The organism is Streptomyces sp. NPDC026575 (assembly GCF_055567415.1).
In genome coordinates, this window is record NZ_JBVHQM010000017.1 from 1 (window position 1) to 192,018 (window position 192,018).

Here is a 192,018-nt window from a genome sequence, read left to right on the forward strand (position 1 = left end):
CGGATGTTTCCGGTCGACGGGGTATCAACATATCTGGCGTTGACTTTTGGCACGCTGTTGAGTTCTCAAGGAACGGACGCTTCCTTTGTGCCTGTCTCACCAGGCTCTCCGGGCGCTTCCCTTCGGTCTTGCGTTTCCGACTCTATCAGATCCTCGCGGCTCCGATTTTCGCCGGTGCGTTTCCGCCTTTCGGCTTCTTCGCGTTTCCAACCTTACCAGATCCGTTTCCGTCTCTGGCCCCCTGTCGGAGTGGGGTCGACCGTTTGGCTTTCGCTTTTCGGCCTTTCCGACTTTATCAGATCCGGTTTCGCTTGGATTCCGGTTCCGATTTCCGTCGGAGGGGTTTTGCCTTTCGGCTGATCCGACTTTATCAGATTGCTCTGGGTCGGAATTCCGCCTGCCGCGGGAAGCGGTCCGTCACACGCAGGCGTGTGGGGCTTCCCGTTCAGGCGGAGCCGTAAACCTACTGGAGCGGGGCGCCTGGAGACAAACCCGGCCCCCCCGCTCCGACTTGAGTACCTTCGTACGACTCTGTGCGTCAGACCTCGACGACCACAGGGAGGATCATCGGGCGGCGGCGGTAGTTGTCCGACACCCACTTGCCGACCGAGCGGCGGACCAGCTGCTGGAGCTGGTGGGGCTCGGTGATGCCGTCCTGAGCCGACTTGGCGAGGGCCTCATCGATCTTGGGGATCACGGCGGAGAAGGACGCGTCGTCGATTCCCGAGCCGCGGGCGTGGATGTTCGGACCACCGACGATCTTGCCGGTGCTGCTGTCCACGACCACGTAGACGGAGATGATGCCCTCGTCGCCCAGGATCCGGCGGTCCTTGAGGTGGGCCTCGGTGACATCGCCGACCGACAGGCCGTCGACGTAGACATAGCCCGCCTGGACCTTGCCGGAGATCCGCGCGACGCCGTCGACCAGGTCGACCACGACGCCGTCCTCGGCGATCACGATCCGGTCCTTCGGCACGCCGGTCAGCGCGCCCAGCTCGGCGTTGGCGCGCAGATGGCGCCATTCGCCGTGCACCGGCATCAGGTTCCTCGGCTTGCAGATGTTGTAGAAGTACAGCAGCTCGCCGGCCGAGGCGTGGCCCGAGACATGGACCTTGGCGTTGCCCTTGTGGACGACGGTGGCGCCCCAGCGGGTCAGTCCGTTGATCACCCGGTAGACGGCGTTCTCGTTGCCGGGGATGAGCGAGGACGCCAGGATCACCGTGTCGCCCTGGACGATCCGGATCTGGTGGTCGCGGTTCGCCATCCGGGACAGCGCCGCCATCGGCTCGCCCTGGGAGCCCGTGCAGACCAGCACGACCTCGTCGTCGGGGAGGTCGTCGAGGGTCTTGACGTCGACGACCAGCCCGGCCGGGACCTTCAGATAGCCCAGCTCGCGGGCGATGCCCATGTTGCGGACCATCGAGCGACCGACGAAGGCGACCCGGCGGCCGTACTCATGGGCCGCGTCGAGGATCTGCTGGATGCGGTGCACATGGCTGGCGAAGCTGGCGACGATGATCCGCCGCTCGGCGTTCGCGAAGACCTGGCGCAGCACGTTGGAGATATCGCGCTCGGGCGGGACGAAGCCGGGGACCTCGGCGTTCGTGGAGTCGGAGAGGAGGAGGTCGATGCCCTCCTCGCCGAGCCGGGCGAACGCGGGGAGGTCGGTGAGGCGGCGGTCCAGCGGGAGCTGGTCCATCTTGAAGTCGCCGGTGTGGACGACCATGCCCGCCGGGGTGCGGATGGCGACGGCCAGGGCGTCGGGGATGGAGTGGTTGACCGCGACGAACTCGCAGTCGAAGGAGCCGATCTTCTCGGTGTGCCCCTCCTTCACCTCCAGGGTGTAGGGGCGGATCCGGTGCTCCTGGAGCTTCGCCTCGATCAGGGCGAGGGTCAGCTTCGAGCCGATGAGGGGGATGTCCGGCTTCTCGCGCAGGAGGTAGGGGACACCGCCGATGTGGTCCTCGTGACCGTGCGTGAGCACGATGCCGTCGATGTCGTCGAGGCGGTCCCTGATGGACGAGAAGTCCGGCAGGATCAGGTCGATTCCGGGCTGCTCCTCCTCGGGGAAGAGCACTCCGCAGTCGACGATCAGCAGCCGGCCGCCGTATTCGAAGACCGTCATGTTGCGGCCGATCTCACCCAGGCCGCCGAGGGGGGTGACGCGCAGGCCGCCCTTGGGAAGCTTCGGCGGGGCGCCGAGCTCGGGATGCGGATGACTCAAAAGACTCTCCTCACCACACGCGCCACGCTGCCGTCGAGGCACGTGGCGCGCATGACATTCGTGCACTTGCTATGTGGCGGTTGTTGGTCCGTATTCAGTTATGAAGTCTGTGTTCAGAGCTGTACCCCGCCGGCGGCGAGATCGCGCTTGAGCTGTTCGGTCTCCTCGGGGGAGAGCTCGACGAGCGGCAGGCGCAGCGGGCCGGCGGGCAGGTTCTGCAGGCCGAGGGCGGCCTTGGTCGTGATCACGCCCTGGGTGCGGAACATGCCGGTGAAGACGGGCAGCAGCTTCTGGTGGATCTCGGTCGCCTTGGTGACGTCGCCGTTGAGGTGGGCGTCCAGGAGGGCGCGCAGCTCGGGGGTGACGATATGGCCCACCACGGAGACGAACCCGATGGCTCCGACCGAGAGCAGCGGGAGGTTCAGCATGTCGTCGCCGCTGTACCAGGCGAGGCCGGAGCGGGCGATGGCCCAGCTGGCGCGGCCGAGGTCGCCCTTGGCGTCCTTGTTGGCGACGATCCGGGGGTGCTCGGCGAGCCGGACGATGGTCTCGGTGTTGATCGGGACGCCGCTGCGGCCGGGGATGTCATAGAGCATGACCGGCAGGTCGGTGGCGTCCGCGATGGCCGTGAAGTGCCGCAGCAGGCCCTCCTGCGGAGGCTTGCTGTAGTACGGCGTCACCGCGAGCAGGCCATGGGCGCCGGCGTCCTGGGCGGCGCGGGCCAGCTCAAGGCTGTGGTGGGTGTCGTTGGTGCCGGCTCCGGCGACGACGAAGGCGCGATCGCCGACCGCATCGACCACGGCGCGAACGAGCTGCGCTTTCTCCGCGTCGCTCGTGGTCGGGGACTCTCCGGTGGTGCCGTTGACGACGAGGCCGTCGTTACCGGCGTCCACCAGGTGTGCGGCGAGCCGCTGCGCGCCGTCGAGATCGAGGGCGCCATCCGCCGTGAACGGCGTGACCATAGCGGTCAGCACCCGCCCGAAGGGGGTCTGCGGTGTGGAAGTCGGAGCCATGGGTCCCACGCTACTCGTAGCTCACCGCGGGGTGCGCCTCCGGGGAGCAGGGATGTGGACTCCGGCACTGCCTGCTCGGGGGTTCAAGCAGTGCCGGGTCCGTCTGTTCAGCGTAGATGAACTTCTCAAAAGGCCGCAATCCGGACATCTCGCACGGCTGCCCTGCGGGCCCGGCGTCCGGCCCGCCGCCTGGGCTTTACGGCGCGATCCGGCCGTTGGCGTTGAATGCGCCGTACGTGAGCGGCATGAGCTTGGCCCAGTGGGCCTCCATCTGCTCCCCGACCATTTCGATCTCGCGCTGGGGGAAGGACGGGACCTTCGCCTGCTCGTGCTGCGTGCGCAGGCCGAGGAAGTGCATCAGGGAGCGTGCGTTGCAGGTCGCGTACATGGAGGAGAACAGGCCGACGGGGAGCACCGCGCGGGCGACCTCGCGGGCGACGCCGGCGGCGAGCATCTCCTGATACGCCTCGTACGCCCGGCGGTAGGAGTCCTCCATGACGCGGCCGGTGAGCTCGTGCTGAGCCTGGGTGCCCTCGACGAACTCGTACTTGCCGGGGCGGCCCTGCTGGACGAGCTTGCGGGACTCCCCGGGGACGTAGAAGACCGGGTCCAGCTGGCGGTAGCGACCGGACTCCTCGTTGTACGACCAGCCGACACGGTGGCGCATGAACTCACGGAAGACGAAGATCGGCGCGCTGATGAAGAAGGTCATGGAGTTGTGCTCGAAGGGGCTGCCGTGCCGGTCCCGCATCAGGTAGTTGATCAATCCCTTGGAGCGCTCCGGGTCCTTCTGCAGCTCCTCAAGGGACTGCTCGCCGGCCGTGGAGACGCGGGCCGCCCACAGCACGTCGCTGTCCGCGGCGCTGTGCTTGACCAGCTCGACCGTCACCTCGCTCCGGAAGCTGACGGCTGCGCCGTCGGGGCTCTCAGTGCTCTCGGCGGGGGTGTGCGACACCGGCGGTTCCTTCCGTTCGATCCTCGTGCGCGCCCAGCCTACGGCCCGGCACTGACAGCCGAGAGAATGCGGCGTGATGCCGCGTTAGGCGCAAAAGGGACGGCCTGTAGCAGGGCGTGGGGCGGGAGTTGATATTTTTCACAGAAGTCTTGGAAAACGGGCACCAATCGGACGCCACATGCGTCTAACCCTGTGACAGTGCCCACTTCGAGGTTCCTAGGAGAGCCCGCTCATGTTCCGCCGGCGAGAGCCCGTCCCGTTCGCCTTCGTTGCCGAGGCAGACCGGTTCCGCAGCAATGTCACTCCCCCACCGCGCGAGCGCGCCTCCCGCGCGCAGCTCCTCGGCCAGTCACTGATCACGCTGACAGTCGTGGGCGGCCTGGCCGGCGCCCTGCTGTTCGGCGTTCCCGCGCTGCAGCAGGACAGCTCGGCCCCGAATCGGACGCATCAGTCCGAGGCGGCCCATCGCTGAACGGGCGAGCGGAGCGGACCACCGGGTGGTTCCGCTCCGCAGGTCCCGATAGCCTCACCGGTCACAGCTACCGTCAGCACGTTCGTCTGTGCTGAGCCGCCCCGAGTGAGGATCAGTCGTGCCCCTGCCCTTCCTGACGGCCGACCGCGACCTCGATGCCGCGGATTCGGCCGCGCTGCCGCATGACGAGCCCGACCACTGGCGCCGTCCCTACCGCCCCGGACCGTGGCGGGTGGGGGCGGCGTCGGTGCTTTTGCTGCTCGCCTCGTTCGTGCTGCTCTCCTCGATGATCATCGCGATGGCGGGTTCGCTGCCCGGCGCCGGGATCGTCGCGGCGGTCGGTGCCCTGACGATCGCCCTCGCGCTGCGGCTGCTGCGGGTGGGCGTGTGGGTCAGCGCGCACGGCCTGCGGCAGGTGAACCTGCTGCGTACGACGACGGAGCCGTGGAGCGCCGTCGCGTCGGTGCGTACCCGCCAGCAGCCGGTGCGCTGGCTGGGGCTGCCGCGGACGGTGCAGGGGCAGGCGTTGGTCGTCGACCGCAGGCGGGGCGGGCCGCTGCGGACCCTGGTCACCGACCACAACGCCGACTTCCTCCACCGCCCGGAGACGTTCGAACGGGCCACCGACGTGCTGGAGGCATGGGCGGCGGAGTACCGCGCCTGAGACCGGTCCGGCGCGCAGGGCCGGACCGGCCCCCGGCGCGATCCGGCGGACCGGGCGCGCTCCGGGTCAGGCCGGCTGGGACGGAGCGGCGTCGTGCAGCGCGATCGCGCGCTGCATGGCCTTGCGGGCGCGCGGGGTGTCCCGGGCGTCGTGGTAGGCGACCGCGAGGCGGAACCACGTGCGCCAGTCGCCGGGCGCGTCCTCCGTCTCGGCCTGCCGCCGGGCGAAGACCGCATCGGCCGCGTCGCGGTCGATCCGGCCGCCCGGGGTCCGCTCCAGCTCGTCGACCGGCAGCCCGCCCTCGGCCTCCAGCGCGTGCGCCAGCCGGTGCGCGTCGCGCGCGAAGCGGGTGTTGTGCCAGAGGAACCAGGCGCCGATGCACGGCAGCACGAAGGCCACCGCGCCCATCCCCATCGCGGCCGGCTCGCCGGTCAGCAGCAGGAGTACGCCCTCCAGCGCCACCACGCCGAAGACGATCACCAGCACGGTGGCGAGGAAGAAGTACGTGATCTTGCCGCCCATGACCGTCCGCCTCAGTCCAGGTCGAGGAAGTGTTCCAGGCCCACGGTCAGGCCCGGCGTGCTCACCACGCGGCGCACACCGAGCAGGATGCCCGGCATGAAGCTGCTGTGGTGGAGGGAGTCGTGGCGGATGGTGAGGGTCTCGCCCTCCCCGCCGAACAGCACCTCCTGGTGGGCCAGCAGCCCGCGCAGCCGTACCGAGTGCACCGGCACGCCGTCCACGTCCGCGCCGCGGGCACCGTCCAGGGCCGTGCTGGTGGCGTCCGGCTGCGGGGCGCAGCCGGCCTCCTCGCGGGCCTTGGCGATCAGCTGGGCGGTACGGGCGGCGGTGCCGGACGGGGCGTCCGCCTTCTTCGGGTGGTGCAGCTCGACGACCTCGACCGACTCGAAGAAGCGCGCCGCCTGCTGGGCGAACCGCATGGTCAGCACCGCACCGATGGAGAAGTTCGGGGCGATCAGCACGCCCGCCTCCGGCGAGGCCGCCAGCGAGGTCCGCAGCTGCGCGAGGCGCTCGTCGGTCCAGCCGGTGGTGCCGACGACCGCGTGGATGCCGTGCCGCACGCAGAAGTCGAGGTTGCCCATCACCGCGCCGGGGTTGGTCAGCTCGACCACGACCTGGGCACCGGCCTCGACCAGCGTCTCCAGCTTGTCCCCCCGGCCGAGCCCGGCGACCAGCTCCATGTCCTCGGCGGCCTCGACGGCCCGTACGGCCTCGGAGCCGATACGTCCCTGGGCTCCGAGTACGGCCACGCGCAGCTTGCTCATCGTTTCCAGTCTCTCTCTCGGTGGTACGGCGGGCGCGCCTAGGCGACGACGTCGTCCAGGCGGGCCGCCTGCCGGTCCTTCAGGGGGCCGATGACGGACAGCGAGGGGCGCTGGCCGAGCACGTCGCGGGCCACCTCGCGGACCTCGTCGGGGGTGACGGCCGCTATCTGGGCGAGCATCTCGTCGACCGACATCTGCCCGCCCCAGCACAGCTCGCTCTTGCCGATGCGATGCATCAGCGCGCCGGTGTCCTCCAGGCCGAGGACGGTGGATCCGCGCAGCTGGCCGATGGCGCGGTGGATCTCGTCGTCGCTGAGGCCGTGCGCCGCCACCTGGTCGAGCTCGTCGCGGCAGATCTTCAGGACGTCGTGCACCTGGTTGGGGCGGCAGCCGGCGTAGACGCCGAAGAGGCCGCAGTCGGCGAAGCCGGAGGTGTACGAGTACACGCTGTAGGCCAGGCCGCGCTTCTCCCGGACCTCCTGGAAGAGCCGGGAGGACATGCCTCCGCCCAGGGCCGTGTTCAGCACGCCCATCGCCCAGCGGCGGTCGTCGGTGCGTGCCATGCCGGGCATCCCGAGGATCACATGGGCCTGCTCGGTCTTGCGGTTGAGCAGCTCGACGCGGCCGGTGGTGCGGATGGCGCGGGTGCCGGAGCGCGGGGCGATCGGCACGGCGTCGGTCCGGTCCAGCGCCCCGGCCTGCTCGAAGGCGCGGCGGACCATGCGGACGACCTTGGCGTGGTCGATGTTGCCGGCGGCGGTGACGACCAGGTGCGTGGGGTCGTAGTGCTTCTTGTAGAACCGGCGGACGCGGTCGGCGGTGAGGGCGTTGACGGTGTCGACGGTGCCCAGGACCGGGCGGCCGAGCGGGGTGTCGCCGAGCATGGTGTGCGCGAACAGGTCGTGCACGCAGTCGCCGGGGTCGTCCTCGGTCATCGCGATCTCTTCGAGGATGACGCCGCGCTCGGCGTCGACGTCCTCGGCCTCGATCAGCGAGCCGGTGAGCATGTCGCAGACCACGTCTATGGCCAGCGGCAGGTCGGTGTCGAGCACCCGCGCGTAGTAGCAGGTGTACTCCTTCGCGGTGAAGGCGTTCATCTCGCCGCCGACCGCGTCGATGGCGGCGGAGATGTCCAGCGCGCTGCGCCGCTCGGTGCCCTTGAAGAGCAGGTGCTCCAGGTAGTGCGTGGCGCCGTTGAGGGACGGGGTCTCGTCGCGGGAGCCGACGTTCGCCCAGATCCCGAAGGTCACGGAGCGGACCGACGGCAGCGTCTCGGTGACGATGCGCAGGCCGCCGGGGAGGGTGGTCCGGCGGACCGTGCCGGCGCCCGCGGCGCCCTTGAGAAGCGTTTGGGTACGGGCGACGGCCCGCCCCTCCGAAGAGGTGCGGGCCGTCGTCCTGTGCGTACGGGACGTCACTTGTCGGTGTCGTCCTTCGTGTCGGCCTTGGCGGCGTCCTCCTCCTCGATCACGGGGATCAGGGAGAGCTTGCCGCGCTGGTCGATCTCGGCGATCTCGACCTGGACCTTGGCGCCCACCGCGAGCACGTCCTCGACGTTCTCCACGCGCTTGCCGCCGGCGAGCTTGCGGATCTGCGAGATGTGCAGCAGGCCGTCCTTGCCCGGGAGCAGGGAGACGAACGCACCGAAGGTGGTGGTCTTGACGACCGTGCCCAGGTAGCGCTCGCCGACCTCCGGCATGGTCGGGTTGGCGATGCCGTTGATCGTGGCGCGGGCGGCCTCGGCGGCCGGGCCGTCGGCGGCACCGATGTAGATCGTGCCGTCGTCCTCGATCGTGATGTCGGCGCCGGTGTCCTCCTGGATCTGGTTGATCATCTTGCCCTTGGGGCCGATGACCTCACCGATCTTGTCCACCGGGATCTTGACGGTGATGATCCGCGGCGCGTTCGGGGACATCTCGTCCGGAACGTCGATCGCCTCGTTCATCACGTCCAGGATGTGCATCCGCGCGTCGCGGGCCTGCTTGAGGGCCGCGGCCAGGACGGAGGCCGGGATGCCGTCCAGCTTGGTGTCCAGCTGGAGGGCGGTCACGAAGGTCTTCGTGCCGGCGACCTTGAAGTCCATGTCGCCGAAGGCGTCCTCCGCACCGAGGATGTCGGTGAGGGTGACGTAGTGGGTCTCGCCGTCGATCTCCTGGGAGATCAGGCCCATGGCGATGCCCGCGACCGGCGCCTTGAGCGGCACACCGGCGTTGAACAGCGACATGGTCGAGGCGCAGACCGAGCCCATGGACGTGGATCCGTTGGAGCCGAGGGCCTCGGAGACCTGACGGATCGCGTAGGGGAACTCCTCGCGGGTCGGCAGCACCGGCATCAGCGCACGCTCGGCGAGCGCGCCGTGGCCGATCTCGCGGCGCTTGGGGGAGCCGACGCGACCGGTCTCACCGGTGGAGTAGGGCGGGAAGTTGTAGTTGTGCATGTAGCGCTTGCGGGTCACCGGGGAGAGGGTGTCCAGCTGCTGCTCCATACGGAGCATGTTGAGGGTGGTGACGCCCAGGATCTGGGTCTCGCCACGCTCGAACAGCGCGGAACCGTGCACCCGCGGGATGGCCTCGACCTCGGCGGCCAGCGTACGGATGTCCGTGACGCCGCGGCCGTCGATGCGCTTCTTCTCCTTGATGACGCGCTCACGGACCAGGGTCTTGGTCAGCGAGCGGTACGCGGCGGAGATCTCCTTCTCGCGGCCCTCGAACTCCGGCAGCAGCTTCTCGGCGGCCAGGCCCTTGACCCGGTCCAGCTCCGACTCGCGCTCCTGCTTGCCGGCGATGGTCAGCGCCTGGGCGAGCTCGTCCTTGACGGCCTTGGTGAGGGCCTCCAGGACGTCGTCCTGGTAGTCGAGGAAGATCGGGAACTCACCGACCGGCTTGGCGGCCTTGGCGGCGAGGTCCGACTGCGCCTTGCACAGGACCTTGATGAACGGCTTCGCGGCCTCCAGACCGGCGGCGACGACCTCCTCGGTCGGGGCCTCGGCGCCGTCCTTGACCAGCTGGATGGTCTTCTCGGTGGCCTCGGCCTCGACCATCATGATCGCGACGTCGCCGTCCGGGAGGACGCGGCCGGCCACGACCATGTCGAAGACGGCGTCCTCAAGCTCGGTGTGGGTCGGGAACGCCACCCACTGGCCCTTGATCAGGGCGACGCGGGTACCGCCGATGGGGCCCGAGAAGGGCAGGCCGGCCAGCTGCGTGGAGCAGGAGGCGGCGTTGATGGCGACCACGTCGTAGAGGTGGTCGGGGTTGAGCGCCATGATCGTCTCGACGATCTGGATCTCGTTGCGCAGGCCCTTCTTGAAGGACGGGCGCAGCGGGCGGTCGATCAGGCGGCAGGTGAGGATGGCGTCCTCGGAGGGGCGGCCCTCACGACGGAAGAAGGAGCCGGGGATCTTCCCGGCTGCGTACATCCGCTCCTCGACGTCGACGGTCAGCGGGAAGAAGTCCAGCTGGTCCTTCGGGTTCTTGGAGGCGGTGGTGGCCGACAGCACCATGGTGTCGTCGTCCAGGTACGCGACGGCGGAGCCGGCGGCCTGCTTGGCCAGGCGGCCCGTCTCGAAGCGGATGGTGCGGGTGCCGAAGGAGCCGTTGTCGATCACGGCTTCGGCGTAGTGGGTCTCGTTCTCCACCAGGAATATCTCCTCGTCTGCGTCTGCTGCCCGTATGGCGGCAGACCGTCTTCGGTGGAGCGCCGGTGCGGGCCGGTCTTCGATCGAAGCTCCCGGAGCGGGTCGCATGCCGTGCATGGACCGTCCGGGGGCCACTACCGAGGACCGGCGGCCAGGAGGCGCTCCTACCGCGTTCAGTTTTGCGATATGGCACCAGACTACAAAGCTTCCGTCCTCCATGAGAGGGCGTAGGCATCCGGTGCGTATGGCAAAGGGAGCGGCCCCCGGCGGGAACCGCTCCCTTTATGGCGTCTTACTTGGCGCCCGCCGCGCCGCGGCGGATGCCCAGGCGCTCGACCAGTGCGCGGAAGCGCGTGATGTCCTTCTTCGCCAGGTACTGCAGCAGGCGGCGGCGCTGGCCGACGAGCAGCAGCAGACCACGGCGGGAGTGGTGGTCGTGCTTGTGGGTCTTGAGGTGCTCGGTCAGGTCCGAGATGCGGCGGGTGAGCATCGCGACCTGAACCTCGGGGGAGCCGGTGTCACCCTCCTTGGTGGCGAACTCGGCCATGATCTGCTTCTTCGTAGCGGCGTCGAGCGACACGCGGTACTCCTCTTGGGTTTCGGTCCGTGAGCGCCCCTGGTTTGCCTCACAGGGAATCTTGGATGACTCGACCGGACCGTCACACAGCGTACCAGCTGCGAACGGCCCCCCGACCGGGTGGTCGGGGGGCCGTGGCACGGGCGGGTCGGCGCGCTAGTTGCCGGTGAGGCCGCGCACCTCGTTGTAGACGTCCAGGACCGCCAGGCACAGCGGCACCAGGGACAGCAGGACCAGACCGTCGAAGATGTCGAAGATCCGGCCCCAGAAGGGGGTGACGCCCTTGCGCGGGACGATCAGGCCGACGCCGACCAGGAGGGCGGCGCCCACCGCGATGCTGCTGGAGAACCAGACGGTGCGGATGTTCAGCGGACCGGCGTCCTGGTACTGCACGAGGTCGACGAAGATGTCCGTCGGCGGGTGCAGCGTGATGCCCAGGATCAGCAGGACGATCGTCAGGATGCCGGCGATGGTCAGGCAGGCGACCTGTGCGGTGTAGTCGAAGAGCCGGGCGCGGAGCATGATCGTGATGCCGGCGGCCAGGGCCAGCAGCTGGGCCCACATGTTGTCGGAGAAGCCCAGGACGATGCCGGCCGAGCCGACGACCAGGGCGGCGCAGCCGGCGACCAGGCCGAGCAGCAGCTCGTGCCCGCGCTTGGCCTGGTTGCCGATCTTGACGAAGTCGACGGACTCGGTCTCGCCGCCGCCCTCGAAGGAGCCCTTGGCGATCTGGTCGGGCGACTTGTAGCCGATCGGCAGCCGGGCGAAGCGGGCGGAGAGGCCGGGCAGCCAGGCGACCATCGCGATGGCGACGACGGCGGTGACGGCGGCGACCTCGCGGGGCTGGGCGTCGGTGAGGATCGCGGCGAAGACCGCGAGGGTGCCGATGGCGGACAGGAAGGCCGCCGCGACGAAGGGGGCGTCACCGCGCGGCAGCAGCACCACCAGGAGCACGGAGGCGATCAGCACGGTCACGCAGCCGACGAGCAGGTGCAGCCGGCCGGGGCCGGCGCCCTCGTCGACGGGGAAGATGCCGGAGCCGGCGATCAGCAGATGCGGCAGCGCGGCCAGGCCCAGCGCGATGGAGGAGCCGTGGTCGTCGTAGACCCGGGCGCGGACGCCGGCCAGCGCGACCAGGACGATGCCGACGACGCCGGCGATGATGCCCGGCAGGCGGTGCATATCGCGGTCGACGGGGTTGGAGAACCACAGGGCGAACGCCATCATCACGAGCAGCAGCACGCCGGCGGTGAGGCCGACGAGGTGCATCAGGTCGTCGCTCCAGCGGCTGCGGTTGCGCTTGACCGCGGAGGCGACGGCGTCGGAGACGTCGTCGAAGACCGGGAGCGGCAGCGATTCGGCGAACGGCTTCAGCAGCAGCAGGTCGCCGTCGAGGATCTGCTGCTGTGCGAGCGACTGCCCGGCGTCGAGGACCGTGCCGTCGCGGCGTACGAGGTGGTAGCCGGTCGGTGCGCCTTCGGCCTGGGACTGCCCGGAGAGCCGCAGGATCTCCGGATAAATGTCGACGAGTGCGACGTCCTCCGGCAGAGCCACGTCGATCCGTGCGTCCGGCGCGGCGACTGTGACCCGGCAAAAGCCGGTGCCAGTGCTCGTGCTCACCTGGCGGTTCCCCCTATCCGTTGGGCGTTTTGTCGCTTCGCGCGCCGTATATATAGAGCCGTCACTGCAGGACCTCGGCACGCTCGCGAGGCGTCAGCGTACCGTCCAATTCAGCGACCGCCCCACCCACCCCGAGACTTGACGCTTAACAGTAGGATCAACGCCTGGTTCGGGCCAAGGACTTGGCTCGGGGGGACCGTCGAATCCAACGGGGGCGGTCCGAGACTGCGAGATGCATGAAGGACTGATGCCTCGGTGAGCGTTGTCATCGTCAAGCGCCCGCCCCGCGCGCTGCCACCCGAAGTCCCCTCGGAGGAGGTGACACTGGAGGCGCCTCCGGAGCTGCCGCGGGAAGGCGAATCGGAGAACATGCTGATGACCCTTATGCCCATGATGGGCATGGCGTCATCCGCGGGATTCCTGTTCATGGGCAATCAGCCGTTCATGAAAATCATGGGCGGCTTTATGGTGGCGTCCACTCTGGCAATGGCGATCGTACAGATCGTCAAAGCCCGCCAGGGGCCTTCCGGACAAATGCTTCAGGAGCGCCAGGATTACCTCAAGTACCTGACGCAGAAGCGTAAAGAGGTGCGGCGCACCGCGCGCAAGCAGCGGGACGCGCAGCTCTTCACGCACCCCGATCCGAGCCAGTTGTGGTCCATCGTGGCCGAGGGCAAACGGGTGTGGGAACGGCGGGCGACCGACCCCGACTTCGGGCAGGTACGCCTCGGGCTCGGGCCGCAGCAGCTGGCCACCCCGCTGAGGGCGCCGGAGACCGCGCCGGTCGACGAGCTGGAACCGCTCACCGCGCATGCGATGAAGGAGTTCCTCGACAAGCACGGGCAGTTGGACAACCTGCCGCTGGCGGTCTCGCTGCGCGCCTTCTACCACCTGACCGTCTCGGGCGACCCGGACACGGTCTACGGCGCCTCCCGCGCCATCATCGCTCAGCTGTGCACCCTGCACTCGCCCGAGGACCTGGTGGTGGCGGTCGTCGCCGCGCCCGGTGCGCAGGCCGAGTGGGAGTGGACCAAGTGGCTGCCGCAGGTCCAGGACAAGTCCACGGACGGCGCGGGCAGCCGCCGGCTGGTCGTCGGCGACCTCGGCGAGGTCGAGGAGCTGCTGGCGGACGAGCTGGAGGGCCGCGGGCGGTTCAACCCGCAGGGCACTCCGGTGACCGACACCCCGCATGTGGTGGTCGTGCTCGACGGCGGCGAGGTCCCGATGGACTCGGTGATCGCCGGCGCCGAGGGCCTGCAGGGCGTCACCATCCTGGAGGTCGTCCCCGGCGACCTGGACGAGATCCGCGGCGGTCTGGCCGTGCAGGTGTGGCCGGGCAAGCTGGTGCTGGAGTCGGCCAGCGGCGCGGTCTACCACGGCGTCTGCGACACCCTGTCGATCGCCGAGTCGGAGTCGCTGGCGCGTCAGCTGGCCCCGCTGCGGGCGGGTTCGGGTGCCGACGGCGAGGAACCGCTGCTGTCCGCGCTGGACTTCACCGACCTGCTCAACATCGGCGACGCCGGTTCGCTGGACGTGGCGCGTACGTGGCGGCCCCGGACGCTGGCCGAGCGCCTGCGGGTCCCGATCGGTGTCGACCGCGACGGCCAGCCGGTCATGCTGGACATCAAGGAAGCCTCGCAGCAGGGCATGGGCCCGCACGGCCTGTGTGTCGGCGCTACCGGTTCCGGTAAGTCCGAGGTGCTGCGCACCCTGGTGCTGGCGCTCGCGGTCACGCACTCCTCGGAGACGCTGAACTTCATCCTCGCGGACTTCAAGGGTGGCGCCACCTTCACCGGCATGTCGGAGATGCCGCACGTCGCGGCGGTCATCACCAACCTCGGTGAGGACGTCACGCTGATCGACCGCATGCGCGACTCGATCACCGGTGAGCTCCAGCGGCGCCAGGAGCTGCTGCGCTCCGCGGGCAACTACGCCAACATCACCGACTACGAGAAGGCGCGTGCCGCGGGTGCCCCGCTGGACCCGCTGCCGTCGCTGGTGATGATCATCGACGAGTTCTCCGAGCTGCTCGCCGCCAAGCCCGACTTCATCGAGATGTTCATCCAGATCGGTCGAATCGGCCGTTCGATGGGTGTGCACATGCTGCTCGCCTCGCAGCGTCTGGAAGAGGGCAAGCTGCGCGGTCTGGACACCTTCCTGTCCTACCGGCTGGGTCTGCGGACGTTCTCCGCGGCCGAGTCGCGGACCGCGATCGGTGTGCCGGACGCCTACCACCTGCCGAACGTCCCCGGTTCCGGCATCCTGAAGTACGACACCGAGACGATGGTCCAGTTCAAGGCCGCATACGTCTCCGGTACCTACCGCGGCCCGGGTGGCGGCGGCCGCAGCGGCCCCGGTGGCCGGTCGACGCGGATGCCGGTGCCCTTCACCGCGGCCCCGGTCATCGAGCAGATCATCGAGGAGCCGGTGGCGGTCGAGGCGGCCGAGCCGGAGATCGACGACGCGCTCGCCGACACCGTGCTCGACGTCATGGTCCAGCGGATGCAGGGCCAGGGCCCGCCGGCGCACCAGGTGTGGCTGCCGCCGCTGGAGGAGGCGCCGACGGTCAACCAGCTGCTGCCGACGCTCGCGGTCACCCCCGAGCGGGGCGTGCACGCGGCGGAGTACACCGCGCTCGGCAAGCTCGTGGTGCCGGTCGCGCTGGTGGACAAGCCGTTCGAGCAGCGGCGCGACGTGATGTACCTGGACTTCTCCGCCGGTGCCGGTCACGGTCTGGTCGTGGGTGGTCCGCAGTCGGGCAAGTCGACCCTGGTCCGTTCCGCCATCGCGGCGTTCGCGCTCACCCACACCCCTGCCGAAGTGCAGTTCTACTGCCTCGACTTCGGCGGTGGCGGCATGCTGACCATGGAGGACCTGCCGCATGTCGGCGGTGTCGCCTCGCGTCTGGACGCGGAGAAGGTCCGCCGTACGGTCGCCGAGGTCGTCGGCATCCTCAACCAGCGTGAGGAGTTCTTCCGGCAGAACAACATCGACTCGATCTCGACCTACCGCCAGCGGCGGGCCGCGGGCGCCTTCCCCGACGAGAAGTGGGGCGACGTCTTCCTGATCATCGATGGCTGGGCGACCTTCAAGACCGACTACGAGCAGCTCGACCCGGTGATCCTGGACATCGCCGCCCGGGGTCTCGGTTTCGGTGTCCACCTGATCATCGCCGGCGCCCGCTACACCGAGGTCCGCCCGGCGCTGCGCGACCAGCTCCTCAACCGCGTCGAGCTGCGCCTGGGCGACCCGATGGAGTCGGAGTTCGACCGCAAGCGCGCGGAGAACGTCCCCATGGGCAAGCCCGGCCGCGGTCTGTCCCCCGAGAAGCTCGACTTCCTCTCGGCGCTGCCGCGCCTGGACGGGATGAGCGACCCGGAGACGATCAGCGACGGCATCGCCAACCTGGTGTCGACGGTCAAGGAGCACTGGCAGGGCGAGCCCGCCCCCAAGGTGCGGATGCTGCCCACGATGCTGCGCGCCACCGATCTGCCCAAGGGCAGCGACTACCCGGAGCACGGGATCGCGATCGGTGTCGACGAGACCACGCTGTCCCCGGCCTTCATCGACTTCGAGACCGACCCGCTGCTGGTCATCTACGGCGAGAGCGAGTCGGGCAAGTCGTCGCTGCTGCGCCTGCTGACCAAGCAGATCGCCGAGCGGTACCCGTCCGACAAGGCGCTGATGGTGGTCTCCGACTACCGCCGCGCACTGCTCGGCGAGGTCCCGGAGAGCCATCTGTACAAGTACTGCGCCGCCGGTCCGCAGCTGCAGGAGGTCATCAGCGGACTGGCCGGTTCGCTGGGCCGACGGATGCCCGGGCCGGACGTCACGCCGGAGCAGCTGCGCAACCGCAGCTGGTACGACCTGCCGGACGCGTTCGTGATCGTCGACGACTACGACCTGGTGGCGACCAGCAGCGGCAACCCGCTGCAGCCGCTGCTGGAGTACCTGCCGTTCGCCCGTGACCTGGGTCTGCGCCTGATCATCGCGCGCAGCTCCTCGGGTGCCGGCCGGTCGTCGTTCGAGCCGGTGATGCAGCGCACCAAGGAGCTCGGTGCGCAGGGTCTGATCCTGTCCGCCGACCCCGGCGAGGGTCCGCTGATGGGCAACGTCAAGGGTCAGCCCCTCACACCCGGCCGGGCGACGTTCATCACCCGCAAGCGCGGTGCGCAGCTGGTCCAGACGGGCTGGCTGCCGGCCAACGGCCAGTAACCCGCGGCACGCACAACGGCGGTGGGGCGTCCCTCTCAGGAGGGGCGCCCCACCGCCGTTTCGGTGCGGGTGCCGGTGCGTGCCGCGCCGGTGAGGGGTCAGCCGAAGGCGCCGTGCTGGCCGGTGTCGGGCGCGCCGGGCGCCGTGTCCGGCTTCGCCGGCTCGGCCTGCGCCGCCTTGGCCGCCGCCGGTGCCTGCTCCGGCTTGGCCTTCGCGTCCCGCTCGCCGCCCGGCTCCGCACCGGCCGGCCGGGTCCGTACGCCCTTGGCGATGCCCTCGCCGCCGCGCGTCCTGGCCTCGCCGGCCTGCGCGGGTCCGAACGGGTCGGGCCCGTGCGCGGCCGTGGAGGTCTCCCACTGGTGCCGTACGGGCGGCCGCTGGCTCTGACCGCCGCCGCCCCCGCGCTTGCCGAAGGCGCCGCCGAGGCCGTTGGCGAGCTGCCCGAGGGCCATGAAGCCGTAGGCGGCGTCGCGGCCGGAGGTGGACGGCGCGTTGTTCGCGGAGTTGTCCACCGGGGGCGCGCCGTGCTGCTCGGCGGCCTTGTCGTCGGACTGCGCGGCGGCGGTCTCCAGGTCGGCCGCGGCCAGTTCGAAGGCGGGCAGCGAGTCGTCGACGGACCGCTTGAGGCGGTGCCACTCCGCGGCGAACGCCTCGCCCGCCGGACCGTGCCAGTTGGCCGCGGCGGCGGTGCCGACGTGCCGGTCCAGATCGCGCACCATGCCGTCGAGGTGCTTGCCCATCTCGCGCCAGCCGGCCGCCGCCTCGTGCAGCGCCTCGGGGTTGCGTCGCTCGTTCACTTGACGCTCCGCATCATCTCGACCAGGTCGTCCTCGGTCGCCTGCGTGTTGGCGACGGTCTCCTTGAGGCCGCCGCCGACCTCGGCGAGCCGCTGCTGGAGCTGGACGAGGGCGTGCTCGGCCTGCTCGTACAGCTCGCGGTGGGGCCGGGCCGCCTCATCGCCACCGAACCCGTCCCGCAGCGCCTCGGCATCCGCCCGCCTTCTGAATGCGGCCAGCTGCCGGCTCAGTTCTTCCGCGCGTATCTCGAAGGTCGCACCGAGCTTGTGCAACTCCTCCGTACTGAGCCGGACTTCGTCGGACATCATTTCTCCCCGAATTGAATGACAGCTGCCTGCCAACATCGCCTCAGGTCTAGCACACCCGCAATAGGCCCGAAGCCCGCCGTCGAGCGGGCGGCGGAGTGGGCGGGGAATGCATACCGAGCAATTTGCGGCATTACCGACAACCCCCGCCTTGACGACCCGTTCACACCCGTCATTAGACTCAGGACGCCGGTGCAGCACACGCGGTTGCTGTGCCACGACGTTCAAGGGGGCAGGGATGAGCAACGAGCGGCAGATCCAGGACGAGGACCTGATGGATGTCGCCCAGGACCCGGAGCAGGCGCACCGGCTGCGCAAGGCGCTGAAGGTCCTGGCGGACAACCCCAATGTCGGCGGCAAGCTCCAGGAGATGGCCCAGGAGGTGCTCTCGGGGCGCATCGGCATGAAGGACGCCATCCAGACGCCGGGCTACATGGACGCCATCGGTGACCGGATGACCGAGATCCGGCGGGCCGCGGAGAACCAGACCATGGCCGAGCGCGAGGAGTCGCGCGAGAAGTTCGCCGCCTGGCAGAAGGAGCAGGACGAGAAGGAGGACAAGGAGCGCGCCGAGCGCGACGCGCCGTCGTCCAACATCGTCACGACCCCGCGGCGCGGCGCCGGACGCGGGCACCGGCGCTGATCCCGGATACCGGCCGCTCCCGGAAATCGGCGTCGGCGCGGCCGATTCGGCCGGCACCGTCGTCGATGCCGTCGATACCGTCGATCCAGGTGGTATCGACGGTACGGCGGATTGCGCCCGATGCGGTTGATTCGCTCGTTTCGGATGATTCGCTGGAGTCGCTCGATTCGCTCGGGACGGAGGAACGCTGATCGCCGCCCAGGAAATTCGGGCGGATCTGCTTCCTTTCCACACCGAGCGGTCTCGATTTCTCCACAACGGGCCGGGAAAACGCGCCCCAGGGACCACCGGCAACCCGCTCACCCCCCACACCACCGGCACAACGCCCCCACACCCGCCCCCGCCTGCGTGTTCCAGTTCCGGAACAGAGACCCCGCCCCGTCCCGCGCACGCGCACCGGACCATAGGATCGAGGCGGTACACGCAGGAATCCACGAAGGTGGAGGGCGGGATTGATGGGGGACGAGGAAGCCATGAGCGCCTCAGAAGAAGGAAACGCCCGGGCGGCCGGCTATGCACCGCATCCGTACATCGGCGGCCGCGGCGCCGCGCTGCGCGCGCTGGCGGCGTGGCGCATGCGGTGGCCCGGTGCGCCGCGTGTCATCGTGCTCACCGGAAACCCGGGAAGCGGGCGTTCGCGCCTGATCACCGGCTTCCTGATGATGTGCGATCCCGACTACCGCAAGCGGCTGCCGCTGGACGACATGGACCCGGCCACGGTGCCCCCGGACCTGCCGGCGCCCGCCGTGCCGAGCCCCGGGGGCCGCACCGCGGCACAGGTCCTGTGGCTCCTCGCCGATCACTTCGAGCTGAGCGCCACGCGCAGCGAGGACGTCTTCACCGAACTCGCCGGCCGTGAAGAGCCGGTGACCATCGTGGTGCCGGACGTGGACCAGGCCGGTCCGGTGCGCGCCGCGAACGAACCGGCCCGCCTCATACGGGACGTGCTCAAGCCGCTCGCCGCCACCGAAACGGTTCAGCTGCTCGCCGAAGTACCGCGCGAGCTGGCCGCGGAGCTGACCGCGGAGCTGCCGGACGGCCAGGCGCAGATCATCGACCTGGACGCTCCCGAGTGGGCCGACCCCAAGGGCCTGGCACTGCACGCCGAGACCGCGCTCGACCCCGCTCTGGGGGCGCCGGAACTCCCGTACACCACCGACCCGTCGGCCCGCCGGGCGCTCGCCGCGGCGATGGCCGAGCGCGCGGCCGGCGACCGGTTGACCCTCCAGCTCGCCGTGCAGTCGCTGCTCATGCAGCCCGAGGGCTTCGACCCGGCGGACGCCTCCCTGCTGCCCGGCAGCGTCGGCGAGGCGCTCGATCTGCACGCCCGCCGGCTGGGCGCCGATCCCCAGGTCCTGCGGCTGATGCTGGCACCGCTCGCGTTCGCGGAGGGCGAGGGCCTGCCGGTCCGTTTCCTGGGGCGGCTGGCGAGCGCCCTCGCCGGACGGGACATGAGCCAGGACCTCGCCGACGGCATGCTGCTGGCGGCGCCGTTCGTCCAGCCGGTCGAGACCTCCGCGGACGACGAGGAGGCGGAGGAGGAGCCGGACGGGGGCGTCCCCGGAACCGGTTCCGCGGCCCGTCCCGACGACGGTGCGGCCCGTGCGCTGCTGCGTCTGATGCACCCCGCCCTCGCCGCGGAGATCCGCTCCGGGCTGCCGGACGTGCGGGACGCCCAGACCAAGATCGCCATGGCGCTGCTGGAGGCGGTGCCCCAGCAGGACTGGTCGCAGGCCGATCCCTACATCCGCGACCACCTCGCGGCACACACCCTCGAAGCCGGTCTGCTCCCCCAGCTCCTCACCGACCCGGGCCTGTTCGCACACGCCGACCCGGTGCCGCTGCGGGCCGCCGTCGAGGCCGTCCCGGCCGAACAGCTGGGCGCACCGGCCCGTACGTACCTGCGGACCGCTCCCCTGCTCACCCGTTCCCAGGCGTCGGCCACCATGCGCGCGGCCCTCCTGGAGACCGCATTCGTCGAGGACGGGCTGGCGCCGTACGCCCAGGCCCTGCACGCACGCGGCTTCGCGCTGCCGTGGCGGACGCTGTGGAGCGTACCGCTGGCCGGCGTGCGCGCGGTGACGATCGCCTCGCTGCCCCCGGACGGCGAGGGCACGGCGCCGGCGGACGCGGCCGGGGGCGACGGTTCCCCGGCGTCCGGCGGCAGCGCCGCCCCGCGCGCCGTCGCCGCCCTCCTCGTTCCCGAGGGCACCCCCGGTTCCCGTACGGTGCCCGGCGGCCAGGACGGCGGCCCGGCTCCGAGCCACGATCCGGCGCAGGGCGACGCGGCGGCCCAGGGCAGCGGAGAGGGGCAGCGCGGCGGAGTGGCCCTGCTGCTCCACGACCTGCACGCTCCGCAGTACCTCGACGCCGACCCCGCGCGGACGATGCAGCCCTCGGAGGAGGAGCGGGCGGCCGCGCCCTTCGCCCTCAGCCGGGGCGCCGACTACCTGCGGGTCTGGGACCGCGCGAGCCGGGAGGTGGTGGCCGCGCTGCTCTCGGACTCCCCGATCACCGGCGCCGATCTCTCCTTGGACGGAGTGCTCGTCGTCGCCACCGAGCGCGGTGTGACCGCCCGCCAGATCCTCGCGCCCGTCCCCGCCGCCCCCACCGTGCCGGCCCAGCGCCCCGGCACCACTGACGCCGACGCTCCCCACGGCCTCGAAGGAGACCACTCGTGATCACCCAGGCGCAGGCACACGCCACCGCCGCCCGCTGGCTCAACCCCGAAGGGCATCAGGGCCCGCCGCGCGAGGTGGCCATGCAGGAGTTCGACCTCGGCTGGGTGGTGTGGGCCGTACCGCCTCCCCCGGAGGTCGACCCGCAGACCGGGCAGCGGCGCCCGCCCGCCGAGATCGGCACCGCCTGCGGCGTCGTCGACCGGGCGTCGGGCGAGCTGACGGTATGGCCGTCCGTACCCGTCGACGAGGTCGTACGGATGTACCAGCAGAAGCACGGCGGCGGCGCGGGCACCGCTCCGGCGGAACCGGCCCGGCCCCCGGTCACCGGCCCCGGCAACACCGCCGTCGCGACCTACGACGATCCGTCGACCGGCGAGGAGACCAACCTGGCCAAGGTCTCGGCTCCCGGGCAGCCGCCCGTCGAGTTCCAGCTCCACGACGAGCTGCGGCGGCTGGGCGTGAACCCCGCGGACGTCCGCGCGATCCACACCGACCTGCGGCCCGCCCTGCTGCCCGGCGGCTACCCCGGCGACTTCATCCTCCGTACGTTCCCGAACGCCGCCTTCTCCTGCACCGAGGGCTACGGCATGCGCCCCGAGGAGCGCGCCGAGGGCATCGCCGGGCTGCTGCGGCACGTCGAGATGATGCACCAGATGGCGGGTCGGCAGGCGCCGCCGCGTCCGCACCGGCTGCCGGTGCCGGAGCACGTCGAGGCCGCGCCGCAGATGCGGGACGTGGCCCTCGGCAAGCACCTCGTGGAGGTCTTCGGACCGCAGGGCGTGAGCCGCCCGGACGCCGACGACATCGCCGCCGGGCAGCTGCCCGAGGCCACCAGGAACACCCTGGTCTGGGCCGGACTGCCGGCCGCGGTGCCGTACTTCTTCACCGCGGACCGCCCCGACACCCCGCCCCCCGGCGGGATGTTCACGGACGTGGCGTCCTCCCTGCGCGAGACCGGCACGGAGGCCCGCGAAGAGGCCCTGACCACGCTCGCCGGCTACGTCCGGCTCGGCACCGACGGCCTCTACACGATCGCCGTCCAGTGCGTCGCGCCCGAAGCGCAGCAGAGCATGGTCGGCACGATCTGGGCCGTCCAGCCGTCTTCGGGCGGCGGCCGGTTCGTCAACCGCACGCTCTCCGCGTATCTGCGCTCGCTCGCGCTGCTGGTCACCACGCGTCGGGAGATGCAGGGGATGGACCCGCTCGCGGCGGGCGCGGCGGTCGCCGCCTTCCAGGAGCAGATCGCCGCGATCGACTCCTGGGCACTGGACGACCAGGGCAACTGGTGGTCACTGGTCATCGAGCAGATGTGGCACGGGCTGTTCTGAGGCGCTGAGACTCTGAGGCGCTGCTGGGGCACTGCCGGGGCGCCGCCGAGTGCCCGGGCTCCGAGTTCGGGCGCCGGGGCCGGTTCGGCCGCGCGGGGCGAGTTCTCCGGGCGGCCGAACGGCGTCCGCGGACGAGTCCGGCCGAACGGCCGATGCGTACGAGTCCGCCCGGACCGCGGACGAGTCGACGCGAGGTCTGCGTGTCAGTGTCAGGAAGGGGGCGGCCCCGCCGCCGGCCCTCAGGGCAGCAGCAGCCAGTCCGCCGCGAGCGCGGCCGCCAGCCCGATGCCCAGCAGCCATGTGCCGAGCCGGGTACGCCCGTTCCGGCTGAGTTCGATCACCACGCCGCAGAGCACCAGCGCGGCTCCGTACACCCCGACCACCAGGACGGACGTACGCGAGGCCAGGCGCACCACGAGCACCGCCGCCATCGCCGCCATCAGCACTGAGGCCAGGACGATGCGTATTCGCCTCGCCTGACGAGGCGTCAGCCCTACACGACTCTCGGGAAGGGGCTCTTCACTGCCGGGTGCATCCATGAGCGGAAATGCTACGGGACAAGTGATCGTCCGCGCGTCCCCATCCAGCCGACCTCTCCCCCGGTGGACCGTATGCCGACGGGACATGCGCGCCACCATCCCGGAAATCCCACCCACCACATGGCCCCACTGCACCCAGGCCGAATTCCCCGCCCCCACACCCCGAACATCAATGCGTCGCGCCGACACCCCAACCGGCGAACACATCTCCCACGCCCGACTGACCCCACATCACAGCCGGCAGGCCCCGCTTGATCACCATGCCCGGTCACCTACCGGCGCGACTACTTGATCACGCCCTGCCACCCTTCACGCGCCGTGCGCGCCCCACCCGCCCGCACATCACTTGCGCATCACCCACGGACGCTCTTTCCGCACACCCGCGATTGACCAACAACGCACCAATACTTAACCTGCACCTTAAGCATGCGGTCGAGGTGTGCGATCACCCACTCTCCACCCTCCCACCGGCGCAAGATTCACCAATGCCCCCAAAGCCATAGGTGGGCCAATTCCCCAGAAACTCATCGGTATTGACGTGCCGGGATGCCCACACACTCTCCACACTCTCACCTTGACGCGCCCGCATTCAGATCACCTAATGTGGGAGTATTAGGGTCGCGCCAAGAGTCAGCGCGCGACAGGCTTGAAAACGGGGGCAATGGTGGCAGCAGGCAAGGCATTTGACGTCGATCCGGATGTGCTGCGGACACAGGGCAACGCCTTCGTCCACATCGGCGACGATTTCTCGAAGGCATCGAAGAAGCTGCAGGACGATCTCGAAGCCCTCGGCAGCCCCTGGGAAAACTGCGACTTCGGCGACCTCTTCGAAACGATCTACACGCCCATCAGGGACGGGATGTTCACGTCGATGGACTCCCTCGGTGAGCGCCTCGAAGGTATCGGCGACAAGCTCCAGCACATGGCCAGCACCTACGCCGAGTCCGACGAGCAGGGCATCCACACCATCAGCGCGGTCGGCCGCCCGGCCATCTGACGCCCGGTCCACCGCACGCGATTCCCACGCGAGCCCCTGAGCCCGACGCGACCTCCCGGCTCGCTCACTCCCACTCCCTTCTCCGCCCCATTCCCGCCTTCGCCGCTCCACACCGCAATCGGCAATAACCGCACGGGGGACGATCACTGTGTCATTGACGCTGCCAAGCGAGGTAGCCTGGGTCCTGGACCTGCTCGGCTACAACTGGCCGGACGCCGACGAGGACAAGCTCCATGAATGCGCCCAGGTCTGGCGCAACTTCGCCGAGTCGGTCAACCAGGCATCCTCCTCGGGCTCTTCGGCAGCCAATGAAGTACTCTCCGCCAACTCCGGCGACGCGATCGAGGGCTTTGCCAACGAATGGGGTTCGTACTCCGGCGGTGGCGACAGCGGGGACAACTACCTCCGTGACGCCGCCGCGGCGGCCGAGATTATCGCCGTCGCCTTCGATGCGGCCGCCATCGCCGTTCTCGCCGGCAAGATCGCGGTCATCGTCCAGCTCGTCGTCCTTGCCGCCGAAATCATCGCCGCGCAGGCCGCCGCCCCCTTCACCCTGGGGCTTTCCGAACTCGGCGCCGCCGGCGCCACACAGGCGACCCGCGTGATCGTCCGCCAGATCCTCGACAAGATCAAACGCGAGGTCATGGAGGCGGCCACCAAGGCCATGGAACACGCCACCATGGACGCCATCAAGAAACTGGCGAAGAAGGCCGTCTCCAAGGAAGCCCGCAAGATGGCGGCGGACTACATCAAGACGACCGTCAAGGAAACCGTCAAGGACAAGGTCGTCACCCAGGCCAAGGAAATCGCCCGCGACAAGATCGTCGAAGAGGGCAAGGCCAAGGCGCAGGAAGCCGCCACGGAGATGGGCCAGAACGTCGCCCAGCAGGGCATCGAAAGCCACTTCGGCGCCCGCGACGGAATCGACTGGGGCGAAACCGCCGACATCGGCAAGAAGAAGGCCGGCGAATACGTCGACGGCGTCAAGGAAGGTGCCCAGGAGTACGTGGACGGCGTCACCAGCCTCGCCGATCCCGGCACCTACGTCGACCACGCCAAGGAAGACCTCACCAACCGCGGCCTGGACGCGGGCCAACGCCACGTCGACCGCCGAACCGGCGGCGCCGCCACCCGCCACCAGGGCGTCACGGACGAGGTCCGCTCAGTCTTCGGCTGAACAGGAGCCCCCGCGCCCAGCACCCCCACACCCAAAATGGGCCCCAGGCTTATCGCCTGCGGGCCCATCGCGCTGCTCTGAACTTTTCACTCAACACAGGTGGGACTCGCCGTCACAAGAGTGGGGCCGCAGTCCATGACTGCGGCCCCACACCTGGTCACTGCACGTTTCTCATGCTGCCGACCGCACAGACCTCACTGCCCCGGAGGCTGCGTGGGCGGCGCCGGCGGATAAGCCCCCGGAGCGCCGGGCTGCTGCTGATACGGACCCGGCTGCTGGTAGGCACCCTGCTGCTGGTACGGGCCACCCGGCTGCGGCGGAAACCCGACGCCACCGCCAGGTCCACCGAACCCACCGGGCGGCGGACCGTTGCGGCCGTTCTTCTTCTGCCGGACCACGACGAGGACAATGATTCCGACAACTACGAGAACGCCCACCGCAATTCCCACGATGGCGCCCATGCCAAGACCGCTGTCCTTCTGGCTGCTCGCCTGCTCGTTTCCGCTGCCGGACGATCCTGCGACAGTCGCTCCACCGGTCGCCGTGGACGGCTCCGTCTTGGGAGTCTTCAGCGGACCATTCTTGGAACCGGCCGGAATGTCCTTGGTCAGCGCGCTGTACGGCTTGATGAATCCGTAACCGTAGTGCGGGTCAGGGAGCTTCATTCCCTCCTTACCAGCCGGGAGGCCAGCCGTCTTCACAAGGCGGTTAGCAATCTGACCGGCGGTGAGGTCGGGGAACTTGGCACGGAGGAGCGCGGCGGCACCGGAGACGTAGGCTGTCGAGTCAGACGTACCATTGGCCAGCACATACGGCTTGTTAGCTCCTGCGGACCGAATGAGCGTTCCAGGTGCGGTGAGCATAGTTGCCGGGCCGTAATTCGACCCTTCCCACACTTTGCCCGCCTTGTCGACTGCACCAACAGCAACTACGCCGGGGTAGGCTGCCAGCTCGCCAAGGCGCCCCCGCCCGTCGTTGCCCGTACCAGCCACGACGAAGACGTTCTTCTTGATGGCATAGGCAAGGGCCTCCTTCTCTTTCTCAGTGAGAACAGGAAAGGTAACCGACAGGTTGATTACCGACGCGCCATTGTCGACAGCGTATCGCAGCGCCTCGGCCAGACTATCGCCGGCGTTTGGGTCCGGCACGTCATCTTCGGCAGGAATCGCCACTGGCAAGATCTTGGCGTCGGGGGCCAGCCCCTTTACGCCCTGCGAGCCGCCAGCACCATGCCCATGGCCTGCAATGATGGAAGCCATCGATGTGCCGTGATTGTTCAGGCTTTCTCGGTTAGCGGGCCCACCCTTTTCGATGTCCTTCCCCGGAAGGACATTGCCTTTCAAGTCAGGGTGGTCCGCGTTCACGGGGTCATCGATCACTGCGACCGTGACGCCTTTGCCCGTCGATACCTTCCACACGCTTTCGGCGTCAAATGCCTTCAACGGCCACTGATCATTCCTGATCTGATCCGCAGAAGCAGCCGGGGCGGAGCCGAAGAGCAGCGCTCCCGCCACCACCGCGCTGCCGACCGCACGCAGCGTACGCGTGAAGCTCATGCCGTTACACCTCTCCCTAGCAAGGTGGGGCCCGCAGCCCGAGGACTGCGGGCCCCACTTCGATTCCGCCGTGTGTCGGATCGCGACCGACAGGGTCCTACTCGATGACCTTGGGCGCCACATTACGCTCCGGCGTCCAGGTCTCCTCATCCTCTACCAGGTAGTCCGGACGCTGTCCGTTCTCGTTGGCCTTGTCCTTGCCCTTGGCGCCGTGAGCACCGGCTCCGCCCATCATTCCAGCCGGACGGCGGCCACCTGCGGCGCCCTGCTGCGTACCGCCGCGGCTGCGGTGCAGACCCGAGCCTCCCTGCGTACCGCCCCCGGCCTTGCCGGCCTTGCCGCCGATGATGCCGCCCTTCTGGCGAGCGAGTGCGCCACCCTTACCCGCGCCCGCGCCCGCGCCCTTGGCGCCACCCTTGGCTCCGGCTCCAGCAGCACCAGCCATGCCCGGCATACCGCTACGGCCACCACCACGGGCGCCCGCTCCAGCACCAGCGCCACCGCCCCGTACGCCACCGGCGCCGCCGCCCCGGACGCCACCAGCGCCACCGCCCATGCCCGGCATACCAGGGGTGCCGATACCCGGACCCGAGCCACCGTGGGCACCGCCGCCGCCTGCGCCCAAGCCACCGGTGCCTACACCGCCACCGACGCCGCCGCCACCGACGCCTCCGGTACCGAGACCGGTGCCCCCTGAGAGGCCATCAAGTCCGGTACCCACGTGAGGTGCGGGGGCCTTGGGGATGCTTCCGATCCCACCGTCAATACCGTTGGGGCGCGGCGCCTCCATTGCCGGCGGAGTCGTGTACCCGCCGCCCTTCATGTCCGGCATCTTCGGCATCGAAGTGCCGCCCTTCGGGCCGGACGGAGGCGGGCCATACGGGGCGATCGGGGGGATCGGCATGTTGGGAGTGTCGTGGTTCGGAACCTCGTCTTGGACACGGCCCCCGCCACCGCCCAGCGGCGGCTTCCCCATAGCCGTGACACCCGACCGATAGGTCGTCGCCAACTGCTCCATGTAATGGGCAGCCTCAAGCTCGCGCTCCCTGTCGATCGACAGGTTGCCGCGATTCCTGTTCATGGCGTCGTAGATGGAGTTCTTCGGGTTGGCCAGGTCGGCGTTCAGCTGCGAGTCGTCCCGACCGTCGCCGGCGCCCATGAGCTTGGCCGCGCCGCCGACGATCAAGCTCCCGCCCGGGAGCATCGAGCCGATGGCGCCGGCCTTGCCCGTGTCGGAGTGTGCGAGGTCGTTGAGCCGGTCGGCCTTGCGCTCCAGCCAGCTCGGCTCCTCGACGGCCTCGACGGCCTTCTTGACTTCCTTCAGCCGATCGCTGATCTGCTCAAGGACGTAGCCGGTGTTGTGCGGGTACGCCGCGAGCTTCGCGAAGTTGTTGCTGATCTTCTGCGCCGAGGCCGCGAACTGGTCGGCGGACTGGCCGTGCCAGGACTGCAGGACCTTCGTCACCGCATCGTCGAACTTCTTCTTGATGCCGCTGTTCCAGTCGTCACCGACGAGCGAAACGCGGACCTTCTTCCACCCCTCGGCGACATTGCCGACCTCGCCCGGGTCGGCGCCCTCGACCAGCGCCTTGACCTGGTTCAGCCTCAGGTTGGTGAACTGAGGCCGGCTCTGGCCGACTTCATAGCTTTCCTCCGAAGCCGCACCCGAGCCCTTGGGCGCCGGCTCAGGCTTCTTCGGTACCTCAACCTCTGCGGGCTTGAACTCAGCGTCCTTCGCTGACATCTGCTGTCCCCCACTCCGTCATCGAACACGTTCTCTCTGTCACTACGACCAGCCCGCTGACGTCACTTCATGCCGACGGTGTTGTCCGCCTCGGCGTCCTGGTACGCGCCCCTGACCTTGGACGACTTCTTGCCAAACCGGTCGACCAGGCCCTCGACCATGTCGATCAGCCGCTCGATGTCGCCCTTCATCAGGTCGTGAGCCTGATACAGCTGCCCTTCCTCCTTGAACCCCTTCCCCAGGGACCCCTTCGGCAGGTAGGTGCTGTTCTTGGCAGTGCTCTTCGAGTCGCCCATCTCCTTCAGGACATGGTTGAGCTCCTTGATGACCTGGTCCAAGGCGTCCAGATCAACGCCGTACTGCCCCTGAGCCATGGCTTATGCCTCCCCGTGTGTTCTCAAACCAGTCTTTCGACGCCAGTCGCGGAGCGCGATGGCGGTGCCAACTACCGTGCCGACGGCGAGAAGTCCACCGCCGACAATGTAGATGGAAATGCGGGCACGCCGGTCCTCGGGGCTTTCACCGATGGTGACGGCGGCCGGGTGGATATTGGAGCCGTCAGCCACTTCGGAGGGCTTGTCCGGCTGCGGTGGGGCGGTGGGCTCGGTGTCGTCGTTGAGGGCCGCCACCGGGTCGACCACGCCCCAGCCGATGAAGTCGTTCCGGTCCCGGTTCACGCGCTCGGCGGTCTGCTCCAGGTGCCAGATGAGCTGCTGCGGGCTCCAGTCCCGGTGCTTCGCCTTCAGCAGGGCCGCGGCTCCCGTGACATAGGGCGCGGCGAAGCTGGTGCCCTGGTCGACGCAGTTGCCGCCGTCGGGGACCGTGGAGACCATGTCGACGCCCGGTGCGGCGATCTGGACGAACTTTCCGGACTGGGAGAAGGGCGCGCGCTCGTTGTTGCGGTCCGAGGCGGCCACCGCGAGGACGTTGGTGTAGTCGTCCGAGTAGGCGGCGGGGTACATGCTCTTCTCGCCGCCGTCGGCGCCACCGTTGCCCGCGGAGGCGACGATGAGGACGTGGTTCTTCTCGGCGTAGCTGACCGCTTGCTCAAGGGTGGGCAGCAGGGCTCGGTTGGCGCCGGTTCCCTGGGAGATGTTGATGATGTCGACTTTTTCGTCGACGGCCTTCCGGATGGCCTTGGCGAGGCTGTCGGCGGTGCCGGCCTTCTCCTCCGAGGTCTGCTGGTACGGAATGACCTTTGCCTCGGGCGCGATCCCGTAGAAACCGGAACCCGCAATGGGGTGGGCGGCGATAATGCCCGCCACCTTGGTTCCGTGGCCGACCTTGTCGTCGGTCGGCTTGCCCTTGACGAGCGAAATGCCGCCGCTGCCGATCGCGCCTTGGAGCTGTTTGTTGCCCGCATCGATACCCGTGTCGATGACCCCGACTCGGATGCCCTTGCCCTTGGTGGATGCCCACATCTGATTGGTCAGAAGGCGCTGCAGCGACCAGGGGGTCTCTTTGATGTTGTCGGCGCCGAACTTGCAATCACCGCTGTTGAGCGGCACGTTCTCGTCCGCGACCGCCGGCGCGGCGGTGAAGTTCGTCAGTCCGACAATGCACGCCGCCGTAACCAGTGCGCCCGCCGCTCGGCGACGGTGCCCGGTTCGATGACCAATGGCGCGAGATCCCACGGGTTGTCTGCTCTCCATGTGTGGCGGAATAGGCGGGGCGAGGGGTGGGGAGAAGAAAGTGAATAGACGGCGGAGAATGAGGTGAACGGGTGGAGGTTTGATGAGGCGGAGTGCGGACGGCAGAAGGGCGAGCGCACTGGTGCAGCGCGCTCGCCCTCATTGACCACTGTGCGAGCCTTCGGGGCTGCTCAGCCGATCGCCATCCGTACCTGCGCTAGGCGCGAGGTTCAGGCTCCCCAGATACCGGAGTTCTTGTGCTCGGTCGCCTGGTAGTTCTGAGCGGCCTGGTCCAGCGCCTTGGCGATGGCCTCAAGCGTCGAGTGCAGGGAGGCAGCGCGCTGGTCCCACTCGCGCTGGCGGGCCTGGTAGCCCTCCTGCGCCGCACCTTCCCAGCTGGCGGCGATCTTCTTGACGCCCGCCTCGAGGTCGTCGAGCTGCTGGCGGATGTTGTTGGCCGTACCGCGCACGTCGGAGCTGGCCTGCGAGATCGTCGCGAAATTGACGAGGATCTGGCCTGACATGGTGTCTCCTCAGGAGTTGATGATGCTGGTCGATTCACGTACCGCAGCGGGCCGGCGGCGCTACCGCCGACTGGCCCGCACTGCGGCGACTGAGCCGTGCGCCGCGGTCAGCGACGCGGCCCCATCATCCGAACGGGGAAGCCGATGCGGAGATGTGCGTGATCGACTGCGCCTGCTCCTCTTCGGAGGCGGAGTAGTTCTTCGTGGTCTCGTCGATCGCTTCCTTGATCTCACCCAGGAGCTGGTTGAGACGGTTGGCGTCCTCGTTCACCTGCGACTGGAGCTGGTTGTACGAGGAGGCCGCAGCACCCTTCCACCCAGACGTGATGGTGTCGACGACCGTGTTCAAGCGCGAGATCTCGCCCTGGATCGACTGGTTGACCGAGGAGATCTTGCCGCTGAACGCGACCATCTCCTCCTCGGTGGTTGTGTACTGCTGACCAGCCATAGTCAACGTCCCCCATGAGACTCGTACGTTTTCCGCGCCGCACCGGCTAGCCGGCTTGCGTGGTCGGCATCTCCTGCTGACGCCTTCGACCACTTTAACCACTCCGCACCCTTGTCCCCAACAGGGGGGCGGGGTCTTGTGACGGGATCACAACATTGTCAACTCCCGGCCCAGTTAATGCCGTTCGGTGAATTCGGGCAGATGCGGCGCTATCGGTCGGATCTGGAAAGTCGCCGACATAGAGAAGATCGCCGTGAGATCCGCTGCCGCCCTACGGCAAGAGGCCGCGCCGAAACCCCTGAACGGATTTCGGCGCGACCTCGGCCCGTCACGAGGACTGCGGCTTTTTGGCGCTGTTGACGTCCAGCGCCGGGCCCGCGGAGAGCAGCTCGGACCAGGTCTTCTGGATCAGCGGCGGGTGCGCTCCCTTGTAGCCGAGGTGGAGCTGCGACTGGCCCTGTTCCTGGTCCGCCTTACCGGCCTTGTTACCGCCGTCGTTGTTCTCCGGGATGGAGTAGCGAAGGCCGGTGTCGGTGACCAGGAAGAGGCTTCCGGACTTGGCCGAGGGGGCGGACACCTGCCGGTACAGCAGGCCGCTGCCGGGGGTGACGTACGAGCCGGCGCCCGGGGCGATCTTGGCCGGGTAGTCCTTGCCGACCCAGGTCTGCATGTTCGGCACACCGTTGGGGTGCCCGAGCAGCTTGTTGGCCTCGCCCGGAAGCTTGGTGTTGGTGCCCTTGTAGACGCTGCAGGAGACACCAGCGCCCGTGGGCGAGCCCAGGCCGCCGGACGACTCGTTCTTGAAGTCGTTCGCGGCGGAGACGACGTCGGTCGGCCACGGCATGTCGATGTCGGTGCTCGGGATCTTGCCCAGGAAGGACTGGGCGCGGCCGGAGTCGTCCTGCTTCGGCGAGATGCTGGAGGTGGAGACGTTCTCGGCCTTCAGCGCCCCGCCGCCCGCGTTCATGTCCTTCGCGTTCTGGCCTTCGAGCAGGAGCTTCGCGACGAAGTTCGACACCTTGTAGACGCCGTCGGCCTGGACGACGTACTTCTGCTGCCCCTCGTTGGTCTGCAGCACCGTGCCGATCGTCTGGAATTTGTCCGGCACGCCCATGGCGACGGTCCGCTTACCGGCATTCGCGATGCGGGGCATGGCGATCGGGACCGGGCTCTTGATGAGTGTCGCCATGAACTCCGCGGTGACCTTCTGCGGTTCGGCGTTCTCCCCGAAGATGATGCGCTGGAGATCGAGGTTGGTCTTCTCCGGGCTCTGCGCCGTCGCGATCTTTCCGCCCAGCGTGGCGTCGAACTCGAAGGCCATGCCGTACTGGTCGACCAGCCACCGCTTGCCGTTGGGGTCCTCGACGTAGAGCGCCCCGTGCAGGTCGAGCTTGCCCTTCTTGGGGTCGTCGACGAGTTCCTTGTCCTTGCCGGCCAGGACGAACACCGCCTGCTGGGGCTTGCTCTTCTCACCGCTTCCCGGACGGTCGCACACCGCCCAGTACTTCGGCTTGTCCACGTCCTTGGCGGTGGGCAGCCGGTCGGGCGCGTACGGAATACCGATGGCCGGGCCGTGCGCGAGCTTGCCGTCCAGCTCGGATTCCTTGACCTTCACCACGTTGAACTTATCGGGATTGAGGAGGAGCTTCGCCGATGCGAGGTTCAGGACGGGGTGCAGCAGTTTGTGGCTCTGGCCGTTGGAGGGGTCCGTGTTGGGCAGCACCACATAGCGCGTGGTGGAGTCGCTCCCCACGAGCAGATTCGACCCGACTTCGTCCCACCCCTGCGGAGCAACCGGCTTGATGATGCCGCAGGCACCGAATCCGACCAGAATCAGGACGCCCACCACGATGCTCGGCACGACTGCCTTCAGTGGTCTGGGAGCGCTTTCGATCGAACCGTTCGGCAGCGGCTTCAGAAATGCCGCATTCGTGCGCTTTCGAGCGAACGAATACGCATTCAGCTCGTCCCGACGTGATGCCATTGTTTGCTTTCTCTCCCCGCGTGTTGGATCCACATCGAACCGCCCCCGGCACTCACGCCGTAGCGCCCTCTACTATGCCGTGTGTCGATCGACCCGTACGGTACGGGTGCCACCTTCCAACGCACCAGTCTCAGCGGCGGCCGATACGCCTAGAGGCCCACATCACCAGTAGAGGAGCAGGCCGGGGGATGTCCAGCGCCACCAGGGCTCGACGCCGCAATGGGCGGCAACAGCAGCAACAGCCTTCCGCTGCACCGCAGAATGCGGGAAATGCTGGCCAAAACGGCACAGCGCAGGGCAATAGAGGAAATGGCGGCCGGGGTTCCGGAGCCCGCCCGGCCGGTCCGGTGGCACCGCGACTGCGCCAACAGGCCGGAACGATCGGCGGAGTCCGCGTTCAGCAGCTGGCCATCATCGAACTCGCCGCCGCACTGGTGCTGGTCGGCTGGACGATCCACCCCGCCGCGCTGACCGCGGCCATCGTGGTGGCGGCCCTGCTGGTCGTCTTCGCGCTCGGCCGGCGCCGCAAGATCCCGCTGCCGGAGTGGATCACGACGGTGCGCGCCATGAAGCGCCGCGGCAAGGACAGCACCGCCGCGCTCGCCGCCACACAGGGCGTCGACCCGGCGCTCGCACCCGTCGTGGAGTGCGAACCGGCGCTGCGGACCTACGAGTACACGACCGAGGCGGACCAGCGCGCCATCGGATTCGTCGGCGACGGCACGTTCCTGACGGCCCTCGTGCAGGTGGACGCCCGCGACGAACCGCTGCGACCGCAGCGCGGCAGCCACATGCTGCCCCTGGAGGTGCTGCACACCGCCCTCGACATCGAGGACATCCACCTAGAGTCGGTGCAGTTCGTGCAGTACACCCAGCCCGCGCCGGCGCCGCACCTGCCCGAACAGGCCGTCGCGGCCCGTTCGTACGCGCCGCTGCAGGCCCAGTCCCAGACCCCGGCCGTCCAGCTGACGTGGATCGCGCTCAAGCTCGACCCGGAGCTGTGCTCGGAGGCCATCGAGGCCCGCGGCGGCGGCATGGAGGGCGCCAAGCGCTCGCTGCTGCGCGCCGCGGACCAGCTCGTCAGCCGGCTGACCGCGCACGGCGTCCGGGCCAGGGTGCTCGACGAGCGCGAGGTCGTGGCCGCGATCGGCACCGCGGTCTGCGTCAGCCCGCGGGCCGCCAACGGCGCGATGGGGCGCGACGGCCGGGCGGCCCGGCGTACCCAGGAGACGACCCGGGCGCTGCGCTGCGACGACCGCTGGCACTCCACGTACTGGATCGGCCGGTGGCCCCAGCTGGGCCAGGGCGGTGCGCCGTTGGCGGCCGTCACCCAGCTGCTGACCAGCACCCGGGCGATGGCCAGCACCTTCGCGCTGACCGCCACCCACGGCGGTGGCCGCGCTCCCGCCATCACGGGCTACGTCCGCCTTTCCACCCGCAGTGAGAACGAACTCTCCGCCGCACAGACCGAGTTGGAGCGCCGTTCGAGTTCCGTGAAGGTCGGGCTGGTACGTCTCGACCGCGAACAGCTGCCCGGCCTGCTGGCCACGCTCCCCCTCGGAGGTACCCGCTGATGGCCTCTCCCACGTATCAGCCCCGCGCCACCAGCGACGGCTGGCGCAACCCCCCGCTGGCCGGCGCCGGCGGCGCCCGCCGGCTCAACCACCAGCCGCGTCCGGAAGAGGACGAGTCCGGTCCGACCGGTCCGAAGCTCCGGCCCGGCTACGGCCTGCGCGGTCCGCGGCGCAGCCCGCACGTCCTGACGGCCGAGTCGCTCGGCGCGCTGACGCTGCCGGTCGGCGACGACGGCGTGATCATCGGCATCGATCCGCAGAACCAGCCCGCCGTGCTGAGCCTGCTGCGCCCCGCGCCGATGGAGATCGCGCTGGTCGGCAGCATGTGGATGGCGCAGGTGCTGGCGCTGCGCACGGTCGCCATCGGCGCCCGGGTCGCGGTCGAGACGGCGCGTCCGCCGGCCTGGGGCCAGATGGCGCAGAGCGCGGGCGGCGGGCAGCAGTGCGTGTCGGTGCACGACGTGCGCCAGATCGCGCCGCAGGGACCGTCGGTTTCCAGCCCCGTGCTGGTCATCCGCGACATGGGTGCGCGTCCGCCGCGCAATCAGCTCGCCCCGAGCCCCTGGCAGTCGGTGCTGACCGTGCTGCCGTTCCTCGGACCGCGGTCGCCGCAGATGCTCGGCCGCGCCGATCTGGTCGGTCTGCAGCGGCTTTCGCCCGAGGAGGCGGAGGTTGTGACGCGAATCATGCGACTGCCGGAGCAGGTCGGCGCGGTGCTGCCGACACTCAGCGACAACGCCATGCTGTGGTGCTCGCGCGACGGCAGCCATCAGTTCGTCATGACCCAGCCGACGGAGGCGGAGACCAACCTGCTCGGCGGGCCGCGCCGTATGGACTGACCGGCAGCGCGGGCCGGTTGCCCCCGGGCGCCCGGCGCTCCGCACACCCAACCGGCCGCGGGCACACACGCACGGGCGCATCCGAGGATGCGCCCGTGCGTGTGTGCCGAAGGGGCTTGAAGACGACATGACATCGACTGCCGTTATGGGCCGACTGTTGATTAGGCTGTAAGGGACAGCCGCAGGAGCACGGCACGACGGCAGTCGACACGGGGATGGAGACAGTTAGTGTTGGCGCAACCCCGGGTGGTGTGTTCCGACTTCCGCTACACCCGAACGATCCGCCTGTATCCGGTCCTGCCGTTCAGGTGCGTTGCAGTACACCAGGAGGCACAGTGAACGAGCAGGAGGCTTTCCGGCCGGACGGAAACGATCCTGACGACGACCAGTCCGAGTTCGACCTGACTGGCGAGTTCAAGATCGATTTTGCCGCTCCGGCCTGGTACGCGAGCAACGACACCAGTGGCGGCGCGAGCGCCACGGCCTCTCCCTCGGCTCCTCCTGCGCCTTCACCGACCACTCCGCCCGCCGCGGCGCAGCCCCCCGGGCCGCCCACGGGCCAGCCGATGGCGGGGCCCGCACAGGGTGCGCCGGTTCCCGGAGTCGCACAGCAGGGCGCGCCGGCGGCCCCGGCGCCCGTGGACGCCGCGCCGCCCGGTTTCCCGACGCTGCGCCCGCAGGACGACGGTGGCGCCGCACCGGCCGCCGCTCCCCAGGCCGCGCCGGAGGCTCCCGCGGACACCGCGCCGGCCGCGAACAGCGACGCTGGTTCGGGCAATCAGCGTTCGGGCACCGTCGACCCCTCGGCCTCGCTCTGGGACGACGACGAAGACGACGAGCCGAACGCCGCCACCTCGGCCGAGCCGGAGGCCGCGCCGTCCGAAGAGGCGGCGCAGCCGGAGGTCGCACCGGCCGACTCCCCGGCCCAGGGCGCCGCGCCGGCCGCTGAGGCCACTGCCGCTGCCCAGCCGGGCCCGGATGCCGCGGCGCAGCCCGCGCAGCCTGTGCAGGCCGCCCAGGGCCAGCAGCAGCCGCAGGGGGCGCCGCAGCAGGGCATCCCCCAGCAGCAGGGCGCACCGCAGCAGACCGCCCCTCAGGGCGTTCCCCAGCAGGGCGTGCCGCAGCAGGCGGCGCCTGTGCAGGGAGTGCCGCAGCAGGGCGCTCCGTGGGGTGCCGCGGCGGACGGTCAGCAGCAGGGCGTGCCCGGGCAGGGCGGACTGCCGCCGCTGCCGCCGGAGTTCCAGCCCGCGGACCCGCGGATGGCCCAGGCCCAGCAGCAGGCCGGGCAGCAGCCCCAGGCCGCCCAGCAGCCCCAGCAGGGCCACCCGCAGGCACCGGTCCAGCAGCAGCCCCAGCAGGCCCAGCCGCAGGCCGGTTACCCGCAGGGCCAGCCCCAGCAGCAGGCCGGCTATCCGCAGCAGGGTCAGCAGGCGCAGCAGCAGGGCGCATACGGCTATCCGCAGCCCGCGTACGGGTACCCGCAGCAGGCCCAGCAGCCGGCGCAGCACCCGCAGCAGGCACAGCAGCACCCCAACGCCCCCGCGCAGCAGGGTGCGTACGGCTACCCGCAGACCGGTGCGCAGGGCTACCCGCAGCAGGGCCAGCAGGCGCAGGCCGGGTACGGCCAGCAGCAGGCGGCGCAGGCACAGCAGCAGGCCGCCGCGCAGCAGGCCGCTCAGGCCCAGCAAGCGCAGCAGGCCCAGCAGGCAGCTCAGGCCCAACAGGCCCAGCAGGCAGCTCAGGCGCAGCAGTACCAGCCGCTCCCCGGCCAGCAGGCCGGTGACCCGAACGCCGCGGCGAACTACGCCTCGTACTCGCAGCCGGGTCAGCAGCAGCCTCAGCAGCGTGCCGCCCCGGGTGCCCCGCTCGGCTACAGCGCCGCCGTCGAGCTGACCTCCGACCGGCTGCTGCGCAACCAGCCGAAGAAGCGCAAGCCCGGCGCCAACGCCCAGCCGTCCAAGTTCAAGCTGGGTGCGAAGAAGGAGGAGGCCGAGCGGCAGCGCAAGCTGGAGCTGATCCGTACACCGGTGATGTCCTGCTACCGGATCGCCGTGATCAGCCTCAAGGGCGGTGTCGGCAAGACCACCACGACCACGGCCCTCGGCTCCACGCTCGCCTCCGAGCGGCAGGACAAGATCCTGGCGATCGACGCCAACCCCGACGCCGGCACGCTCGGCCGACGGGTGCGCCGCGAAACCGGTGCGACGATCCGTGACCTGGTGCAGTCGATCCCGCATCTGCACAGCTACATGGACATCCGCCGGTTCACCTCGCAGGCCCCCTCGGGTCTGGAGATCCTCGCCAACGACGTCGACCCGGCCGTCTCGACGACCTTCAACGACGACGACTACCGGCGGGCGATCGACGTCCTCGGCAAGCAGTACCCGATCATCCTCACCGACTCGGGTACGGGTCTGCTCTACAGCGCGATGCGCGGCGTCCTCGACCTCGCCGACCAGCTGATCATCATCTCCACCCCGTCCGTGGACGGTGCGAGCAGCGCCAGCACCACCCTGGACTGGCTCTCCGCGCACGGCTACGCGGACCTGGTGCAGCGCGGTATCACGGTCATCTCCGGTGTCCGCGAGACCGGCAAGATGATCAAGATCGACGACATCGTGTCGCACTTCGAGACCCGCTGCCGCGGTGTGGTCGTCGTCCCCTTCGACGAGCATCTGGCCGCCGGTGCCGAGGTCGACCTCGACATGATGCGGCCCAAGACCCGCGAGGCGTACTTCAACCTCTCCGCCCTGGTGGCCGAGGACTTCGCGCGGGCGCAGCAGGCGCAGGGCATGTACCCCCAGCAGCAGATGGGCGGCGACCCGTACGCGCAGCAGCAGTACGCCGCCCAGCAGGGGCACCCGCAACAGGGACACCCGCAGCAGGGCCAGCCCCAGCAGGGTCAGCAGCACCCGCAGCAGGGTCAGCCGCCGGCCGGCTACCCGCCGCAGCAGGGTGGTTGGACCCAGCAGCCCGGCCAGCCGCCGGCCCACTGGCAGCAGCAACAGCCCGCCCCGGACGCTCCTGCGCCGGAACAGCCGGGCCTGGGCCAGGGCTGGCAGCAGCAGCCGCCTCCGCAGTGAGGCGCGCCTAGCGCGATACGGGGCGGGCCCGGCACCGAACAAGGTGCCGGGCCCGCCCTGTTATGGCGTTGCGCCCGTTATGGCGTTGCGCCCCGTTGGGTGTTGCGCCCCGTTGGGCGTTGCATCCCGTATGGCGTTACTTCCCGTACGCGTCACACCGTATGGCGCGTCACACCACGTCATACGCCTTACCACGGCATACGTCGAACGAGCGAACCGGTGTCGGCCGAACTCTGCCTGGAATCGGCCGAGTTGGCACCAGGAGAGGGAGCGGAGTACCGCGCTTCAGGCGCGCGACCGCACTGCGACCGCGACGCGACCACTCCACTACACCCGCCCACCCCCCTGAAAGGGGGGTGGGCGGAGGGGAAAAGAAACACGCAGGAAAGAAACACGCGGGGACAAGAACACGCGGGACAAGAACACGCAGGACCAAGAACACGCGGGACAAGAGCATGCAGGGACACGAGCATGCAGGGCCAAGACCACGCCCCAATGTGCCCACAGGAAAAAGCCCGCCAGGGAACAGAACCCGCGACAAGGGAACACCCGGAAAAGGAACTCCCGCCAAGGGTGTCGGTGGCCCCTCAGTCGGCCGTGACCGCCGCCGCGATGAGTCCGCGGGCCAGCTTCACATCGACCGCCATCCGCTCCAGCAGGGCGTCGAGCGTGTCGAACTTCTCCTGGCCGCGGATGTAGGCGAGGAAGTCCACGCCGACGTGCAGCCCGTACAGGTCCAGGCCGACGCGGTCGATGGCGTACGCCTCGACCGTGCGCTCCTTGCCGTCGAACTGCGGGTTGGTGCCCACCGAGACGGCCGCCGGCATCGCCTCGCCCTCGACCTGGAGCAGGCCCGCGTAAACGCCGTCGGACGGGATCGCGGTGTGCGGCAGGGTCTCCACGTTGGCGGTCGGGAAGCCCAGTTCACGGCCGCGCTGGGCGCCGCGCACGACGACGCCCTCGACGCGGTGCGGCCGCCCCAGGACCTCCATCGCGCCGGCCACATCGCCCTCGGCGACCAGCCCGCGGGCGAGCGTGGAGGAGAACGGCCTGCCGCCGCCCGCCGCGCCGCTCGCGTAGAGGTCGACGACCTCCACCGTGTAGTCGTAGGTGGCGCCGAGTTCGGCGAGGGTGTCGACGTTGCCGGTCGCCTTGTGCCCGAAGCGGAAGTTGGGGCCCTCGACGACGATCCGCGCATGCAGCTTGTCGACCAGCACCTTGGCCACGAAGTCGGCGGGCGCCAGCTTCGAGAACTCCTTGGTGAACGGCAGGACCAGCACCGCGTCCACGCCCAGATCGGCCATCAGCTCCGCGCGCCGGTGGTGCGGCGCGAGCAGCGGCGGGTGGGTGCCGGGCCGTACGACCTCGCTCGGGTGCGGGTCGAAGGTGACGACCACCGCCGGGATCCCCAGCTCGCGGGCCCGCTCGACGGCCTTCCCGATGATCAATTGGTGGCCGCGGTGCACTCCGTCGTACGAGCCGATGGTGACGACGCTGCGTCCCCAGCCCTCGGGGATGTCCTCCAAGCCACGCCAGCGCTGCACTGTGCCCGCTCCTCGCCCGAACTCTTGGTCAGTCCTCTGCGCCATGTCGGCATGGCGCAGGTCTAAGACTGCCATGCCGCGGGTGGTGCTTCGTGCGAAGGGTGGCCCAGCGGCCGTCCGTCGGGCCCGCGCGGACCGGACCACGGCGTTCCGGTTCCCGCCGGGACGCCGGTCAGCCGGGGGTCGCGGCGAGCGTCGCCCGGGCGCCCGGCCCCACCACGGCGGCCCACTCCCCCGGCTCGGCCGCGACCCAGTGCCGGAGCCGCTGGGCGAAGCCGGGCACCCGGTGCCCCAGCTCCACCAGCTGCCGCTCCAAGCAGGCCGCCCCCTCCGGCGTACGGGCCAGCAGCGTCCCGGTGCGGTGCACCAGCTCCCGGGTGCGGGCCTCCGGCCGCCGCTCCGCGCCCTCGGCGGCCGCCCGCAGCAGCGCCTCCAGTACCCGGGTGTCCGGCTCGCCCCCCGGGTGCCCAGTACCCGGCGCCGCGCCCGACGCCTCCCGCGCCAGCAGCACCTCCAGCAGGTCGCGGCGCAGCGGGGCGGAGTCCAGGGAACCCGGCTCGGCCAGGACGGCGGCGAGCGCACAGCGGACCGCCGCGGGGTAGCCGGTCAGCAGTTCCACGGCGAGCGGGCCGAGCGCGGCGCGGGCGGCCGGTCCGCGTTCGAGCCGGTGGGCGACGAACTCGGCGACCGGCCGCGCGGCGCGGTCCGGGCACCGGCCGGCGAAGGCGCGGACCAGGGCGGCGGCGTGCCCGGCGAGCTCCGGCGCGTCGAGGCCGGCCAGCATCCGCAGCAGCGCCGCCGCCACCGGCGGGCCCGATCCCTCGACCAGCCGGGCGCGAAAGGCGGCCAGCACCGTTTCGGGGTGGTCGGCGAGGGCGCCGGTGAAGGCCGTCGGCGGCAGCTGCGGATCGCCCGCCACGAAGCGGGCCAGCGCCCGGTCCAGGAACCAGGGGCGGGTCACCGGATCGCCCACCAGCAGGGCGAGCGCGGAGCCGTGGTGGGCCTCGTCGGCGGCCCGCGACAGCAGCCGCAGGGCGGCCTGGCGCAGCATCGCGCGGTCGGCGTCGGTGCTGGCGTACGGGGCGACCCGCAGGCCGTAGGACACGGCGGCGAGGCGGCGCTGGGGGCGCTGGTCGTGCGCCCAGCGGCCGACGGCCCGGCACAGCGCCGACGGCTCGTCCTCGGCGAGCGCGTCCAGCAGTTCGTCGCCCCTGGGGTGCGCGGCCGCCACCAGCGCCTCCAGGAGCCCGTCGAGCGCGCCCCGGCGGTGGGTGTGCAGCAGGGCCTGGGCGGCCACGGCGACGGTGACCTCGCGGGCGACGGGGCGGGGCCGGCCGTCCGCCGCCGCACCGGGGCGGGGCAGCGGGCGGGGGTCGTCGAACCAGCCGCACAGCAGGGGCTGGATGCGCCGGGGGCAGGCGCGCAGCAGATCGGCCGCGGCGTCGAGGAAGCGCGCCGGCCGCGGCTCGGCGGGCTCTTCCGGCGGTGCCTCCTCGGCGGTCTCCCCGGGGGCCGGGTGGACCCGCACCCGGGGCGGCTGTGCGAAGGGGTGGCGGCCGGCGGGCGGGGCGGCGGCGGGCGGCCGGACCGCCCCGGCCGGTGGCCCGTCGGCCGGGATCAGGCGGCGCAGCAGATCCATCCGGTCCTCCTCCGGGAGCACCAGCCGGGCCCAGAACCACGGGCTGAACGCCGTCAGGTCCGTACGGTCGAAGCCGCCCGCCCTCAGGGACCGCTCGGTGATCCGGTCGGCGAGCAGCCGCAGCACGCCGGTGTACGGGGTGGCGTCGGGCGCCCGGAGCAGTGCGCCGGCCAGGACCTGCGCGGCCCACCGGCGGCCGTCCGCGGCCTGTCCGCCGACCGGTTGGGGGGCGGTGGCGAGCCGCACCAACTCGGCGAGCCGAAACGCCAGTTGTACCGTTCCCCGGCGCCGGGCGAGCAGCAGCAGGGCCTCGATGGCCGGGCCGATGCGATGCCCACCGGGGACGGGCAGCAGATCGACGTCGGTGTGGGCGCCCTGCAGCCACTCCGCGAACTCCTCGTGGGCGAAACGGTATCCGGGGCCGGCCGGGACCAGTAGCCCCTCGGCGAGCACCGCGCCGGCCCAGCCGGTCTCCCGGGGGAAGACCTCCTCGAAGCACGCCGGCTCCAGCGCGCCCGGCCCGGAGCCCAGGCAGCGGCGAGCCGCCTCGTGCACCTGGCCGGCGACCCGGGCGGCCAGGCGGCGCACGGCGGTGCCGCGCGGCGCAGCCGGGCGTGCGGCCGCGATCCGTACGGCGATCCGCAGGCACACCAGGTCCAGATAGGCGTCGAAGATCTGGTGCCGGTCGGGGGCGCCGATGGCCGCCGGCCCGTCGGGGCGCGGCTGGGCCGCGTCGCCCTTGGGGAGCGCGGCCTGGACCTCCGCGAGCAGCCGCAGGGTCAGCGGGTGCCGGGCGTCCGGCGCGGCCGGTGCGCCGGGCGGCAGGCCGTAGAGGCCGCGGGCGCGCTCCGCCGCCTGTCTGGAGAGGTCGCCGATCCCGGCGCAGGCGGGCAGCGCGGGCAGCGGGTGGCGGGGGTGGTGCAGCAGGCCGGGCGGGAAGAGCGCACCGGCCCGCTCCCAGTACTCGGGGCGGCAGGCGACGACCAGCCGCACACCGGCCGTGCGCAGCCACTCGGCCGTCGCGGCGGTCCATGCGGCCAGCCGCTCGGGCTGCGCCAGCCGCGGCGGCATCTCCTCCGGCCCGTCGAGGAGCACCAGCAGCGGGCGGCCGGACGCGGCCGCCAGGTGGGCGAGCGCGTCGGGGGTGGTGTCCGCCGGGTCGCCGGCCGTGGGGCCCGAGGCGGCCAGGGTCCGGCCCGCGTCGCGCAGCGCCCGTGCGACCGCGTCGCGTACGCCGTCGTCGTCGGCCCGCAGCTCCGCGCCGCGCAGCCGGACGGTCGGCGCCGCCTCCGGGCCCGCGGCGCGCCGGGCGGCGAGCCGGGCCAGCTCCGTGCTCCGCCCCGTGCCCGGGTCCCCCACCAACGCCAGCACCAGCGCCCTGGGCTCCTTGTCGCCTCCCAGGAAGTGCGCGAACTCGGCCCGTACGTCGGGGCGTTCCACCGGTTCGCGCCACCGGCGCGGCCGCTCCGCCGCCTCCGCGCAGACCCCGGTGAGCCGCAGCGCGCCGGCCGGGTTCAGCTCGTCGCCGTAGGCGGGAACGGTCGCCGCGTTGCGGGCCAGCAGCGCGGCGAGCGCCCCCTCGGGCGCGGCGTCGGCGGCCGCGCGCAGCCCGATCGCGAATCCGCCCGCCCGGCGCCCGCTGTGCAGCGCGGTGCCCAGTACGCCCAGGACGACGCCGGTGCGGGCGTCCAGCACCGGTCCGCCGACCGCCGGGCCGCCCAGCCGCAGGGCCTCCCGGCCGCCCGCGCACAGGCTCAACTCCAGGGTGTCGTCGAGGAGATGGACCCGGTCCGTGGCCGTGTACGCCACCCCCGAGCCGGGTCCCACGACCGTGCCGTCCAGCCAGCCGCCCGCCCAGAGCCGTGCGGGGGTGCCCGCGGCCGGGCGGCGGGTGGCGAGCGGCAGCGGCGCAAGGCGGCGCTGCCGGAAGCCCTCGGTCCGCAGGAGGGCGAGGCCGGTCTCCGGGAGGGAGGTGACGGCGTCGGGCTCCACCGGTCGGGCCCATCCGGCGGCGCCGGTGGCCGTGGCGGTGGAGTGCAGCATGGGCTGCAGCAGCAGCCGCTCCGCCCCGTCCACCGCCTCATGGCTGGTGACGACCGTGCCGTCGTGGTCCGCGAGGAACCCCGTACCGCGCGTCCGACCTGCCAGATCGCGGATGCGCACCAGTGCCATGTCCGCATCGGCGGCCAGCAACGCCATTGCCGATTCCTCCTGCCCGGTCCCGTACCCCGACGGTAGGCAGGCGGTGATCGTCTCGGCAGGGCGCGCGGTGAACGCGCCCCCGTCCGCGCCTTGATTCACTCCGAGCGCCTGACCGAATGAGTGAATGGGCCGGACGCCCTGGATAGAGATCAAGCGGAGGGGGATGGTGGAGCGCGGGCCGGTGCTCCGTGCCTGTCCGGACGGCCCGCGTTCCACCACCATCCCCCGGTGAGCCGCTAGAGGGCGAACACCGCCAGGCTCTTGGCCTTCCCGCCCTGGTTCTCCACCAGCGCCAGGAACCGCCCGTCCGGACCGAAGGCCGCGACGGGGCCGTCGCCCTCGAAACGGGGCATGGCGATCCGCGCGCCGTTCAGGAGCAGCCGGGCCTGCGGCTCGGTGACGTCCCAGCGGGTGAACGCCGCGTCGGCGGCCTCGCCGAGCGGCATGATGGGCAGTCCGCCGCCCTCGGGGTCGTCCACCGCGGCCTGCAGCTGCTCCAGGGTGCGCGCCCGGTCCAGCTTGTACGGGCCGACCCGGGTGCGGCGCAGCGCGGTCAGATGCCCGCCGACACCGAGCCCGGCGCCCAGGTCGCGGGCCAAGGCGCGGATGTAGGTGCCGGAGGAGCACTCGACGGAGACCAGCAGATCGGTCACCGGGGTGCCGTCCGCCGCCTCCGTCTCGGTCACCGAGTACACGACGAACGAGGAGACGGTCACCGGTCGCGCCGGGATCTCCACGTCCTCGCCGTCCCGGACCCGCGAGTAGGACCGCTTGCCGTCGATCTTGATGGCGCTGACCTTCGACGGCACCTGCATGATCGCGCCGGACAGCTCGGCGACGCCCGCGTCGATGTCCTCCCGGGCGAGGCCGTGCGCCGCCTTGGACGCGGTGATCTCGCCCTCGGCGTCATCGGTGACCGTGGTCTGGCCCAGCCGGATCGTGCCGACGTACTCCTTCTCCGTCAGCGCGAGGTGCCCGAGCAGCTTCGTGGCCCGCTCCAGGCCCAGGACGAGGACGCCGGTGGCCATCGGGTCGAGGGTGCCGGCATGCCCGACCCGGCGGGTGCGGGCCATACCGCGCATCTTCGCCACGACGTCGTGCGAAGTGAAGCCGGACGGCTTGTCGACGATGACAAGACCGCCCGGCTTGTTGCTCTCACGCTTCATTCTGCCGCGGTGCCCTCGTCGTCCTCGTCCTCGCCCGGCTTGCGGTACGGGTCGGCCTCGCCGGCGTACTGGGCGCCCGAGGAGACCTCGCGCACCTTGGCGTCCGAGGCCCGCGCCTTGTCGAGCAGGTCCTCGATCGTCTTGGCGTTCTCCGGCAGGGCGTCCGCCACGAACGCCAGGGTCGGCGTGAACTTCGTACCGGCCGCGGCGCCGACCGCGGAGCGCAGGATGCCCTTGGCGCTCTCCAGCCCGGCGGCGGCGCTGGCGCGGTCCTCGTCGTCGCCGTAGACCGTGTAGAAGACCGTAGCCTCCCGCAGGTCGCCGGTGACCCGGGTGTCCGTGATGGTCACATGCGAACCGAGCCGCGGGTCCTTGATTCCGCGCTGCAGCTTCTGGGCGACCACCTCCCGGATGAGGTCCGCCAGCTTCTTCGCCCGCGCATTGTCGGCCACTGGTCCGTCTCCTTCTTGTCTTTCACAATTGTGCTTCCACCGGCGGCGACGTGCCCCGCCATCGGGTCAGTCGTCATCGCCGTGCAGCCGCCGGCGTACCGACAGCAGCTCCACTTCGGGCCGTGCGGCGACCAGGCGCTCGCAGCGGTCCATGACTTCGGTGAGGTGCCCGGCGTCCCCGGAAACCACCGCCAGGCCGATTGTCGCCCTGCGGTGCAGATCCTGGTCCCCGACCTCCGCGACGCTCACCGCGTATTTGCGGTGCAGCTCGGCGACGATCGGGCGGACGACGGAGCGCTTCTCCTTGAGCGACCGTACGTCGCCGAGAAGCAGGTCGAAGGACAGCGTCCCTACGTACATGCAAGACGGGTCAAGCCACCCGCGGGGCCTTAGGTGTACGTGTCATTTCGAACCGTACACGCAACGGCCGGGGCCGATCGACGGAGTTTGCGCTCCGCCGACCGGCCCCGAACCCTCGCTGCGTGATCAGCCGCGCGGCTTCTCCCGCATCTCGTAGGTCGCGATGACGTCGTCGACCTTGATGTCGTTGAAGTTTCCGAGGTTGATACCGCCCTCGAAGCCCTCGCGGATCTCGGTGACGTCGTCCTTGAAGCGACGCAGACCCTGGATGTTGAGGTCCTCCGCGACCACCTTGCCGTCGCGGATGAGGCGCGCCTTGGTGTTGCGCTTGACCTCGCCGGAGCGGATGAGCACACCCGCGATGTTGCCGAGCTTGGACGAGCGGAAGATCTCGCGGATCTCGGCCGTACCGAGCTCGACCTCCTCGTACTCCGGCTTGAGCATGCCCTTGAGGGCCGCCTCGATCTCCTCGATCGCCTGGTAGATGACCGAGTAGTAGCGGACGTCGACGCCCTCGCGCTCGGCCATCTGCGTGGCGCGGCCTTCGGCCCGCACGTTGAAGCCGATGACGATCGCGTCGGAGCCGGACGCCAGGTTGATGTCCGTCTCGGTGACCGCACCGACGCCGCGGTGCAGCACCCGGATGTCGACCTCCTCGCCGACGTCGAGCTGGAGCAGGGAGGACTCCAGGGCCTCGACGGAACCAGAAGCGTCACCCTTGATGATGAGGTTGAGCTGCTGGACCTCGCCGGCCTTGAGCACCTTGTCCAGGTCCTCCAGCGAGACACGGCGCGTGCGCTTGGCGAAGGCCGCGTTCCGCTCGCGGGCGGCGCGCTTCTCGGCGATCTGACGGGCCGTGCGGTCCTCGTCGACGACCAGGAAGTTGTCGCCGGCGCCCGGGACGTTGGTCAGACCCAGGACCAGGACGGGGGTCGACGGACCCGCTTCCTCGACGTTGTTGCCCTTGTCGTCGAACATCGCACGGACCCGGCCGTACGCGTCACCGGCGACCATCGTGTCACCGACGCGGAGGGTACCGCGCTGGACGAGCACGGTGGCCACGGCGCCGCGGCCACGGTCGAGGTGCGCCTCGATCGCAATACCCTGCGCGTCCTGCTCCGCGTTGGCCCGCAGGTCGAGCGCGGCGTCCGCGGTGAGGACCACGGCCTCCAGCAGGGATTCGATGTGCAGACCCTGCTTGGCGGAGATGTCGACGAACATGGTGTCGCCGCCGTACTCCTCGGCCACCAGGCCGTACTCGGTCAGCTGACCGCGCACCTTGGTCGGGTCGGCACCCTCGACGTCGATCTTGTTGACCGCGACCACGATCGGCACGTCGGCCGCCTTGGCGTGGTTGAGGGCCTCGATCGTCTGCGGCATGACACCGTCGTTGGCCGCCACCACGAGGATCGCGATGTCGGTCGACTTGGCACCACGGGCACGCATGGCGGTGAACGCCTCGTGACCGGGGGTGTCGATGAAGGTGATGCGCCGCTCTTCGTCGTTGACCTCGGTCGCGACCTGGTAGGCACCGATGTGCTGGGTGATGCCGCCGGCCTCGCCCGCGATGACGTTCGTCTTGCGGATGGCGTCGAGCAGGCGGGTCTTACCGTGGTCGACGTGACCCATGACGGTCACCACCGGCGGACGCGCGACGAGCATCTCCTCGCCGCCCTCGTTCTCACCGAAGTCGATGTCGAAGGACTCCAGGAGCTCGCGGTCCTCCTCCTCCGGGCTGACGATCTCGACGACGTAGTTCATCTCGTCGGCGAGCAGCTGGAGCGTCTCGTCGGAGACCGACTGCGTCGCGGTGACCATCTCGCCCAGGTTCAGCATGACCTGGACCAGCGACGCCGGGTTGGCGTTGATCTTCTCCGCGAAGTCCGTCAGCGAGGCACCGCGCGACAGGCGAACCGTCGCACCGTTGCCGCGCGGCAGCATGATGCCGCCGACCGACGGGGCCTGCATGGCCTCGTACTCCTGACGCCTCTGCCGCTTCGACTTGCGACCGCGACGCGCGGGACCGCCGGGACGGCCGAACGCACCCTGCGTGCCACCACGGCCACCGGGGCCGCCGGGACGACCGCCGAAGCCGGGACGACCGCCACCGAAGCCGCCGCCGCCACCGGGGCCGCCGCCACCGGGACGACCGGCGAAGCCGCCGCCGGCACCCGGACGACCGCCGCCGCCACCGCCACCGGGACGACCGGCGAAGCCGCCGCCACCGGGACGACCGCCGCCACCGGGGCGACCGGCGCCACCGGGACCGCGACCGCCGCCGCCGGGGCCCGGACGCGGGCCGGCAGCCGGACGCTGCGGCATCATGCCCGGGTTCGGACGGTTACCGCCGCCGGGACGCGGGCCGGCGGCACCGCCGGGAGCCGCACCCTGCGGACGGGGCATGCCACCGGGGGTCGGACGTGCGCCGCCCTGGCCCTGGGGACGGGGACCACCCTGGCCGCCGCCCTGCGGACGCGGGCCGCCGGGGCCGCCCTGGCCGCCGGGACGCGGGGCGCCACCGGGACGGGGGGCCTGCGGACGGGCCATGCCCGTGGAGCCGCTGGAGGTGAAGGGGTTGTTGCCCGGACGGGGTCCGGACGGACGCGCACCGGGACGCGGGCTGGGGCGCTCGCCACCGGGACGCGGGGCGTTGCCACGGCCCTGACCGCCCTGACCGGGCGCCGGACGGGCCGGACGCGGGCCGGGGGTACCGGGGCGGGGAGCCGACGAGCCGGCGGCGGGAGCGGCCGGCGCGGACGGCGGAGCCTGGAACTCGGGCTGCGCGGGGGCGGCCGGAGCGGGCTTGGGGGCCGCGGGGCGCGCCGGGGCGGGGCGCGGGCCCGGGGTGGGGCCGGCGGCGGGAGTGCTCTTGGGTGCCGCGGGGGCCGGTGCCGCCTCGGAGACGGCGGGGGCCGGAGCCGCGGGGCCCGGCTTGGGGGCGCCCGGCTTCGGGGCAGCGGGACGTGCCGCCTGCGCCGGAGAGGGCGCCGACGGCTTCGCGGGGGCCGACTTGCGCGGCGCCGCGGGCTTACCGGCGGCGCGGCCACTGCCGCTGCCTGCCTGGAAAGCGTCGGTCAACTTGCGAACAACCGGCGCCTCGATCGTCGAGGACGCCGAACGGACGAATTCACCAAGTTCTTGGAGCTTGGCCATGACGACCTTGCTCTCAACGCCGAACTCCTTGGCGAGTTCGTATACCCGGACCTTAGCCACTTCGCTCCTTCTAGGTCCGGGGTGTCCACCGGACCGTCGCTACTTCATGGGCGTACTCATCGCGTACTCATCGAGTGCTCATCGCAATCTCGACCTACTTCCGACTCGCGAGGTACCTGACCGCACGGTTTTCCGTGCGCTGTGCGTTTCTTGCTGTGCGTGATGCAATGGCGCCTTCAACCGGCGCCCCGTTCGAGGAACCGACGCAGATCCGTCGTGTCGAACGGTCCCCGGCCCCGAAAGGCCCGGGGGAACGCCCGGCGGCGAACCGCCAGGTCGAGGCAGACCAGTGTCGGGTGCACATAAGCACCCCGGCCGGGCAGCGTACCGCGAGGATCGGGGGCACACTCACCCTCGATCTGCACGATGCGCAGCAGATCGCCCTTGGCCGCTCGCTCCCGACATCCCAGACACGTGCGCTCAGGGCATGCGCGGGCATGCGTCCGGCCAGACACTGCTTAAGTCTACCTCCCCGCGCCGACCCGACCCCTATGGGGTAAAAGGCCGGCCCGCTGCTCAGAATTCCCGGCCGAGCGCCGCGGCACCACCGATTTTCCCGGAGGGCCGCGGCGCCGGGCCGGCTACCACGTGTGATCTCAGTGCTGCGGTGCGTGCTGCTCGGTGTCCGGGCGGATGTCGATCCGCCAACCGGTCAGCCGGGCGGCGAGCCGGGCGTTCTGCCCTTCCTTGCCGATGGCCAGAGACAGCTGGTAGTCGGGGACGGTGACCCGGGCGGAGCGCGCCGCCAGGTCCACGACCTCGACCTTGCTGACCCGGGCCGGCGACAGCGCGTTGGCGACCAGCTCGGCCGGGTCGTCCGACCAGTCCACGATGTCGATCTTCTCGCCGTGCAGCTCGGCCATCACGGCGCGCACCCGCCCGCCCATCGGCCCGATGCACGCGCCCTTGGCGTTGAGGCCCGAACGGGTGGACCGCACGGCGATCTTCGTGCGGTGTCCGGCCTCGCGGGCGATGGCGGCGATCTCCACCGAGCCGTCCGCGATCTCCGGCACCTCCATGGCGAAGAGCTTCTTCACCAGATTGGGGTGGGTGCGCGAGAGCGTGACGGACGGCCCGCGCACGCCCTTGACCACCCGGACGACGTACGACCGCAGCCGGGTGCCGTGGGCGTAGTCCTCGCCGGGGACCTGCTCCTGCACCGGCAGGATGGCCTCCAGGCGGCCGATGTCGACCAGGACGTTCTTGGGGTCCTTGCCCTGCTGGACGACGCCGGTGACGACATCGCCCTCCCGCCCGGCGTACTCGCCGAAGGTGATCTCCTCCTCGGCGTCCCGCAGCCGCTGCAGGATGACCTGCTTGGCGGTGGTCGCCGCGATCCGCCCGAAGCCCGAGGGGGTGTCGTCGAACTCGCGCGGCTCGGCACCCTCCTCCAGGTCCGCGATGTCCTCGGCGTTCTCCTTCGCCCACACCGTCACATGGCCGGTGCTGCGGTCCAGCTCCACCCGCGCCCGCCGGCGGCTGCCCTCGGTGCGGTGGTAAGCGATGAGGAGGGCCGACTCGATCGCCTCGACCAGCAGGTCGAACGAGATCTCCTTCTCCCGCACCAGACCCCGCAGGGCACTCATGTCGATATCCACGGCTACGCCTCCTCCTTGTTCTCGTCGATCTTCTCGTCGGGCCGCGCGTCGCGCTTGTCGGCCTTGTCTGACTTACGGCTGAATTCCAGCTCCACCCGCGCCTTGGCGATCTCGTCGAAGGAGACCCGGCGCGCGGTCGGCTTGCGCCCCTTGACGCCCGGCACCTCAAGGTCGAGTCCCTCGTCGTCGACGGCGGTGATCCGGGCCACCAGCTCGCCGGCGCCTGCCGCGTCGGTCAGTTGGGCCTTGATGAGGCGGCCGACGGCGCGGCGGTAGTGCCGCAGCTCGGTCAGCGGCCGGTCGGCGCCCGGTGAGGTGACCTCAAGGGTGTAGGGCGCGCCGCCCATCGCGTCGGAGTCGTCCAGGGCCTGGGATGCCTCGCGGCTGAGCTCGGCGCACTCGTCCAGCTGGACGCCCTCGTCGGAATCGACCACGATCCTCAGCACCCGCCGCTTGCCTGCCGGTGTCACCTCGATCTCTTCCAGATCCAGGTCTCGCGCGGCGACGAGCGGTTCAAGCAGTCCGCGCAGCCTCTCGCTCTGGGTCGTGCTCATCCGGGTGACTCCTCGGCCGCGTGTGCTGTTGTGGGTAGGTCGCGTGTCGGGTCAAAGCCTATCGGTTCCGGCGGGGTACTGACGATTCGGTGGGTCGTCACGGATACTCTCGCCTGCGGTGATCACGACGGAAGACCCGGGAAGTGCAACGTGCCGAAAGTGGCGCTCACGCGCAGATGGACCCTGCTGGCCGGCGCCGCCCTCGGGGGCGCCGCGCTGCTCACCGGCTGCGCCGAGGACGACGGACCCGACCGTGCCGAACACTCCTCGGCCGCCGACCGGCTGCGCGAGCGCTCCGCCCGCGACAGCACGGCGCTGCTCGCGCGCTACGACGCGACGCTCACCGCGCACCCCGCCCTGGAGGAGCGGCTGCGCCCACTGCGCTCCGAAGTGGCCCGGCACGCCCGGGCGTTCACCGACGACGGCGCCGCCCCCTCCCCCAGCGCCTCGCCCTCCCGGGGTGCGGCGCACGAGGTCGCCGCACCCGCGGTGCCCGAGGACGAGAAGGCCGCCCGCGGCGCCCTCGCCGACGCCGAACGCAAGCTCGCCGACGGCCGGGCCAAGGACCTGCTCGCCGCGCCGCCCGAGCTGGCCCGGCTGCTGGCGTCGGTGGCCGCGGCCGGCGCGGCCCACGCGTACCTGCTGACGGACCCGGCCGCATGACGGACCTCGGCACGGCGGCATCGGCACCACGGACAGTGACCAGCGAAGGGGCGTACGCATGAACGCGGCAGCGGGGCGCGGCAGACCGGAACACCGGGACGACGACGAGCGGGACGGGAAGGACGAGCTGACGGCGGTGCAGGCGGCACTGGCCGCCGAGCACGCGGCGGTCTACGGCTACGGCGTGGTCGGCGGCCGGATCACCGCCGACCGGCGCAAGGAGGCGCTGGCGGCGTACGACGCGCATCGGGCCCGCCGGGACGCGCTGCACCGCGAGGTGCGCGAACTGGGCGGCACACCGCGGGCCGCGGCCGCCGCCTACGCGCTGCCCTTCCCGGTGCCCGACGCGGCCGCCGCGGCCCGGCTGGCGGCGGAGCTGGAGGACCGGCTGGCCGCGGTCTACGCGGATCTGGTCCGGGCCGGCGGCCGGGCCAGGCGCCGGGAGGCGGCCGCGGCCCTGCGCGAGGCGGCGGTGCGGTCGGTGCGCTGGCGCGGCGGCGGCGTAGCCTTCCCTGGGCTCGGGGAGCGGGCCGCGGCCGCGGCTCCGTCCGGCTCCGCGAGCGCCTCCGCGGGCGCGCTGTGAACGACTGCCCAGGGTCTGTCCGATGGGTCATCGGACAGACCCTAAGCCCAGGACGACGTGCGGGGCGATCGCAGGATGCTGCGATCGCCCCGATTGAAGGGACAGCTCAAGCATGGCAACGGCACCCATCGAACCGCCGCAGCGGTTGGTGAGTTCGCTGAGCGGCGATCCGGACAGCCCCGCACGGCGGTGGCTGCAGACGCTGCCGACGCTGGTTCAGCAGCGTCTGGACGCCTGGGAGCTGACGCTGGAACGGGTGCACGCCCCCGGTGGCCGCGGCAGCCTCCTGGCGCTCGTACGGCAGCAGGACGGCACCCCCGCGGCGCTGAAGATCCCGGTGCCCGGCCGGCGGTCCGCACACGAGGCGGCGGCGCTGGAGACATGGGACGGCTGGGGCGCCGTACGCCTGCTGCGGTCCGACCCGGAGAGCGGCGCACTGCTGCTGGAGCGGTTGCAGGGCGCGGTCTCGCTGCGCTCGCTGCCCGAGGCCAAGGCGCTGCTGGAGGCGGCCGGCAACGTCCGCCGCCTGTGGGTGGAGCCCGCGGCCGACCACCCCTTCGCCACGCTCGCGGGCCGTGCGGAGGAGGCGGATGAGGCGCTGCGCACGGCCGGGGCGCTCATCCCGTCGGCCGGTCCGCTGGTCGACGAGGCGCGGGAACTCGGACGCACTCTCCCGGCCGGCTCCGATGAACGGTTCCTTCTGCACGGCGCGTTCCGGCAGGGCAAGGTGCTGGCCGGTGAGCGGGCGCCGTGGCTGGCGGTCGGCCCGGACCCGGTGGTCGGCGAGCGGGCCTACGATCTGGCGGCGCTGGTGCTGGACCGCTTCGAGGACCTGATGGCCGGTTCCGGCGCGGCCCCGGCGGTCCGCCGCCGGGTCGCCAAGCTGGCCGACTCCCTTGAGGTGGACCGGGAGCGGTTGCGCGACTGGACGCTGTACCGCGCGGTGGACACCGGCGTCCGGGAGGCCGCGGTGGGCGACCGCCGGCGGGGCGAACTGCTGCTGGAGTTCGCCGCCTGGTTGTAGGCGTGCCCGAAAGCAGGCGAACGGGCCGGCCGGGGCGCTCACCCCGACCGGCCCGTGCGCTGTGCGGTGCCGTCAGGCGCTGAGGCGGGCGACGGCCTCCTCGACCGTCAGCTCCTCGCGCTCGCCGGTGCGCCGGTCCTTGACCTCGACGACGCCCTCGCCGGCCCGCCGTCCGGCCACCACGATGGTCGGGACGCCCAGCAGCTCCGCGTCGGTGAACTTCACGCCCGGCGAGACCCCGGCGCGGTCGTCGACCAGCACCCGCAGGCCCGCGGCGCCGAGCAGCTCGCCGACCTCCAGCGCCAGCTCGGTCTGCTTGGCCTTGCCCGCCGCGACGACGTGCACATCGGCCGGCGCGACCTCGCGCGGCCAGCACAGGCCCTTGTCGTCGTGGGTCTGCTCGGCCAGCGCGGCCACCGCGCGGGAGACGCCGATGCCGTAGGAGCCCATGGTGACCCGCGCCGGCTTGCCGTTCTGGCCGAGGACGTCGAGTTCGAAGGCGTCGGCGTACTTGCGGCCGAGCTGGAAGATGTGCCCGATCTCGATGGCACGGTCGATGCGCAGGCCGGCGCCGCACTTCGGGCAGGGGTCGCCGGGCTCGACGACGACCACGTCGAGGTACTCGTCGACCTCGAAGTCGCGGCCGACGACGACGTTGCGGGCGTGCTTGCCCTCCTTGTTGGCGCCGGTGACCCAGGCCGTCCCGGGGGCGACGCGGGGGTCGGCGAGGTAGCGGAACGCCTTGCCCGCCAGGCCCTGCGGGCCGACGTAGCCGCGGACCAGGTCGGGCCGGTCGACGAAGTCCTCGGCGGTGACCAGCTCGACGGCGGCCGGTGCGAGGTGCTCGCCGAGCTTGCCCAGGTCGACCTCGCGGTCGCCGGGGACGCCCACCGCGACGATCTCGCCGTCGACCTTGACCAGCAGGTTCTTCAGCGTCGCGGAGGCCGGTACGTCGAGGAACTCGGCGAGCGACTCGATGGTCGGGGTGTCGGGGGTGTCCAGCTCCTCGACGGGGCCGTGGCCCGAGCCGTCGGCCGGGGCGACCTTGACGGTCACGGCCTCGGTGTTGGCGGCGTAGTCGCAGGACGGGCAGTCGACGAAGGTGTCCTCACCGGCCGCGGCGGGCGCCAGGAACTCCTCGGAGGCGGAGCCGCCCATCGCACCGGAGACCGCGGAGACGATGCGGTAGTCCAGGCCGAGGCGCTCGAAGATCTTCTGGTAGGCCTGGCGGTGCAGCGCGTAGGACTGCTCCAGGCCCTCGTCGGTGGTGTCGAAGCTGTACGAGTCCTTCATGTGGAACTCGCGGCCGCGCAGCACACCGGAACGGGGGCGGGCCTCGTCGCGGTACTTGATCTGGATCTGGTAGAGGATCACCGGCAGGTCCTTGTAGGACGTGCACTGGTCCTTGACCGTGAGGGTGAAGATCTCCTCGTGGGTGGGGCCGAGGAGGTAGTCGGCGCCCTTGCGGTCCTTGAGGCGGAACAGCAGGTCGCCGTACTCCTCCCAGCGGCCGCTGATCTCGTAGGGCTCCTTCGGCAGCAGGGCCGGCAGCAGGACCTCCTGGCCGCCGATCGCGTCCATCTCCTCGCGCACGACGCGGGAGACGTTCTCCAGGACCTTCATGCCCAGCGGCAGCCACGTCCAGATGCCGGCGGAGGAGCGGCGGACGTACCCGGCGCGGACGAGCAGCTTGTGGCTGGCGGTCTCGGCGTCGGCCGGGTCGTCGCGCAGTGTCTTGATCATCAAGCGGGACATGCGCTGGACCTGTGCGGCGTTGGCCATGGGAGTTTCTCCTGCGTAAGAAAGGTGACTCCCTGGAGGTTAGCGGCAGGGGTGTGGCACAAGGAAATGCGTAAGCGCTGCGCTTGGGCTTGCTTCCCACGTTGTCGGCTGCGGCGCCGTGGTGGTTGTTCGCCGTTTCGCCTGCGGCGGGCGGTTGTTTGTCGGGTGCGGTGACAGCCCTACGGACTCCGTCCTACGGTCTGTCCCCTCCCGTGGGTGGGGAGGTGAAGACGGTCCGGTGGGGGCGGGCCTGATTCGTCGACCGCGCGCGCACGAAGGCTGACGTCCACCCCCACCCGGTTTTTTCCACCCACCAACGGGAGGGGGCGGGCCGGAGGGGCTGGGTGTCCGGACGTAAAGCGAAGCAGTCCGGACACCCAGCCCCGGAGGACCGCCACCGGCACCCGAACAGCCCCGCGCAGCGGACCCCGCCCGCCGCAGGCGAACCCACCGAAACCCCCACGGCGGGAAAGCCAAAAACGTGGGAAGCACCCCAAGCGCCGCGGCTACCGGTTCAGCGGCAAGGTGGCGCCCATCACCGCGTAGGGCGTGGGCGCGCTGGGGAACAGCACTCGCCGGGCGATGTCCTGGTAGCCGAGCGAGCGGTACAGCCCGCGCGCCGGGCTCTCGACGTCGATGGCGGAGAGGATCGAGCGCGGCTCGCTCGCCTCGTCGGTGATACGGGTGATCAGCGCCCGCCCGATGCCGCGGCCCTGGTAGGCGGGGTGGACGTGCAGCTCGGTGATGGTGAAGGAGTCGTCGAGCCAGTGGTCGAGGTGCACGGCGCGCAGATACGGCTCGACGACCGTGGACCACCAGTGGGTGCGGTCGTTGGGCATCCCGTAGACGAAGCCGACGAGCCGGCCGGCGGGGGTGGTGGCGCCCAGGGCGCGGGCGCCGGCGCAGCCGAGATGGCGCAGCACGATGTGCCGGCGGACGGCGATCTCCTCGTCGCTCAGTCCGAAGGCGAGCGCCTGGACGGCGAGCGCGTCATCCACACGGGCAGCGAGATCCAGGGGGCCGACCGCGACGTCATCCATGGTCGGAGCGTACAAGGCCGCGGCCCGGTCCGTACGCTCCCGGCGATCAGAACAGCACGCTCATGAACGCGCCGACCTCTTCGAAGCCCACCCTGCGGTAGGAGGCGCGGGCGGCGGTGTTGAAGTCGTTGACGTAGAGGCTGACTACGGGGGCGACGTCGCTGAGGGCGTAGCGCAGCACGGCCGCCATACCGGTCTCCGACAGGCCCTTGCCGCGGTGGGCGGGGTCGACCCAGACGCCCTGGATCTGGCAGGCCCGCTGGGTGGCGGCGCCGATCTCGGCCTTGAAGATGACCTTGCCGTCCTCGATGCGGGCGAAGGAGCGGCCGGATCCGACGAGTTCGGCGACCCGGGCCTGGTAGAGCAGCCCGCCGTCGCCGACCATCGGGGAGATGCCGACCTCTTCGGTGAACATGGCCACGCACGCCGGCATGATCAGGTCCATCTCGTCCTTGCGGATCCGCCGGACGTAGGGGTCGGGGGCGATCTCGGTGGCGGGCGAGGTGGTGACCATCAGGGGCTGGTGGGCGCGGATCTCGCGGGCCGGCCCCCAGGTCGGCTCCAGCAGCGACCACAGCTCGGCGGTGGGGCCGGCCGGTCCGACGATCGACGAGCAGCGGCGGCCCTGGCGGCGGGCGCGCTCGGCGAAGCCGCGGACGGCCTCGGAGGTGGCGCAGACGGGGACGAGGTTGGCGCCGGCGTAGCAGAGCGATTCCAGGCGGCCGCCGACGTACCAGCCCCACATCTCGCCGCCCAGCCGCCAGGGGTCGAGGCCGGCGATCTGTACGCGGGCGGCGACGAAGGCGTTGGCGACCGGGTCGCGGTCGAGCACCGCGAGCGCGTCATCGAGCTCCCCGGGTTCGAGGACCTTGATGGTCGTGGTCGTCAGCACGTGTCGGAATGCCTCACCGTTACGGGCCTGGGAGGCCAGGCGGGAGCAGTTCTTGGCACCTTACCTCCCTGCGCGCGGGAGCACCCGGCCCGCGGCGGGACGGGCGGCGCGGGATGGTCCGCGGCCCGGCGCCCGTCCCGGCGGCGGCCGGATCGAGCATGCGTGAGCCCCGCGGCCCGGGGCGGGCGGCGGGGCTCTGCGGTGGTGCGGCGCGGGTCAGCCGGCGACGGCGACGGTCGGCTCGCCGGAGGCGATGCCGTCCTTCTCCATCTGCTCGGCGATCTTCATGGCCTCCTCGATGAGGGTCTCGACGATCTTCGACTCGGGGACGGTCTTGATGACCTCGCCCTTGACGAAGATCTGGCCCTTGCCGTTGCCGGAGGCGACGCCGAGGTCGGCCTCGCGGGCCTCGCCGGGGCCGTTGACGACGCAGCCCATGACGGCGACCCGCAGCGGCACCTCCATGCCCTCCAGGCCGGCGGTGACCTCGTCGGCGAGCTTGTAGACGTCGACCTGGGCGCGGCCGCAGGACGGGCAGGAGACGATCTCCAGCCGGCGCTGGCGGAGGTTGAGCGACTCCAGGATGGAGATGCCGACCTTGACCTCCTCGGCGGGCGGCGCGGACAGCGAGACGCGGATGGTGTCGCCGATGCCCTCGCTGAGCAGCGCGCCGAAGGCGACCGCGGACTTGATGGTGCCCTGGAAGGCGGGGCCGGCCTCGGTGACGCCGAGGTGGAGGGGGTAGTCGCACTGGGCGGCGAGCTGGCGGTAGGCGTTGACCATCACGACCGGGTCGTTGTGCTTGACCGAGATCTTGATGTCGCGGAAGCCGTGCTCCTCGAAGAGGGACGCCTCCCACAGCGCGGACTCCACCAGCGCCTCGGGGGTCGCCTTGCCGTACTTCTGGAGCAGGCGGCGGTCGAGGGAGCCGGCGTTGACGCCGATCCGGATGGGGGTGCCGGCGTCGCCGGCCGCCTTGGCGATCTCCTTGACCTTGTCGTCGAACTGCTTGATGTTGCCGGGGTTGACGCGGACCGCGGCGCAGCCGGCGTCGATGGCGGCGAAGACGTACTTCGGCTGGAAGTGGATGTCCGCGATGACCGGGATCTGGGACTTCCGGGCGATCACCGGCAGCGCGTCGGCGTCGTCCTGGGTCGGGCAGGCGACCCGGACGATCTGGCAGCCGGAGGCCGTCAGCTCGGCGATCTGCTGCAGCGTCGCACCGATGTCGGACGTCCGCGTCGTCGTCATCGACTGCACCGAGACCGGTGCGTCCCCGCCCACGGCGACCGGACCGACGTGGATCTTCCGGCTGACCCGGCGGTCGGCCAGCTTGGTCGGTACGTCCGGCATTCCCAGTGAAATGGCAGTCATCTGGCGAGCAACCCCAAGGTATGGATCAAGGTCCCGAATCGGCGGGCTCCGGCCTTCGAGGTTACGGCACAAGGGTTGCGGGAGGCACATCGCTCCCCTGAGGCCCCCCGAAAGGGGACGGTCGGGCACCTCCAAACGCCGCGGAGGTGCCCGACCGTCGCCGAACCCGTGATGTGGACAATCTCCGTCAGGTCAGTTTCACGGGGTTCACCACGTCCGCGACGAGCACCAGGAGCGTGAAGCAGATGAAGATCCCGGCGACCACGTAGGCGACCGGCATCAGCTTGGCGACGTCGAAGGGGCCGGGGTCCGGACGCCGGACGATCTTGGCGAAGGCCCGGCGGATCGACTCCCACACCGCGCCGGCGATGTGCCCGCCGTCCAGCGGCAGCAGCGGCAGCATGTTGAACAGGAACAGCGAGAGGTTGAAGCCGGCGACCAGGAAGAGCATGGTCGCCACCCGCTGCTCCGGCGGGATGTCCAGCGAGAAGACCTCTCCGCCGACCCGGGCCGCGCCGACCACGCCCATCGGGGAGTCCTGCTTGCGCTCGCCGCCGTTGAAGGCCGCGTCCCACAGGTCCGGGACCTTGGCGGGCAGGTGGACCAGCGAGGAGACGCCCTGCTCGACCATGTTGCCCATGCGGTCCACGGACTGGCCGAAGGTCTGCGGGACGACGCCGCTGGCCGGGGTGAAGCCGAGGAACCCGGCGGTGACGAACTCGCCGGCGACATAGCCGCCGTGCCCGTCGGTCTTGGCGACCTTGTTCTCGATCAGATCGGCGTGCAGGGTCTTGCGGACGCCGTGCCGCTCGACGACCAGCGTCGCGGGCCCGGTGGTGTCGCGGATCTGCTGCTGGAGGGTGCCCCAGTCCGGGACGGCGCGGCCGTTGAACGAGACGATCTTGTCGCCGGCGCGCAGTCCCGCGGCCTTGGCCGGCGAGTCCTTGGCACCCGTGGGGCACTTGTCGGTCTTGGCGGCGGCCGAGATCACACAGTCCGAGACGGAGCCGACCTGGGTGGTCTGGGTGTTGATGCCGAAGCCCATCAGCACGCTCATGAAGATCACGACCGCCAGGACCAGGTTCATGAACGGCCCGGCGAACATCACGATGACGCGCTTCCAGGGCTTGCGCGTGTAGAAGAGCCGCTTCTCGTCGCCGGGCTGCAGCTCCTCGAAGGCCGCCGAGCGGGCGTCCTCGATCATCCCGCGGAACGGCGAGGTGGAGCGGGCCTGCAGCTTCCCGTCGTCCCCGGGCGGGAACATCCCGATCATGCGGATATAGCCGCCGAGCGGGATGGCCTTGATGCCGTACTCGGTGTCGCCCTTCTTACGGGAGAAGAGCGTCGGCCCGAAGCCCACCATGTACTGCGGCACGCGGATACCGAACATCTTGGCCGTGGAGAGGTGGCCGAGCTCGTGCCAGGCGATGGAGAACAGCAGGCCGACGACGAAGACGACTATGCCGAGAATGGTCATCCAGGTCGTCATACGCGAGCCTCCGAAGGTGTCCGTGCCGCACGGGCGGCCAGTTCGCGGGCGCGGGCGCGCGCCCAGGTCTCCGCCTCCAGGACGTCCGCCACGCTCAGGGAGGTTCCCCTGGCCGGCGTCCCGTGCTCGGCGACCACTTCAGCGACGGTATCCACAATCCCTGTGAACGGCAGCCCGCCCTTGAGGAACGCATCCACGCACTCCTCGTTCGCCGCGTTGAAGACGGCCGGGGCGGTGCCGCCCAGATCACCGACGTGGCGGGCCAGCGGGACGGACGGGAAGGCCGCCTCGTCGAGCGGGAAGAACTCCCAGGTCTGCGCCTTCGTCCAGTCCACGCCCGGGGCGGCGTCCGGGACCCGCTCGGGCCAGCCGATGCCCAGCGCGATCGGCATCCGCATGTCGGGCGGGCTGGCCTGGGCGAGGGTGGAGCCGTCGGTGAACTCCACCATCGAGTGGATGTAGGACTGCGGGTGGACGACCACCTCGATGCGGTCGAAGGGGACGTCGAAGAGCAGATGCGCCTCGATGACCTCCAGGCCCTTGTTGACCAGGGTCGCGGAGTTGATGGTGACGACCGGGCCCATGGACCAGGTGGGGTGGGCCAGCGCCTGCTCGGGCGTGACCTCGGCCAGTTCGCGCCGGGTGCGGCCGCGGAACGGGCCGCCGGAGGCGGTGACGACGAGCTTGCGGACCTCGGCGCGGTCGCCGCCGGTCAGCGCCTGGAAGAGCGCGGAGTGCTCGGAGTCGACGGGGATGATCTGGCCGGGCCGGGCGATCTCCTTGACCAGCGGTCCGCCGACGATCAGCGACTCCTTGTTGGCCAGGGCCAGCACCCGGCCCGCCTTCAGGGCGGCCAGGGTCGGGGCGAGGCCGATGGAGCCCGTGATGCCGTTGAGGACGGTGTGGCAGGGGGAGGCCGCCAGTTCGGTGGCCGCGTCGGGGCCGGCCAGGATCTCGGGCAGCGGCTCGCCCGCGCCGTACCGGGCGGCCAGCGCCGCGCGCAGCGCGGGAACGGCGTCCTCGCGCGCCACCGCGACGGTGGCCACCCGCAGCCGGTGCGCCTGCTCGGCGAGCAGCTCGGTCCGGCCGCCGGCGGCCGAGAGCGCCGTCACCCGGAAGCGGTCGGGGTTGCGCAGCACGATGTCGATCGCCTGGGTGCCGATCGAGCCGGTCGAGCCGAGGATCACGATCCGGCGCGGGCCGTCGGGGTCGCCGGCGGCCGGCTCGAAGCGCAGGAGCGGATGGGCGAGGGAGTCCGTCATGTGGTCCATTGTGGCCGGTCGCCGGGGTGCCGTGGACACCTGGCCGCACAAGTGCGGGGCCCGCCCGGCGGATCTTCGCGGACGGGCCCCGGCGGGGTGGCTCAGCCCAGGGGCCGGCGGACGTTGTCCGTCCGGCTCGGGCCCGGGGTGGCGTCGGCGATCCAGGGGCCTTCGCCGCTGGCGTCGATGACGCCCTCCTCCAGCCAGCTGTAGCTGCCGTCGAGGACTCCCGAGACGACCTTGCGGTCGAGTTCGTCCGTGTTCGTCCACAGCCGGCCGAACAGCTCCTCGACGCGGATCCGGGCCTGCCGGCAGAACACGTCGGCCAGCTGCTGCGCCTCGCGGCCGTGTTCACCGGTCTCGCGCAGATGCTCGGCGCGTACGCAGGCGGCGCTCATCGCGAAGAGTTCGGCGCCGATGTCGACGATCCGGCCGAGGAAGCCCTGCTTGGTCTCCATCCGGCCCTGCCAGCGCGACATCGCGTAGAAGGTGGAGCGGGCGAGCTTGCGGGAGGTCCGCTCGACATACCGCAGATGCTCCGCGAGCCGCCCGAACTCCTGGTAGGTGCGCGGGAGTTGGCCGGGTCCGGCGACGAGCTTGGGCAGCCAGCGGGCGTAGAACCCACCGGCCCTGGCCGCCGCCCGGCCCTTGTCGACGAGGGACTTGTCGGGGTCGATGAGATCGCCGGCGACGGACAGATGCGCGTCCACCGCCTCCCGGGCGATCAGCAGATGCATGATCTCCGTGGAGCCCTCGAAGATCCGGTTGATGCGCATATCGCGCAGCATCTGCTCGGCCGGAACGGCGCGTTCGCCGCGGGCGGCGAGCGAGTCGGCGGTCTCGAAGCCGCGGCCGCCGCGGATCTGGACCAGTTCGTCGGCCATCAGCCAGCCCATCTCGGAGCCGTAGAGCTTGGCGAGCGCGGCCTCGATCCGGATGTCGTTGCGGTTCTCGTCGGCCATCTGGGAGGAGAGGTCGACGACCGCTTCGAGGGCGAAGGTGGTCGCGGCGATGAAGGAGATCTTGGCGCCGACGGCCTCGTGCCTGGCGATCGGCCGGCCCCACTGCTCGCGGGCCGCGGACCACTCCCGGGCGATCTTCAGACACCACTTGCCGGAGCCCACGCACATCGCGGGCAGCGAGAGCCGCCCGGTGTTCAGGGTGGTCAGGGCGATCTTCAGGCCGGCGCCCTCGGGGCCGATGCGGTGGGCGGCGGGGACCCGTACCCGGTGGAAGCGGGTCACGCCGTTCTCCAGGCCGCGCAGCCCCATGAAGGCGTTGCGGTTCTCGACCGTGATGCCGGGCGAATCGGCCTCGACGACGAAGGCGGTGATGCCGCCCTTGTGCCCCTCGGAGGCGGGCACCCGCGCCATCACCACCAGCAGGTCGGCTACCACGCCGTTGGTGGTCCACAGCTTCACGCCGTCGAGCACGTAGTCCTCGCCGTCCGGGACGGCCACCGTCGCCAGGCGGGCCGGGTCCGAGCCGACGTCGGGTTCGGTCAGCAGGAACGCCGAGATGTCCGTACGGGCCAGCCGCGGCAGAAAGGCATCCTTCTGCTGCTGGGTACCGAACAGCTTCAGCGGCTGCGGTACGCCGATCGACTGGTGCGCGGAGAGCAGCGCGCCGATGGCGGGACTGGCCGTGCCGACCAGCGACAGGGCCCGGTTGTAGTACACCTGGGTGAGCCCGAGGCCGCCGTACTTCGGGTCGATCTTCATGCCGAGCGCGCCGAGCGCCTTGAGCCCCGCGACCGTCTCGTCCGGGATCTGCCCCTCGCGGTCGATCCGGGCGCCGTCGACCTCCGTCTCGCAGAAGTCCCGCAGGGTGGCGAGGAACTTCTCCCCGCGGCGCACGTCGTCGGCCGCCGGGGTGGGGTGCGGATGGATGAGGTCGAGCCGGAAGCGCCCCAGGAACAGTTCCTTGGCGAAGCTGGGCTTGCGCCAGTCCTGCTCGCGGGCCGCCTCGGCGACCTGGCGTGCTTCGCGCTCGGAAACGTTGCGGATGGATGGAGCGGTCATCAGGAGCTCACCTCGCCGCGGGGTCGGCAGTTCTGCGCCGGCGGGCCGGTCGGCCGCTGGACAGCGCTACTTGTGAGAGTTACCCGATCCGCGCGGGTTGCACCACTGGAGGTACGGGAGGGAGCGGGGCGGACGGTGCGTCCCGGCCATGCGGCGCATACGCCCCGGCACGATCCGGAACCGGACCCGCCGCATCAGCCCTTCGGGGGGTGCGGCATACCGCGCTGGTTGTACGTGCGCGGACGCCTCCCCCCAAAGGCACAGCCGCGACTCCGCCTCCGACACGAGGCGACCGCGCAGGTCCGCGCCGTACGGTCGAGATCCGGCAGGACGGGGGTGTGGATGCCGGGTGAAGGGGGACGCGGCGCGCTCCGGAAACAGGGTGCCGGAGCGCGCCGCGTCGGGGCCGGCGCCGGGGGGTGCGCCGGCCGGGTCCGGACGGTGATACGGCCCAAGGCACGGCCGTCGCTGTCCACCGGTCCGGACCGGGTCGGGGTGGGTCAGAGGGCCAGGCCGGTGAGGACCAGGACCCGCTCGTAGGTGTAGTCGTCCATCGCGAAGCGCACGCCCTCGCGGCCCACGCCGGACTGCTTGACGCCGCCGTACGGCATCTGGTCGGCGCGGTAGGACGGCACATCGCCGATGACCACGCCGCCGACCTCCAGCGCGCGGTGGGCGCGGAAGGCGGTCTGGGTGTCATGCGTGAAGACACCGGCCTGGAGGCCGAACTTGGAGTCGTTGACGGCCGCGAACGCCTCGTCCACACCGTCGACCTTGGTGAGGGTGAGCACCGGGCCGAAGACCTCCTCGCAGGCGAGGGTGGCGTCGGCGGGCACGTCCGCGAGGACGGTCGGCGCGTAGGAGGCGCCGTCGCGCTTGCCGCCGGCGAGCAGCTTCGCACCGCGCTCGACGGCCTCGTCCACCCAGGACTCGACGCGCTTGGCCGCGTCCTCGTTCACCAGCGGGCCGACCTCGGTCGCGTCGTCCGACGGGTCGCCGGTGACCTGCGCCTCGACGGCCGCCACGATCTTCGGCACGAGCCGGTCGTACACGGACGCGTCGGCGATGACCCGCTGCACCGAGATGCAGGACTGACCGCCCTGGTAGTTGGAGAAGATGGCGATCCGCTGCGCCGCCCAGTCCAGGTCCGCCTCGGAGGACCAGTCGGGCAGCACGACGGCCGCGCCGTTGCCGCCGAGCTCCAGGGTGCAGTGCTTGCGCGGCACCGAGTCCAGGATCGCGTAGCCGACCTTCTCGGAGCCGGTGAAGGAGACGACCGGCAGCCGCTCGTCCTGGACCAGCGCCGGCATCCGGTCGTTGGGCACCGGGAGGATCGACCAGGAACCGGCCGGCAGGTCGGTCTCGGCCAGCAGCTCGCCGAGGATCAGACCGGAGAGCGGGGTGGCCGGGGCCGGCTTGAGGATGATCGGGGCGCCGGCGGCGATGGCCGGGGCGATCTTGTGGGCGCAGAGGTTCAGCGGGAAGTTGAACGGCGCGATGCCCAGGACCGTGCCGCGCGGGAAGCGGCGGGTCAGCGCGAGCCGGCCGGCGCCGCCCGCGTCGGTGTCCAGGCGCTGGGCCTCGCCGCCGTTGAAGCGGCGGGCCTCCTCGGCCGCGAAGCGGAACACCGACACCGCCCGGCCGACCTCGCCGCGGGCCCACTTCATGGGCTTGCCGTTCTCGGCGGAGATCAGCCGGGCGATCTCCTCCGTACGCTCCACCAGCCGGCGCTGCACATGGTCCAGGGCGGCGGCGCGGACGTGCGCGGGGGTCGCCGCGAACTCGTCCTGGACCGCGACGGAGGCGGCGACGGCCTCCTCGACCTGGGCCTCGGTGGGAACGCTCACCGTGCCCACGAGACGTCCGTCCCAGGGGGAGGTGACATCGAAGGTGGCCTCGCCGGTGGCCTTGCGGCCGGCGAGCCAGAAGGCGGTGGGGGCTGCATCAGTGGGGATCGGCACAGTGGAACCCGGCCCTTCAGAAGTGGTGAGTGGTGCGCATCGCTCAGCGAGCGGCTGTGCGGTGGTGGGTCTGCCACCACGGTAGGGGTGCGGCGCCGCCATGGCGTTTGTCCGAAGCGTAGAAATCAGGGGGTGTGTCTCTCCGCCGTGGAGCGGGCGGAGGCGCGGGTTCCCCGTGCGGGCGGGCGGGCCCTACTCCCCCTGGGGCGCCGAGGTGGCCTTCAGGGCCAGCCACAGCTCCATCCGTACGTCCGCGTCGTCCAGCGAGCGCCCCAGGATCTCCTCCACCCGCCGCATCCGATAGCGCAGCGTGTGCCGGTGGACGCCCAGGTCGGCGGCGGCCGCGTCCCACTGGCCGTGCCGGGCCAGCCAGGCGCGCAGGGACTCCACCAGGTCGCCGCGGCCGGTCGCGTCGTGCTCGCGCAGCGCCCGCAGCAGCCCGTCCGCGAACGCCCGCACCGCGTCGTCGGCGAGCAGCGGCAGCACCGATCCGGCCGCCACGTCCTCGTGCTCGACCAGGGCGCGCCCGCGCCGCCGGGCCACCGACAGCGCCTGCTCGGCCTGCCGGTAGGCGTTCGCGGCGGCCGTCGGGCCGGTCGGCGCGGACAGTCCGACGGCCACGCCGGCACCGCCGTGCGCCGCCTCGGCCCGCCCCGGCCGCCCGCCCGAGCGCGCCTGCGCACCGGCCCGGGCCTCGGCCTCGGCCGCGTACGCGGCGCAGGCGTCGGCCGCCGCGCCGCCGTCCGCGACCAGCACGATCAGCCGGTCGCCGTCCGGGACGGCGAGCACCGCCTCGCCGGTCCGGGCGGCGGCGGAGTCCATCGCGTCGGCGAGCGCGTCCAGCACCCCGGCGGAACCGGCCGCCGCGGCCTCGCCCGGCGACGGCTGGTCGTCGGCCGCCGCGGGCTCGGCGACCACCACCCGGAACGGGGCGTCCAGCAGCCCCCCGTAGAGCCGTCCCGCGACCGCCCGCGCATGGTCCGGCTCCCCCGCCAGCAGCATCTTGAGCACCGCGGCGCCCAGCCGCTGCTCGGCGTCCTGCAGCGCCCGGGACCGCTCGGTGGTCAGCGTCAGCAGCGCGACCGCGGAGTGCACGGCGTAGCGCTCGGCCGTCCCCAGCGGAGCGCCGGTACCCACCGCGAGCACACCGCGGGCCCGGCGCCCGGTCCCCAGCGACTGCAGCTCCACCCGGTCGTCGCCGTCGGTGTCGCTGACCACCGAGCTGGCGGGCGCGGGCCGCCCGCGCAGCCGCGCCACGTCGTCCTTGAGGTGGGCCGCGCGCCGCGCCGCCCAGTCCGGGGCGGCGGCCACCACGGCCCCCGACGCGTCGTACAGCGCGGCCCAGCCGTTCAGATGCGCGGCGAGCCGGGCCAGCAGCTCGGCCGGCCCCTCCGCGCTGAGCGCGGCCCGGGTCAGCTCCCGCTGCGCCTCGAACCCCGCCGTGACCGCCCGGTACTGGTCCGCGGCGACCGCGGCCGAGACCGCCTTGCTGATCGCGATGAACGGCGTCCTGCGCGGCACCCCGAGCAGCGGCAGCCCCTGCTCCCGCGCCGCCTCGACCAGCGGCTGGGGAACGTCCTCGTAGTTCACCCCGACCGCGAAGCCCAGCCCGACCACACCGGCCTCCGCGACCCGCCGCACATACCGGCGGGTCGCCTCCGCGTCCTCCGCGTCCAGCTTGAGCGCGGTGATCAGCAGCAGCTCCCCGCCCTCCATGTAGGGCACCGGATCGATCAGCTCACTGGCATGCGCCCAGCGCACCGGGACATCCAGCCGCTCCTCGCCCGCGAGCACGGTCAGCTTGAGCGCGGTGTGGTTGACCAGGGAAGCGAGGGTGTGCGGCATGAGACCTTCGATGGCTTCGACAACGGCGATGGCCGGGGCGACCACCGATGGTGTGCACCGCCCCGTATGAACGGCCCGTGTCGATTCTGCCTCAGCGGACGAATCCGGGGAGCCCCCACCGCGGCCAAGGCCGCCCGCCGACCGGCAGAACACCGGCCGGCCCCCCGGGGACGACCGGCATCCGGGCACGAAGCCAGGGGGTGGTCAGGAGCGGAGGTCTACTAGGACGGGTGGGGCGTGCTCCCCCGCCACCGACGTCACCGACAGCACCGCATGCCCGGCCGGGACGGAGTTCGCGAGGTCGGAGGCGGACCAGCGCTCGCGTTCCACGGTGCGTACGGTGACCGCCTTGGCGGTGGCCGCCTTGCCGGTGACCAGGTGGCGGACGACGTGGAAGGCCTTCATCGCGGCGCCCTCGGCGATGATCTGCCGGTCGGTGACGTCACGGGTCTCCACCCATTCCTTGCCCCAGACCTCGGCGAACCGCGCACCGTCCCAGGTCGTCACGCCCGCGAACGCCATCCGGCAGCCGACGGCGCCGAGCAGCGTGCCGCGCAGCGCGTCACGGACGTCGTCCAGGGAGCGCAGCGTCAGCACCACACCGGCGTTCGCCGAGCGCAGCCGCTGCAGTCCGCGCAGCGCCTCGGCGGTGACGGTGTGCGCGGCCTCGTCCAGCACCAGGCAGGCGAACAGGGAGCGGTCGGTACGTGCCACCGCGCACTCGGTGAACTGCGCGAGGACGAGACGGGCGAGGATCCGGGAAGCCTCCGCATGGCCGCGTTCGGGCAGTTCGATGCGGACCCGCAGCGGATGGTCGAGGGACCGCAGCGAGACCTGGCGGGTACGCCCGGTCGGGTCGAAGTACGCCGCGAAGGCGGGCCGGTCCAGCAGGGCGATGCGGTCGGCGAGCAGGACGGCGAGATCGCCGGCGCGCTGCGACTGACGGGCCCGGGCGTCCAGTTCGCGCAGCAGGGTGTGGGCGCCGGAGTCCTCCAGACAGGTGCGCAGCGCGGCGATCGCCTCGGGCGCGCCGTCCAGCAGTTCGCGCAGCTCGGGCACGGTGGGGAAGCGGTCGTGCGCGGCCCGGAAGGGCCCCAGCAACTGGGCCAGCACGGTGGCCGCGCGTCGACTGTCGCCACCGGGCAGCTGCTCGGCGAGGTCACCCACCAGCGCCTCGGCCAGGATGCCGGCCGCCTCGTCGGGGTCGGTGGTGCCGCCGTAGAGATCGAGGTCGCACTCCGGGTCCGGGCGGCCGACCCGGATCACCACGTCGAACGCGTCATCGGGACCGAGGTCGGATCCGGCCGGCCCGACCGCGATCACCGCGCACTGCCCGGCCAACGCCTGCAGGCACATCGACTCCACGACCGGCTTGACGACGCGGGTGGTCTTGCCGCTGCCGGCGGGGCCGACCGCGAGCAGCGAAGTGCCCAGCAGGTCCGGCTCCAGGGCGCAGCCGACCCCGCGGTGCTGGTAGGGGTTGCGGATGTGGTCGACGGCGGTACCGATACGGACCTGACGGGCGAGCAGGTCGTGGTGCGCGGTCCGGCGGGGCAGGTCGCGCTGCCCCGAGGGGTGCGCACAGGCCGCCGCGCCGTGCCGGAGCACGGTGTCGGTGAAGGAGGACAGGGAGTTCCTGCCGGAGCGCACCGAGCCCCAGGCGCGCTCGATCCGCGCCACGTCCACATCGTTCATCCGGCCGGCGCGGGCCTCGGTGGCGAGCTTGTCGGCCGCGTCCGGGGCACCGTGGGCGCGCAGTTCGGGCCACTGCGCCGGGTCGGCGGCGGGCTGGGGCGTGGGGGCGGGAGCCGAGGAGCGAAGGCGGCGGACGAGCGGTCCCAGGGAGCGGCGGGCGAGTTCGGGCCAGCGGCCCAGGCGGCCGAAGATCGTGGCCAGGAGCGCCACCACGAGCCCGTTGTAGAGGTACGCGGCCCAGACGTAGTTCATCTGGTCGCCGCCGGCCTCCCGCCAGGAATCCGGTGTCAGCAGGAGCAACGGCAGGAGCCAGTAGTCGCCCAGGTAGCCGTTCCACAGCAGCGACCACACCAGCCATCCGCACAGGAACGAGATGACCGCGCCGACGACCAACTGCCGTCCGGGGATGCGGTCGGGCTCCTCCGCGGGCCGGGGGAGGTGCCCGAAGGTCCAGATCCCCGGCGCCGACGCTGGCCGGGCACTGCGCAGCCAGGCCAGCAACGCCGGCTCGCACGCGGCGGGCCCGGCGGCCGGAGCGGCGGGCGGGACCGCGGGCATGGCGGGCACACCGGGCGGAGCGCTCGGCGGTGGCGGTGTGCGCGGTGCGCTGGCCGACTCCGCGGGTGGCGCCGCGGGGCGCGGCACCGTGGGTTCGGACCGGTGCGCACCGCCGGCCGGCTGGTGAGCGGTGTTACGTGCGTCGTGCGTGCCCTCGGTGTCCATCCGGTGCCCTTGTCCCCCTTGAGCCGTGGCCTGGTGCGTGGGCGGGCCGGCTGATGTGTCGTCGGCGGCCGCCCTGCCATTGTCATGCCCGCGTTCCCGCCCACCGCTGCCCGGCGCGCCGTCGCTCAATCTACTGGCCGTCGTCGCTCGCTATGTCCGGTGCGGACAACGCAACACGCGCACTTCTCCCGAACGGAACATGCCAGACCCACCCGGCCGCCCCTAACCTGCGAGAAAAGACCTCTGTACGTCCTCGTTCCACCCCAGGAGACTGCCATGACCGAACTGTCCGGAGGCCCCGGCCTCCCCCAGGAGCGTCGCGTCGTCACCGCGATCCCCGGCCCGAAGTCGCAGGAGCTGTGGGCCCGTAAGCAGGCCACGGTGGCCGCCGGCGTCGGGGCCGTGCTGCCCGTCTTCGTCAAGCGCGCGGGCGGTGGCGTCCTGGAGGACGTGGACGGCAACTCCCTGATCGACTTCGGTTCGGGCATCGCGGTGACCTCGGTGGGCAACAGCGCGGAGGCGGTCGTGCGCCGGGCCACCGCGCAGCTCGCCGACTTCACCCACACCTGTGCGATGGTGACGCCGTACGAGCCGTACATCGAGGTCTGCGAGCAGCTGGCCGAGCTGACCCCGGGCGACCACGCCAAGAAGTCGGCGCTGTTCAACTCCGGTGCGGAGGCCGTCGAGAACGCCGTCAAGATCGCGCGTGCGTACACCAAGCGGCAGGCCGTGGTCGTGTTCGACCACGGCTACCACGGCCGGACGAACCTCACCATGGCGCTGACCGCCAAGAACATGCCGTACAAGCACGGCTTCGGCCCGTTCGCCCCCGAGGTCTACCGCGTCCCCCTCGCCTACCCCTACCGCTGGCTGACCGGCCCGGAGAACTGCGCGCAGGAGGCCGCCGAGCAGGCCATCTCGCAGATCACCAAGCAGGTCGGCGCGGAGAACGTCGCGGCGATCATCATCGAGCCGGTGCTCGGTGAGGGCGGTTTCATCGAGCCGGCGAAGGGCTTCCTGCCCGCCATCGCCGACTTCGCGAAGGAGAACGGGATCGTCTTCGTCGCGGACGAGATCCAGTCCGGCTTCTGCCGTACGGGCCAGTGGTTCGCGTGCGAGGACGAGGGCATCGTGCCGGACCTGATCACCACGGCCAAGGGCATCGCCGGCGGTCTGCCGCTGGCCGCCGTGACCGGCCGCGCGGAGATCATGGACGCCGCGCACGCGGGCGGTCTCGGCGGTACGTACGGCGGCAACCCGGTGGCCTGCGCCGCGGCGCTCGGCTCCCTCGAAACCATGCGCGAGCAGGACCTGAACGCCAAGGCCCTGCGGATCGGCGAGGTCATGAAGGCCCGGCTGACCGCGATGGCCGAGAAGTACGACGTCATCGGCGAGGTCCGCGGCCGCGGCGCGATGATCGCGATCGAGCTGGTCAAGTCCGGCTCCAAGGACCCCAACCCGGAGGCCACCGGCGCGCTCGCCAGGGCCTGCCACCAGGAGGGCCTGCTGGTGCTGACGACCGGTACGTACGGCAATGTGCTGCGCTTCCTGCCCCCGCTGGTCATCGGCGAGGACCTGCTCAACGAGGGCCTGGACATCCTTGAGGCGGCGTTCGCCAAGATCTGATCCAGAGCGGGCCAGGCGGTCCGCCGAAGGGTTCCCGGCGTGGCCCGGGGTGCGGCCGGTGCCGCGCCCCGGGCCACGCCCGTTCGCCCGCCCGGGGGCGGCGATCCGCCCGCCGTCGAGGCGGACGCGCGTAGCTGGACGTACGGCGTGAAGAAGATGTGCGGGGCCAATGGCGGCCGGGTGATGCGGCTGTCCGGTGCGCTCGCCGTGCCGTACGGTTTCTGCAGATGAGAGAAACACCCCGCTCGCAGGGGACTGCGGGCGACGCCCGGTCGGCGCTTCCCCGGCTCCGATCTGGCCGTGCCCTCGCGCACGACACCGGAACCCCTGGAATGGGGGGCTCTGGGAATCCTCACCGATCGGATGTCCGCTCGCCCCATACCCCCCGGGGCGCGCGGGACACCGATCAGCGCGGCCGCCTCGGAACCACCCCCCCTGTTCCGGGGCGGCCGATCCCTTCTTCCGGCCGGCTCTCTCCCGGCCCGTCCTCTCCCGGCTCGCCGGACCGCTCGGCCCGGGGCCCACGCCGCCTCTCACCGCTGCTGGTCGCACTCGCCAGTGCGGCCCTCTTCGCCGTGCTCACCTGGCAGGTGGCCGGCCACGGCCCGCTGCGCGCCCTCGACGAGCGCCTGGGCCGCGCCGTCGCCGCCGGTGCGATCCCGTCCTCCGCCGCCGAGTTCCTCGCCGACCTCGGTAATGCGACGGTCGCGGTGCCCGTGCTGCTGATGGTGGTGGTGTGGGCCGCGTGGCGGGGGTGGCGCGGGAGGAGCCGGGCCGCGACACACGAGGGCCCCGTCGCACGCTGGTGGCTGCCGCCGCTCGCCGCCGCGCTGGCACCGGCCGCGGTACCGGCACTGGTCGCCCCGCTCAAGCTCTGGCTCGCCCGGCCGGGCCCGCCCGCGATGGCCGGTGCCGGGCACGACGGCTTCTACCCCTCGGGCCACGGCGCCACGGCGGCGGTCGCCTACGGCGTGGCCGCGCTGCTGCTGACCCGGGGTCAGCAAGGGCGGGCGGGAAGCCGGGCCACCCGCGCCCGCACGCTCGCGCCCGCCGCCGGGGCCGTCCTGCTCACGCTCGGCGTCGGCGTCGGGCTGGTGCGCCGCGGCTACCACTGGCCGTTGGACGTACTCGGCAGCTGGTGCCTGGCCGGCGTGCTGCTCGCGGCGTGGTGCGCGGTGTGCGGCCGGTGGGACCGGGCGACGGACGACAGCGGTGCGGCGCACGACGGCGGTGCGGCGGGCGGCGGACGCTGACGCGGTCGGCCGGTCCGGCGGAGCGGGCGGGCGGCCGCGGGGCGACCCGTCGAGGGCGCGCAACCACCGCCACGCGCCCCCGGCGAGCGTCAACGCATCGCGTCCGCCCGTCCCTTGTGTCAGCTGTCGAACCCCAGGCCCAGCTTGTCCATGCCCTTCAGCCACAGGTTGCGGCGACCGCCGTGGGTGTCGGCGCGGGTCATCGACCACTGGGTGATGCCGATGCCCGCCCAGCGCAGCGGCTCGGGCGGGAAGGGCAGCGGCTTGCTGCGGACCATCTCCAGTTCGGTGCGCTCGGTGCGCTCCCCGGCGAGCAGATCGAGCATCACCTCGGCGCCGAAGCGGGTGGCACCCACGCCGAGCCCGGTGTACCCGGCCGCGTAGGCGACCCGGCCGGCGTGCGCGGTGCCGAAGAAGGCCGAGAAGCGGGAGCAGGTGTCGATGGCGCCGCCCCAGGCGTGGCTGAAGCGCAGGCCCTCCAGCTGCGGGAAGCAGCGGAAGAAGTGCCGGGCGAGCTTCTCGTAGGTGGCCGGGTGGTGGTCGTACTCGGCCCGTACGCCGCCGCCGTAGCGGTAGACGATGTCGTAGCCGCCCCACAGGATGCGGTGGTCGGCGGTGATGCGGAAGTAGTGGAAGTGGTTGTTGCTGTCGGAGAGGCCCTGGCGGTTCTTCCAGCCGATGGCGGCGAGCTGCTCCTCGGAGAGCGGCTCGGTCATCAGCGCGTGGTCGTAGACCGGGGTGATGTACGGGCGTACCCGCTTGACCAGGGACGGGAAGGCGTTGGTGCCGAGCGCGACATGGCGGGCGAAGACCCGCCCGTAGGGGGTGCGGACGGCCATGCCCAGCCCTTCGGAGGCCAGCTTGGTGGCGCGGGTGCGCTCGTAGATGCGCACGCCGAGGCCGAGGCATGCCTGCTTCAGGCCCCAGGCGAGGCGGGCGGGGTTGAGCATGGCGACGCCGTCGCGGTCCCACAGGCCGGCGCGGAAGGTCGGTGAGTCGACCTCGGCGCGCAGTTCGTCCTGGTCGAGGAAGGTGTGCCGGTCCAGCCCGAGCTCGGCGGCGTCCTTGGCGGCTTCCTTGAGCTCGGCGATCTGGTGGGGCTCGGTGGCGATGTCGATCTCGCCGGTGCGCTCGAAGGAGCAGTCGATGCCGTAGCGGGCGACCGCGTCCTCGATGGCGTCGAGGTTGTGGATGCCCAGCTCTTCGAGCGTGGCGAGTTCGCCGGGCCAGCGGGCCAGGCCGTTGCCGAGGCCGTGGGTGAGGGAGGCGGCGCAGAAGCCGCCGTTGCGCCCGGAGGCGGCCCAGCCGATCTCGGCGCCCTCGACGAGCACCACATCGCGCTGCGGGTCGCGCTCCTTGGCGATCAGCGCGGTCCACAGTCCCGAGTAGCCGCCGCCGACCACCAGCAGATCGCAGGTCTCGTCGCCGACGAGGGCCGGCAGGGCCTCGGGGCGGGCGGGATCGTCCAGCCAGAAGGGGGTGGGGGAGGCGTCCGCGAGTGCGTGGACGGGGGACGGGTTCATGGCAGCTCGTGCCATGGTTCTCAGCTCCTCTTGCGCCTGTTGCGGCGGTTCCCGGCCAGTTGGCCGACGACTACGCACAGCACGGCGACCAGGAACATCGCCGTACCGATGACATTGATCTGAACGGGCGTGCCCCGCTGCGCCGATCCCCAGACGAACATGGGGAAGGTCACGGTGGAGCCGGCATTGAAGTTGGTGATGATGAAGTCGTCGAAGGACAGGGCGAAGGACAGCAGGGCGCCGGCGGCGATTCCGGGCGCGGCGATCGGCAGCGTCACCCGCAGGAAGGTCTGCACCGGGGAGGCGTAGAGGTCCTGGGCGGCCTGCTCCAGCCGCGGGTCCATGCTCATCACGCGTGCCTTGACGGCGGTGACGACGAAGCTCAGGCAGAACATGATGTGCGCGATGAGGATCGTCCAGAAGCCGAACTGGATGCCCATGTTGAGGAAGAGGGTCGCCAGTGAGGCGGCCATGACGACCTCGGGCATGGCCATCGGCAGGAAGATCAGGGTGTTGACGGAGGACCGCGCGCGGAAGCGGTAGCGGGCCAGCGCGAAGGCGATCATGGTGCCGAGCGCGGTCGCGCCGAGGGTGGCCCACAGGGCGATCTGCAGGCTCAGCCCCAGCGAGCCGCACAGGTCGGCGACCCCGCACGGATCGGCCCAGGCGTCCGTGGAGAAGCGCTGCCACTGGTAGTTGAAGCGGCCGTTGGGCTTGTTGAAGGAGAAGACCAGCACGATGACGTTGGGCAGGATCAGATAGCCCAGCGTGCACAGGCCCGCGATCACCACGATGTTGCGGCGCAGCCAGCGCAGGGCCTTGCCGGGCGGGCGGGCGGCCGTGGCCGCGGTCGGTCGGGTTGCCGTCGTTTCGGTGGCCGCCATCAGACCAGGTCCTCCGTCCCGGACTTGCGGATGTAGATCGTGACCATGGCGAGGATGGCCGCCATGAGGATGAAGGAGAGGGCGGCCGCGGTCGGGTAGTCCAGGACCCGCAGGAACTGCGACTGGATGACGTTGCCGATCATCTTCTGGTCGGTGGAGCCCAGCAGTTCGGCGTTGATGTAGTCACCGGCCGCCGGGATGAAGGTGAGCAGGGTGCCGGCGACGACACCGGGCATGGACAGCGGGAAGGTGACCCGGCGGAAGGTGGTGGCCGGGCGGGCGTAGAGGTCGCCGGCGGCCTCGTGCAGGCGCGGGTCGATGCGCTCCAGCGAGGTGTAGAGCGGCAGGATCATGAACGGCAGGAAGTTGTAGGTCAGTCCGCAGACCACCGCGAGCGGGGTGGCCAGCACCCGGTGGCCTTCGGTGACGCCCAGCCAGCTGGTCACGTCCAGCACGTGCAGGGAGTTCAGGACGCCGACGACCGGTCCGGCGTCGGCCAGGATCGTCTTCCAGGCCAGCGTGCGGATCAGGAAGCTGGTGAAGAACGGGGCGATGACCAGGATCATCACGAGGTTGCGCCAGCGGCCCGCCTTGAAGGCGATGAGGTAGGCCAGGGGGTAGCCCAGGAGCAGGCAGAGCGCGGTGGCCACCGCGGCGTAGCCCACGGAGCGGACGAACTGCGGCCAGTACTCGCCGAGCGCGTCCCAGTACGTGGCGAAGTGCCAGGTGACCTTGAAGCCCTCTTCGAGGGAGCCGGTCTGGATCGAGGTCGACGCCTGGTAGACGAGCGGGGCGGCGAAGAAGACGAGCAGCCACAGGATGCCGGGCAGCAGCAGCCAGTAGGGCACGAGCCGCTTGCGGGCGGGCGTCCGGTGCGCCTTGGGGGGCGCGGACTCGGTCTGCCGGTCCGGTGGCACGGGGGTCTCGGTGAGGGTCACGCGGCCTCCTCGTCGAGGTCCGCGCCGGCCTGGATGTCCTGGGCGGCGTCCAGTCCGAAGGTGTGCGCCGGGTTCCAGTGCACGAGGACCTCCGCGCCGGGCACGAGGCGGCCGTCGCGCTCGATGTTCTGCTCGTAGACGGCGAGTTCGCCCAGGCCCGGCACGTCGACGACGTACTGCGTGGAGACGCCGATGAAGCTGGCGTCCTTGATGCGGCCGGGCAGCCGGTTGTGGCCGTCGGGACAGGCCCCGGCGTCGTCGGTGTGCTTCAGCGCGACCTTCTCCGGCCGTACGCCGGCCAGCACCTTGCCGCCCGTGCGGGCCGCCGCGCTGCATCGGGCGGCGGGCATCCGGAGCTTGGCGCCGGCGGCCGCGAGCAGCAGTTCCTCGCCGCCGGCCTCGACGACCTCGGCCTCGATGAGGTTGGAGGTGCCCAGGAAGTTGGCGACGAAGGTGGTGGCGGGGTTCTCGTAGAGGTCGGCGGGGGCGCCGAGCTGCTCGACCCGGCCGCCGTTCATCACGGCCACGGTGTCGGCCATCGTCATGGCCTCCTCCTGGTCGTGGGTGACGTGCACGAAGGTGATCCCGACCTCGGTCTGGATGCGCTTGAGCTCCAGCTGCATCTGGCGGCGCAGCTTGAGGTCGAGGGCGCCGAGCGGCTCGTCGAGCAGCAGCACCTGGGGGTGGTTGATCAGCGCCCGCGCGACCGCGACGCGCTGCTGCTGGCCGCCGGAGAGCTGCTGCGGCTTGCGGCGCGCCATCGGGCCGAGCTGGACGAGGTCGAGCATCTCCTCGACCTGCTTCTTGACGGACTTGATGCCGCGGCGGCGCAGCCCGAAGGCGACGTTCTCGTAGATGTCCAGGTGCGGGAAGAGCGCGTAGTTCTGGAAGACGGTGTTGACCTGCCGCTTGTAGGGCGGCAGGGCCGTGACGTCCTGGCCCGACAGCTCGACGGTCCCGGTGGTGGGCTCCTCCAGTCCGGCGATCATCCGCAGGGTGGTGGTCTTGCCGCAGCCCGAGGCGCCCAGCAGCGCGAAGAAGGAGCCCGCGGGGACGGTCAGGTCGAGCGGATGAACGGCGGTGAAGGAGCCGTAGGTCTTGCTTATCCCGTGGAGGCGGACGTCGCCGCCGCTGCTCTGGGGGGTCGCGGAGTGGGTCATGTCGGTCGTCCCGTGGGTCGGAGGGCGAAACGGCTCGGGCGGGCCTGGTGGGATCGTGGGGCCCAGGTCTCGGGGCGGCTCAGGCGCCGGTGAGGTCGGAGAACTTCTGGGCGAACTCCTTGCTCTCCTTGGCGTTCAGCGCGCGGAAGGAGTGGGACCGGGCGGCCATCTCCTTGTCCGGCAGGATCAGCGGGTTGTCCGCCGCTTTCTTGTCGATCTTGGCAAGCTCGTCGCGCACGCCGTCGACGGGGCAGACGTAGTTGATGTACGCCGCGAGCCGGGCGGCCACCTTCGGCTCGTAGAAGTAGTCGATGAGCCGCTCGGCGTTCTGCTTGTGGCGGGCCTTGTTCGGCACCATGAGGTTGTCGGTGGAGGTCATGTAGCCGGACTCGGGGATGGCGTACTCGATGTCCGGGTTGTCGCTCTGGAGCTGGACGATGTCGCCGGCCCAGGCGACACAGGCGGCGAGGTCGCCCTTGTCGAGGTCGGTGGTGTAGTCGTTGCCGGTGAAGCGGCGGATCTGCTTGGCGTCGACGCCCTTCTGGAGCCGGGCTATCGCCGCGTCGAAGTCGTCCGCGGTGACGTCCTCGGGGCTCTTGCCCATGTCCAGCAGGGTCAGCCCGACGCTGTCGCGCATCTCGGAGAGGAAGCCGACCCGGCCCTTGAGCCGCGGGTCCTCCAGCAACTGGCTCACCGAGTCGACCTTCCGGCCGCCGGTGGCCTTCTTGTTGTACGCGATGATCGCCGGGATGCCCTGCCAGACATAGGAGTGCGCCCGGCCCGGGTCCCAGGCCGGGTCGCGGAACTGCGGTGCGAGGTTGGCGTAGGCGTGCGGCAGATTGGCCGTGTCCAGCTTCTGGATCCAGCCGAGGGAGATCATCCGCGCGCACATCCAGTCGGTGAGCACGACCAGATCGCGGCCGGTGTCCTGGCCGGCCGCCAGCTGCGCCTGGACCTTCCCGAAGAACTCGTCGTTGTCGTTGATGTCCTCGGTGTACTTGACGGCGATGCCACTGCGCCGGGTGAAGGCGTCCAGCGTCGGATGGCGCTTTCCGTTGTCGCTGACGTCCATGTACTCGGTCCAGTTGGAGAAGTTCAGGCGCTTCTCCGCCCGGGAGTGGTCCGCGGTGCTGCCGGCGTCCGTACGGCCCGCGGGCGGGATGCCGCAGGCGCCGAGGGCCCCCAGGCCGCCGGCCGCGACGGCCATGGCGCTGCCCGCGCGCAGCAGTGTGCGGCGGGTCATGGCCAGCCGGCCGTTGGTCGCGCTGCGGCGGACGGCGGCGAGTTCGGCCGGGGACAGGGGTTCGGGCTGCTCGTGGTGCTCCATGCGCGGTGCCCTTTCGGGGGTGAGCCCGGCGCTCGGCCGGTGGTGACGGTGCCGCGCGGCGCTGGCCGCAGGGGTGGGGCCCGGGTGGGGGCGGGCCTGTGGGGGCTCGGTGAGGCCGGGTCGCTTACGGGCGGTCCCCGAAGATCGTCCGGTGCCAGTCCTTCCTGGCGACCGCGGTGTTGTCGTACATCACATGCTTGACCTGCGTGTACTCCTCGAAGGAGTAGGCCGACATGTCCTTGCCGAAACCGGACGCCTTGGCGCCGCCGTGCGGCATCTCGCTGATGATCGGGATGTGGTCGTTGACCCAGACGCAGCCCGCGTTGATCTCGCGGGTGGCGCGGCCGGTGCGGTAGACGTCCCGGCTCCAGGCGGAGGCGGCCAGCCCGTAGGGGGTGTCGTTGGCCAGCGCGATGCCCTCGTCGTCGCTGTCGAAGGGCAGCACGACCAGCACCGGGCCGAAGATCTCGGCCTGCACGATCTCGCTGTCCTGCGCGGCGTCGGCGATCAGCGTGGGCCGGTAGTAGGCGCCCTTGGCCAGCCTGCCGTCGCCGAACGCGGGGATCTCGCCGCCGGTGACGACGGTGGCGTAGCCGCGCGCCCGGTCGACGAAACCGGCCACCCGGTCGCGCTGGGCGTGCGAGATCAGCGGGCCCAGGTCGGTGGACGGGTCGAAGGGGTCGCCGAGCCGTACGGTCGCCATCAGGTCGGCGACGCCGCTGACGAACGCGTCGTAGAGCGGGCGCTGGACGTAGGCGCGGGTGGCGGCGGTGCAGTCCTGGCCGGTGTTGATCAGGGCGCCGGCGACCGCGCCGTGGACGGCGGCCTCCAGGTCGGCGTCGTCGAAGACCACGAAGGGGGCCTTCCCGCCGAGCTCCAGATGCAGCCGCTTGACGGTGCCGGTGGCGATCTCGGCGACGCGCTTGCCGACGGCGGTGGAGCCGGTGAAGGAGGTCATCGCGACCGAGCGGTGGCCCACCAGGTGCTCGCCAGCGTCCCGGCCCGCCCCGGAGACGATGTTGAGCACACCGTCCGGCAGCCCCGCGCGCTGCGCGGCCTGCGCGAACAGCAGCGAGGTCAGCGGGGTGATCTCGGCGGGCTTGAGGACGATGGTGTTGCCCGCGGCGATCGCCGGGAGCACCTTCCAGGCGGCCATCTGCAGCGGATAGTTCCACGGCGCGATGGAGCCGACGACGCCGATGGGCTCGCGGCGGATGACGGAGGTGTGGTCGGCGCTGTATTCGCCGGCCGCCTTGCCCTCCAGGTGGCGGGCGGCGCCGGCGAAGAACGCCGCGTTGTCGACCGACCCCGGCACATCGAACTCGTTGCTGAGCTTGATCGGCTTTCCGCAGTTCAGCGATTCGGCGAAGGCGAGGTCGGCGGCGTCCTCGGCGAGCGCCGCCGCGAAGCGGTGCAGGGTGTCGGAGCGCTCACCCGGGGTGGCTGTGCCCCACTCGGCGAAGGCCCGCTCCGCGGCCGCCACGGCGGCGTCCACATCCTCCGTACCTGCGAGTTCGTAGGAGTACACCGTCTCGCCGGTCGCCGGGTCGACGACGTCCTGGCTACGGCCGGAGCTGCCGCTGCGGAGGCTGCCCGCGATGAATTGCGCGCCCTCGGCGAACCGCTCGGTGACATCGAATCGGTGGTCCATGGTGCTCTCCTCCGCCGGGCGCCGGGGCCGCTCAGCGGCACTGCCTGGCGTAGCTACTTCCGGAATTGATGGCCGATCTTGACAGAGGAAAGCACCCTCAACAAGTGATTCCGTTGTTGCCTTTTGGTTACGCGACGAATTCTGCGATTTTCCCAGCAGCCACCCCGACACGTTGTCAGTGCCCGCTGACAGAATCCCGGCATGATGCACGACAACACGGGGGCCGGCGAGAGCGCCACGGCCGGGCAGGTCGCGGACGGGCCGCGCTCGGTCGAGGAGCTGCGCCGCGCGACCGCCGCCGGAAAGCGCATGAAATACCTCTATTTCTGGGGCCACCGCCCCCGGCGGGACGGCAGCCTCGGCGCGAGCTGCTTCAGCCAGTGGTGGCCCTCCCCCTTCACGGTCGACGGTGTCCGCTATGCCACCGCCGAGCATTGGATGATGGCCGGAAAGGCCCGGCTGTTCGGCGACGCGGAGGCGGAGCGGGGCGCGATAGCGGCGGGCCACCCCGAACAGGCCAAGTCCTATGGGCGCCGGGTCCGCGGCTTCGACGAGGAGACCTGGCGGCGGCATCGCTACGACCTGGTCGTCGAGGGCAGTCTGCACAAGTTCGGGCAGGACGCCGATCTGCGGGAGTTCCTGCTGGGCACGCACACCCGGGTGCTGGTCGAGGCCAGCCCGCTGGACCGGATATGGGGTATCGGCCTGGCCGCCGACGACGAGCGCGCCCTGGACCCGGCGCGCTGGCGGGGGCTGAATCTGCTGGGCTTCGCGCTGATGGAGGCCCGCCGGCGGCTGCGGGAGCCGGCCGGCAGGCAGGAGTAGGGCGCGGGCCGGCGGGAGCGGCCGGCGACGCCGGCACGTCGGCAGACCGGCCGGTGGCCGACGGCCGGTTCCCGCCCTGCGGCCACCGGCCACCCCGGGCGCGCATAGCATGGCCAGGCCGTTCCGCGCACCCCCCACCACCCACCGACCAGGAGGATCCGTTGTCCGATCTCGATGCCTTCATCGCGGGCCTGCCCAAGGCGGAGCTGCATGTCCACCACGTCGGATCGGCCTCACCGCGCATCGTCTCCGCGCTGGCCGCCCGGCACCCCGACTCGGCTGTCCCCACCGACCCCGAGGCGCTGGCCGACTACTTCAGCTTCCGCGACTTCGCGCACTTCATCGAGGTCTACCTCTCCGTCGTGGACCTGATCCGCGACGCCGAGGACGTCCGCCTGCTGACGTACGAGGTCGCCCGGGACATGGCCCGCCAGCAGATCCGCTACGCCGAGCTGACCGTCACGCCCTTCAGCTCCACCCGCCGCGGCATCCCCGACGCCGCGTTCGTCGAGGCCATCGAGGACGCCCGCAAGGCCGCGGAGTCCGAGCTGGGCGTGACACTGCGCTGGTGCTTCGACATCCCCGGCGAGGCGGGCCTGGAGGCCGCCGAGGAGACCGCCCGGATCGCCTGCGACCTGCAGCCCGAGGGCCTGGTGTCCTTCGGGCTCGGCGGCCCCGAGATCGGCGTTCCCCGCCCGCAGTTCAAGCCGTACTTCGACCGCGCGATCGCCGCCGGGCTGCACTCCGTACCCCACGCCGGCGAGACCACGGGCCCCGGCACGATCTGGGACGCGCTGCGCGACCTGCGCGCCGAGCGCATCGGCCACGGCACCAGCGCCACCCAGGACCCCGAGCTGCTGGCGCACCTCGCCGAGCACCGCATCCCGCTGGAGGTCTGCCCCACCTCCAACATCGCCACCCGCGCGGTGCGCACCCTGGAGGAGCACCCCCTCAAGGAGATGGTCGAGGCCGGCGTCCTGGTCACCATCAACAGCGACGACCCCCCGATGTTCGGCACCGACCTCAACACCGAGTACGGCGTCGCCGCCCGTCTGCTGGGGCTGGACACCACGGGTCTGGCCGCCCTGGCCAAGAACGCCGTCGCGGCCTCCTTCATGGACGCCCCCGCCAAGGCCCGGCTGTCGGCCGAGATCGACGCGTACACGGCGTCCTGGCGCGGCCCGGTGACGCCCGGGGTGTGACCGCGGCCGATCGCCGCCGCCCGTCCGGCGCACCGTTGCCGGTCGGCGGCGGTGCGCGCCGGACGGAAGGTGACGGCAGGCCCTACAGCCCCTACAGCCCGACGATCCCGTTCCACTCCTTGGCGAACTCCGTCCGCTCCTTGGAGGTGATGTCCCGGGCGATGGCCAGTCGCTTGCGCATCGCGTCGTCGGGGAAGACCAGCGGGTCCTCGGCCAGCTCGGCGCGCTCCTTGTCCTTGGACGAGGCCAGCACATCGCGCGCGGCCGGGACGGGGCAGACGTAGTTGACCCAGGCGGCGAGGTCGGCGGCGACCTCCGGCCGGTAGTAGTGGTCGATCAGCCGCTCGGCGTTGCGCTTGTGGTCCGCGAGGTTGGGGATCATCAGGCTCTCCGCCCAGAGTTCGGCCCCCTCCTCCGGCACCACGAACTCGATGTCGGGGTTGTCCGCCTGGAGCTGGATCACATCGCCGGAGTAGGCCTGCGCGGCGAGCACGTCCCCGGAGTCCAGGTCCTTGATGTAGTCGTTGCCGGTGAAGCGCCTGATGTGGCCCTTGCGGACGAGGGCGCGGAGCTGGTCGGCCATGCGGTGGAAGTCGTCGCCGGTCCAGCGGGTGATGTCGACGCCGTTGCCCTGCATCAGCAGGGCGAACGCCTCGTCGAGGCCGGAGAGCAGGGTGACGCGGCCGCGCAGGTCGTTCTTCCACAGGTCGGCGGTGTGCCGGATCTCGCGACCGAGCTTCCTGCGGTTGTAGGCGATGCCGGTGATGCCGGACTGCCAGGGCACCGAGTGCGTACGGCCCGGGTCGAAGTGCGGGGTGCGCAGCAGCGGATCGAGGTAGCGGGCGACGTGCGGCTGGGCGCTGCGGTCCATCTCCTGGACCCAGCCCAGGCGGACGAAGCGGGCGCACATCCAGTCGCTGATGACGATCAGGTCGCGGCCGGTGCGCTGATGGTTCATCAGCGCCGGGCTGATCTTGCCGAAGAACTCGTCGTTGTCGTTGATCTCCTCGCTGTACGCGACGGAGATCCCGGTGCGCCGCTCGAACGCGTCGAGGGTGGGCCGGCGCTCTTCGTCGTGGTCGTCGACGTCGATGTACAGCGGCCAGTTGGCGAAGACGAGCCGGTGGTCGCCCGCCGAGCGGTCCGGGCCCGCGCGGTCCGCCGCCTCGACGTACGCGGGCGGCACCCCGCATCCGGTCATGGCGCCCAGCGCCCCCGTCACACCCATTGCGCCCATGCCCCGGAGCAGCCCCCGCCGCGAAAGATCAGCCATGGCGAGCACTCTCACGTGCCGCGGGCGGAGGCGGCAAGAGACAGAGCGTCAACTGCCGGGCCTCCGCCCGCGACGGTGTGTCGAGCGTTCCGTGCCGCTCGACGGTGCGGCTTCCCCGGGTCGGCCGGTCGGACCGGCCGGCCGGCTCAGCCGTCCAGCGAGGTCATCACGTGCTTGATCCGGGTGTAGTCGTCGAAGCCGTAGGCCGAGAGGTCCTTGCCGTAGCCGGACTTCTTGAATCCGCCGTGCGGCATCTCGGCGACCAGCGGGATGTGGGTGTTGATCCACACGCAGCCGAAGTCGAGGCTCTTGGACATCCGCATGGCGCGGGCGTGGTCCTTGGTCCACACCGAGGACGCCAGCGCGTACTCGACGCCGTTGGCCCACTCCACCGCCTGCTTCTCGTCGGAGAAGGACTGGACGGTGATGACCGGGCCGAAGACCTCCTGCTGGACGATCTCGTCGTCCTGCTTGAGGCCGGAGACGACGGTGGGGGCGAAGAAGTAGCCCTTCTCGCCGACCTGCTCGCCGCCCGCCTCGATCTTGGCGTGCGCGGGCAGCCGCTCGATGAAGCCCTTGACCTGCTTGAGCTGGTTGGCGTTGTTCAGCGGGCCGTAGAGCACGTCCTCGTCGTCGACCGCGCCGGTCTTGGTCTCCGAGGCGGCCTTGGCCAGCGCCGCGACGAACTCGTCGTGGATGGAATCCTGGACGAGCACCCGGGTGGCGGCCGTACAGTCCTGGCCGGCGTTGAAGTAGCCGGCGACCGAGATGTCCTCGACGGCCTTGGCGATGTCGGTGTCCTCGAAGACCACGACCGGCGCCTTGCCGCCCAGCTCCAGGTGGACCCGCTTGAGGTCCTTGGACGCGGACTCGGCGACCTGCATACCGGCGCGCACCGAACCGGTGATGGAGGCCATCGCCGGGATCCTGTGCTCGACCATCAGACGGCCGGTCTCACGGTCACCGCAGATGACGTTGAACACGCCGCGCGAGTGGCCGAGCTCGTCCAGCACGCTGCCGATGATGTCGGCGATCAGCACCGTCGAGGCGGGGGTGGTGTCGGACGGCTTGATGACGACGGTGTTGCCCGCGGCCAGCGCCGGGGCGAACTTCCACACGGCCATCATCATCGGGTAGTTCCACGGCGCGACCTGGGCGCAGACGCCGACCGGCTCGCGGCGGATGATGGAGGTGAAGCCGTCCATGTACTCGCCGGCCGAGCGGCCCTCCAGCATCCGGGCGGCACCCGCGAAGAAGCGGATCTGGTCCACCATCGGCGGGATCTCCTCGGAGCGTACGAGGGCGATCGGCTTGCCGCAGTTCTCGGACTCGGCGGCGATCAGCTCCTCCGCCCGCTCCTCGAAGCGGTCGGCGATCTTGAGCAGGACCTTCTGGCGCTCGGCCGGGATCAGGTCGCGCCAGGCGGGGAAGGCGGCCTCGGCGGCGGCCATCGCCGCGTCCACGTCGGCCGCGGCCGACAGAGGGGCGGTGGCGTACGCCTCACCCGTCGCCGGATTGACCACCTCCGTGGTCCGCCCGTCGGCGGCGTCCCGGAACTCCCCGTCGATGTAGTTGCGCAGACGACGCAGTGCGGTGGTCACTGTGCGCCCCCTTCAGTCAGATGTCCGGTGGTTTGGGTCCACCCTAGCCATGAAACCCACGCTTTCAACACACCCGCCACCCCGGAACAACGGAATCAGTGAAATTCTGATCGCGACACGACTAATTTCATCGGTTTGGGGTTGCAAGACCGACGAGGCTCGTGCACAGTGAGGGACGTGGCCACTCGTGACAGAAACGGCACCCCGTCGATCGACTCCGTCTCCCTGGCGATCATCGAGCAGCTCCAGGAGGACGGGCGCCGTCCGTATGCCGCAATCGGCAAGGCCGTCGGCCTGTCCGAGGCGGCTGTGCGCCAGCGCGTACAGAAACTGCTCGACCAAGGCGTGATGCAGATCGTCGCGGTCACCGACCCCCTCACGGTCGGTTTCCGTCGGCAGGCAATGGTCGGCATCAACGTCGAGGGTGACCTCGATCCCGTGGCCGACGCCCTGACGACCATGGAAGAAGTCGAGTACGTCGTCATGACGGCAGGCTCCTTCGATCTCATCATCGAGATCGTCTGCGAGGACGACGACCACCTGCTGGAAATGATCAACAAGCGGATCCGCACGCTTCCCGGCGTCCGATCCACCGAGAGCTTCGTGTACCTCAAGCTCCGGAAGCAGACCTACACCTGGGGAACGAGATAGCAATGAGCGGCGACCTCTCCAAGACGGCCTACGACCACCTGTGGATGCACTTCACCCGCATGTCGTCGTACGAGAATGCCCCCGTGCCCACCATCGTCCGCGGTGAGGGCACCAACATCTACGACGACAAGGGCAAGCGCTACATCGACGGCCTCGCCGGCCTCTTCGTGGTCAACGCCGGCCACGGCCGGGTCGAGCTCGCCGAGACCGCCTACAAGCAGGCGCAGGAGCTGGCCTTCTTCCCCGTGTGGTCCTACGCCCACCCCAAGGCCGTGGAGCTCGCCGAGCGCCTGGCCAACGAGGCCCCCGGCGACCTCAACAAGGTCTTCTTCACCACCGGCGGCGGCGAGGCCGTCGAGACCGCGTGGAAGCTGGCCAAGCAGTACTTCAAGCTCGTCGGCAAGCCGATGAAGCACAAGGTGATATCGCGTGCGGTCGCCTACCACGGCACCCCGCAGGGCGCCCTGTCCATCACCGGCCTGCCCGGCCTGAAGGCCCCCTTCGAGCCGCTGGTCCCCGGCGCGCACAAGGTGCCGAACACCAACATCTACCGCGCCCCGATCCACGGCGACGACCCCGAGGCCTTCGGCCGCTGGGCCGCCGACCAGATCGAGCAGCAGATCCTCTTCGAGGGCCCCGAGACCGTCGCCGCAGTCTTCCTGGAGCCGGTGCAGAACGCCGGCGGCTGCTTCCCGCCGCCGCCCGGCTACTTCCAGCGGGTCCGCGAGATCTGCGACCAGTACGACGTGCTGCTCGTCTCCGACGAGGTCATCTGCGCCTTCGGCCGCCTGGGCACGACGTTCGCCTGCGACAAGTTCGGCTACGTCCCGGACATGATCACCTGCGCCAAGGGCATGACCTCGGGCTACTCCCCGATCGGCGCCTGCATCATCTCCGACCGCCTGGCCGAGCCCTTCTACAAGGGCGACAACACCTTCCTGCACGGCTACACCTTCGGCGGCCACCCGGTCTCCGCGGCCGTCGGTGTCGCCAACCTCGACATCTTCGAGCGCGAGGGCCTCAACCAGCACGTCCTCGACAACGAGGGCAACTTCCTGAGCACCCTGCAGAAGCTGCACGACCTGCCGATCGTCGGCGACGTCCGCGGCAACGGCTTCTTCTACGGCATCGAGCTCGTCAAGGACAAGGCCACCAAGGAGTCCTTCAACGAGGAGGAGACCGAGCGCGTCCTGTACGGCTTCCTGTCCAAGGCGCTGTACGACAACGGCCTCTACTGCCGCGCCGACGACCGCGGCGACCCGGTCATCCAGCTCGCGCCGCCGCTGATCGCCGACCAGCCGGTCTTCGACGAGATCGAGCAGATCCTGCGCACGGTCCTCACCGAGGCCTGGACCAAGCTCTGACCGACGCACCACCTCCCGGTGGGCTGATACACAACTGAACACCCAGCGGCCCAGATTCACTCACTTCAAGCCATACGAGTGAATCTGGGCCGTTGTGCTGTCAAGCGACTAATACCAGGGGGCACCAGTCCTTACCGTGCTAGTGACCGATACCCTCCATGGTCGTTCACCCAGTTGGGGGAACGAGTCGACGCGAACAAGCAAGAGGTGCGCAGATGGTGGCCCCGCCTGACAACGACGTTCTCTGGGCACGCGGCCTGCACCACACGCACGGCGGCACCACCGCCCTCGCAGGGGTCTCCCTCGGCGTCCGCGAAGGCGAGATCCTCGCCGTCACCGGCCCGCGCGGCAGCGGCAAGACCACCCTGTTGAAATGCCTCTCCGGTCAACTCGTCCCGACCGAGGGCGAGGTGTGGTTCAACAGCGCCCCCGTGCACACGCTCTCCTCGCCCAGCCGCGAACGGCTGCGCCTGGACCGGTTCGGCTGGATCGACACCGAACCGCACCTCGTGCCCGAACTCTCCGCCTGGGAGAACGCCGCCCTCCCCCTGCTGCTGCGGGGCACCGGCAGCCGCTCGGCCAAGCACACCGCCCTCGAATGGCTGGACCGCCTCGACGTCGGCATGTGCGCCCGCCGCCGCCCCGCGCAGCTCGACCAGTCCCAGCGCCAGCGCGTCGCCATCGCCCGCGCGCTCGCCACCACCCCCCAGGTGCTCTTCGCCGACGAGCCCACCGCCCCGCTGCACCACGCCGACGGAACTCAGGTGCTGCGCACCCTGACCACCGCGGCGCGCTCGCACCAGATCACCGTGGTCCTGGCGACCCACGACCCCGGTGTCGCCACGCTCTCCGACCGCTCCCTCGCGCTCGTCGACGGCCGCCATTCGACCGAGGCACCCGCCACCACCGGCTCCTCCGATGAGGAAAGCAGGGCAGCGTGCTCGCTCTCCGTCTGACCCGCGGCTCGCACCCCCTCGTTCTGCTGCGTCGCCTCTTCGTCGCCGCCGCGGCGGCCGGCACCGGCTTCCTGCTGCTGTCCACCGTCGGCTACGCCGCCGGCCACCCGGCCACCGCCGACGAATCGCTGGTGCGCCTCCTGTGGTGCGCGGCCCCGCTCGCCGCCACCACCCAGTTCGCGGTCTCCACCGCCCGTACGGACCCGGCCGCCCGCCTCCAGCGCGGGATGACCGCCGCCGGTATGGGCCCCCTGCGCCTCACCCTCCTCGCCACCGCCTCCACCGCGCTCACCTGCTTCCTCGGTGTCCTCCTCGCACTGTTCGCCTTCCTCCGCCTGCGCGGCGACCTCGGCGGCCCGGGCGCCGCCTCGGCCCTGGGCGTCGACACCGATCTGCTCGGCTCGGGCCACCCGCTGCCGCTACCCGGCGCCCTGATGCTGCTGGCGCTCGTACCGCTGACCGCCGCCGCCGCGACCGCCGTCGTACTGCGCCCCCGCGACGAGAGCGGCATCCCCGACTTCGAGGCCCGCCACCGGACCGCCCCGCCCTCCGGGCTCCCGTGGGGCATCGCCCTGGCCGCGGCGGGCCTGGCCATCGAGGCCTACACCAGCTCCGGCACCCAAGGACACGGCGGCCTGCTGCCCCTGCCCGGCCGACTGGTCGGCAGCCCTCCGGGCGCACTGGCCGGCTGGGCCCTGTCCGCCTTCGGTCTCGTCCTGGCCGGCCCCGGCCTGGTGCATCTGTGCGGCCGGCTGCTGTGCGCGGGCCGTCCCGGCGCGCTGCGCCTGCTGTCGGGACGCGTGCTCCAGGAGGAGTCGCACCGCCTCGGCCGCCCGCTCGGCGTGCTGTGCGCCGTGGCCTCGGCGGTCTATGCCGCCGTAAAGGTCTACGAGTCCGCTCCCTCCCGTCCTTTCGGCCCGCTCACCGCCATCGGCGCGGCGGTCGTGCTCGCCTGTGTCACCGCCAGTGCCCTGACCGCCGCCTTCGAATCCCGCTCCGCCCGCGCCCGTACCACCGCCGCGCTCAGGCGCCTCGGTGCCTCCGCCTCCGTCCTCCACCGCGCCGCGGCCCTGCGCCTGCTGGCCCTGGTGGTCGTGCTCGCCCCGCTGACCTGGACCGTGGCGGAGATGGTGACGCTGCCGCTGGTGCGGTGAGGGTCCACGGCGTGGCCGGGGGAGCTTCGCGGCCGCGGCCCGCCGCCTGGTGGTGGCGACACCAGGTTCAGCACACACTCCCGTGCCGTCGCGCCGCACTGCCAGGCTGTTTCCCATGAATCAGCGCACCACCTTGATCACGGGGGCCACCCAGGGCATGGGCCGCGGCCTCGCCCTCGCCCTCGCCGCCCAGGGCGGCACCCTCCTGCTGCACGGCCGCGACCGCACCCGGCTGGACACCGTGGCGGCCGAGGTACGGGCCGCCGCCCCCGGCACCACCGTCCGCACCTACCTCGCCGATCTGGCCGACCTCGACCAGGTCCATGCGATGGCCACCCGGATCCGCGCGGCGGAACCCCGGCTCGACGGGCTGATCAACAACGCCGTCGCGGGCGGCGGCGCCGATCCGCTCCGGCGTGAGCTGAGCCGGCAGGGCCACGAGCTGCGCTTCGCCGTGAACCACCTCGCCCCCTACGCCCTGACCCGCGATCTGCTGCCCCTGCTGATCTCCTCCGCCCCGTCGCGCGTGGTCAATGTCGCCTCGATAGGGCAGGAGGCCATCGACTTCGACAACCTGATGCTGGAACGGGACTACGAGGGGCTGCGGGCCTACTGCCGGAGCAAGCTGGCCATGATCATGGCGACGTTCCACCTGGCCGCCGAACTGGAGGGCACCGGCGTCACGGTCAACACCCTCCATCCGGCCCATCTGATGGACACCGACGGGGTGCGCGAGTACGGCCTCACGCCGGTCACCACCGTCGAGGAGGGAGTGCGGCCGACCCTCCGGCTGCTCACCGATCCCGCTCTCGCCTCCACCACAGGCCGCTACTTCGACCAGTTCACCGACACCCAAGCACACGACCAGGCATACGACGTCCAGGCCCGGGAACACCTGATGCGGCTGACCGACGCCCTCATCGCGTGAGCGGAGGTGAGCCGACGTGAACAGGTGTCAGGCAACGGGCGGGCGGGTGCCGGGGCCCTGAGCCGCCGGGCCCTCCCCGTTCAGCGGGCGAGCGCCGTGACCTCCACCTCTATCCGCCAGTCCGGCTGGGCCAGTGACGACACCTCCAGCAGGGTGTCCGCGGGATAGGGCTCGGACAGGAACTCCCCTCGCAGCGTGAGGACATGGTCGAGGTCGGCGGCCATGTCCGTCACGAAGATGCCCACCTTCACCACATCGGCCAGCGAGGCGCCGGCCGCGGCCAGCACCCGCTCGACGTTCGCGAACGCCTGCCGGCCCTGGGTCAGGAAGTCGTCCGAGACGGTCCGTCCCCGCTCGTCGATCCCCGCCTGTCCCGACACATGGATCAATCCGCCCGCCTTGACGGCCTGGGAGATCCTGTACGGCTCGTACCAGTCCGGTGTGGTCGCGATCCGCTCGATCTCTCGCGCCGCCCCGGCCCCTTCGGCAGCGCCCTCGGAAGCCTGCGTCATCGTCGCCCCGGTCATGTCTCCCCCTCGTTCCGTACACCTGCACCATTTCCATGTGCATGCATTGCTTGCATGCACATACATAAGTTTCGGGTGCATGTACGCTGCTGTCAAGGCCCCATCGGCAAACGGCGGCGGGGAGCGGCGGAAGAGAGCGCATGGCGATGGACGCGGAGCACTGGGACCGCCTTGGGGCACTGCACACGCGCGTCGAGCAGGAGTTGGCACGGGCCCTGCAGCAGCACCACCGCATCGGACTCTCCGAGTACCGCGCGCTGACGCGGCTGGCCGAGGCCGACGACGGCGAACTGCGCATGCAGGAGCTCGCCGACCTCATCGGCCTCAACCAGAGCTCCGTGAGCCGGCTGGCCTCCCGCCTGGAGTCCTCCGGCCTGACCCGCCGGGACCTGTGCCCCGACGACCGGCGCGGCGTCTACAGCGTGATCACCGACGAAGGCCGCGAGGTCCAGCAGAGGGCCCGCCCCACCTACGACGGCGCACTGCGCGAGGCGCTGGACGCGGCGGCCTCGGACGGGCACCTCGGGCCCCTCGTGGAGTCCCTGCGGTCCTAACATGGCGGGCGTGCAGCCGAATTCACCGCTCCCAGCGCCCCGCCACCACGACGAGAACGACCGGGAAATCGAGTCCCTCAAGGAGTTCGACCACGTCGCCGCCTCGGGCAGCCTCGCCGGATACCGCATCCAATCGGTCGACCTGACGGACCGTACGTTCGCACTGCTCGGCACGGACACGTCGGAGTCGGTGTTCCTCGGCTGCGCCATGGAACCGGACGCCGACGCGAAGGTGCGCGCCGGGGGCGCACTGGTCTTCCCGCCCATACCCGGCCTGCCGTTCGATCCGTACCGCGGCGCCCTCTACGGGCCGGACGAGCTGTTCGCGGGGCTGGTCGACGCCGGCTACGACACCACCCCGGACGCCCGCACGTACGACTGGTACCAGGAGTCCAAGTCGGACGGCGACATCTTCGCCTCGATGCTGCGCAGCATCCACGACGACGCCGTCTCCGACGCCCTGGACGAGCACCTCGCCGGCGCCCGGGTGGTGGGCGTCATGGGCGGGCACGCCCTGGAGCGCGGCTGTGCCGCCTACGCGGGCGCGGCCCGGCTCGGCCGCCGGCTCGCCCGCGACGGCCTGACCGTGGCCACGGGCGGCGGCCCCGGTGCGATGGAGGCGGCGAACCTCGGGGCGTACGCGGCGCCGTTCGAGGACGGCATGCTCGACGCGGCGCTCGAACTCCTCTCCAAGGCGCCGCACTTCACCCCCTCGGTCACGGACTGGGCGCGGGCCGCCTTCGACGTGCGCCGGGACCGTCCGGGCGGCGGCGCCTCGGTCGGCATACCCACCTGGTTCTACGGGCACGAGCCGCCCAACGCCTTCGCCACCCATGTCGCCAAGTACTTCGTCAACGCGGTCCGCGAGGACGGCCTGCTGGCGCGCTGCAACGCCGGCGTCGTCTTCCTGCCGGGCGCGGCCGGGACCGTACAGGAGATCTTCGACAACGCGACGCCGAACTACTACCGGTCGCGGGGCGAGCCGACCCCGATGGTGCTGGTCGACCGTGCGCACTGGACCGAGCGGCTGCCCACCTGGCCCCTGCTCCAGGCGCTGGCGGCCGACCGCCCGATGGCGGCCCGGATCGCCCTGGTCGACTCGGTGGACGAGGTCCCCCGGGCGCTCGCCCGCCTCGGTGCGGGGGCGGCATCCTGACCCCGCCCCGTCCCGCTCCCGGCCCCCTCGCCCACGCAGCCACCGCGCCCCGCCGGGCGGCCGCACGATCTGTTTGCCCGGCTGAGGCAACTCCCGTCCCGAAATGAGCGTCTGCCAGGCCAGGTAATGAACAGGTAATGCCAAGTGCGCGCGAACGGAGCTCCTGGTGATCATCGGCCTTCTGACGGCCGTAGCGGCGTCGGCCTGCTACGGCACGGGTTCCGTCCTACAGGCGGTGGGGTCGCGCAAGTCCGCCCGCCGGGAGGCGGCCAAGTCCTCCGCCACCGATGTCACCCAGCACGGCGGCCCCAGCCTCTCCTCCACCGCGAAAGCCGCCGTGACCTGGGAATTCATGGTGGGCACGGTGCTGGACTTCATCGGCTTCGGGCTCGGCGCGCTGGCGGCCCGGCTGCTGCCGCTGTTCCTGTCCCAGACCGTGATCAGCGCCAACCTCGTGATCACCGCCGTACTGAGCATCAAGCTCCTGGGCATCCGGCTCAGCCGGGCCGAGTGGGGCTCGATCGCCGTGGTCTGCTCGGCGCTGGTGCTGCTCGCCACGGCCGCGGGCCCGGAGGGCAGCGGCCATACGCCGATCGCGACCCACTGGTGGCTGCTGGTCGCGTCCCTGGTGCTGATCGGCGGCGGCACCCTGATCGTGCGCCTGATGGGCTCCCGCGCCGCGATCCTCGCCGGTCTGCTCTCCGGTCTGGGCTTCGGCGCGCTCGGCGTCGGCGTACGGGTGCTGAACGGCGTGGACCCGTTCCATCTGCCCGCGCTGCTCGGCGACCCCGCCCTGTACGCGATTCTCGTCGCGGGCATCGGCGGAATGTACCTGCACACCGTCGCCCTGCAGATCGGTTCGGTGAACGGCGCCACGGCGGCGCTGGTGGTGGGCGAGACCGTCGTCCCCGGCATCCTCGGGGTGCTGTGGCTCGGCGACTCCTCCCGTCCGGGCTTCGCCTGGGTCGCCGTCCTGGGCTTCGTGGTCGCCGTGGCGGGCGCCGTCGCGGTCGCCTGGTTCGGCGAGCCGGAGGGGGAATCCGCACCGTCGGCGGCCGCCGATCCGGGCGCGGAGCTGCCGGCCCGGGCCACGGGCGGCGCGGCGCCGGCGGACGGGGGCGCGCACGAGAAGCGCGCCGCGCACCCTGCGGCGAGCGCGCCCGAGCGCTGACGCCCCGCTACGCGCCGGACCCGGCGTCCAGCACCACGACGTCCTGGGCGGCGAAGGCGATACCCACCCGCTCACCCACCTCGGGTGCCTCCCGCAGCGCGCAGGCCGCCTCCACCTGAGGTCCGCCGGACGGCTGGAGCAGCAGGGTGACATGACTGCCGCGGAACGTCCGGGCCGTGACCGTGGCGGGCAGGCCCTCGGCGGCGGGTGCCAGCCGCACCCCGGCGGGGCGTACCAGCAGCCGGCACGGCCCGTTCGGGGTGCCCTCCGGGACCGGCACCTTGCCCCAGGGCGTGCCGGCGGCCTCGCCCTGCACCGTCGCCCCGACCACGTTGTCGAAGCCGAGGAAGCGGGCGACGAACTCCGTGGCCGGACGCCGCCAGACCTCCAGCGGCGTCCCGGTCTGCGCGATCCGGCCGTCCTGCATCACCACGACCCGGTCGGCGAGCGCGAAGCCCTCCTGCTGGTCGTGGGTGACGGCCAGCACCGTCGTGCCCAGGTCGCGGAAGAGCCGGCGGAGTTCGACGACCAGCCGCTCCCGCAGGCCGCGGTCGAGCTGGCCGAGCGGCTCGTCCAGCATCAGCAACCGGGGGCGCGGGGCGAGCGCACGGGCCAGGGCCACCCGCTGCTGCTCACCACCGGACAGGGAGGCCACGGCGCGCCGCTGGGCGCCCGGCAGCCCCACCAGGTCCAGCAGTTCGGCGACCGTGCGGTCCTGGTCGGCGCGCGAGGCGCGCCGCATCCGCAGCCCGAAGGCGACGTTGCCCGCGACATCGCGCTGCGGGAAGAGCTGGTGGTCCTGGAACATCAGCCCGACCCCGCGCCGGTGCGTGGGCACGTGCGACTGATCGCCCCCCTCCAGCAACACCTGTCCCACATCGGCCTGTTGGAGGCCGGCGACCACCCGCAGCAGAGTGGACTTGCCGCTGCCGCTCGGCCCCAGTACGCAGACGATCTCGTGCGCGGCGACCTCCAGGTCCACCGCGTCCAGCGCGGGGCGACCGGACGTGCCGAAGCGGACGGTCACCCCGTCCAGCCGCAGCAGCTCGCGCGCCGTGCTCGCGTTGCGTGCCGTCATCTAGAACTCCCCGGAATGGTCGGTTCGCGCGCGCTCCAGGACCAGCAAGGCGCCGGCGCACACCACCATCAAGATGGTCGACAGGGCCATCGCCTGCCCGTAGTTGAGTTCGCCCGCGCGCCCCAGGAGCCGTGCCACGGCCACCGGGAGCGTCGGCTGATCCGGCCGTGCGATGAAGACCGTCGCGCCGAACTCACCGAGCGACACGGCGAAGGCGAAGCCCGCGGCGATCAGCAGCGCCCGCCGCACCATCGGCAGATCGACCTCGCGCCACACCCGCCACGGCGAGGCGCCGAGCACGGCGGCCGCCTCCCGCAGCCGCCCGTCGACGGCCCGCAGGACGGGCAGCATGGTGCGGACCACGAACGGCACCCCCACCAGCGCCTGGGCGAGCGGGACCAGCCACCACGAGGCGCGCAGGTCCAGCGGTGGTTCATCGAGGGTGATCAGAAATCCGAAGCCGACGGTGACCGCGGAGACGCCGAGGGGCAGCATCAGCAGCGCGTCGAAACCGCGGACGAACCGGCCGGCCGTGGGGTTCCGCCCGGACCGGCCCCGGCTCGGCCCGGGGAGGGTCAGCGCGGCGGCCGCCAGCCCGCCCACCACCAGGGCGATGACGGTGGCGGCCGCCCCGTAGGCGAGGGAGTTCCACAGGGCCTCCAGGGGGGCGACGACGAAGGTGCCGTCACCGGCCCCGGCGGAGCGCAGCGACTCGTAGAAGACCGCTCCGTAGCCGTCCGGCCCGGCGAACGACCGCTCCACGAGCACGACCAGCGGGGTGATCAGCAGGACCGCGATGACCAGGAGCGTCGCCCACAGCAGTGCCCACTGGCCGCGACCGCGCGGCCGGTGCGCGGTCTGCGAGGCGGCGACGAGCCGGAGGGCGGACTCCCTGCGGCGCACGGTCCAGGCGTGCAGTGCCAGCACGCCCAGCACGGCCGCGAATTGGATCATGGTCAGGACGGCGGCCGTCGACAGGTCCAGGAAGTCCGCGGTCTGCCGGTAGATCTCCACCTCCAGCGTCGAGAAGGTGGGGCCGCCGAGAATCTGCACCACCCCGAAGGAGGTGAAGGTGAAGAGAAAGACCATCAGGGCGGCGGCCGCGACGGCCGGCCCCAGCGCGGGCAGCGTCACCCGCCGCCAGGCCGCGAACCGTCCGGCTCCCAGGACCCGCGCCGCCTCTTCCTGGCGCGGGTCGAGCTGCCCCCACAGCCCGCCGACGGTCCGGACGACCACGGCGTAGTTGAAGAAGACATGCGCCACCAGGATCGCCCAGACCGAGGTGTCCAGGCGCAGCCCCCACAGGTCGTCCAGCAGTCCGCCCCGCCCGACCAGCGCCAGGAAGGCCGAGCCGACGACGACGGTCGGCAGCACGAACGGCACCGCCACCACCGCCCGCAGCAGCTGCTTGCCGGGGAAGTCGAAGCGGGCGAAGACATACGCGCCGGGCAGCGCGATCAGCAGCGTCAGCCCGGTCGAGGCGGCCGCCTGCCAGAGGGTGAACCACAGCACATGCACGACATCCGGGTCGCTCAGTACGGCCCCGAACCGGCCCAGCTGCCACTGCCCGCCGTCCTTGAGCCCGCGCCCGACGATCGCCACGACCGGGTAGGCGAAGAACAGCGCGAAGAAGGCGAGCGGCACGGCCATCAGGCCGAGCCGCACCGCCGTTCCCCGCGCCGGCCTCCTGCTCCGGGCGGCGGCTACTTCAGAACGAGCGAGGACCACTGCTTGATCCACTGTTCGCGGTTCTCGGCGATCGCCTCCGGGGCCAGCGTCGCCGACTTGTCGATCTTCGCACCGTACGTCGTGAACAGCTCCGGCAGCTTGGCGTCCTTGCGCGCCGGGTTGACGAACATCTGCAGCGGCACGTCCTCCTGGAACTTCCGGCTCAGCAGGAAGTCCAGCAGCGCCTTGCCGCCCTTCTCGTTCTTCGCGCCCTTGAGGAGGCCGCCGAACTCGATCTGGCGGAAGCAGGTGCCGGTCGCGACGCCGGTCGGCGCCTGCTTGGGCGCCGGCTTCTTGCCGAGCACCTCGACGGGCGGGCTGGAGGCGTAGGAGACCACCAGCGGCTTGTCGCCCTTGCCCTTGCCGGCCCCGGAGCCCGAGAACCGCTCGTTGTACGCCTGCTCCCAGCCGTCGACGACCTCGACGTCATTGGCCTTGAGCTTCTTCCAGTAGTCCAGCCAGCGGTCCTTGCCGTAGGTGGCGACGGTGGCGAGCTGGAAGGCGAGCCCCGGGGAGGAGGTCGCGGCGTTCTCGGTGACCAGCAGGCCCTTGTACCGGGGCTTGATCAGATCGTCGAAGGTCTTCGGCGGCGCGATCTTGTGCTGGTCGAAGTAGGCCCGGTCGTAGTTGACGCAGATGTCGCCGTAGTCGAGCGGGGTGACGCGGTGCTTGCCCTTGTCGAGCTGCAGCGCGGCCGGGACGCTGTCCAGCCCCTTGGCCTCGTACGGGCTGAAGAGGTCCGCGTTCAGACCGCGCGAGAGCAGCGTGTTGTCGATGCCGAAGAAGACGTCGCCCTGGGGGTTGTCCTTGGAGAGGATCGCCTGGTTGACGGCCTTGCCGGCGTCGCCGCCCTTGAGGAGCGTGACCTTATAGCCGCTCTCCTTCTCGAAGGCGTCGAGCAGCGGCTTGGGGAACGAGTCGTGGCTGACGAGCGTGACGGTCTTGGCGTCCGCGCCGTCGCCGTCCGAGGTGCCGCACGCGGCGAGGGCGGTCATGCCGAGCGCGGCGGCGAGCGCTGTCGCGGTGATCCTTCTGGTGGTGCTCACTGATTTCCTCCTGGCTGGCCAGGAAGAGACGCGGCCCCGCCCGGTGTCCGCGGTTCACGGCATCCAAAGACGCACGAAAGGGACATCCGGGCAGGGCGCAACAGCATGAGTGACGACCGAACTTCCTACCCGGAATGACCCGGGCGAGGTTCAAGGGTCTGCGGGCACCGTAGGACTACGACGCTTCCGCACTCTCAGCGCTGTGGCGCTCCCCTGTCGGAATGTGCATTTGTTCGACGACACCGTACCAGCGGGCGCTCAGCGCTCCGAGGCCGCGAGCTGCCCGCAGGCACCGTCGATCTCCTGACCTCGGGTGTCGCGGACGGTCACCGGCACGCCGTGCGCCTCGATGGCCTGGACGAACGCCCGCTCGTCCTCGGGGCGCGAGGCGGTCCACTTCGAGCCGGGGGTGGGGTTCAGCGGAATCAGGTTCACATGGACCCGCTTGCCCTTGAGCAGTCGTCCCAGCAGGTCACCGCGCCATGCCTGGTCGTTGATGTCCCGGATCAGGGCGTACTCGATCGAGATCCGCCGCCCGGACTTCTCCGCGTACTCCCAGGCCGCGTCCAGCACCTCACGCACCTTCCAGCGCGTGTTGACGGGGACGAGCGTGTCGCGCAGCTCGTCGTCCGGCGCGTGCAGCGACACCGCGAGCCGGCATTTGAAGCCCTCGTCGGCGAACCGCAGCATCGCCGGGACCAGGCCGACCGTGGAGACCGTGATCCCGCGCTGGGACAGGCCCAGGCCGTCCGGCTCGGGGTCGGTCAGCCGCCGGATGGCGCCGACCACCCGGTTGTAGTTGGCGAGCGGCTCGCCCATCCCCATGAAGACGATGTTGGACAGCCGCGCCGGACCGCCCGGCACCTCGCCGTCGCGCAGCGCGCGCATCCCGTCCACGATCTGGTGCACGATCTCGGCGGTGGACAGGTTGCGGTCCAGCCCCGCCTGGCCCGTGGCGCAGAACGGGCAGTTCATACCGCAGCCGGCCTGCGAGGAGATGCACATGGTGACCCGGTCCGGGTAGCGCATCAGCACCGACTCGACGAGCGTGCCGTCGTGCAGCTTCCACAGGGTCTTGCGGGTGGTGTCGTTGTCGCACGAGATGTGCCGCACGACGTTCATCAGGTCCGGCAGCAGCTCGCTCGCCAGCTTCTCGCGCGCCGCCGCCGGGATGTCGGTCCACTGCGCCGGGTCGTGCGCGTAACGGGCGAAGTAGTGCTGCGACAGCTGCTTGGCGCGAAAAGGCTTCTCGCCGATCGCGGCCACCGCTTCACGGCGCTCGACGGGACTGAGATCGGCAAGGTGCCGAGGAGGCTTCTTGGCCCCGCGCGGCGCGACGAAAGTGAGTTCTCCGGGTGCAGGCATGGTGGGTCCAGTGTCGCAGATCGTCCAGGTGGGCCGGGCACTAGCCGGTGCGGGACAGGTCCTCCAGGTGAGCGGCCAGTACCTGGCGGCACCGCGGCCCGCCGAGGATGTCGGGGTGGTGCACGGCGCTGAGGGAGAGGCCGTCCAGGAGGGATGCCAGGCGCTCGGTCTCCAGGTCGACGTCGCATCCGGGGCGCAGGGTGCCGGACTCGTCGAGCCGGGCCAGGACGCGGTGCGTCAGCCTTCTGGTGCCGGCGGCGGCCTCGTGCGCGAGGCCCTGGAAGGCCGGATGGGTGCGGGCCGCGGCGTTGAAGTCGAGGAAGACGGTGACCTCCGCGCGGCGGCGTTCGTCGAGCGGCAGCAGCTCGGCCAGGAGGTCGGTCACCAGGCGCAGGCGTTCCGCGCGCGGGTAGCGGCCCAGGTCCCCGATGCGCTCGACGTGCTGGAGCAGCCGTTCGGAGAGGGCCCCGAGCATCGACTGCATCGCGAAGTCCATCAGCTCCTGCTGACTGGCGAAGTAGTGGCGCACCGAACCGATGTTGAGTGCCGCCTCGTCGGCGACGGCGCGCAGCGAGGTGCGTTGCAGGCCGTCCCGTACGACGACTCGGTACAGGGCGGCGACGACCTCGCGGCGGCGGGCGTCCGGATCCACGACCTTCGGCATGGAGCTTTTATATCACGCGCATGATATATTGTTTTTTATCACAAGCCTGATATAAAAACGGGAGGACTCGTGGAGCGGTACCTCAACCTCATGCTCATCAGGTTCGGTGTCATCGCGGGCGGCCTGGTGGTGCTGGCCCTGGTGGTCTTCGCCGTGGCCGTGGTGCTGAAGCGCAGGGGCCGGCTCGACCAGGCCCGCCGGTATGCGGACCCCGCCCTGCGCGCGGCACTGCGGGCCGCCGCCCACCGCCTGGAGAACGGCCCCGCCCGTACCCGACGGCGGGACGGCCGGCGGTGACCGGCCTCGCCCTCGACGCGTCCGCTCTCGCCCACCATCTGCTGAGGGACTACGTGCTCAAGTTCCTCATCGTCATCGTGGCGCTGATCGTGCTGGCGGTCGGGATGACGGTGATCTGGCGACGGGTGGGCCGCGGCGCGGACGCCCCGGAACGGCGGGACGGCGGCAACCGGGGCACGTGACCGGGCCCGGCACCCCATGCAGCCGTCCGCCTTCGCCCGACGCCCGCTCTCCGCACCACCCAGCCAACGCCCAACGCCGAACAGCCGACACCGAACAGCCGAAAGCCCCCCACCAGCGGAAATCCACTGGCAGGGGGCTTTACGTCATCTGCGGGGCCGGACGGCCCAAGGGGTCGGGGTCAGCCGGACCCCACGAAGACCACGAACAGCAGCCAGACGACCGGGGCGGTCGGCAGCAGCGAGTCGAGACGGTCCATGATGCCGCCGTGGCCGGGGAGCAGGGTGCCCATGTCCTTGATGCCCAGGTCCCGCTTGATCATGGATTCGCCGAGGTCGCCGAGGGTGGCACTGGCCGCGACCGCGAGGCCGAGCAGCAGACCCTGCCACCAGGCGCCGTGCCGGATGAGGAACTCCATGCACAGCGCGCCGGCCACCATCGCGAAGAGCACCGCGCCGACGAGCCCCTCACGGGTCTTGCCGGGGCTGATCCGCGGCGCGAGCTTGCGCTTGCCGAAGCGCCAGCCGACCGCGTAGGCGCCGGTGTCGCTGACGACCGTCAGCAGCAGGAAGGTCAGCACCCGCTGCGGCCCGTCGGCCTCGGCGGCGAGCATCAGCGCGACGAACGTGGCGAGGAAGGGCACGTAGAACGCCGCGAACACGCCGGCGGTGACGTCCCGCAGGTAGTTCTCGGGCGCCTCGGTCATGCGCCACACCAGGACGGCCAGCGCGGTGAGCGCCATCGCCACCCATGCGCCCTCGGCTCCGCGCACGTATCCGGCGACCACCATGGCGGTGCCGCCGACCGCGAGCGGCACCAGCGGCACCTTGATGCCCTTGCGCTCCGCCAGCCGCGAGGTCAGCTCCCACAGCCCCACGACGACGGCGATCGCGATCACGCCGATGAAGACGGGCTTGTAGACGAAGAGCGAAGCGAGGATCACCGCGCCGAGACCGACGCCGACCCCTATCGCGGCACGCAGATTGCGCCCCGCGCTCTTCTTCTTCGGCCGCTCCGAGTCCGGCGCGCGGTCGGACCCGGAGGAATCGGGGAAAGCAGTGGGCATGGGCTCCTGCGGCTGTTCGTCGCGGAACAGGGGGCCGCTCAGGCGAGCAGCCCCCCGGTCGTCCGGGTAGTCCCGATTATCCCGGATATCCCGTTGCTCCCGGTCGTCGTCCTGGTGGCCGCCCGGCTCGGGCACGATGGGCATGGGCCGAGTCTGCGCCGCGTCGCCCCAGTCGTGCACGGGACCCGCCGAGGCGGGGGGCGCCACCCCGCGAAGCGAGGAGGCCGGTCCGTGGTCGGGCGGTCCCCATCGACCGGCGCCGGGCGGGGCCCCCCAGGATGACTCGTTCATCAGACCTCGAGGAGCTCGGATTCCTTGTGCTTGAGCAGCTCGTCCACCTGCGCGACGTACTTCGCGGTGGTGTCGTCGAGCTCCTTCTCGGCGCGGCGCACCTCGTCCTCGCCGGACTCCTTGTCCTTGACGAGCTTGTCCAGCGTCTCCTTGGCCTTGCGGCGGACGCTGCGGATCGAGATCTTGGCGTCCTCGCCCTTGTTCTTGGCGACCTTGATGAACTCCTTGCGGCGCTCCTCGGTCAGCTCGGGGAACGTCACCCGGATGATGCTGCCGTCGTTGCTGGGGTTGACGCCCAGGTCGGAGTCGCGGATGGCCTGCTCGATGTTGCGCAGCGCACTCTTGTCGAACGGGGTCACCACGGCCATCCGGGGCTCGGGAACCGAGAACGACGCCAGCTGGTTGATCGGCGTCATCGCGCCGTAGTAGTCCGCCACGATCTTGTTGAACATCGCCGGGTGCGCACGCCCGGTGCGAATCGCGGCGAAGTCCTCCTTGGCGACCACGACGGCCTTCTCCATCTTCTCCTCGGCCTCGAGGAGGATCTCTTCGATCACCACTTGCTCCTGGTCTTTTCGGTAAGAAGCAGAGCCTCGCCCCTGCCGCGCGTCTTCTCCTGCACGGTGTCCGACCGGCAGGCGGTTGTCCATCCCCGTACCGAGGGTCTTACCCCGGCCGGGAGTTGCCGCCCGTACAGGCCGATGCCCGTACGGAATCGCGGCAGTTGAGGCCGTCAGGCCCGGGTGTCCTGATCGCTGACGAGCGTGCCGATCTTCTCACCCTTCACCGCGCGCGCGATGTTGCCCTCGGCGAGCAGCTCGAACACGAGGATCGGGAGTTTGTTGTCCCGGCACAGCGTGATGGCCGTGGCATCGGCGACCTTCAGGTCGCGGGTGATGACCTCACCGTATTCGAGGGCGTCGAACTTGACCGCGTCCGGGTTCTTCTTGGGGTCGGAGTCGTAGACCCCGTCGACCCCGTTCTTGCCCATCAGCATGGCCTCGGCGTCGATCTCCAGGGCACGCTGGGCGGCGGTGGTGTCGGTGGAGAAGTACGGCATGCCCATACCGGCGCCGAAGATGACGACCCGGCCCTTCTCCAGGTGGCGCACCGCGCGCAGCGGAATGTACGGCTCCGCCACCTGTCCCATGGTGATGGCCGTCTGGACGCGGGAGTCGATGCCCTCCTTCTCCAGGAAGTCCTGGAGGGCCAGACAGTTCATGACCGTGCCGAGCATGCCCATGTAGTCGGAGCGGGCCCGGTCCATACCGCGCTGCTGGAGTTCGGCGCCGCGGAAGAAGTTGCCGCCGCCGATCACGATGGCGATCTCGTAGCCGTCGCGTACCACGGCGGCGATCTCGCGGGCCATCGCGTGCACGATATCGGGGTCGACGCCCAGTCCGCCGCCGCCGGCGAACGCCTCGCCCGACAGCTTCAGCAGGAAGCGTCGCCTACCGCCGTTACCGGCATGGTCTGTGTGCGCGCCGTCGGCACCGTGATTCATTGAGCTCTCCTCGTGCACATACGAAGAAGGCCATTGCCGTGGGTCTGGTCCAGATCCCTCTGCGGCAATGGCCTCCTCGTCACATCTGCGGTCGGCCGTTGAGCGGCCGACTGCGTACGACCCTAGCGGGGTCGTAGGTCATTCGCTGCCTTCGCGGCAGGCTCAGATGCCGACCTTGATGCGCGAGAAGCGCTTCAGGGTGACACCGGCCTCCTGCAGGACCTTCTCGACGGACTTCTTGTTGTCGAGCGCGTACGGCTGGCCGAGCAGCGTCGCGTCCTTGAAGAAGCCGTTGAGGCGACCCTCGACGATCTTCGGCAGGGCAGCCTCGGGCTTGCCCTCCGCGCGGGTGGTCTCCTCGGCGACGCGGCGCTCGGCCTCGACGACCTCGGCCGGGACGTCGTCCTTGGAGAGGTACTTCGGGGCGAACGCGGCGATGTGCTGCGCGACGCCCTTGGCGACCTCGGCGTTCTCCTTGTCGAGCTCGACGAGGACACCGATCTGCGGCGGCAGGTCGGGCATGGTGCGGTGCATGTACGCCGTCACGTAGCCGTCGTTGAACTGCGCGAAGCGGTCCAGGACGATCTTCTCGCCCAGGTTGGCGTTGGCCTCGTCGACGAACGCCTGGACGGTCTTGCCGGCCTCGATCTCGGAGGCGAGCAGGGCCTCGACGTCGGCCGGAGCGGTCTTGGCGACGTGCTCGGCGATCTGGTTGGCGACGGCCTGGAACTTCTCGCCCTTGGCGACGAAGTCCGTCTCGCACTTCAGCTCGACGATGACGCCGGAGGTGTTGTCGCCGGCGATCAGGGAGACCACGGCGCCGTTCTCGGCGGAGCGGCCCTCGCGCTTGGCGACGCCCTTCTGACCCTTGATGCGCAGCGCCTCGACGGCCTTGTCGACGTTGCCCTCGGCCTCGTCCAGGGCCTTCTTGCAGTCCATCATGCCGGCGCCGGTGAGCTCACGGAGCTTCTTGACGTCAGCGGCGGTGTAGTTCGCCATGGTCTGTGAATCTCTTCTCGAAGTCTCGAAGTCGAACGATCTACGGGTGGACGGCGGGGGCGGCGCTTGTGGCGCCCTCCCCCGCCGTCAACAGCCGGTCCGGAATCAGGCCTGCTCGGCGTCCGCAGCCGGCTTCTCGGCCTCGGCGGCCGGGGCCTCGGCGGCCGGGGCCTCGGTGGCGGGCTCGGCGTCCGCCTTCTTCTCGCCCTCGAGCAGGTCGCGCTCCCACTCGGCCAGCGGCTCGGCGGCAGCGGTCTTCTCGCCGGGCTTCTGGTCGCCGGTGGCGGCACCGGAGCGGGCGATGAGGCCCTCGGCGACGGCGTCGGCGATCACGCGGGTGAGCAGGGTGACGGAGCGGATCGCGTCGTCGTTGCCCGGGATCTTGTAGTCGACCTCGTCCGGGTCGCAGTTGGTGTCGAGGATCGCGACGACCGGGATGTTGAGCTTGCGCGCCTCACCGACGGCAATGTGCTCCTTCTTGGTGTCCACGATCCAGACGGCGCTGGGCACCTTCTGCATCTCGCGGATACCGCCCAGGGTCTTCTCCAGCTTGGCCTTCTCGCGGGAGAGAACCAGGAGCTCCTTCTTGGTGAGGCCGGAGGCGGCCACATCCTCGAAGTCGATCTGCTCAAGCTCCTTCAGGCGCTGCAGGCGCTTGTAGACGGTCGAGAAGTTGGTCAGCATGCCGCCGAGCCAGCGCTGGTTCACGTAGGGCATGCCCACGCGGGTCGCCTGCTCGGCAATGGCCTCCTGGGCCTGCTTCTTCGTGCCGACGAACATGACGGAGCCGCCGTGGGCGACGGTCTCCTTGACGAACTCGTAGGCGCGGTCGATGTACGACAGCGACTGGAGCAGGTCGATGATGTAGATGCCGTTGCGCTCGGTGAAGATGAAGCGCTTCATCTTCGGGTTCCAGCGGCGGGTCTGGTGCCCGAAGTGGACGCCGCTCTCCAGCAGCTCCCGCATCGTGACGACGGCCATGGCCGTACTCCTTGTTGCTCTCGGTTCCACTGCGGCCGGTCGGCCGCGGTGCCTGACGCCCCGACGCGCCTGCCGAGGACGACACCTTGCGGAGCCGTCCGAGGACCGAGGAGCGCGGCCGTCGTGCTGCCCGAAAGGGACTGGTGCACTGACGGCGGGGCGTGCGAAGTCGACCCGGTGACCCGGATCGCCACCAGAAGTGTACGGGACTGCCGATGCACCGGGCGACACGCACCATTTCGAAGCCCGAGCGAGTGAGGTCCGCCCCCCGGACGAGTGACACCGTTGTCCACAACCGGCCCCCCATCCACAGATCCGAACCAAGATCCCCACGCCCCGGCCGATTCCGTCACGGTCGACACATGCGACATGACAAGCGGCAAGAAACGCGACACGACCTCGGGGCCGGCGGCGGGGTCGGCGATGGCCTCGGCGGTCGCCGGGATCTCAGCGGACGCGATGACATGCAAGGTCTCCGCCGGCGCCCTGGGCTCGATGGCCTTCGGGCTCGATGGAGGCATCTCCTGCCGCCCGCGCCGGCGCCCTTACCCCCGACACCACCCGAAAAGCGCTACGGATACGGGCCGAGCTGCTTCTTTCCCGCCCGCGCGCTGGCCGTGCTCCTGGCGCCGGCCACGGCCGCACTGCTCGCCGTCCCGTCACTGATCCCGGGCGTCCCCCTCACACGTACCGCAGTTCCAGCCATGGCCGCGGCGCCGGAGCACGGCGCGGAGCTGGTGGGGATGGGACAGCGGACGGCGCAAGGCGAGACCGGCGAGCGGGACGAGGCCGGGAGCCCCGCGGAGCGGCCGGGCGTGGAACGAGCCTGGCCGGTGGAAGGGCCGGCGGGCATACGGCCCACGGTGCTACGCGGATGGGAACCGCCCCCTTCACCGTGGGCTGCCGGCCACCGCGGCGTGGACCTCGCCTCCCCCACAGGCGCGACGGTACGGTCCGCCGCGCCCGGCCGGGTGGCGTACGCGGGAACCGTCGCCGGCCGCGGCGTGCTGAGCATCGAGGTATCCCGCTCGGGCCGGCCTCCCTTGCGCACCACGTACGAGCCGGTACGCCCCACGGTCCGGAAGGGCCAGCGCGTCACAGCGGGCCAGCCGGTCGGCATCCTGCAGCGCGGCCCGTTCCACTGCCGCGCACCGTGCCTCCACTGGGGCCTGCGCCGCGGCAAGACCTACCAGGACCCGCTGTCGCTCCTCCCCGGGAGCATGCGCAGCGGCGGCCCGTCACGCCTGCTGCCGGTCTTCGGGGTCCCGCTGCCATCGGGTGGCCGTACCGTCCCCCGCGGACCAGAGGCGCCCGAGCCAACAGCCCAGGACGGGAGGCAGAACCAACCGGTGGCCGGCCTCATGGGAGCGGTCGTTCTCGCCGTCGCGGCTCTCTGGGCACTCGGCCGACTCACACCTCGCCGTTCGACGGGGAGGGAGGGACGCACAGGGAGCGGAGCCGAGAGCGGCGGGGCTGACAACTGACAGCCGACATAGGCGACGCCCCCGGTGGTGAGTAGTCGCGCCTGCCCGTGACGACGGGGCGGCGAGAGGCCGCCGGGCCAGGCGCCAGGGGCAGGGGCAAGGGGCCAGAACCAAGGCTCAGGCAGGGCCAGGGGACAGAACCCAGGCGTCAGGCAGGCCAGAGGGCCGGGCACGGGGCCAGTCCTGGGGAGAGTCCTGGGCACGGGGCCAGAGAGCCATGGGCAAAGGAGGGGCGGGAGGGGGTGGGGAGGGGCGGGGCGGGGGCGGGGGGCGGGCCCCAGGGGGGAACTCGGCGGGCCCCAGGGCCTCGCGGCCCACCGTCGCTGCGGCAAGATCTTTCCTCGGACCGGCCCCGCCGACACCGCGCGGCAGGTGGAGTGAGGCCGGCGGGAGACCCCTCACCCCGAGCCCCGGCGTCAGGTGTGGGCGACGCCGTGGAGGGCCATGGCGACCGCGGCCTCCGTGATCTCGTTCGGGTCTTCCGCGGCCCCCAGCTCGATACGGCGGACCGCGGCGTCCACGACGCCCTGGAGGAGCATCGCCGCGAGTCGCGGTTGTTCGTGGCCCAGGTTGGCGAGCGCTTCGACGATCATGGCGATAAGCCCGCCGTGCGCGGCGCGGATCTTCTCGCGTGCGCCCGCGTCCAGCTCTCCGGCGGAGATGGCGACGACGGCCCGGTGTCGCCGGTCGCCGACCAGCGCCAGCTGCCGGCGCACATACGCCTCGATCTTCTCCTCGGGCGTGTCGACGCGCTGCATCGCCGCTTCGACCTCGGCGGCCCATACGGGAAAGTCGACCGCACACAGCTCTTCGACAACGGCCGCGCGCGAGCGGAAGTACTCGTACACGGAGGAGCGCGCGAGTCCCGTGCGCTCGGCGAGGGCGGGGAAGGTCAGCGCTTCCGTTCCGCCTTCGGACAGCAGGGAGCGGGCGGCGTCCAAGAGGGCGCCGCGCTGCATGGTCCGGTGCTCGGCCACAGAGGCCGCTCGAATCCTGGGCACGTCACCACTCTACGGATGGCACGCCCGCCGCGGCACTCCGCCCGGCGACACGACTCGGGCGGACGGCTCGGGCGGACGGCGGAAAGACCGCTCGGGAAGGTGTGGCCCTGCGCGCTGACTCAGCGTCCGACGTCGGCGAGCTTCGCCCTGAGCTGCAGCACGGACTTGGTGTGGATCTGGCTGACCCTGCTCTCCGTGACGCCGAGGACATTGCCGATCTCGGCGAGCGTGAGGCCCTCGTAGTAGTAGAGCGTGACCACGGTCTTCTCACGTTCGGGGAGGGTGTTGATGGCCCGGGCGAGCAGTCGGCGCAGCTCGCGGTCCTCGGCGATCTCGACCGGGTTCTCGGCGGCCGTGTCCTCGAGGGTGTCCATCAGGCTGAGCCGTTCGCCGCCCTCGCCGCCGACGTGCAGCAGCTCTTCGAGCGCGACCACGTTCGCCAGGGACAGCTGGCTGAACACGCTGTGGAGTTCCTCCAGCGCGATGCCCATCTCCTCGGCGACCTCCGCCTCGGACGGGGTGCGGCGCAGCTGCGCTTCGAGGGTGGCGTAGGCACGTTCGACGGCGCGGGCCTTCTGGCGTACGGAGCGTGGGATCCAGTCCAGCGCGCGCAGCTCGTCGATCATCGCGCCGCGGATGCGGGTGATGGCGTAGGTCTCGAACTTGATGGAGCGTTCGGGGTCGAATTTCTCGATGGCGTCGATCAGTCCGAAGACTCCGGAGGAGACGAAGTCGGCCTGCTCGACGTTCGGTGGCAGTCCGACGCTGACGCGGCCGGCGACGTACTTGACCAGCGGGGAGTAGTGCAGGATCAGCTGCTCCCGCAGTCGCCCGTCGCCAGATGCCTTGTAGGAGCGCCACAGCTCGTCGAGCGAGCTGGGCGGGGCGGGGCGCACGCTGCCGCGTGCGGCGGGTGGTACTGCCGCACGATCAGACCCGGAGGTGTGCTGGGGCATTCGTCGCCTTGAGCCGTTCTGCCGAGACGCGGGTGGATGGATGCATGAGGGTTGAATTTGCCTGTGAGCGTAGCGTGACCGGAGTGTCGCGGTACGCGAGGAAGCCAGGTTCGGGCGTGCGCAGATACGTTCCGCTGCCCGCACCTCAGGGTTACCTCGTACGGCGTGTCGACACCCGGATACGGTGCCGGATGCACGCGTTCGGAGGGTCGTGCGGACTGGCGCGGTGACGCGGCGCGCGGGAGTCCGGGGCCCCGTTGGGCCACATCGGTGTCCCCTCACGTGCCGGACTGATGCGCCGAAGCATGGCAAACCTGGATTCTGCGGTCATTCCCCTCACCCTTTCACCCGTTCGCCCCAGGTCAAGTACCGCCTCGCCGGGAACCGTCGGTCGTCTCGGCGCGTCGCGTCAACTCCCAGCGGTCGCCGCACCTTTGCACGAATCCCAGGGACTGCAGCTCCAGGAGTTTTCCCTGGGCGACGTCGCGGGGCGTGCCCGCTTCCCGGGCGAGGTGGTCGACGTCCGCACTGCCGCGGGCCGGCAGCGCCTCCCACAGGCGGGCCGCGACGGGGTCCAGGAGGTCGCGGACGAGCGTCGGCCCGCACCTTTCGGGGGCGAGGTCGCCGATGGCGCCGACGAGTTCGATGACCTCGTCCGCGTCGGTGACCACCAGGGCCTCGCCGCGCAGGAGTTGATGGACGCCGGCGGACAGGCCGCTGGTGACGGGCCCCGGCATGCCCATCGTGAACCGCCCGAGGTTCGTCGCCCGCCGAGCGGTGACCAGTGAGCCGCTGCGGAGTTCGGCCTCGACCACCACGGTGCCTCTGGTCAGCGCGGCGATCACCCTGTTGCGTTGGATGAAGCGGCTGCGAGTGGGGTGGTCGCCGGGCGGCAACTCGGCCACGACCAAGCCCTGTTCGATGATGCGTCCGATCAACTCGGTATGACCGCGCGGGTAGATGTAGTCGACGCCGGAGGCGAGTACGGCGACGGTGGCGCCGTCGGCGGCCAGCGCGCCACGGTGGGCGGCGCCGTCGATGCCGTAGGCGGCTCCGGAGACCACCGTCCAGCCGCGGTCGGCAAGTCCGGCGCTGAGGGCGGTGGCCAGATGGGCGCCGTATTCGGTACAGGCCCGTGCGCCGACGACGGCCACGGAGCGCAGCGCCCACATCCGGAGGTTGGTTCTCCCGCGCACCCACAGGCCGATGGGGCGAGCGTCTCCGAGGTCGTCCAGCTGGCCGGGCCACTCCTCGTCGTTGGGGCAGATGAAGCGGCCGCCGAGTGCGGTGACCGCGGCGAGGTCCTCCTCGGGGCGTGCCCGGGAGGCGCGCAGCCTCAGGCCCGCGATCTTCGTCGGGCTTGCGCCTGGGGGCGGGTGGGCGTTGTCGTCGGACAGCGCCTGCCACAGGGCGACGGGGCCCATTTGCCGCAGCCAGCGACCGGCGGTCTCGTCGCCTGGTTCGAGGATCCGGTTGAGGGCGGCGCGGGCCGTGCGCTGCGGTGCGTCGTCCTCGTGGGGAGCGGGTGGCCGGGCGGGCACCTGGCGCGGCGTGGTGCGTGGCGCGAGGGTGGCCGACCGTGGGTGGTCCGGGGCCGGCGCCGACCGTGGGTGGTCTGTCGCCGGATCGGGCACGCGGCTCGTGTCGTCCGCCTTGCTTCTCGGCCTGTGGGTGGCGAAGCCCCAGGCGTCGATCTGGTGGTCGTCCGGTCCGTTCATCGCTCACCTCTGCTCGTCCGGCGGCCGGGTGGCCGCGGTCTGCCGTTCGCCGGCGCCTGTGGCCCTGGCACTGCTCGCGCCCACCGTGATCGGCGCGCCGCGGCGGACGCCGGTCCGCAGTTCCAGGGCCCAGTCGACGTCCTCCCGGGTCGGGCGGTCGCGGCCGGCCAGGTCGGCGGCGGTCCAGGCGACGCGGAGGACGCGGTCGAGTCCACGGGCCGTGAGCAGGCCGCATTCGAGGTCGCGCTCCGCCTGGGCCAGGGCGCCGGGGTGGACCTGCCAGCGGGTTCGGAGTTCATGGCCGGGGATCTCGCTGTTGGTCCGCCAGGGGGTCCCTGTGAGACGGGCCTCGGCGCGTTCGCGGGCCGCCCGTACGCGTTCGGCCACGGTGGCGGTGGATTCGGCGCGGCGGCCGAGCGCGATCAGTTCGCAGCGGGCTACCGGTTCCACGCAGATCCGCAGGTCCACCCGGTCCATCAGCGGCCCGGAGAGGCGGGCGCGGTAGCGGCGGACGGAGGACGGCCGGCATTCGCAGCCGCCGCCGGCGGTGCCGTGCCGCCCGCAGGGGCAGGGGTTCGCGGCGAGGGCGAGGAGGAACCGGGCCGGCATGCGCATCATGCCGGCGGCCCTGGCGACGACGACGTGCCCGGACTCCAGGGGCTGGCGTAAGGCGTCCAGGACGCGGGGGCTGCACTCGGCGGCCTCGTCGACGAAGAGCACGCCGTGGTGGGCGAGGGATACCGCTCCGGGGCGTGGCAGGCCAGTGCCGCCGCCCACGAGGGAGGCCATCGTCGCGGAGTGGTGCGGGGCGCAGTAGGGCGGCCGGTGGACCAGCGGCTGTCCGGGCGGGAGGGTGCCCGCTACCGAGTGGACGGCGGTGACCTCCAGGGATTCCTTGGGGGTCAGCGGTGGCAGCAGGCCGGGGAGGCGTTCGGCGAGCATGGTCTTGCCGGCGCCGGGTGGGCCTTTGAAGAAGATGTGGTGGCGGCCGGCGGCGGCCACCTCCAGTGCTCTGCGGGCACCGTGCTGGCCTGCGACATCCGCGAGGTCGGGGCTGTGGTCGCCGCGTGGCAGGCCCGCGCCGGCGCCGGTGCCGGGCACGGCCAGTCCGGCCAGTAGCGGGTCGGGGCGGCCGTCTTCCGGCCGGTCCTCCTCCTCGGGCACCGGCTCGTCGGCGAGGACGGCGATCAGCTGGCGCAGGCTGCGGACGCCGAGGACGGAGATTCCGGGCACGAGCGAGGCTTCGGCGACGGCTCGTTCCGGGACGACGACCTGGCGGTATCCGGCGTCGGCGGCGGCGAGGACGGCGGGCAGCACGCCGCGTACGGGGCGGACCCGGCCGTCCAGGCCCAGTTCGCCGATCATCATCAGGTCGGTGAGTTCGCGCGGGTCGAGGCGCTCGGCGGCGCCGAGGACCGCGCAGGCCACGGCCAGGTCGAAGCCGCTGCCGCTCTTGGGTACCGAGGCCGGGCTGAGGCCGACGGTGAGCTTCTTCTGCGGCCATTCGGCGCCGGAGTTCACGACGGCGGCGCGCACCCGGTCCCTGGACTCGATCAGGCTCTTGTCGGGGAGCCCGACGAGGGTGAAGGCCGCGACGCCCGGTTCCAGGTCGGCCTGGACCTCGACGACGACGCCCTCGACCCCGACCAGGGCGACGGAGCAGGTGCGGGCGAATCCCATTTACGCCACCCCCCGTGCGTGCTGGACGACGGGGGCGCCGCGCGAGGGCACGAGGACGCCGATGACGTCGATCCGGACGCCGCCGGGTGGTGGGCCGCCGTGCCGCTCCAGCCAGCGCTCGGCCAGCAGGCGCAGCCGGGCGGTCTTCTCGGGGCGTACGGCCGCCATGGGGTGTTCGTAGCGGCCGGCGCGACGGGTTTTGACCTCGCAGACGACCAGGGCGTCGCCGTCGGAGGCGACGATGTCGATCTCGCCCTCCCGGCAGCGCCAGTTGCGGTGCAGGATCCGCATACCGGCTTCGATGAGCCGCCGGGCGGCCAGGTCCTCGCCGTAGCGGCCGAGTGCTCGTCTGCGGACGTCGCTGGGCTTGGTCGCCGGTGGCCTGCCGGCAGCGGGCCTGCGTGCCGCACGCGACCCGCCGTCCTGCCGTCCCCGCGCCCCGCACCGGGGGTCCCTGGTCTGCGCGTCGCCCCGGGTACGGACGTCACCCCTGACCTGCGCGTCGCCCCCGGTCCGTGCGTCGTCCCCGGCCCTGCGGCCGGCCTGCATGGCGTTCATGCGGTACCACCTCCGGCACCAACTGTGACGCCCTCGCCCCGATCTTTTGGATCTTGGTGGACAACGAGCCGATTGTGGATAACCCGCTCACCCACACGTGGCACACCGAGCGCGTCATCGAGCCCCGGAGGGCGCGCCGCAGGCCCGGCCGGCGGTCAGCCCGCGCCCCGCGGCCGGCTCAGCTCCCCGGGAGGTCCAGATCGCTCTTGTTGAGCTCTTCGATGTTCACGTCCTTGAACGTCAGGACGCGCACCTGCTTGACGAAGCGAGCCGGGCGATACATATCCCAGACCCAGGCGTCAGCCATCGAGACCTCGAAGAAGACCTCGCCCTGAACCGAGTGCACCTGCATCTCGTAGTCGTTGGTGAGGTAGAAGCGCCGCTCGGTCTCGATCACATATTTGAACAGACCGACGACGTCGCGGTACTCCCGGTAGAGCTTCAGCTCCATCTCGGTCTCGTACTTTTCGAGGTCCTCGGCGCTCATGGCAGATCCCCTTCAGCCGTGCGTCCCCCTATTGTGCGTCAGACCCTCTCGGTCTCCAGCTGCACCGGCGCACTGGGGGGCCCTTCGTCGAGCAGCGTGCGCAGCAGCTCGGCGAGTCTGGTCGGATACACCGTCTCATGGGACGCGGACAGTTCCTCCGAACTCCACCACCTCAGCCCCGAGACGCTGCGCCGTTCCAGGTCCGTGTGCCCGCCGGTGTCGGTGGCGGTCCGATCGGTCCTACCCAGGTAGTACCACTCATCCTGCTCCCAGCGCCGCCCGTCGAAGGGAAAGGCGCAATGCCGCTTCCACAGGACCGGGCCGAGGACGACATCGGTGATCCCGGTCTCCTCGGCGAGTTCGCGCCGGGCGGCCTCTTCACGGCTCTCGCCGCCCTCCAGGCCGCCTCCGGGCGTGAACCACCAGGTCTCGGTGGGCCGGTCCGGTTCGAAGCCGTGGAGCAGCAGGATCCGGTCATGCGGGTCGAGCAGCACGACGCGGGAGACCCGCCGTACGCCCGCCGTGTCCGGCTCCCCGGGGGCCTCGGGTCCGCCGCCCTCGGCCGGCCTCCCCGCGTCCTGCTCACCCACGCCGAAGCGCCCTGCGCCGGGCGATCGGCCCGTAGGCCGCACCGCCGAGGATGAGGACCGCGCCGGCGACCACGGCCAGGGTGATGGGCTGCAGAGGTCCGGGCCGAGAGATGCCACCGGGGAGGTCGGAGAAGCCGGCCGGGCGCTGCATCATCCCGATGCTGCCCATGGGCCAGGCACGGGCGTCGACGCGCGCCTGGACGGCGCTGCGCGGCACCGAGCCGTGGTCGCCGTCGGTGAGGTGGACACGGGAGTCGGCGGAGTCGCTGCGGTGGTCGCCGAGGAGGAAGAGCTGGCCGGCGGGCACCGTGGCCTTGAAGCCGACGGGCGAGGCGGGGCCGCTGCCCTGCAGATACGGTTCCTCGATGGGGATTCCGTTGACGGTGAGCCGGCCCTGCTTGGTGCAGCAGGAGACCTTGTCACCGCCGACGCCGACGACGCGCTTGACCATCGGCAGATCGCCCCACACGGAGTCCTGGAAGACGACGATGTCCCCGCGGCGTATCTCGGAGCCGTCCACCCGCTCGGCCATGACCCTGGCCCCGGCCGCGATCGTCGGGGACATCGAGTCGGTCGGCACCGTATAGGGGCGATAGATCAGCGCCCCCCAGACGAAGCCGCCCAGGAACAGCACACAGCCGACGGCCACGGCCAGACCGGACAGCACACTGCCCGTGGTCCGGCCGCGGCCGTCGGTCCTGCGTTCCGTACTGCTGCTCATCCCAGCTCCCACCCCGCGGACCGGTCCCGCGTCGAAGATCCGGGACGGCACCTTACCTGTGGTTACGCTCTCCGGTCAGCCTCCGGCGGCGCCAGATGACGAGCGGCACCGCACCGGCCAGGCCCAGAGCGGCCGGAGCCGCCGCCATCGCCTTGTTGATCCCGGGCTGGTCGAAGGTGTCCGGCACCGGCAGGGTCGCCCAGCGGTTGATGGGCCAGGCGATCGTGAACGCCCGGCCGACGACCTCGTTCTCCGAGACCGTGCCGTTGCCCTTGAGGTTCTGGTGGTAACGGGAGTCGAGGGAGTCGTCACGGTGGTCGCCCATCACCCAGATCCGCCCCTCGGGGACGTGGATCGGGCCGAAGGCGCGGTCACCGCAGGGCGTCGCGCCGGGGAAGATGTACGAGTCCTCCTTGAGCGCCTTGCCGTTGACCTTGACCGGGCCGCTGCCGTGGCACTCGACGGTGTCGCCGCCAACCGCGATGACCCGCTTGATCAGGTCCTTCTCCTCGGCCGAGGGCATCAGGCCGATGAAGCTGAGGACCTTCTGGACGGGGTTGGGCTCGGGCGTCGGGGTCTCGTTCAGCCAGCCGCCCGGGTCGTGGAAGACGACGACCTCGCCGCGCTGCGGCTTGGAGCCGAACCACGGCGTCAGCTTGTCGACCAGGACCCGGTCGCCGCGCTGCAGGGTGTCCTGCATCGAGTCGGACGGGATGGAGAACGCCTGCACCAGGAACGTCTTGATCAGCAGCGCCAGGAGCAGGGCGATACCGATCAGGATCGGCAGCTCTTTCCAGAAGGCGCGCGGCTTCTTGGCCTTCTTCATGCTGCCGCTCACCTCCTCGTCCGCTGCCCGGTCCAACGTATCGGACGTATCCGAAGTGTCCGGCTTGCCCAGCGACACGCCGTGCTGCGGCTCCGACTGTGACTGTGATCGTGACTGATGCACGGAACTCGCCGCCGGCTGCGGGGTCTCACCGCGCCTTGCCGGCTCTTCGGGCTCTTCGGTTCCGGACCGCGCGCCGACCGCCAAGTCCCCCACATCTGCTCCTTACTCCACGCACTCGCCCGCCCGTAAGCCGGTGCAGGCCCACCACTCCCATAACGAGCGGGAGTTCCGCAGGGGTCGGGAGTACGGTCAAACTCTCGGGTGACACCCTATGCGGCACGTCCGCCGCGGACGCCCTGGCGCCCGGCGCGTCGCGCACCGTTGCAAAGGTGTCCGGCTCTTCGAGGCGCCGCCAGTGGCCGAACGGCCAGGCGATCACCACGGCCCGGCCCACCACGTTGTCCTCCGAGACCGTGCCACGGTACGGCTCGCTCAGGTGGAAGCGCGAATCCGCGGAGTCCGAACGGTGGTCGCCCATCACGAAGATCCGCCCGGTGGGGACGGTCACGGTGAACTTGATCTGGGAGGGCGGGTTCCCCGGATGGACGTACGGCTCGGTCAGCGGGGTGCCGTTGACGGTGACCCGGCCCTGCTTGTCGCAGCATTTGACGGTGTCGCCGCCGACCGCCACCACCCGCTTGATCAGGTCCTGCTCATCGGCGGACGGCAGCAGCCCGATGAAGGTCATGGCGTCCTTGACCGGCTGGAAGGCGCCCCCGTCGTCGGCGGGCTTGACCTGCTCCCCCTTGAGCCATTTGCCGGGGTCCTTGAAGACGACGACATCGCCGCGCTCCGGCTTCGAGCCGAACCAGGGGGTGAGCTTGTCGACCAGGACCCGGTCGCCGATCTTGATCGTCTGCTCCATGGAGCCCGACGGAATGACGAACGCCTGGACCAGGAAGGTCTTCAGGACGAGGGCGATGGCCAGGGCCACGCCGATGAGGATGGGGATCTCCTTGAGGTAGGAGCGCTGCCTGCGGCGTTTGATGCGCTTGGCCTGGCGCCGCCGCTCGGCCCGTCCGCCGGTGGCGGGCCGTCGTGGCTGCCGGCCGCCCTCACCGGCCTCCTGGGGCTCGTCGGGCGCCGCGGAGTCGCCGTAGCCGCCCGCGGGGCCGCCACTGGCGTCGGCGCCTCGTCCGGGCCTGCCGGGGCTCTGCCGCCCGTGGCGGGGGCGTCCGCGGCTACCCATGGGGGCCTGCCGCGGCGGGTATCCGGTCGAAGGCCCCTGGCGTGTCGATGGTCCGCCAGCGGCCGACCGGCCAGGTGATCAGCTCCGCCCGGCCGATGACCTTGTCGACGGGGACCGTGCCGCCGCCCGGCTGGCCGAGGTGGTCGCGGGAGTCGCTCGACTTGGCGCGGTGGTCCCCCATGACCCACAGCTTCCCCTCGGGCACCACGATGTCGAACTCCACCGAGGACGGCGCGTCCCCGGGGTGGAGGTAGCCCTCGCTCACGGGCTCACCGTTCACTTCGATCCGCCCCCGTCTGTCGCAGCAGGTCACATGGTCACCGCCGATGCCGATCACGCGCTTGACGTAGTCGGTCTCGGCGGGCCGGGCCAGTCCCAGCGCCGCGCCGGCTCCGCGCAGCAGCCCCGTGACGGGATTCTCCCCCTGCTCCCTGTGAACGAAAGACCCGGCGCCGTCGAACACCACCACATCGCCCCGCGCCGGCTCGCCGCCGAAACGGTACGCCAGCTTGTTGACCAGCACCCGGTCCCCGATCTGGAGGGTGTTCTCCATGGAGGAGCTGGGGATCAGAAACGGCTGTGCGACCACCGCGCTGAGCAGCAGGGCGAACCCCAGGCACAGCGCGAACAGGGCGACCGGCCGATGGCGCAGGCGGGCCGCACGGGCGAGAAAACGCGCGAAGCGCGACCCCTGCTCCGGCCCCTTGTCGGGGGCGGGAGAGGAGTCGCGCTCCGTGAGTTGTGCGTCGGTGTCCATCGGGGCCCGAGCCTATCCGGCCACGTCCGGACATCGGACGCGAGAGTCGCTTTGCGTTGCCCTGGCGCAAAAAATCGCGCTCCGGGCGGCGCGGCTCAGCTCTCGCGCTTCTCCTTGATCTTGGCAGCCTTGCCGCGCAGCTCACGCAGGTAGTACAGCTTGGCGCGACGGACGTCACCGCGGGTCACGACCTCGATCTTCTCGACGATCGGGGTGTGCACCGGGAAGGTGCGCTCGACGCCGACGGAGAAGCTGACCTTGCGGACCGTGAAGGTCTCGCGCACGCCGGAGCCCTGGCGGCGGATGACTACGCCCTTGAACTGCTGCACACGGGAGCGGTTGCCCTCGATGACGCGGACGTGGACGTTGACGGTGTCACCCGGGCGGAAGGCCGGGACGTCGCTGCGCAGCGACGAGGCGTCGACGGAGTCGAGAAGGTGCATGACCTACTGCTTTCTTCGTTGATGCCACAGGTCATCAACGGGATATCGGAAAGGATGTCTCGGTTGCCGTTCCGTCGGGCGGGCGTCGTTCCCCCTGTGGCAGGGGCGCGCGCCGGACGCACACAGCAGCGGCCTATTCTTCCACGGCCTCGCTCGTACGCCCAAATCGGCCGTCCTCGCCCTGCGACCAGCCCAGGGCGGCGAGGATCGCGCGGTCGTGCTTGTCGAACGCGGCGGGGTCGGCGCGCTCGATCAGATCGGGGCGGTTGCGGTCGGTGCGGCGGAATGCCTCGTCGCGGCGCCAGCGGGCGATCTTGCCGTGGTGGCCGCTGAGCAGCACCTCGGGGATGGTGCGGCCGCGCCACTCGGGAGGCTTGGTGTAGACGGGGCCCTCCAGGAGGTCGGCCATCGCCCCGGGGGCGAAGGAGTCGTCCTGGTGGGAGGCGGCGTTGCCGAGGACGCCGGGCAGCAGCCGGGCGATGGCCTCGACCATGACCAGCACCGGGGCCTCGCCGCCGGCGAGTACGTAGTCGCCGATGGAGACCTCGCGCACGTCGAGGCGCTCGCCGTACTCCTCGATGACGCGGCGGTCGATGCCCTCGTAGCGGGCCGGGGTGAACACCAGCCAGGGCTTGGCGGAGAGTTCGACGGCGAGCTGCTGGGTGAAGGGCTCACCGCTCGGGGTGGGGACGACGACGACCGGCGCACCGTCGCCGGAGGCCAGGATCTCGTCGAGCGCCTCGCCCCACGGATCGGGCTTCATGACCATGCCGGGGCCGCCCCCATAGGGGGTGTCGTCGACGGTGTTGTGCTTGTCGTGCGTCCATTCGCGCAGGTCGTGGACGCGCACATCGAGCTGTCCCCGGGCCCGGGCCTTGCCGACGAGGGAGACGTTCAGCGGCTCAAGGTACTCGGGGAAGATCGTGACGACGTCGAGCCGCATCAGCTGTCCTCGCGGCCGGAGGCGATCTCCGCCTGGCTGTCGTCGAGCAGGCCGGGCGGTGGCTCGATCACCGCGCGCTGCGCCTCCAGGTCGATCTCGGGGACGATCTCGGTGACGAAGGGGACCATGACCTCGCTGCCGTCGGGACGCCCGACGATCAGCAGGTCCTGGTAGGGCAGGTGGGAGATCTCGGAGATCCGGCCGACGACGGTGCCGTCGCGGGTGACGACGTCGAGGTCGATCAGCTGGTGGTCGTAGAACTCCTCGGGGTCCTCGGGGACCTCCTCGGGGTCGACCTCCGCGATCAGCAGCGTGTTGCGCAGCGCCTCGGCGGCGGTGCGGTCCGCTACGCCCTCGAAGCGCAGCAGCAGCCGGCCGCTGTGCACCCGGCCGGCCGCGATGGTCAGCGGCCCGACGGAGGACGGGTCGGTGGCGAGGACGGCGCCCGGGCCGAGCCGCAGTTCGGGCTCGTCGGTGCGTACCTCGACGGTGACCTCGCCCTTGATGCCGTGGGCGCGGCCGATCCGTGCCACTACCAACTGCACGCTTGTCTCTCCCTTACGTGTGCCTACGGCATGCGCGCGTAGACGACTGCGGGCCGGGGAGGCCCGAGGCCCTCCCCGGCCCGAGCCGGTGTTCAACTTGTCAGCGGACCTGGTCCACGTCGACGAGGTCGACGCGGATGCCCCGGCCGCCGATGGCGCCCACGACGGTCCGCAGCGCACGGGCGGTACGGCCGTTGCGGCCGATCACCTTGCCGAGGTCGTCGGGGTGGACCCGGACCTCGAGCACGCGCCCGCGACGCAGGGTGCGCGAGGCTACCTGCACGTCGTCGGGGTTGTCGACGATGCCCTTGACGAGGTGCTCGAGGGCTTCCTCGAGCATGCTCAGGCCTCGGTCGACTCGGAGGTGGACTCGGCAGCAGCCTCGTCCGCCTTCTTGTCAGCCTTCTTCGCCTTCGGGGTGATGGCCTCACCCTTGGGCTCGTCGCCGGAAGCCTTGGCGGCGGCCTCGAAGAGGGCGCGCTTGTCGGCCTTCGGCTCGGCGACCTTCATCGGCGCCGGGGCGGGCAGGCCCTTGAACTTCTGCCAGTCGCCGGTGACCTTGAGGATGGCCATGACGGGCTCGGTCGGCTGCGCGCCGACACCCAGCCAGTACTGGACACGCTCGGAGTCGACCTCGATGCGCGAGGGGTTCTGCACCGGGTGGTACAGACCGATCTCCTCGATGGCCCGGCCGTCACGGCGGGTACGGGAGTCGGCGATGACGATGCGGTAGTGAGGCGCGCGGATCTTGCCCAGACGCTTCAGCTTGATCTTGACTGCCACGGAAGTGGTGTCTCCTGGTCTTGACGTGGTGGGGCACAACGAGATGCCACGTGGGGTTGCGGTACTCGGGTGCCCGATGGACGCGTCAGCCGGAGGAGAGAGGGGTCCTGTGCGACTGTCGAGTACAGCTAGCCATTGTGCCACACGCCCTCGGGTCAGCCGACCGCGGCCACCTCGGGGATCCGGAAGGGCTTGCCGCAGCCGCCGCAGACGATCGGTGCCTGGGCCAGCACGGACGGCACGACACGGACATTGCGCCCGCAGTCGCAGACGGCCTTGACGCGTACGCCGCCTCCGGAGGAGCCGTGCCGCGCGGCCGGGCCCCGGAAGCTGCGGGCGGTGTCCGTCGCGGTCGCCGCCGTGTGCGCCTTGAGGGCTCTGGAAAGCCGTTCGATGGTGGGGCGGTAGCGCCTCCTGGCTTCGGGGTTGAGCGTGACCAGGGAGAAGCCGCTACTGGGGTGCGGCTCGTCGGCATGGTCCAGGCCCAGCTCCTCGGCGATCGCCAGGAATCGGCGGTTGTGGTAGCGGCCTGCCCGGGAGGTGTCGCGGACGCCGCGGGCGGCGGCGATGCCGTGGACTGCCTCATGGAGCAGCCGTTCGAAGGAGAGCTCGGCGCCACAGGCGGACGAGGACTCTCCGATCAGGGACTCGGGCGCGGCCAGGTCCGGCAGCTCGGGGTGGTGCCGTTGAATATCGGCCCAGGCGAGCGCCAGCTCGGCGGCGAGAACAGGCGGTGTCGTGCTCACGTCGTGACAACGAGCCGGGGTCGCCGAGTGTTCCGATTCCGGGCCATCCCAAATAATTTGCACGTACCAGTCAGTTTCCGGTCATGGGGCGTGGGGAGGGCCGGGTGCATCGATCTGCGCAGAAGGCGCCCACTGGGCCGCAAGCCGGTACGTACCACCATGTACGCCGCATGGCGTAGCCGGCCGTATGCCTCCGCGACGATCACCGCGGCGATGGTACGGGGGGAGCCTGTACCCGGCGGCACCGGGCCGTATCCCACCGTAGGGCCGTCGGGCGGGGCCGGGGCGGGGAAGCCGGGGGGCGCTCGGAGCATCCAGGTGGCGGGCGTTGCCGTGGCGGATCCGCCGGGGCCGGGGCACGCTGGAACGGCGCTCCGGGGTGTGGGCCCGGCGCATACAGGGGCGCGCGGGAGACAACCCCGGCGCACACCCTGGACGCCCGGACGGATGCGCAGTTGTCTGGATTGCGGGGGCGCACAACGCGCGAACACGGGGGCGATCGGTACGGAACAGCTTCGGTTCTCGGCGAATAGGGGCGCTATCGATGTCACCCACGCTCGTACGGCACCAGCTTCCGAACTCCGGGTCCATGCACGGCGACGACCCGCCCGCGCCGACCGGGGCGCCGACGCGCACCCGCGACTGGGCCGAGATCCAGGAGCGGATGCTGGTGCCGCTGTACGAAGCCGCGTACGACCGGCTGGGGGTCGGCCCCGGCACCCGCCTGCTGGGGCTCGGCTGCGGCTCCGGTCTGGCGCTGCTGCTCGCGGCGGGGCGGGGGGCGCAGGTCAGCGGCGTCGATGCGGACGAGTCCCGGCTGGAGCTGGCGCGTGAGCGGCTCACGGCGGACGGCACACCGGAGCACACCCGGGTGGTCAGCGGCGGACTGGAGGCGGCGGCGTCCGGGAACGCGGCCTTCAACGTGATCACCGCCTTCCACCCGGTGGGCTGTGTCAGCTCCGTCGAGGGGCTGACGGCGTCGCTGACCGCGGCGGCCAGGCTGGCGGAGCGCGGCAGCGCGGTGGTGCTGGGCGGCTGGGGCCCGGTGGAGCGCTGTGCGACGGCCGGGGTGCTGCGGGTGGCCGAGCGGCTGGCCGATCCGCTGCGTACGGCGGGCGGCTGGCGCCCGAGCGGGCGGGACGACCTGGAGGAGCTGGCGGACCGGGCCGGGCTGCGGCCCGACGGTTCGGGGCGGGTGGCCTGCCCGTTCGGGTACGCGGATATGTCCAGCGCGGTGCGCGGGCTGCTGTCCACGGGGCTGTTCGACGCGGCGCTGGAGGTGACCGAGCAGCGCCAGGTGGAGAAGGAGCTGGCGGAGGCGCTGCATCCGTATCAGCGGGAGGACGGGGCGGTCTGGATGCCGAACGTGTTCCGCTATCTGATCGCGCGGACCCGGTAGCGGCATCGGGGGCGGGCCGGCGCCGCCACACCCCGACGCCCGAGCCCCCGGCCGCACCATGGCGGCCAGGGGCTCGTGAGCCGGGGTGATGGGGCGGCTCAGCCCATGAACTTCTTGAATTCCTCGGGCAGTTCGAAGTTCTGCGGGCTCTGGGCGCCCTGGGGCAGACCCAGGGGGTTGCCGGACTGGGCGGCCTCGCGGCGGGCGGCCGCGGCCTCCTCGTCGGCCTTGCGCTTCATCGGGTTACCGCTCTTGCGCTTGCCCTTGGCCTGCTTGACCTGCTTCTTCTTCCGGGCGGCGCCGCCACCCATGCCCGGCATCCCCGGCATCCCGGGCATGCCGCCGCCCTGGGCCATCTTCGACATCATCTTGCGGGCGTCGAAGAACCGCTCGACAAGGCCCTTGACTGTGCTGACGTCGACGCCGGAGCCCTTGGCGATACGGGCGCGCCGCGAGCCGTTGATGATCGTCGGGTCCTGGCGCTCGCCCGGGGTCATCGACTTGATGATGGCGGCGGTGCGGTCGACCTCGCGCTCGTCGAGGTTGTTGATCTGCTCCTTCATCTGGCCCATGCCGGGCAGCATGCCGAGCAGCTTGGAGATGGAGCCCATCTTGCGGACCTGCTCCATCTGGGCCAGGAAGTCGTCGAGGGTGAACTCCTTGGGGCCCTTCGCCAGCTTGGCCGCCATCTTCTCGGCCTCTTGCTGGCTGAAGGTCTGCTCGGCCTTCTCGATCAGGCTGAGCATGTCGCCCATGCCGAGGATGCGGGACGCCATGCGGTCCGGGTGGAACGCGTCGAAGTCGTCCAGCTTCTCGCCGTTGGAGGCGAACATGATCTGCTTGCCGGTGACGTGCGCGATGGAGAGCGCGGCACCACCGCGGGCGTCGCCGTCCAGCTTGGACAGCACGACTCCGTCGAAGCCGACGCCGTCGCGGAATGCCTCGGCGGTGTTGACCGCATCCTGACCGATCATCGCGTCGACGACGAAGAGGACCTCGTCGGGGCTGACCGCGTCCCGGATGTCCGCGGCCTGCTGCATCATCTCGGCGTCGATGCCGAGGCGGCCGGCGGTGTCGACGATGACGACGTCGTACTGCTTGGTCCGGGCGTGGTCGATCGAGTCCTTGGCCACCTGGACGGGGTCGCCGACGCCGTTGCCCGGCTGCGGGCCGTAGAAGGCGACGCCCGCACGCTCGGAGACGACCTGGAGCTGGTTGACGGCGTTGGGGCGCTGGAGGTCGCAGGCGACCAGCAGCGGGGCGTGGCCCTGCGCCTTGAGCCAGCGGCCGAGCTTTCCGGCGAGGGTGGTCTTACCGGCACCCTGGAGGCCCGCGAGCATGATCACGCTGGGCGGCTGCTTGGCGAAGCGCAGCCGGCGGGTCTCGCCGCCGAGGATGCCGATGAGCTCCTCGTTGACGATCTTGATGACCTGCTGGGCGGGGTTCAGCGCCTGGGAGACCTCGGAGCCGGTGGCCCGCTCCTTGACCTGCTTGATGAAGGCCCGGACGACGGGGAGGGCGACATCGGCCTCCAGCAGCGCGATGCGGATCTCGCGCGCCGTGGCGTCGATGTCCGCCTCGCTCAGGCGGCCCTTGCCCCGGAGGTTTTTGAAAGTACTCGCCAAGCGGTCGGAAAGCGTATCGAACACGGCGGTCGTCGATCCTCGGGGTCGGGGGCGGGGTCCAGTCGGGTTCTAGGGTATCCGTCCTGGCAAGCGAACCGTTCCGGGCCGGCTTCCCGCGGCGCCGGGGCGGTGCATCGGGAGGCCCCGCGCCCGTGGGCCCGCCGCCCTTCGCTGCGGCTACCGGAGCGCGGACTCCACGGCCGATGCGACCTTCTGGGCGGCTGTGTCCGCGAGCGGCGCCCCGTCCGTTCCCGTGACGTAGAACGCGTCCACCGCGTTCGCCCCCAGCGTGCTGATGTGCGCGCTGCGGACGGCGACGCCGGCGGTCTCCAGGGCGCGGCCGATGCGGTGCAGCAGGCCGTGTGCGTCCTGGGCGCGGACCTCGATGACGGTGGCGGTGCGGGAGCTGCCGGCGGCGACGGTGACCCGGGGCGGCGGGGCGAGCACGGCGCGGGAGCGGCGGGCGTAGGCGCGTTCGCGCTCGGCGAGGCGGGCGGGGATGTCGAGGGAGCCGTCGAGGGCGCGGACCAGGTCGGCGCGGAGCCGGTCGGCCTCCGGCAGCGACCCGTATTCGGCCGCCACCCGCCAGCTCAGCAGCAGGACCGGGCCCTGGCCGATGGGGTCGAGGAAGAGCAGGTCGGCGGCGCGCACGGTGAGGCGGTGCAGGGCCAGCACGCCGGCCGCGGCGGGCAGTACCCCCGGCTGGTCGGGTACGGCCATCAGCAGTTCGACGCCGACCGGCTGCTGTGCGGGCGGCGTCTCGTCCGCGGCCCCGGTGGGCGGCTCGGCGCGGGTGCGCAGGGACAGGACGGGGCCGCCGGTGCGTCCGGCCTCTATGGCGAGCCGCTCCTGCTCCGCGGTCGGCTCGTCCGCGCCGCGCGCCTCCGGTTCGGGCTCCCCCGCGAGCCGGGCGGCGACCCGCTTGACCAGGTCGGCGACGAGTCCGCCGCGCCAGGCGCTCCAGGCGGCGGGTCCGGTGGCCAGCGCGTCGGCCTCGGTCAGGGCGTGCAGCAGTTCGAGGGTCTGGGTGCCGCCGACCGCGTCGGCGACCGCCCCGACGGTCTCCGGGTCGTCGAGATCGCGCCGGGTGGCGGTCTCGACGAGCAGCAGATGGTGGCGTACGAGGGTGGCGATCACCGCGGTGTCCCGGGTGTCGAAGCCGAGCCGGGTGGCCACGTCGCGGGCGATGGTCTCGCCGGCCACCGAGTGGTCGCCGGGCCAGCCCTTGCCGATGTCGTGCAGCAGCGCGGCGACCAGCAGCAGGTCGGGGCGGTGCACCCGGCGGGTCAGCGCGGAGGCCCGTACGGCGGTCTCGACCAGATGGCGGTCCACGGTCCAGGTGTGGACGGGGTTGCGCTGCGGGCGGCAGCGGACCCGCTCCCAGTCCGGCAGCAGCCGGGTGACGATGCCCTCGGCCTCCAGGGCCTCCCATACGGGCACGGTGTGGGCGCCGGCCCCCAGGAGGGTGACCAGCTGCTCGCGGGCCTCGGCGGGCCACGGTACGGGCAGCGGATGGGCGGCGGTCGCCGTGGCGCAGCGGCGGATGGCGTGGGTGGCCAGCGGCAGCCCGGCCTGGGCGGCCGCGGCGGCGGCGCGCAGCACCAGCACCGGGTCCCGCTCGGGGCGGGCGGTGCGGGCCAGCACCGCTTCGCCGTCGAGCTCGACCACGCCCTCGGCGAGCGGCGTGCGCTCGCCCTTGCCGGCGCCGCGGTCCGACAGCAGGCCGCGGAGCATGGGTTTGACGGAGCGGGCGCGCAGCACCCGGCCGACCTCGCGCCAGGTCACGTCGGCCGCGTAGGAGATGGTGCGGGCGGATTCGTAGGTCTGCCGCAGCAGGGCGTCGGAGTCCAGCATGCCGAGGGCCTCGGCGACCTGGTCGTGCTCCTGGAGGGAGAGCCGGTCGGTGGCCCGCCCGGTGGTCAGGTGCAGCGCGTCGCGGGTGTCGAGCAGGCGGGTGCGGGCGGCTTCGAGGCCGCCGCGCGGGGCGTCGGCGAGCCAGGAGGCGGCCACCGCCCGGAGCGCGGTGGCGTCCCGCAGTCCGCCCCTGGCCTCCTTGAGGTCCGGTTCGAGGAGGTACTGCAGCTCGCCCTGCCGCTCGGCGCGCTCCCGGCACAGGGCGTGCAGCTCCGGCAGCCGCTTGGGGGCGCTCTCGCGCCAGTCGGCGTACGCCGCGGTGCGCAGTCCGGCGCTCAGTTCCGGGTCGCCGGCCAGGTGGCGGGCGTCGAGCAGGCCCAGCTGCACCTTGAGGTCCTCGCGGGCGGCCTTGCGGGCCTCGGCGGGGGTGCGTACGGAGTGGTCGAGGGCGAGGCCGAGGTCCCAGACGGGGTACCAGAGGTGGTCGGCGAGCGCGGCGAGGGCGGCAGGGTCGGCGCGGCCGTCGTGCAGCAGGAGCAGGTCGAGGTCGCTGCGCGGGGAGAGTTCGCCGCGCCCGTAGCCGCCGACGGCGACCAGGGCGGTACCGGAGAGGCCGGCGGCGTCGGCGTGCCGGGTCAGCAGGCCGGCCAGCCAGGTGTCGGTCAGCCGGGCGAGGGCGGCGCGGCGCTCGGGGCCGGTGGGCTCCTTGGCCTGGAGGAGGCGCAGTCTGGCCGCGGGGTAGCCGCCTTCGAGGGCGGGCCCGCTCCCTGTGGGCGCTCCGGCCGGTCCTGCCGTTTCCTCGACGCTCTCGGTCAACTGCCGTGCTCCTTGGTCGTGTTGTCCCCTGCGGTCAGTGGTGGCCCCTGGGCCTGTCCGGGGCTGGAGCTGCCTCGCGGCGCCTCCTTGCCCGCCTGGCGGCGCCTCTAACCGGCTCGTGGTCCGGCTCCGGCTTGCGTGCCTCGCGCCGCCTCCTTGCCTGCCTAGCGGTGCTTCCTTGCGTGCCTAGCGGTGCTTCACTGCGTGCGTAGCGGTGCTTCCTTGCATGCCTCGCAGCGCCCCTTGCCCGCCTAGCGGCGCCCCTTGCCTGCCTCGTGACGCCTCCTTATGTTCCGGCAACGATTACGGAGAGTAATTAGTTCCGGACGGCATGTTACCGACCGTCGTCGTGCGACCTGCCCGTCAGCATGGCCAGTCTGGTCCGGTGCCCGGCCCGGCAGCCATCCGCCGCACGGGCGTCACCGGTCCGGTTCCGCCCCCTGCGGCGGATGCCACCGCGGGGCCGGAGCCGGACCACGAGCCGGTTACAGGGCGTCCGGCCCTCGTTCGCCGGTGCGCACCCGCACCGCGTCGTCGACGGGGACGGTCCACACCTTCCCGTCGCCGATCTTGCCGGTGCGGGCGGCCTTGACGACGATGTCCACCAGTTCCTCGGCGTCGGCGTCCTCGACCAGCACCTCGATGCGGATCTTCGGCACCAGGTCGACGGTGTACTCGGCACCTCGGTACACCTCCGTGTGCCCGCGCTGTCTGCCGTAGCCGCTGGCCTCGGTGACGGTCAGGCCGTGCACACCGAAGGCGTGCAGGGCGTTCTTCACCTCGTCCAGCCGGTGCGGCTTGATTACTGCAGTGATGAGCTTCACGCGTCCACCTTCTTGTTCAGTGCCTGGCCGAGTCCGGGTCCGGTGCGGGGCGCGGAGCCACCGCCGGCGCCGGCGAAGTCGTACGCCGTCTCGGCGTGCTCGGCCTGGTCGACGCCGGTGATCTCCTCGTCCTCACCGACCCGGAAGCCCATCACCAGGTCGATGACCTTGGCAAGGACGTAGGAGACGACCAGGGAGTACAGCAGTACGCACACCACACCGACGGTCTGCTTGCCGAGCTGCTCGAAGCCGCCGCCGTAGAACAGGCCCTTGGCCTTGCTCTGCACACCACCGGTGGCGAACAGGCCGATCAGCAGCGATCCGGCGATGCCGCCGACCAGGTGGACGCCGATCACGTCGAGGGAGTCGTCGTAGCCGAGCTTGTACTTGAGGTTGACGGCCATGGCGCACAGCACACCGGCGATCACGCCGATGGCGATGGAGCCCAGCGGGCTGACCGAACCGCACGCCGGGGTGATCGCGACGAGTCCGGCGACGGCGCCGGAGGCCGCGCCGAGCGTGGTGAACGAGCCGTGCCGGAGCTTTTCGTACGCCAGCCAGCCGAGCATCGCGGCGGCGGTGGCGACCTGGGTGTTGACGAAGGCGACGGCGCCGATGCCGTCGTCGTTGCCGAGCCAGGAGCCGGCGTTGAAGCCGAACCAGCCGAACCACAGCAGACCGGCGCCGAGCATCACCAGGGGCAGGCTGTGCGGCCGCATCGGGTCCTTCTTGAAGCCGATGCGCTTGCCGACGACGAGGATCGCGCCGAGCGCCGCGGCGCCGGCGTTGATGTGCACGGCCGTGCCGCCCGCGAAGTCGATGACGCCCAGGCGGAAGAGCCAGCCGCCCTCGCCCCACACCCAGTGGGCGACGGGGAAGTAGACGAGGGTGACCCACAGGGCGATGAACAGGGCCCAGGCAGTGAACTTGACCCGGTCCGCGAGGGCACCGCTGATCAGGGCGGGCGTGATGACCGCGAACATCAGCTGGAACACCGCGAAGACATAGACCGGGATGGTGGTCGTGCCCCACAGCTCGGTCAGGCCGATGCCGCTCAGGCCCGCGAAGTCGCCGTCCCAGCCGATGAGGCTGCCCTTGTCGGTGCCGAAGGCGAGTCCGAAGCCGTACAGGACCCAGAGGATGGTGACGATGCCCAGGCTGATGAAGCTCATCATCAGCATGTTGAGCACGCTCTTGACCCGGACCATGCCTCCGTAGAAGAAGGCGAGTCCGGGGGTCATGACCATCACCAGTGCGGAGCAGATCAGCATGAAGCCGGTGTTCGCCGGGCTCAGTGTCACCTTGTCTGCTGCGAGCGTCAGGATGCCTGGGGGCATCGGCGTCTCCTCGTCGTCGATGCGGCCCGTGCGGGCGTGTTTCTGGTGGGCCGACTTCGCGATGAGGTTGTCGCAGGGTGGTTTCGGCCAAACCTTGCGGGTGTTTCGCCACCGTGACGAAGACGGCGCCCGTGTTACGCCCCGATGAACTCCGCGATCAGCGCCGGTAAGTCCCGATTCACCCGTTCACCCCGCAGAATCGTTCGCCCGGGCCGTCGGCTCCCCCACCCGAGCCGCCAATTGAGCCACCCCCACGGCGAGCAACCCCCTCCGCGAAGGCGGCGCCGGCTCAGGCGCAAAAACAGCCCGGCCGCGGACGCCGCCCGTATGACTGGCAGGGGGGAGCCGAGTCGGGCTGTACGGGGCGGCGGCCGCGGCCGGAGTGGTGGGGGATGCCGTCAGCCGACGGCTTCCGCGGTTTCCGGGAGCTGGCGGGCGAGCTCGTCGGTGAGCTGGATGACCTCGGCGACGCCGCCGAACTCCCGGGCGGCGGTGTCCACGGTCTTGCGCAGCCGGGTGTTGACCCGCTCCGAGCGGACCTGCCGGGCGAAGGGGATGGCCTGCTGCGCCATCTCCGCGCAGGCCACCGGCTCCTTCTGCAGCAGCCGGACGGTGGCCATGCCGATCAGGTTGAGCGCATACGAACGCTGATGCTCGGCGTCCTTGCCGAACAGTTCGACGGCCCGCTCCATGACGGGCTCGGCGAGCGAGGCGTACGTGGGGCTGCGGCCGGCCACATAGGCCAGATCGCGGTAGGAGTGGGCGTTCTCGGCGTTCAGCTCGGCCTCGGAGAAGAAGCGGATCCAGTCCGGCTCGGGCTCGCCGGGCAGGACGTCGGAGAAGGTGTCCTCGGCCATCCGGACGGCCCGCTTGACCTTGCTGGGCTGGCCCATGCCGGCGTAGGCGCGGGCCTCCATCGCATACAACATCGCCTGGGTGCGCGGGGTCGCCGTCTCCCGGCTGCCGTACTGGGCGAGGTGGATCAGCTCCAGCGCGTCGTCGGGCCGGCCGAGGTGGATCATCTGCCGGCTCATGCTGGAGAGGATGTACGAGCCCAGGGGGCGGTCGCCGGCCTCCTTGGAGGCGTGCAGCGCCAGCACGAAGTACTTCTGCGCGGTCGGCTGGAGCCCGATGTCGTAGCTCATCCAGCCGGCCAGCTCGGCGAGCTCGGCGGCGACCTTGAAGAGCCGCTTGGCGACCGGCGCCGGCTGCGGCTCCTGGAGGAGGTCGGTGACCTCGTGGAGCTGGCCGACGACCGCCTTGCGCCGCAGCCCGCCGCCGCACTGCGCGTCCCATTGGCGGAACATCGCGGTGGTCGACTCCAGGAGGTCCAGCTCCGGCTTGGACAGCCGCGCGGGGCGCCTGGCCCGCTCGGGCTCCTCCGGGCCGGCCTGGCTCGCGGGGACGGGCACCAGCCAGCGCTGCATCGGCTCGATGAGGCTGGGGCCGGCGGCGAGCGCCAGGGAGGTGCCGAGGAAGCCGCGGCGCGCCAGCATCAGGTCGCTGCGGGAGAACTCGCTGATGAGGCCGACCGTTTGGGCGCCGGCCCAGGGCAGGTCCACGCCGGAGACGGACGGGGACTGGTGCGCGGAGCGCAGCCCCAGCTCCTCGACGCCGACCACGCAGCCGAAGCGTTCGGAGAACAGCTCGGACAGGATCCGGGGAATGGGCTCGCGCGGCTGCTCGCCGTCGAGCCAGCGGCGCACCCGCGAGGTGTCGGTGCTGATGTGGTGGGCGCCCATCTGGCGCGCCCGGCGGTTGACCTGTCGTGCCAGCTCGCCCTTGGACCAGCCGCTGCGCATGAACCACGAACCCAACTGCGCGTTGGGCTGTTTGACGGCGTCGGTGCCGCCCGTGCCGCCGTTGCCGCCCACTGGAAGCCCCTCCCGATAGCTGCCTTGGTGCCTGGTGCCTTGGTACTTGCTGTACTCGGTACCTGGTGCGTGCCTGGTGCTCACTGCGAACCACCCGCAGGCCGCCGCCCGTTGCGACGCCTGTCCGGGGTACATCTACCCGATCACGGATTCCGGCCACACCTTTTGGCCTGTGCTCTACCGGTGCGTTGCCACCGGCATACCCGTGCGAATGATGCCTCTCGGGGGTTCGTGCACTGAAAGTAATCCTACGATCACGCCCCCCGCGAGGGCGATTGCGGAAACGCCACCATTCGCCACCCCTTCGAATGAACTGCCCGGCCAGCTCTCACGATTGACTTGACACAGGTCGCGTACGGCCGGGCGGAACGGAGCACGCAAGGGCTCGCGGTTCACCCCGCACCACCCGGCGCGCCACGTCACGCCACCGCCGTTTCGGGCCGTCGACGGAGCGTGCAGGGCGCCCCGACGTCAACCCGCCGACTCGTAACCACTGGCACGCACCACCCGTTGGAGGAGGCATGGGCTTCACGATCGGCGGCATCCGGGAGATGCGTTCCGCCTCCCGGCGCCGCGTCCGCTCGACCGAGATCACGGCGGTGGCGGAGTACACCGGGCTGTGGGGCTGGGACGTCGCCCCCGGTGCCCGTGCGGTCCGCGCCGGAGGCGGCCGTACGGACTGTTCGTGCGGCGTCGCCGAATGCCCCTCCCCCGGCGCCCATCCGCTGGCCCTGGGCGAGGAGTTGGCGGCGGGCGCCACCCTGGAGAAGGCCGCCGCGGCGTGGGCGGAGACGCCGGGCGCCGCCATCCTCCTCCCGGTGGGCCGCTCGTTCGACATCCTCGACGTGCCGGAGGTCGCGGGCCGCGTCACGCTGGCGCGCCTGGAGCGGATGGGCCTGCCGCTCGGCCCGGTGGCCGCGACCCCGACCGGCCGTGCGCTGTTCTTCGTCGCGCCGGGCGCGGCCGCCGAACTCCCCGATCTGCTCTACCGGACGGGCTGGGACGACGCGGCCCTCGACCTGCGCCCGCTGGGCCCCGGCGACCACATCACCGCTCCCCCGTCCGACCACGGCGGCCAGGGCCCGATGCGCTGGCTGCGCCCGCCGGACCTGGACGCAGCGGACCGTCCGCCGCAGGCGCGACTGCTCCTGGGCACGCTGGCGTACGTCTGCGCCCGTCTGTGCGCGTGAGCCGGCGCTGCTCCCGCGCACCGCGGGGAGCGACCGGACATCGCGGGCCCCGGCGGCGCCTCATCGCCCGCCGACCGCCGCCGCCCGCCGGGCGCGGTCGAGGAGCGTACGCAGGACGGCCTCGGCGTGGGTCCACAGCACCGCACCCCCGACGCCCGGCACGAGGTGCCGGACGGCTCCGGGGATCCGCAGCGCGAGCCCGGCTCCCTGGTCCGGTGAGTGGCCGGTGTCCTCGGCGCCGTACCACAGGTCCACCGGGATCGTGATCGCGTCGTGGGCGATGCCCCACCGGCCCATGGCCAGCACGGTGTCCCGGGCGTACCCCTGCGGCCCGGGTGCGAAGCCCTCTCGCAGCGCCTCCTGGTAGGCGGCGGCGAAGGCGGGCTCCTCGTAGAGCGCGCGATCGCAGTCCGGGCCGCCGGCCAGCACCATGTTCCACATGTCCTGGGGGGTGAACTCGGCGAAGAGCCGCTCCGCGGCGTCCGGTTCGTGCACCGCGAGTCCGACGAGGCGGGCCAGTTCGTCCGGGAGCCGGCCGGCGAACCTCGGGTCGGCGACCTCGTCCGCCCCGGAGACCACCGCCAGCGCCCCGATGACGTCCTGTGCGGCGCAGGCCAGGGCGAACGGCGCGCCCTGCGAGTTGCCGACCATGGCGGGCCGGTGCAGGCCGCGCCGGGCGGTGAACTCCCGGATGTCCGCGGCGAAACAGGCGAGGGTGCGGCGGGGACGGGGTGCGGAGGCGCCCAGGCCGGGCCGGTCCAGGCTGATCAGCCGGACGCCGAGCGGCTCGACGGCGTCGGCGCCGAATCCCAGCCGCCGGCTGGTGGCCGCGCCCGGGGAGAGCAGCACCGGTGTGCCGTCCACCGGGCCCCACTCGGCCCAGCCCAGCAGCCGTCCGTCGGGGAGTCGTTCCGCGCCGGTGCGTGCCGGGGCGGTGAGGCGTAATGTCATGATCCAAGAGTGCCGCACGGCCCGGAGACGACCGCGGCCTCCGTCCCCGCGGGGTGCGGGTGCGGAGGCCGAGGGCGGCCGGGGCGTGGCGCCCTGGAGGCGGGATCAGTCGATAAGGGCGTCGACGAACGCCTTCGGCTCGAACGGCGCCAGGTCGTCCGCGCCCTCGCCCAGCCCGACGAGCTTGACCGGGACGCCCAGTTCGCGCTGGACGGCGACGATGATGCCGCCCTTGGCGGTGCCGTCGAGCTTGGTGAGCACCACGCCGGTGATGTCCACGACCTCGGCGAAGACCCGCGCCTGCACCAGGCCGTTCTGGCCGGTGGTGGCGTCCAGGACGAGGAGCACCTCGCCGACCGGGCCGTGCTTCTCGACGACCCGCTTGACCTTGCCCAGCTCGTCCATCAGGCCGGTTTTGGTGTGCAGCCGGCCGGCGGTGTCGATCAGGACGACGTCGGCGGACTCGGCGATGCCCTCCTTCACGGCGTCGAAGGCGATGGAGGCCGGGTCGCCGCCCTCGGGGCCGCGGACCGTGCGGGCGCCGACCCGTTCGCCCCAGGTCTGCAGCTGGTCGGCGGCCGCGGCACGGAAGGTGTCGGCGGCGCCGAGGACGACGGACTTGCCGTCGGCGACCAGGACGCGGGCGAGCTTGCCGGTGGTGGTGGTCTTGCCGGTGCCGTTGACGCCGACGACCATGACGACGCCGGGGATCTCGTCGCCGCCGTTGCCGATGCCGTTGGCGGTGTGCACGGTGCGGTCGAAGTCGGGCCCGATGAGGGTGAGCAGTTCCTCGCGCAGCAGGGCGCGCAGGTCGTCGGGGGTGCGGGTGCCGAGAACCTTGACGCGCTCGCGCAGCCGGTCGACCAGCTCCTGGGTGGGGGCGACGCCGACGTCGGCGGTGAGGAGGGTGTCCTCGATCTCCTCCCAGGTCTCCTCGTCGAGGTGCTCGCGGGACAGCAGGGTCAGCAGGCCCTTGCCCAGGGTGTTCTGGGAGCGGGAGAGCCGGGCCCGCAGCCGGATCAGGCGCCCGGCGGTGGGTTCGGGCACCTCGATCGCGGGCGCGGCGGGCGCCTCGGGCTCGGCGGCCGGCGCCTGGGCCTCGGCCTCGGGGGCCTCGGCGGTGGGCAGTGCGACTTCTTCGATGGTGCGACGGTCTTCGTCGCGGGGGGCTTCGGCCTCCTCGCCGACATGCGGTTCGGCAGGGGGCGCGGTGACGGAGGGCTTGGGGGCAGCCGGCGGGGGCGGCGGCAGCTGCTTCTTCTTGCGGCCGCTGACGACGAGCCCGCTGATCGCGCCGAGCACGACCACGGCGATGACTACAGCAAGGATGACGAATTCCATAACCCCTCCAGTATCAGTCACGCCTCGCCGAGGGGGACCGCACGCGCCGAACCTGGATTCTGGATATCCGGATTGAATCTGGATGTGTAGCATCCTGATTCACTCCCCGGGACAGGCCCGCGGAGCGGTGGGAGGGGAATCCGGATGTTTGATGTCCTGGTTTTGGGGGGCGGTTTCGCCGGGCTGTGGAGCGCCGCCGCGGCGACCAGGCTGCTGCGCGCGCACGGCGGTGGGCCCGCGACCCGCACCGTGGCGCTGCTCACCCCGGACCCGGACCTGGTACTGCGGCCGCGCCTCTACCAGGCCGATCCGGCCCGGATGCGGGTGCCGCTGGACCGGGTGCTGGGCCCGGTCGGGGTGCGGCGGATCGCCGCCCGGGCCACCGCGGTCGACACCGGCCGGCGCCGGGTGACCGCCCTCGCGGCCGACGGCGGCCGCACCGAGGTGGCCTACCGGCGCCTGGTCCTCGCCACTGGGAGCGCGCTGGTCCGGCCCGAGCTGCCCGGCGCCGCGCTGCTGCACGACATCGACACCCTCCCGGCGGCCGTACGGCTGGCCGGGCATCTGCGGGCACTGCCCGAGGCGCCGGACGGACCGGGCCGCTGGACCGCGGTGGTCGTCGGCGCCGGCTTCACCGGGCTGGAGCTCGCCACCGAGCTCGTCGGCCGGCTGCGGGCACTGGCGGCGCCCCACGGCGCGGCGGACGAGGTGCGGGTGGTGCTGGTGGAGCGCGCCGCGGTGGTCGGCGAGGGCCTGGGCGCAGCGGCCCGGCCGGTGATCACCCGGGCGCTGGACGAGCTGGGCGTCGAGCGCCGTCTCGGCACCACGGTCACCGGCCTGGACGAGGGCGCGGTGCGCCTGTCGGACGGCGGCACCCTGCCGGCCCGTACGGCCGTGTGGACCGCGGGGATGCGGGCGAGCGCGCTGACCGCGCAGATCCCGGCGCCCCGGGACGCGCTGGGGCGGCTCGCCGTGGACGGCGCGCTGCGGGTGCGCGGCGTGGCGGGCGTCTACGCGGCCGGGGACACCGCGGCGGCCACCGACCAGGGCGGCCACCCGCTGCCGCAGAGCTGCCAGCACGCCACCCCGCTCGGCAAGGTGGCCGGGCACAACGCCGCGGCCGATCTGCTCGGTCTGCCGCCGGCGGACTTCGCCCCCGACCCGTACGCGACCTGCCTGGACCTCGGCGAGGCCGGTGCGGTGGCCACCAGCGGCTGGGACCGGACGCTGCGCGAGGGGCCCGCGGGCTTCGCCAAGGACCTCAAGCGCGCCATCAACGAGTCGTGGATCTCACCGCCGGTCGATGACGCGGGGGAGCTGCTGCGGCGGGCGGACCACCGGGTCGGCCAGCGGCGTCCCGTCCCGGCCTCCGGCTGATCAAACCTGGTCAAAGCGGTAGGACTGGACCCTTCGACGAGCATGGGTCACACTCGTCCTCGTCAACGGGTCCAACAGCGCACAGTGGCAGAAGTTGGATCAAAGTACGATGGTGGACGGCCGCGCAACGCGCGTAGAGTCCTGGCAATCGCATTCTGGCCGGGCATCACAGCCGCTGCCTGCACCTCCCGCTCCGGGGGTGCCCCAGATCCCCGCACGGAGATACCTGCACTCATGGACACCAGCACCACGTCCGCATCCACTGCCGAGACCGAAGGCGCCGTCGAGACCCGAGGCATCGAGCCGGTTCCCGACCACGAGCGCCGGGGCCGGGTCCGCGAGCTCTTCCCCACCTGGGTCGCCGCCAACATCAGCGTGCTGCTGCTCACCATGGGCGCCTCCCTGGTGATCAACAACGGGCTGAACTTCTGGCAGGTCCTGATCGTGGCCGCCGTGGCCTCCGCCGTCTCCTTCGGCATGGTCGGCCTGCTGTCGGTCTCCGGTAAGTGGGGCGGCGCTCCGGGCGCGATGCTCTCCCGCGCCGCCTTCGGCGTGCGGGGCAACTACTTCCCGGGCGCGATCCTGTGGGTCGCCCGCTTCGGCTGGGAGACGATCAACGCGGTCACCGGCGCGTACGCCATCCTGACCGTGCTGAACCTGGTGTTCGGCATCAAGGCGAACAACGTCCTGATCGTCGTGACGCTGCTCGGCTTCGTCGCCTGCACCTTCCTGGTGAGCGGTCTGGGCCGCAAGGCGCTGAACCTGTGCAACAAGTACTCGACGTACCTGTTCAGCGCGATCAGCGTGGTCGTCCTGGTCCATCTGATCGTCAAGATGCCGTGGAGCGACATCCTCTCCAAGTCGCCGGGCAGCGCCACCCTGATGATCGCGGGCATCGGCACCATCGCCGCCGGCGGCATCAGCTGGGTCCCCACCGGCCCGGACTTCGCGCGCTACCTGCCGCACTCCGCCTCCGGCAAGAAGATCGTCGGCACCACCATCTCCGGCGCGGCCCTGGTGCTGATACCGATGGTGATCATGGGTGGCGTGATGGCCGTCGGCAACCCGTCGCTGGCCAACCAGAACACCGACCCGATGTCGTTCCTCGGCCAGGTCCTGCCGCGCGAGATCGCGATTCCGTACCTGATCACCGCGCTGATCGGCATGATGCTGATCAACAGCCTGTCGATGTACTCCGCGGGCTTCACCGCCCAGACCATGGGCGTGAAGCTGCCGCGCGCCATGGCGGTCAGCATCAACGCCGCCATCAGCCTGGTCGGCGGCCTGTTCATGATGCTGGTGGCCAAGGACTTCATCGGCCAGTTCATCGCCTTCCTGACGCTGCTCGCGGTCTCCTTCTCCGCCTGGATCGGCGTCTACGGCATCGACATGGCGCGGCGCCGCAGGCTGGCGGTGCGCTACGACGCCGAGGGCCTGATGAACACCGGCCGCACCAGCCGCTACTGGTACGTCGGCGGCTTCTGCTGGCAGGCCATGACCGCCTGGTCGGTCGCGCTCGTCGCGGGCCTGTGCTTCACCAAGGTCCAGTGGTTCACCGGCCCGCTGGCCGGCACCTGGATCGGCGAGAACGGCCTGGGCTGGGCGGCCACGATCGCCATCGCCGCGCTGGTCTTCGCCGTACTGCCGGCGCCCAGGGAGAACGTGCCGGCGGCCGTCGAGGCGCCGGGCGCCGAGGCCCGCCGGACGGCCGAGGTGGGCTGACCCCCGCCGCCCCCGGCCGACGCGGCGGCCGGATCACGCCCCTAGTGAACTGACGCCACGTCAGCTAACGTCCCCTTCGCCAACCGTTCTTGGCGAAGGGGACGTTTGCCATGTCAGCCCTGCCCTCCCACCCGTCGCCCGACCACCACCCCTCAACGAGTCGCTTCGCGCCGCCCCGTTGGATGACCGTCGTTCGCTTCAACCTCGTCGACCCCTCCCCCACGCCCGCCGCGCTGACCGCGCGCTACCGCGCCGCCGTCGAGATGGCGGCCTTCGCCGACGACCGCGGTCTGACGATGGTCCAGACCGAGGAGCACCACGCCACCACCAACGGCTGGATGCCCTCGCCGCTCACCTTCGCCGGCGCCGTCTTCGGCGCCACCCGCCGGATCGGCGTCACCGTCTCCGCGCTGATCACCCCGCTGCACGACCCGCTGCGGCTGGCCGAGGACCTCGCCTCGCTCGACCTGCTCAGCGGCGGGCGGCTGACCACCGTCGCGGGCCTCGGCTACCGGCCCGAGGAGTACGCGGCGCACGGCAAGGACTGGCGGCGCCGGGGCGCGCTCCAGGACGAGGTGCTGGCGACGCTGCTGTCCGCCTGGACCGGCGAACCCTTCACCTATCAGGGGCGTACGGTCCGGGTGACCCCGCGCCCGTACACCCGGCCGCATCCGCCGCTGCTGATCGGCGGCAGCTCCCGCGCCGCGGCCCGGCGCGCCGCCCGCCTGGGGCTGCCGCTCTTCCCCAGCGCCCACCTCCCCGAGCTGGCGGCCTACTACCACGAGCAGCGCGCGGCCTTCGGCACCGACGGCTGGGTGCTGCAGCCGCCGGACCGGACCTCGCTGCTGCACCTGTCCGAGGACCCGGACCGGACGTGGGCCCAGTACGGCGGCCATCTGCTGCACGAGGCGCGGACGTACGCCTCCTGGCAGTCCGCCGGCACCCGCTCCGCGGTGCGCTCAAGCGCGCGGGACGCCGAAGCGCTGCGCGAGGAGGGCGTCTACCGCGTCCTCACCCCGGACGAGTGCGTGAAACTGGCCCAGGAGACGGGCGCCCGGGGCCCGTTGATCCTGCACCCGCTGTGCGGCGGGATGCCCGTCGACGAGGGCTGGCGTTCACTGCACCTGTTCGCCGAGCGGGTGCTGCCCCGCCTCAAGGACTGACGCCCGGCGCGGTGCGACGGCGCGGCCCCGGAGGCGGGGCGGCCGCTCAGCCCTCCGGGTAGAAGACGAACAGGCGGCAGCCCGTCGCCGACTGCGGTATGTGCCAGGACCCGGCCGGCGCGTGGAGGAAGGACCCCGCCGGGTAGTCGCGGTCGCCGTCGTGGAAGGTGCCCGAGAGCACGAAGACCTCCTCGGGGCCCGGCTCGTGCACATCGACGCCTTCCCAGCGGCTGCCCGGGTCCATCTCCAGGACCTGGGCCTTCGCCCCGTCGGCGCCGGTCCACAGGGGCCGGGCGCGGATGCCGGGGAACAGCTCCTTGACGGGGGCGTCGTCCAGCGCCGCCCATGCGTAGCCCGCGGTGCCGCCCACCCCGCCGGCGGGCGCGGTCGTCGGATGGTTGGTGTGTATGTCGCTCATGCCTCCACCCTGGCCGGTCGGGACGCACTCCCCCAGTGTCAGAAATGACGTCCTGGAGTACTTTCCTGCCATGACCGGATCACCCCGGGACGCCGCACCGCACGCCCCCGCGCACCGCGTGGTGGCGCTGGTGTCCCCGCCCCAGTCGACCTTCGAACTCGGCTGTGCCGCCGAGGTCTTCGGCACCCGCCGCCCCGGGCTGCCCGCCCACTACGACTTCCGCGTGTGCGCTCCGGAGCCGGGCCCGGTACGGACGACGGCGGGCTACGACATGCTGGTGGGCGCGGGCCTGTCCGCGCTGCGGACCGCGGACACCGTCGTCATCCCGGGCTGGACCCCACCGGACGCGCCGCTGCCGCCTGCGGTGCGCCGGGCGCTGCTCGCGGCGCATGCCCGCGGCGCCCGGCTGGTCAGCATCTGCTCCGGGGCGTTCGCCCTGGCCCAGACCGGGCTGCTGGACGGGCGCCGGGCGACCACCCACTGGAAGCGGGCGGCCGAACTGGCGGCGCGCTTCCCCCGTGTGGAGGTGGATCCGGCCGTGCTGTACGTCGACCACGGCGACCTCGCGACCAGCGCCGGCGCCGCGGCCGGGGTCGATCTGTGCCTGCATCTCGTGCGCGGCGACCACGGAGCGGCCCATGCCGCCCGGATCGCCCGCCACATGGTCATGCCGCCGCACCGCGAGGGGGACCAGATCCAGTACGCGGCGTCGCCTCCCGCGCAGGGCGTCGATCCGGCGCTCGACATGGACCGGTCGCTGGCCCCGCTGCTGGAGTGGGCGGCCGGCCGGCTGTCCGAGCCGCTGTCGGTCGAGGACCTGGCCGGCCGGCTGCGGGTCTCCCCGCGCACCCTCGCCCGCCGGTTCGCCGGGCAGCTGGGCACCAGCCCCGGCCAGTGGCTGCTGGGCCGCCGTATCGGGGCGGCCCGCGCCCTGCTGGAGGAGACCGATCTGACCGTCGAGGCGATCGCGCTGCGGGTCGGCCTGTCCTCGGCGACCAACCTCCGCCGCCGCTTCCAGCAGGCCCTGCACACCACGCCGGCGGCGTACCGCAGGGCGTTCCGGACGACCGGGACCGGCGGGCGCGAGGACCCCGGTGCCGACACAAAGACTGCTGCCCCGGGTCGCCTTGGGACCCGGGGCAGCAGCCAGTACTGAGGAGAAGGACTGGCGGGGGGTTAGCCCATCTCCTCCAACGCCTTGCCCTTCGTCTCCTTCACGAACTTCAGCACGAAGGGGATCGAGAGCAGGGCGAAGAATGTGTAGATCACGTACGTACCCGAGAGGTTCCAGTCGGACAGGCTCGGGAAGCTGGCGGTGATGGCCCAGTTGGCGATCCACTGCGCGGAGGCGGCGACGCCGAGCGCGGCGGCGCGGATCTTGTTCGGGAACATCTCGCCGAGGAAGACCCAGACCACGACGCCCCAGGAGAGCGCGAAGAAGAGCACGAAGACGTGCGCGGCGATCAGGGCCACGGTGCCTTCGGCGGCCGGCAGCGTACCGGCGGCGGTCTTGGCGGAGAAGGCCCATGCCTCCAGCGCGAGCGAGACGGCCATACCGGCCGAGCCGATCAGCGCCAGCGGACGACGGCCGATCTTGTCGACGAAGATCATCGCGATGACGGTGCCGATGATGTTGATGATCGACGTGGTGAAGCTGTAGAAGAACGAGCTCTCGGGGTTGATGCCGACGGACTGCCACAGCGTCGAGGAGTAGTAGAACGCGACGTTGATGCCGACCAGCTGCTGGAAGACCGAGAGGCCGATGCCGACCCAGACGATCGGCAGGAAGCCCATCTTGCCGCCGAGCAGGTCCTTGAACGTGGACTTGTGCTCGCTGCGCATCGCCTGGTCGATCTCGGCGACCCGGGTGTCGAGGTTCACGCTGTGGCCCTCGACCTCGGCGAGCACCTCCTTGGCGCGGTCGACCTTGCCGACGGAGATCAGGTAGCGCGGCGACTCGGGGATCGCGAAGGAGAGCAGACCGTAGAGCACCGCCGGGACGACCATCACGCCGAGCATCCACTGCCATGCCTCAAGGCCGGCGAGCGTGCCGCGCTGCTTGCCGTCGGCGAGGTTGAGGATGCCCCAGTTGACGAGCTGGGAGATGGCGATGCCGACGACGATCGCGGCCTGCTGGAACGAGCCGAGCCGGCCGCGGTAGGCGGACGGCGAGACCTCGGCGATGTAGGCCGGGCCGATGACCGAGGCCATACCGATCGCGAAACCGCCGATGATCCGCCAGAAGGCGAGGTCCCAGAGGGAGAAGGGCAGGGCCGAACCGACGGCGCTGATGGTGAAGAGCACCGAGGCGATCTGCATCACACGGATGCGGCCTATCCGGTCCGCGATCCGGCCGGCGGTGGCGGCACCGATGGCGCAGCCGATCAGCGCGACGGCGATCACCTGGGCGAGTACGGCGGACCCGACGTCGTAGCGGCTGCGGATCGCCTCGACGGCACCGTTGATGACGGAACTGTCGTAGCCGAAGAGAAAGCCGCCCATCGCGGCAGCCGCGGTGATGAAGATGACATGGCCGAGGTGCTCGGGGTGGGCCTTACGGCCTTCCGGGACCGTCGGCTGCGCGGTGCTGGTCAACGTGAACTCCAGTGGCCCGGCTGCGCTGCCGGGCGTAGGGGGCTGGCCCTTCTAGTGGTGCATAGGTTGGGGGTACCCACCACTTGAAGGTAAAAGCAACGTTGCAGAGACTATGCCTTCAAGTTTCGAAGTCAATACCGCGGAATGATTTTGTTTCTTGGTTACCTGAGGTGGCATTCGTTCAAGTTGTGAACTGATGGAGTGTCGGACACTCCCTGCGATCAACAAGGGGGACGAACGGCGGGACAAAGAGGGACATCACAGGCATTCCTATTCGTGGTCAGTGCAGCCGCTGGCTGATGACCTTCGATACGCCGTCCCCTTGCATCGATACCCCGTAGAGCGCGTCCGCGACCTCCATCGTCCGCTTCTGATGCGTGATCACGATCAGCTGGGAGCTCTCCTGCAGCTCCTCCATGATCCGGATCAGCCGCTGCAGATTGGTGTCGTCCAGCGCCGCCTCGACCTCGTCCATCACATAGAACGGGCTGGGCCGGGCCTTGAAGATCGACACCAGCAGCGCCACCGCGGTCAGCGACCGCTCACCGCCCGACAGCAGCGACAGCCGCTTGACCTTCTTGCCCGGAGGGCGCGCCTCGACCTCCACCCCGGTCGCCAGCATGTCGTCCGGATCGGTCAGCACCAGCCGTCCCTCGCCGCCCGGGAAGAGCCGGGAGAAGACGCCCTCGAACTCCCGCGCGGTGTCGTGGTACGCCTCGGTGAAGACCTGCTGCACCCGCTCGTCGACCTCCTTGATCACCTGAAGCAGGTCGGCCCGGGTCTTCTTCAAGTCTTCAAGCTGTTCGCTCAGGAACTGGTGCCGCTCCTCCAGCGCCGCGAACTCCTCCAGCGCCAGCGGGTTCACCTTCCCGAGCTGCTGATACGCCCGCTCAGCCGCCTTGAGCCGCTTCTCCTGCTCGGCGCGCACGAAGGCCACCGGCTGGTTGCGGGGATCGTCGGGGTCCTCCGGCAGCACCTCGCCCTCGGCCGGCGGCGACGGCGGTACGGGCTGCTCGGGGCCGTACTCCGACACCAGCGCGGCCGGCTCCACCCCCAGCTCCTCCAGCGACCTGGACTCCAGCTGCTCGATCCGCAGCCGCTTCTCCGCGCCCAGCACCTCGCCGCGGTGCACCGAGTCCGTCAGCTTGTCCAGCTCGGCCTTCAGCTCCCGGGAGACGTTGCGCTCGGCCACCAGCGCCTGCTCCCGCTCGGCCTTGGCCCGCTCCGCGGCGCCCCGCTCGCCGTCGGCCCGTACGACCGACACCTCGACATGCGCCAGCAGCTGCCGGGCCCCGGAGGCGACCGCCCCGGCCACCTCCGCCTCGTGGCGCAGCCGGGCGCGCCGCCGTTCGGCCCGCGCCCGTGCCTCGCGCTCGGCGCGCGCCCCCCGGTCCAGCCCATCCGCCCGTCCGGCCAGCGCCTTCACCCGCTCCTCGTGCGTACGCGCCTGAAGCCGGGCCTCCATCTCGGTCTGCCGCGCATTGGCCCCGTCGGCCGCCAGCCGGTCCCGCACGGAGGTGTCGGGCTCCTCGTCGCCGGCGCCCGGCTCCTCCTCGGCCACCGCCAGCCGCTCGGCCAGCTCCTCGGCCTCCTCGGTGGCCCGCACCAGCGCCTCCTCGGCCCTGGCGGCCGCCGCGGCGGAGCGCTCGGCCTCGCCGGCGGCGGCCCGCGCCTGCCCGCCGAGCCGCCCCAGGTCCCCGGCGACCTTCGACTTCTCCCGGTCCGCCGCCCGCCGCCGCTCGGCCAACTCCTCGACCAGCGCGGCACACTCCGTACGGCGCTCCCCGGCCGCCCGCTGCGCCTCGGCCAGCTCCTCGCAGCGCGCCGCCAGCTCCTCCAGCTCGGCCGCCGCCTCGTCGACGGATGCCTGCACCTCCAGCAGACTCGGCGCTCCGGCGGAGCCGCCCTGCGCGAAGTGCGCCCCGAGCAGATCGCCCTCACCGGTCACCGCCACCAGCTCCGGCCGCGCGGCCACCAGGTCCTCGGCGTCCTCCAGCGTCCCGACGACCACGACGTCCCGCAGCAGCCGGGCGACCGCGGCGGTCAACTCCGGCGGCCCCTTGATCAGTTCACCGGCCGCCACGGGCGCGGAGCGCGGGCCGGGGACACGGTGTACGGCGGTCTCAGGGGCATCACCGGCACCACCAGCATCACCGGCACCATGTGCCCCAGCAGTCCCAGCGCTCCCGGCCCTCGCCGACACCGCAACGGCCTCCACCGCCTCCGTGGCCGCCTCCTCCACGGCCCGCGCGGGCCCGGGCACCAGCCCGGTGGCGCCGCCGCCGCGGCTCCGGCCGTCCCCCAGCAGCATCGCCGCGCGCCCCGCGTCCTGCTTGCGCAGCAGCCGGATGGCGTCGGCGGCGGTGGCCGGCCCGTTGACGGCGACGGCGTCCGCGGCCGCACCGAGGGCGGCCGCGACCGGGATTTCGAAGCCGGGGGTGACGGCCAGCAGCTCCGCGGCCGGGCCGAGCAGCCCGCCGAGGTGGTCGGCCGCCGCCAGCAGGGCCCCCGTACCGTCCTTGCGGCGCAGCCCGAGCGCCAGTGCGTCGTGCCGGGCGGCGGTCGCGGCGCGCTTGCGCTCGGCCGCGGTCAGCGCCTCACGCGCGGCGCCCAGCGCGGCCTCCGCCTCCGCCAGCTCCCGACGGGCCGCGTCATGGGCCGCCGCGCTCTCCTCGTCGTCCGCGTCCAGCCCCTCGACCTCGGCCCTGAGCTGCTCGTACTCCTCCTGGGCGGCGGCCGCCCGCCGGCGGGCGCCGTCCCGGGCCTCGGCCAGCCGCCCGATCTCCGCCTGGGCGGAGGCGGCCCGGCCGCGGGCCGCGGTGACCTGTCCGCTCAGCCGGGCCAGGCCCTCGCGCCGGTCGGCGATGGCGCGCGCCGCGTCCCGCAGCCGCCGCTCCTCGTCCGCCAACTGCCGCTCCAGCCCGGCACGGTGTTCGACGGTGTCCTCCAGCGCCCGGCTCGCGGCCTCCAGCGCGGCCGCCAACTCCGCCTCCTGCTCGCGGATCCGGGCCGCCTCGCGCTCCATGTCCTCGGGGTCGCGCCCGCGCCGCTCCTCCGGCGGGGCCGCCGTGGCGCTCTTGACCCGCGCCTCGGCCAGCGAGATCGTGCCGCGCACCCGCTCGGCGAGCTGCGAGAGCTCGTACCAGGTCTGCTGCGCGCGCTGCACCCGCGGGCTGAGCGTACGGACCTCCTCCTCCAGCGCCGCCTCCCGCTGCTGGGCGGTGCGCAGCCGCTCCTCGGCGGCCTGCTTGCGCTCCTTGAGGGCCGCCTCGTCGGCGATCTCGGCGCGCAGCGCCCGGCGCAGGGCGACCAGGTCGTCGGCGAGCAGCCGCAGCCGGGCGTCGCGCAGATCGGCCTGGATGACGGCGGCGCGCCGGGCCACCGCGGCCTGCCGCCCCAGCGGCTTGAGCTGGCGGCGCAGCTCGTCGGTCAGGTCCTGGACGCGGGCGAGGTTGGCCTTCATCGCGTCCAGCTTCCGCAGCGCCTTCTCCTTGCGCTTGCGGTGCTTGAGGACGCCGGCCGCCTCCTCGATGAACGCCCGCCGGCCCATCGGATCGGCGTGCAGCACCGAATCCAGCTGCCCCTGTCCGACGATGACGTGCATCTCCCGGCCGATACCGGAATCGGAGAGCAATTCCTGGATATCGAGCAGTCGGCAGGTGTCCCCGTTGATCTGGTACTCGCTGCCGCCATTGCGGAACATGATCCGGGTGATGGTGACTTCGGCGTACTCGATCGGCAGTGCACCGTCGGAGTTGTCGATGGTCAGCGAGACCTCGGCACGGCCGAGCGGCGGCCGCCCGGTCGTCCCGGCGAAGATGACGTCCTCCATCTTCCCGCCGCGCAGCGACTTGGCCCCCTGCTCGCCCATGACCCAGGACAGCGCGTCCACGACGTTGGACTTGCCGGAACCGTTGGGGCCCACGACGCAGGTGATACCCGGCTCGAACCGGAGCGTCGTGGCGGAGGCGAAGGACTTGAAGCCTCGCAGGGTCAGACTCTTGAGATGCACGCCGTTGGACTCTACCGGCCCCCTCCCGGCGGGCGGCCCCAACATTCCGGGTGCGGTCGCCGGCGCCGTACGTCCCCCGGGTATCCGCGCCGTTCATTTTCGGTTTCACCAAGGAAAGCGAAGGGCACATGTTGCGGTAAGGAAGGGGCGGCACGGCCGAAATGGCCGCTGGGTACGCGATCGAAGTGCCGGAAAAGGCGGGCGGGGAAACGACGAAGGGACGCCGAAGCGTCCCTTGCAGATCTTGAAGAGAGCGGTGCCTCAAGCGGCTGGCGAGCAGCCCTACCGGCCCTGGGGTGGGGGTCAGGTGAGCGCGGGCTCCGCCTGGGGTACGTCGATGTCGAGCATCGAGTCGTCGCGACGTGCGGCAGCGGACAGCATGTCGTTCTCGGCCTGCATCCGGATAAGCTCGGATTCGAGGTCTTGAACGCGCTGCTGAAGCCGTCGCATCTCGGAGAGGACTCGGGGGTCGGAGCCGCCGACGTAACCGAGAAGCGCCTTTGCCATGATGGATGGTCCTCCACAATGAGTGACCGACCGAAGCGGTGTGGGTCGTGAGGGATTCGCACCCGCGGTGCTTGTCATTCTCTGGTGTACTCAATGCCAAACAGCTAAGGTGCGCGGGGATTCCAGAGTCTCACCAAACGGTTTGACGGTCAACACGATCACGCCCCGTATCCTCGGGCACCTGAGAGTGCGCGGCCGCGAGGGCTCTGCGCCGACTCCCCAGAAAGGTCCCGCGGGGGCGTGGAGATCATCCGTACAGCGGCAGCCTTGCACGGGTCGGCCGAGTTGGCAACCACCAGGGCTTATCTCCCGTAAGCGGCTGACAAAGACACACCGGCAAGATCGCCTGCGATGGCCTTGCGGAGGCCCGCGGCGGGCCGTGTCAGCGGATCTCGAAGCCGTCGTAGCCGCCCCTGGGCGTGTCCCAGATCTCAGTGACTCCGTCGACCCGCCCGGGCGTGTCTCCGGTCCGCAGCCACTCCAGCAACTGATCGCAGTGGTCCTTCGGCCCTTCGGCGACCACCTGGACGCGGCCGTCGCCGAGATTGACCGCGAATCCGGCGAGTTCGCCGATGCGAAGAGCGTTGGCGCGGGTGAACCAGCGGAAGCCGACGCCTTGGACCTGACCACGCACCCACGCGGTCACACGGACATCTTCGTTCATGTGTGCACGTTAACCGGCCAATTGCTCAACGGGCACGTCGCCCCCTTGGACCATGGCGTACAGTCCCCCGTCAGCGAGACTCACCCGTTCGGGTGAGTTTCCTTGACGCCGAGGGAAGCTGTGCGGCGGTAGCCGCTCCAGCGGAGCCGGTGCTTGCACCGGGGGAAGGACGACAGCGGATGGGCCGCCACCGACGCTCTGCTCCCCAGACGCCCGAAGCCCCGAGTGCGGAGGCTTTTGACGCCCCGACAGCTGTCCGGCACGGCGCGCCGACCCCGGCGGCCCGGCACCGCTCGCACCGCGCGGCGCGCGACCGCGGTCTGCCCCCTGTACGCACCGGACTGCTCGGCGCCTCCGCCGCGGTGGCGATGGGAGCCGTGGCGGTCGCCTCCGGACTGATCCCCGGCGGCGGCCAGTTCGACGGCGAGGGCGATGACGGCCGGGGAGACCGGGTCCGCGCCGGCGCCCTGCCGGAGACCACCGCGCCGATGGGCGGCCTCTCGCGGACCCCGACCGACCGCGCCACCGACACGGCGAGCCGCGGCGGCGGCCGCCCCACCGCCCCGCGCAGCGAACGCCCGTCCACCCCCATGACGCCGTCCACGTCCCCGTCCCCGCAGCGGCCGACCAAATCCCCCACCCGGGAGACCGGTTCGCGGCCCTCCGCCGAGCCCACCGAGCGCCCGTCCGCCGACGCGCCCCCGCGCACCGCGGCCCCGTCGAAGACCCCCGACGCGAAGACGTCCGCCGAGGCCCAGGTCCTGGCGATGGTCAACCAGGAACGCGCCCAGGCGGGCTGCTCGCCGGTGACCGCGGACAAGGAATTGGCCGGACTCGCACAGCGGTTCAGTGACGACATGGCCGAGCGCGGCTTCTTCGACCACACCGACCCGGACGGCCATACGCCCTGGGACCGCGCCCGGGCGGAGGGCATCGCCGACCTCGGCGGCGAGAACATAGCCCGCGGCCAGGCCAACGCCCAGTCCGTCATGGACTCCTGGATGAACAGCCCCGGCCACCGCGCCAACATCCTCAACTGCGAGTACCGGACCCTCGGCGTCGGCGTCCACTTCGGCCCGGGCGGCCCGTGGTGGACCCAGGACTTCGGCTTCTGACCCCGGCGTCCGCACGCGTCGCCGGCCGCCTCACCCCTGGCGCCGTGCTCCCGCGCCGCTCGGCCGGAGTGTCCCTCGAACGGCCGTGCCGGTGGGTAAGGTCGCGGGCAGAAGCTTGATCATCGGATGCTTCCCCGGCTCAGGGCTGCGGCTGGTCGATCGGCCAGCCGCGCTTCGCGGACAGCCGGGAGACCCGTTCGGCCAGTCCTTCCGGTATGTCCACGCCCATCCGGCGCGCGGCGCCGAGGCGGTGTCGGACGAGCCCGAGGATCCAGTCAAGCTGGTCATCGCTGCGCGATGCGTACTCCTCAAGCGCCTCCTGCATGAGCTGCTGCCGGTCGATGCTCGCGGCGTCCTCTGTCATGTGCGCTGAACTTACCGGGCCCCCTCCGCCGCGGTACATCCGCGGCGGGCAGGAGTTATCCGACTGCTACGTTCAGCCCGTCCGCGGCGGGCGCTGGCAGCGGGGGCAGAAGTAGCTGGAGCGGTTCATCCAGGCGCGGCGGCGGAGAGGGGTGCCGCAGCGGCGGCAGGGCTCGTCCTCGCGGCCGTAGGCGTCCAGGGAGCGGTCGAAGTACCCGGACTCGCCGTTGACGTTCACATAGAGGCTGTCGAAGCTGGTGCCGCCCACGGCGAGCGCCGCGTTCATCACGTCCCGTACGTGGCCGAGCAGCTCGGCGGTGCGCGGGCGGGTGAAGGTGGCGGTCGGCCGGTCGTAGTGGAGCCGGCTGCGCCACAGCGCCTCGTCGGCGTAGATGTTGCCGACGCCGCTGATCAGGGTCTGGTCGAGCAGGGCCCGCTTGATGGTGGTCCGGCGGCGGCGCAGCGCGTCGTGGAAGGCGGCGTCGTCGAAGGCCGGGTCGAGCGGGTCGCGGGCGATGTGGGCGATGGCGTCGGGGAGCTGCTCGGCGTCGCCGGGGACGGTGTCGTGCAGCGAGAGGCCGCCGAAGGTGCGCTGGTCGACGAAGCGGAGTTCGGTGCCGAGGTCGTCGGCGAAGCGGACGCGGATGCGCAGGTGCTTCTCGTCGGGGGCGTCGTGCGGCTGGACCAGCAGCTGGCCGCTCATGCCGAGGTGGGCGAGGATCGCCAGGCCGTGGGTGACGGACGGTGTGACGACGGGCGCGAGGCCCTCGGCGGCGGTCTGTGCGGCCGGGCCGCCCCCGGTCACCGGGAGCCAGAGGTACTTGCCGCGCCGGCGGGCCGTGCCGATGCGCAGCCCCTCCAGTCGGGCCGCGAAGTCGGCCGCACCGGCCGTGTGCCGGCGGATCGCGCGGGGGTGGCGCACCTCGACGGTGTCGATCGTGCGGCCGGCGACCCAGCGCTCCAGTCCGCGGCGGACGACCTCGACCTCGGGCAGCTCGGGCACGGTGGGCTCCTCGGGAAAGACTTCTGACCCCGTCCGGGGCGACGCTCGGCCGCCCCGGGCGGGGTCAGAAACGGTGGTTCAGTGTGCCGACGACGAGCCGTCGCCGGCCGGAGCCGAGCCGTCGGCCCCCTGCGACGCATCGTCACCGGAAGCCGCCGCCTTGGCCGCCTCGTCCGCCGTGGCGCGGATCGCGCGCCATGCGGACTCGGCCGCCTGCTGCTCGGCCTCCTTCTTGCTGCGGCCGGTGCCGGTGCCGTACGAGACACCACCGACGCGGGCGGCAGCAGTAAAGGTCTTCTCGTGGTCCGGTCCGGTCTCGGTGACCAGGTACTCCGGGACGCCGAGACCTTCGGTCGCGGTGAGTTCCTGGAGGCTGGTCTTCCAGTCCAGGCCCGCGCCCAGGCTGGAGGACTTCTCGATGAGCGGGTCGAAGAGCCGGTGCACCAGCTCGCCGGCCGCGTCGAGGCCCTGGTCGAGATAGACCGCGCCGATCACCGCTTCGAGGGTGTCGGCGAGGATGGACGCCTTGTCCCTGCCGCCCGTGCCCTCTTCGCCCCGGCCGAGGCGGATGAAGGCGCCGAGGTCGAGGCCGCGGCCCACCTCGGCAAGCGCACGCGAGTTGACCACCGCGGCCCGGAGCTTGGCCAGCTGGCCCTCCGGCAGGTCGGGGTGGATGCGGTACAGCGTGTCGGTGACCACCAGGCCGAGCACCGAGTCCCCGAGGAACTCAAGCCGCTCGTTGGTGGGCAGACCGCCGTTCTCGTATGCGTACGAGCGGTGCGTCAGCGCACGCACCAGAAGGGCGGACTCGAGCTTGTACCCGAGCCGCCCTTCCAGAAGCGTGTGAGACGAGGCCGTGTCCGCCGGAGTCGGTTCATCCCCGCGTGAGCGGGATGTCGATGTGGCGTCTGACATAGAGCCTGTCACCAGCCGCTCAGACCTCGAGGACCTGGCGCTTGTTGTAGGTGCCGCAAGCGGGGCACGCGATGTGCTGCTGCTTGGGCTCGTGGCAGCGCTCGCACGCCACCAGGGTGGGGACCGCAGCCTTCCACTGCGACCGGCGGTGGCGCGTGTTGCTGCGCGACATCTTCCGCTTCGGAACAGCCACGGCTACTTCTCCTGCTTCTCGTCGACGCCCGCTTCGGCGCCGCCCATGTTGTCCTTCTCGCCGTCCTTGACGGTCCCGGCGAGTCCCTGCAGTGCCGCCCAACGGATGTCGACGGCGTCGTGGTGGTGGTCCGGGTCGTCCGCCAGCCGCGCTCCGCAATCGGAGCACAGGCCCGGGCAGTCGTCCTGGCACACCGGCTGCATCGGCAGTGCAAGCACCACCGCGTCCCGCAGCACGGGTTCGAGGTCGAACAGGTCGTCCTCGAGGGAGAGGGTGTCCTCCTCATCCTCGGCGTCGTCGCCGGCGTCCTTGTCGTGGACCCTGGCATCGGCGTCGGGGTAGGCGAACAACTCCTGGAAGTCGCTGTCGAGCTCTCGCTCCAGCGGCTCCAGACACCTTACGCACTCCCCCTTGACGGTTGCACGGGCGGTACCTGTGACAAGCACCCCGTCCATGACCGACTCCAGGCGGAGGTCGAGCTCGACCGGTGCGCCCTGGGGCACGCCGATCACCTCGTTGCCGAGGTCCCGGGGGGCCTCGACGGAGCGGGAGACCCTCTTGAGCGCACCTGGACGCCGGCCCAGCTCACGTGTGTCGAACACGAGAGGGGAGCGGTGGTCGAGGCGGGCGTTGATGGCTTCCTGCTTTCTCCGGGGATTTCACGCCGCCCGTACTCCATCGTGGAAATTCGGGCAGCCGAGATCGCGTACATACGCGCGACCGAAGAGCCAGGATACTGGACGGGCCCCGATAGGCCCAATCCGCTCCCGGCCGGCCGGTCCGGCAGCGCGGTCGCCTACTGGCGCCCCTCCTCGTACTGCCGCAGCTGATCGAGGCTGATCATGCTGGTGTCGAAGAGGCTGGTCTCGTCCAGGGCGCCGGGCTGCGCGCTCTGGTCGTGCGGGGCGTGCTGGGGCTGCGCGGGCACCTGCTGCTGGAGGTAGGCGTTCGGGTCGTAGCCCTGCTGCTGCCATTCGTAGCCGTAGGCGTTCTGGTGCTGGGCGTCCTGGGAGTACACGACGTCGTGGGGCTGCTGGTAGCCGTAGACGTCCTGCTGCTGGTAGGCCGCCGGGTCCGGGTAGTAGCCCTGCTGCTGGGGCTGGAGCGGCTGCTGGTGCTCCTGGGGCTGCTGCTGCGGCAGCTGGGGCGCCTGCGGGTCCTGGTCGGCGCCGATGCCCGCCAGGCCGGCCAGGTACTCGGCGTCGGCCTGCTGCGGCAGGGCGGAGTGCGGATCGTCGCTCTGCGCCGCCAGGTGTGCGCCCAGCTCGTCGACCGCCCGGGCGCCCTGGAGCTTGTCGCGGCCCCGGCCCACCGCCTCCAGCGTCTTGGTCAGTACGGCCTGGAACGCCCCGAACTTGGCGTCCACGTATACGTCGGCGCGCTGCCTGAGGGTCTCCGGGTCGGCGCTGCGCTCGGGGGCCTCGGTGCCGTCCTCGTCCGGGTACCCCTGATCGTCCAGGCCGTTGCCGAGGCCGAGCAGCTTCTCGCGGCCGCGGTCGACCGAGCCGATGGTCTTGGTGAGCACGACCTCGAAGTTGGCGAGCTTGCTGTCGACGTAGTCGTCGGCCTCGGCGCGGATCTCCTCCGCCTCCCGGCGGGCCTCGGAGAGGATCCGGTCCGCCTCGTCCTGGGACTGCCGGGCGACCTCGGTGTCGGAGATCAGCGAACCGCGCTGGGCGTGCGCCGACTCGATGATCCGCTCCGCCTCGGCGCGCGCCTGCTCGACCATCTGCTCGCGCCCGCCGAGCAGCTCCTGCGCCTGCGCGAGGGAGCCGGGCAGGGCCGCGCGCACCTCCTCCAGCAGGGCGAGCAGCTCGGCGCGGTTGACCACGCACGATGCCGACATGGGCATGGACCGGGCACCGGCGACGGTCGCGACGATGTCGTCGAGCTTCTTCTGCACGTCCACCTTGGACTCGCCACTCTCTGGGGTGTTGGAACGACGGAACGGGTCGACTGTACGTCCACGGGCCCTGCCCCCGACACCAACTGACTACCCGTCAGCCAAGCGTCGCGGCCGGTGCGCCGGGGGCGGGGTCAGTCCTTGTTGCGCAGCCGCTCGGTGAGCGCTTCGAGGACGAACGGCGGGACCAGGTGGGAGACGTCACCGCCCCAGGCGGCGACCTCCTTGACCAGACTGGAGGACAGGAAGCTGTAGGTGGGGTTGGTGGGCACGAAGAGGGTCTCCACGCCCGACAGACCGTTGTTCATCTGGGCCATCTGCAACTCGTAGTCGAAGTCGCTGACGGCGCGCAGCCCCTTGACGATCGCGGGGATGTCGCGCTGCTTGCAGAAGTCGACGAGCAGGCCGTGGAAGGACTCGACCTCGACGTTGCCGTACTCGGCGGTGGCCCGGCGGATCAGGTCGATCCGCTCCTCGACCGTGAACAGCCCCTTCTTGGACTGGTTGATCATCACGGCGACGTGGACGACGTCGTACAGCTTGGAGGCACGGGCGATGATGTCCAGGTGCCCGTTGGTGATGGGGTCGAACGACCCCGGACAGACGGCGCGGCGCAACTCGGGTTCCTCGCTCTCCGATCCGGTCATGACACGCTTGTTGACGTCGATTCGGCGGACGTCGAAGCGGCGCGACCGTACCAAAGCGTCCCCTCGCCGTAGCGACGGGCCTTGATCGCTTCAAATCCGTCCGGCCATGGGAACGCGCCGCCTCGGGTGCTGCGTTCCACGGTGACGAGTGCCTGCTCGGTCAGCCACCCCTGACCACGGAGTGTGAGCAGGATCTCGCACAGTTCCTGGTCGGTGACCGCGTAGGGCGGGTCCAGGAAGACGATGTCGTACGGGTCCCCGGCGGCCGGTGCGGCGGCGGTCTGCTCGGCCTTGCCGGCCCTGACCTCGACGCCCGGGAGGCCGACCGTGCGGACGTTGTCGCGGATGGTGCGCACGGCACGGGCGTCGGCCTCGACCAGCAGGACGTGTGCGGCGCCGCGGGAGAGCGCCTCCAGCCCGACGGCGCCGGAACCGCCGTAGAGATCGAGCACCCGGGCCCCGGCCAGCGGTCCGTCGAGCGACTCCCAGGTGGAGAACATGCCCTCGCGCGCCCGGTCGGAGGTCGGGCGGGTGCCGTTGCCGGGGGGTACGGCCAGGCGGCGGCCGCCGGCCGTACCGGCGATCACGCGGGTCATGGGCCCGTCCTTACGTTGCGCGTGGTCGGTGTGGAGTGCTGGTGGAAGCCGGTCGGGCTCCGCTCCTCCACGATATTCCGTCGACCGGCGGCGAGAGGCCGTCCGGGGCGCCGTGCGGGGGCCCGGGCCCGTGATCGATCTCACGGCCGAGCGGCGCGGAGGGCCCCCGTCCCGCGCCCGGTGAGCGGCACCGCCCCGCTCGTCGCTTCCCCCTCAGCCCTTGTCCAGATACTGCTCCCGCTCCTCGTCCAGCAGGGCGGAGAGCGCGATCCGCAGCTCCGGATAGCCGGTCAGCTCCGGATCGTCGGCGACCAGCGCCGTGGCCTCCTCCCGGGCGGACGCGATGATCTCCTCGTCGTCGATGACCGTGAGCATCCGCAGCGAGGAGCGGACGCCGGACTGCGCCTGTCCGAGGACATCGCCCTCGCGCCGCTGTTCGAGGTCGATTCGGGAGAGCTCGAAGCCGTCGAGGGTGCCGGCCACGGCGGCCAGCCGGGCCCGGGCGGGGCTGGCCTCGGGCATCTCGCTGACCAGCAGGCACAGGCCGGGCGCCGAGCCGCGGCCGACCCGCCCGCGCAGCTGGTGCAGCTGGGAGACGCCGAAGCGGTCCGCGTCCATGATCACCATGGCGGTGGCGTTCGGGACGTTCACCCCGACCTCGATGACCGTCGTCGCGACCAGCACGTCCAGCTCGCCGGCGGCGAAGGACCGCATCACCTCGTCCTTGTCGTCCGGCGCCATCCGGCCGTGCAGCACCGCCACCCGCAGACCGGCGAGCGGTCCCCCGGAGAGCTGTTCGGCGATATCGAGCACCGCGAGCGGCGGGCGCTTCTCCTCGGCGTCCTCCGGCGAACTCGCCTTGGCGGCGGCCCCCTTGGCGCCCGATCCGCCCTTCTTGCCGCCCTTGGGTGCCTCGTCCTCGTCGTCGCCGATCCGCGGGCACACCACATAGCCCTGGTGCCCGGCGGCCACCTCCTCGCGGACCCGCTCCCAGGCGCGGGCCAGGAAGTGCGGCTTGTCCTTGGCGGGCACCACATGGCTGGCGATCGGCGAGCGCCCGGCGGGGAGTTGGTCCAGGACGGAGGTGTCCAGATCGCCGAAGACCGTCATGGCGACCGTGCGCGGAATGGGCGTGGCCGTCATGACCAGCAGGTGCGGCGGCTGCTTGCCCTTGCCGCGCAGCGCGTCGCGCTGCTCGACGCCGAAGCGGTGCTGTTCGTCGACGACCACCAGCCCCAGGTCGTGGAACTGCACCTTGTCCTCGATCAGGGCATGGGTGCCGACGACGATGCCGGCCTCGCCGGTGACCAGATCGAGCAGCGCCTGGCGGCGGGCCGCGGCCCCCATGGAGCCGGTCAGCAGCACCACCTTCGTCCCCTGTTCGGCCCCGCCCAGCATGCCGCCCTCGGCCAGCTCGCCCATCATCTCGGTGATGGAGCGGTGGTGCTGCTGGGCCAGCACCTCGGTCGGCGCGAGCATCGCGGCCTGGCCGCCGCTGTCGACCACCCCGAGCATGGCGCGCAGCGCGACCATGGTGTTGTGGGTGACGGTGAAGTGGTCGGTCACATAGGCGTGGTCGGGGTGCGCGACGCTGATGCACTGGACGGGCTTGCGGCCGATGTGCTCGATGGCCTCGATGGTGCGGCGGAAGCGGGCATCGCCCGGGGGCCGCCGGGGCGTCGGGTCCGTCCCCCCGGAGAGCGGGTAGGCGTCGGGAAGCGCCACGGCGACGTCGTACCAACCGTCCACTCCTGCCGTGGGGACCAGGCGAGCGCTGCCGCCCAGGGAGCGCACGAGCCAGGCGAGGTCATCGGCCAGCGGGGCGGGGGCAGCGCGGAACGCCGTCCCGTTCCCGACGCACTCGCCCCCCGCGTCGATCAGGCCCCGTACCACCGCCAGCCGCTCCTTGAGCGGTGCGTTCCGATAGGCGTCCGGGACCCGGCTCCCGTTGTCGGCCAGCGCCCTGCCCAGCTCGTACGGATCGCGCGGGCGGAGCTCCCCGCCGTCGAGGTCCACGGGCACGGCCGGCGCGATGGACCACTTGGGCCGCCCGTCGGCGCCCAGCAGATCGCCGCGCAGCTCGCGCGTCGTCAGCACCCGCTCCTGCGTGTCGCGGGCCCCGACGATCCACAGATGCTCGTCGTCGCACTCCACGGCGCTGCCGTCCGACAGCACCAGCCGCCACACCTCCCGCTCCCCCTGCGGGAAGACCCCGTCCACCACGGCGGTCTGGCCGCTCGGCACGACCACCTCCGTGCCGACCGCCATCTCCCCCATGGGCCGGAAGCCGCGCGGCGTCAGCACCAGGGCGTCCAGCGGCTGCGCCTTGCCGGAGCCCACCTCGCCCTGGAGGAGGCGGTGCATGGGGTGTTCGGTCGCCAGGTCGTCGAAGATCTCCCGGCTGACCTTCTGCTGGCCGTCGGTGAGGGTGAAGGGCAGCTTGGCGTCGAAGGCGTCGAGGATGCCGCCCTTGACCGACTTGCGGGCCACGGCGGGGAGTTGGGTGTCGGCGAGGCGGCGGCGGGCCAGGGCGACCTGCATCACGAACGCCTCGTCCCACTTCAGCCGGGCCCGCGCATCGGCGATATCGGCCTTGCTCCCCGGCCGGTGGATCTTGAGCAGCGCCTCGGTGAGCGGGACCAGGGCGCGCCCCTCGCGCAGCGCCTCGGGCAGCGGATCGACGGCGTCCTGCGCGCTGGGCAGCACCGCGTCGACCGCCTTGGCGATCTTCCAGGACGCCATCTGCTGGCAGGCCGGGTAGATCGGCATCAGCTGATGGGCGAACGCGCTGGCCGCGTCGGCCCCGTCGCCGGCGTCGCGGTCGAGCAGCTCGTACTCGGGGTGGGCGAGCTGCAGTTTGCGGTTGAAGACCGACACCTTGCCGGCGAACATCGCCCGCCGACCCGGCAGCAGCTCCTTGTGCGGCTTGTGGATGCCCTTGCCGAAGAAGACCAGCTGGAGCCGGCCGCTGCCGTCCGTGAGCGTCACTTCCAGGCGCTGGCCCCGGCCGGCGTTGAACTTCAGCACCCGGGAATCGGCGACCTGCGCGAGGACCGTGACGTGTTCGTCCAGCGGGAGATCCGCGAGGCGGGTCAGCTCACCGCGCTCGGCATAGCGGCGCGGGTAGTGGTGCAGCAGGTCGCCGACCGTGTGCAGGTCGAGCTGCTCGGCCAGCACCTTCGCGGTGGTACCGCCGAGGATCTTCTTCAGGGGTTCGTCGAGCGCAGCCACGCGTCTATTGCACACCACGCCTCTGACAATCGCCGTTCACCCACCGGCACGGTGCGCTCACTCCACGCCGATGAGCAGCGGCGCGGCGTACTGGCCGCCCTCGTAGACGACGGTGTCCACGGCGAGATGCCGCTCGCGCACATGCCGCTCCAGCCGCTCGGCGAGGGAGTCGGGCGCCTCGGCGCCCAGGACCAGGGTGACCAGTTCCCCGCCCGCCGACAGCATCCGGTCCAGGACCGTCATCGCGGTGCGGGTGAGGTCCGAGCCGATCACCGCGACATCGCCGTCGATCAGGCCCAGGACGTCGCCGGCCTGGCAGACCCCGGCCATCGTCCACGACTGCCGCTCGGCGCGGGCCAGCTCGGCGTAGCGGGTGGCGCCCGCTGCCGAGGTCATCGCGACCACGTCCTCGTCGAAGCTGCGGTCCGGCTCGTGGACGGCCAGCGCCGCGAGGCCCTGGACGGCGGCGCGGGTGGGGATCAGCGCGACCCGTACGCCTTCGGTGCGGGCCTGTTCGGCGGCGGCCGCCGCGGTGTGCCGCAGTTCGGGGTCGTTGGGCAGCAGCATCACCTCGCGGGCGTGCGCCTGCCGGATCGCCTGCACCAGTTCGCCGCTGGCGGGCGGCTCCCCGGGGCGTACGGAGACCGGTGTGGCGCCGGCCTGCGCGCACAGTCCGGCGAGTCCGTCGCCCGGCACCACCGACACCACGGCCCGGGCGGCCATCGCGGGCTCCTTGGCGCGGCCGGCGCCGCCGAAGTGGGTGATGCGGATCCGGTACGGCCGGCCCGCCTCGATACCGGCCTCCACGGCCGCGCCCGCGTCGTCGACGTGGACATGGACGTTCCACAGGCCGTCCCCGCCGACCACCACCAGGGAGTCGCCGAGGGCGTCGAGCCGGGTGCGCAGCCGCGCCACGGCCGCGTCGTCGGCCTCCAGCAGGTAGATCACCTCGAAGGCCGGCCCGGCCGGGTCCCCGCAGCCCTCCGCTGCCGTCCGGGCGGCGGCCTCGCAGCCGGCCGCCTCGGGCAGCGGGGCGTCGGCGCGCACCGCGACCGGGGTCACCGAGACCTTCCCGCTGAGCGCGTCGGCGAGGGCCCCCAGGAGGGCGACGAGTCCGCAGCCGCCGGCGTCCACGACACCGGCCCGGCCCAGGACCGCCAGTTGCCCGGGGGTCGCCCGCAGGGCGCTGCGGGCGCCCTCGTGGGCGGCGTGGGCCACCTCGGCCGCGCCGCCGCTCCCCCCGGCGATCCGCTCCGCGGCGTCGGCAGCCGCGGTCGCGACGGTCAGGACGGTGCCCTCCACGGGGTGTGCGACGGCCTCGTAGGTCGCGGAGGCGGCCCGGCGCAGCGATCTGCGCAGCGCGTCCGCTCCGCCGTCGTCTCCGCCGTCCGCGGCCGCCAGCACCTCGGTCATCCCGCGCAGCAGCTGCGCCACGATGGTGCCGGAGTTCCCGCGCGCCCCTATGAGGGCGCCGTGCGCCATGGCGCCGATGGCGTCGGCCAGACCGGGGGCGGTACCGGCCGAGGCGTGCCCGTCGAAGGCCGCCTCGACCGCGCGGGCGGCCGATTCGAGCGTCAGATACAGGTTGGTGCCGGTGTCGCCGTCGGCCACCGGGTAGACGTTGATCGCGTCGATCCGCTCGCGTTCCCGGCCGAGCGCCTCCAGGGCCAGCCCGCACCAGGAGCGGACCGCGGCGGCGTCGAGCGGGTACGGCACGTCGTCCTCCTGGGTCACGGGATGCACCGCACAGTAGCCGCGACCGGGCGGAGAGGCCGGGGCGGGGGCCCTGGGGTGCGTGATAGTTTCGTTCTACGGGAGCGGTCGTTGTATGCTGCTCCGGTTGCCCGATGCGAATCGGGCCATTTCTCTCCTGACGACGCCGGCCGGGCAATGCACTCGGCTCGTCGGGATTTCACCGTAAGTGCATCTGAAGTCTTTGGAGTGACCCGTGGCTGCCAACTGCGACGTCTGCGGCAAGGGGCCGGGCTTCGGCAAGAGTGTCTCGCACTCGCATCGCCGCACCAACCGTCGTTGGAACCCCAACATCCAGACGGTTCGTGCAGTGATCGGGCGCACGCCGAAGAAGCTGAACGCCTGCACCTCGTGCATCAAGGCCGGCAAGGTCTCGCGCTGACGCCTTAGCCGTAGCGCAGCCCGACCGGTTGCTTAGGAAGCCGGTCCACCTCCGTGGTGGACCGGCTTCTGCCGTTCCCGGGGCCGTTCCCGGGGCCGTTCCCGGGGCCGTTCCCGGGGCCGCGCCCGGTGGGCGTCGGGCTCAGTGCGCCTCGCGCAGCCGCCAGCCGTGGTCCACGGGGCCGATGCCCGCACCCAGCCGGAAGCCGGCCGCGATCGCGCCGGTGACGTACTCCTTGGCGGCCGCGGCGGCCTGCGGGACGGTGTCGCCCCTGGCCAGCCGTGCGGCGAGGGCGCTGGCGAGGGTGCAGCCGGTGCCGTGGGTGTGCCGGTTGTCGTGGCGGGGGGCGCGCAGCCAGTGCTCCTCGGTGCCGTCGGTGAGCAGATCGACGGCCGTCTCCCGGGCGCCGCCGTGCCGGTCGTCCTGAGCGGCCGGCAGATGGCCGCCCTTGATGAGGGCCCAGCGCGGCCCGAACTCCAGGACGGCGGCGGCCGCCCGGCGCATATCGGCCTCCTCCCGGACGTGTACGCCGGTGAGCTGGGCGACCTCGTCCAGGTTGGGGGTGGCGACGGTGGCCGTCGCCAGCAGCTTGCCGCGCACCGCGTCCAGCGCGGAGGCGGCCAGCAGCGCATCGCCGTGCTTGGACACCCCGACGGGGTCGACGACGACCGGGACCGTGAGTTCGGCGAGCAGCTCCGCGACGGTTTCGACCAGCTCCGCCGAGGAGAGCATCCCGGTCTTGACCGCCTGGACGCCGATGTCGTCCACGACGCTGCGGAACTGGGCCCGGACGGCCTCGGCGGGCAGCTCCCACGCGCCCTGGACGCCCAGGGAGTTCTGGGCGGTGACGGCGGTCAGCACGCTCATGCCGTGGGTGCCGAGCGCCAGCATCGTCTTCAGGTCGGCCTGGATGCCCGCGCCGCCGCCGGAGTCGGACCCGGCGACGGTCAGGACGCGTGGGGGTATGCGCATGCCGCCGAATCTACTCGCCCGCCCGTCACCCGACCTCCACCCCCAGAAGACGCCGCTCCGCGCCGCCCCCTCTACTCGTTGTCCCCGAAGTGGTCCCAGCCGGCCTTCGCCCAGGGGGCGCCGTCCACCGTCACCTGCGGCAGCGCGGACGGGTTGAGCACCTCTCCGATGACCTTCCACCGGGCGGGCAGCTTCACATCCGGCGGGAAGGTGGCCACGATCGCGTGGTCCTCACCGCCGTTGAGCACCCACTGCATCGGGTCCACGCCGACCGCCGTGCCGATGTCGGACATCTGCGAGGGGATGTCGATCGCGGCGGACCGCAGATCGATCCGGACCTTGCTGGCCTCGGCGATATGCCCCAGGTCGGCGACGAGCCCGTCGCTGACGTCGGTCATGGCGGTGGCGCCGAGTCCGGCGGCCGCCGGGCCCGCGTGGTACGGCGGCTCGGGGCGGCGGTGCGCCTCGACGAAGGCCCGCGGTGAGCGGAAGCCTCGGGTCAGCACGGCGTGCCCGGCGGCGGACCAGCCCAGCCAGCCGGTCACCGCGACCACGTCACCGGGCTGGGCGCCGGCGCGGGTGACCGGCTCCTGGTTGCGCAGGTCGCCGAGCGCGGTGATGGCGACGGTGATGGTGTCGCCGCGCACGACGTCGCCGCCGACGACCGCGGCCCCGGCCACCTGGCACTCGTCCCGCAGGCCGTCCATCAGCTCGGTCGGCCAGGTCGCGGGGAGCTCGGCGGGGACGACCAGGCCGAGCAGGATCGCGGTGGGCACCGCGCCCATCGCCGCGATGTCGGCGAGGTTCTGTGCGGCGGCCTTGCGGCCGACGTCGTAGGCGGTGGACCAGTCGCGCCTGAAGTGCCGGCCCTCCAGCAGGATGTCGGTACTGGCGACCACCCTGCGGTCCGGCGCGGTGACGACCGCGGCGTCGTCGCCCGGCCCGATCCGTACCGCCGGAGTGGAGGTGAGCCGGGAGGTGAGCTCCCTGATCAGCCCGAACTCCCCCAGCTCCCCCACGGTGCCCTTCATGCTGTTGCCCTTCCCATGTGTACGGACGGTCCGTACGTGGCTGACGGCTGCGCCCCACTTCTCCTGTTCACCGCGCGGGTCTCCCCGCTCCGCGCGGTGACGCGGTACCGTGGCGTCCCTTCTTCCCACATGATCCTCGTAGCCGCCCTGGAGGTTCCGTGGTACAGGCCTACATCCTGATCCAGACCGAGGTCGGCAAGGCCTCGGCGGTAGCGGAGGTGATCTCGAAGATCTCCGGCGTGCTGCAGGCCGAGGACGTGACCGGCCCTTATGACGTCATCGTGCGCGCCCAGGCCGACACCGTCGACGAACTGGGTCGGATGGTGGTCGCCAAGGTCCAGCAGGTGGAGGGCATCACCCGCACCCTTACCTGTCCGGTCGTTCATCTGTAGCTCCCCCGTATGCTCGGCCGGGTGATCTGTGCACGTCGCCGGTACCTGGCCCTGCCCTTGCTCACCGTGCTGGTCGGCGCGGTGAGCTGTTCGTCTTCCCAGGACGTGGCCGTCCCCTCACCCCCCGGTGAGGCGGCACGGCACTGCCGGGCGCTCCACAAGGAACTGCCGCGGACCGTGGACGGGCTGGCGCGGCGTGCCGCCGAGCCCGTTTCCGACTTCACTGCCATATGGGGCGATCCTGCCGTGAAACTGCGCTGCGGGGTGCCGAAGCCCGACGTCCTGACGTACGGGAGTGAACATTACAACCCCAAGGCCGACGCGGCGGAAGTCAACGGCGTCGAATGGCTCTTCGAGAAGCAGGACGACGGCTACCGCTTCACGACCGTGCTGCGCAAGGCGTATGTCGAGGTGACCGTCCCGGGGAAGTACGCCCCCGAGGTCGATGTGCTCACCGACCTCGCGGGCGCCGTGCGCAGGACCGTGCCCAAGGGCGTCTAGCGCAGCCCCGTCGAGCGCCGCAGTGCGGCCTGGAGCAGCCGGTCGATCAGCTCCGGGTAGCTCACACCGCTCTCCTGCCACATCCGCGGGTACATGGAGATGGGCGTGAACCCGGGGAGCGTGTTGATCTCGTTGATCACGAACTCGCCGTTCTCCTGGAGGAAGAAGTCCGCCCGCACCAGGCCCTCGCAGGAGGCCGCCTCGAAGGCCGCGACGGCCAGCTCCTGGACCTTGGCGGTCTGCTCGGCGGTCAGCGGCGCCGGCACGATCCCGGTGGCCGAGTCGATGTACTTGGCCTCGAAGTCGTAGAAGTCGTGCGCGGTCACCGGCGGGATCTCGGCCGGGACACTGGCCCGCGGGCCGTCCTCGAACTCCAGCACCCCGCACTCGATCTCGCGGCCGCGCAGCAGCGACTCCACGAGGATCTTGGGGTCGTGCCGGCGGGCCTCCTCGATGGCCTCGTCCAGGCCGGTGAGGTCGTCGACCTTGCTGATGCCCATGGAGGAGCCGGCCCGGGCGGGCTTCACGAAGAGCGGCCAGCCGTGTTCCGCGGCGAAGTCCACGATCTTCTTGCGGGCGGCGGCGGGATCGCGGTCCCACTCCCGCGGGCGGATGACCTCGTACGGGCCGACCGGCAGCCCGAAAGAGGTGAACACCCGCTTCATGTAGTCCTTGTCCTGGCCGACGGCGGAGGCGAGTACGCCCGAGCCGACGTAGGGCACGCCGGAGAGCTCCAGCAGGCCCTGGAGGGTGCCGTCCTCGCCGTAGGGGCCGTGCAGGACGGGGAAGACCACGTCGACCTCGCCGAGCGCCTTGGGCACCGAGCCCGGCTCGCTGTAGACGACCTCGCGGCTGGTCGGGTCGACGGGGAGCACCACGGAGCCGTCGGCGGACTCGGCGAGCGCGGCCACGCTGGGCAGCTGCCGGTCGGCGATGGCCATCCGGTCGGGGTCGTCAGCGGTCAGCGCCCAGCGGCCGTCGGTGGTGATGCCGATGGGCAGCACGTCGTACTTCTCGCGGTCGATGGCGCGCAGCACGGCTCCGGCGGTGAGTACGGAGATGGCGTGCTCGGAGCTGCGTCCGCCGAACACGACGGCGACGCGGGGCTTGTGGGAGGAGGTCTGGCTGCTCATATCGCGTTGAGGGTACCTGCTGGTAGTGGCTGCGTCAGTGCTGCGGCGGCCACTGGTGGCGTGGCGGTGCCGGGAGGGCCTTTCAGGGACCTGCCTGAGGGCTTTCCGGTAATCCCCGGTGGATCAGCGCACGGCGTCAGATGCACGGCGTTCTCCCCCACGCCTTGAGAGCGCGGGAGGGGTCCCACCGCGAACTCCGTCTCGGCCCTTCGTCCGTTCCTTGGAAGCCGAGCCGCATCGCAAGGCGGAGGGGCGTCCGGACACTGGGCGTATCCGGACCGGGGATTACGGGAGAGCCCTTAGTGCCGCTCGGACTTCGCGGTGCGCGACATCAGGTCCTTGAGGGCCACCATCGGGGGCTTGCCCTCGTGGACGATGTCCACGACCGTCTCGGTGAGCGGCATGTCGACGCCGTGCCGGCGGGCCAGATCCAGTACGGATTCGCAGGACTTGACGCCCTCGGCGGTCTGCTTGGTGACCGCGATGGTCTCCTGAAGCGTCATCCCGCGGCCGAGGTTGGTGCCGAAGGTGTTGTTGCGCGACAGCGGCGAGGAGCAGGTGGCGACGAGGTCGCCCATACCGGCCAGGCCCGCGAAGGTGTGCGCGTCGGCGCCCATGGCCAGGCCGAGCCGGGTGGTCTCGGCGAGCCCCCGGGTGATCAGGGACGCCTTGGCGTTGTCGCCCAGGCCCATGCCGGTGGCGATGCCGACGGCGAGCGCGATGACGTTCTTGACCGCGCCGCCCAGCTCGCAGCCCACCACGTCGGTGTTGGTGTACGGGCGGAAGTACGAGGTGTGGCAGGCGGTCTGCAGCCGTCGGGCGACCGACTCGTCGGTGCAGGCGATGACCGCGGCGGCGGGCTGCCGGGCCGCGACCTCCTTGGCGAGGTTGGGGCCGGTCAGCACGGCGACGCGCTCCGCGGGGGCCTTGGCGACCTCCTCGATGACCTCGCTCATGCGCTTGGCCGTACCCAGTTCGACGCCCTTCATCAGGGAGACCAGGATCGTGTCGGAGGGCAGCAGGGGCGCCCACTCGGCGAGGTTGCCGCGCAGCGTCTGGGAAGGGACGGCCAGGACGGTGAACTCCGCGTCCCGTGCCGCCTGTGCGGGGTCGGTGGTGGCCCGTACGGACGCGGGGAGCTCGACCCCCGGCAGGTAGTCGGGGTTGGTGCGGCCGCTGTTGATGGCGTCGACGAGGCCGGCGCGGCGCCCCCACAGGGTCACCTCGCATCCCGCGTCGGCCAGCACCATCGCGAATGCGGTGCCCCAGGACCCCGTGCCGTAGACGGCGCAGCGCGTCACTTGCCTTCATCCTCCTGTGCCTGCTGGGTGCTTCGGGCCTGCTGCGGGGCGGCGGCGCCCTCGGTGGCGGCGGCCGGCTCGGCGGCCCGGTCCGTCACGGCGGTCCGGCCGGTCCTGGCGGCCTCCCGGGCGGCGCGGCGCTCCTGGGCGATCGCCTTGCGCCAGTCGTACGGTTCGGCCGGCGCCGGCTCGTCGCGGAGCTCGGCGAGCTGCTCGGTGATCGCGGCCATGATGCGGTCGGTGACGGCCCGCAGCACCTCGGCGGTCGGCTCCTGGTCGTAGTACGCGCTCAGGTCGACCGGCGGTCCCGCCTTGACCTTCAGGGTCTTGCGCGGGAGCAGCTGGAGCTTGTTCTCCTTGGCGTACGGCGGCATCGCGTCGTTGGCGCCCCACTGCGCGACGGGGATGACCGGCGCCTTCGTCAGCAGGGCCACCCGCGCGGCACCGGTCTTGCCCTGCATGGGCCACAGCTCGGGGTCGCGGGTCAGGGTGCCCTCGGGGTAGAAGGCGACGCATTCGCCCTTGTGGATGGCGGTGACGGCGGCGCGGAACGCGGTGGCGGCGTCGGTGGTTTCCCGGTAGACGGGGATCTGGCCGGTGCCGCGCATCATCAGACCGACAAAGCCGCTCTTGAAGAGTCCGGCCTTGGCGAGGAATCGGGGGACCCGCCCGGTGTTGTACTGATAGTGCGCATACGAGAGCGGGTCGAGATACGAGTTGTGGTTGACCGCGGTGATAAAACCGCCGTCGGCTGGAATGTGTTCCATTCCCCGCCAGTCCCGCTTGAACAGAACCAAGAGCGGCGGTTTGCAGATGACCGCGGCCAAGCGGTACCAGAAGCCGATTCTGCGGCGGGACACTGGGACACCCTCCTTGTGGGACCTGTGATGCTGCTGCGGGCCGGCAGCCGCACAAGTGTCGCCCCAGGTACCCGCTATGTCGAGGACACCGTAACCCCGGCGCTCCCGGAGAGCGGCGGCAGCGGGTGAGAATGGCGCCGATGCGAAGAGACGGAGCGGATGTGGGCTGGAGCCTGGTCGTGCCGCTGAAGCCGCTGGTGCGGGCCAAGAGCAGGCTCTCTGGGGCGGCCGGCGAGGAGTTTCGGCCCCGATTGGCCCTGGCCTTCGCCCTGGATACCGTGACAGCGGCGCTGGCCTGCGAAGACGTACGGGATGTGGTGGTTGTCACGGATGATCCGCTCGCCGGGGAGCGTCTTACGGCCCTCGGGGCGCGGATCGTGCCCGACACACCGGCGCGCGGGCTCAACGCGGCACTGGCCCATGGGGCGAGCACGGTGCGGGCGCACCGGCCGGGCGCGCCGGTCGCCGCGTTGAACGCCGACCTTCCGGCACTGCGCCCGACCGAACTGGAACTGGTGCTCCATTCCGCTTCGCTATTTCCCCGTGCATTTCTCGCGGATGCGGCGGATATCGGGACAACACTTCTGACCGCGACTTCCGGAGTGGAATTGGCACCGGCATTCGGCGGCGCCTCGCGGGCCCGTCACCTGGCGTCCGGAGCGCGGGAGATCACCACACCGGACGTGGTGTCGGTACGCCGGGACGTGGACACCGGGGAGGACCTGCTGGCCGCGCTGGCGCTGGGCGTGGGCCCGCACACGGCCCGCCAGGCGCCGCGGCTGCCGCCGCCGGTCAGAGCGTCTGGAGCGTGATCAGGTCGATATGCCGGGCGTCGCCCTCGCCGGTGACCTCGATCCGGACCCGCTGACCGGGCCGCAGCAGCAGCAGACCGCCGGCGTCGAAGGCCGCCGCGTCGAAGGGCAGCGGGGTGCCGTCGTCCAGCAGCACGCTGCCGGAGCGGGTGTCGGAGTCGTACGTGTACGCGGTGGCCTGCATGGCACAGAGCCTAGACGGCGCCCGAACGCACCGCGGGCCGGGCTCCCCGGAGGGAGACCGGCCCGACGCATGGCGTCGCCGCTGCTGGTTACCGCTTGCGGGCGGTGGTCTTCTTCGCGGTGGTCTTGCGGGCGGTGGCCTTCTTGGCGGGGGCCTTCTTCGCCGTCGCCTTCTTGGCGGGGGCGGTCTTCTTCGCCGTGGCCTTCTTCGCCGTGGTGGCCTTCTTGGCCGTGGTGGCCTTCTTGGCGGTGGTCGCCTTCTTGGCGGTGGTCTTCTTCGCCGTCGTCTTCTTGGCGGTGACCTTCTTCGCCGTGGTGGTCTTCTTCGCCGCGGCCTTCTTGGCGGTGGTCGCCTTCTTCGCGGCGGCCTTCTTGGCGGTGGCCTTCTTCGCGGCGGCCTTCTTGATGGCCGCACCGCCGGTCAGGCTGCCCTTGGGGGCCTTCTTGACGGCGACCTCGCCGCCCTTGGGGAGCTTCTTCGAGCCGCTCACCAGGTCCTTGAAGCCCTGACCGGCGCGGAAACGCGGCACTGAGGTCTTCTTGACCCGCACGCGCTCACCCGTCTGCGGGTTACGGGCGTAACGGGCCGGACGGTCGACCTTCTCGAACGAGCCGAATCCGGTGACCGAAACACGGTCGCCGGTGACAACTGCGCGGACGATTGCGTCGAGTACCGCATCGACCGCGTCCGCGGCGTTCTGGCGGCCGCCGAGCTTGTCGGCAATGGCTTCTACGAGCTGCGCCTTGTTCACGTCTTCCCCTTCGGAGACATTGCTGGAACGAAAGTTTCCAAGCTTTTTCGCACGTTAGGCAGATATATACCGCAAATCAAACACGAAACGGGCTAATCACCCTTGTGCCGCAACGAACTCGACCTTCACGGACTTCCGTCGGCGTGCACATCTTCGGGATAACGACCTTCGTCGAGGTCTTCCATGAACCACTCCAGACGCCTTGCCGCGTCCGCAAGATCGTGTTTAGCCGCGGCCGTGATGACGAGCAGCTTCCGGTTCAGCGCCATCCGTACGCCCTCCGGGACTTGCAGTGTCCGCACTCTTGCGTGTGCGTCCTTGAGACGGTCGGCGACGAGACCGTAGAGCTTGAGTTGGTCGTCGCGTTCCATGCGCTAATTGTGCCATCTGCGGCGAGTTGTCGCTTCACGGGGCCTCAACAGCAGCCTGAACAAGCAGATGCGCCCCCTGCCAACTGCACAGGGGGCGCATCGTACGCAATATGGCTTTGAGCCATAAAACCCGAGGTCAGACCTCCATCGTACGCGGCTTGAACGACGGCCGGTTCGCCTCGTACGCCACGATGGAGGGCTCCTCCCGAAGGGTGAGGCTGATGTCGTCCAGCCCCTCCAGCAGACGCCAACGGGCGTTCTCGTCCAGCTCGAAGTCGGCGGTGACGCCCTGCGCGCGGACCTGCCGGTCGACCAGGTCGACGGTCACCTCGGCGGTCGGGTCGGCCTCGACCAGCTGCTGCAGCCGGTCCACGGTCTCCTGCGGCAGGACCACCGTCAGCAGCCCGTTCTTGAGGGAGTTGCCACGGAAGATGTCCGCGAAGCGCGAGGAGATGACGGCCTTGAAGCCGTAGTTCTGCAGCGCCCAGACGGCGTGCTCGCGCGAGGAGCCGGTGCCGAAGTCGGGGCCGGCGACCAGCACCGTGGCGCCCTTGTACGCCTCCTGGTTGAGGACGAACTCCGGGTCCTTGCGCCAGGCCTCGAACAGCCCGTCCTCGAAGCCGTCGCGGGTGACCTTCTTCAGCCAGTGGGCCGGGATGATCTGGTCGGTGTCGACGTTGCTGCGGCGCAGCGGGACGGCCCGGCCGGTGTGGGTGGTGAAAGCTTCCATGGTTCAGACTCCCGCGGGCGTGGCGACGGCGACGTCGGACAGGTCGGCCGGTGAGGCCAGATGGCCGAGAACCGCCGTCGCGGCGGCGACCTGCGGCGAGACCAGGTGGGTACGGCCACCCTTGCCCTGACGGCCCTCGAAGTTGCGGTTGGAGGTGGACGCGGAGCGCTCACCGGGCGCCAGCTGGTCGGGGTTCATGCCCAGGCACATCGAGCAGCCCGCATGCCGCCATTCGGCGCCGGCCGCGGTGAACACCTTGTCCAGGCCCTCGGCGACGGCCTCCAGGGAGACCCGCACCGAGCCGGGAACGATCAGCATCCGTACGCCGTCGGCGACCTTGCGGCCCTGGAGGATGGCGGCCGCGGAGCGCAGGTCCTCGATGCGGCCGTTGGTGCACGAACCTACGAAGACGGTGTCCACGGTGATCTCGCGCAGCGGCTGACCCGCCGTCAACCCCATGTATTCCAGGGCCTTTTCGGCGGCCAGCCGCTCCGAGGCGTCCTTGTACGAAGCCGGGTCGGGGACGCTCGCCGAAAGCGGCGCGCCCTGGCCGGGGTTGGTGCCCCAGGTGACGAACGGCGACAGCGAGGCGGCGTCGATATGCACCTCGGCGTCGAAGACCGCGTCGTCGTCGGTGCGCAGCGTCTTCCAGTACGCGACCGCGGCGTCCCAGTCCTCGCCCTGGGGCGCGTGGTCGCGGCCCTGGAGGTAGTCGAAGGTGGTCCGGTCGGGGGCGATCATGCCGGCCCGCGCGCCCGCCTCGATCGACATGTTGCAGATGGTCATCCGGGCTTCCATCGACAGCTTCTCGATGGCCGGGCCGCGGTATTCCAGGACGTAGCCCTGACCGCCGCCGGTGCCGATCTTGGCGATGATCGCCAGGATCAGGTCCTTGGCGGTGACGCCCTCGGGCAGCTCGCCGTCGACGGTGATCGCCATGGTCTTGAAGGGGGCCAGCGGCAGCGTCTGGGTGGCCAGGACGTGCTCGACCTGGCTGGTGCCGATGCCGAACGCCAGGGCGCCGAAGGCTCCGTGGGTGGAGGTGTGGCTGTCACCGCAGACCACCGTGGTGCCGGGCTGGGTCAGTCCCAACTGCGGTCCCACGACGTGGACGACTCCCTGCTCGACGTCTCCCAGCGGGTGCAGCCGGACGCCGAACTCCGCGCAGTTCTTGCGCAGCGTCTCCAGCTGCGTGCGCGAGACCGGGTCGGCGATGGGCTTGTCGATGTCGAGGGTCGGGGTGTTGTGATCCTCGGTGGCGATGGTCAGGTCCGTCCGGCGCACCTGGCGGCCGGCCTTGCGGAGGCCGTCGAACGCCTGCGGGCTGGTGACCTCGTGCAGCAGGTGCAGATCGATGAAGAGGAGGTCGGGCTCGCCTTCCGCGCGCCGGACGACATGGTCGTCCCAGACCTTCTCCGCGAGTGTCCGTCCCATCGCTTTCCCTCCGGCCGGCCGCTTTGCCGGCCTTGCTCGTCCATGCGCGGGTGCCCGCAGAAATCCCCCTGCCGGGCCTTACGCCGGGCCCTGGTCGAGGGCCACACCTACAGATTGACGACTTCCCTGGAAAATTGAACTTGCGTTTCACAGTGTGAGACGCGAGTATCGTTGCATGGACAACTCTAGCGGCGTCGGCGTTCTCGACAAGGCGGCTCTGGTTTTGAGCGCCCTGGAGTCCGGTCCGGCCACCCTCGCCGGGCTGGTCGCGGCGACAGGGCTTGCACGACCCACGGCCCACAGGCTGGCCGTGGCTCTGGAACACCACCGGATGGTGGCGAGGGACATGCAGGGCCGGTTCATCCTGGGCCCGCGGCTCTCCGAGCTGGCCGCGGCGGCCGGCGAGGACCGCCTGCTGGCCACGGCCGGGCCGGTGCTCACCCACCTGCGCGATGTGACGGGCGAAAGCGCCCAGCTCTATCGGCGGCAGGGCGATATGCGGATCTGCGTGGCGGCGGCGGAGCGGCTGTCCGGACTGCGGGACACCGTCCCGGTCGGCTCCACGCTCCCGATGAAGGCGGGCTCGGCCGCCCAGATCCTGATGGCCTGGGAGGAGCCGGAGCGGCTGCACCGCGGCCTCCAGGGCGCGCGCTTCACGGCCACCGCCCTGTCCGGCGTACGGCGCCGCGGCTGGGCCCAGTCGATCGGTGAGCGCGAGCCGGGCGTGGCCTCCGTCTCCGCCCCCGTGCGCGGCCCCTCCAACCGCGTGGTGGCCGCCGTCTCGGTCTCCGGACCGATCGAGCGGCTGACCCGCCACCCGGGCCGGATGCACGCCCAGGCGGTCATCGACGCGGCGGCCCGCCTCTCCGAGGGCCTGCGGCGAAGCGGCTGACCTCCCCGCGCCGGTGCGGAGCGGGGCGGAAGCCGTTGTCGGTTGCGGTCACACCCGCCAAAAGGGGCGGCCTCGTGCGGATGATCCGTACAGGGGCCGCCCCCTTTCGACTCTGTCGCCCCGCCTCAGTCCCCCAGGCGCTGTGCCGCCCGCTCCCCGCGGCGGCCCACCGGCACCAGGCCGCGGGCCCGCCCCAGGCCGTGCGGCGGCATATCGCCGTAGATGGTCTCGTACGAGCCCGCCGGCACGACGTAGGTCTCGTGCCAGATGCCGACCGCGTCCCCGCCCGCGCGCGCCCGCCGGTTGAAGGCGGCCCAGGCCGGCCGGTGCTCACCGTTCTGGTCGCTCGCGTACGCCAGCAGCTTCTCCTTGGACTCCCAGTACTGCAGGACCGAGAAGTTCCGCAGCCCCGGCATGGGGCGGACGCCGAGCAGCCCCCGCGCCGGGTCCTGCGCCAGCTCCTTGAGCATGCGCGGCATCGCCCGGAACACCGGAAGCCAACTGCGCACCGCCCGCCACTTGTTGACCCGCATACCGATGAGGAAGATCACCACCCCGTCGGTACCGTCCGCCGTCATCCGCCCCTGCACCGGCTTACCACCCATGACAACCCCCTTCGTCACGCCGCCCGGCGTTGGATAGCGGCGCTATCCATGTTTGGATAGTGCCACTCTCTAATGAAGGGCGCAAGAGTCATGCGACTGGCAGAGCTCAGTGAGCGCAGCGGGGTGTCCACCGCCACGATCAAGTACTACCTGCGCGAGGGGCTGCTGCCTCCGGGCCGCCGGATCACCGCCACCCAGTCCGAGTACGACGAGGAGCATCTGCGGCGGCTGCGGCTCGTCCGGGCCCTGATCCAGATCGGCCGGGTGCCGGTGAGCACCGCCCGCGAGGTGATCACCGCCGTCGAGGACGACTCCCACGACCAGCTCTCCCGCCTGGCCACGGCCGTCGAGGCGCTCCCGACCGGCCGGGGGCCCGAGGAGCGCGATCCCTCGACGGACCTGGCCCGGCACACCGCCGCCGAGCTGCTGGAACGCGTCGGCTGGCACTACGGGCTGGCGATCGCCGACCACGCCCGGGCCTTCCAGACGCTGGTCGCGGCCATCGCCGCGCTGCACCGCCTCGGCTACCCGTGCGGCCTCGCGGATCTGCTGCCCTACGCCCGCTCGGCGGCCGGGCTCGCGGTGAGCGAGCTGGACCTGGTCGAGGAGTACCGGACCCCGGCGGAGCGGGTGGAGGCGGCGGTGGCACTGACCGTGCTCTACGAGCCGGTGCTGCTGAGCCTGCGCCGGCTGGCGGAGGCCGAGGAGTCCAACAAGCGCTTCGGCGACGGCCCTTGACGCGGAAAGGCCCCCCGCATGATGCGGAGGGCCTTCCTCTTCTGTACCCCCGACCGGATTCGAACCGGCGCTACCGCCTTGAGAGGGCGGCGTGCTAGGCCGCTACACAACGGGGGCAAGTTTTCCTGCAGTTGAGCCTGTCACGAGGACACGCTGCGCTGGGCTACCAGGACTCGAACCTAGACTAAATGAACCAGAATCACTCGTGCTGCCAATTACACCATAGCCCATGGTGGTTTAGACCAGTACCCCCGACCGGATTCGAACCGGCGCTACCGCCTTGAGAGGGCGGCGTGCTAGGCCGCTACACAACGGGGGCCCTAGCGATCCTGCATGAGTGACAGTGGGTGCGACCCGGACTGTCTCCCTGGGAAGGATCTGTACCCCCGACCGGATTCGAACCGGCGCTACTGCCTTGAGAGGGCAGCGTGCTAGGCCGCTACACAACGGGGGCTTTGCAGATGAGCTCTGCGAGCTGGCCTACCAGGACTCGAACCTAGACTAACTGAACCAGAATCAGTCGTGCTGCCAATTACACCATAGGCCATCAAAGCGCAACCCCCCTCGGGGGGCTGATTTGATCTGCGCCTCCCGGCCGGACCTTTCGGCCCTCTCGGGCGGCGCAGGAAGAACATTACCTGATCGTGGACGGGGCTCCAAAACCGATAACTCCGCGCAACAGCTCGGGGAGCTCCGCCAGGCTCGCGATCCGCCGGATGCCCGGTGGCAGCTCCTCGCCGGTGTCCGTGCGGTCCAGCCATACGGCGGCCAGCCCGGCGTCCCGGGCACCGAGCGCGTCGATGTCGAGCCGGTCGCCGACGTAGAGCACCTCCTCGGGCGGGAGGCCGAGCGCGTCGCAGGCGACCGTGAAGGCTTCGGGGGCGGGCTTGGCGTGCCCCAGCTCGTCGGCGCACAGCACGGCCTCGAAACGAAAGCGGATCCCCAGGGCGGCCAGCTTGCGCTCCTGGTTGGCGGTGGAGGAATTGGACAGCACCGCCTGGCGGACCAGCGGCGCCAGCGCCTCCAGGGCGGGTGCGGAGTCCGGGAAGAGCACCCAGGACGCTTCGTAGTGCGCGACGTACCGGGCGAACCAGGCGTCCGCCTCGTCGTCGCTCAGCTCGGTGCCCAAAAACCTCCGGGCGCGCCCTCTGCGGTGGTCGAGGAACCCCACCTCACCTGCGAGGAGGCGGGCGAACTCGGTCTCCATGGCGGCGCGCCAACGCGCCAGCGCCGCCTCCTCGCCGCCGTACGCGGCCAGCAGTCCCTCCGCCTTCAGGTGGCGCAGCGCACCGGCGCGGTCCGACCCGGTGTAGTCGAAGAGGGTGTCGTCGATGTCCCACAGGACGGCGCGGACGGGCATACCGGCAATCTAGCCCGAGCCGTCCGGGTACGCCTCGGGCCCGGAAGCCGTGCGGCGTCCGGGCCCGAGGGGTGGCTGCGAGGTCAGCCGGCCAGCTTGGCCAGGGCCGCGTCGATGCGCTGGAGGGTGCGCTCCTTGCCGAGGACCTCCAGGGACTCGAAGAGGGGCAGGCCGACCGTGCGGCCGGTGACGGCCACCCGGACGGGGGCCTGGGCCTTGCCGAGCTTGAGCCCGTGCTCCTCGCCGGCGGCCAGCACGGCCTCCTTGAGGGGCTCGGGGCCCGCGGTCCAGTCGGCGGCGTCGAGCTTGGCGCGGGCCGTGGTGAGCAGCGCGACCGGGTCGCCCTTCATCGCCTTCGTCCAGGACGCCTCGTCCTCGACCGGCTCCTTGCGGAAGAGGAAGTCGACGTTGGCGGTGATGTCGGAGAGCACCGTGAGGCGGGTCTGGGCGTGCGGGGCGATGGCCTGCCAGGCGGCCTCGTCGAAGTCCTCCGGGGCCCAGTCGGCGAACGGGGCCTTCAGCCAGGGCTCGCAGGCCCTGATGAAGTCCTTCACGTCCAGCTGCCGGATGTGGTCGGCGTTGATCGCCTCGGCCTTCTTCAGGTCGAAGCGGGCCGGGTTGGCGTTGACGTCCGCGATGTCGAACTTCTCGATCAGTTCCGGCACCGAGAAGATGTCCTGGTCGGCGGAGAAGGACCAGCCGAGCAGCGCAAGGTAGTTCAGCAGGCCCTCGGGCAGGAAGCCGCGGTCGCGGTAGAGGTTGAGGGATGCCTGCGGGTCGCGCTTGGAGAGCTTCTTGTTGCCCTCGCCCATGACGTAGGGCAGGTGGCCGAAGGCCGGGATCTCCTTCGCCACGCCCAGTTCGATCAGGGCCCGGTAGAGGGCGATCTGGCGGGGGGTGGAGGAGAGCAGGTCCTCGCCGCGCAGGACGTGGGTGATCCCCATCAGGGCGTCGTCGAGGGGGTTGACCAGGGTGTACAGCGGGGCGCCGTTGGCGCGCACGATGCCGTAGTCCGGGACGTTCTCCGGGGTGAAGGTCAGCTCGCCGCGCACCAGGTCGGTGAAGGTGATCGGCTCGTCGGGCATCCGGAAGCGGATGATCGCGGTGCGGCCCTCGGCCTCGTACGCGGCCTTCTGCTCGGCGCTCACCTCGCGGCACTTGCCGTCGTAGCCCGAGGGCCTGCCGGCCTTGCGGGCGGCGTCGCGGCGCTCGTCGAGCTCCTCGGTGGTGCAGTAGCAGTGGTAGGCGTGGCCGGCGGCCAGGAGCCGCTCGACGATGTCCCGGTAGATGTCCATCCGCTGGGACTGGCGGTACGGCGCGTGCGGGCCGCCGACCTCGGGGCCCTCGTCCCAGTCGAAGCCGAGCCAGTGGAAGGAGTCCAGCAGCTGGTTGTAGGACTCCTCGGAGTCGCGGGACGCGTCGGTGTCCTCGATCCGGAAGACCAGGGTGCCCTTGTTGTGCCGTGCGTAGGCCCAGTTGAACAGGGCCGTACGGATCAGGCCGACATGGGGGTTGCCGGTCGGGGAGGGACTGAAACGGACGCGGACGGGGGTCGCGTTAGCCACGCTTGATCACCTTGTTGGTGAGAGTGCCGATGCCTTCGATGGTGACGGCGACCTCGTCGCCGACGTTGAGGGGGCCGACCCCGGCCGGGGTGCCCGTGAGGATGACGTCACCGGGGAGCAGGGTCATCGCCTCGGTGATGTGGACGATGAGGTCCTCGATCGGGCGGACCATGTCACTGGTGCGGCCGAGCTGGCGCTGCTCGCCGTTGACGGTGCACTGGATCGCCAGGCCCGCCGCGACGTCCGCCGGGGTGAGCTCGGTCTCGACCCAGGGGCCGAGCGGGCAGGAGCTGTCGAAGCCCTTGGCCCGGGCCCATTGCTTCTCTCGCCGCTGGACATCGCGCGCGGTGACGTCGTTGGCGCAGGTGTAGCCGAGGATGACGTCCTTGGCGCGCTCGCGGGGCACCTCGCGGCACATCCGGCCGATGACGACGGCCAGCTCCGCTTCGTGGTGCACCTCCTCGGAGAACGAGGGGTAGGCGATGGGGTCGCCGGGGCCGACCACCGAGGTGGACGGCTTGAAGAAGGTGACCGGCACGTCAGGGACGTCGTTGCCCAGCTCGGCGGCGTGCTCGGCGTAGTTGCGGCCCACGCCCACGACCTTGTTGGGCAGGACGGGCGGCAGCAGCCGGACCTTGTCCAGCGGGACCTTCTGCCCCGAGCGCTCGAATTCCGCGAAGGGATGCCCCTTGATGACGTCGAGTTCGTCGCCTTCGACGACGCCGAAGCCGACGTTGCCGTCGATGGAGAATCTGGCGATGCGCACGGGTTGCCGCTGCCCCTCATTGATCACTGGCCGGAGTTGACACTCCAGGCTATCGCGGGGCCGCGGCCCGTCCGCAGCGCGATTACGCCGGGACGCCCTGCTCCGGCGCGTCCATCAGGACCGTGCGGCGGGGGTTGGCGGTCTGCTGGGGCAGCTCGACGGTGTGCTCCGGCACCTCGGGGGCGGTGGCGCCGAGCTCGTCGGCGTCGGTGAGGTGGGCCAGGGTGGTGCGCCGCGGATTGGCTATGTTGCGGAACATCATCGTCGTCTTCACTGCTGCATGCCTCGCGAAGGTCAAAGGGACGGAAAGAGGTCGCGGAAAGCCGTCTTGTCGTTTCCGGCAACCGTGTAAAGCGTCAGGCTATGCGGGCTATTCCCTGCGAAGTGATGGAGAACTCGACGATCTTCCTGTGAGTTTGCTCACGAACTGTGTGACAAATGCCGCATTTTCCTTGATCAACATCCTTGGGCGAATCGGACAATGGCGGATTGAAGCGCACGTTCCGCTCCCGATCACCGCACCTGGGACAGCGGGTGAGGGCGATCGACTCGCGGGCAAAAGTCCGTTATCTACCGCAGAAACCTCTACAAGTCGTGACGTGGTCCATACATTGCGTCACCCATGTCACAGCGGACGCCTCCGCTCTTGTTGGAGGTCCTGCACTGTGCTGGAATTCCACGGACCGCCGCATGTTTCAACCGGCGTGCAGGGCGCAATGTGGCGCCGCGCGGTGGTGCCGCTCTCTCGGCCAGAGAGGGAAGCCCGCCGGTCACTCACGACCGCCTTGGGGGACTTAAGCGGTCCCCTATTACGACTCGACACCGTCCCGCCGAGGTGGGACGCCTGGTCCAGAGGTTGCGACGCTAGTGCAGGGACGTTTCAAGAGGGATGGCAGCGCTGCGGCGGACCCGGAGCTCCGCGGCGGGACCGACCGCGGCTCCTCGCCCCAGCGCGCCCAGAGCAGCGGATCCGCCGGGGGCACACTGCCCGTCGACGGGGGCAGCCAGGCGCCGGGCGGCGACGCCGCGGACGGCGGCAAGCGCTCCGCCTCGAAGGGCCCCAGCGGCCCCGGCTCGCGAATAGCGCTGCGCAACTGGCGCATCAGTACGCGCCTGGTCTCCCTGCTCGCGCTTCCCGTCGTCGCCGCGACCACGCTGGGCGGCATGCGTATCGGCACCCAGCTGGAGAACATCGACCAGCTGGACAAGATGCAGCTGCTGACCGAGATGACGCGTCAGGCGACCGAGCTCGCCGACGCGTTGCAGGTGGAGCGGGACAAGTCGGCCGGTCCGCTGGCCGGCAGCGGCAACGTCAAGGACGACGCCAACGTCGTCGCGCCCCGCGAGGCGACCGACCGCGCCAAGCTGTCGTTCAACCAGGCCACGGACGACATCCGGGGCCAGGACTCCACGATGGCCGGTGTCCGGGCGACCGTTCTGGAGATCGCCCGCCAGCTCAACAACCTCAACGAGATCCGCGCCGACGCCTACCAGGACGAGGGCAACGCGGCGCGCACCGTCACCAGCTACAACCAGCTGATCAACTCGCTGCTGTCGCTCTCCCAGGACATGGCGCAGGCGACCAGCAACCCGGAGATGATCCGCTCGACCCGTGCGCTGGCGGCGTTCTCGTCCGCCAAGGAGTACGCGTCGATCCAGCGCGCCCTGGTCAGTGCCGGCCTCGCCCACGACGGCGGCCCGGAGCTGTCCTCCAACGACCGGCAGGCCGGCCGTAACGCCGAGGACAGCGAGAAGGCGGCGCGCGGCCGCTTCCAGCAGATCTACGCCAACGACGCCGGCGCGCTCACCCGCGGTCTCGACGGCAACAACGACGAGATCAAGGCCGCGGTCGCCTTCGCGCACCGCGCCTTCGCCAGCAGCTCCGGCATCCGCAGCCAGGACTACCGCTACCTCGACTGGTACGACTCCGACACCGTCAAGATCGACGAGATGTCGCGGATCGAGACCACGCTGCTGTCCGAGATGGAGCAGAAGTCCCGCGAGCTGCGCAACGAGGCGACGCAGGACGCGATCATCAACGGTGCGGTGATCCTGCTCGTCCTCGGCGTCTCGCTGGTCGGCGCGTTCGTCGTGGCGCGGTCCATGGTCCGCTCGCTGCGCCGGCTGCAGGACACCGCGCAGAAGGTCGCCCAGGACCGGCTGCCCGAGCTGGTCAAGCAGCTGTCGGAGTCCGACCCGCAGGACGTGGACACCTCCGTCGAGTCGGTCGGTGTGCACAGCCGGGACGAGATCGGCCGGGTGGCCGCGGCCTTCGACGACGTGCACCGCGAGGCGGTCCGCCTCGCCTCCGAGCAGGCGCTGCTGCGAGGCAACGTCAACGCGATGTTCACCAACCTCTCGCGCCGCAGCCAGGGCCTGATCCAGCGCCAGCTCTCGCTGATCTCCGAGTTGGAGTCCCGCGAGGCCGACCCGGACCAGCTGTCCTCGCTGTTCAAGCTCGACCACCTCGCCACGCGTATGCGCCGTAACGGTGAGAACCTCCTGGTCCTCGCGGGTGAGGAGCCGGGACGCCGGTGGACGCGGCCGGTTCCGCTGGTCGACGTGCTGCGCGCGGCCGCCTCCGAGGTGGAGCAGTACGAGCGGATCGAGCTCAACGCCGTTCCGCAGACCGAGGTCGCCGGCCGGGTCGTCAACGACCTCGTGCACCTGCTCGCCGAGCTGTTGGAGAACGCCACCTCGTTCTCCTCCCCGCAGACCAAGGTCAAGGTCACCGGTCACGCGCTGCCCGACGGCCGGGTGCTGGTCGAGATCCACGACACCGGTATCGGCCTGTCCCCCGAGGACCTGTCGGCGATCAACGAGCGGCTGGCCAGCCCGCCGACCGTGGACGTCTCGGTGTCCCGGCGCATGGGTCTGTTCGTGGTCGGCCGCCTGTCGCTGCGGCACGGCATCCGCATCCAGCTGCGCCCCTCCGACTCCGGCGGCACCACCGCCCTGGTCATGCTGCCGGTCGACGTCGCCCAGGGCGGCAAGAAGCCGGCGCCCAGCAACGCCAAGAGCGGTTCCGGCGAGGCCGGCGGCACGCCCTCCAGCCGACTCGCGGGGCTCCAGCCGCGCGGTCAGGTCGGTGCGGGTCCGGCGTCCGGCCAGCGCCCCGCGCTGCCCGCCCGCGGGGGCCCCGGCGGCGCACCCGGTGCGTTCGGTTCGCCGGCGCCCGGCGGCCGCACCGGTGGTCCCGGTGCGGGCACCCCGAACGCCTCCGCGCCGACCGGCGCCCGCCCCGGTGGGGCGCGCCCGCTGCCCACCCGTGGTGCCGACGGCGGCCCGGCGGCCACTGTGGCGCCGCCGACCGGCGCACCGCGCCGCGAGGAGCGTCCGCAGCTGCCGCCGCGGAGCGCCGCGGGCGAGCTGCCGGGCGCCGCGCCGGCCGGTGGTCAGGGCGGCCAGGACGGCCGCGGCGGTCAGCAGCCCGGCGGTACGAGCTGGGGTGCGCGCCGTGAGCGCGGTGGCTCCGACGACTGGCCGATGGCGCCCCGCGAGACGCAGGACCAGCCGCGCGGCCACGAGGAGCCGGAGCGCACCGGCAGCTTCGAGCGGCCCGCGCCGAGCGGCGGCCCCGGCGACACCGCCGCGTTCGCCCGCCCCGACTTCTCCGGCCCGCCGCCGGCCGCGGACGCCCCGCAGGGCGGTCGCCCGGCCGGCCGTGGCACGGCCGCGGACTCCGGTGACACCGGCCAGTACGCGCGTCCGGACGCCGACACCGGCCAGTACGCGCGTCCGGACGCCGACACCGGCCAGTACGCGCGCCCGGACAGCGACACCGGCCAGTACGCGACCGGTGAGTTCCCGCAGCTCGCCGAGCCGGACCCGTACGAGACCGGACAGCTCGACGCCCGCCAGTTCCAGCAGCAGTCGGACGCCGGGCCCGCCCCGTACGTCGGCGAGCGGCAGAACAACGGCCAGTTCCAGCAGCCGCAGCAGCCGCAGGGCCGCGGTGTGCCGGACGGCGATGTGCTGGGCGGCGCGGACGCCGGTCCCGGGGACGGCCGTACGCCGATCTTCGACACCATCGAGTCCAACTGGTTCAGCCACCCGGCGTCCGCCGCCGCGGGTGTGCCGCCGCAGGGCACCGACACCGCCGACGCGGCGCCGCTGCCGCGCCGCGGGTCCGCGCCGGACGCCGGTGCCCGCCGCGAGGCACCGGTCGACGCCGCGCGCAACGAAGCGCCGGCCGACCCCTCCGCGCAGTGGCGCAGCTCGCCGAACGACGAGACCTGGCGCCAGGCGGAGCAGATCCGCCAGCCGGCCTCGGGTGGGATCACCACCTCCGGGCTGCCCCGGCGGGTCCCGCGTGCGAACCTCGTCGCGGGCACCGCACAGCAGCAGCAGTCCCACCAGAGCGGTCCTCAGGTCTCGCGCTCGCCCAGCGACGTGCGCGGCCGGCTGACCAATCTGCGTCGGGGTATCCAGCAGGGCCGACAGGCCGGGACGTCGACCACCGGCACCCACGGCACCGTCGATCCCACTCACCAGCAGGAGCGTTAGTTGAGTCCGATGAGCCAGGCGGCGCAGAACCTGAACTGGTTGATCACCAACTTCGTGGACAACACCCCCGGGGTGTCGCACACGGTGGTGGTCTCCGCGGACGGGCTGCTCCTCGCGATGTCCGAGGGCTTCCCGCGCGACCGCGCCGATCAACTCGCGGCGGTGGCCTCCGGGCTGACGTCGCTGACCTCCGGCGCCTCCCGCATCTTCGAGGGCGGAACGGTGAACCAGACCGTGGTGGAGATGGAGCGGGGGTTCCTCTTCATCATGTCCGTCTCCGACGGATCGTCGCTGGCCGTGCTCGCGCACCCCGAGTGCGACATCGGCCTGGTCGGCTACGAGATGGCCCTGCTGGTCGACCGCGCGGGAACGGTGCTGACGCCGGACCTGCGCGCCGAACTGCAAGGCAGCCTGCTGCACTGAGGCGTCCGCAGCGCCGTACCGTCCAGCACCCCACCATCCATTCGAGCCGCCACCCCCCACCGGCCCAACCCGACGACAGAGCTCTGTCCCGTCCGGAGGACCCATGACCCCGCCACCTGCCACTTCCGGCCCGTACGGCGCCTACAGCCAGGCGCCGTACGGGAGCGAAGGTGATCAGCCGCTGGTGCGCCCGTACGCCATGACCGGAGGCCGGACCAGGCCGCGCTACCAGCTCGCCATCGAGGCGCTGGTCAGCACGACCGCCGACCCCTCCCAGCTGCCCGGGCTGCTGCCCGAGCACCAGCGCATCTGCCACCTGTGCCGCGAGGTGAAGTCGGTCGCCGAGGTCTCGGCGCTGCTGCACATCCCGCTGGGTGTGGCGCGGATTCTGGTCGCGGACCTGGCGGAGGCGGGGATGGTGGCGATCCACCAGCCCGGCGGCAGCGGTGAGGCCGGCGGCACGCCGGACGTGACCTTGCTGGAGAGGGTGCTCAGTGGACTTCGCAAGCTCTGACAGCGGTTACTCCGGGGGCGCGGCGCGCGCCACCACCTCCGCGAAGATCGTGGTGGCGGGCGGCTTCGGCGTGGGCAAGACCACGTTCGTCGGCGCGGTCTCGGAGATCAATCCGCTGCGTACCGAAGCGGTGATGACGTCCGCTTCGGCGGGGATCGACGATCTCAGCCACGTCCAGGACAAGACCACGACGACCGTGGCGATGGACTTCGGCCGGATCACCCTGGACCAGGACCTGATCCTGTACCTCTTCGGTACGCCCGGTCAGGACCGCTTCTGGTTCATGTGGGACGACCTGGTCCGCGGCGCCATCGGCGCGGTGGTGCTCGTCGACACCCGCCGGCTCGCCGACTGCTTCCCGGCGGTCGACTACTTCGAGAACAGCGGTCTGCCGTTCGTCATCGCCCTCAACGGCTTCGAGGGCCAGCAGCCGTACACGCCCGACGAGGTCCGTGAGGCGCTCCAGATCGGCCCCGGGACCCCCATCATCACCACCGACGCACGGCACCGCAGCGAGGCCAAGAGCGCGCTCATCACGCTGGTCGAGCATGCGCTGATGGCCCGGCTCCGGTAGGGCCGACCCCAGGGCCCGCGCCTCATCAGGCGCGGGCCGTGCGGAAGTTGGCTTCCGTTGGCCCGCGCGGTGCGCCGGGCCGGTTCCCGGCATGCGCGAATGGATCTGTGTCCTTCGACACGCCGACAAATTTGCTTCATAACGTTTCGACAGTGAATCGTCGACGTTTCGACACCCCATGCGCATGCCTGGCTTCGCTGCGCGCACAGAGCGCCTGCATTTTGGCGCGGCTCGCCCTTAACGCCCCTTTTATCTAAGGCGCTTCCGGGCCTTCCCCGGCTTTGTCCAGTGTTTGGAACGCACCGCCCTGACGTGCTGAAATTCGCTGAACTCCGGAGTAGGAACGCCCAGAAGAAACGGCACAGCAGGTAGTGCCGGCGCCGAGAGGTTGTTGGTCGAGTGAGGCGAAGCAAGTCGAGCCCCGAGCCGCAGGAGCCGCGGCGGGGCAACTTCACCCCGCCACCCAGAGGTGGCGTACCGGCTGCCGACGCGTCCGATAACACGGTCGCCAAGCCTCCGGTCAGCGGCGGTAAGTACTCCCCGCGCAACTGGCGCGTGGCGACCCGCCTGAACGCCATTCTGCTGATCCCGGTGCTGGTCGCACTGGTCCTGGGTGGCCTGCGGGTGGACAGCTCGCTCACCACCTGGCGGGACGCGCAGGACGCGGAGAACACCGCGAAGCTCGTTCGCGCCGCGCTTTCCTACAGCAACGCCCTGATCGACGAGCGGGACCGCACCGCGGCGCCGCTGCTCCAGGGCAAGAAGGACGACCCGGTCGTGCAGCAGGCGCGGGACGCCACCGACGCCGCCGCCGACGCCTTCCACCAGGCCGCCAAGGACATGCCGGACAAGCCGGGCCTCAACCGCCGGCTCGCCGCGTTCGAGAAGACCGAGCCCAAGCTCCAGCAGCTGCGCGCGGCCGCCTTCACCTCCAAGCTGCGCGGTGTGCAGACCGAGGAGGGCTACGTCGAGGTCCAGCACCCGCTGATGGAGTTCGCCAACGAACTCGGCCTGGGCACCGGCAACATCACCTCCTACGGCCGTACCGTCTACGCCGTCGCGCTGGCCAAGGCCGCCGTGTCGCTGCAGCGGTCCATCGGCACCCACCTCCTGGTCGACCCGGCGTCCCCGCAGGGCGGCAAGGAGCACAAGCTCCAGCTGACCGCCTTCGCGTCGTACCGCTACCTGGAGGGCATCGCCATCGGCGAGTTCACCTCCGGCGGTACGCCCGAGGACGTCGCGCGGCTCAAGGCGGACGCGGCGGCGCTCAAGCAGGCCGCCAAGCAGAAGATCGCACGCGCAAAGGAACAGGCGCAGGCCGCCAACCAGCCCTTCCGCACCCCGCCGTCGATCGACCAGATGGGCACCTGGATCGGCACCGGCGCGGCCCCGGAGGCGCTGAGCCCGAAGGGCATCACCTCCGACGCCTACTTCACGGCCGCAACCGGCAAATTCAACATGTACCGGTCCATCGAGAAGGACCTGGCGAACAAGGCGGTGGACGAGGCGGCGCAGATCTCCGCCGACGCCCGCCAGTCCACCTTCGTCGACTCCGCGATCGTGCTGGCCGCCCTGATCATCGCGTTCGTCGTGGCCGGGCTGATGGCCCGCCGGATGAGCCGCAACATGCGCCAGCTGCGCAACGCCGCCTTCGGCGTCGCCGAGCAGCGGCTGCCGATGCTGGTCGACCAGCTCTCGCGGACCGACCCCGGCCGGGTCGACACCCGCGTCACGCCCATCCCGATCGCCACCACCGACGAGATCGGCGAGGTCGCCCGCGCCTTCGACCAGGTGCACCGCGAGGCCGTCCGGCTCGCCGCCGAGCAGGCGCTGCTGCGGGGCAACGTCAACGCGATCTTCACCAACCTCTCCAGCCGCAACCAGGGTCTGATCGAGCGCCAGCTGGAGCTGATCACCGACCTGGAGAACAACGAGGCGGACCCGGACCAGCTGGAGAGCCTCTTCCGGCTGGACCACCTCGCCACGCGTATGCGCCGCAACGGCGAGAACCTCCTGATCCTCGCGGGCGAGGAGCCCGGCCGCCGCTGGAACCAGCCGGTTCCGCTGGTGGACGTGCTGCGCGCGGCGATCAGCGAGGTCGAGTCCTACGAGCGAATAGACCTCACCGGCGTCCCCGAGAGCGAGATCCACGGCACCGCCGTGACCGACCTCGTGCACCTGCTGTCCGAGCTGCTGGAGAACGCCACCACGTTCTCCTCCCCGCAGACCAAGGTGCGGGTGGCCGCCACCCGGCTGCCCGACGGCCGGGTGATGATCGAGATCCACGACAAGGGCATCGGGCTGACCCCCGAGGACTTCGCGGACATCAACCACAAGCTGGCCAACCCGCCGAGCGTGGACGCCGCGATCTCGCAGCGCATGGGCCTGTTCGTGGTCGGCCGGCTGGCCGACCGGCACGGGATCCGGGTGCAGCTGCGCCCCTCCGGCGAGCAGGCGGGCACCACGTCCCTGGTCATGCTGCCCGAGGCGATCACCCACGGTGGTGGCGGCGAGGAGCAGTTCGAGGACGACTTCACGGTCTCCCGGATCGTGCCCGAGCACCAGCACGCGTCGTACGACAGCGGGCAGCGCACCGCCGCCGAGCTGGGCTTCGACGACAGCCGCTACGGCCGGCCGGACGGCGCCGACCTGGACATGGTGGGCCGCTCGCTGATGCGCGAGGAGCGCCGGGCGGCTCTGGAGGCCCAGGCGGGCGGCGAGCAGCCGGCCGACGGCCAGGGCGTGGGCAACCCGCTCTTCCGCGACCAGGTGTCCTCCACCACCGGTTACCAGGACTTCCCGTCCCAGGATTTCCCGTCCCAGGACTTCCCGTCCCAGGATTTCGCCCCCCAGGCGTATGCGGAAGCCGATCAACCGCTCTACGACGACCGGTCGCACGGCAACCAGGCATTCGGCGATCCGCGCCCCTCCGAGACCACCGGCCAGCAGCCATACGTCTCGCACGAAGCGGCGCAGCCGGACGAATGGGCCGAACGTCCCGCATTCGAGGGCTACTTCGGCACCGAAGCGGAATCTGACCGGAATACCACTGCCGCTCCCGCTGACGCCCCTGAGCGCGTACCATTCGAGCGTCCGGGCCCCACACCGAGCGACGCCCCCTCGCTGACGGACGTCGGCCTTCCGCGCCGCGGAGGCCGCGACCAGCAGGTACCGCAGGTTCAGCAGCAACGGGGCACGCCGGAGACCGGCCAGGACGGCTCGGACTGGCGCAGCTCCAACGACGAGCGCTGGGAGCGGGCGGAGCGGCTGCGCGAGCCGAAGGCGGGCGGAGTCACAGCCTCCGGCCTGCCCCGGCGGGTGCCCAAGGCCAACCTGGTCGAAGGCGCCGCGGAGCAGACCCCGCAGGGCGGCCCCCAGGTCTCCCGCGCCCCGGAGGACGTCCGCGGCAGGCTGAGCAACCTGCGCCGCGGTGTCCAGCAGGGACGCAGCGTCGGCACGGACCCCTCCGGGGTCCCCCAGAATGACCAACAGGGCTTCGGCCCCGGCAGCACCTACGATCAGGAGCGTTAGTGTGAGCCCGATGAGCCAGGCGGCGCAGAATCTGAACTGGTTGATCACCAACTTCGTGGAGAACACCCCCGGGGTGTCGCACACGGTCGTGGTCTCCGCGGACGGTCTCCTCCTTGCCATGTCCGAGGGCTTCCCTCGGGACAGAGCCGATCAGTTGGCGGCGGTGGCCTCCGGCCTGACGTCGCTGACCTCCGGCGCCTCCCGCATCTTCGAGGGCGGGAGTGTCAACCAGACCGTGGTGGAGATGGAGCGCGGCTTCCTCTTCATCATGTCCGTCTCCGACGGATCGTCGCTGGCGGTGCTCGCGCACCCCGAGTGCGACATCGGTCTGGTCGGCTACGAAATGGCCCTGCTGGTCGACCGTGCGGGTAGCGTCCTGACGCCGGACCTGCGCGCCGAACTGCAGGGAAGTCTTCTCAACTAACAGACAGGCAGTGCGTTTCCCGCCCCCGCGCCTTATGGTTCGGTGGCGCGACCGGCGTCAGACAGCAAGTTGGAGGAGGAGACGTGGCAACGCCCCCGAGCGGATACCCGTACGGTTCCGGGCAGGAGTCCGGACCTGTGGGCGAGACCCATAACAACCGCTTCAACTTCCCGTCTGCGCCGAGCCGCCGGCCGCAGCGGCTCCAGCCGCCGCAGCCACCGCAGCAGCAGCCCCGGCCGTACGGTTCCCAGCCGTACGAGCCGTCGGTGTACGACGAGCCGCAGGCACCGCGCATCCAGCCGGTGCAGCCGCAGCGGCGTGCACCCGAGCCCGCCCCCACCGGCGCGAACAACCCGCTCGTTCGCCCGTACGCCATGACCGGAGGCCGGACCAGGCCGCGCTACCAGCTCGCCATCGAGGCGCTGGTCAGCACGACCGCCGACCCCGCCAAGCTGCAGGGCCAGCTGCCGGAGCACCAGCGCATCTGCCACCTCTGCCGCGAGATCAAGTCAGTTGCCGAGATCTCCGCGCTTCTCTCCATCCCCCTCGGCGTCGCCCGGATCCTCGTCGCCGACCTGGCGGAGGCCGGACTCGTCGCCATCCATCAGCCCGGCGGGGACGAGACCGCCGGCGGACAGCCAGATGTGACACTGCTCGAAAGGGTGCTCAGTGGACTTCGCAAGCTCTAGCGGTGCAGCCCGCTCCACCACCTCCGCGAAGATCGTGGTGGCGGGCGGCTTCGGCGTGGGCAAGACCACGTTCGTCGGGGCCGTCTCAGAGATCAATCCGCTGCGTACCGAAGCCGTGATGACCTCCGCCTCCGCGGGGATCGACGACCTCACGCACGCGCCGGACAAGACGACCACGACCGTGGCGATGGACTTCGGCCGGATCACGCTGGACCAGGACCTGATCCTGTACCTCTTCGGTACGCCCGGTCAGGACCGCTTCTGGTTCATGTGGGACGACCTGGTGCGCGGCGCCATCGGCGCGGTGGTCCTGGTGGACACCCGCCGCCTGGCCGACTGCTTCCCGGCGGTCGACTACTTCGAGAACAGCGGCCTGCCGTTCGTCATCGCCCTCAACGGCTTCGACGGGCACCAGCCGTACACGCCCGACGAGGTCCGTGAGGCGCTCCAGATCGGCCCGGACGCGCCGATCATCACCACCGACGCCCGGCACCGCAGCGAGGCCAAGAGCGCGCTCATCACGCTCGTGGAGCATGCGCTGATGGCCCGCCTGCGCTAGTCGAGGCCGTCTCCGGCGGCCCCAGGGACACCGCAGCGCCGCGTCCGGGCTCCCCGTGCCCGCTCGCGCCGTACGAAAGGCCCCCACACCTTCTGGGTGCGGGGGCCTTCGTCGTACCCGTACGGGCCCGTACACGGCCGTACAGGGGCCCGGCCGTCAGCGCGGCGGGGTCACCGGCGTGCGGGGCACTGCTTCCAGGAGAAGTGGTACATGGTGTTGATGCTGCCGTCGGTGGAGTCCATGGCCATGAAGCTGGTGGCCCTGGGGTCCGCGGACTTGCCGTCCACCCGGAGCTCGGTGTTGATGTTGAAGTAGCGCTCCTCGCCGCAGGGCGCGTACACCAGGGCGTCGATGTCGGTCTCGTCCGACGTCTGCCAGTTGTTGTCGTAGGGGCCGGCGAAGGAGTGGCTCTTGCGGGCCGTCTCCTGCTGGCCCTGGAAGTAGTAGTTCGCCTGCTCCATGCCCTTGGCGCCGGGGGCCAGGGAGGCGTAACCGCGGTAGTCGGCCCGGGCGATGGCGTAGGTGAAGCCCTGCGGGACATGGACGTTCAGGGCGATCTGGCAGTTCTTGCGGGCGTCGGTGGGCTTGCTGGAGCCGCCCGCCTGGGCGAGGTACTCGCTGTAGGTGACGGTGAAGGCGGTGTTGTCGGGGGCGATGGCCACCGCGGCGCTGCCGGGTCTGCAGCCCGATCCGTTGACCGTGGCGACGGTTATGGTGATCTTTCCGGTGGGCGGTTCGTCGCCGAAGCGTGCCGGCGTGGTGGGGGATGCCGATCCGGCGAGGAGCAGGGATGCCACTGCGGCACCAGCACCGAGCGTGCTGAGCATGGGCACTTCCTTCCGGTCGTCCTAGGGCCCGCGGCGCGGGAGCACCAGGAGTGGGATGACGAGCGCATGCCAGCACGGGGAGCTCGGCTTGAACAGCTCTGCTCCCGATGATTGGGGCGAACCTACGCCTTGATTCGGACGCCCCCTGCCGAACCGGAACACCGCGTCCGATAAGCGACGGAGCCGCATATCGCGGCGGTGCGGGTGGGGTTCACAGCCGCCCGGGAAACGCCGAGGGGCCCCGCAGTGGTGCGGGGCCCCTCGGTCACTTCCTGATCGTTCAGCGCTGCCAGCTGGTGGCGCCGTGGAAGCCGCTCTGGCGCTCCAGGCGGCGCCAGCGGGCGGCGGTGGCGCGCGGGCCGGCCGGGGCGGCCGGCCGGTGGGCGGCGCGGGCCAGGAGGACGGCGGTCAGGGCGGCCAGCTCTTCCTCGCTGGCCTGGCCCTTCTCCACACGGATGGAGTCGGTGCGAGGGGCAGGGTTCACGGTGTCTTCTCCGTCGTCGCGGTGGGCGTGGTGCCGGGTGCGGTGCGGGATGCGGTTACTGGGGCGGGTTGCCGTGCTTACGGGCCGGCAGGTCCGCGTGCTTGGTGCGCAGCATGTCGAGGGCGCGGATGAGGGTGTGGCGGGTGTCGGCGGGGTCGATGACGTCGTCGACCAGGCCGCGCTCGGCCGCGTAGTACGGGTGCATCAGCTCGGACTTGTACTCCTTGACCATGCGGGTGCGCATGGCCTCGGAGTCGTCCGCCTCGGCGATCTGCTTGCGGAAGATGACGTTGGCGGCGCCCTCGGCGCCCATCACCGCGATCTCGTTGGTCGGCCAGGCGTAGGTCAGGTCGGCGCCGATGGACTGCGAGTCCATGACGATGTACGCGCCGCCGTAGGCCTTGCGCAGCACGATCGAGATCCGCGGGACGGTGGCGTTGCAGTAGGCGTAGAGCAGCTTGGCGCCGTGCCGGATGATGCCGCCGTGCTCCTGGTCGACACCGGGCAGGAAGCCGGGGACGTCCAGGAGGGTGATGATCGGGATGTTGAAGGCGTCGCACATCTGGACGAAGCGGGCGGCCTTCTCGGACGCCTCGATGTCCAGCACACCGGCCAGCGACTGCGGCTGGTTGGCGATGATGCCCACCACCTTGCCGTCGAGTCGGCTCAGCGCGCAGATGATGTTGGTCGCCCAGCGCTCGTGGACTTCGAGGTACTCGCCGTCGTCGACGATCTCCTCGATGACCTTGCGCATGTCGTACGGGCGGTTGCCGTCGGCCGGGACCAGGTCCAGCAGCGCGTCGCCGGAGCGGTCGGCGGGGTCCTCGCAGGCGACCGTCGGCGGGTTCTCACGGTTGTTGGCCGGCAGCAGGGAGAGGAGGTAGCGGACCTCTTCCAGGCAGGTCGTCTCGTCGTCGTAGGCGAAGTGCGCCACGCCGGAGGTCTCGGCGTGCACGTCGGCGCCGCCCAGGCCGTTCTGGGTGATCTCCTCGCCGGTCACCGCGCGCACCACGTCGGGGCCGGTGATGAACATCTGCGAGGTCTCGCGGACCATGAAGACGAAGTCGGTCAGGGCGGGGCTGTAGGCCGCGCCGCCCGCGCAGGGGCCGAGCATGACCGAGATCTGCGGGATGACCCCGCTCGCCTTGGTGTTGCGCTGGAAGATGCCGCCGTAGCCGGCCAGGGCGGACACGCCCTCCTGGATGCGGGCACCGGCGCCGTCGTTCAGGGAGACCAGCGGGGCACCGGCCTGGATGGCCATGTCCATGATCTTGTGGATCTTGGTGGCGTGCGCCTCGCCGAGCGCGCCGCCGAAGATCCGGAAGTCGTGTGCGTAGGTGAACACGGTCCGGCCGTGGACGGTGCCCCAGCCGGTGATCACGCCGTCGGTGTAGGGCTTCTTGGCCTCCAGGCCGAAGCCCGTCGCCCGGTGCCGCCGCAGCGGCTCGACCTCGTTGAACGAACCCTCGTCCAGCAGCAGCTCGATCCGCTCGCGCGCCGTCAGCTTGCCCTTGGCACGCTGCGCTTCGGTCGCCCGCTCGCTGGGTCCTCGCCGGACCTGCTCACGGATGGCGTGCAGCTCGGCGACACGCCCGCGGGCGTCGGTGGCGCCGGCGGGCAGATCTTCGACAGTGGTCATGTATCGACGGTACGTGTGCGAGGCGCCGCACACCGATGTCGGTTTCGTACAACGTCCCATGCGTTTTGGTGGGCAGGCAGTACAGAACCGTCCTGTGCCGGGCCTGCGTCCCGACGTCCGTTCGGGTGGCGGGAGCGCTCCTGCGCTGTATGGGCCCGACAAACGACGGCGGAGTGGCGTTGTCGTGTCCGGCGCAGGAAGGGAGCGCGACGGACCGGGTCAGCCCCACCGCACCGTGCAGCCGTGGGTGGCGCAGCTCCGGCCGGGAGCCAGCCGCAGCCGCAGGGACCGCCCCGTGGCCAGCACCTCGATCGCCGGATCGTGGCCCAGCACCTCGCGCACCGGCCGCGTCCAGGTGATCTCCAGCGTATCGCCGGAGCGGTCCGGGGCGGCCACGCACAACCGGGCCGTCCGCCCCCGCGCCATGGACCGCCGCTCGCGCACCAGCACGCTCGCCGGACCGCTGCTTTCGAGCGGCCCCGCCCGGCCGGCCCGCCAGAAGTTCGCCGCCGTTACGCCGAGCGAGTGGACCGCGATCGCCTGCCGCCCGGCGTCGTTGCCGAGCACGGTAAGCCAGCGCCGGTCGGCGGCCCGCCGTGCGACGGCACCGGGGGTGGCGCCCGGCATCAGGAGGTAGGCGTAGCGGGCGTCGGCCGGGTCGGTGCCGTGGTCGTGCCAGAGCGTGAGGTAGCGGCGGGTGAACGGCTCCCGGGAGGAGGTGGCGTTGATGTCGTGCCAGGAGCCGGTACGGGCCTCGCGCAGGGCGTTCAGGGCGGCGCCGCCGGGGAAGACGTAGCCGCCGTGCCCGGCGAGGTGGGCCCAGTGCGCACAGCGGAAGGCGGCGCGGTGGCCGAGCGCGGCGGGCTGGGCAGCGCCGTCGACGGTGAGCGCGTGGGTGCCGTGCTCGCCCAGGCAGCGGTTGTCGACGACGGTCTCGGCGGGCACGCCGTCGCCGGAGGTGATGCCGGCGCCCAGGCAGACGACGCAGTCCGCCAGCGCGAACCAGGACTTCCGCGCGGTCAGCGTCGAGGACAGGCCGCGCAGGTCCTGGCCGATCGCGGCGAACTCGCCGTCGGTGGTGCCGCCGACCCAGCGCGCGGTGGGCTTGGGTTCGCCCCAGCCGCCGCCCTCGTTGTCGGCGAGCCGCTTGGTGGACACGGTGGTTCCGGGGAGCCGGTAGGGGTCGACGGTGGGCCAGAAGGCGTCCGTGTACTGGTCGCCCCCGAAGTCCGCGCCCCACCAGTAGAGCATCCCGGCGCCGGTGTGCCAGCCCCGCGGGTTCTCGCCGTTGCCGTTCTCGTAGTACGTGATGCGGTCCGAGGCCATGGCCAGCCCCGCGGCCCAGCCGGGGCGGCGGTGCACGGCGCGGTCCATGGCAGGGAAGAGGCGGTGCCCCACGGGCTCGGGGGTCGCGGCCACCGGACCGTCGGCGATCTTGTGCAGCCGGGCGAGGTCGGCGACGCCGTACTGCCGGTCGGTGCGGACCGGCAGCGTGGTGTCGCGGGCGATCCAGCCCTTGATCATGCCGTGCCAGCGCGTCCGCTCGGCGCCGCTCGCGGCCTCGGCGAGCAGCGCGACGGCGGCGATCAGCGCATGCCCGTGGTAGTGGTCGCTGCGCAGCACCCGCCGCTCGTCGCCCTGGAGGTAGCCGCGGCTGACGGCGCGCCCGTTGACGCTGTCCATCATCAGGCCGTTGTGGAGCAGCGGGGCGTATGCGCGCTCGACGCTGTCGAAGATGATCTGCCGGGCCGGATCGGTGATCGGCCAGGGCGAGTCGCCGAGCAGGGTGAACAACCGGCCCAGGCCGTCGAGCAGGACATAGCCGTAGGTGCCGGAGTAGGCGACCCAGGAGTGCTGGACGAAGGAGCCGTCGGCGTAGAGGCCGTCGCCCTCGGTGACGTAGGGGAAGACCGGCGAGAGGGCGTCCCGGGCCAGTGCGATCTTGGCGGGGGCGCGGCCGAGGACGCCGCGCAGCGCGACCACCCGGCACAGGTCGACGCGGTTGGCGCCGGTGCTGGTGCCGGTGTAGTCGCCGAGCATGGCGTCGGGGACGAAGTGGTCGACGGCGGCCAGGCAGCGGTCGCGCAGCTCCCCGGGCAGCCCGTCGCCGGGCAGGCGGTCGGCGAGGATCGCGAGGGTGTCGAGGAGGAGTCTGGGGCTGCCGATCTGCCACTCCCACCAGTTGCCGTAGCGGGTGGTGCCGGTGTGGTAGACGGTGGCTTCGAGGTGGTCGAGGCCGGCGAGCAGGCCGTCGGCGAGACCGGGGTCGCCGGTGCGGCCGGTGCCGGGCTGGGCGTAGGCGTGGGCCATGGTGCACAGCCGGCCGTAGCTCCGGGTGATGCCGGACGGCGGATCGTAGGGGCAGTCGTCCCAGAGCGAGTGGGCCGCCGGCCGCATCGCCGACCGATGGGCGGCCGCGAGGTCGCCGGTCTCCTTGAGCACGGCCGCGTACGGCGGCGCGCCGGGGTCGAAGCCGGTGCCGAGCGTCAGCCCGCACCAGCGGCCCCGGAGGGCGTCGTACGGATCGGCCGCCGCTCCGTGCGCGGGGCGGGCCGCGGTGAGGCCGAGCGCGCTCGCGGCGGCGAGGAATCCTCTGCGTGACCAGACGGGCGGGGCGGGGTCGGGCGACACGGTCGGTCCTCTCCATGGCGTCAACTGGGAGGTGGCGCTGCGCACTTGGGAGTTCCCGATGGTCTAGCACGGGCCCGCGCACGGCGGCAATGACCAGGCGGCAGCTCCCCCCGACCACCCGTCCGGCCGAGCCGACCTCCCCCCACCCCTCCCCAAGAGGTTGAACATTGAACTAAATCACGCTACAGTGGCACCCATCTCGTTGAACATTAAACAAAACGCTGCCCACAGCATCCGTTCCGAAGGAGGAGCCATGGCTCTGTTCCACCGCAAGCGCACCACCGCCCCCGCCGCCGTCCTCGACGCGGACCCCGCGCTGGCCGCACTGACCGGCGACTACACCATCGACCCGGCCCACAGCAGCATCGGCTTCACGGTCCGGCACGCCATGGTCACCAACGTCCGCGGCGGCTTCGGCGACTACGCGGGCACGCTCAGCCTCGACGGCGGCGACCCGTCCCGGTCCACCGCGTCGCTCGACATCAAGATCGCCAGCATCGACAGCGGGATCGCCGACCGCGACGCCCACCTGCGCAGCGCCGACTTCTTCGACGCCGAGGCATTCCCCCTGATGACCTTCCGCAGCACCGCCGCCGAGCGCGTGGGCGGCGACCGCTACCGCATCACCGGCGACCTCACCCTGCGGGACGTCACCAAGCCGCTCACCATCGACCTGACGTTCAACGGCTCGGCCACCGACGTCTACGGCGCCGAGCGCGTCGGCTTCGAGGGCAGCGCCGAGATCCTGCGCTCCGACTGGGGCCTGACGTGGAACGCGGCGCTGGAGACGGGCGGGGTGATGGTCAGCGACAGGGTGAAGCTCAGCTTCGACATTTCGGCGGTCGCGGCGAAGGGTTGACCGTCCGCTGCGCTTGGGGGTGCTTCCCACGTTGTCGGCTGTCCCGCCGTGGGGGTTTCTCTGGGTTCGCCTGCGGCGGGCTGGGGCCGCTGCGCGGGGCTGTTCGGCTGCCGGTGTCGGGTCGGAGGGGTAGGGGTGTGGGACTGCTGCGCTTTACGTCCCACACCCCTACCCCTCCGACCC

The 192,018-nt window shown here is 71.4% G+C and carries 168 protein-coding genes and 5 tRNA genes; 52 read left to right on the plus strand and 121 right to left on the minus strand.

Going from position 1 to position 192,018, the window contains the following annotated elements; genetic code table 11:
• Positions 1–538: 538 nt before the first annotated feature.
• The 3 genes from ACZ4NB_RS23365 to thyX form a co-directional block, all read right to left on the minus strand.
• Positions 539–2,224 (minus strand): ribonuclease J, encoded by a 1,686-nt coding sequence (locus ACZ4NB_RS23365; protein ID WP_467664397.1) that lies wholly within the window; start codon positions 2,222–2,224, stop codon positions 539–541.
• A gap of 113 nt (positions 2,225–2,337) precedes the next feature.
• Entirely contained in the window at positions 2,338–3,237 is a 900-nt protein-coding gene (gene dapA / locus ACZ4NB_RS23370; RefSeq protein WP_399151141.1) for a 4-hydroxy-tetrahydrodipicolinate synthase, read from the minus strand.
• A gap of 196 nt (positions 3,238–3,433) precedes the next feature.
• Positions 3,434–4,192, minus strand: a complete 759-nt coding sequence (thyX, locus tag ACZ4NB_RS23375; RefSeq protein WP_467664399.1) for an FAD-dependent thymidylate synthase — start codon at positions 4,190–4,192, stop codon at positions 3,434–3,436.
• Between the two features lie 232 nt (positions 4,193–4,424).
• Here thyX and ACZ4NB_RS23380 point away from each other — a divergent pair, with 232 nt between their 5' ends.
• Positions 4,425–4,664 carry a hypothetical protein gene (locus tag ACZ4NB_RS23380; protein WP_393493601.1) on the plus strand — a complete coding sequence of 80 codons (240 nt, stop codon included), beginning with the start codon at positions 4,425–4,427 and terminating at the stop codon, positions 4,662–4,664.
• A 118-nt stretch (positions 4,665–4,782) separates the two neighbouring features.
• Positions 4,783–5,328, plus strand: a complete 546-nt coding sequence (locus ACZ4NB_RS23385) for a PH domain-containing protein (protein ID WP_467664401.1) — start codon at positions 4,783–4,785, stop codon at positions 5,326–5,328.
• Positions 5,329–5,394: 66 nt separating this feature from the next.
• Here ACZ4NB_RS23385 and ACZ4NB_RS23390 read toward each other — a convergent pair whose 3' ends face one another.
• The 6 genes from ACZ4NB_RS23390 to eccD all read right to left on the minus strand — a co-directional run bounded on the left by ACZ4NB_RS23390 (position 5,395) and on the right by eccD (position 12,448).
• A complete protein-coding gene (locus ACZ4NB_RS23390) occupies positions 5,395–5,850 on the minus strand; it encodes a hypothetical protein (RefSeq protein WP_467664403.1) in 456 nt (151 codons plus the stop codon).
• Positions 5,851–5,861: 11 nt separating this feature from the next.
• The gene (gene dapB, locus ACZ4NB_RS23395) at positions 5,862–6,614 is read right to left on the minus strand and encodes a 4-hydroxy-tetrahydrodipicolinate reductase (RefSeq protein WP_384442872.1); all 753 of its coding nucleotides are present in this window, start codon (positions 6,612–6,614) and stop codon (positions 5,862–5,864) included.
• A gap of 38 nt (positions 6,615–6,652) precedes the next feature.
• The gene (locus tag ACZ4NB_RS23400) at positions 6,653–8,032 is read right to left on the minus strand and encodes a M16 family metallopeptidase (RefSeq protein WP_467664405.1); all 1,380 of its coding nucleotides are present in this window, start codon (positions 8,030–8,032) and stop codon (positions 6,653–6,655) included.
• Complete coding sequence (locus ACZ4NB_RS23405) at positions 8,029–10,251, minus strand: polyribonucleotide nucleotidyltransferase (protein WP_451447485.1); 2,223 nt, start codon at positions 10,249–10,251, stop codon at positions 8,029–8,031. The genes ACZ4NB_RS23400 and ACZ4NB_RS23405 overlap by 4 nt, the downstream gene beginning before the upstream one ends.
• A 292-nt stretch (positions 10,252–10,543) precedes the next feature.
• Positions 10,544–10,831 (minus strand): 30S ribosomal protein S15, encoded by a 288-nt coding sequence (rpsO, locus tag ACZ4NB_RS23410; protein ID WP_128511718.1) that lies wholly within the window; start codon positions 10,829–10,831, stop codon positions 10,544–10,546.
• 153 nt (positions 10,832–10,984) lie between these two features.
• Complete coding sequence (eccD, locus tag ACZ4NB_RS23415) at positions 10,985–12,448, minus strand: type VII secretion integral membrane protein EccD (protein WP_467664408.1); 1,464 nt, start codon at positions 12,446–12,448, stop codon at positions 10,985–10,987.
• 255 nt (positions 12,449–12,703) lie between these two features.
• Between eccD and eccCa the strand changes: the two genes are divergently transcribed.
• Positions 12,704–16,663 carry a type VII secretion protein EccCa gene (gene eccCa, locus ACZ4NB_RS23420; RefSeq protein WP_467664410.1) on the plus strand — a complete coding sequence of 1,320 codons (3,960 nt, stop codon included), beginning with the start codon at positions 12,704–12,706 and terminating at the stop codon, positions 16,661–16,663.
• 98 nt (positions 16,664–16,761) lie between these two features.
• Here eccCa and ACZ4NB_RS23425 read toward each other — a convergent pair whose 3' ends face one another.
• Positions 16,762–17,460, minus strand: coding sequence for a WXG100 family type VII secretion target (locus ACZ4NB_RS23425; protein ID WP_467664412.1), 699 nt, complete (start codon positions 17,458–17,460; stop codon positions 16,762–16,764).
• Positions 17,457–17,765 carry a hypothetical protein gene (locus ACZ4NB_RS23430; protein ID WP_467664414.1) on the minus strand — a complete coding sequence of 103 codons (309 nt, stop codon included), beginning with the start codon at positions 17,763–17,765 and terminating at the stop codon, positions 17,457–17,459. Before ACZ4NB_RS23430 ends, ACZ4NB_RS23425 begins: the two co-directional genes overlap by 4 nt.
• Positions 17,766–18,003: 238 nt before the next feature.
• Here ACZ4NB_RS23430 and ACZ4NB_RS23435 point away from each other — a divergent pair, with 238 nt between their 5' ends.
• Positions 18,004–18,408 carry a hypothetical protein gene (locus ACZ4NB_RS23435; protein ID WP_467664416.1) on the plus strand — a complete coding sequence of 135 codons (405 nt, stop codon included), beginning with the start codon at positions 18,004–18,006 and terminating at the stop codon, positions 18,406–18,408.
• Here the strand turns inward: ACZ4NB_RS23435 and ACZ4NB_RS23440 are convergent.
• The gene (locus tag ACZ4NB_RS23440) at positions 18,365–18,640 is read right to left on the minus strand and encodes a hypothetical protein (protein ID WP_467664418.1); all 276 of its coding nucleotides are present in this window, start codon (positions 18,638–18,640) and stop codon (positions 18,365–18,367) included. The genes ACZ4NB_RS23435 and ACZ4NB_RS23440 overlap by 44 nt on opposite strands.
• Positions 18,641–18,881: 241 nt before the next feature.
• Here ACZ4NB_RS23440 and ACZ4NB_RS23445 point away from each other — a divergent pair, with 241 nt between their 5' ends.
• The gene (locus ACZ4NB_RS23445) at positions 18,882–21,089 is read left to right on the plus strand and encodes an ATP-binding protein (RefSeq protein ID WP_467664419.1); all 2,208 of its coding nucleotides are present in this window, start codon (positions 18,882–18,884) and stop codon (positions 21,087–21,089) included.
• On the plus strand, positions 21,086–22,417 hold the full coding sequence (locus ACZ4NB_RS23450) for an SUKH-4 family immunity protein (RefSeq protein WP_467664420.1): 1,332 nt from the start codon (positions 21,086–21,088) through the stop codon (positions 22,415–22,417). The genes ACZ4NB_RS23445 and ACZ4NB_RS23450 overlap by 4 nt, the downstream gene beginning before the upstream one ends.
• A gap of 239 nt (positions 22,418–22,656) precedes the next feature.
• Here the strand turns inward: ACZ4NB_RS23450 and ACZ4NB_RS23455 are convergent, their stop codons facing one another.
• Positions 22,657–22,956, minus strand: a complete 300-nt coding sequence (locus ACZ4NB_RS23455; RefSeq protein WP_430976736.1) for a hypothetical protein — start codon at positions 22,954–22,956, stop codon at positions 22,657–22,659.
• A 661-nt stretch (positions 22,957–23,617) separates the two neighbouring features.
• Here ACZ4NB_RS23455 and ACZ4NB_RS23460 point away from each other — a divergent pair.
• Both ACZ4NB_RS23460 and ACZ4NB_RS23465 read left to right on the plus strand, forming a co-directional pair.
• Positions 23,618–23,953 carry a WXG100 family type VII secretion target gene (locus tag ACZ4NB_RS23460; RefSeq protein ID WP_467664422.1) on the plus strand — a complete coding sequence of 112 codons (336 nt, stop codon included), beginning with the start codon at positions 23,618–23,620 and terminating at the stop codon, positions 23,951–23,953.
• A gap of 148 nt (positions 23,954–24,101) precedes the next feature.
• Complete coding sequence (locus ACZ4NB_RS23465; protein ID WP_467664424.1) at positions 24,102–25,130, plus strand: WXG100-like domain-containing protein; 1,029 nt, start codon at positions 24,102–24,104, stop codon at positions 25,128–25,130.
• A gap of 194 nt (positions 25,131–25,324) precedes the next feature.
• Here the strand turns inward: ACZ4NB_RS23465 and ACZ4NB_RS23470 are convergent, their stop codons facing one another.
• The 7 genes from ACZ4NB_RS23470 to ACZ4NB_RS23500 form a co-directional block, all read right to left on the minus strand.
• Complete coding sequence (locus tag ACZ4NB_RS23470; protein WP_467664426.1) at positions 25,325–26,686, minus strand: S8 family serine peptidase; 1,362 nt, start codon at positions 26,684–26,686, stop codon at positions 25,325–25,327.
• Positions 26,687–26,783: 97 nt separating this feature from the next.
• Complete coding sequence (locus ACZ4NB_RS23475; RefSeq protein ID WP_467664427.1) at positions 26,784–28,430, minus strand: WXG100 family type VII secretion target; 1,647 nt, start codon at positions 28,428–28,430, stop codon at positions 26,784–26,786.
• A 62-nt stretch (positions 28,431–28,492) separates the two neighbouring features.
• Positions 28,493–28,804: a hypothetical protein gene (locus ACZ4NB_RS23480; protein WP_393493659.1), complete on the minus strand. Its 312-nt coding sequence runs from the start codon at positions 28,802–28,804 to the stop codon at positions 28,493–28,495.
• A gap of 3 nt (positions 28,805–28,807) precedes the next feature.
• Positions 28,808–30,064: a type VII secretion-associated serine protease mycosin gene (mycP, locus tag ACZ4NB_RS23485; protein ID WP_467664429.1), complete on the minus strand. Its 1,257-nt coding sequence runs from the start codon at positions 30,062–30,064 to the stop codon at positions 28,808–28,810.
• A gap of 227 nt (positions 30,065–30,291) precedes the next feature.
• Positions 30,292–30,585, minus strand: a complete 294-nt coding sequence (locus tag ACZ4NB_RS23490) for a WXG100 family type VII secretion target (protein WP_384442256.1) — start codon at positions 30,583–30,585, stop codon at positions 30,292–30,294.
• A 124-nt stretch (positions 30,586–30,709) separates the two neighbouring features.
• A complete protein-coding gene (locus ACZ4NB_RS23495) occupies positions 30,710–31,033 on the minus strand; it encodes a WXG100 family type VII secretion target (RefSeq protein ID WP_384442253.1) in 324 nt (107 codons plus the stop codon).
• A 328-nt stretch (positions 31,034–31,361) separates the two neighbouring features.
• Positions 31,362–33,017 (minus strand): type VII secretion protein EccB, encoded by a 1,656-nt coding sequence (locus tag ACZ4NB_RS23500; RefSeq protein WP_467664431.1) that lies wholly within the window; start codon positions 33,015–33,017, stop codon positions 31,362–31,364.
• A gap of 347 nt (positions 33,018–33,364) precedes the next feature.
• Between ACZ4NB_RS23500 and eccE the strand changes: the two genes are divergently transcribed.
• The 3 genes from eccE (at position 33,365) to ACZ4NB_RS23515 (ending at position 38,513) form a co-directional block, all read left to right on the plus strand.
• Positions 33,365–34,591: a type VII secretion protein EccE gene (gene eccE, locus ACZ4NB_RS23505; RefSeq protein WP_467664432.1), complete on the plus strand. Its 1,227-nt coding sequence runs from the start codon at positions 33,365–33,367 to the stop codon at positions 34,589–34,591.
• Positions 34,591–35,430 carry a hypothetical protein gene (locus ACZ4NB_RS23510; RefSeq protein WP_467664434.1) on the plus strand — a complete coding sequence of 280 codons (840 nt, stop codon included), beginning with the start codon at positions 34,591–34,593 and terminating at the stop codon, positions 35,428–35,430. Before eccE ends, ACZ4NB_RS23510 begins: the two co-directional genes overlap by 1 nt.
• 335 nt (positions 35,431–35,765) lie before the next feature.
• Positions 35,766–38,513 (plus strand): SCO5717 family growth-regulating ATPase, encoded by a 2,748-nt coding sequence (locus ACZ4NB_RS23515; protein WP_467664436.1) that lies wholly within the window; start codon positions 35,766–35,768, stop codon positions 38,511–38,513.
• A gap of 587 nt (positions 38,514–39,100) precedes the next feature.
• On the opposite strand, the gene ACZ4NB_RS23520 is transcribed toward ACZ4NB_RS23515, so the two are convergent.
• From ACZ4NB_RS23520 to rimP, 9 genes are all read right to left on the minus strand, one after another.
• Entirely contained in the window at positions 39,101–40,057 is a 957-nt protein-coding gene (locus tag ACZ4NB_RS23520; protein WP_467664438.1) for a bifunctional riboflavin kinase/FAD synthetase, read from the minus strand.
• 172 nt (positions 40,058–40,229) lie between these two features.
• Positions 40,230–43,895: a trypsin-like peptidase domain-containing protein gene (locus ACZ4NB_RS23525; protein ID WP_467664440.1), complete on the minus strand. Its 3,666-nt coding sequence runs from the start codon at positions 43,893–43,895 to the stop codon at positions 40,230–40,232.
• 239 nt (positions 43,896–44,134) lie between these two features.
• Complete coding sequence (truB, locus tag ACZ4NB_RS23530; protein WP_467664442.1) at positions 44,135–45,064, minus strand: tRNA pseudouridine(55) synthase TruB; 930 nt, start codon at positions 45,062–45,064, stop codon at positions 44,135–44,137.
• Entirely contained in the window at positions 45,061–45,516 is a 456-nt protein-coding gene (gene rbfA, locus ACZ4NB_RS23535) for a 30S ribosome-binding factor RbfA (protein WP_042149527.1), read from the minus strand. The genes truB and rbfA overlap by 4 nt, the downstream gene beginning before the upstream one ends.
• 66 nt (positions 45,517–45,582) lie before the next feature.
• A complete protein-coding gene (locus ACZ4NB_RS23540; protein ID WP_393493688.1) occupies positions 45,583–45,876 on the minus strand; it encodes a DUF503 domain-containing protein in 294 nt (97 codons plus the stop codon).
• Positions 45,877–46,002: 126 nt separating this feature from the next.
• Positions 46,003–49,089: a translation initiation factor IF-2 gene (infB, locus tag ACZ4NB_RS23545; RefSeq protein ID WP_467664444.1), complete on the minus strand. Its 3,087-nt coding sequence runs from the start codon at positions 49,087–49,089 to the stop codon at positions 46,003–46,005.
• 176 nt (positions 49,090–49,265) lie between these two features.
• A complete protein-coding gene (locus ACZ4NB_RS23550) occupies positions 49,266–49,544 on the minus strand; it encodes a YlxR family protein (RefSeq protein WP_384442781.1) in 279 nt (92 codons plus the stop codon).
• 141 nt (positions 49,545–49,685) lie between these two features.
• On the minus strand, positions 49,686–50,687 hold the full coding sequence (nusA, locus tag ACZ4NB_RS23555; protein ID WP_393493694.1) for a transcription termination factor NusA: 1,002 nt from the start codon (positions 50,685–50,687) through the stop codon (positions 49,686–49,688).
• A 2-nt stretch (positions 50,688–50,689) separates the two neighbouring features.
• The gene (gene rimP / locus ACZ4NB_RS23560; protein ID WP_467664446.1) at positions 50,690–51,241 is read right to left on the minus strand and encodes a ribosome maturation factor RimP; all 552 of its coding nucleotides are present in this window, start codon (positions 51,239–51,241) and stop codon (positions 50,690–50,692) included.
• 159 nt (positions 51,242–51,400) lie between these two features.
• Here rimP and ACZ4NB_RS23565 point away from each other — a divergent pair, with 159 nt between their 5' ends.
• The 3 genes from ACZ4NB_RS23565 to ACZ4NB_RS23575 all read left to right on the plus strand — a co-directional run bounded on the left by ACZ4NB_RS23565 (position 51,401) and on the right by ACZ4NB_RS23575 (position 53,511).
• Positions 51,401–51,904, plus strand: a complete 504-nt coding sequence (locus tag ACZ4NB_RS23565; RefSeq protein WP_467664448.1) for a hypothetical protein — start codon at positions 51,401–51,403, stop codon at positions 51,902–51,904.
• Positions 51,905–51,962: 58 nt separating this feature from the next.
• Positions 51,963–52,487, plus strand: coding sequence for a ferritin-like domain-containing protein (locus ACZ4NB_RS23570; protein ID WP_467664450.1), 525 nt, complete (start codon positions 51,963–51,965; stop codon positions 52,485–52,487).
• A 112-nt stretch (positions 52,488–52,599) separates the two neighbouring features.
• Positions 52,600–53,511 carry an aminoglycoside phosphotransferase family protein gene (locus ACZ4NB_RS23575; protein WP_467664452.1) on the plus strand — a complete coding sequence of 304 codons (912 nt, stop codon included), beginning with the start codon at positions 52,600–52,602 and terminating at the stop codon, positions 53,509–53,511.
• A 72-nt stretch (positions 53,512–53,583) separates the two neighbouring features.
• On the opposite strand, the gene ACZ4NB_RS23580 is transcribed toward ACZ4NB_RS23575, so the two are convergent.
• The 10 genes from ACZ4NB_RS23580 to ACZ4NB_RS23625 form a co-directional block, all read right to left on the minus strand.
• Entirely contained in the window at positions 53,584–55,293 is a 1,710-nt protein-coding gene (locus ACZ4NB_RS23580) for a proline--tRNA ligase (RefSeq protein WP_467664454.1), read from the minus strand.
• Positions 55,294–55,799: 506 nt separating this feature from the next.
• Complete coding sequence (locus tag ACZ4NB_RS23585) at positions 55,800–56,333, minus strand: GNAT family N-acetyltransferase (RefSeq protein WP_467664456.1); 534 nt, start codon at positions 56,331–56,333, stop codon at positions 55,800–55,802.
• Positions 56,334–56,379: 46 nt separating this feature from the next.
• Positions 56,380–57,225 (minus strand): GNAT family N-acetyltransferase, encoded by an 846-nt coding sequence (locus ACZ4NB_RS23590; RefSeq protein ID WP_467664457.1) that lies wholly within the window; start codon positions 57,223–57,225, stop codon positions 56,380–56,382.
• Positions 57,226–57,441: 216 nt separating this feature from the next.
• Positions 57,442–58,599, minus strand: a complete 1,158-nt coding sequence (ispG, locus tag ACZ4NB_RS23595; protein WP_384492577.1) for a flavodoxin-dependent (E)-4-hydroxy-3-methylbut-2-enyl-diphosphate synthase — start codon at positions 58,597–58,599, stop codon at positions 57,442–57,444.
• A gap of 187 nt (positions 58,600–58,786) precedes the next feature.
• On the minus strand, positions 58,787–60,088 hold the full coding sequence (locus ACZ4NB_RS23600) for a M50 family metallopeptidase (protein WP_467664459.1): 1,302 nt from the start codon (positions 60,086–60,088) through the stop codon (positions 58,787–58,789).
• Positions 60,085–61,350 carry a 1-deoxy-D-xylulose-5-phosphate reductoisomerase gene (dxr, locus tag ACZ4NB_RS23605; RefSeq protein WP_467664461.1) on the minus strand — a complete coding sequence of 422 codons (1,266 nt, stop codon included), beginning with the start codon at positions 61,348–61,350 and terminating at the stop codon, positions 60,085–60,087. The genes ACZ4NB_RS23600 and dxr overlap by 4 nt, the downstream gene beginning before the upstream one ends.
• A gap of 101 nt (positions 61,351–61,451) precedes the next feature.
• Positions 61,452–63,371 (minus strand): acyl-CoA dehydrogenase family protein, encoded by a 1,920-nt coding sequence (locus tag ACZ4NB_RS23610; protein WP_467664463.1) that lies wholly within the window; start codon positions 63,369–63,371, stop codon positions 61,452–61,454.
• A 500-nt stretch (positions 63,372–63,871) separates the two neighbouring features.
• Positions 63,872–65,332, minus strand: a complete 1,461-nt coding sequence (locus tag ACZ4NB_RS23615) for an aldehyde dehydrogenase family protein (protein WP_467664465.1) — start codon at positions 65,330–65,332, stop codon at positions 63,872–63,874.
• A gap of 192 nt (positions 65,333–65,524) precedes the next feature.
• Positions 65,525–67,177 carry a PucR family transcriptional regulator gene (locus ACZ4NB_RS23620; protein ID WP_467664467.1) on the minus strand — a complete coding sequence of 551 codons (1,653 nt, stop codon included), beginning with the start codon at positions 67,175–67,177 and terminating at the stop codon, positions 65,525–65,527.
• 204 nt (positions 67,178–67,381) lie between these two features.
• Positions 67,382–69,430 carry a type IV secretory system conjugative DNA transfer family protein gene (locus ACZ4NB_RS23625; RefSeq protein ID WP_467664468.1) on the minus strand — a complete coding sequence of 683 codons (2,049 nt, stop codon included), beginning with the start codon at positions 69,428–69,430 and terminating at the stop codon, positions 67,382–67,384.
• On the opposite strand from ACZ4NB_RS23625, the gene ACZ4NB_RS23630 reads away from it, so the two are divergent.
• The 3 genes from ACZ4NB_RS23630 (at position 69,429) to ACZ4NB_RS23640 (ending at position 72,474) form a co-directional block, all read left to right on the plus strand.
• A complete protein-coding gene (locus ACZ4NB_RS23630; RefSeq protein WP_467664470.1) occupies positions 69,429–69,557 on the plus strand; it encodes a hypothetical protein in 129 nt (42 codons plus the stop codon). The genes ACZ4NB_RS23625 and ACZ4NB_RS23630 overlap by 2 nt on opposite strands.
• A gap of 314 nt (positions 69,558–69,871) precedes the next feature.
• A complete protein-coding gene (gene gabT, locus ACZ4NB_RS23635; RefSeq protein WP_467664472.1) occupies positions 69,872–71,221 on the plus strand; it encodes a 4-aminobutyrate--2-oxoglutarate transaminase in 1,350 nt (449 codons plus the stop codon).
• Positions 71,222–71,796: 575 nt separating this feature from the next.
• Positions 71,797–72,474 carry a phosphatase PAP2 family protein gene (locus ACZ4NB_RS23640; protein WP_467664474.1) on the plus strand — a complete coding sequence of 226 codons (678 nt, stop codon included), beginning with the start codon at positions 71,797–71,799 and terminating at the stop codon, positions 72,472–72,474.
• Between the two features lie 119 nt (positions 72,475–72,593).
• On the opposite strand, the gene ACZ4NB_RS23645 is transcribed toward ACZ4NB_RS23640, so the two are convergent.
• The 6 genes from ACZ4NB_RS23645 to ACZ4NB_RS23670 form a co-directional block, all read right to left on the minus strand.
• The gene (locus ACZ4NB_RS23645) at positions 72,594–74,012 is read right to left on the minus strand and encodes an NAD(P)/FAD-dependent oxidoreductase (RefSeq protein WP_467664476.1); all 1,419 of its coding nucleotides are present in this window, start codon (positions 74,010–74,012) and stop codon (positions 72,594–72,596) included.
• 5 nt (positions 74,013–74,017) lie between these two features.
• Positions 74,018–74,881: an ABC transporter permease gene (locus ACZ4NB_RS23650; RefSeq protein WP_467664478.1), complete on the minus strand. Its 864-nt coding sequence runs from the start codon at positions 74,879–74,881 to the stop codon at positions 74,018–74,020.
• A complete protein-coding gene (locus ACZ4NB_RS23655; RefSeq protein WP_467664480.1) occupies positions 74,881–75,819 on the minus strand; it encodes an ABC transporter permease in 939 nt (312 codons plus the stop codon). Before ACZ4NB_RS23655 ends, ACZ4NB_RS23650 begins: the two co-directional genes overlap by 1 nt.
• Positions 75,816–76,979 carry an ABC transporter ATP-binding protein gene (locus tag ACZ4NB_RS23660; RefSeq protein ID WP_467664482.1) on the minus strand — a complete coding sequence of 388 codons (1,164 nt, stop codon included), beginning with the start codon at positions 76,977–76,979 and terminating at the stop codon, positions 75,816–75,818. The genes ACZ4NB_RS23655 and ACZ4NB_RS23660 overlap by 4 nt, the downstream gene beginning before the upstream one ends.
• 79 nt (positions 76,980–77,058) lie before the next feature.
• Positions 77,059–78,306 (minus strand): polyamine ABC transporter substrate-binding protein, encoded by a 1,248-nt coding sequence (locus tag ACZ4NB_RS23665; RefSeq protein WP_467664484.1) that lies wholly within the window; start codon positions 78,304–78,306, stop codon positions 77,059–77,061.
• Between the two features lie 124 nt (positions 78,307–78,430).
• Entirely contained in the window at positions 78,431–79,957 is a 1,527-nt protein-coding gene (locus ACZ4NB_RS23670; protein ID WP_467664486.1) for a gamma-aminobutyraldehyde dehydrogenase, read from the minus strand.
• A gap of 201 nt (positions 79,958–80,158) precedes the next feature.
• Between ACZ4NB_RS23670 and ACZ4NB_RS23675 the strand changes: the two genes are divergently transcribed.
• Positions 80,159–80,782, plus strand: coding sequence for an NADAR family protein (locus tag ACZ4NB_RS23675; RefSeq protein ID WP_467664488.1), 624 nt, complete (start codon positions 80,159–80,161; stop codon positions 80,780–80,782).
• Between the two features lie 53 nt (positions 80,783–80,835).
• Entirely contained in the window at positions 80,836–81,984 is a 1,149-nt protein-coding gene (locus ACZ4NB_RS23680; RefSeq protein ID WP_467664490.1) for an adenosine deaminase, read from the plus strand.
• Positions 81,985–82,075: 91 nt separating this feature from the next.
• Here the strand turns inward: ACZ4NB_RS23680 and ACZ4NB_RS23685 are convergent, their stop codons facing one another.
• Positions 82,076–83,257: an ABC transporter substrate-binding protein gene (locus ACZ4NB_RS23685; protein WP_467664492.1), complete on the minus strand. Its 1,182-nt coding sequence runs from the start codon at positions 83,255–83,257 to the stop codon at positions 82,076–82,078.
• Positions 83,258–83,403: 146 nt separating this feature from the next.
• Positions 83,404–84,858, minus strand: a complete 1,455-nt coding sequence (locus ACZ4NB_RS23690; protein ID WP_467664494.1) for a gamma-aminobutyraldehyde dehydrogenase — start codon at positions 84,856–84,858, stop codon at positions 83,404–83,406.
• A 177-nt stretch (positions 84,859–85,035) separates the two neighbouring features.
• Here ACZ4NB_RS23690 and ACZ4NB_RS23695 point away from each other — a divergent pair, with 177 nt between their 5' ends.
• The 5 genes from ACZ4NB_RS23695 to ACZ4NB_RS23715 all read left to right on the plus strand — a co-directional run bounded on the left by ACZ4NB_RS23695 (position 85,036) and on the right by ACZ4NB_RS23715 (position 89,911).
• A complete protein-coding gene (locus tag ACZ4NB_RS23695; protein WP_018087114.1) occupies positions 85,036–85,509 on the plus strand; it encodes an Lrp/AsnC family transcriptional regulator in 474 nt (157 codons plus the stop codon).
• 2 nt (positions 85,510–85,511) lie between these two features.
• On the plus strand, positions 85,512–86,873 hold the full coding sequence (locus ACZ4NB_RS23700) for an aspartate aminotransferase family protein (protein ID WP_467664496.1): 1,362 nt from the start codon (positions 85,512–85,514) through the stop codon (positions 86,871–86,873).
• A 215-nt stretch (positions 86,874–87,088) separates the two neighbouring features.
• Positions 87,089–87,829 (plus strand): ABC transporter ATP-binding protein, encoded by a 741-nt coding sequence (locus ACZ4NB_RS23705; protein WP_467664498.1) that lies wholly within the window; start codon positions 87,089–87,091, stop codon positions 87,827–87,829.
• Complete coding sequence (locus tag ACZ4NB_RS23710; protein WP_467664499.1) at positions 87,811–88,983, plus strand: hypothetical protein; 1,173 nt, start codon at positions 87,811–87,813, stop codon at positions 88,981–88,983. The genes ACZ4NB_RS23705 and ACZ4NB_RS23710 overlap by 19 nt, the downstream gene beginning before the upstream one ends.
• Before the next feature lie 115 nt (positions 88,984–89,098).
• Positions 89,099–89,911 carry an SDR family NAD(P)-dependent oxidoreductase gene (locus tag ACZ4NB_RS23715; protein WP_467664501.1) on the plus strand — a complete coding sequence of 271 codons (813 nt, stop codon included), beginning with the start codon at positions 89,099–89,101 and terminating at the stop codon, positions 89,909–89,911.
• Positions 89,912–89,991: 80 nt separating this feature from the next.
• Here ACZ4NB_RS23715 and ACZ4NB_RS23720 read toward each other — a convergent pair whose 3' ends face one another.
• On the minus strand, positions 89,992–90,438 hold the full coding sequence (locus tag ACZ4NB_RS23720; RefSeq protein ID WP_467664502.1) for a RidA family protein: 447 nt from the start codon (positions 90,436–90,438) through the stop codon (positions 89,992–89,994).
• 146 nt (positions 90,439–90,584) lie between these two features.
• Between ACZ4NB_RS23720 and ACZ4NB_RS23725 the strand changes: the two genes are divergently transcribed.
• From ACZ4NB_RS23725 to ACZ4NB_RS23735, 3 genes are all read left to right on the plus strand, one after another.
• The gene (locus tag ACZ4NB_RS23725) at positions 90,585–90,992 is read left to right on the plus strand and encodes a MarR family winged helix-turn-helix transcriptional regulator (protein ID WP_467664622.1); all 408 of its coding nucleotides are present in this window, start codon (positions 90,585–90,587) and stop codon (positions 90,990–90,992) included.
• Between the two features lies 1 nt (position 90,993).
• A complete protein-coding gene (locus ACZ4NB_RS23730) occupies positions 90,994–92,148 on the plus strand; it encodes an LOG family protein (RefSeq protein WP_467664504.1) in 1,155 nt (384 codons plus the stop codon).
• Positions 92,149–92,314: 166 nt separating this feature from the next.
• Positions 92,315–93,319, plus strand: coding sequence for a DMT family protein (locus ACZ4NB_RS23735; RefSeq protein WP_467664506.1), 1,005 nt, complete (start codon positions 92,315–92,317; stop codon positions 93,317–93,319).
• A gap of 7 nt (positions 93,320–93,326) precedes the next feature.
• Here ACZ4NB_RS23735 and ACZ4NB_RS23740 read toward each other — a convergent pair whose 3' ends face one another.
• The 5 genes from ACZ4NB_RS23740 to ACZ4NB_RS23760 form a co-directional block, all read right to left on the minus strand.
• On the minus strand, positions 93,327–94,397 hold the full coding sequence (locus ACZ4NB_RS23740) for an ABC transporter ATP-binding protein (RefSeq protein ID WP_467664508.1): 1,071 nt from the start codon (positions 94,395–94,397) through the stop codon (positions 93,327–93,329).
• Positions 94,398–96,125 carry an ABC transporter permease gene (locus ACZ4NB_RS23745; protein WP_467664510.1) on the minus strand — a complete coding sequence of 576 codons (1,728 nt, stop codon included), beginning with the start codon at positions 96,123–96,125 and terminating at the stop codon, positions 94,398–94,400.
• On the minus strand, positions 96,101–97,171 hold the full coding sequence (locus ACZ4NB_RS23750; RefSeq protein ID WP_467664512.1) for a thiamine ABC transporter substrate-binding protein: 1,071 nt from the start codon (positions 97,169–97,171) through the stop codon (positions 96,101–96,103). Before ACZ4NB_RS23750 ends, ACZ4NB_RS23745 begins: the two co-directional genes overlap by 25 nt.
• A 258-nt stretch (positions 97,172–97,429) precedes the next feature.
• Positions 97,430–98,536, minus strand: a complete 1,107-nt coding sequence (gene rlmN, locus ACZ4NB_RS23755) for a dual-specificity RNA methyltransferase RlmN (RefSeq protein ID WP_399147205.1) — start codon at positions 98,534–98,536, stop codon at positions 97,430–97,432.
• 40 nt (positions 98,537–98,576) lie between these two features.
• Positions 98,577–99,200: a TetR/AcrR family transcriptional regulator gene (locus tag ACZ4NB_RS23760; RefSeq protein ID WP_467664514.1), complete on the minus strand. Its 624-nt coding sequence runs from the start codon at positions 99,198–99,200 to the stop codon at positions 98,577–98,579.
• 69 nt (positions 99,201–99,269) lie between these two features.
• On the opposite strand from ACZ4NB_RS23760, the gene ACZ4NB_RS23765 reads away from it, so the two are divergent.
• Together ACZ4NB_RS23765 and ACZ4NB_RS23770 are read left to right on the plus strand one after the other, a co-directional pair.
• Positions 99,270–99,497, plus strand: a complete 228-nt coding sequence (locus ACZ4NB_RS23765; protein ID WP_467664516.1) for a hypothetical protein — start codon at positions 99,270–99,272, stop codon at positions 99,495–99,497.
• Positions 99,494–99,679, plus strand: a complete 186-nt coding sequence (locus ACZ4NB_RS23770) for a hypothetical protein (RefSeq protein WP_467664518.1) — start codon at positions 99,494–99,496, stop codon at positions 99,677–99,679. The genes ACZ4NB_RS23765 and ACZ4NB_RS23770 overlap by 4 nt, the downstream gene beginning before the upstream one ends.
• Before the next feature lie 179 nt (positions 99,680–99,858).
• On the opposite strand, the gene ACZ4NB_RS23775 is transcribed toward ACZ4NB_RS23770, so the two are convergent.
• From ACZ4NB_RS23775 to rpsB, 5 genes are all read right to left on the minus strand, one after another.
• Positions 99,859–101,034 (minus strand): phosphatidate cytidylyltransferase, encoded by a 1,176-nt coding sequence (locus ACZ4NB_RS23775; RefSeq protein WP_467664519.1) that lies wholly within the window; start codon positions 101,032–101,034, stop codon positions 99,859–99,861.
• On the minus strand, positions 101,034–101,591 hold the full coding sequence (gene frr / locus ACZ4NB_RS23780) for a ribosome recycling factor (protein ID WP_393493801.1): 558 nt from the start codon (positions 101,589–101,591) through the stop codon (positions 101,034–101,036). Before frr ends, ACZ4NB_RS23775 begins: the two co-directional genes overlap by 1 nt.
• Before the next feature lie 176 nt (positions 101,592–101,767).
• Complete coding sequence (pyrH, locus tag ACZ4NB_RS23785) at positions 101,768–102,538, minus strand: UMP kinase (RefSeq protein WP_384433583.1); 771 nt, start codon at positions 102,536–102,538, stop codon at positions 101,768–101,770.
• Positions 102,539–102,700: 162 nt separating this feature from the next.
• Positions 102,701–103,537, minus strand: coding sequence for a translation elongation factor Ts (tsf, locus tag ACZ4NB_RS23790; protein WP_467664521.1), 837 nt, complete (start codon positions 103,535–103,537; stop codon positions 102,701–102,703).
• Between the two features lie 105 nt (positions 103,538–103,642).
• Positions 103,643–104,518, minus strand: a complete 876-nt coding sequence (gene rpsB / locus ACZ4NB_RS23795; RefSeq protein WP_467664523.1) for a 30S ribosomal protein S2 — start codon at positions 104,516–104,518, stop codon at positions 103,643–103,645.
• Positions 104,519–105,261: 743 nt separating this feature from the next.
• Here rpsB and ACZ4NB_RS23800 point away from each other — a divergent pair.
• Complete coding sequence (locus ACZ4NB_RS23800) at positions 105,262–106,002, plus strand: murein hydrolase activator EnvC family protein (RefSeq protein ID WP_467664624.1); 741 nt, start codon at positions 105,262–105,264, stop codon at positions 106,000–106,002.
• 416 nt (positions 106,003–106,418) lie between these two features.
• Here ACZ4NB_RS23800 and ACZ4NB_RS23805 read toward each other — a convergent pair whose 3' ends face one another.
• From ACZ4NB_RS23805 to ACZ4NB_RS23885, 17 genes are all read right to left on the minus strand, one after another.
• Entirely contained in the window at positions 106,419–106,979 is a 561-nt protein-coding gene (locus ACZ4NB_RS23805; protein WP_467664626.1) for a TetR/AcrR family transcriptional regulator, read from the minus strand.
• Between the two features lie 143 nt (positions 106,980–107,122).
• Positions 107,123–107,959 carry an RNA polymerase sigma factor WhiG gene (gene whiG, locus ACZ4NB_RS23810; RefSeq protein ID WP_399147196.1) on the minus strand — a complete coding sequence of 279 codons (837 nt, stop codon included), beginning with the start codon at positions 107,957–107,959 and terminating at the stop codon, positions 107,123–107,125.
• Positions 107,960–108,321: 362 nt separating this feature from the next.
• Positions 108,322–109,677, minus strand: coding sequence for a DNA-processing protein DprA (gene dprA, locus ACZ4NB_RS23815; RefSeq protein ID WP_467664525.1), 1,356 nt, complete (start codon positions 109,675–109,677; stop codon positions 108,322–108,324).
• Positions 109,678–109,680: 3 nt separating this feature from the next.
• The gene (locus ACZ4NB_RS23820; RefSeq protein WP_467664527.1) at positions 109,681–111,357 is read right to left on the minus strand and encodes a YifB family Mg chelatase-like AAA ATPase; all 1,677 of its coding nucleotides are present in this window, start codon (positions 111,355–111,357) and stop codon (positions 109,681–109,683) included.
• Positions 111,358–111,678, minus strand: coding sequence for a YraN family protein (locus ACZ4NB_RS23825; protein ID WP_467664628.1), 321 nt, complete (start codon positions 111,676–111,678; stop codon positions 111,358–111,360). It abuts the gene before it with no gap.
• Positions 111,679–112,093: 415 nt separating this feature from the next.
• Positions 112,094–112,402: a DUF2469 domain-containing protein gene (locus ACZ4NB_RS23830; RefSeq protein WP_003980220.1), complete on the minus strand. Its 309-nt coding sequence runs from the start codon at positions 112,400–112,402 to the stop codon at positions 112,094–112,096.
• Between the two features lie 38 nt (positions 112,403–112,440).
• Complete coding sequence (locus tag ACZ4NB_RS23835) at positions 112,441–112,992, minus strand: NUDIX hydrolase (RefSeq protein WP_467664529.1); 552 nt, start codon at positions 112,990–112,992, stop codon at positions 112,441–112,443.
• Entirely contained in the window at positions 112,985–113,713 is a 729-nt protein-coding gene (lepB, locus tag ACZ4NB_RS23840) for a signal peptidase I (RefSeq protein WP_467664531.1), read from the minus strand. The genes ACZ4NB_RS23835 and lepB (ACZ4NB_RS23840) overlap by 8 nt, the downstream gene beginning before the upstream one ends.
• Before the next feature lie 52 nt (positions 113,714–113,765).
• Positions 113,766–114,746 (minus strand): signal peptidase I, encoded by a 981-nt coding sequence (gene lepB, locus ACZ4NB_RS23845; protein ID WP_467664630.1) that lies wholly within the window; start codon positions 114,744–114,746, stop codon positions 113,766–113,768.
• Positions 114,688–115,791, minus strand: coding sequence for a signal peptidase I (gene lepB, locus ACZ4NB_RS23850; RefSeq protein ID WP_467664533.1), 1,104 nt, complete (start codon positions 115,789–115,791; stop codon positions 114,688–114,690). Before lepB (ACZ4NB_RS23850) ends, lepB (ACZ4NB_RS23845) begins: the two co-directional genes overlap by 59 nt.
• Positions 115,784–116,548: a signal peptidase I gene (gene lepB, locus ACZ4NB_RS23855; protein WP_467664535.1), complete on the minus strand. Its 765-nt coding sequence runs from the start codon at positions 116,546–116,548 to the stop codon at positions 115,784–115,786. The genes lepB (ACZ4NB_RS23850) and lepB (ACZ4NB_RS23855) overlap by 8 nt, the downstream gene beginning before the upstream one ends.
• A gap of 95 nt (positions 116,549–116,643) precedes the next feature.
• On the minus strand, positions 116,644–116,991 hold the full coding sequence (rplS, locus tag ACZ4NB_RS23860; RefSeq protein ID WP_393493829.1) for a 50S ribosomal protein L19: 348 nt from the start codon (positions 116,989–116,991) through the stop codon (positions 116,644–116,646).
• Between the two features lie 133 nt (positions 116,992–117,124).
• Positions 117,125–117,934 carry a tRNA (guanosine(37)-N1)-methyltransferase TrmD gene (trmD, locus tag ACZ4NB_RS23865; RefSeq protein ID WP_467664537.1) on the minus strand — a complete coding sequence of 270 codons (810 nt, stop codon included), beginning with the start codon at positions 117,932–117,934 and terminating at the stop codon, positions 117,125–117,127.
• Positions 117,934–118,479, minus strand: a complete 546-nt coding sequence (gene rimM, locus ACZ4NB_RS23870) for a ribosome maturation factor RimM (protein ID WP_467664539.1) — start codon at positions 118,477–118,479, stop codon at positions 117,934–117,936. Before rimM ends, trmD begins: the two co-directional genes overlap by 1 nt.
• Positions 118,480–118,579: 100 nt before the next feature.
• Positions 118,580–118,819 carry an RNA-binding protein gene (locus ACZ4NB_RS23875; RefSeq protein WP_003980229.1) on the minus strand — a complete coding sequence of 80 codons (240 nt, stop codon included), beginning with the start codon at positions 118,817–118,819 and terminating at the stop codon, positions 118,580–118,582.
• 2 nt (positions 118,820–118,821) lie between these two features.
• Complete coding sequence (rpsP, locus tag ACZ4NB_RS23880) at positions 118,822–119,262, minus strand: 30S ribosomal protein S16 (protein WP_006602842.1); 441 nt, start codon at positions 119,260–119,262, stop codon at positions 118,822–118,824.
• A 155-nt stretch (positions 119,263–119,417) separates the two neighbouring features.
• Entirely contained in the window at positions 119,418–120,008 is a 591-nt protein-coding gene (locus tag ACZ4NB_RS23885) for a hypothetical protein (RefSeq protein ID WP_384433634.1), read from the minus strand.
• A 544-nt stretch (positions 120,009–120,552) separates the two neighbouring features.
• On the opposite strand from ACZ4NB_RS23885, the gene ACZ4NB_RS23890 reads away from it, so the two are divergent.
• Positions 120,553–121,407: a methyltransferase domain-containing protein gene (locus ACZ4NB_RS23890; protein ID WP_467664541.1), complete on the plus strand. Its 855-nt coding sequence runs from the start codon at positions 120,553–120,555 to the stop codon at positions 121,405–121,407.
• A 98-nt stretch (positions 121,408–121,505) separates the two neighbouring features.
• Here ACZ4NB_RS23890 and ffh read toward each other — a convergent pair whose 3' ends face one another.
• The 5 genes from ffh to nsdA form a co-directional block, all read right to left on the minus strand.
• Positions 121,506–123,056: a signal recognition particle protein gene (ffh, locus tag ACZ4NB_RS23895; RefSeq protein ID WP_467664543.1), complete on the minus strand. Its 1,551-nt coding sequence runs from the start codon at positions 123,054–123,056 to the stop codon at positions 121,506–121,508.
• Between the two features lie 153 nt (positions 123,057–123,209).
• Positions 123,210–125,702, minus strand: a complete 2,493-nt coding sequence (locus ACZ4NB_RS23900; RefSeq protein ID WP_467664544.1) for a [protein-PII] uridylyltransferase — start codon at positions 125,700–125,702, stop codon at positions 123,210–123,212.
• A gap of 485 nt (positions 125,703–126,187) precedes the next feature.
• A complete protein-coding gene (locus ACZ4NB_RS23905) occupies positions 126,188–126,526 on the minus strand; it encodes a P-II family nitrogen regulator (RefSeq protein WP_384433646.1) in 339 nt (112 codons plus the stop codon).
• A complete protein-coding gene (locus tag ACZ4NB_RS23910; protein WP_467664546.1) occupies positions 126,523–127,863 on the minus strand; it encodes an ammonium transporter in 1,341 nt (446 codons plus the stop codon). Before ACZ4NB_RS23910 ends, ACZ4NB_RS23905 begins: the two co-directional genes overlap by 4 nt.
• A 398-nt stretch (positions 127,864–128,261) precedes the next feature.
• A complete protein-coding gene (gene nsdA, locus ACZ4NB_RS23915) occupies positions 128,262–129,737 on the minus strand; it encodes a transcriptional repressor NsdA (protein WP_467664632.1) in 1,476 nt (491 codons plus the stop codon).
• A gap of 521 nt (positions 129,738–130,258) precedes the next feature.
• Here nsdA and ACZ4NB_RS23920 point away from each other — a divergent pair.
• Positions 130,259–130,927: a bifunctional DNA primase/polymerase gene (locus ACZ4NB_RS23920; RefSeq protein ID WP_467664548.1), complete on the plus strand. Its 669-nt coding sequence runs from the start codon at positions 130,259–130,261 to the stop codon at positions 130,925–130,927.
• Between the two features lie 60 nt (positions 130,928–130,987).
• Here ACZ4NB_RS23920 and ACZ4NB_RS23925 read toward each other — a convergent pair whose 3' ends face one another.
• A complete protein-coding gene (locus tag ACZ4NB_RS23925; RefSeq protein WP_467664550.1) occupies positions 130,988–131,878 on the minus strand; it encodes an alpha/beta fold hydrolase in 891 nt (296 codons plus the stop codon).
• Positions 131,879–131,983: 105 nt separating this feature from the next.
• Positions 131,984–133,219, minus strand: a complete 1,236-nt coding sequence (ftsY, locus tag ACZ4NB_RS23930; protein ID WP_467664552.1) for a signal recognition particle-docking protein FtsY — start codon at positions 133,217–133,219, stop codon at positions 131,984–131,986.
• A 144-nt stretch (positions 133,220–133,363) separates the two neighbouring features.
• Here ftsY and ACZ4NB_RS23935 point away from each other — a divergent pair, with 144 nt between their 5' ends.
• The 3 genes from ACZ4NB_RS23935 (at position 133,364) to ACZ4NB_RS23945 (ending at position 137,481) form a co-directional block, all read left to right on the plus strand.
• Complete coding sequence (locus ACZ4NB_RS23935) at positions 133,364–134,596, plus strand: NAD(P)/FAD-dependent oxidoreductase (RefSeq protein WP_467664554.1); 1,233 nt, start codon at positions 133,364–133,366, stop codon at positions 134,594–134,596.
• 234 nt (positions 134,597–134,830) lie between these two features.
• A complete protein-coding gene (locus ACZ4NB_RS23940; RefSeq protein WP_467664556.1) occupies positions 134,831–136,318 on the plus strand; it encodes a purine-cytosine permease family protein in 1,488 nt (495 codons plus the stop codon).
• 182 nt (positions 136,319–136,500) lie between these two features.
• A complete protein-coding gene (locus ACZ4NB_RS23945; RefSeq protein WP_467664634.1) occupies positions 136,501–137,481 on the plus strand; it encodes an LLM class flavin-dependent oxidoreductase in 981 nt (326 codons plus the stop codon).
• A 46-nt stretch (positions 137,482–137,527) separates the two neighbouring features.
• On the opposite strand, the gene ACZ4NB_RS23950 is transcribed toward ACZ4NB_RS23945, so the two are convergent.
• On the minus strand, positions 137,528–137,899 hold the full coding sequence (locus tag ACZ4NB_RS23950; RefSeq protein WP_467664558.1) for a cupin domain-containing protein: 372 nt from the start codon (positions 137,897–137,899) through the stop codon (positions 137,528–137,530).
• A 70-nt stretch (positions 137,900–137,969) separates the two neighbouring features.
• Here ACZ4NB_RS23950 and ACZ4NB_RS23955 point away from each other — a divergent pair, with 70 nt between their 5' ends.
• The gene (locus ACZ4NB_RS23955) at positions 137,970–139,055 is read left to right on the plus strand and encodes a helix-turn-helix domain-containing protein (protein WP_467664560.1); all 1,086 of its coding nucleotides are present in this window, start codon (positions 137,970–137,972) and stop codon (positions 139,053–139,055) included.
• Between the two features lie 20 nt (positions 139,056–139,075).
• Here ACZ4NB_RS23955 and ACZ4NB_RS23960 read toward each other — a convergent pair whose 3' ends face one another.
• The 4 genes from ACZ4NB_RS23960 to ACZ4NB_RS23975 all read right to left on the minus strand — a co-directional run bounded on the left by ACZ4NB_RS23960 (position 139,076) and on the right by ACZ4NB_RS23975 (position 145,677).
• On the minus strand, positions 139,076–140,494 hold the full coding sequence (locus ACZ4NB_RS23960) for a sugar porter family MFS transporter (protein ID WP_467664562.1): 1,419 nt from the start codon (positions 140,492–140,494) through the stop codon (positions 139,076–139,078).
• A 280-nt stretch (positions 140,495–140,774) separates the two neighbouring features.
• A complete protein-coding gene (locus tag ACZ4NB_RS23965; protein WP_467664564.1) occupies positions 140,775–144,506 on the minus strand; it encodes a chromosome segregation SMC family protein in 3,732 nt (1,243 codons plus the stop codon).
• Positions 144,507–144,809: 303 nt separating this feature from the next.
• Entirely contained in the window at positions 144,810–145,013 is a 204-nt protein-coding gene (locus ACZ4NB_RS23970) for a hypothetical protein (RefSeq protein ID WP_006602857.1), read from the minus strand.
• A 382-nt stretch (positions 145,014–145,395) separates the two neighbouring features.
• A complete protein-coding gene (locus ACZ4NB_RS23975; RefSeq protein ID WP_393493870.1) occupies positions 145,396–145,677 on the minus strand; it encodes an acylphosphatase in 282 nt (93 codons plus the stop codon).
• 179 nt (positions 145,678–145,856) lie between these two features.
• Here ACZ4NB_RS23975 and ACZ4NB_RS23980 point away from each other — a divergent pair, with 179 nt between their 5' ends.
• Positions 145,857–146,792 carry a CAP domain-containing protein gene (locus tag ACZ4NB_RS23980; RefSeq protein ID WP_467664566.1) on the plus strand — a complete coding sequence of 312 codons (936 nt, stop codon included), beginning with the start codon at positions 145,857–145,859 and terminating at the stop codon, positions 146,790–146,792.
• 139 nt (positions 146,793–146,931) lie between these two features.
• Here the strand turns inward: ACZ4NB_RS23980 and ACZ4NB_RS23985 are convergent, their stop codons facing one another.
• The 10 genes from ACZ4NB_RS23985 to ACZ4NB_RS24030 form a co-directional block, all read right to left on the minus strand.
• Positions 146,932–147,156, minus strand: a complete 225-nt coding sequence (locus ACZ4NB_RS23985; RefSeq protein ID WP_467664568.1) for a hypothetical protein — start codon at positions 147,154–147,156, stop codon at positions 146,932–146,934.
• A 72-nt stretch (positions 147,157–147,228) separates the two neighbouring features.
• Complete coding sequence (gene mutM, locus ACZ4NB_RS23990; RefSeq protein ID WP_467664570.1) at positions 147,229–148,158, minus strand: bifunctional DNA-formamidopyrimidine glycosylase/DNA-(apurinic or apyrimidinic site) lyase; 930 nt, start codon at positions 148,156–148,158, stop codon at positions 147,229–147,231.
• A 78-nt stretch (positions 148,159–148,236) separates the two neighbouring features.
• Positions 148,237–149,073: a ribonuclease III gene (gene rnc, locus ACZ4NB_RS23995; protein WP_467664572.1), complete on the minus strand. Its 837-nt coding sequence runs from the start codon at positions 149,071–149,073 to the stop codon at positions 148,237–148,239.
• A gap of 19 nt (positions 149,074–149,092) precedes the next feature.
• On the minus strand, positions 149,093–149,266 hold the full coding sequence (gene rpmF, locus ACZ4NB_RS24000) for a 50S ribosomal protein L32 (protein ID WP_028802425.1): 174 nt from the start codon (positions 149,264–149,266) through the stop codon (positions 149,093–149,095).
• Positions 149,267–149,268: 2 nt separating this feature from the next.
• The gene (locus tag ACZ4NB_RS24005) at positions 149,269–149,868 is read right to left on the minus strand and encodes a YceD family protein (RefSeq protein WP_467664574.1); all 600 of its coding nucleotides are present in this window, start codon (positions 149,866–149,868) and stop codon (positions 149,269–149,271) included.
• Positions 149,869–150,062: 194 nt separating this feature from the next.
• Positions 150,063–151,175, minus strand: coding sequence for an ATP synthase F0 subunit B (locus ACZ4NB_RS24010; RefSeq protein ID WP_467664576.1), 1,113 nt, complete (start codon positions 151,173–151,175; stop codon positions 150,063–150,065).
• Between the two features lie 128 nt (positions 151,176–151,303).
• Complete coding sequence (gene coaD / locus ACZ4NB_RS24015; RefSeq protein ID WP_393493991.1) at positions 151,304–151,786, minus strand: pantetheine-phosphate adenylyltransferase; 483 nt, start codon at positions 151,784–151,786, stop codon at positions 151,304–151,306.
• Positions 151,787–151,812: 26 nt separating this feature from the next.
• The gene (gene rsmD, locus ACZ4NB_RS24020) at positions 151,813–152,412 is read right to left on the minus strand and encodes a 16S rRNA (guanine(966)-N(2))-methyltransferase RsmD (RefSeq protein ID WP_467664578.1); all 600 of its coding nucleotides are present in this window, start codon (positions 152,410–152,412) and stop codon (positions 151,813–151,815) included.
• A 213-nt stretch (positions 152,413–152,625) separates the two neighbouring features.
• Positions 152,626–155,643 carry a helicase-related protein gene (locus ACZ4NB_RS24025; RefSeq protein WP_467664580.1) on the minus strand — a complete coding sequence of 1,006 codons (3,018 nt, stop codon included), beginning with the start codon at positions 155,641–155,643 and terminating at the stop codon, positions 152,626–152,628.
• A gap of 57 nt (positions 155,644–155,700) precedes the next feature.
• Entirely contained in the window at positions 155,701–157,377 is a 1,677-nt protein-coding gene (locus tag ACZ4NB_RS24030) for a DAK2 domain-containing protein (protein WP_467664582.1), read from the minus strand.
• A gap of 214 nt (positions 157,378–157,591) precedes the next feature.
• Between ACZ4NB_RS24030 and rpmB the strand changes: the two genes are divergently transcribed.
• A complete protein-coding gene (rpmB, locus tag ACZ4NB_RS24035) occupies positions 157,592–157,777 on the plus strand; it encodes a 50S ribosomal protein L28 (protein WP_006602870.1) in 186 nt (61 codons plus the stop codon).
• 141 nt (positions 157,778–157,918) lie between these two features.
• On the opposite strand, the gene thiD is transcribed toward rpmB, so the two are convergent.
• Both thiD and ACZ4NB_RS24045 read right to left on the minus strand, forming a co-directional pair.
• Positions 157,919–158,749, minus strand: a complete 831-nt coding sequence (thiD, locus tag ACZ4NB_RS24040) for a bifunctional hydroxymethylpyrimidine kinase/phosphomethylpyrimidine kinase (RefSeq protein ID WP_467664583.1) — start codon at positions 158,747–158,749, stop codon at positions 157,919–157,921.
• Between the two features lie 71 nt (positions 158,750–158,820).
• Positions 158,821–159,780, minus strand: coding sequence for a thiamine-phosphate kinase (locus ACZ4NB_RS24045; protein ID WP_467664585.1), 960 nt, complete (start codon positions 159,778–159,780; stop codon positions 158,821–158,823).
• A 158-nt stretch (positions 159,781–159,938) separates the two neighbouring features.
• Between ACZ4NB_RS24045 and ACZ4NB_RS24050 the strand changes: the two genes are divergently transcribed.
• Both ACZ4NB_RS24050 and ACZ4NB_RS24055 read left to right on the plus strand, forming a co-directional pair.
• A complete protein-coding gene (locus tag ACZ4NB_RS24050) occupies positions 159,939–160,172 on the plus strand; it encodes an Lrp/AsnC ligand binding domain-containing protein (RefSeq protein WP_384433720.1) in 234 nt (77 codons plus the stop codon).
• 9 nt (positions 160,173–160,181) lie between these two features.
• Positions 160,182–160,673: a DUF3515 domain-containing protein gene (locus tag ACZ4NB_RS24055; protein ID WP_467664587.1), complete on the plus strand. Its 492-nt coding sequence runs from the start codon at positions 160,182–160,184 to the stop codon at positions 160,671–160,673.
• Here the strand turns inward: ACZ4NB_RS24055 and ACZ4NB_RS24060 are convergent.
• From ACZ4NB_RS24060 to ACZ4NB_RS24070, 3 genes are all read right to left on the minus strand, one after another.
• Positions 160,670–161,806, minus strand: a complete 1,137-nt coding sequence (locus tag ACZ4NB_RS24060; protein ID WP_467664589.1) for a D-alanine--D-alanine ligase family protein — start codon at positions 161,804–161,806, stop codon at positions 160,670–160,672. The two genes, ACZ4NB_RS24055 and ACZ4NB_RS24060, sit on opposite strands and share 4 nt — an antisense overlap.
• Positions 161,807–162,105: 299 nt before the next feature.
• Positions 162,106–163,107, minus strand: coding sequence for an NAD(P)H-dependent glycerol-3-phosphate dehydrogenase (locus tag ACZ4NB_RS24065; protein ID WP_467664591.1), 1,002 nt, complete (start codon positions 163,105–163,107; stop codon positions 162,106–162,108).
• Positions 163,104–163,967 (minus strand): lysophospholipid acyltransferase family protein, encoded by an 864-nt coding sequence (locus ACZ4NB_RS24070; protein WP_467664593.1) that lies wholly within the window; start codon positions 163,965–163,967, stop codon positions 163,104–163,106. Before ACZ4NB_RS24070 ends, ACZ4NB_RS24065 begins: the two co-directional genes overlap by 4 nt.
• A 161-nt stretch (positions 163,968–164,128) precedes the next feature.
• On the opposite strand from ACZ4NB_RS24070, the gene cofC reads away from it, so the two are divergent.
• On the plus strand, positions 164,129–164,779 hold the full coding sequence (gene cofC, locus ACZ4NB_RS24075) for a 2-phospho-L-lactate guanylyltransferase (RefSeq protein WP_467664595.1): 651 nt from the start codon (positions 164,129–164,131) through the stop codon (positions 164,777–164,779).
• Here the strand turns inward: cofC and ACZ4NB_RS24080 are convergent.
• From ACZ4NB_RS24080 to leuC, 5 genes are all read right to left on the minus strand, one after another.
• Positions 164,760–164,963 (minus strand): hypothetical protein, encoded by a 204-nt coding sequence (locus ACZ4NB_RS24080; RefSeq protein ID WP_399147158.1) that lies wholly within the window; start codon positions 164,961–164,963, stop codon positions 164,760–164,762. The genes cofC and ACZ4NB_RS24080 overlap by 20 nt on opposite strands.
• Before the next feature lie 88 nt (positions 164,964–165,051).
• Entirely contained in the window at positions 165,052–165,714 is a 663-nt protein-coding gene (locus ACZ4NB_RS24085) for an HU family DNA-binding protein (RefSeq protein ID WP_393493920.1), read from the minus strand.
• A gap of 125 nt (positions 165,715–165,839) precedes the next feature.
• Complete coding sequence (locus tag ACZ4NB_RS24090; RefSeq protein ID WP_384433744.1) at positions 165,840–166,085, minus strand: SCO5555 family protein; 246 nt, start codon at positions 166,083–166,085, stop codon at positions 165,840–165,842.
• Positions 166,086–166,221: 136 nt separating this feature from the next.
• Positions 166,222–166,815, minus strand: coding sequence for a 3-isopropylmalate dehydratase small subunit (leuD, locus tag ACZ4NB_RS24095; protein ID WP_384433747.1), 594 nt, complete (start codon positions 166,813–166,815; stop codon positions 166,222–166,224).
• Positions 166,816–166,818: 3 nt separating this feature from the next.
• Positions 166,819–168,249 (minus strand): 3-isopropylmalate dehydratase large subunit, encoded by a 1,431-nt coding sequence (leuC, locus tag ACZ4NB_RS24100; RefSeq protein ID WP_467664597.1) that lies wholly within the window; start codon positions 168,247–168,249, stop codon positions 166,819–166,821.
• 175 nt (positions 168,250–168,424) lie between these two features.
• Between leuC and ndgR the strand changes: the two genes are divergently transcribed.
• Entirely contained in the window at positions 168,425–169,141 is a 717-nt protein-coding gene (ndgR, locus tag ACZ4NB_RS24105; RefSeq protein ID WP_006602884.1) for an IclR family transcriptional regulator NdgR, read from the plus strand.
• Between the two features lie 125 nt (positions 169,142–169,266).
• Here ndgR and ACZ4NB_RS24110 read toward each other — a convergent pair whose 3' ends face one another.
• Positions 169,267–169,746, minus strand: coding sequence for a DUF4188 domain-containing protein (locus tag ACZ4NB_RS24110; protein WP_467664599.1), 480 nt, complete (start codon positions 169,744–169,746; stop codon positions 169,267–169,269).
• A gap of 90 nt (positions 169,747–169,836) precedes the next feature.
• Between ACZ4NB_RS24110 and ACZ4NB_RS24115 the strand changes: the two genes are divergently transcribed.
• On the plus strand, positions 169,837–170,484 hold the full coding sequence (locus tag ACZ4NB_RS24115) for a MerR family transcriptional regulator (protein WP_467664601.1): 648 nt from the start codon (positions 169,837–169,839) through the stop codon (positions 170,482–170,484).
• Positions 170,485–170,528: 44 nt separating this feature from the next.
• On the opposite strand, the gene ACZ4NB_RS24120 is transcribed toward ACZ4NB_RS24115, so the two are convergent.
• The 9 genes from ACZ4NB_RS24120 to ACZ4NB_RS24160 form a co-directional block, all read right to left on the minus strand.
• Positions 170,529–170,601: transfer RNA gene (locus ACZ4NB_RS24120), tRNA-Glu, on the minus strand.
• Positions 170,602–170,642: 41 nt separating this feature from the next.
• Positions 170,643–170,714, minus strand: a tRNA-Gln gene (locus tag ACZ4NB_RS24125).
• Positions 170,715–170,730: 16 nt separating this feature from the next.
• Positions 170,731–170,803 (minus strand) — tRNA-Glu (locus tag ACZ4NB_RS24130).
• A 62-nt stretch (positions 170,804–170,865) separates the two neighbouring features.
• A tRNA-Glu gene (locus ACZ4NB_RS24135) sits at positions 170,866–170,938 on the minus strand.
• 21 nt (positions 170,939–170,959) lie between these two features.
• Positions 170,960–171,031, minus strand: a tRNA-Gln gene (locus tag ACZ4NB_RS24140).
• 87 nt (positions 171,032–171,118) lie between these two features.
• Positions 171,119–171,844 (minus strand): HAD family hydrolase, encoded by a 726-nt coding sequence (locus ACZ4NB_RS24145; protein ID WP_467664603.1) that lies wholly within the window; start codon positions 171,842–171,844, stop codon positions 171,119–171,121.
• Positions 171,845–171,927: 83 nt separating this feature from the next.
• Entirely contained in the window at positions 171,928–173,409 is a 1,482-nt protein-coding gene (gltX, locus tag ACZ4NB_RS24150) for a glutamate--tRNA ligase (RefSeq protein WP_467664605.1), read from the minus strand.
• Entirely contained in the window at positions 173,402–174,175 is a 774-nt protein-coding gene (locus tag ACZ4NB_RS24155) for a fumarylacetoacetate hydrolase family protein (protein ID WP_467664607.1), read from the minus strand. Before ACZ4NB_RS24155 ends, gltX begins: the two co-directional genes overlap by 8 nt.
• Positions 174,176–174,257: 82 nt before the next feature.
• Positions 174,258–174,449, minus strand: coding sequence for a hypothetical protein (locus tag ACZ4NB_RS24160; protein ID WP_393493942.1), 192 nt, complete (start codon positions 174,447–174,449; stop codon positions 174,258–174,260).
• 593 nt (positions 174,450–175,042) lie between these two features.
• On the opposite strand from ACZ4NB_RS24160, the gene ACZ4NB_RS24165 reads away from it, so the two are divergent.
• The 8 genes from ACZ4NB_RS24165 to ACZ4NB_RS24200 all read left to right on the plus strand — a co-directional run bounded on the left by ACZ4NB_RS24165 (position 175,043) and on the right by ACZ4NB_RS24200 (position 185,395).
• Positions 175,043–178,681: a sensor histidine kinase gene (locus ACZ4NB_RS24165; protein ID WP_467664609.1), complete on the plus strand. Its 3,639-nt coding sequence runs from the start codon at positions 175,043–175,045 to the stop codon at positions 178,679–178,681.
• Between the two features lie 9 nt (positions 178,682–178,690).
• The gene (locus tag ACZ4NB_RS24170) at positions 178,691–179,104 is read left to right on the plus strand and encodes a roadblock/LC7 domain-containing protein (RefSeq protein WP_018087200.1); all 414 of its coding nucleotides are present in this window, start codon (positions 178,691–178,693) and stop codon (positions 179,102–179,104) included.
• Between the two features lie 103 nt (positions 179,105–179,207).
• The gene (locus ACZ4NB_RS24175) at positions 179,208–179,618 is read left to right on the plus strand and encodes a DUF742 domain-containing protein (RefSeq protein ID WP_030087818.1); all 411 of its coding nucleotides are present in this window, start codon (positions 179,208–179,210) and stop codon (positions 179,616–179,618) included.
• A complete protein-coding gene (locus ACZ4NB_RS24180; protein WP_467664610.1) occupies positions 179,599–180,192 on the plus strand; it encodes a GTP-binding protein in 594 nt (197 codons plus the stop codon). Before ACZ4NB_RS24175 ends, ACZ4NB_RS24180 begins: the two co-directional genes overlap by 20 nt.
• A 399-nt stretch (positions 180,193–180,591) precedes the next feature.
• A complete protein-coding gene (locus tag ACZ4NB_RS24185; RefSeq protein WP_467664612.1) occupies positions 180,592–183,723 on the plus strand; it encodes a sensor histidine kinase in 3,132 nt (1,043 codons plus the stop codon).
• 10 nt (positions 183,724–183,733) lie between these two features.
• Positions 183,734–184,147, plus strand: coding sequence for a roadblock/LC7 domain-containing protein (locus ACZ4NB_RS24190; RefSeq protein WP_384433849.1), 414 nt, complete (start codon positions 183,734–183,736; stop codon positions 184,145–184,147).
• A gap of 83 nt (positions 184,148–184,230) precedes the next feature.
• Positions 184,231–184,836, plus strand: coding sequence for a DUF742 domain-containing protein (locus tag ACZ4NB_RS24195; protein WP_467664614.1), 606 nt, complete (start codon positions 184,231–184,233; stop codon positions 184,834–184,836).
• Positions 184,817–185,395 (plus strand): GTP-binding protein, encoded by a 579-nt coding sequence (locus tag ACZ4NB_RS24200; RefSeq protein ID WP_073447656.1) that lies wholly within the window; start codon positions 184,817–184,819, stop codon positions 185,393–185,395. Before ACZ4NB_RS24195 ends, ACZ4NB_RS24200 begins: the two co-directional genes overlap by 20 nt.
• Positions 185,396–185,565: 170 nt before the next feature.
• Here the strand turns inward: ACZ4NB_RS24200 and ACZ4NB_RS24205 are convergent, their stop codons facing one another.
• The 4 genes from ACZ4NB_RS24205 to ACZ4NB_RS24220 all read right to left on the minus strand — a co-directional run bounded on the left by ACZ4NB_RS24205 (position 185,566) and on the right by ACZ4NB_RS24220 (position 190,976).
• Positions 185,566–186,222: a DUF4360 domain-containing protein gene (locus tag ACZ4NB_RS24205; protein ID WP_467664616.1), complete on the minus strand. Its 657-nt coding sequence runs from the start codon at positions 186,220–186,222 to the stop codon at positions 185,566–185,568.
• Positions 186,223–186,502: 280 nt separating this feature from the next.
• Positions 186,503–186,706 (minus strand): acyl-CoA carboxylase epsilon subunit, encoded by a 204-nt coding sequence (locus ACZ4NB_RS24210; RefSeq protein ID WP_384492019.1) that lies wholly within the window; start codon positions 186,704–186,706, stop codon positions 186,503–186,505.
• Between the two features lie 55 nt (positions 186,707–186,761).
• Entirely contained in the window at positions 186,762–188,345 is a 1,584-nt protein-coding gene (locus ACZ4NB_RS24215; protein ID WP_393493959.1) for an acyl-CoA carboxylase subunit beta, read from the minus strand.
• Between the two features lie 219 nt (positions 188,346–188,564).
• Positions 188,565–190,976 (minus strand): polysaccharide lyase 8 family protein, encoded by a 2,412-nt coding sequence (locus ACZ4NB_RS24220; RefSeq protein ID WP_467664618.1) that lies wholly within the window; start codon positions 190,974–190,976, stop codon positions 188,565–188,567.
• A gap of 253 nt (positions 190,977–191,229) precedes the next feature.
• Here ACZ4NB_RS24220 and ACZ4NB_RS24225 point away from each other — a divergent pair, with 253 nt between their 5' ends.
• Positions 191,230–191,835, plus strand: a complete 606-nt coding sequence (locus tag ACZ4NB_RS24225; protein WP_467664620.1) for a YceI family protein — start codon at positions 191,230–191,232, stop codon at positions 191,833–191,835.
• The last annotated feature ends 183 nt before the right edge of the window (positions 191,836–192,018 follow it).

Excerpts from the sequence above, each read along its gene's own strand:
- ACZ4NB_RS23455 (WP_430976736.1), bottom strand. The coding sequence starts at position 22,956 with ATGGATGCACCCGGCAGTGAAGAGCCCCTTCCCGAGAGTCGTGTAGGG.
- ACZ4NB_RS23975 (WP_393493870.1), bottom strand. The coding sequence starts at position 145,677 with ATGAACGAAGATGTCCGTGTGACCGCGTGGGTGCGTGGTCAGGTCCAA.
- ACZ4NB_RS23830 (WP_003980220.1), bottom strand. The coding sequence starts at position 112,402 with ATGAGCGCCGAGGACCTCGAAAAGTACGAGACCGAGATGGAGCTGAAG.
- ACZ4NB_RS23970 (WP_006602857.1), bottom strand. The coding sequence starts at position 145,013 with ATGGCAAAGGCGCTTCTCGGTTACGTCGGCGGCTCCGACCCCCGAGTC.
- rnc (WP_467664572.1), bottom strand. The coding sequence starts at position 149,073 with ATGTCAGACGCCACATCGACATCCCGCTCACGCGGGGATGAACCGACT.
- ACZ4NB_RS23945 (WP_467664634.1), top strand. The coding sequence starts at position 136,501 with ATGACCGTCGTTCGCTTCAACCTCGTCGACCCCTCCCCCACGCCCGCC.
- ACZ4NB_RS23675 (WP_467664488.1), top strand. The coding sequence starts at position 80,159 with ATGATGCACGACAACACGGGGGCCGGCGAGAGCGCCACGGCCGGGCAG.
- ACZ4NB_RS23495 (WP_384442253.1), bottom strand. The coding sequence starts at position 31,033 with ATGGCTGGTCAGCAGTACACAACCACCGAGGAGGAGATGGTCGCGTTC.
- ACZ4NB_RS23475 (WP_467664427.1), bottom strand. The coding sequence starts at position 28,430 with ATGTCAGCGAAGGACGCTGAGTTCAAGCCCGCAGAGGTTGAGGTACCG.
- rpsB (WP_467664523.1), bottom strand. The coding sequence starts at position 104,518 with ATGGCCGTCGTCACGATGCGGGAGCTGCTGGAGAGCGGCGTCCACTTC.
- ACZ4NB_RS23585 (WP_467664456.1), bottom strand. The coding sequence starts at position 56,333 with ATGGATGACGTCGCGGTCGGCCCCCTGGATCTCGCTGCCCGTGTGGAT.
- ACZ4NB_RS23950 (WP_467664558.1), bottom strand. The coding sequence starts at position 137,899 with ATGAGCGACATACACACCAACCATCCGACGACCGCGCCCGCCGGCGGG.
- ACZ4NB_RS24145 (WP_467664603.1), bottom strand. The coding sequence starts at position 171,844 with ATGCCCGTCCGCGCCGTCCTGTGGGACATCGACGACACCCTCTTCGAC.
- ACZ4NB_RS24055 (WP_467664587.1), top strand. The coding sequence starts at position 160,182 with ATGCTCGGCCGGGTGATCTGTGCACGTCGCCGGTACCTGGCCCTGCCC.
- ACZ4NB_RS23570 (WP_467664450.1), top strand. The coding sequence starts at position 51,963 with ATGAACGCGGCAGCGGGGCGCGGCAGACCGGAACACCGGGACGACGAC.
- ACZ4NB_RS23470 (WP_467664426.1), bottom strand. The coding sequence starts at position 26,686 with ATGAGCTTCACGCGTACGCTGCGTGCGGTCGGCAGCGCGGTGGTGGCG.
- ACZ4NB_RS23525 (WP_467664440.1), bottom strand. The coding sequence starts at position 43,895 with ATGGCGTTGCTGGCCGCCGATGCGGACATGGCACTGGTGCGCATCCGC.
- ACZ4NB_RS23575 (WP_467664452.1), top strand. The coding sequence starts at position 52,600 with ATGGCAACGGCACCCATCGAACCGCCGCAGCGGTTGGTGAGTTCGCTG.
- ACZ4NB_RS23730 (WP_467664504.1), top strand. The coding sequence starts at position 90,994 with ATGGCGGGCGTGCAGCCGAATTCACCGCTCCCAGCGCCCCGCCACCAC.
- ACZ4NB_RS23910 (WP_467664546.1), bottom strand. The coding sequence starts at position 127,863 with ATGCCCCCAGGCATCCTGACGCTCGCAGCAGACAAGGTGACACTGAGC.
- ACZ4NB_RS23670 (WP_467664486.1), bottom strand. The coding sequence starts at position 79,957 with ATGGACCACCGATTCGATGTCACCGAGCGGTTCGCCGAGGGCGCGCAA.
- tsf (WP_467664521.1), bottom strand. The coding sequence starts at position 103,537 with ATGGCGAACTACACCGCCGCTGACGTCAAGAAGCTCCGTGAGCTCACC.
- trmD (WP_467664537.1), bottom strand. The coding sequence starts at position 117,934 with ATGCGGCTCGACGTCGTCACGATCTTCCCCGAGTACCTTGAGCCGCTG.
- ACZ4NB_RS23390 (WP_467664403.1), bottom strand. The coding sequence starts at position 5,850 with ATGGGCGGCAAGATCACGTACTTCTTCCTCGCCACCGTGCTGGTGATC.
- ACZ4NB_RS23430 (WP_467664414.1), bottom strand. The coding sequence starts at position 17,765 with ATGTCCGACGAAGTCCGGCTCAGTACGGAGGAGTTGCACAAGCTCGGT.
- ispG (WP_384492577.1), bottom strand. The coding sequence starts at position 58,599 with ATGACTGCCATTTCACTGGGAATGCCGGACGTACCGACCAAGCTGGCC.
- ACZ4NB_RS23700 (WP_467664496.1), top strand. The coding sequence starts at position 85,512 with ATGAGCGGCGACCTCTCCAAGACGGCCTACGACCACCTGTGGATGCAC.
- pyrH (WP_384433583.1), bottom strand. The coding sequence starts at position 102,538 with ATGAATCACGGTGCCGACGGCGCGCACACAGACCATGCCGGTAACGGC.
- ACZ4NB_RS23715 (WP_467664501.1), top strand. The coding sequence starts at position 89,099 with ATGAATCAGCGCACCACCTTGATCACGGGGGCCACCCAGGGCATGGGC.
- ACZ4NB_RS23650 (WP_467664478.1), bottom strand. The coding sequence starts at position 74,881 with ATGGCGGCCACCGAAACGACGGCAACCCGACCGACCGCGGCCACGGCC.
- ACZ4NB_RS24045 (WP_467664585.1), bottom strand. The coding sequence starts at position 159,780 with ATGAAGGGCACCGTGGGGGAGCTGGGGGAGTTCGGGCTGATCAGGGAG.
- ACZ4NB_RS23380 (WP_393493601.1), top strand. The coding sequence starts at position 4,425 with ATGTTCCGCCGGCGAGAGCCCGTCCCGTTCGCCTTCGTTGCCGAGGCA.
- ACZ4NB_RS23935 (WP_467664554.1), top strand. The coding sequence starts at position 133,364 with ATGTTTGATGTCCTGGTTTTGGGGGGCGGTTTCGCCGGGCTGTGGAGC.
- ACZ4NB_RS24110 (WP_467664599.1), bottom strand. The coding sequence starts at position 169,746 with ATGGGTGGTAAGCCGGTGCAGGGGCGGATGACGGCGGACGGTACCGAC.
- ACZ4NB_RS23985 (WP_467664568.1), bottom strand. The coding sequence starts at position 147,156 with ATGACAGAGGACGCCGCGAGCATCGACCGGCAGCAGCTCATGCAGGAG.
- ACZ4NB_RS24190 (WP_384433849.1), top strand. The coding sequence starts at position 183,734 with ATGAGCCAGGCGGCGCAGAATCTGAACTGGTTGATCACCAACTTCGTG.
- ACZ4NB_RS23705 (WP_467664498.1), top strand. The coding sequence starts at position 87,089 with ATGGTGGCCCCGCCTGACAACGACGTTCTCTGGGCACGCGGCCTGCAC.
- ACZ4NB_RS23435 (WP_467664416.1), top strand. The coding sequence starts at position 18,004 with ATGAGCAACGAGCGGCAGATCCAGGACGAGGACCTGATGGATGTCGCC.
- ACZ4NB_RS23875 (WP_003980229.1), bottom strand. The coding sequence starts at position 118,819 with ATGCTCGAGGAAGCCCTCGAGCACCTCGTCAAGGGCATCGTCGACAAC.
- rplS (WP_393493829.1), bottom strand. The coding sequence starts at position 116,991 with ATGCACCTTCTCGACTCCGTCGACGCCTCGTCGCTGCGCAGCGACGTC.
- ACZ4NB_RS23955 (WP_467664560.1), top strand. The coding sequence starts at position 137,970 with ATGACCGGATCACCCCGGGACGCCGCACCGCACGCCCCCGCGCACCGC.
- ACZ4NB_RS23540 (WP_393493688.1), bottom strand. The coding sequence starts at position 45,876 with ATGTACGTAGGGACGCTGTCCTTCGACCTGCTTCTCGGCGACGTACGG.
- ACZ4NB_RS23685 (WP_467664492.1), bottom strand. The coding sequence starts at position 83,257 with ATGGCTGATCTTTCGCGGCGGGGGCTGCTCCGGGGCATGGGCGCAATG.
- rlmN (WP_399147205.1), bottom strand. The coding sequence starts at position 98,536 with ATGCCTGCACCCGGAGAACTCACTTTCGTCGCGCCGCGCGGGGCCAAG.
- ACZ4NB_RS23820 (WP_467664527.1), bottom strand. The coding sequence starts at position 111,357 with ATGGGATTCGCCCGCACCTGCTCCGTCGCCCTGGTCGGGGTCGAGGGC.
- ACZ4NB_RS24060 (WP_467664589.1), bottom strand. The coding sequence starts at position 161,806 with ATGAGCAGCCAGACCTCCTCCCACAAGCCCCGCGTCGCCGTCGTGTTC.
- ACZ4NB_RS23630 (WP_467664470.1), top strand. The coding sequence starts at position 69,429 with ATGGCGGGCACACCGGGCGGAGCGCTCGGCGGTGGCGGTGTGCGCGGT.
- thiD (WP_467664583.1), bottom strand. The coding sequence starts at position 158,749 with ATGCGCATACCCCCACGCGTCCTGACCGTCGCCGGGTCCGACTCCGGC.
- ACZ4NB_RS24205 (WP_467664616.1), bottom strand. The coding sequence starts at position 186,222 with ATGCTCAGCACGCTCGGTGCTGGTGCCGCAGTGGCATCCCTGCTCCTC.
- truB (WP_467664442.1), bottom strand. The coding sequence starts at position 45,064 with ATGAAGCGTGAGAGCAACAAGCCGGGCGGTCTTGTCATCGTCGACAAG.
- lepB (WP_467664535.1), bottom strand. The coding sequence starts at position 116,548 with ATGGACACCGACGCACAACTCACGGAGCGCGACTCCTCTCCCGCCCCC.
- ACZ4NB_RS23660 (WP_467664482.1), bottom strand. The coding sequence starts at position 76,979 with ATGACCCACTCCGCGACCCCCCAGAGCAGCGGCGGCGACGTCCGCCTC.
- ACZ4NB_RS23580 (WP_467664454.1), bottom strand. The coding sequence starts at position 55,293 with ATGGCCAACGCCGCACAGGTCCAGCGCATGTCCCGCTTGATGATCAAG.
- ACZ4NB_RS23445 (WP_467664419.1), top strand. The coding sequence starts at position 18,882 with ATGAGCGCCTCAGAAGAAGGAAACGCCCGGGCGGCCGGCTATGCACCG.
- ACZ4NB_RS23600 (WP_467664459.1), bottom strand. The coding sequence starts at position 60,088 with ATGACGACCTGGATGACCATTCTCGGCATAGTCGTCTTCGTCGTCGGC.
- ACZ4NB_RS23940 (WP_467664556.1), top strand. The coding sequence starts at position 134,831 with ATGGACACCAGCACCACGTCCGCATCCACTGCCGAGACCGAAGGCGCC.
- ACZ4NB_RS23480 (WP_393493659.1), bottom strand. The coding sequence starts at position 28,804 with ATGGCTCAGGGGCAGTACGGCGTTGATCTGGACGCCTTGGACCAGGTC.
- leuD (WP_384433747.1), bottom strand. The coding sequence starts at position 166,815 with ATGGAAGCTTTCACCACCCACACCGGCCGGGCCGTCCCGCTGCGCCGC.
- ACZ4NB_RS23610 (WP_467664463.1), bottom strand. The coding sequence starts at position 63,371 with ATGACCGCTCCATCCATCCGCAACGTTTCCGAGCGCGAAGCACGCCAG.
- ACZ4NB_RS23775 (WP_467664519.1), bottom strand. The coding sequence starts at position 101,034 with ATGAACGAGTCATCCTGGGGGGCCCCGCCCGGCGCCGGTCGATGGGGA.
- ftsY (WP_467664552.1), bottom strand. The coding sequence starts at position 133,219 with ATGGAATTCGTCATCCTTGCTGTAGTCATCGCCGTGGTCGTGCTCGGC.
- ACZ4NB_RS23645 (WP_467664476.1), bottom strand. The coding sequence starts at position 74,012 with ATGGCACGAGCTGCCATGAACCCGTCCCCCGTCCACGCACTCGCGGAC.
- gabT (WP_467664472.1), top strand. The coding sequence starts at position 69,872 with ATGACCGAACTGTCCGGAGGCCCCGGCCTCCCCCAGGAGCGTCGCGTC.
- ACZ4NB_RS23625 (WP_467664468.1), bottom strand. The coding sequence starts at position 69,430 with ATGCCCGCGGTCCCGCCCGCCGCTCCGGCCGCCGGGCCCGCCGCGTGC.
- ACZ4NB_RS23620 (WP_467664467.1), bottom strand. The coding sequence starts at position 67,177 with ATGCCGCACACCCTCGCTTCCCTGGTCAACCACACCGCGCTCAAGCTG.
- whiG (WP_399147196.1), bottom strand. The coding sequence starts at position 107,959 with ATGCCCCAGCACACCTCCGGGTCTGATCGTGCGGCAGTACCACCCGCC.
- ACZ4NB_RS24090 (WP_384433744.1), bottom strand. The coding sequence starts at position 166,085 with ATGGAACGCGACGACCAACTCAAGCTCTACGGTCTCGTCGCCGACCGT.
- ACZ4NB_RS23490 (WP_384442256.1), bottom strand. The coding sequence starts at position 30,585 with ATGTCAGGCCAGATCCTCGTCAATTTCGCGACGATCTCGCAGGCCAGC.
- dapA (WP_399151141.1), bottom strand. The coding sequence starts at position 3,237 with ATGGCTCCGACTTCCACACCGCAGACCCCCTTCGGGCGGGTGCTGACC.
- ACZ4NB_RS23980 (WP_467664566.1), top strand. The coding sequence starts at position 145,857 with ATGGGCCGCCACCGACGCTCTGCTCCCCAGACGCCCGAAGCCCCGAGT.
- leuC (WP_467664597.1), bottom strand. The coding sequence starts at position 168,249 with ATGGGACGGACACTCGCGGAGAAGGTCTGGGACGACCATGTCGTCCGG.
- rsmD (WP_467664578.1), bottom strand. The coding sequence starts at position 152,412 with ATGACCCGCGTGATCGCCGGTACGGCCGGCGGCCGCCGCCTGGCCGTA.
- ndgR (WP_006602884.1), top strand. The coding sequence starts at position 168,425 with ATGGACAACTCTAGCGGCGTCGGCGTTCTCGACAAGGCGGCTCTGGTT.
- ACZ4NB_RS24170 (WP_018087200.1), top strand. The coding sequence starts at position 178,691 with ATGAGCCAGGCGGCGCAGAACCTGAACTGGTTGATCACCAACTTCGTG.
- ACZ4NB_RS23500 (WP_467664431.1), bottom strand. The coding sequence starts at position 33,017 with ATGGCATCACGTCGGGACGAGCTGAATGCGTATTCGTTCGCTCGAAAG.
- ACZ4NB_RS23720 (WP_467664502.1), bottom strand. The coding sequence starts at position 90,438 with ATGACCGGGGCGACGATGACGCAGGCTTCCGAGGGCGCTGCCGAAGGG.
- ACZ4NB_RS23925 (WP_467664550.1), bottom strand. The coding sequence starts at position 131,878 with ATGACATTACGCCTCACCGCCCCGGCACGCACCGGCGCGGAACGACTC.
- dprA (WP_467664525.1), bottom strand. The coding sequence starts at position 109,677 with ATGAACGGACCGGACGACCACCAGATCGACGCCTGGGGCTTCGCCACC.
- ACZ4NB_RS24215 (WP_393493959.1), bottom strand. The coding sequence starts at position 188,345 with ATGACCACTGTCGAAGATCTGCCCGCCGGCGCCACCGACGCCCGCGGG.
- ACZ4NB_RS23725 (WP_467664622.1), top strand. The coding sequence starts at position 90,585 with ATGGACGCGGAGCACTGGGACCGCCTTGGGGCACTGCACACGCGCGTC.
- ACZ4NB_RS23740 (WP_467664508.1), bottom strand. The coding sequence starts at position 94,397 with ATGACGGCACGCAACGCGAGCACGGCGCGCGAGCTGCTGCGGCTGGAC.
- lepB (WP_467664531.1), bottom strand. The coding sequence starts at position 113,713 with ATGAGCAGCAGTACGGAACGCAGGACCGACGGCCGCGGCCGGACCACG.
- ACZ4NB_RS23510 (WP_467664434.1), top strand. The coding sequence starts at position 34,591 with ATGGCCTCTCCCACGTATCAGCCCCGCGCCACCAGCGACGGCTGGCGC.
- ACZ4NB_RS23890 (WP_467664541.1), top strand. The coding sequence starts at position 120,553 with ATGTCACCCACGCTCGTACGGCACCAGCTTCCGAACTCCGGGTCCATG.
- ACZ4NB_RS23665 (WP_467664484.1), bottom strand. The coding sequence starts at position 78,306 with ATGGAGCACCACGAGCAGCCCGAACCCCTGTCCCCGGCCGAACTCGCC.
- ACZ4NB_RS24080 (WP_399147158.1), bottom strand. The coding sequence starts at position 164,963 with ATGCAGGCCACCGCGTACACGTACGACTCCGACACCCGCTCCGGCAGC.
- ACZ4NB_RS23760 (WP_467664514.1), bottom strand. The coding sequence starts at position 99,200 with ATGCCGAAGGTCGTGGATCCGGACGCCCGCCGCCGCGAGGTCGTCGCC.
- ACZ4NB_RS24115 (WP_467664601.1), top strand. The coding sequence starts at position 169,837 with ATGCGACTGGCAGAGCTCAGTGAGCGCAGCGGGGTGTCCACCGCCACG.
- lepB (WP_467664533.1), bottom strand. The coding sequence starts at position 115,791 with ATGGGTAGCCGCGGACGCCCCCGCCACGGGCGGCAGAGCCCCGGCAGG.
- dapB (WP_384442872.1), bottom strand. The coding sequence starts at position 6,614 with ATGAGCAAGCTGCGCGTGGCCGTACTCGGAGCCCAGGGACGTATCGGC.
- ACZ4NB_RS24175 (WP_030087818.1), top strand. The coding sequence starts at position 179,208 with ATGACCCCGCCACCTGCCACTTCCGGCCCGTACGGCGCCTACAGCCAG.
- rimP (WP_467664446.1), bottom strand. The coding sequence starts at position 51,241 with ATGAGCACGACCCAGAGCGAGAGGCTGCGCGGACTGCTTGAACCGCTC.
- ACZ4NB_RS23460 (WP_467664422.1), top strand. The coding sequence starts at position 23,618 with ATGGTGGCAGCAGGCAAGGCATTTGACGTCGATCCGGATGTGCTGCGG.
- ACZ4NB_RS23800 (WP_467664624.1), top strand. The coding sequence starts at position 105,262 with ATGGGACAGCGGACGGCGCAAGGCGAGACCGGCGAGCGGGACGAGGCC.
- ACZ4NB_RS24225 (WP_467664620.1), top strand. The coding sequence starts at position 191,230 with ATGGCTCTGTTCCACCGCAAGCGCACCACCGCCCCCGCCGCCGTCCTC.
- ACZ4NB_RS23920 (WP_467664548.1), top strand. The coding sequence starts at position 130,259 with ATGGGCTTCACGATCGGCGGCATCCGGGAGATGCGTTCCGCCTCCCGG.
- dxr (WP_467664461.1), bottom strand. The coding sequence starts at position 61,350 with ATGACGGACTCCCTCGCCCATCCGCTCCTGCGCTTCGAGCCGGCCGCC.